Here is a 230,686-nt window from a genome sequence, read left to right on the forward strand (position 1 = left end):
GTATTTTTACTAAAGCTTACCTTTACCAACTTACCCAAGTTGTTTATGGTAAGCTTTTTTTTTACCTTTTTTCTCTCTTTTCTTTCTTCTTTTATGGGTCTTTATTAAGCTTTTTGCTATATTTTTATACTTATTATTGCTTTTATGCCTGCATAGCTCCAACGGTAGAGCATTTCCATGGTAAGGAAGAGGTTACTGGTTCAAATCCAGTTGTAGGCACCAGTAATGAGATTAATAAAAGTGTTAGATAATACTAACACTCTTATTTTCTATTTTTTAGATTCAGCTATTTTAATAGAGTTTATTTTATCCCCTTGTCTTATTGAGTCTAAAACTTCAAAACTTTCTTTATCATCTTTTTCAATTTCACCAAATACTGTATGTTGTTTATCTAAGTGAGGTTGAGATTCAAAACATATAAAAAATTGGCTACCTCCAGTATTAGGACCAGCATGAGCCATTGATAAACTTCCTTTATTATGTATTTGTTTTTCTGCATCAGTCTCACAAGCTATTGCCCATTCTGGACCTCCAGCACCTGTTCCATCAGGACATCCACCTTGTGCCATAAAACCAGGTATAACTCTATGAAAATTCAATCCATCATAAAAATTATCATTTGCTAAGGTTGCAAAATTTGCTACAGTATTAGGTGTTTCTTTATAAAAAAGTTTTATATTTATAATCCCTTTATCTGTATCTATTATTGCATATTTAAATTTTGATAATTCATCATTTGAATAGTCATATTCTTTTAGTTCATTTTTCCCAAATCCAAACATATTAATCCTTTTTATTTTTTTGAAATTATATCTTTTTTTGGTGTAAGATAGTTTAATTTTATTAAGTTATCGACAATTTCTTTAAATACTGGTACGGCAGACCATGAAGCATAATAATAGTACCAATTCTTACCCCTTGATACAGGATCAATCACTGTTACACCAATCGTATATGAATTTTGCCCATCATTAACAAACCCAAAAAATGAAGATATATATTTTCTTAGATATTTACCACCTCTAGCAATTTGTGCAGTTCCTGTTTTACCTCCAATTTCAAGACCTTCAATTTTAGCTGATCTCCCCGTTCCTTGTTCAACAGTTTTTACTAGCATTCTTTTTATTTCCTTTGCGGTTGATTCCTTTATTATTCTTTTACTTTCTAAATTGTCTTTTTTGAATTTTTCATCGTCTACCTCAATATACGAGACAATTTTAGGTGTAACTGTTTTACCTCCATTATTAAAGATAGAATAAACTTTCATTATTTGCATAAAAGTGGAGGTCATACCTTGACCATAAGAAACTGTTGCTTTAAATACATTATCTTCTTTTTCTTTGTCATTTGCTGCAAATTGCCACACTTTTGGCATTACACCTTTTTTTTCATAGGGAAGATCAATACCAGTTTTTCTGGTAAATCCAAATCTCTTCATTCCTTCAAAAAATTCTGGCCCCGAAAGTCTTTGTGCTAGCTGTAAGGTACCTATATTTGATGAGTACATAACAATATCATCTACTGTTAAATAATGTTTCTTGAATCTGTGATCATCTTTAATATAGAATCTATCAACTTTATATCTGCCTTTTGGATATTCACCTTTTTTGTTTGGTTTACCTTTTGTATTATGTGCAAAAAATAATTCATTTTTTTTAATTCTTCCTTTGTCCATAACTAAAGCAACAGCAACAGGTTTAACTACAGACCCTGGTTCAAATTGGTATTCTATTGCATTTACATTTAAAGAAGGAATATCTTTTTGATAAATTCTTTCAGGATTAAATCTATTTGATGATGCTAATGACAAAACTTTTCCTGTTTTACTATCCATAATTGAAATGATAATTTCTTGGGCTTCTAATTTTTCTTTATATATATCTAAAATCATTTCATTATTTTTTTGAAGTTTTAATGGAATATTTAATACGAGGTTTGCCCCATCTACTCTTTTTTTTATTGTAGAATTTTTATCAAATGATATATAGGATAGTACATCTCTATTTCCACTTAATACACCATCTTTTGTATTATTTAATAAATCATCAAATTTTTTCTCAAGACCTTTTATCCCTTTTACTTTTGTTTTCCCTTCTTCTGATTCATATTTCCTAATATATCCTACTACAGGAGTTAAAGTATCTTCATATGAATATACTCTTTTTTCTCCACTTTCTACAATACTTAGGCCTCTTAATATTCTTCCTCCATCTACATTTCTTGCTTTAAATACTCCAAGTTTTCTAAGTTTGAAGCTCAATTCTTTTAAATTCTTTGCAGTTTTAGAATCAATATTATACGAGAGAACTAGGTACCCGGGATTATTTTTTACTTCATTGAGTTTGTTTTGCAATTTTTTAAAAGAAATATTACTATAAATAGAAAATAGTTTTAGAAATAATTCTTTTTTATTTTTATCAAGATATCTTGTGTCAATTGAAGCTTTGTATATTTTCTTAGAAGCAGTAATCTTAAAATTATCAGCACTTATAATATTCCCTCTTACTGATAATTCATTTTTAGATGTTTTTAAACTAGGAAGTCGTCTTTCATCATTTATTTTGTAATAAACAGAAATAAGTAAGATTAAAAGCAGAAAAAGTATGAAGAAAAAAAGAATTACAATTTTTTTGATTTTATTATCATTTTCATTAAGTTTTGAAGACATATTTATCCATAATATAATATAATAGCGAATGAATTTTAACAAAAATCAAATTAAATCTAATAGAGTTTATGAAGCAGATTACATTTTATTTTTACTTGTGTGTACATTAATTATCATAAGTATCCTTTTTTCATACTCTTTAAGTATTTATACTATTCAATATTATGAATATAATCAATATCACTTTTTTTTAAGACAACTTTTTGTAGGACTATTATCAATATTTTTAATGTGGGGATTTTCTTTAATTGATCCTGATAAAATAATTAATAAAATAGGACTATTTTTATTTATTAGTTTTTTTATTTTGATGGCAATTATGCCTTTTCTTCCTTCATCAATTGTTACTGCATCAGGGGGTGCAAATAGATGGATTAGGCTACCTGGTTTTTCTTTATCTCCTGTTGAGTTTTTTAAAATAGGTTTTATATATTTTCTTTCTTGGTCTTTTCATAGAAGATTAATTGAAATTCCTAAGAAAATTTCTTTAAAAGAAGAGTTTATTTTATTATTACCATATTTTTTAAGTTTTATTATTGTTGTTTTTATTATTGCTTTTTTACAAAAAGATTTAGGTCAAGTAGTACTTTTAGGTGGTATATTATTTATTCTATTGATTTTTGCAAACAGAAGTTATAAGGTTTTCTTAAGTCTGGGTTTATTTGGATTTATTGCTTTAATAGGATTAATAATCGCAGCTCCTCATAGAATTCATAGAATTTATTCTTGGTGGGCAATGGTTCAAGATGGTATTTTAATGGTTCTACCTTCATGGGCAGATAATTATTTAAGAATTGAAGATTTGCCAGAACCCTATCAGGTTTCTCACTCATTAAATGCTATGAATAATGGTGGAATATTTGGACAAGGATTGGGACTTGGTGATATTAAACTTGGTTTTTTAAGTGAAGTTCATACTGATTTTGTTCTTGCTGGAATCACTGAAGAATTAGGATTTATTGGTTTAGCTTTCATAACTTTAATTATATTTTTAATTGTACTTAGAATATTTAAAATAAGTGGAAGAGTTGAGAATAAGATTTATCATTTATTTACAATTGGTGTTGCTTTAATGATTATTATTGCGTTTTTAATAAACTCTTATGGAATTTCAGGAATGATACCTATAAAAGGAATTGCAGTTCCTCTTTTAAGTTATGGTGGTTCTTCAATGTTATCCATGTCAATAGCTATTGGTATGGTACTATCAATAAGTAAGTCTGTAGACTTATCAAAAAGGGTAAAATAAAATGAGAAACAAATCTGTTGTTATCACAGGTGGAGGAACAGGAGGTCATTTAAAGGTAGCTGATGCTTTTATTGAGGAGTTCTCAAAAAGAGGATTTTCAGTTATTTTTATTGGCTCTTCAAATGGTCAAGACTCAAAATGGTTTGAAGAAGATAAAAGATTAAAAAAAGCTTTTTTTCTAGATACGAAAGGTGTTGTTAACAAAGGAATAGTAGGAAAAATAAAGTCAATTTCTCAAATTTTATCTCATATAAATAAGTGTAGATCTATTTTTTCAAAATATAAAATAAAAAGAGTTATTAGTGTTGGGGGGTATTCTGCTGCCCCTGCATCTTTTACTGCTATTTTAAATGGAGATTGCCATTTATTTATTCATGAACAAAATTCACTTATGGGAAAATTAAATAAAATTACATCAAGGTTCGCAACTGAAGTTTATTCTTCATATGAACCAAATTCTGCAATAAAAGACTACCCTGTAAGTGATGAGTTTTTTGATAATGCAAGAATTAGAGATGAGTTAAAAACAATAATTTTTTTAGGTGGTTCTCAAGGTGCAAAAGCAATTAATGATTTTGCAATGAGCATAGCTAAAGATTTGAAAAAGATAAATATTGAGATAATTCATCAAACAGGGAAAGATGATTACGATAGAGTAAAGAAGTTTTATGATAAAGAAAATTTAGAAATAGATGTATTTGCATTTTCAAAAGAATTAGCCGCAAAAATGAATAAAGCAGATTTTGCAGTAAGTAGAGCAGGTGCCTCAACTTTATGGGAACTTTGTGCTAATTCTTTACCTACACTTTTTATTCCATATCCTTATGCAGCACAAGATCATCAATATACAAATGCCAAATTTTTAGAAGAGAAAGGTTTATGTTATATTTTAAGAGAACATGAACTGAGTCGTGAAAAATTTATAGAAATACTTAAAAAAGATAATTATTCTGTAAGTAAAAAATTAGTTGACTCTATTAGATATAATGCAATAGAGTCAATTGTTGATGATATTTTAGAGAAAAGCTAAAAGTAAAAGACCAAAAATTATTCTATAAATTCCAAAAGCTATGAAAGTAAAGTTTTCTAGAAATTTAAGGAATAATTTTATTGCTAGAAATGCAATAAGGAAAGAGACTACAAAACCTATTACTAGATTTATTAAGTTTCCTGACATTAATAATTCTTCATGATGTTTAAGAATATCATATCCTGTTGTTGCACACATTACTGGAAAAGCAAGAAGAAATGAAAATTCAGCACTTGCTTTTCTATTTAATCCTACTAACATAGCTCCAATAATACTTGAACCTGCTCTTGATGTTCCTGGGATTAAAGCAAAAATTTGAGCTAAGCCAATATATAAAGATTGTTTATATGAAATATCTTCTACATCTGAGGTTATGTGTTTTGATTCATCATAAAATTTTTCTACAATTAGAAAAATAATCCCTCCAATAATAAACATCCATGCTACTATTTCAATGGAAAACATTGCTTTTACTTGTTCTGAAAAAATAAATCCAATTATTGCAATTGGCAAAAAAGCTATAAAAACTTTAGTCCATAAATTAAAATGAGAAAAAGTAAATTTTGATGGATAATTTAAAATAACTGCAAGAATTGCTGCAAATTGAATTATTACTTCATAGGCTTTGTTTACATGAGTTTGGTCTATTCCTAAGAATTCACTTGCAACTATTAAGTGTCCTGTTGAGGAGATTGGTAAAAATTCAGTTACTCCTTCAATAACACCTAATATTATTGAATCATATATTGTCATTTTAAACCTCTTGATAATTGCAGAAATTTTTTAAGGGCCTTTTTTTCTTTGTTAGTTATATCATAATCTATTCTTTTTAAATATTCTAAAATATTTTCACAAGAGATATTTGATCTATTTGAATACTCTTTTAGAATATATTGTGGAATTTTAACTTCTCTTTTTTTAAAAGTTTTCATAATATTTTTTAAATATTTACCATTTTTTCGATATGTTAATGCTGCAAAAACAAAAGGAAGATTATACTTTTTTTTCCATTCAAGGGCTAAATCAATAATCTCTATATCTGGGTTTTCATGGAAAAACTTAAGTGCTTTATCTCCAATTAAAACTTCTCCTTTCAAATTTAATACTTTGGCTAAAGCATTAGAAGTTTCACTTTGATAATCAGCTTTATTTTCTCCTGGTATTAAAATTACTGACCTAACATCTTTTCTTGCAATAATTCCATAATCTAATCTTTTTTCTCCTCTTGAAGCTATTGAAGAGATGAATGCTGAATCGACTTTTGAGGTTTTAAGTTTTTTATTTATTTTTGAAGGATAAGATTTTTTATAGTTAATAATTGCTTTAATTTGACTAGATTGTATTCTTTTCTTCAAAAAAACATGAACGGGTAATAAGTTTATAAAATCTATTTTAGCGAAAATCATTTGTTCGTCCTATCTTAAATTAAATTTGATATAATACTTAAATATTAGTAAATAAGGGGTTAATATGGTTAAAGTAGAATTCTTAGGACCAATTAATAAAGATTCTTTAGATTTAGATATTTCAAATTTAAATGAATTAAGTACAATTTTAAAAGAGGAAGAAGAAACTTCTAAATGGCTTGAAAGTTGTGCTATAGCTGTTAATGATACATTAGTCTCAACAAAAGATTTTGTTTTAAATGATGGGGATAAAGTTTCTTTATTACCACCTGTATGTGGTGGCTAAGAAGTGAAAAAATTACAATTATTTGAAGGAGCTTTGCCTGTTGAAGAAATAACTAATTCATGGTATCAAGAGTTTAAGGTATCTAATTATGGAGCAATTATAACTTTTGTTGGAGTTGTAAGAGATGAAAATTCGATTGATGGTTTATCTTTTGATATTTATGAACCAATTTTAAACTCTTGGTTTGACTCTTGGCAACAAAAAGCTAAAGAAAAAAATGCAATAGTTTTAATGGCTCATTCAAAAGGAGATGTTTTAAATCATGAAAGTTCTTATATTGCAGCAGTATGTTCTCCAAAAAGAAGAGTTGCTTTAGAGATGATAGATCAATTTGTAGAAGATTTTAAAGCTCAAGCTCCTATTTGGAAATATGATATTATAAATAAGAATAGGGTTTATGCAAGTGATAGAAGTACAAAAATCAAAGGTTCAGGTATATTAAGTTGAAAACTTTAAAACAACGAGTAGATTTACATAATCATACAGCACTTTGTAATCATGCTGAAGGAACTACAGAAGAATATATAAAAAAAGCGATAGAGATAGGAATTGATGTTTTTGGTTTTGCCGACCATGCACCTATGCCCTTTGACCCAAAATATAGAATGGATATTTCTCAAAAAGTTGTTTATGAAAAAGATATCTTAACTTTAAAAGATAAATATAAAAATGAAATTGAAATTTTACTTGCTTATGAAGTTGATTTTATGCAAAATAGAAATTTAATGCTTGATGAAGTATTAAATTCTAAAGTTGACTATTTGATTGGTTCTGTCCATTTTATACAAGAGCAAAATGAAAACTTATGGGGTTTCGATAATCCAGAGTTTATAGGTAAATATAAAGAAAAGAATATTGATGATATCTGGCTTGATTATTTTGAAGCAATTGAAGAAATGGCAAAATCAAAACTTTTTGATATCGTAGGGCATTTAGATTTAATTAAAGTATTTAAATACTTACCAAATAAAGATATTAAGTTAATAGCTTTAAAAGCATTAAAAGAGATAAAAAAAGCAGGAATGGTTTTGGAAATTAATGCTGCTGGATTAAGAAAACCAATTAAAGAGTCTTATCCTTCTAAAGAGTTGCTAGAAGTAGCATATGATTTAGATATTCCTATAACTTTCTCTTCTGATGCTCATAGTTTAGAACAAATAGGATTTAAGTATGATGAGGTATCTACGTTAGCAAGAGATATTGGATATAAAAAGTGTGTAAAGTTCAAAGATAGACAAAAAATATTTATTGACTTTTAAATATAAAAAATATTTCATTGTATATTTTTTATACAGTTTTTTTATCTTATATTTTTTTTATTTGGCTACAATAAGTCATAACAAATTCAAGGAGTAAAAATAATGGGTAAATTTGTAAATAATACAGAAGAATTTTTTAAATATTGTGAAGAAAATGAAGTAAAGTTTGTAGACTTTAGATTCACAGATTTAAAAGGTATGTGGCACCATTTAACTTATATGATGAGTGCAGTAAGTACAGAACAATTAGATAATGGAATGCCTTTTGATGGTTCTTCTGTAGATGCATGGCAACCAATTAACAAATCAGATATGATCTTAAAGCCAGATGTAGAAACTGCATTTTTAGATCCATTTACTGCTGATTCTACAATTATTGTTTTTTGTGATGTTTATGACATTTATAAAGGGCAAATGTATGAAAAGTGTCCAAGATCAATTGCTAAGAAAGCTTTAGAACACTTGGAAGAAATTGGAATTGGAGATTCAACTGCCTTTGGTCCTGAAAATGAATTCTTTATTTTTGATGATGTAAAAATTAAAGATGAAATCAATGAGTCATACTATAGAGTAGATTCAGAAGAAGGTTGTTGGTCAGATGCAGATGATTATGAAATGGGTAATATGGGACATAGACCTAGAACAAAAGGTGGATACTTCCCAGTACAACCAACAGATTCAATGGTTGATCTAAGAGCTGAAATGATGCAAGTACTAGAGCAAGTAGGTCTTGAAGTTATACTTGGACACCATGAAGTTGCACAAGCACAAGGTGAAATTGGTATTGTATTTGGAGACTTAATTGAAGCAGCAGACAATGTACAAAAATATAAGTATGTTTGTAAAATGGTTGCACATTTAAATGGTAAGTCTTGTACATTTATGCCAAAACCATTATTTGGGGATAATGGTAATGGAATGCATGTACATCAATCTATTTGGAAAGATGGTAAAAACTTATTCTATAAAGAAGGTGAATATGGAAACCTTTCTGATATGGCAAGACATTATGTAGGTGGTATTTTCAAGCATGCAAGAGCAGTTGCAGCATTTACAAACCCGTCAACTAACTCATATAAAAGATTAATTCCTGGATTTGAAGCTCCTTCAATCTTAACTTACTCTTCTCAAAACAGATCAGCTTCTTGTAGAGTTCCTTATGGAGCTGGTGAAAAAGCAACAAGAATTGAAATGAGGTTCCCAGATTCAACTGCTTGCCCATATTTAGCTTTTGCAGCAATGTTAATGGCAGGACTTGACGGAATTGCAAATAAAATAGAACCTATTGGACCAATGGATGAAGATTTATTTGAAATGCCATTAGATGAAATAAGAGAAAGAAAAATCCCACAAATGCCTCATACTTTAAGAGGGTCATTAGAAGCATTAATTAGAGATAATGATTTCTTAAAACCAGTATTTACACAAGATATGATTGATACTTATCAGCATTATAAATTTGAAACACAAGTTTGGCCAGATGAATCTAGACCAACTGCATTTGAATTTAAGTCAACTTATTCTTGCTAATAAATAGAAGTTTTAATATAAAAAGGTAAGTTCATAAGAACTTACCTTTTTTTTTGTCTTTTTTAAAATTGTATTTGATTTTCTGTATTTGTATTTGAAGGAATTGATTCAAATTCTGGAAGAGGTGATTTATTTGTATAATATTCTTTCCTTCCATTAATAAAAGAAGTCTTTACATCTGCAGGTTTTATAAAGTTTCTTTGTATTTCAGGATGTATCTCTAAATATTTTTGGATAAAATGTTTGAATGCAGGTCCTGCTGTAGTACCACCTGTTTCACTTCTTCTCATTGGAGTATTATTATCTTTCCCAAAATAAACAATAGTTTGAATTGATGGAGAAAAACCACAAAACCAAGCATCGATATTATCATTTGTTGTTCCTGTCTTTCCTCCTAAATCAATACCTTTTACATTTGCTTTTCTTCCTGTTCCTCTTGTCATTACATCATTTAGAATAGATTTTGTTAAAAAAACTTGTTCAGGAGAACTTATATATGTAAATTCTGGTTCAAAAGTTAAAGTTTCATTATTAGAATTAGTAATAGAGTTTATCATATATGGTTCTACCAAAGTTCCATTATTCGAAAAAAGAGAGTAAGCCTTACTTAGATTTATTGGAGATATAGAAAAAGAGCCTAAAGTTATTGATAAGTCTCTTGGCATATCATTCATTCCATATCTTTGTAGACCTTTATACATTTCATCAATTCCAACATCTGTTACTAAATTAATAGTGGCTAAATTTCTTGATTTTGTAAGAGCTTCTCTTAATGTTAGAATTCCTTTAAATGTTCCCCCATAATTTTTTGGTTTCCATTTTTTTTCTTCATCTCCAACTTTATATTCATATGTTCTTCCAATATCTGCAACTTGAGAAGCTGGAGAATAACCTAGTTCAATAGCTGTATGATACAAAAATGGTTTTACAGCAGAACCAGGTTGTCTTTTACTTTGAATTACTCTGTTAAAGTTTGATTCTTTATAATTTATTCCTCCAACTAAAGATAAAATTTTACCTGTAGAGCTTTCAATAGAAATTAGTGCTCCATTTAATGTGTCTATAAAGTAACCTTCTTCAACAGGGTTTCCATTTATATCTATATTATTTGCAGGATTTTTCTGAAGCCAAGCATCTCTTGCTAAAATTTTATCATAAGCTACTTTTAATGACTCTCTACCTATTTTCTGTGCTTCAAGGTCAATTGTTAAATCTACTCTATACCCAGCAGTTTTTATATTTGGTATATCTTTTTTTAATAATTTTAATGCATAGTCAATGACATAAGGAGCTTTGTTTTGAGTCAAAGATTCATCATATATTTTAGGAAGATAATTTATTGATTCCTCATATTGTGTTTGATTTATCCAGCCTAATGTTTTCATTCTTTTTATAACTTGATTTGCTCTTGTTAATGAATATTTTAAGTTTCTTGTAGGATCATAAAAGCTTGGAGCTTTAGGCAATCCAACTAAAATAGCAATTTCTTTTAAATTTAATTCATATAAGTTTTTCTTAAAGTAACCTCTTGCTGCTGTTCTAATTCCATAATACCCATGTCCAAAATAGACTTCATTTAAGTATCTTTCTAGTATTTCTTCTTTTGTTAAAACTGTTTCAAGTTTTATTGCCAATAAAGCTTCTTTAATTTTTCTGATTAATTTTTTTTCTCTAGTTAATACAATACTTTTTATAAGTTGTTGAGTTAATGTACTAGCTCCTTCTACATAACCTAAAGCTTTAATATTTTTTATCATTGCTCTTGAAATAGCATCAGGATTTATTCCCATATGTTCAAAAAACTGTGTATCTTCAATTGCAACTAAAGCTTCAACAACTCTTGCTGGAATGTCTTCATATTTTACATAAAGTCTATGCTTTTTATCAAAAATATTTGCAACAAGTTTTCCATTTTTATCAAAAAACTGAGTTGTTTTTTTTGGATTATAATTTACAATTGTATCAATATCAGTTCTGATTTGAGAATATAAATATAACAGCCATGCAGATATTGCAACTGTTACTATAACTATGAAAGCCAAAAAATATCTTATCATTCTATTTCCTAAATTCTTTATTTTTAAATGTTGAGTTTATTAACTTTTTTGTATATTCTTCTTTTGGTTTAGTTAATATCTCTTTTGTTAAACCTTGTTCAAGAATATGCCCATCTTTTATAATAATAAGCTCTTTACATAAATTTCTAATAGATTCAATATCATGGGTTACAAAAAGAATAAGTAGGTTTAACTTTTTGCTTATATCTTCTATTAGATTTAATATGGTTTCTTTTGATGTTTCATCTAAGGCTGTTGTTGGTTCATCTAATAATAATAGTTTAGTATCATTGGATAAAGCAATAGCTATAACAACCCTTTGTAATTGTCCTCCACTTAATTCCTTAGGAAATCGATTAAGAAGTGAAGTTTCTAAACCTACTAATTTTAAAAGCTCTTCTTTTCTTTTATCTTTGCAAAAGAATTGATCTTTAATTTTTGTCATAGGAGATAGTGAAGTGAAAGGATTTTGAGGAATAAAACCTATTGTTTTAGAATTAAGATCGAAATTAGAAGATATTTTTTTTTCACAAGATAAAGAAGATGGAAGTAGATTTAATATAGCTTTTAAAGTAAGAGATTTTCCACTTCCACTTTGTCCTATTAGTGCTGTAGAATCTTTTATAGAAAAACTAATATCTACTAATTTTGTATCATCACTTTTTATTAGTAGTTTTTTAATATCTACAGCTTTAGACATAATTAAACTAGTGCCTCATCCATTTCTTCTGGAATATTTAAATTCATTAGTTTTAAAACAGTTGGTGCTATATTATTTAGACTACCTTCTTTTACATTTTTTACTTCATTAGCCATTACAAAGCAATAAACATCACCAACTGTATGATTAGTAAGAGTTTTACCATTTTCATCTTTCATCTTTTCACAATTACCATGGTCACTTGTTAAAATTAAATTATAATCTAATTCTTTTGCTTTTTCAATAATTTTACCAAGTTCCTTATCAACTGCTTCAACAGCTTTTATTCCTGCTTCGTAAACACCTGTATGACCAACCATATCCCCATTTGCAAAGTTTACTACTATAAAGTCAGTTTCATTATCCATCGCTTTTTGTACTTCTCTACTAACTTCAGGAGCACTCATCTCAGGTTTTAAGTCATAAGTTGGAACATTTGGAGAAGGAATTAAAACTCTGCTTTCATTTAATACTGGTTCTTCAACTCCACCATTAAAGAAAAAAGTCACATGGGCATATTTTTCTGTTTCAGCTGTATGCAATTGAGTTAACCCTGCATTTGAAATAACTTCTGCTAAAGTATTTGTAGGTGTTTCTTTTGGGAATAAAACTGGTAGAGGAAGATTTTTATCATATTGTGTCATTGTTGCAATATTTAAATTGTCTTCAAATCTTTTGAATTCAGTAAAATCTTTATTTGCAATAGCATTTGATATCTCTCTCATTCTATCTGACCTAAAATTACAAAAAATTACACCATCATCTTTTTCAAAACCTTTATACTCATTAAATGAAGTAGGTAATAGAAATTCATCGTAAATAGCTTCTTTATAAGAATCTTCAACATAATCTAAAATATTTTTTGATGTTTTTGGTTCTGCAAATACAATTGCATCATGCCCTTTTTTTACTCTTTCCCATCTATTATCCCTATCCATTGTATAATATCTTCCTGAAATAGTTGCGATATTTATATTTTCATCACAAATATCTAGTAATTGTTGAATATATGTATTTGCACAATTTGGAGCAACATCTCTTCCGTCAGTAATTATATGAATAAAGACCTTTTTATTTTTTTCTTTTGCAATTTTAGAAAGACTAATAATATGATTAATATGAGAATGTACTCCACCATCACTAATTAAGCCTATTAAATGGATATTATTTGAGCTTTCAATAGTTGTTTTTAAAACTTCATTCTCTTTTAATGTGTTGTCCTCTATAGCCATATTTATTTTTACTAAATCTTGATATAAAACTCTACCACTTCCTATTGTCATATGTCCTACCTCAGAGTTTCCCATTTGTCCATCAGGTAAACCTACATAATCTCCATATGTATGAATTAAAGAATAAGGAACATTTTCAAATAAATAATTATAAGTAGGAGTATTAGCATTTGTAAATGCATTAAACTCTTTTGTTTCACTATGTCCTATTCCATCTGTAATTATTAAAATTGCTTTTTTTGTCATAATATAACCTTAGTAAATTCATTAAGTAAAATTTTAGTATAATATGGCGATTATATCAAAACTTACTCCTATATTTGCTGAAATATATACCTTTGCCAAAAGGTAGAGAAAGTTTGCTAAACTCAAGGGATTTAAACTTCCTGGAAATTAAGGTTTTAATTTGTTTTATTGGTTTTATAGACATTTAGATATTAATATATTTCAATATATATCAGTTCGTGCAGGTCTTGCATTTTTTATAGCCTTTTTTCTTACAATGTTTCTGCTACCAAAATTTGTTAGGTGGGCAAAGTCAAAAAATGCTTCTCAACCTATTTATGAATATGCACCAGATTCTCATCAAGAAAAAGCAGGGACTCCTACAATGGGAGGAGTTGTTTTTATTTTTTCAACAATTATAGCTACAGTATTGACTGCAAAGTTAAACAATTTTTATGTAGTAGGAGCAATTCTTACTATAGGATTATTCTCTATAATAGGAGTAAAAGATGATTTTTCCAAGATTGCAAAAAATGCAAATAATGCAGGTTTATCATCAAGAGCAAAATTAATTCTTCAATTTCTTTGTGCTTTACTTGTGGCTGGAGTATTAATTATATATAATCATACAACTACTATTTATTCTCCATTTTATAAATATCCATTGTTTGATATGGGACTTTTTGCAATGGCTTTTTGGGTTTTAGTAATGGTAGCAGCTTCTAATGCAGTGAATTTAACAGATGGATTAGATGGTTTAGCTACGGTTCCCTCTATTATGGCTTTTTTTACTTTATCTGCAATAGTATATGTAACAGGACATGCTATTTTTTCTTCATATCTTTTACTACCAAATATTAAAACCTCTGGAGAATTAGCTATTGTAGGGACTGCAATGATAGGTTCTTTAATTGCTTTTCTTTGGTACAATTGCCATCCTGCACAGGTTTTTATGGGAGATAGTGGTTCTTTACCTATTGGAGCATTTATGGGATATATGGCAATTGTAGGAAAATCTGAGATACTTTTAATTATTATTGGATTTATTTTTGTTTTAGAAACAGTGTCAGTAATAATACAAGTAGGGTCATATAAGTTAAGACAAAAAAGAGTTTTTTTGATGGCACCAATACATCATCACTTTGAAGAAAAAGGTTGGAAAGAAAATAAAATCATCGTAAGGTTTTGGATAATTTCTTTTATGGCAAATTTAATAGCACTTTTAAGCTTGAAAATAAGATAAAGAATAAAAAATGATAAGAGTACTTGGAAAAGGCTTAACCGCTCAAGCAATAAAAGAAACATACGAGAATGTAACTTTATATGATGATAATAATTTTAATACATATGATAAATCATCAAATGATGTAACAGTTGTTAGTCCAGGAATACCTCCTTTTAATGAAATGGTAAAAAACTCAAGAAATATAATAAGTGATTATGATTTAATATATAATGAAATGCCATTTTCCATATGGATAAGTGGAACTAATGGAAAAACAACAACTACTCAAATGTGTCAACATATATTAAAAGAAAAAGGAAGTGTATGTGGTGGGAATATTGGAGTAGCAATATCTAAATTAGATAAAGAATCAAAAATATGGATACTTGAAACATCTTCTTTTACTTTTCATTATACAAAATATGCAAAACCAAATTTGTATTTACTTCTACCTATATCAGATGATCATGTTTCTTGGCATGGATCTTTTGAAGAATATGAGAAAGCTAAATTAAAACCCTTATATATGATGGAAGAGGGTGAAGTAGCAATTATTCCTGAAAAATATAAGAATATAGATACAGATTGTTATCTTATTACATATAAAGATAGTAATGAGCTATGTGAAAAATTTAATATAGATAAAAAACTGATAAATTTTAAAGAACCTTTTTTACTAGATGCTTTATTAGCACTAGCAGCTAAAAAGATTATATTTGATGAGGTAGATTATAAAACAATAAATACATATAAAGTAGATGGACACAAAGTTGAAGAATTTAAAGATAAAAAAAATAGACTTTGGGTAAATGATTCTAAAGCTACAAATGTAGATGCAACATTAAATGCACTAATACCATATAAAGAAAAAAAAATATATTTGATACTTGGAGGAGATGATAAAGGAGCAAATTTAGAGCCTTTATTTGAATATATAAAAGATTTAAATATCGAAATATATACAATAGGAAAAAATTTTCAAAGATTAAATAGTTTAGCAGAAAAATTTTCAATAAATTTTTCATCTTGTGAATATTTAGATAATGCAATTGAACAAATAGATAAAAAGTACGATAAAATGGGGGTTTCAATCTTGTCGCCAGCAGCTGCATCTTTAGATCAATACTCTTCATATAAAGAAAGAGGGCAAAAATTTAAAGAAAAAGTTTCACGCTTAAGCTTAAATTAATAATTAACTGTATATAATTTCACTCCAATTTAAGACGGCTCGGTAGCTCAGTCGGTAGAGCAAAGGACTGAAAATCCTTGTGTCGGCAGTTCGATTCTGCCCCGCGCCACCACTTAAATTAAACAGGATGCTGGTGTAGCTCAGTTGGCTAGAGCAGCTGATTTGTAATCAGCAGGTCGGGGGTTCAAATCCCTTCACCAGCTCCATTTTTATTATGTCGTGCGTAAGTCTTAAGACCAGCGCTTGACCAGAACAATAATTTCAACCGGTGAGGTTGGAGAGTGGTCAAATCCTACGGACTGTAAATCCGTCGCCTTAGGCTTCGAAGGTTCAAATCCTTCCCTCACCACCACGCAGATGTTGCGGGAGTAGCTCAGTTGGCTAGAGCCTCTGCCTTCCAAGCAGATTGTCGCGAGTTCGAGTCTCGTCTCCCGCTCCATTTATTATATTTATTGATACTGGGAGCTGAGTTATAACGCAAATTAAATTTTATAACTCCTTTTTTATACAAAATTACTCCCATTTAAGTTTATTTTAGTATTTTTTAAGTAAAATACCAATCCACAAAAGAATATTAACTATTTTTTTGTATTTTAATAATAATAAATCCCCCTCTGAATAGAGAAGCCAATGGGCTTATCTACTCAGAGGGCAATACAACCAAAATTTTTTAAGGGGAATTTTATGGCAAAAGAAAAATTCGAGCGAAGTAAACCGCACGTAAATATTGGTACTATTGGTCACGTTGACCACGGTAAAACTACTTTAACAGCAGCAATCACTATGTGTTTAGGTCTTAAAAATGGTCAAGCGACTATGGATTATGATCAAATTGATAATGCTCCAGAAGAAAGAGAAAGAGGTATTACAATTGCTACTTCTCACGTTGAGTATGAAACTGAAACTAGACACTACGCTCACGTAGATTGTCCAGGTCACGCCGATTATGTTAAAAACATGATTACTGGTGCTGCACAAATGGATGGAGCTATCTTAGTTATCGCTTCAACTGATGGACCAATGGCTCAAACTAGAGAGCATATTCTTTTATCTAAACAAGTTGGTGTACCATACATCGTTGTATTCTTAAATAAAGAAGATCAATTAGATGATGAAGATAAAGAAGAAATGTTAGAATTAGTTGAAATGGAAGTTAGAGAATTACTTTCTGAGTATGATTTCCCAGGTGATGATACTCCAATCGTTGCTGGTTCTGCATTCCAAGCTTTAGAAGAAGCTAAAGCTGGTACAGCTGGTGAATGGTCAGAAAAAATCTATAATCTTATGGCTGAAGTTGATGCTTATATCCCAACTCCAGAAAGATCAACTGATAAAGATTACTTAATGCCTGTTGAAGATGTATTCTCAATTGCAGGTAGAGGTACAGTTGTTACTGGTGCTATTAACCAAGGTACTGTTAGATTAGGTGATACTATTGAAATCGTTGGATTAAAAGAGACTCAAACTACTACAGTTACTGGTATTGAAATGTTCAGAAAAGAAATGGATTATGCTGAAGCTGGTGATAATGCTGGTATCCTTTTAAGAGGTATCAAAAAAGAAGACGTTCAAAGAGGTCAAGTTTTAGTTAAGCCAGGATCAATTACTCCTCATACTAAATTTAAAGGTGAAGTATATATCCTTTCTAAAGAAGAAGGTGGTAGACACACTCCATTCTTCTCAGGATATAGACCACAATTTTATGTAAGAACTACTGATGTTACTGGTTCTGTTGAATTACCAGCAGGGACTGAAATGGTTATGCCAGGTGATAATGTAGAATTAACTGTTTCATTAGTTGCTCCAATTGCTCTAGAAAAAGGAACTAAGTTTGCTATTAGAGAAGGTGGTAGAACTGTAGGTGCTGGAGTTGTTGCTGAGATTATCGAGTAAGGAGATAACTCATGGGTAACGGTGTAAGCATTAAAATCGGACTAAAATGTGAGGAGTGTGGTGATATTAACTACACTACTTACAAAAATCCAAAAACTTTTACTGAAAAGATGGCGATTAAAAAATATAGTCCAAGATTAAAAAAACATACAATTCATAAGGAAGTTAAATTAAAGTCGTAAGACTTTTTTAACTCCTTATTTTAGGTCAGTAGCTCCAATGGTAGAGCGCCGGATTCCAAATCCGACGGTTGGGGGTTCGAGTCCCTCCTGGCCTGCCACTAAATTTTTTTAAAAGTAGTTTCGACTTTTTTTAAAAGAATTTTAAGCTTAATATGGGAGTCGATTGTGAATAAATTTAAAACTTATTATAAAAATGCTAAAGAAGAACTTTTCAAAGTAATTTTCCCAATAAAAGAACAAATCAGGTCAGCTTATATTTCTGTATTTGTAGTTGTTACTGTTATATCTTTATTTCTAGCATTAATTGATACAATCATGTCTTTAAGCTTATCAGCTGTAATGAATTAAGGATATATGAATGGCACAACAATGGTATGCAATACAAACTCACTCTGGTAGTGAATTAGCAGTTAAAAGAGCACTTGAAAGACTTGCAGAAGAAATGGCTGATGATAGAATTTCTGAAGTTTTAGTTCCTACAGAAGATTTAATAGAAGTAAAAAAAGGTAATAAAACGATTGTAGAAAGACCTTTATATCCTGCATATGCTTTTGCTAAAATTGATTTAGATACTGCACTTTGGCATAGAATTCAGTCTATGCCAAAAGTTGGAAGGTTCATTGGTGAATCTAAAAAACCTACACCTTTATCAAAAAAAGACATTGATTCTATTTTAGATAAAGTTCAAAATAGAGCTGCAGCTAAACCTAAGGTTTCTTTTGATGAAGGTGAAACTGTAAGAATTAATGAAGGTCCATTTGCAAACTTTAATGGTGTAGTTGAAGATTTCGATATGGCATCAGGAATTTTAAAACTTAATGTTTCTATTTTTGGAAGGAATACTCCAGTAGAAATTACTTATACTCAAGTAGAAAGAGTAGTATAAACAAATAATTTATTTTAGGCATTAGGCAATAAAACTTTTGCTTCCTTTGAGTTTTATTCCCTAATGCCTAAATTATTATAAAACTATAAAATTTAAAAAGGAATTACGATGGCTAAAAAAGTAGAAGGTTATTTAAAACTTCAAATACCAGCTGGTGCTGCAAATCCATCACCTCCTGTTGGTCCTGCACTAGGTCAAAGAGGTATCAATATCATGGAATTTTGTAAAGCATTCAATGAAAAAACAAAAGATAAAGGTGGATTTAATATCCCTGTAGAAATCACTGTATTTTCTGATAAAAGTTTTACTTTTGTTACTAAAGAACCACCAATGACAGATTTAATTAAAAAAGTTTCTGGAATTAAAAAAGGTTCTGACAACCCACTTAAGAATAAAATTGGAAAATTAACAAAAGACCAAGTTCTTGAAATTGTTGATATGAAAATTGCTGACTTAAATACAAACGATAAAGAGCAAGCTGCTAAAATTGTTGCAGGTTCGGCAAGATCAATGGGGATTGAAGTTGAATTATAATTCAACAAAATAGTCTAACCACTTGACTTTAAAATAAGTGGAAGCAAAAAAATATTTATAAAATTAAAATTGCGGAGAAAAAAATGGCAAAAAAAGTTTCAAAAAGATTTAAAGCATTATCTGAAAAAATTGAAGATAAAAATTATACATTAGCTGAAGCTTGTTCTTTAGTTAAGGAATTAAAATCAGCTAAATTTGATGAGTCAGTAGAAGTTGCATTAAACTTAAATGTTGACCCAAGACACGCTGACCAAATGATTAGAGGTGCAGTAGTACTTCCAAATGGTACTGGTAAAACTGTAAGAGTAGCAGTATTTGCAAAAGGTGCTAAAGTAGATGAAGCAAAAGCTGCAGGTGCAGATATTGTTGGAAATGATGATTTAGTTGAAAGTGTTCAAGCTGGAAACATTGATTTTGATGTTTTAATTGCAACACCTGATTGTATGGGATTAGTTGGTAAATTAGGTAGAATTTTAGGACCAAAAGGTTTAATGCCTAATCCTAAAACTGGTACAGTTACTATGGATGTAACTAAAGCAGTTAATGATGCAAAAGGTGGACAAGTAGCATATAGAGTAGATAAAAAAGGTAACATGCAAGCAGCTGTTGGTAAAGTATCTTTCTCTGAAGAAGCTATTAAAGAAAATATTGAAGCATTTATTGCAGCAATTAACAAAGCAAAACCTGCTTCAGCAAAAGGTAGATATATAGCTAATGCTGCAGTATCTTTAACAATGTCACCATCTGTTAAATTAGATACTTTAGAAGTTATGGATATTAAATAAGGATTTTCCTTATTTAATAACATTCAATAGTAGGGATATGAAATCCTTATGTTTGAGTGTTATTTCAAAGCACTGATATAAAACTAAAGACAGCTGGTAAGGAACTTCCTTCGTTTCTTGTAAGTCCCGCCTAAGTCGATGTTTTGAAGGGAGGAAACAAAATGACTAAAACACAAAAATCAGAAGTTATTGATTTTTTAACAGGAGAATTCAAAGAATCTCAAGCAATTGTTGTATGTGATTATAAAGGTCTTTCTCATAAAGAGTTAGAAACTTTAAGAAATGATGCAAGAGAAAATGGAACTAAAGTTCAAGTTGCTAAAAACACTTTAGTAACAATTGCAGTTAAAAATGCAGAACTAGGTGATATTGAGTTAAATGGAACTAATATTTTCTTATGGTCAGAAGACCAAATTTCTGCTTGTAAAGTTGCTGATAAATTTGCATCTGCAAATAAAGAAAAGTTTGAAATTAAGTCTGGTATTATTGAAGGTCAAATTGCTGATCTTGCAACTGTTAATGCATTTGCTAAATTACCATCTAGAGAAGAACTTCTTGGTATGCTTGCTGCTACTTGGATGGCTCCAGTTACTAACTTTACAATTGGGCTTGATGCTCTTAGAAAGAAAAAAGAAGAAGAGGCTGCTTAATAAATTAAGCAATTAAATAAAATATTAAAATAAAAATTTAGAGGAAATATAAAATGGCAATTTCTAAAGAAGACGTATTAGAGTATATCTCTGGTTTATCTGTATTAGAGTTATCTGAATTAGTTAAAGAATTCGAAGAAAAATTTGGTGTATCTGCACAACCTGTAGCTGTAGCTGGTGCTGTAGCTGGTGGAGCTGCTGAAGCTGCTGAAGAGCAAACTGAATTTAATGTAGTATTAGCAGATGCTGGTGCTAAGAAAATTAATGTTATTAAAGTTATTAGAGCATTAACTGGTCTTGGATTAAAAGAAGCTAAAGCTATGGCTGAAGAAGCTGGTGCTGTAGTTAAAGAAGGTGTTTCTAAAGAAGACGCTGAAGCTGCAAAAGCTGAATTAGAAGGTGCTGGAGCATCTGTAGAATTAAAATAATTACTCGATAGTAATTTTTTACCTGTATACAAGGCAATATGCCTTGTATAAGATTAGCATCTTTGAGGGCTAAGGTTAGAATTTTAAGCAAATTTTAACCCTATCCTTTAAGGATGCTTTTGCGCTTTATAAACAAAGCTAAAAAGTAAACCACATTTTTAATAAGGTCGACAATGTTAAACTCTTTAAAATCTGGTAATAGACTTAGAGTTGATTTTGCAAAAAATCCTCAACAAATTGAAATTCCAAATTTATTACAATTACAACAAAATAGTTACGAAAATTTCTTAATGATCGGAAAAGATGATAGAGCAGAAGCTGGTGTAGAAAAAGTATTCAAATCAGTTTTCCCTATTCATGATACACAAAATAGAATCACTTTAGAGTATATCGGAAGTGAAGTTGGTAAACCCAAATATGATGTTAGAGAGTCAATGGTTAGAGGACTTACTTATTCTATACCATTGAAAATCAATATTAGACTTACATTATGGGATTTAGACGAAAAAACTGGTGAAAAAATCGGTGTTAAAGATATGAAAGAACAATCTTTATTCATCAGAGAAATACCTTTAATGACAGATAGAACATCATTTATTGTAAATGGTGTTGAAAGAGTTGTTGTTAATCAATTACATAGATCTCCTGGTGTAATCTTTAAAGAAGAAGAATCAAACACTGCTGGAAATAAATTAATTTACACAGGACAAATTATACCTGATAGAGGTTCATGGTTATATTTTGAATATGATGCAAAAGATGTATTATATGTAAGAATTAATAAAAGAAGAAAAGTTCCAGTTACTATTCTTTTTAGAGCATTAGGTTATTCTAAAGAAGATATTATCAAATTATTTTATCCTATCTTAAATATTAAAATTAAAAATAATAAATTTTTAACAGAATTTAATCCTGAAGATTTTACAGGAAGAGTTGAATTTGATATTAAAGATGATAAAGGTAATTTAGTTATTGCTGCTGGGAAAAGACTTACTGCAAGAAAAGCTAATGCCTTAGTTGAAGGTGGATTAAAATTAGTAGAATATCCTGTTGATTTATTAATGGATAGATGTACAGCAAATACTATTTTTGATCCAGAGTCTGGAGAAGTATTATTAGATGCATTAACGACTTTAGATGAATTAAAATTAAAAAAACTACTTGACCTTGGTTTTGATAATTTTGATATTGCAAATGATTTAGCTACTGGTGTTGATGATTCTATTATTAATGCATTTAAGCAAGATGCAGAATCATTAAAACTATTAAAACAAACAGAACAAATTGATGATGAAAATGATTTATCAGCAATTAGAATTTATAAGGTTATGAGACCAGGGGAACCTGTTACAAAAGAAGCTGCTAAAGAGTTTGTTAGAAAATTATTCTTCGATCCAGAAAGATATGACTTAACAAAAGTTGGTAGAATGAAAATGAACCATAAGTTAGGTGTAAATGTTCCTGAATATGTAACTGTATTAACTTATGAAGATATTATCAAAACTGTTCAATACCTAGTAAAAGTAAAAGCTGGTCATGGTCATATTGATGATAGAGATCACTTAGGTAACAGAAGAATTAGAGCTATTGGTGAACTTCTTGCAAATGAATTACACTCTGGCCTAATTAAAATGCAAAAAGCTATTAGAGATAAAATGACTACTTTATCTGGTACATTAGAAGATATTATGCCACATGATTTAGTTAACTCTAAAATGATTACATCAACTATTACTGAATTCTTTACATCAGGTCAGTTATCACAGTTTATGGATCAAACTAACCCATTATCAGAAGTTACTCATAAAAGAAGACTTTCTGCGCTTGGTGAAGGTGGTTTAGTAAAAGAAAGAGCCGGATTTGAAGTAAGGGATGTTCACCCAACTCACTATGGAAGAATCTGTCCAGTTGAAACTCCTGAGGGACAAAATATTGGTCTTATTAATACTTTATCTACTTTCTCAAAAGTTAATGATTTAGGTTTTATTGAAGCACCTTATAAGAAAGTTGTTGATGGTGTAATTACAGATGAAATTGAATATTATACAGCAACACAAGAAGAGGGTAAAATAATTGCTCCAGGATCAACTAAAGTTGATGATAATGGTAAAATTGTTGAGCCATTAATTGAAGCTAGGCAAGATGGTGAAATTTTACTTGTTGAAAGAGCAAAAGTAAATTTAATAGATATTTCTTCTCAAATGGTTATGGGTGTTGCTGCATCTTTAATTCCATTTTTAGAACATGATGATGCCAACAGAGCACTTATGGGATCAAATATGATGAGACAAGCAGTTCCATTATTAAGACCAAATGCTCCTGTAGTTGGTACTGGTTTAGAAAAAACAGTAGCAAGAGATGCTTGGGAAGCTATTAAAGCTAATAGAACAGGTATTGTTGAAAAAGCTGATTCTAAAAACATTTATATTTCAGGTGAAGATGAAAATGGTGCATTTATTGATCACTATGAAGTTAACAAGAATGTAAGAACTAATAATAACACTTCTTTTGGTCAAAGAACAGCAGTAAAAGAAGGTGATTTTATTGAAAAAGGGCAAGTAATTGCTGATGGTCCTTCAATGGATAATGGTGAACTTGCTGTTGGTGTTAATGCTATGGTTGCATTTATGCCTTGGAATGGATATAACTATGAGGATGCTATTGTTCTTTCTCAAAGACTTATTGAAGAAGATGCCTTTACATCTGTTCATATCTATGAGAAAGAAGTTGAGTGTAGAGAGCTTAAACATGGTAATGAAGAAATCACTAGAGATTTACCAGGAGTAAAAGAAGAATCAATTACTCATTTAGATAACTCAGGTATTATTAAAGTTGGTACTTATGTTAAGCCTGGAATGATTCTTGTAGGTAAAGTAACTCCAAAAGGTGAGATTAAACCAACTCCAGAAGAAAGATTATTAAGAGCTATCTTTGGTGAGAAAGCTGGACATGTTATTAATAAATCATTGTATTGTCCAACATCTATGGAAGGTACTGTTGTTGATGTAAAAGTATTCACTAAAAAAGGATACGAAAAAGATGAAAGAGCCGTAGCTGAAATAGAATCAGAAAAAAATGAATTAGATATTAAACATCATGATAAATTGTTAATGTTAGATAGAGAAGAAATTCTAAAAATTAATGATTTATTATCTAAATCACCGTTAAATAAAGATTTAGAATTAGAAGATGTTACATATAAAAAAGGTGACAATATACCTGTTGAAGTTCTTGCAAGTGTGAATAGATTTGCTATGAAAAAAGTAGTTGCATCATTTTCAAAAGAAATAGAAAACAAATATAATGCAATAAAAGATCACTTTATTAAAGAAAAGTCAACTTTAAGAGAAAATCATGAAGAAAAACTTCAAGTTTTAGAACATGATGATATCTTACCAAGTGGTGTAATTAAACAAGTTAAAGTTTATGTAGCTACAAAAAGAAAAATCAAAGTTGGGGATAAAATGGCTGGTAGGCACGGTAACAAAGGTATCGTTTCTAACATCGTTCCTCAAGTTGATATGCCATATTTAGAAGATGGAACTACTGTAGACGTTATTCTTAACCCACTAGGGGTACCTTCAAGGATGAATATTGGTCAGATTATGGAAGTTCACTTAGGTTTAGTTGGTAAAAAATTAGGAAATCAAATTCAAGAAATTTTTGAGGCAAAAAGAGATGAGTTTATAAAAGAACTTAGAGAAAAAATGACAGAAATTGCATCTGTGGCTAAACTTATGAAAGGTAAAGAGTTTATGGATTCTTTATCTGATGAAGAACTTATTAAATATGGACAAGATTGGTCAAAAGGTGTTAGATTTGCTACACAAGTATTTGATGGTGTTGAAGTTTATGAGTTTGAAAAACTATTTGAATTAGCTAAGATTGATACAGATGGTAAATCAATTCTTCATGATGGAAAAACTGGTGATAAAATGAAAGAAAGAGTAAATGTAGGATATATGTATATGCTTAAACTTCATCACTTAGTTGATGAAAAAGTTCATGCAAGATCTACAGGACCTTATTCACTTGTTACACAGCAGCCAGTTGGTGGTAAAGCACTATTTGGTGGACAAAGATTTGGAGAAATGGAAGTTTGGGCACTTGAGGCTTATGGTGCTACAAATGTACTTAAAGAGATGCTTACAACTAAATCAGATGATGTTGAAGGTAGAACAAGAGCCTATAGAGCTATAGCAAATGGTGAAAATGTTCCAAGTTCAGGTGTTCCTGAAACATTCTTTGTATTAACAAAAGAATTAAAAGCTCTTGGGCTAGATGTTGATGTTTTTGAAGAGGTAGAAGATAATGAGTAAAACTGAAAAAGTATTAGAACCTATTGAAATAAAAGAGTTAGAAAGACCGCAAGATTTTGCGGCATTTCAATTAAGATTAGCAAGTCCAGAAAAAATTCTTTCTTGGTCTTCTGGTGAAGTAAAAAAACCTGAAACTATTAACTATAGAACATTAAAACCTGAAAGAGATGGTCTTTTTTGTGCAAAGATTTTTGGTCCTGTAAAGGATTATGAATGTCTTTGTGGTAAATACAAAAAGATGAGATATAAAGGTGTTGTATGTGAGAAATGTGGTGTTGAAGTAACATCTTCTAAAGTTAGAAGACACAGAATGGGACATATTGATTTAGTATCTCCTGTTGCACATATTTGGATGGTTTCTTCACTTCCTACAAGAATAGGGACACTTTTAGGTGTAAAACTAAAAGATTTAGAAAGAGTATTATATTATGAAGCATATATTGTATCTGAATCAGGTGATGCATATTATGATAATGAAAAAACTAAAAAAGTTAATAAATATGATATTTTAAATGAAGAGCAATATAGAACAATATCTGATCTTTTTGAGCACACTGGCTTTGAAGCAAATATGGGTGGGGATATAGTTAGAGATCTATTAGAAAATCTTGATTTAATTGAATTATTAACTCAATTAAAAGCTGATATGTCAGCTACTAAATCAGAAGCAAAAAGAAAAACTATTGTAAAAAGACTTAAAGTAGTTGAAAACTTTATTAATTCTGGAAATAGACCAGAATGGATGATGTTAACTAAACTTCCAGTTCTTCCACCTGATTTAAGACCATTAGTTTCACTTGATGGTGGTAAATTTGCTGTTTCAGATGTTAATGACCTTTATAGAAGAGTTATCAATAGAAATAATAGATTAAAAAGATTAACTGAACTTGATGCACCAGAAATTATTATTAGAAATGAAAAGAGAATGCTTCAAGAAGCAGTAGATGCTTTATTTGATAATGGTAAAACTGCAAATGCAGTTAAGGGTGCTAATAAAAGACCTCTTAAATCATTATCTGAAATTATTAAAGGTAAGCAAGGTAGATTTAGACAAAACTTACTTGGTAAAAGGGTTGACTTCTCTGGACGTTCTGTAATTGTTGTAGGACCTTCTTTAAATATGGACCAATGTGGTATTCCTAAAAAAATGGCTTTAGAGTTATTTAAACCACATTTAATGGCTAAATTAGAAGAAAAAGGTTATGCAACTACTTTAAAATCTGCAAAAAGATTAATTGAATCAGAATCAAATGAAGTATGGGAATGCTTAAATGAAATAGTTGATGAATATCCAATTTTATTAAATAGAGCACCAACTTTACATAAATTATCTATTCAAGCTTTTCACCCAACATTAATTGATGGTAAAGCTATTCAGTTACACCCATTAGTTTGTGCTGCATTTAATGCCGACTTCGATGGTGACCAGATGGCTGTGCATGTTCCTTTATCACAAGAAGCAGTTGCTGAAGCAAAAATTTTAATGATGTCTTCAATGAATATTCTTTTACCAGCATCAGGTAGAGCTATTGCCGTACCATCTCAAGATATGATTTTAGGTATTTATTATCTATCATTAGAAAAAGATGGTGTTAAAGGTGAGCATAAATTATTTGCAGATGTAAATGAAGCAAAAATTGCTTTAGAAATGGGACAAGTTGATTTACATGCAAAAATTAGAACAAAACTTGATGATAAAATTATTCATTCAACAATTGGTAGATTAATCATTAAAGAAATTTTACCTGAATTTGTTCCTGTTGAATTATGGAATAAAATTTTAAAGAAAAAAGATATTGGTGCATTAGTTGATTATATCTATAAATATGGTGGATATAAAGTAACTCCAAGATTCTTAGATGATCTTAAAAACTTAGGTTTTAGGTATGCAACTGATGCTGGTATATCTGTTTCTATTGATGATATTAGAGTTCCAGAAACAAAAGTTGATCATATTGCTAAATCTAAAAAAGAAGTTATTGAGGTTCAAAAACAGTTTGCACAAGGTTTATTAACAGAACAAGAAAGATATAATAAAATTATTGATATTTGGACTGAAGTAAATAATAAACTTGGTTCAGAAATGATGGATCTAGTACAAAGTGATAAAGATGGGTTTAACTCAATTTATATGATGGCCGATTCAGGGGCTAGAGGTTCTGCTGCACAGATTAGGCAATTGTCTGGTATGAGGGGTCTTATGGCTAAACCTGATGGTTCTATTATTGAAACACCTATTATTTCAAACTTCCGTGAAGGTCTAAATGTACTTGAATACTTTATTTCAACGCACGGTGCTAGAAAAGGTCTTGCGGATACAGCACTTAAGACAGCGAATGCTGGTTACTTAACAAGAAAGCTGATTGACGTTTCTCAAAATGTTAGAATTACAAATGAAGATTGTGGTACTCATGAAGGTATAGAAATCACTGCAATTTCTTCTGGTAATGAATTAATTGAGTCTTTAGAAGAAAGAATTACAGGTAGAGTAATTGCGGAAGATATTATTGACCCAATTTCAAATGAAATTCTTTTTGCAGAAGGTACATTAATCACAGAAGATGATGCAAAAGTTGTTGCTGAAGCAGAAGTAAAATCAGTAGTAATTAGAACACCTTTAACTTGTAAAGAAGAGCATGGCTTATGTTCAAAATGTTATGGTCTTAATCTAGGTGAACAAAGAAAAGCTAGTCCAGGTGAAGCAGTAGGAGTTGTTGCTGCTCAATCTATTGGAGAGCCAGGAACACAGCTTACACTTAGAACTTTCCACGTTGGTGGAACAGCATCTGCTACTCAAACAGAAAGAGAATTAAGAGCTGATAAAGAAGGTTTTATAAGATATTATAACATTAAAACATATGAAGATAGAAATGGTAAAAAAATAGTTGCGAACAGAAGAAATGCAGGTATTTTATTAGTAGAACCAAAAATTAATGCTCCATTCAAAGGTAAAGTTACAGTTGAAACAATTCATGAAGAAACAATTTTAACTATTACTAATGGAAAAGAAGAGAAAAAATTCTATTTAAGAAAGAACGATGTTGCTAAGCCAAATGAACTTGCAGGGGTATCTGGAAAAATAGAAGGTAAATTATATTTACCATATCAAGATGATTTTGAAGTAGAAGAAAATGAGTCTATTGTTGAAATTATTAAAGATGGTTGGAATGTTCCAAATAGGATTCCTTATGCATCAGAATTAAAAGTTGAAGATGGTGCTCCTATTACAACAACTGTAATCTCTGGTTCTAAAGGTATAGTAAAATACTATAAGTTAACTGGAGATTATTTAGAAAGAAGACATGATATTAAATCTGGTGAAGCAGTAAATGAAAAAGGTCTTTTTGCAGTTATTGTTGATGCAGATGATAGAGAAGCTTTAAGACACTATATTGCAAGAGGTTCTGTTGTTGAACATAATGATAATACTGAGGTTGAAAAGGATAGTGTTATTTCACTACCAGCAAGTTCAGAGCAAGTAGTTATTGCTGAATGGGATCCTTATTCAAATCCTTCAATTGCAGAAGAAAAAGGTAAGGTATCATTTGAAGATATTATTCCTGGAGTTACAGTTGCAGAACAATTTGATGAATTAACTGGTACTTCAAAATTAGTGGTAAATGAATATATTCCAAGTGGATATAAACCAACTATTGTTTTAGCTACAGAAGATAAAGAACTATTAAGATATTCTTTAGAACCAAAAACTTCATTATTTGTTAGTGAAGGTCAAACAGTAGAAATTGCTGATGTATTAGGTAAAACACCTAAAGCAACACAAAAATCAAAAGATATTACTGGAGGTCTTCCAAGAGTATCTGAGTTATTTGAAGCAAGAAGACCTAAAGTAATTGCTGTTCTTGCATCGTTTGATGGAATAGTTTCATTTGGTAAGCCACTTAGAAATAAGCAAAGAGTTATTGTTACTGATGAAAATGGTAATAAAGCTGAATACTTAGTAGAAAAATCTAAACAGATTTTAGTTCATGAAGGTGAGTTTGTTCATGCTGGTGAAGCAATAACTGATGGTCAGGTTTCTCCACATGATGTATTAAGAATTTTAGGAGAAAAAGCTCTTCATTATTTCATTGTATCAGAAGTACAACAAGTATATAGATCTCAAGGGGTTAATATTGCTGATAAACATATTGAGGTAATTTTATCTCAAATGTTAAGACAAGTATCTATCTTAGATGGAGGAGATACTAAATTTATTATTGGTGATATGGTTTCTAAAAAAAGATTTATTCAAGAGAATGAAAAGATTATAAAACTTGGTGGTAAACCAGCTATTGCAGAACCATTATTACTTGGTATCACAAGAGCAGCGGTAACATCTGACTCAATCATTTCTGCAGCTTCATTCCAAGAAACAACAAAAGTTTTAACGGAAGCAGCAATAAGTGCAAAAATGGATATGTTAGAAGATTTAAAAGAAAATGTTGTAATAGGTAGAACAATTCCTGTTGGAACAGGACTTTATAAAGATCATAAAGTTAGATTCTCTATTCCTTCAGAGGAAGAATAAGCATTAGGGGTATCCCTAATGTTATTTTAAAATGGAAATAATCTCTTTTTTTCTAATCTTTGTAGCCATTGAACTTTTTGAGTCAAATTGGCAAAAATCTGATACTCTTCATGGAATGCTTCAAAATAATTATAGCATTTATAGACAAAGCATATTTTTATTTTTTTTATTAAATCCTAGTTTTATATATTCAATATTTCTAGTAATCTTTTTAAATAATACGTCTTTTTTATTATTAAGTATAGTAGGAATAAAATTTCTAGATATATCTTTAAAACTCAATATTATGTCAAAAATAACAGAAGGCACACCATTAGAGGAAATAATACCTAATATTCAAGTAAGTAAACTATTTAGATACCTTAATGTAATTATTTATCCTTTAACTTTCATACTTTCAGAAAACTATTTTAATCTATAACAAATACTCTTTTTTAATAATTTAGTAATTATAAAATGCTATACTAATAAAAATGTAAAGGGGTTAAGATGCAATATTTAGTAATTGCCTATGATAATGAGGGAGCTTTAGAAAAAAGACTTGAAGTACGTGATGCTCATGTTGAAGGTACTAAAAAATTAATGAATGAAGGTAAAATAATTAATGCAGGTGCATTAATTGAAGAAGAACAGATGGTTGGTTCAACTTTATTAGTAGATTTTGCAAATGATGATGAAATAAATGATTGGTTATCAAATGAACCTTATGTTCAAAATAATGTATGGAATATGGAAGAATTCCAAATCGTTCCTGTGAAGCTTTTAACAAAATAACTATAAAATTTAAGATAATATTTTTTAGTATTTTTAATGCTTAGTTTAGTTTTTTTAGCAAAAGTTTGTTATATAATTTTAATGGTATTTAGTCTTTTTTGTTTATATATTAAATATTATTTTAACAAAGATTTTGCTAAATATTTTTTTCTTTCTTCTTTGAGTTTTTTAATAGGACTTGCATTAATCAATTTAAGATATACAATTTCTGATTTTTATTCAATAGTCATTGCTAATACAATCCTTGTCTCAGGTCAAATATATTTATATATTGCGGTATTGAAACTTTTAGGTTATAAAGCTTATTGGAAAAACCAATATTTTATTCCTATAGGAGTTATCTTTATAGGGTACATACTTTTTACCTATGTATATTTCAATCTTCCCATGAGAATATTTATTTTCTCAGTCTTTTTTATGATATCTGATGGTTTGATAGCACTAATATTTTGGAAGATAAGGAATAAAAAAGAAATAGCAAATAAAATAAGTAGTCTAATGTTTTTTATTGGTTTTGTAATATTTCTTATTACTGCAATTAATTCATTTATTGTAGATTTAAATGTTAATTATTTATCAAACAATTATTTTTTTATGTTTTTACCTTATTTATATTTAGTTTTGTTTTTTTTGTGGATGATGTATCTATTATATTGTTATAGTAAAAAGGCATAAATTGAAATATTTATTTTTATTGTTATTCTTATTTTCTTTTTTATATCCTCAAAAATTAGAAAAAGTAAAGTTACAATTACAATGGAAACATCAATTTGAATTTCCAGGTTTTTATGCAGCAAAAGAAAAAGGTTTTTATAAAAAAGCTGGATTTGATGTTGAATTCATAGAATTTGATGAAAATATGAATATTGTAGAAGAAGTGTTATCTGGAAATGCTGATTTTGGATTATCTTTTTCTTCTATTATAATTGATTATATTCAAGGAGATCCAATTATAATGCTTGCTAATTTTTTTAAACAGTCTCCTTTAGTTTTGGCAACACAAAAAAATATTAAGCTACCTTCAGATTTAAAAAATAAAAAGATTATGGGACTTTTAGATAGTTCACATAAAAGAACAGTTTTAACTATGCTAAATAAATTTGATATAAATATAAATGATTTTATACATTATCCTCGTGAATTTTCTGTAAATGCCTTTGTAGATAAAAAAGTAGATGCAATTAGTATTTTTACAACTAATGAAATTTATGAATTAAATAAATTAGGAGTGAAATATAATATATTAGACCCAGCAGTATTTGGTTCAAAATTTTATGATTTAAACTTATTTACAAAAAAAGATAATGCAGAATATAATAGAAAAAAAGTTAAGGCTTTTAAGGATGCTTCAATAAAAGGATGGAAGTATGCCTTAGAGAATAAAGAAGAACTAGTTGATATTATTTTACAAAAATATAATACTCAAAATAAAACAAAAGAAGCACTTTTATTTGAGTCAAAACAAATAGAAGATTTAATGTTGACAAAAGTTTACTCTATTGGAAGTATAGATTTAAATCAGTTAAATTTTATCGCAGATACTTTTACTCAATCTCAATTAATTGAAAAACTGCCAAAAAAGAGATTAGAAAAATTTATTTTTGAAGATAATATACAAGCTTTATACTTGACTGATAAACAAAAAGAGTACTTGAATTATAAGAAAAAGATTAAAATGTGTGTAGATCCTAATTGGATGCCACTTGATGGTATAAAAGAAGGTAAGCATATGGGAATAGCAGCAGATTTTATGAAAAATATCTCTAATAAAATTAAAATACCTATTAAACTTGTAATCACTGATTCTTGGAAGGAATCTCTTATAAAGGTGAAAAAAAGAGATTGCGATATATTAGCTTTATCTCAGAAAACACCAAGTAGAACTAAATATTTAAACTTTACAAGCCCATATTTAAAAACACCACTTGTTTTAGCAACAAAAAAAGGAAAATCATTTATTAATGATATAAAAAAGATTAATAATAAAAAAATTGCAATTGTTGGAAATTATTCTATGTATGAAATCTTAAAGAATAAATATCCAGATATGAATTTAATTCAGGTTCAATCTGTAGAAGAAGGATTAAAAAAAGTACAACAAGAAAAATTTTTTGGTTTATTGGATAATTCAATAGTAATAAATAATGAAATACAAAAATACCATTTAAAAGATATAGCCATTACAGGTCAATTTCAAGAGTCTTTTAATCTAAGTATTGCTTCAAGAAATGATGAAATATTATTAAATGAAATATTAGAAAAAACACTAAATTCTATAGATTCTATAACAAGGGAAAAAATCTTTTATAAATGGAATAATCTTGAATATGATATAACCATTGATTATAATCTAATTGCTCAGATACTATTTATCTCAATTGTTATTTTAGCACTTATTTTATATTGGAATTTAAAATTAAAAGAAGAAATAAAAAAAAGGAAAAAAATAGAAAGAGATTTAAAAGAGAGTGAACAAAAGTTTAAATTACTATTCAATAAGGTACCAATTTTTCTAAATTCCTTTGATTCCGATGGTAAGATTACATTATGGAATGAAGAATGTAGTAAAGTATTTGGCTGGCAGTTTGATGAATTAAAAAATTATTCAAATCCTTTAGAGTTATTTTATCCTGATAAAGTTTTATTAAATAGAGTAAAAAACTCTTTTAAAGATTTGGATAGTATTTTGTTTAAAGAGTGGACTCCTCAAACAAAAGAAGGGAAAAAGTTAGTAACTAAATGGGCTAATATCCCTTTGCATAATGGCGAAGTGATAAATGTAGGATATGATATAACTCAGCAACGAGAATATGAAATAGAATTAAGAAAGAAAAATAGTGAATTAAAAAAAGCACATAATAGATATAAAGAGTTAAACAGTGAATTAGAAGATAAAATCAAAGCAGAAATCCAAGAAAATACAAAACATCAAGTAACAATTATGGAACAAAGTAAATTAGCTCAAATGGGTGAAATGATAGAAAATATTGCACATCAGTGGAGACAACCTCTTGCTGAAATTAATTCTACTGTTTTGTTATTAGATGCTACATTATCAAATAAAAAAGTTTTAGATAGCGAAATAGAAGAAAAGCTTTTAGAAATAGAAAACCTGACAAAGTATATGTCTAATACAATAAATGATTTCAAGAATTTTTTTGACCCAAATAAAGAAAGAGAAGAGTTTAACATATATGAAAATATTCAAAAAACTTTAAAAATATTAAATAGAAGATTGTCCTATTATAAAATTGAAGTTGAAATAAAAGTTGATAGAAATATTTCTTTAAATGCATATCCAGATGAATTAAATCAGGTTTTATTAGTATTATTAAATAATTCAATTGATGCTTTTAGTGAAAAAAAAGTGCCATTACCTTTAATAGAAATATTTTTAAGAGATACTAAAAAAGCTTTAATTTTATACATTAAAGATAATGCTTATGGAATTAATAATAAAATAATTGATAAAATATTTGAGCCATATTTTACAACAAAACATAAATCACAAGGAACAGGTTTAGGTCTTTATATTTCTAAAATGATTATAGAAAAAGGTTTTAATGGACGTATCTCTGTAAAAAATGAAGATGAAGGTGTTTGTTTTATTTTGGAATTACCAAAGGGAGAATCTTAATGAGTGAGAGTCAAATATATCCATATAAGGTCTTATTTGTTGAAGATGAAGAACTTTTAAGAAAAAACTATACAAGTTATTTAAAAATGCTTTTTTCAGAAGTTTATGAGGCAAAAGATGGAGAGGAAGCTCTTTTTTTATATAAAGAAAAAAAACCTGATATATTGATTGTTGATATTCATATACCAAAGATTAATGGTTTAGAATTATTAGAAATTATTAGAAAAGAAGATATTAGTACAAAAGCAATAGTTTTTACTGCACACATAAATACAGAATTTTTACTTAAAGCAACTTCCTTAAAACTAGTAAAATACTTAAAAAAACCAGTAAGTAGAAAAGATTTAAAAAACGCTTTATTCTTAGCTATTAACGAGATATCTAATTATGAAATAGTACCCATTGCAACTATAAATTTAGAGGAAGGATATAGTTGGAATGTTCAATTAAAAGAATTGAAGAAATTCAATAAATCTATAGATTTAACAAATAAAGAAAGACTTTTTTTAGATTTATTATTTTCTCATAGAAATAAAGTATTTTCATATAATGAAATTTTTTATCATGTGTGGGAAGATTATAATGAAGAAGGCAGTTTTAATGGTCTTAAAAACCTTATTCGTCGTTTAAGAAAGAAATTACCAAAAGATTTAATTCAAAATATTTTTAATGAAGGTTACAAAATAAAAATTTAATAAATTATTAATTTTTTAATAGTTTATTGTTTTTTGATACTTTTGTGATACTTCTTGTTTATACAATTCTTCAAATTAACTTATTTTAGGAAGTGTAAAATGAAGAAGTATCATATAATTAGTGTTATTGCAAGTGGAGTTTTATTATTAGGAACAAGCTTGAATGCACTAAGTTTAGAAGAGAGTGTTAAGGAATCTTTACATACAAATCCAATTGTAAAAGAGAGACTTAAGAACTTTAGAGAAGTTCAACAAGATTTAAATATTGCAGAATCTGAATGGTATCCATCTTTGGACTATAGAGCAACTTTTGGAAGAAATTCTGCTGGAGAACTAAAAGATTATGACGAAGATGACAAGTATAAACATCAAATAGAAGATGAAACTTATAATAATTATACACAATCTTTAAAATTAACTCAAAATATTTTTAATGGTTTTAGTACTACAAATAAGATTGACTATCAAAAAGCAAGAATTTTAGCTGCTGCACATCATTATATAGAAAATGCAAATGATGTTGCCTTTCAGATGGTGGGTTCTTATTTAGACACAATTAGAACGTATAGACTTTTACAAAATGCTAAAGATAATGTTAAAGTAAATGAAAAAATCTTTGAAGATGTTCAATCTTTATTTGATACAGGACTTACAACAAAATCAGAAATGACAAAAATACATTCTTCTTTATCTTTGGCTAAATCAAATTTAGTAGTACAACAAAATAATATGATAGACAAAGGTTTTAGATTTAAAAGACTTTTAGGAAGAAATGTAAAAGTTTCAGATTTATCTTTACCAAAACTTAATTATGTAATGCCAGAAAGTTTAGAAAGAGCAACAATATTTGCTATTAATAATAATCCTTCAATACTTGTAAGTAACTATAATATTAAGGGAGCACAAAGTCTTTATAAAGAGAAAAAAAGTAAGTATTATCCAAAAGTTGATTTAGAAATTGAGCAATTATATAATGATGTAAGTGCTAGAAACAATTATGATAGTCCAGATGATAGAACTAGAGCATACATTACATTATCTTGGAATTTATATAAAGGTGGAGCTCATCAAGCAGATATCCAAAAAAGTAGAAGTTCAATTAATAGAGAAGTTGAAATTCAAAGAGATTTAAAAAGACAAACAATAGAGAGTTTAGAATTATCTTGGTCAGCTTATGAGATGTTAACAGAGCAGTTAAAGGAACTATATAAATATTATGAATATAGTGAAGAAACTTTAGCAAGTTATCAAAGTGAATATGAGATGGGAAGAAGAACTTTACTTGACTTACTTTCTGCTCAAAATGATTTAATAAATTCTAAAAATCAAATTATTAATGCTGAAACAGACAAGCTTTTTGCACAATATAGAATATTGGATGCAATGGGATTATTAGTTAGTTCAATTTTGGATGAAAATGAATATAGTAATATTGTTTACCCAAGTAAAAAGCCTTTTGAAATTGAAGAAGATAGTTTACCTGTAAAATTAGACGTGGATAAAGATGGTGTAGTTGATAGTGTTGATATTTGTGATAATTCTTTAGTTGGAGATAATATCAAACCAACTGGATGTGTTCAAATTGAAACTGATAGTGATTTTGATGGAGTTCCTAATACTAAAGACTCTTGTCCAAATACAACTTTAGGGGCATTTGTTGATGAAGAAGGTTGTGCTTTAGAAGATGGAAAGAATAAATTTGAAGCTGAGCAAAGAATTTATTTAGATGAAATTCCTAAGTATAATGAACAAAGTCCTAAAAAATCAGAAAAATTAGGTTTATATGATTATGAATTTAATATTGCAGCAAATAAAAATGTTGAATCAACAAAACTTGATAAACATTTGATGTATGATAATTTTGAACTAATTAAAAGATTTGATTTTATTAATATGAATAATTTTGATGCAACTAATGAAGCGTATAACAATAATATTAAAGATATTGCTAAAAAAATAAACTCTTATGATAGAGATGATATTACAGTAACTGTAATAGGCCATACTCAAAATATGAAGAATAGTGAAGATAGTTATAATAAAGCCTTAGACTATTCTAAGACAATAACAGAATTACTAATTGAAAATGGTGTAAATAAAGAAAAATTAGTTTCTCAATCAAGAGTAGATTATGATAATTTATTTTTAGAAACTGATAAACATGATATTAATAATGTAGTTGCAGTTTCATTGTATATTCCTAAAACTAAAGAAACAGTTGTTTTAGATGATGATAAAGATGGTGTAATTAATGAATTAGATAAATGTCCAAATACTGCACCAGGATATACTGTTGATGAAGAAGGTTGTACAAATAAAATTAATCTTGAAGTATTATTTGAAAAGGATTCTTCTAAAATAAAAGAAGATACAAAAGAAAAAGTATTAGCATTTGCAAAATTTTTAGTTGATAATAAAGAGTTTAATACTGTAATCACTGGACATGCAAGTAAAGAGAGTGAAAAAAGTTCTGCAAAGTATAACAAATATTTATCAGAACAAAGAGCAAACGTAATTAAAACTCTTTTAATTGCAAATGGAGTTAGTGAATCAAGAGTAAAAGCTCAAGGAAAAGGTTTTGAGGAACCAGTAGCTAATAATAATACAAAAGAAGGAAGAAGTTTAAATAGAAGAATAGAAGCTGAATTAATAAATATAAATAAACAATAAGAAGAGATAACTTGATATATCATTCTCCTAAAAAAGATAATTTATTAGAATCTTTAGTTTTATATACAAAATTATTTCATAAACCTTATTCTTCAGATTCTTTAATGTCAGGTTTGCCAGTTGATGCAAACTTGACAGAACAATTATTATTTTCTAAAAATAGTTCTAGGTCTTTATTTTCAAGAGCTGCATCAAGAGCAGGATTAAAAACTATTTTAATAGAAAGAACACTAAAAGACATTTTACAGTTACAATTACCAGCAATAATTTTATTATCAAATAATAATAGTTGTATTTTAGAAAGTTTTTTAGAAAATAAGAAAAAAGCAAAAGTAATTTTTCCTGGGGATGAACCTTTAGAAGAAGTTGTTGAGCTTGAAGAATTAGAAAAAGAGTATCTAGGTTATGCTTTTATGTTAAAAAAAGCCTTCGAGTATGAAGATTCAAATAACAATAAAACTTTAGACTTAAAAAATCACAAACATTGGTTTTGGAATACTTTAGGTTTTTCAAAAAAGATTTATTTAGATTGTATTTTGGCTTCTATTTTAATAAATCTTTTTGTTTTAGCAACGCCATTATTTACAATGAATGTTTATGATAGAGTAATCCCTAATAATGCACAAGAAACTCTACTTGTATTTACTATTGGAATTGTATTAGTATTTCTTTTAGATGGGGCTTTAAAATTTTTAAGGTCATATTTTTTAGAAATGGCAGGTAAAAAAAGTGATATTATTATGTCTTCTATTATTTTTGAAAAAGTAATTGATTTAAAAATGCAAGCCCACCCCAAATCAGTAGGTTCATTTGCAAATAACTTAAAAAGTTTTGATAGCATAAGATCTTTTTTAACAAATGCAACTTTAAGTGTACTTATTGATTTCCCTTTTTCTATTTTATTTTTATTAGTAATTTTTTATATTGCAGGGATTATGGTTTTTGTGCCACTTTTCATCATCATTCTTATTCTTCTTTATGCACTTATTATAAAAAAACCATTACAAAAAAGTATTGAAAGTACTTATGAAGCAAGTGCTAAAAAAAATGGAATATTAGTTGAATCTTTACATAATATAGAAACAATAAAAGCACAAGGACTATCAAGTAATGTTCAATATGATTGGGAAGAGTCAACAGGAGAAATAGCAAATAAAAGTTTAAAGTCAAAACTTATTTCTTCTTCTATTCCAACTGTTACAGGATTATTAATTGGATTGAATACTGTATTAATTATTGTAATTGGAGTATATCAAATTCAAAACTTTGAACTCACAATGGGAGGTTTAATAGCTGCAATGATTCTTTCTTCTAGAGCAATTGCACCTATGGGACAAATAGCGGCATTAATTTCAAATTATGAAGATGCAAAAACTTCTTACAAAATGTTAGATGAAATTGTTAATAAACCTTTAGAAAGACCCCTTGCTAAAGAGTTTGTAAAAAGACCTTCTTTAAAAGGAGATATAGAATTTAGAAATGTGAGCTTTAAATATCCAGATTCAGAAGCTTATGCTTTAGATAATGTTAGTTTTACAATAAAAGAAGGAGAAAAGGTTGCTTTTATTGGAAAAATAGGTTCAGGAAAAAGTACAATCACAAAACTTATTTTAAAACTATATGAACCAGACAGTGGTTCTATTTTAATAGATGGAATTGATATTTCTCAAATTGACCCAGCAGATTTAAGAAAGAGTGTATCTTATGTTCCTCAAGATATTCATCTTTTTAGGGGAACTATTAAAAATAATATTCTTGGAGCCTATAGATTTGTTGATGATGAGTGGTTATTAAAATGTTCTAAAACAAGTACAACAGATGATTTTGTAAAACTTCATCCTCTGGGGTATGATATGCAAATAGGAGAAAGGGGATTAGGACTTTCAGGAGGACAACGTCAAAGTGTAGCAATAGCAAGAGCTTTAATAGGAAATTGTGATACTTATTTATTTGATGAACCAACAAATGCTATGGATCAAACAACTGAATCAAAAGTATTAAAAAATTTAAAAGAAGATATTGAAAACAAAACTTTAATTTTAATAACACAAAAAATGAATATGCTTGATTTAACTTCAAGAATTATTGTTATGAATCATGGTAAAAAAGTTTTAGATGGAAATAAAAAAGAAATTCTTCAAAAATTAGGAACAGTAAATGGCTAATTTAAAAGAAATAAAAGAAGCTTTTTTTAACAAAAATACTCCTAAGATAAATAAAAATTTAACTAAACATGATTATGAATATATGAAAAGTTTAAGTTCAGCTGTAATTTATAATCGACCTAAAAAGTTACATTGGGTTCTTATATCTTTTGTTATAACTATTTTTTCTTTTATTATTTGGGCATCATTTGCACAAATAGATGAAATAGCAAGAGGTCATGGGAAGGTTGTTCCTAGTGGACAAAATCAAATTATACAAAATCTAGAAGGTGGAATAGTTTCTGAAATTTTGGTAAGAGAGGGAGATTTTGTAGAAAAAGACCAAATTCTATTACGAATTAGTAATGAAAAATCTTCTTCAACTTTAATATCAAATGAAATAAAAACACAATACTTAAAAGCACAAATAAAAAGACTTGAAGCTCAATTAAAAGAAGAACCTTTTGAATATCAAGAAAGTGAAAATAAAACTTTAAATGATTTTTTTAAAAATGAAAAAGAGTTATATCTAAGTAATATGAATCAAATAGATTCTAAAGTTCAAATTTTAAAAGAACAAAATAAACAAAAACAAAGTGAGCTAAAAGATGTACGACAAACAATTAAACATTTAAAGTTTTCTGTTGATGCAATTGAAAAAGAAGTTAAAATGACCGAACCTATGGTAAAAAGAGGGATTCGTTCAGAAGTAGATTTCTTAAAACTACAAAGAGAAGAGAGTGAAGCTAAACAAAAACTTCAAAGTGCAATTCTTTCTGTTAATCGAATAAAATCAGAAACAAGTGAAATAGAAAAAAAGATAAAGGAAACTCTTGAAGTTTTTAAATCTCAAACCCAAGAAAAGTTAAATGAAGCTGTAACTTCATTAAAAGATTTAGAAGCAAATGCAGTAGCTTCTCTTGATCAAGTATCAAGAACTATTGTAAAGTCTCCCTCAAATGGAATTGTTCAAACTCTTCATATAAATACTATTGGGGGATCAATTAAACCTGCACAAGATTTAATAGAGATTGTACCTACTGATTATAATTTAATTGTTGAGGTGAAAATTCTACCTTCAGATATTGCATTTATATATCAAGGGCAAAAAGCAATAGTGAAGTTTTCAGCTTATGATTTTTCTATTTATGGAGGATTAGAAGGGGAGGTTATAAATATTTCACCTGATACAATCACAGAAAAAGATGATAAAACTTATTATTTAGTAAGAATCAAAACAGAAAAAAACTATATTGGAACAGAAGAAAAACAAATGAAGATTATTCCTGGAATGGTAGCTGATGTTGATATTATCACTGGCAAAAAAACCATTTTAGATTATATTTTAAAACCAATATTAAAAACCAAGCAATATACCTTTACGGAGAGATAATGAAAATAGTAGTTTATAGTAGTGATATTGCACTAATTGTTAGATGGGAAAAGTTGTTAAAAGATTATGAACTTAGTATTCTGACAGAAGAAAAAGAACTCTTTTTAGTAAAAGACTCTTTGCTAATAATAAATTCAGAATTAAATTCTAAAAATTTAAACTATATCATAGAGTCTATGATAAAAAATAAAAATAAAATACTTATTTTAGATAGAACACCCGAATATAAACAAGCACAGAGTTGGCTTTCTAAAGGTGTGAATGGCTATGGAAATTCTCTAATGAGTTCTTCTTTTCTAATTTCAGCAGTAGAAGCGATTTCTAATGATTATATCTGGTTGCCTCCTCATATTACAACTGAGTTTTTAAAAAATATGACAATTAATAAAAATAAGAAAAATTTAGAGGAAGAATTATTTTCAGGCTTGACAAATGCTGAAAAAAAAGTAGCAACTCTTTTAAAAAATGGTTATACAAATATAAATATAAGTGAAGAGCTTAATATTTCAATAAATACTGTGAAAACACATATCAAACATATTTATGAAAAACTTAAAGTAAAGGATAGATTATCCTTTGCTTCTTTATTTACAAATTAAAATATAAATCTATTAATTCACCCCTTTGGGTGATATACAAAATAAAAAAAAATCACTAAAATTTAAAAATAATAAATAATAGAATAAAAAGGAAAAGCCATGGCAACTATAGCTGGAACTATAAAAAGCTTATCTAATGGAATTTTTCATGTAAAAGATGAAAATGGAAATATAAGAGTTTTACAAGTAGGAGATACCATATATGAAAATGATACAGTATATGGGGATAATTCAAATTCTACTGCTTCAAAAATAGAAATTGAACTTTCAGGAAATGATGTAATTGTATTAAGTGAAGGGCAAAAACAATTGATTGATTCTTCTTTAATTGAAACTGCTTTTGGTACAGAAGAATTATATTTCACAAGGGAAGGATTAAATTTAAATCCAGATTCTTATAATGCACAAGAAGATGTGGTAAGTGATTTAAGAGATGCAGAGTTTAAGGATGAAAAAACTGAGGCTATAGAAGAAAATGCACAAGCTGATAATGAAGATGTGACAGAAGAAGAGACTACAGAAGGGGAAGAAGAAGCAGAAGATGAAACTACTGGAGAAGCACAGTTTCAAGCAAGAGATGGTGATGCAACAAATGTAGAAAGTGATTTAAGAGATGCTTCATTTAGAGCAAGAACGCAAACTTTTATTGATAGAGAGATGTTTAAAATTGAATCTGAAGAAAGACTAAGTTTTGATGATGATTCAGGAACTTCTGATCCTTTTACTCCTATTGACCCAATAACTCCTACAGAACCTGCTAGACCATCTACTCCACCAAGAGAAGAAGAACCAGAAGTGGAAGAGGAGGAACCTACTACTCCTGAGATTACTACTCCTCCAATTATTCCTGAACCAGAGCCAGAACCAGAGCCAGAACCAGAGCCAGAGCCAGAACCAGAGCCAGAACCAGAGCCAGAACCAGAGCCAGAACCAGAGCCAGAGCCTGAGCCAGAACCAGAGCCAGAACCAGAGCCTGAGCCAGAACCAGTTATTCCAAGAACAATAATAAAAATTGTTGCAGCTGATGAAAATGGTACTCCACTTAAAGATGTAGATGGAAATTATATTGAAGTAAATAGTGCTCCAGAAGGTGGAAATGCTTATTATGTAGCACTTGCTTTTAAACCAAATACAACTGTTTTTAATGACGAGTCAAAACTTGATATTCAAGAAGGAACAGTTGACTTTATTTTTACAGATGGTACAGCTACAAGAAATATAGAAGATGATGCGGAAGAAGGTACGAATGATTATAAGCCACAAGATTCAATTACATCTATTGACTTAGGAACAGCAGTATCGATTGATGCACTTGATGATTATATAGCTGATAATGGAGAAACTTTAACTGTAAAAATCATAAACTTTACACCAGCAGAAGATACTGAGTATGGTGCAACAACAGTAAGTAATTCTGGTGTTATTACAACAATTACTGATAATTCAAAACCTATAGACGACAATACACCACATAATCCTAACGATACTACAAATCATACAGAAGAGGCTGACAAAGAAATTGTAATGATTAAACTCTTTGCAGTAGATGATAATGGTGATATCGTAAAAGATGGAAGTGGTAACTATCAACTTGCAAATAGTGCTGATGAAGTTGTAGGAAGCAAAGCTAATTATATTGCTTATGCTTTTGAAAATGGTGAGACAACATTTAATGACGATACAAGACTTGATACTCAAGTAGGGCAAGTAGATGTTGTGTTTAAAGATAAAGAAGCTAAAGGTATAGAGAGTCCTACTTCAACTTCAACTGATGGAACAGAAGATTATAATAAAACACCTCAAACTATTAAAATAGGGGAAATGTTTAGCACAGAAGTATTTAAAGAAACTACAGAAGATAGAGGTGAAACATATATTGTAGAATTAGTAGATAATACATATGCTTCTTATGATGGAGATGCTTATGAAAGTGTAAATATAGATACAGCTCCTGTAACTACAACTATAAAAGAAAGATTATTTGCTAAGATTGAAGTTATAAATGATGGTGTTGATAATGTAGCTAATGAGGGAGGTGAGTTAAAGTATACTATTACTATTGTTGATGAACTGGGTAATCCTATTACTGTAACTAGTGATGCAACTGTACATCTTGACTATGAAGGTTATAGTGATAATCCAGCTAATAGTGATGATTATACAGCAAAAGATACTGTTGTTGTTAATAATGGTAGTAGTTCAAAAGAATTTACTCTTCCTGCTTTAGATGATTATTTTGCAGAGGGTGATGAGCAATTAAAAATAACTATCAATAAAATTGATTATAACAATGATAACTTTAGTATCAAACCACATACAGTTGCAAATGGTGCAGATGAAATCGAAGATGGGCAAACAGATAATTCTACAGGCGATCAAATTGAAGTTATAGGAACTATCAAAGATAATCCATCAAAAGATAATCAATCAGATGAAAATGCAGGAGAAGATAATCCTGATACTCCTTCTTATGGACCTGAAGATACTGTTTATGTAAAACTTACAAAAGATGATTCAGTAATTGAAGGTAATACTTTAACTCATACAGTAACTTTAGTAGATAAAGATGGAAAGATAATCACAGTTCCAGATGGTGAAACAATTACTGTTACAATGGAATATAGTGCTGATACAACAGAAAATGCTGATTTTAAAGATGGAATTAAAACTACAACAGTAACTATTACAGGAGGAAACTCTACTGCAACAGTTAGTAATATCACTATAGATGATTTTGTAACAGATGGAACAGAAAATTACACATTGACTATTACAGATGTAGCTCAGTCAAATGATTCTTTTGAAAATGTAGCTATTCATACACAAAAAACTGCAACAGGGGAGATTTTAGATGGTGTTACATTAGGAGATCCTACTGATGCTTATGTAGATGAAGATAATTTTGATATGGAAAACAGTGTAACAACTATTACAGATACTAAATCATTAAATATCATATCACCTGATGGAGATGATGCTTACGAACTTTTATTTGAAGGAACTCCAACTTTTACTTCTGATGATGGTAGTTTTAACACAGCTGATGGAGATATTCTAAAATCTGATGGAGTAGTTATAGAGTATGTAGTATCAGGTAACACAACTACAGCTTATGCAGGTTCAGGAAGAGAAGAGGGTGATAGAGTTTTTGTTATCACACTTGATAAAAAAGGAGTTGGTGGAGCTGATGATGATTATACTTATACACAGTATAAAAACATAGACCACCCGATATCTGGAAATGGTGATGCAAGTGATGACGATGATGTTGTTCTTACCTTTGGTTATAAAATAACAGATCAAGGACAAACAAGTAGTGTTCAGAACTTTACGGTTACAGTAAATGATTCACTTCCATCAAGTATACATCAAAATGTAACTTTAGATGAAGATACTACAAAAATAATTTATATTAGCGATGAGTCTTTTGATGGAGGTATTATTAATTTAGATAATGGTGTAGATTCTGCAAGTGATGTTGCAAATGGAGATTCTATTGATATCTATGACACAGCAAAAGATGATGTAGTTGGAACACTTAAAAATAATGGTGATGGAACACTTACTTTTACTCCAAATGACGATTATAGTGGTGAAACATCTGGTTTTTCTTATAATGTTAGTGATGCTGATGGAGATACTGCAACAGCAACAGTTGGAATTACTGTAAAACCAGTAGCAGATGCACCAACTCTTGAAAATAAAACTGTTGAAACTTGGGAAGATGCAAACATTGATGATGTAGATGCGCAGGATGGAAACCAAAGAGAAGGTAGTAATGTAAAAGTTTTAGGTTTAGAAATTCCAGTTAAAGAAGACCAAATAGACCAAAATGATGGTGATGTAACAGATAACTCTGGTACAACTGTTGGAGATAATCCAGAAAGATTAGGTGCTATAGAGTTTTCATTTGATACAAGTGGAGATTTTGGAACAGCAACTATAGGTTATGATACAAATGGTGATGGAACTTTAGATGGAACTTTAGAAACTATTACTAAAGATAGTACATTTACTGTTGTAATAAGTGATGTTGATAACTATCATGTAAATGGACAAACTGGAGACCATTCTTTAACACAAGCTCAATACGAATCAATCGCAATTATGCATGATGAAGATAATGCAACAAATATCAAAACAAAGATTGCAGTAGCTTCACATGAAGTAGATGAGAATGGGGATGTGTACTCTCCTGATATTGTTTCAAGTGAAGCATCACAAATAGTAACCCTTGATATAAAAGCTGTTACAGATGATATCTCACCATTAGAGTTTAATACTGGAGATACAAAAACTCATACTTACACTATTCCAGCTAATACTGATGAGGGTACTCTTGTTATAAATGTAGCAGAATTACTAAAAAATCAAGTTTTAGGTGATAATGATGGTTCAGAAAAAAGATGGTATGAAATTAGTGGCTTAGAACCAGATTCTATTGTAACACTTGGGACTTCAAAAGCAACAGTTGATTCAAATGGAGATGTTAAGATAAACTTCCCAGATAACAAAGAACCAAATCCTTCATTTACTATAGAATTTCCAGAACATTATGGTGCTTCGAATATTGATTTAGAAGCGACAATTACCCTTAATGTACAAGATAAAGATAGTGATTCTTCTGTAACACCAGAGATAAAAACAGATAGTGTAACTTTTAATATAATTGGAGATATTGATCCAGTAGCAGACTTAGCAACTATTCAAGTTTCTCAAGCTGTAGGTTTCGAAGATGCTGGAAGAAGTAAAGGAAATGATGAAAATCCTATTGATACAATTGATGAACCAGAAAATGGTATCCCTTTAGAAATAGAAGTAAGTTCTGATGATAAGGATGGTTCTGAAACATTTAATGTAACTATAAGTGAACTTCCAGATGATGGAGCGATTTATTATAATGGTGGATTATATAATAAAGATGGTTTTGTTAGTGGAACAAATGATACTAACATCTCAGTTGATATAAGTGGAACAAGTTGGGCAATAACTATTAAAGAGTATGACAATGCTATCTTACCAAAATTTATTCCACCTCATAACGATGATACTGATTATACTTTAAATGTATCAGCCGAAACTAAAGATGGTGATGATGTTGCAGCTCCTACTGTTACGACAATAGATGTAATAGTTAAAAATATCGCAGATGCACCAGATGGTACTGATTTAGAAGATAATATAAATGTAGATGAGGATAATAAACTTAACTTCAATAGTATCTATACTACACCTGATAGTCTTGGTTCTTCTGATGACTCAGAGATTTTAACTGTAAAAATAGATTTACCAACAGGCTTTACTATAGCTTCAGGAAGTCCATATTATATAGAAGATGGAATGTATGTTGTAAAAGCAAGTGATATAAAAGCTGGAGATATAGAACTTATTGTCCCTGAAAACTTTAGTGGAAGTGCAAGTTTTGATTTAACATATGTAACTACTGAAAAAGCTGGAGAAAATGATAGTAAAACTTGGGATACTGATACTGTTAATATCTTTGTAAATCCAATTGCAGATGATGTTGTAATTACTACAAGTTCAACAATCTATGAAGATGCTGATGGAAGTGCTAATAAATTAAATCTAAAACCTTCTTTAATAGATGATGATACCGATGGAGAAGAAACTATTACTAGTGTAAAAATTTTAGCTTCTAATGTTCCTGCAGGGTATAAACTATATTCAGATGCAAGTATGACTAATGAATTAACCGTAACAGATGGATACTATGAACTTACAGCTGAACAAGCTGATAGTGTTTATGCCAAAAATACAACAGAACATGATTTAGATGGTGTTGATAATTTTGGTTTAACAGTTGTTTATACTGTAACAGATACAAATGGAAGTGAATCTAATACAAAAACTTTCTCTCATGCTCATACTGTAAATGTAAAAGCAGTTACAGATGTACCAACTTTAACACTTGGTACAATTTCACAAGAAGCTGGAGATGTAACAATTTCTGGTTCAACGGTAACTATAAACCAAGAAAATTCCGAGTTTAAAGTTCCAGTTACAACAACAAGTAATGACCAAGATAGTTCAGAAACTGTTACAAAAATTGTAATTTCAGGTGTGCCAATGGGTGTTGAAGTTGAAGGTGCTACATACTATGGATATAGTGGAAGTGTACATAATGGTATTTGGGAAATTACAGCTCCAACAGATAGCACATTAGATGTAGATGGAGCCTTATCAGATATTGTATTTAAAGTAAATACCGGTGCTGATTTTGAAGAAAGAGATATAAAAATCACAACATATACTCAAGATGGTGCAGATGCAGAAATAGAAAGTGATTCAGTAACTATTCATCTAAATGATTTTGAAGGTACAGGTACAGGTTCTGGAACACCACCATTATTTGATTTAAGTACAAAAGAAGCTACTATTTATGAAGATAATAATGACGGTACAGCTGATGTTATTTATAACCTTGGTAAATCAATTAATGTAACAAATAGTGGTGGTTCATCTTCTGGTAATTATGCTATTACTTTTACAGATTTCCCTGAAGGTACTACAGTAGAGGGTGCTAGTTATTCTTATGAAGATGGTGGAAAAACTTACTATGTAGTTGTTGGAACGGGAAGTGCTTCAGATATTGAGGCTAAACTTTCAAATGTAATAGTTACACCTCCTACTGATATGAATACAGGTGGTGATAAAGATGGTAAGATGACTTTCTCTGCAACTATCTCTACATTTGATGGTGGAACCTTTGTAGATGGAACAGGAATACCTAGTTATGAAGAAACTATTATTCCTGTAACAGACGAAATGACAGTTGATGTAAGTGCTGAAAACATAGATGAAGATGGCACAAGTAATCTTTCAATTACTTTATCAAACCCATCTGATGGAAGTAAAACAGAATTAATTGGTAATTCAATTACAATTAAAGTAACTGAAACTTGGGCTGATGTTGCAACTGGTGGTGGAACAAGTGGCACTTTAATAGATAGTTCTGGAAAATATGAGATAACTGATGATGGTAATGGAACATACATAATTACACCAAAAGCAGGAGAGCCTGCATTTGCAGTTGATACACCAATCACAGGATTACAATACACTCCAGCATTAAACAGAGATGGAAGTGTAAACTTTGAAGTAACAGTTCAAAATAAAGAAACTGGAAGTACTGTAGAACTAGACTCAACAGGAAATACAAGCATTACAGTAAGCCCAGAAATTGATATTGTTCTTAATACTGATACAGTTATTGCAAGTGGAATAGAGGATACTGATAGTGATAGTACTGGATTAGCAAACCCAGTAAAATTTGAGATAAAAACAGATGCAATTATTGATGGGTCTGAAAGTTTAGGAAATATTATCTTAGATGAGGTTCCAAATGGATTTACAGTTTGGTATAAAGAGGGTGGTTCATTAGTTATGGCTACAAATATTGGAACTACTAATGGTACTTTTGATTTAACACCAAATATTACAGGTGATGATGACGTAGCAAGAAATAAATGGTTAGTACCAAATAATGGAACAATGCCAGAGATTTATATTAACGCTCCAGTAAATTGGTCAGGGGATTTTGATTTTAAAGCAACTGTAAATATTAAAGAGCAAAACCTATCATCATATGTTTCAGAAACAGTTTCAGTAACAGGACATATTGATCCTGTTGCTGATGATATGACAATAGCTCCTACTCTTACATTTGGTGATGCCTTCTCTTGGGTTGATTTAAAACTAAATGCAAATATGGCTGATGTTGATGGAAGTGAGACTATGAGTTTAGAACTTGATGGATTAAATGAATCTGCACAATTTAGACTTGAAGATGGTACAGCTTTAAATGCAACTTTAGATGGTACAACTTGGAAATTAAATGGTATATCTTACGATCAAATCAATAATATCCAACTATCACATGATGAGTCAGTAGCTAGCGTATCTGTAAAAGCTAAAACAGTTGAGACTGAAAATAGTGATGAAAGTTCTGAAGTTACAGGTACTTTTGAATTAAATCTTTCAGATGTATCTGGAACATTAACTTTAGAAGAAGGAATAAGTTTAGACTTTGATAATATTGATGCAATAACAACTGCAAAAAATCTAAATGAAATTGACTTAAGTGAAGCAGGTGCAAATGATTTATTAAATTTATCATTACAAGATGTTTTAGATATGACAGATAGTAATAATGAATTAGTTATTAAAGGTGACAGTTCAGATGCTGTTTCATTTAAAAATGATGGTAATACTTGGACAACTGAGGCAGGAACAGGAGCAGATAATGGATATGATATTTATACAAACTCAGATGATTCTTCTGTTAAAGTAAAAGTTGAACAAAATATTACTGATCAAATTGTATAAGGGAATAAAGAGATAAATTTTATTTATCTCTTTATTTATTAGGATAAAATTACTCTATGAAAGTTTTTATACTCATTTTATTTTTTGTATTTTCTATTTCTCAAGCGGATTTTAATTCTACAGATCTAATAAAGAAAGTAGAAAAAAAATATAATAGATTTGCAAAAAATAGGTTTATTGCTTTAAATAGAACAATAAAAAGAGCATCAAAAAAAAATGAGTTAAAAAAATTAGAAATGATAAATGACTTTTTTAATTCTGTTCCTTATGGTGATGATAAAGATATTTATGGAGTAAGTGATTATTGGGCTACACCTTATGAATTTTTAGGAAAAGATAAAGGTGATTGTGAAGATTATGTTATAGCTAAATATTTTGTATTAAAGTATTTAGGTGTTTCTACCAAAAAGATGTTTTTATCTTATGTTAGATTAGAAGGTTCAAATGAAGCTCATATGGTTCTTTCCTATTTTGAAACACCTACTTCAGAGCCTTTGATTTTAGATAGTATTAGAAAAAGAATTTTTAAAGCTTCAAAAAGAAAAGATTTAAAACCAATATACAATTTCAATCCAAATATTTTAAAAAATGGTAAAAAAACAGCTGCCCATAGAAAATGGGATAAATTATTAAAAAACTTTAGGGAGAATAAAATATGAGTCTATTTAAACAAATTTCAATTTTACTATCAATTGTTTTTACAATATTATTTATATTAATAGCAAGTATAAGTTTTAATGAGATAAAAGACTCTGCTCAAAAGTCATTATATCAAAATGTTCAAAATAGTGTATCAAATATAAGTTTATCCATAACAAATGCACAAGCTGATATTAGTACAATTAAAACTGTATTAAATGCAAGTTTTGACAATGGTAATTATGAAAAAATAATATTTAAAGATTTAGATAATAATATAGTACATCAAAGAGGAAAAAAAGAAGAATCCCTTGAAAAAAAGTTTCCTCTATGGTTTTTAAATTTTGTAAATATTGATGAAGTTTCTGCTTCTTCGACAATCTCACAAGGTTGGACAGTATTAGGTACACTTGAAGTTTTTGCTGATAGAGATATTTTTTATAATCAAATTTATGCAATTTTCATAAATCTAATTATTACTTTAGTTATAACTTTTATTGTATTTTTATTTGTTCTTTCTTTACTTTTTAAATCTATTTTAAAACCTTTAAGTATTATAAAAGAGCAAAGTGACTCTATTATGCAAAATAAGTTTATCTTTCAAAAAAAGATACCTTTTACTTTAGAGTTCAAATCTGTAACAATAAGTATAAATAGTATGGTTGAAAAAATTCAAAATATGTTTAATCATGCAAATGAGATATTGAAAAAGAACAAAGAGTTATTGTATGTAGATGAATTAACAAAGCTATATAATAGAAGATATTTAATATTAAAAACAAGTGAATATTTAGAAGAAAATAGCATAAATCATTTAGGTTACATAATCTCAATAGTTTTAACAAGAATTGATTTATTAAATAAAAAAGTAGGATATAAAAAAGCTGATAAACTATTTATAGAAATGGCAAATATTATGAAAGAATTAACATTAGTTAATGAATCTAATATCATATCTAGAACTAATGCTGCTGAATTTATAATTATTCTGCCAAGGACCAAAGAAAATGATGCAAAAAATATTGCAAAACAATTATCTATAAGCTTGAATAAAATATTAAAAAATATAAAAGATGAAGATATAAAACTTTATATGGGGCTTTGTACTTTTGAAGGTGAAAGAAATCATAGTGATTTACTTAGTAAAATAGATTATACTCTTTCTCAATCAAAGATTTTACAAGATAAAGATTATTTTTATATGAAAAATGATGATGTTTATGAGACAAGAGACAATTGGAGAGAATTAATAAATACAGCATTAAAAGAAAATGATTATTTTAATATTTTATATAGAGATGTTCTTGATATTGATTCTAAAGAGATTGTTTATAAAACAATTAGTTTTGAAATCAAAACAAAAAATAAGACATATTCATATGGTGAATTTATAGCTTCGGTAATTGAATTAAATTTATTAGAAGAAGTATACTTAAATATTATTTCAAAAGTGTTAAATATTCATAGATATAATAAGAAAATATCAATTCAAATACCTAGTAATTTTATTGAAAATATATCTTTTGAAAAATTAAGAAATATTTTTGATAAAAATAATAGTTTTAAAAATATCATTTTTGAATTAGAAGAAGACTCTTTTGTAAAGTATTATTATAACTCTTTAGCTTTTATAAATATTATTGAAGAATATGGTTTTGATATTGCTATTTTTAATTTTATGGGAATAAGTGATGATTATAATTATTTAAAATCAAAAAAAATAGAATATATAAAAGTAAATCAAAAGTTTTTAGAAACAGTAGAAAATCTAGATGCTTTAAATATGGTTAAGATGTCTTTAGGTATAAAATTAATTGCAACATCAATTAATACTAAAGAAGAATTAAATGCTTTAAAAAACAAAGATATAAAATTAATTGCAGGGAAGATTACAGAAGGAATACTTTACAAGTAATCCTTCTTAATAAGTTTATATCCAACTCCTCTTATATTTACAATCATTCCACTTTTTAGTTTCTTTTGAAGTTTATGAATCATACTTCTCATACTAACTGCTTCCATTTCTTTATTATCCCAAACATATTCATGTATCATCTCAGATGTTACAGTTTTATCAAGATTATTTATAAACAAAGTTAAAAGAAGTTTTTCTTTTTGAGTTAAAACTATTTCATGTTCATGTTTATATAAGGTTTGGTCTTTTAAATCAAAACTTATTCCAAAACCTAAATCAATAATATCTTTATCCACATCATTTTTTAAAATAGTTTTTATATGATATTTAATATGTAATATAAGTTCTTCTAGCTCAAAAGGTTTTTTTAAATAATCATTGCAACCTAAATCATAAGCTTTTGAAATATTATCAATTTCTAACTGGGCACTTACAATTATAACAGGTAAGTTTTTATTGATTTTCCTTATTTGTTCTAAAACTTCGTGTCCTGAAAATCCAGGAACATTTATATCTAAAATATATAAATCGTATCTGTTATTTAAAATTTGTGTCATGGCTTCATAACCATCATGTACACTAGTAACAAAAAAACCTCTATCTTCCAAAGCATTATAGATAAGTTTGTTAAGTGAAAAATCATCTTCTAGTAAAAATATTTTCATAGTACTTTCTTTATTAGAGAATTAATATTAAATATAAACTTAGTTCCTAGATTTTTTGTACTTTCTACATCTATTTCTATCTTGTATTTATCACAAATTTCTTTTACAATATTTAAACCTAAGCCTAGACCTTGTTTCTTAGTTGATTGTTGATAATAAGCATTAAATACTTTTGATGTATCTTCTATACCTATACCAAAATCTTCTAGTATAATTAAATAATTACTATCTTCTTTTCCAAAAAATAAATTAATTTCTCCATTTTCTTTACTATATTTTATTGCATTGCTAAGGGTATTATCTATAACTCTTTCTAGTTCATATTTATTTATAGTTATCTCGATATTTTCACTATATTCTAAATTAATATGAATATTTTTAGTATTTGCTAACTCATCAAAAAATTGAACTCTTGAACTTATAAATTGTAATAAATTTATTTGTGAAGGTTTATATTCTCTATTTTCTTTTTTAATTTTATAAGATAAGTCTCCATAAATTGAAGAAAGAGTTTTTATAGAAGCTTTTATGGCTTCCACTTCTTTAGAAAATCCATATTGTTTTTCTATTAGTTCACTATTTAAAGAGATAATAGAAACAGGAGTATTCATTTCATGCATTATTTTTTTTACAAATAAATCTTGTTGTGCAAGAAGTTTTTCAATAAGTATTTTATTTTCATAAATCTGTAATTGTGTTTTTATTCTTGCTAATATTTCTTTTTCTTCAAAAGGTTTTGTTATATAGTCAACTCCACCTTCTTCAAAAGCTTTTATTTTATCCTCTAAATTATCTAAAGCAGAAATAAATATTATAGGAATATCTTTTAATTTTTCTTCTTTTTTAAATAATCTACATAATTCATAACCATCAATATTTGGCATTTTTATATCTAAAAGTATTAAATTGAAAGTATTCAGTTTAGCAGCTTGAAGTGCCATCATTCCATCAGGTGTTGCCCTAATATCATAATTTTGTCCTTCAAGAATCTTTTTTAGGTATTGTAAGTTTTCTAATTTATCATCAATAATCAATATAGTATATTTTTTAGTCATTTTACCTCAAGTAAATCTATGATTTTTAGTTATTATAACTTAAAAAAAGAGAAAGAAAATAGACAAGCTGTATGAAACTTAAACAACTATTTATTCTTTTACTAATTATCAATAGTCTGGCACTTATTAGTGTTGTATTTATATTAAGTGAGTATCAAAAAGCAGTTAATCAACTAGAAGATGCTTATAAAATGCAACATCGTTCTTTAATCCTTGCTGATGAGTTAAGACAAAGTTCTGATGACTTAACAAGAATGGCAAGAAGTTATGTTCTAACTGGAAATGAAATGTTTAAAGAACAGTTTCTTACAGTTTTAGATATTAGAAATGGAAAGAAACCTAGACCTAAATATTATAATAGAATATTTTGGGACTTTTATACTCTTGATGGAAGTAATCCTAAACTTGATGGTGCAAAAATACCCCTTAGAACTCTTATGAAACAAGCAGGCTTTCAAGATGAAGAGTTAGAGTTATTATATACTTCTCAACAAGAATCTGACGATTTAACATATCTTGAAACAAAAGCAATGAATGCAATAAAAGGAATTTTTCAAGATAAAGATGGAAACTATACAATAAAAAAAGAGCCTGATTTTAAGCTTGCAAGACAAATAATGTATGGGAAACAATACCATAAAGCAAAAATAGCTATTATGAAACCCTTAAATGAGTTTTACAAAGCTTTTGAAAGTCGAACACAAAAAAGAGTAAATGAATCTCACCAAACTGTTAAAAATATGGAAACTTATTTATCTTTATCTGTTTTATTTTTGATTGTTCTTTTTGTATTTTCTTTTGTATTTATTATTTTACATAGAATTATTCATCCAATTGAAATATTAAATAAAGGAATGCTCAAGTTATCAAAAAATAATATGGATATTGATTTACCTCAAAAAGTCTTTATGGATGAGGTAAGTGAAATGATTGCAGCTGTTGAAGTATTTAAAGATAATGCAATACAGTTAATGGAATCTCAAAAACAAAATGAAAGACTTCTTGATTTAGCTGGTGAAGGTATTTTTGGACTTGATGCAAAGGGTAGATTTATTTTTGTAAATCCTACCGCTTCTGAAATACTAGGATACAAATCAAAAGAGTTAATTGGAGAGTATTTAAATAAAACTATTGGGAAACATCTCTTTAAAAAAGGAGCTCAGCAAAAAGAGAGATTAATGCTTATTCAAAAAGAAGAACAATCTTTTCTTTCAAAAACTGGACAGCTTTTTCCAATAGATTATGTAAGTACTCCTATTTATACAAGTAATTCAACTGTTTTAGAAGGTTCCGTTGTTGTATTCTCAGATATAACCAAAAGAAAAGAGTATGAGAACCAACTAAAAAAAGCAACCCTTGAAGCACAAAATGCAAATAGAACTAAATCTATTTTTCTTACAAATATGTCCCATGAACTAAGAACACCATTAAATGCAATTTTGGGATTTACTAATATTTTAAAAAAGTCAAAGAATATTGAAAAGTTGGAAAAACAAAATATAGATACTATTTATAGTAGTGGGCAACATCTTTTATCTTTAATAAATGAGATATTAGAGTTTGCAAAAATTGAAGCAGGAAAAATAATAATAAATTCAAATGACTTTAATTTATTTAAATTTTTAGATGAAATAAGATTAATGTTCACTTCAAAATGTGAAGCAAAAGGTTTAGAATTTTCATTAAATATACATAAGAGTGTTCCAAAGTATATTAGATGTGATGAAAAAAGATTAAGACAAATTTTAATAAATATTTTAGGAAATGCTTTAAAATTTACTCAAAAAGGTTTTATTTCTACACATATAAAAGCTAATAAAGAAAGATTATATGTAGAGGTTTGTGATACAGGGATTGGAATGTCTAAAGAATCAATAGAAGTAATTTTTAAACCCTTTGAACAAATAGAAGAAAAAAAGCATAAACATGATGGAACAGGATTAGGTCTTGCAATTACTAAGGAACTTATTGAAAAGATGAAAGGTGAAATAAAAGTTCAGAGTAAAGTAAATTGTGGAAGTACTTTTAACTTTAATATAGAAATACAAAAAATTGATTCCTTAGAAGATGAAGAAAAAATAGAAGAAACTATAGTAAAAATTAGAAATGATAAAAAGTTAAAAGTGCTAGTTGCCGATGATATTAAAGCAAATAGAGACTTACTTACACAACTTTTAAGTTCTTATGGCATTGATACAGTTCAAGCAAGTGATGGACAAGAAGTTTTAAAATGTATAAAAGAATCAACTTTTGATTTAATATTTATGGATATTCTTATGCCAAATTTAGATGGGCTGGAAACTACAAAAATTTTAAAAAAGCAAGATTCTACTAAAGATATTCCTATTATAGTAATTTCAGCTAATGTTTTTGAAGAAGATAAGCAAAAAGTTTTAGATAGTAAAGCAGATTCTTTTTTACCAAAACCTTTTGAAGAAAAAGATATCTTAAATAGTTTAAAAAAATTTTTAGATATTGAATTTGAAAATGAGAAAACAATAGAAGAAACAATTGTTTTAGAAAAAGACTTAGCTATAAAAATAGATGAATTTGCTATAAAACTTGATGCAGATGCAATTTTAAAAACCCTTGAAGATAATCAAATTACGGGCTTCACTAAAGATGCAATAATAACATTAGTAAATCAATTCAAGTTTAATAAAATATCAGAAATATGTTCTAGCCTGTATAAAAGTTAAACATAAAATAATAAACCTTTATAAAAAAACAACACTAAAGCAACACTACTTTTTTATACTTCTTCCAAAGAATATCTCAAAAGATATTTTAATTTCAAAGGAGAAAAAATGAAAAAGTTGTTTGCTAAATCTTTATCCATTGCAGCATTAGTTGCAATGACATCACTGGCTCAGGCTGCTGATACTATCAAAGTTGGTGTTTTACACTCTTTATCTGGAACAATGGCAATTTCAGAAACTACTCTTAAAGATACAGTTTTAATGCTTATCGAAGAACAAAATAAAAAAGGGGGAGTTTTAGGGAAAAAACTTGAGCCTGTTGTTGTTGACCCAGCTTCAAACTGGCCACTTTTTGCTGAAAAGATGAGAGGTTTATTAACTCAAGATAAAGTTGATGTAACATTTGGTTGTTGGACTTCTGTTTCTAGAAAATCTGTTCTTCCAGTTGTTGAAGAGTTAAATGGACTATTATTTTACCCAGTACAATATGAAGGTGAAGAGTCTTCTAAAAATGTATTCTATACAGGTGCTGCGCCAAACCAACAAGCAATTCCAGCAGTTGATTACTTAATGAACGAAGTTGGTGTTAAGAGATGGGTTTTAGCAGGAACTGATTATGTTTATCCAAGAACAACAAACAAAATTTTAGAGTCTTACTTAAAATCTAAAGGTGTTGCGGCGTCTGATATTATGATTAACTATACTCCTTTTGGACATTCAGATTGGCAAAGTATTGTAAGTGATGTTAAGAAGTTTGGTTCAGCTGGTAAGAAAACAGCTGTTGTTTCTACAATCAATGGTGACGCAAATGTTCCATTTTATAAAGAGTTAGCAAACCAAGGTATTAGTGCAGAAAACATTCCAGTTGTTGCTTTCTCAGTTGGAGAAGAAGAGTTATCAGGTATTGATACAAAACCTTTAGTTGGTCACTTAGCAGCGTGGAACTACTTCCAAAGTGCAGAATCTGATTTAAATTATGACTTTATTGATTCATGGAAAAAATTTATAAAAGATGATAAAAGAGTTACAAATGACCCTATGGAAGCTACATATATCGGTTTCAACCTTTGGGTAAAAGCTGTTGAAAAAGCTGGTACTACAGATGTAGATGCAGTAAGCAAAGCTATTATTGGTCTTGAAGTTCCTAACTTAACTGGAGGTACAGCTAAAATGCTTAAAAACCACCATTTAACAAAACCAGTATTAATTGGTGAAATTCAAGAAGATGGTCAATTTGAAACTGTGTACTCAACTGATGGTGAAGTTGCAGGTGATGCTTGGTCTAATTTCTTACCTTCATCAAAAGATGTAATTGCTGACTGGACAGAACCAGTAAACTGTGGTAATTACAATACTGTAACTAAAAAATGTTCAGGTCAAAACTACTAAAAAACTAAAAAAAGAGAGGAGTTTTCACTACTAATTTCTCCTCCTTTTTTATAAAAGGTACTTATATGAAAATCAATATAATAAAAATAATTTTTCTTAATTTATTTTTTTTATCATCTTTATTTGCAAATTTTGAGCAAGATATTACTAAATTACAAACAAATAGTTTAAAAACAAAACAAAAAGTAGTTGTTGATCTTGTTGAAAAATATTCAGAAGATGATAGAACAAATCTATTACTTACAAAAATGAAAGATGGGGATTTATATTATATAAAATCTTCAAAAAAGTTTGTTATTTTAGAAAAAAAAGAAGGTAAAATTTTTCACACAAAAAACTTTTTAACGGGTGAAAAAGTTAAACCAAAAAGTAGAAGAGACTTTAGTAAAGTAAAAACAAACAATAAATTAAGAAGTATTATAAAAAGTAAACTTGCTCAGATGAATCTATTTTCAAAAAAACAAGAAAAAAGACTTATTTCAGCAAAAAATATTTTAAAAAATTTAGATAAAGAGTTAGAACCTCTTGTTCAAAAAGCTTTACTTAAAGAAAAAGATGATGATGTTAAAAAGCTTTTAGAAGAAGCAAATACAATCTTAAAAGCTAAATATTCAAGTGGAGAAGAGCAATTAACAGCAGTAAAAGAGCTAGGTGATTATCTTTCAAACCAAACAATGATTGCATTAAAAGAGATTATCAACAATGAAAATAACTCAAAGGAGTTAATCAAAACAGCAAAATCTTCTTTAGGTTCTGTTGAGACTATTAGATCATATTATGCAGTTGTAGAAAAAGCATTTTTTGGTTTAAGTATGGGTTCTGTTTTATTACTTGCAGCTATTGGGCTTGCAATTACATTTGGAGTAATGAAAGTTATTAATATGGCTCATGGTGAAATGATGATGATTGGAGCTTATACAACATATACACTTCAACAAGTTATGCCGAACTTAATAGAATACTCTATAATTGTGGCTATTCCTGCTGCATTTATTGTAAGTGGAATAGTGGGTATTATTATTGAAAGACTTGTAATTAGACATCTATATGGAAGACCACTTGAAACCTTATTGGCTACATTTGGGATTAGTTTAATTTTGCAACAAATAGTAAGAACAATCTATTCTCCACTAAATCAAGAGGTTAAAACTCCCCAGTGGATGAGTGGTGCATTAGAGATTAATAGTGCCCTATCACTTACATACAATAGATTATATATCATCATATTTGCAGTATTAGTTTTCTTTGGAATATTAATGGTTCTAAATAAAACTTCTTTAGGATTAAAGGTGCGAGCTGTAACACAAAATAGACAAATGGCTCAAGCAATGGGGATTAAAACATCTTGGATAGATGCCATGACTTTTGGTATAGGTTCAGGAATTGCTGGAATTGCTGGAGTTGCATTATCACAACTTACAAATGTAGGTCCAAATCTTGGACAAGCCTATATTGTTGACTCCTTTATGGTTGTTGTATTTGGTGGAGTTGGTAACCTTTGGGGAACACTAATTGGTGCACTAACACTTGGAGAAATCAACAAATTTATAGAACCAGTAGCAGGGGCTGTTTTAGCAAAAGTTATCATCCTTGTATTTATTATTTTATTTATTCAAAAAAGACCTAGAGGGCTTTTCCCTCAAAAAGGTCGAGATGCACAAGACTAAGGTGGAGAAGATGAAACGAAAACCAATATTTTTACAAATTTTAGAAAATGACAAAGGTGGTAAAATAGTATTAGGAATACTTGCATTAGTAGTTATTTATGTTGCTTTTGCAAACCTTGTTTTACCACAAGATTCACTATTTTATGTTTCAACATATACAGTTACACTACTTGGTAAATATTTAGCTTTTGCATTGCTTGCATTAGCTTTAGATTTAGTTTGGGGATATATAGGAATTTTAAGTCTTGGACATGGAGCTTTTTTTGCCCTTGGTGGATATGCAATGGGTATGTATCTTATGAGACAAATAGGTGATAGAGGTGTTTATGGAAATCCAGATTTACCAGACTTTATGGTATTTATGAACCTAAAAGAGTTACCTTGGTTTTGGTATGGTTTTGATAATCCTATTTTTACATTTATTATGATTATGTTAGTTCCTGGACTTTTAGCTTTTGTATTTGGATACTTAGCATTTAGATCAAGAGTTACAGGAGTTTATTTATCAATCATCACTCAAGCTATGACTTATGCTCTTATGTTAGCATTTTTTAGAAATGATATGGGCTTTGGTGGAAACAACGGACTTACAGATTTTAAAGATATTTTAGGATTTGACTTGCAAGCTGACAGTACAAGAATTGCACTGCTTATTATCTCTTTTATTGCTCTTTTTGTAGGATATCTAATCGCAAGATTTATAATAAACTCAAGACTTGGAAGAGTTTGTATAGCAATCAGAGATGCAGAGAGTAGAACAAGATTTATTGGATACAAAGTTGAGCAATATAAACTTTTTATTTTTATAGTAAGTGCTGCTATGGCAGGTGTTGCAGGAGCTTTATATGTACCACAAGTTGGGATTATCAATCCAAATGTATTTTCACCCCTATTTTCAATTGAATTAGTAATCTGGGTTGCAATTGGTGGACGTGGAACTTTATATGGTGCCATAGTTGGAGCATTTATTGTAAATTATGCAAGTACATATTTTACCTCTGCCCTTCCAGAAGTTTGGTTATATGCTTTAGGTGGTATATTTGTTGTAGTAACTTTATTCTTACCAAAAGGTGTAGTTGGACTTATCTCAAAATTAAATTTGAGAAAAGATAAAAAGGAGCTTTCAAATGCTATTGCTTAAACATGATAATGAACAAAATGTAGGGGAGTTAAAAAAAGGTGATAGAATCCTTTATTTAGATGATGTTACAGTTAGTTTTGATGGTTTTAAAGCTTTAAACTCTTTATCTTTATCAATAGAGTATGAAGAATTAAGATGTATTATTGGAGCAAATGGTGCAGGTAAATCCACTATGATGGATGTAATTACAGGGAAAACACAACCTGATAAAGGGGATGTTATTTTTGGTAAGGCTGCAAACCTTTTAGAAATGGATGAACCAACAATTGCTGAAATTGGTATAGGAAGAAAGTTTCAAAAACCAACAGTATTTGAAGGTCACTCAATTTTTGAAAACCTTGAACTTGCAATGAAAGATGATAAAAGATTTTTCAAAACTTTATTTGCAAAACTTAGTGGTGAGCAAAAAGATAAAATAGAAGAGACTATGGAATTAATTGGTCTAAAAGAGCATTATCATAATCCAGCTTCTATTCTTTCACATGGACAAAAACAGTGGCTTGAAATAGGAATGTTACTTATGCAAAGCCCAAAGCTTCTACTTGTTGATGAACCAGTTGCAGGTATGACTCCAGGAGAGGTTGAAAAAACAGGTCAAATCTTAACTGAGCTTTCAAAAAATCATTCAGTAGTGGTTGTTGAGCATGATATGGAGTTTATTAGAAGTATTGCAAAAAAAGTTACAGTACTTCATGAGGGTTCAGTTTTAGCTGAGGGTTCTATGAAAGATGTTCAGAACAATGAGAAAGTTAGACGTGTGTATTTGGGAGAATAATGATGATAAATATTAAAAATCTAAACCAATTTTATGGACAAAGTCATACTCTTTGGGATTTAAACTTAGAGATTGAACCAGGGAAATGTACTTGTCTTATGGGAAGAAATGGAGTTGGTAAAACAACTTTAGCAAAAGCAATTATGGGGTTACTTCCAGTTAAAAGTGGCCAAATTATTTATGAAGACAAAGATATTAGTAAACTTGGAAGTGAAAAAAGAGCAGGGCTTGGTATAGGTTATGTACCACAAGGAAGAGAGATATTTTCTCAACTAACTGTTAAAGAGAATCTAGAAATAGGATTACTAGGAAACAGAAATGGCTTAAAACAAGTTCCTGAAAAGATATATGAACTATTCCCAGTTTTAAAAGATATGTTAAAAAGAAAAGGTGGTGACCTTAGTGGTGGACAACAACAACAATTAGCAATTGGAAGAGCTCTTTGTTTAGAACCAAAACTTTTAATCCTTGATGAGCCAAGTGAAGGTATTCAACCAAATATAGTCCAACAAATTGGAGGAGTTATTGATTACCTTACAAAAGAGGAAAAGATAACTGTTATTTTAGTTGAACAAAAACTACCATTTGCAAGAAGACATGGAGATGATTTTTATTTACTTGATAGAGGAAGTGTTGTTGCAAAAGGTGAGATTGAAGATTTAAGTGAGACAATAGTAGAACAATATCTATCAGTATAAATTGATTAATTAAACTCAAAAGATAAAGGGATTCTATTAATCCCTTTATCAAAATGGTTTTAAACTAAAACCATTTTAATACCAACACATAATAAGAATATAGCAAAAGCAAGTTTTAACTGTTTTACATTTAATTTATATGCCAGTTTTACACCATAGGGTGCAAAAAACATTGTCATTGGAACTAGTACTATAAATGCCAGCCAATTAACATAACCTGTAGAGGCTAATGGCAGATTCTGCACATTCCATCCCACAATAATATATCCAATAGTTGCAGGTACACTAATAATCAAACCAAACAATGAAGCTGTACTAACAGCTCTATGAATTGGAAATGAGAATAAAGATAATAAAGGAACCATCAAAGTTCCCCCACCAATACCCAGTAATGAAGCAAAACCACCAAGAAGTGTAGCAAAAATAGATTGCCCAAATTTACCTGGAAGAGATTCTGCTATTACAAGTTTCTTAAAACTACTAATAATCATATTAAGAGATACAAGTAAAAGTAGAATACCAAACATAAATTTTAAATTTGTTCCATCTATAAATTTAGATGAAAATGCTCCAATTAAAACTCCAAGAATCACAAATGGAATCCATTTTTTAGATAAATCCCAATCAATCCCACCTTTTTTATGGTGAGATCTAGCTGATATTATTGAAGTTACAACAATAGTTGATAAAGATGTTCCAATAGATAATGGCATAGCAATTGAGATATCAATATTCATATATATAAAAATATGATAAAGCATAGGAACAATTACAATCCCTCCACCAACACCAAGTAATCCTGCAAGCAAGCCAGCTACTACGCCACTTGCCAACAAAATTGGGACTAATACTAATAATTCATTCATAAAAATTTATCCTTATTTAAAAACTTGATGCCTTACCATCACTTCTTGGGTCAAATGCCCCTTTTATAGTTTTTGATCTATCATAAACTAAAGCTCCTGCATGACCAACGGCAGAATCTAATTCACCTAAAATTTCAACATCATGACCTTTTTCTTTTAATTCATTAATCAACTTATCATCAAATCTAGATTCTAGTTTTAAACTTTGAGAGGAATTACCCCAAGTTCTTCCTAGAAGCCATCTAGGATTGTTTATACAAGCTGACAAATCTTCATTGTAATAAGCATATCTAGAAAAAACTGCTGCTTGAGTTTGTGGCTGTCCATCTCCACCCATAGTTCCATAAGCCATAACTCTTCCATCATCAAACAATGCAATTGCAGGGTTTAAGGTATGGAAAGGTTTTTTGTGTGGTTCTAAAGCTTGAATATGAGATGAGTCTAAAGCAAAACTACAACCTCTATTTTGCCAAACAATACCAGTTTCAGGCAATGTTAATCCACTTCCAAACTCATGATAAATACTTTGAATAGCACTTACAACTCTACCTTTAGAATCTATTGCACCAAACCAAGTTGTATCACCAGGTGCTGCATTTTCTCCCCAAGGAAGTGCTTTTTCTAAATCAATTTCTTCACTTAGTTTATCAAGATATTCAGGTTCTAACCATTTTTGTAATTCTTCAGCAGTTGCAGAAGTACTCATTTTATCTCTATGCTTAAATGCAATTTTAGTAGCTTCAACCAATAAGTGTACATATTGAGTTGAATCTTTTTTAGGTAACTTTTCATTCCATCTATCAAATAGACCTAAAATCATTAATGATGCTACCCCTTGTGTTGGAGCAGAGGCATTAAAGATTGTTGCATTACTTGTTTTCATTTGTAAAGGTGTATTCCAAGAAGCGTGATGTTCATTTAAATCTTTTATAGATATTAATCCATCTCTTGAGTTAAAATCTTTAGCAATTTTTTGAGATAAACTTCCTCTATAAAAATCATCATATCCTTTTTCACCTAGAGTCTTTAATGTAGACCCAAGTTTTTCTTGTTTTAAGATATCTCCTGTCTTAGGAGTATTTCCCTTAGGGTAATAAATATTTGCAAAGTAAGGGTCAACTATGAGTTCTTCTCTTTTTTCTTCTAATGTTTGAGATAAAGACTCAGTAACTATAATTCCCTCTTTTGATGAGTGTACTGCTTCTTTTACAAGTTCTGAAGTAGAGAGTTTTCCATTCCACTGCTTTTTACTTTTTTCATATGCTAAATCCCAAGCAGAAACAGCACCAGCAGCAGTATTTGCTGCAACTCTTCCTCTAAAAGGAATTGTTTCTAGTCCTTCATATTGACTCATACTTACATCAAAACCTGAGTATCCAGACGCTTCAATAAAACTAACCCCCTCTTTAGGGTCATATATTAACCAAAAGGCATCTCCACCAATCCCAGTCATATGTGGGTAGTGAACTGCTAAAGATGAGGCAACTGCAATTGTAGCTTCAATTGCATTTCCCCCTTGTTTTAAAATTTCAAGTCCTGCATCTGAGGCACAATGGTGTGGTGAAACTACCATTGCATTGTTCGAAGTTTGTGTTAAAGGTAAGTTACTCATATTACATCCATCCTATTGATTTTGGTAGCCAAAGGGCTATTTCTGGAAATATCATCACTAATGCAATTACAATAATTTGAATTGCAATAAATGGCAATACTCCTTTATAAATTTCCATAGTTTTTATCTCTTTTGGAGCTACTCCTTTTAAGAAAAAGAGTGACCAACCAAAGGGTGGGGTTAAAAATGATGATTGAAGGTTTAAGGCTATTAATATCCCTAACCAAATCATATTTATATCAAGTGCATGAAATATTGGTAAAACTAATGGTAAAACAATATATGATATTTCAATCCATTCTAAGAAAAAACCTAAAATGAATAAAATAAGCATCATAAATAAAATTGAACCCCACATTCCCCCTGGTATTGCTGCAAAAAGATCTTCAACTAAATAATCCCCGTCTAAAGCTTTAAAACTAAGTCCAAAAACTTGAGAAGCGATAAGAACAAACATAATCATACCAGTCACTTTCATAGTTTCATATAAAGTTTCTTTTAAAATTTCTAAATTTAGTCTTCTACTTAAAAATACAATTAAAAGTGACCCAATAGCTCCCATAGAAGCAGCTTCTGTAGGAGCTGCAAGTCCACCAATAATTGAACCTAGAACAGCAAAAATTAAAAGAAAAGGTGGTGCCACCGATTTAAAAAACTCTATCCATAATTCTTTTTTAGAATAAGAATCTCTTTCTTCCTTATCAATAGGTGGAACATGATGAGGTGCAAACTTACTTAAAATTATAATATATAAAATATAGCAAACTGCTAATAATAATCCCGGCATTAATGCAGCAGCAAATAAAGGACCTATAGCTTCTCCACTAATATCAGCTAATAAAATTAAAACTAAACTTGGAGGTAAAATTTGCCCCAATGTTCCAGATGCACATATCGTACCGCAAGAGACACTATGGCTATAATTTCTTTTTAATAATGTAGGTAAAGCTATCATTGTAAGTGTTACAACTGTAGCTCCGACAATTCCAGTAGAAGCACCCATTAAAATACCAACAACAATAATAGCAATTGCCATACCACCAGGTTTTTTACCTGAAAGTAAACCTAAAATATCTAACATCTTTTCTGCTAAACGGGATTTTTCTAAAAGTATTCCCATAAAAACAAATAGTGGTATTGCAAGAAGAGTATAGTTTGTAAGTACTCCAAAAATTCTTGATGGTAATAAATTAAATAAGTTTAAATCTGCTCCAATTACTCCAAATAGTAGTCCTGCTCCCGCAATTGAAAAGGCAACAGGAACTCCTAGTAGGATTAGACCAAATAAAGATATAACCATCAATATTGCCAATATCTGTGGATCCATAAATTAAATCTCCTTTCTTAATTGTCTTATAGACCTTAATAAAACTGCAAAACCTTGGATACAAATAAGTATGAAGCCTAAAGGAATTAAAGATTTAACCAAATATCTATATGGTAATCCTCCTGGATCAGGAGATACTTCACCTGTAGTATAAGATTGCATTACATAGTCACTAGATAAATAGATAATAAAAAGTGAAAAAGGAATGATTATAAATAAAGGTATTAATAAATTCATCCATTGTTTAACTTTTTTACTATATCTATTATAAAAAAGATCAACTCTTACATGTTCACCTTGTTGAAAAGTAAATGCTGAACCAAACATTGCAATTGCAGCTAAAATATGCCATTGAAGTTCTTGTTCAGCAATTGAACTTATATGAAAAAAATATCTAAGAAGAACATCTCCTGCAACCATTAAAACTAAAATAAAAATTAGCCAAGAGCTAATTTGCCCGATACGTTTTATGAACGTATCTAGCTTTTTTGAGAATAAAAATACATAAATCATGATGACAACTTCGTCATTACGACTTCTTCACTTTTATTTTGCCAATCATCATGCATTGCTTTAAAGGCAAAATAACTATCATGTACTTTTTTAACTAAAGGATCTTTTGCAGTTAAGTTATCGTAGGTTTTAAATGTTACTTCCTTAAGCTTTTTAATAACTGAATCAGGAAGTGTACGTGCTATTACACCCTCATTGTCTACTAAGTCTTTTAATGCCTCTGAGTTATTTGCTTCTGACCAAGAAAGCCCCATTAAATTACATTCAGCTGCAACACTTTTTACAATAGCTTTTAAATCTTCAGGAAGTGCATTCCAAGCATCTTTATTAATAAGACACTCTGTTGTATTACTTGGTTCTCCCCATCCTGTTGTATAGTAATTTTTAGCAGCTTTATGTAATCCCATTCTTCTATCTTGAAATGGTCCTACAAATTCAGCTGCATCTATAACTCCTCTTTCTAAAGCTGGAAAAATTTCTCCTCCTGGAAGAAGCTTAACTCCAACACCAAGTTGCTCTAAAACTTTTCCTGCAAGTCCCGGAACTCTCATTCTTAGACCTTTTAAATCTTCAACACTTTTTATCTCTTTTTTAAACCAACCTGTCATTTGTACACCAGTATTACCTGCTGCAAGTCCTATTACATTAAAAGGTTTGTATACTTCATCCCATAATTCTTGTCCTCCACCAAATTGAAGCCAAGCATTAGTTCCTTGGAAGTTCATACCAAATGGTACTGCTGTAAAATATTGTGCAGCAAAAGTTTTACCTGCCCAGAAGAAAGAGTTTCCCCAGTTCATTTGAATAGTTCCTTTTGATACTGCATCAAAACCTTCCATTGCAGGTATAAGTTCACCAGCAGGATAATGTTTAATTCTTAACCTTTTATTGGATAACTCCTCAACTCTTTTACAAAAATATTCAGCACTTCCTGGTCCTTTTGAATAAAAAGGAGCTCCTGCTCCGTAACAATTGGTCATTTTCCATCTAAAAGTTTTTTTTGAATCTGCACTTGCAATTGAAGGTACTGCAATTGCTGCACCAATAGCTGATAAACTTGTTTTCTTTATGAAATCTCTTCTATTCTTAGTCATTTTTTTTCCTTAGCTCTTAATAATTAAGATTCAAGTAGAATCCACCTTCAGACATTACTCTTGTAGCTAGAGTTTAAATATATTTGTTATGGGTATTTTATACTTTGTAGCTTTCTTTGTAAAGATATTTTTTAGCATTAATTGTACATCTAATTTGTATATATTTTATATAGAGTATGTTTAAATTATATGCATATTTATAATTAAATGAAAAATTATATTGATTTTAAATAGTAGTTTTTTATAGGAAATATTTATTTTGTAATTTTATTTATGATAAGATACTGCCCATTAAACCTTTGTATAAAAGCATTTATTTAAGAATAAAATTTGAGTTTAAGGCATAAAATGAGAGTAGAAATAAAACCAAAACCTCTAACAAGAGAAGCTTTTGAAAAATTTGGGGAAGTAATAGAAAAAGAAAATATGGACTCTCTAGTCATAAATAGAGGATATGCTGAAAAGTTTGAAGTTTGTAATATGGATACAAATGAGGAAAATGGTAATTTATGTTTACATATATATATAGGAAAAAAAAGAGAATTCCCATTACATATTGATATGTTAGAAAAACATCCTTTTTTTTCTCAAACTTTTTTACCAAGAAGTAAAGAACCCTTTTATAGCGTAGTTGCTTTAGGTGGTAGAGAACCTGACTTATCAACTCTTGAAGTTTTTGAAACAAATGGTGAACAAGGAATACTTCTTAATAAAGGTACTTGGCATTTTTCTTTACTTTGTATAAAAGATAAAGAAGAATTTTTTGTAATAGACAAAGTAAGTACTAAGCAAAAAGGAAAAAATTTAGTTGAATGTATTGAACATAATATAGAAGACAAAGAGATTTATTTAATAAAAGAATAAATTAGCTAAGTAAAATAAGAAATAGAAAGAATAAATGAGTATATCAATAGCTTTTGAAAATGAAGTATTTTCATTAAATAAATTACAACTTCCTAGTCGATACTACTATTTTAATGAAATAGAAAACTATGTAAAATTACTTAGTATAGGTGAAGGAATTTTTCCAAATGATAGAATCAAAACAAATGTATTACTTGAAGATTCAAATGCAATTCTAACTACAGAATCAGCAACAAAAGTATATCCATCAAAAAAAGATTTTGGAATAAACTATATAAATATAAAACTAAAAAATTCAAATTTTGAGTTTTTAAATGATGAACTAATATTATATAAAAATTCAAAACTTCTACAAATACTTAGAATAAATGCAGATGAAAACTCTACATTTTTTTATAGTGATATTTTAACTCAAGGTAGAAGTTATGAACACTTTGATTTTGATTCAATGTTAGTTAGGAATAAGTTTTTCTGTAATAAAGAGCTTGAATATTATGAAAACTTTGAAGTCTTAGGAAAAGATTTAAAAGAATATATAAAACGCCATGAGAGTGGAAACTATATCTATTTAAAACTTTATATTAAAACAAAAGATAATGAAGCGTTTTTAAAAATTTTACATAAAGAAGGTTTTGATTCATTTACTTTTTCAAAGTCTAAGAAAATCATTTTAGGCTCAATCTCTTCAAGTGATATGATTGACATAAAAAATAAACAAAAAGAACTTTGGAATATATATAGAAAAAATATTGACAAAAAAGAGTTTAATTTAGGGAAACAGTAACATAGTTAAAAAACTATGCTTAACTGTCTAATAATAATTTATCATCATCTAATTCTTCGCCATCTTTTCTTGCAAGGGCAAATAAATTAAGTAAATCTTTTACTTCATAATCAGATCTTTCTTTACCTTCTAAATCAAAGATAATTTTACCTTCGTGTAGCATGATAGTTCGGCTCCCATGGTCAAGAGCTTGTCTCATAGAATGAGTAACCATCATTACTGTTAAGGATTTTTCTTCAACAATTTGTGAAGTAATATCCATAATAAGTGCAGCTGTTTTTGGATCTAATGCAGCTGTATGTTCATCTAAAAGTAAAATACTACTTGGTTGTAAAGCAGACATTAAAAGACTAACTGATTGTCTTTGTCCCCCAGATAAAAGCCCCATTTGAGAATTTAACCTATCTTCAAGACCTAGATTAAGTCTACTTAACTGCTCTTTAAAAAGTTTTCTAAGTTTACTATTTAATGCTAAAGATAAAGTACCTCTTTTCCCTCTACCGTAAGCAAGGCACATGTTCTCTTCAACTGTTAAATCACCACAAGTTCCAGCAAGTGGGTCTTGAAATACTCTAGCAATATCTTTTGTACGACCTGTTGCAGGTAATGATGTTACATCTCTGTCATCAAAAAATATCTGTCCATGAGTTGCTTCAATATCACCTGCAATAGTGTTAAGTAAAGTTGATTTTCCTGCACCATTTGAACCAATAACAGTTACAAATTCACCAGCAGGTATAGTTAGATCAATACCTCTTAAAGCTAACTTTTCAGTTGCTAAGCCATGATTAAAAGTAACATGTAAATCTTTACAAGAAATCATACTCTTTTCCTTTTTGCTTTTTTTGCTTTGTATTCACTACGTAGTTTTGGGAATATTAATGATAAGGTAACAAGTACAGCTGTAAGTAGATTTAAATCAGAGGCTTGGAAACCTAAGAAGTCTGCATTAAGTGCCATCGAAACGGCAATTCTATAAAGAATAGAACCAATAATACAACTTAATACAATAACTAACATAGATTTTGTTCCAAATAAGGATTCACCTATAATAACCGCAGCAAGTCCTACAACAATAGTTCCAATCCCCATTGTTGAATCAGCAAAACCACTAGTTTGTGCAAATAAAGCTCCTGCAAGTCCTACTAAACCATTTGATAAAGCTAATCCCACATAAACTTTTTCTTTTACAACAATACCATTTGCTTGGGCCATTCTTTTATTAGAACCCACAGCTCTCATTGCTAAACCATATTGAGTATATAAAAACCAAGCTAATAATAAGCCTCCAATTATTGCACAAACAGCTACAAATATAACTTTTAAATACATAGCTGGAATCCCTAAACCTTCAAATGGAGTTAATACAGTAGGTTCCATGATTAAAGAAACATTTGGTTTTCCCATTACACGAAGATTTATTGTATATAAAGCTGTCATGGTAAGGATACTTGCAAGTAAATGAAGAATATTAAAACGTAAATTTAACCAAGCTGTAACAAGACCAGCACTTGCTGCTGCAAGTGTACCTACTAAAGTTGATAAATAAGGATTTACCCCCGAGACTATTAACGCAGCAGTTGCAGCTGCTCCTAATGTAAAACTTCCATCAACAGTTAAATCTGGAAAATCTAAAATACGAAAAGTAAGATAGACTCCCATAGCAACTAAACCATAAATGAAACCTATTTCAAGTGTTCCTAAAAAAGCATAAAGTGACAAATCAACAACTTTTAATTATTTGATAATTTTAGTAGCTTTTTCAAGCACTGCTTTTGGAATTTCAATACCCATTCTCTTAGCCATTTTTGGGTTAACGTAAAGGTCAGTTCCCTTTGCCATTTTTACATCAATTGAACCTGGTTTTTCACCCTTTAAAATTCTTACAACAATATCACCAGTTTGACGACCTAAATCAAAGTAGTTATAACCAACAGCAGCAATTGCTCCTCTTTCAACTGTACCTGTGTCACCAGCAAAAACTGGAACTTGTGCATCAATACCAACTTTTACAACTGATTCAACAGCTGAGATAATTGTATTATCAATTGGACAGTAAATCGCGTCTACTTTACCAACTAATTGTTTAGCAGCAATCATTACATCAGAAGATTTTGGAGCAGCAGCTTCTACAATTTTAATACCCATTTCTTTTGCTACTTCTTTAGCACTATCAAGCATTGAAACAGCGTTTGCTTCACCTGGATTATATGGAATACCAATTGTTTTTAGATTTGGTATAAACTTTTTAATTAAAGTAAAATGTTCTTTAAGGTTAGCCATATCAGACAGACCTGTAACATTTCCCCCAGGTTGTTCTAATTTTGGAACAAGTTTTGCAGCTAATGGATCTGTAACAGCTGAAAATACAATAGGGATTGTTTTAGTAGCTGTAGCTGCTGATTGAGCAGATGGTGTTGCAATTGCAACAATAATATCAGGTTTATCTCCTACAAGTTTTCTAGCAATTTGTGAAGCAATATCAGGTTTACCTTGAGCACTTTCATAGGTAAACTTAAGTTTATCCCCACTATAACCATTATCATTTAATACTTGTTTGACTCCATCTCTTACTGCATCTAGTGCTGGATGTTCTACAATTGCAGTTGTTGCAATATAAACAGATTTTGCTTGTAAAGCAGAAGATACTAAAAGTGTCGACATTAGAGCACTTTTAAAAATTGAACTTAACTTCATAATGAATTCCTTGTAATGATTTATTTAAACTTAAAAATTTTTTTTAATAAAATTGTATATCTTTACAACTAAATGGTTACTTAGATGGAATGATAAAACTCGTATGAATACCCAATATAAACTAATAATTATTAAAAAATGACTATTATAATACTGAAGATAAAAAGTTTTTTAATTCATTTGTTTGGGGCTTAGCAAAAACTTCTTCACTCTCTCCTGTTTCCCAAATTTTACCATTGTGCATAAAAATAACTCTATCTCCAATGTCTCTTGCAAAGTTCATTTCATGGGTAACTAAAATCAAAGTAATTCCCTCTTTTGCTAACTCTTCTAATACTTTCAAAACTTCACCAACTAATTCAGGGTCAAGAGCAGATGTAATCTCATCACAAAGCAATACTTTTGGAGACATAGCTAAAGACCTTGCTATTGCAACCCTTTGTTTTTGTCCACCTGATAAACTTTCTGGATATTGATCAAAAAACTGATCCATACCAACTTTTTTTAGGCATTGTATTGCTAGTTTTTTTGCTTCTTCTTTACTTTTCCCAAGTATTAATCTTGGAGATAACATCACATTTTCACCAGCAGTTTTATGTGGATATAGATTAAAACTTTGAAATATCATTCCACAAACTTTACTTATTTTTTGAAGTTGTAGATCATTTGTAGTAACCTCTAAATTACCAACGACAATATTACCCTTTTGATGTTCTTCAAGACCATTTATACATCTAAGAAGTGTACTTTTACCTGAACCAGATCTTCCAATTATAGAAAGAACCTCTCCAGCTTTAACCTCTAAGTCAATACCCTTTAAAATATGTTTCTCTCCATAATATTTATGTACACCTTCTAAACTAACTAGCGACATTTAATTTCCTTTCTAAATATTTACTATATTTTGTAAGTGGGAAACAGATTACAAAATATAAAATGGCAACCATTGTAAACACTTTAAATGGTTCAAATGTTGCATTGTTTAACATAGTTCCTGCTTTTGTAAGTTCAATAAATCCAATAATTGAAGCTAAAGCTGTTCCTTTTACAACTTGTACAGAAAATCCTACAGTTGGTGCTGTTGCTAATCTAACTGATTGGGGAATAATTACATGAAACATTGTTTGATAATAATTTAATCCCATTGTTTTACAAGCTTCCCATTGTCCTTTAGGAACTGAATCTAAGCAACCCTTCCAAATTTCACAAAGAAAAGCACTTGTAAATAGGGTTAAAGCTAAACTAGCTGCAGTCAATTCGTTAACTTCAACACCAATTAGTGATAATCCAAAAAATGCTAAGTATAACTGCATTAATAATGGAGTTCCTTGAAAAACTTCTATATATATTTTTATTAATATTGATAAAAAACGATTATTAATCATTCTTAATAATATTAAAATTCCTGCAACTATTCCTCCTCCAATAAAAGCAATTAAAGACAATAAGATAGTCCATCTAGTTGCTAATAATAGATTATGAAAAATATCTAATGTTGAAATATCAGCCATATTAATTTCCTTCTTTTACAGCATTTATTTTAAATAGTCTATTACTTATAAGACTAAGTATAAATCTTAAAATGATTGCAAAAACTAAATATATTGCTGTAACTATAAAGTATGGTTCAAAGCTTAGAAATGTACGAGATTGAATGAAGTTAGCTGAAAAAGTTAATTCTTCTACAGAGATTTGTGATAAAACAGATGAACCTAACATTACAATTACACATTGACTTATCAAAGCTGGTGATATTTTATGAAAAGCTTGTGGTAAAATTATATGGATAAATATTTGTGACCATTTTAGTCCCATTGTTTTACCTGCTTCCCATTGTCCCTTTCCCGTTGCTTCAAGTCCAGCTCGTATGATTTCTGTTGAATAAGCTCCTAAGTTAATAATCATTGCAATTATTCCAGCTTCTATGGCTGTTAATGTAAAACCAATTGCTGGTAAACCAAAAAAGATAAAAAATAGTTGTACTATAAATGGAGTATTTCTTATTATTTCAACAAAAGCATTTACAAAACTTTTTAGAGTTTTATTTTCTCCAATTTTTATTGCAGCTCCAAGAATACCTAATAATAGACCTAAAATTGTTGTGAAAATTGTTATTTTGATAGTTAGTTGTATACCTTTAATTATCACTTCATAGTATGGGAAAACTCCCGCAAAATAGAATTCGTAATCCATAATTCTTCTTCCTTTCGAGTAATGATTGATATTTAAAATAAATTTAAACACCAATCATAAAATGTATTATAAATCTTTTGGAAGATCCATTTTGAACCATTTATTTGAAATTTCATTTAATTTCCCATTCTCTTTATTTTCTTTTATAAATTCATTTATAAATTTCATAAGCTCTGGTTCATGTTTTTTTACTCCTATGTAACATGGGTTATTAACTATCATGAATTTTGTCAAAGCTTCTTCTTTTCCTGGATTTTTTCTAGCCATTTCACTTACTATTACATTGCCTGTAGCAATTAATTTTACTTGACCTGAAAGGAAAGATGAAGTTGTCATATTATTATCTTCATATCTTTTAATGGTAACTGATGAATCAACTAATTTTGATAATTCAATATCTTCAATAGTACCTCTAGTAACACCTACTATTTTACCTTTTAAATCTACTGGTGACGAAACTTTTACATCCTTGCTTCCAAATACACCTAAATAAAATATTGCATATGCATCTGAAAAATCAATTGCTCTTGCTCTTTCTGGATTTTTACCCAAACTTGATATTGTCAAATTTACTTTCCCTGTTTGTAAATAAGGAATTCTATTTGCACTAGCAACTGGAATAAGTTCTAACTTTACTCCTAACTTTTTTGCAATGAGATTCGCAGTGTCAACATCATAACCTTGTATACTCATATCTTTTGAAACAGAACCAAATGGTGCAAAATCCTGAGGAACTGCAATTTTAATAACACCTTTTGACTTGATATCATCTAATTGATTTGCACTTAATAATGAAGCACCTAATAATGCACCTGTAACTAAACCCTTAAGTAATGTATTTTTAAACATTTAAAATCCTTATTTTATAAAATTGTGAACAATTATTGTAAACATTTTAATAATAGATTAATATGTTTAATTAGTCAACATATTATTTGTATATATAGTAAACATATATTTATTAAATTTAAGAGTTTTAAAAATGTATATTTTGTAGACAATTATTGTCTACAATAAATGTCTACAGTCTGATATTATGTTTCATGTTTTATCAATGATAAATATTAAATAAATTAAGGAGATAAAATTATGAAAAGATTTCTGAAAATTGGTTTAGCAGTTGGAATGCTAAGTAGTACTCTTTTAGCACAAGAGAGTATAAAAATTGGTTTTGTTGGTACCTTATCAGGGGCAAATGCAGCTTGGGGTACATCAAATGTAAGGTCAATGGAAACATCAGCAGACATTTACAATAAAAATGGTGGAGTTGAAATTGCTGGTAAAAAATATAAAGTAGAGATTGTACCTTTTGATGACGCCTTTGATCCAAAGATAGCTGTTGCAGGTATGGAAAAAATGGCACAAGAAGGTATTAAATATGTTGTTGGTCCAAATGATGATGCCCAAGCAATTGCAGTAAAACCAATAGCAGAGAGAAATAAAATTGTATATTTTCCATATGCCTTTGATAAAAGTTTATATGTAAAACCAGCAAACTATGCTGTATTTGGAATGATTGCTTCATATCAATGGGAACCATCAGTTTATAAATGGTTAAAAGATAATAAAGATGTTAAATCTGTAGCATTTATTGCAGCAAATGCAGCTGATCCATTAAACCAAAGAGATAATGGTATTAAAATCGCCCAAGACTTAGGTTTAAAAGTTGTTGAAGCAAAAGCTACATATAAAGCTGACACTAGAGATTTCTTTTCAGTAATTACTCCAATTATTAAGAAAAAACCTGACCTTTTAGTTCTATCAGGAGTATCTCCTGCTACTGCGCCACTTATTATTAAAACAGCAAGACAATTAGGTTTTAAAGGTTATATGGCAGCAGGAACTGCTCTTGATGCAAGTATTTTAAAAGAGGGTGCTGGAGATGCAGCAAATGGATTTATTTGTCAAGGTGGAGCAGATGCTTCTATTCAATCAGAGAAAATGGAAAAATGGGTTGAACACTATACAAACAAATATGGTGAATACAATGATGAATCAAATACTAAAGTATTTGCATTAGAGTATATTTTAGCTGTATTAAAATCAAATCCAAAAGCTATCAATGATGCAGATGAGTTCTTAAAAACTGTAGATTCAGGTTGGTCAGCACCAAATCTTTTTTTCAAAGATGAAAATGCAAAACTTAAATTTGTAGGTAAAACTACATTTGGTCAAAATAGACAATTAGGAGTTCCTTTAACTCCAAAAATTTATAAAGATGGAAAGTTTGAAACACTTTTCGTAGGTCAAGCAGATTAATTTAAAAGAGGTATCTTCTGATACCTCTATTTTTAGAAAATAGGAAACTCATTTTATGGAACAAATATTACTAAATGGTTTAATTACAGGTGCTCAATATGCCCTTATAGCCTTAGGTTTAACGCTAATATTCTCACTTATGAGTATATTGAATTTTGCTCACGGACAAATGTATGTATTAGGTGCATTTGTAACTTACTATGTTTATGGAAAACTTGGACTTCCTTTTATTGTAGCTATTATTGCTTCGGGTTTAACATTAGCACTAATAGGTGCCATATTTGAAAAATATCTTTTCAATACTGTCTTAAAAAGATCTGTTAGAGAAGAAAGCTCAATGCTTCTTGCTGCTGGTACTGCTTTTTTCTTAGATTCATTAATACTAATTGTATTTGGAGAAAAACAACGAAGTGTTCCAGCACTTGTTGATGGAGTATTTTTTGGTGAAGATTATGGAATAGATTTGATTATTCCATATAACAGAATTGTAATAGGATTAATTGCAATAGTTTTAATTGTTTCATTTATTCTTTTTATGCAATATTCAAAACCAGGTCGAGCTATGAGAGCTTTAGCACAAGATAAAACTGCATCTCAACTAATGGGTGTTGATTTAGATAAATATAGTTTGTTTGGGTTCGCACTTGGAGCTATGCTTGCAGGTGTTGCAGGGAGTTTATTAGTAACTATTACAGGGGTAAACTCTGGTATTGGAGGAGGTATCTCTATTCAAGCTTTTACCATGATTATGATTGGTGGTGCTGGAGTTATTTCAGGTGCTATTTTAGGTGGATTTATTTTAGGTTTAGTTGAGGCTTTTGGACTTTATTATCTTCCAGGAGATGTAACTTACCTTACTATATTTGTATGTTTAATGATATTTCTTACTCTTCGTCCACAAGGACTTATGGGTAAACCTTGGGGGTGATTTGTGGAAAATAAAAGTTTTATATTAAAAGTAATAATTGCATTAATAGTTTTATTAATTGTTATACCTAGTGTTTTAGTTTTAACACAAAGAAATGATTACCTTTATGGTATCACCTCAGTTGCTGTTCTTTCTATGATTAGTGCAGGAGTTTGGTTAACTTTTTATATGGGAAGAATCAATATTGGACAAGGAGCTTATGCCCTAATTGGAGCATATACAACTGCTGTTTTAGTTACCCAATTAGGTTTATCTTTTTGGATATCTATTTTTGTAGCAGGTTTTGTAGCAGCTTTCTTTAGTATTCTAATAGGGATACCTATTTTAAGATTAAAAGGGGTGTATTTTTCTATGATTACACTAACTTTAACAGAAGTTGCAAAACTTCTAGCAATAGCTTTAGTTCCAATTACAAATGGCCCTAGAGGGATTACAAATATTCCATTACCAGGGGAACTTAGTATTTTTGGACTAACACTTATTCCAGATTTTGCCACTATGGAAAACAGTAAAATTGGATTTTATTATCTTGCAGTAATTGCTATGATTATAACTTTTGCAATAATGTATAGACTTACAAAATCAAGAATGGGGATTTTACTTAGATCTTTACAACAAAATGAAGAGTTAGCTTCCTCTTTTGGGGTAAATATTGCATATTTAAGAGTTATCTCTTATGCCATTGCTTCATTTTTTGGTGGAGTTGGAGGAGCAATTTTTATAAACCTAACCCAATCAGTTTATCCAACTACTTTCCAAGTAGCTGACTCAATTAACTATATGCTTTATACATTCTTAGGTGGTTTAGCCTATGTATTTGGCCCAATATTAGGTTCTTTTGTATTGTATTTTTCTTGGGATTTATTATTTATATTCAAAGAGTATCAATTATTAATTTACTCTGGGATAATGATTATTTTAATGGTATTTTTACCAAATGGAATTTTGAGTTTAAGGTTTAAAAAATGAAAAAAAGAGTTTTAGAAATAAACAATCTAACAAAAAAATTTGGTTCTTTATATGCTGTAAATGATGTCACCTTTGAAGTTTATGAAGGGGAGATTTTATCTGTAATTGGTCCAAATGGAGCAGGAAAATCAACAACATTTAAACTAATCTCTTCTTTTTTAAAACCAAGTTCTGGGGAAGTGATTTTTAATAGAGAAAAGATATCTGGTTTAAAACCACATATTGTAGCAAGAAAAGGAGTAGTTAGAACCTTTCAAGAAACAACAGTTTTTAAAAGTATGAGTGTTAGGGACAATATTATTATAGCCCACCAATTACAAGCAAAATCAAATCTTTTAGGGTTTTTCTTTAATACAAAATTAGCAAAAGAAGATACTCAAAGATTTGGTAAATCTGCCGATGAGATTATTGAGTTTTTAGGCTTAAGTGATGTTAAAGATGAGCTTGCATCAAATCTTCCCCATGGATTATTAAGAGCTTTAGGAATAGCAAATGCTTTAGCTTGTAAACCAAAAGTTTTACTTCTTGATGAGCCTTTTGCTGGAATGAATCATGATGAGACAAGAAGATGTATGAATATGGTAAAACAGATTAAAAACTCTGGTGTTACTGTACTTTTAGTAGAACACGATATGCCAGCAGTTATGGAGATATCAGACAGAATTGTAGTTATTAGTTTTGGAGAAAAAATAGCTGAGGGAAAACCTGAAGAAATCCAAAAAAATCCTAAAGTAATAGAAGCTTACTTAGGTGTAGAAGATGAAGAGTTAGGAATATAAAATGGCATTATTAGAGTGTAAAGATTTAGAAATAAATTATGACCAAGTAAGAGCAGTAAAAAAAGTTAGCTTAAGTCTAGAAGAGGGTGAAACAATCACTTTAATTGGTGCAAATGGAGCTGGAAAATCTTCTATTCTAAAAGCAATAACAGGTCTTAAAAAACCAAGTTCAGGTGAAGTGATTTTCAATGGTGAAAGTCTAAATGGTGTAAGTCCTTCTAAAATAGTTGAAAAAGGGATTGCAATGACCCCTGAGGGAAGAAGAGTATTTCCTTATATGAGTGTAAAGGATAATCTTCTAATGGGTGCTTTTACTAGAAAAGACAAAGATGGAATTAAAGAGGATTTAGAAAAAGTTTTAGAAAAGTTTCCAAGACTTAAAGAAAGATATAAACAACAAGCAAGCACTATGAGTGGAGGGGAGCAACAAATGATGGTTATTGGACGTGCTCTTATGTCTAGACCCAAAGTTTTACTAATGGATGAACCAAGTCTTGGTATTGCCCCAAAACTAGTTCAAGATATTGCAAGGTCAATTGTACAAATCAACAAAGAAGACAAAGTATCTGTTATCTTAGTTGAACAAAACTCAAGAATGGCACTTAAAGTTTCAAATAGAGCCTATGCAATGCAATTAGGTGAAGTTTTATTAAGTGGACAATCAAAAGATTTAATGCACGATGAAAGAATTATTGAACTATATTTAGGGGGAACTCACTAATGAAACTAGCAATTATAAATCCAAACTCAACAGAATCTATGACAAAAAAGTGTGAAGAGCTTGCTTTAAAATTCAAAAACCCTGACACAGAGATTTGGGCTTCAAACCCAACAAACAGTCCAAAAAGTATCGAAGGACACTATGATGAAGTAAAAAGTTTGATGGGCTTACTTGATGAGATAAAAAAAGCAAAAGAGTGGGGAGCTGATGCTTTCGTTGTCGCTTGTTTTGATGACCCAGGATTAGAAGCAGCTAGAGAGCTTGTAGATGGTCCAGTTATTGGAATATGTGAAGCAGCTATGCATATGACTTCAATTGTTTCTTCTAGTTTTTCTGTGGTTACAACTCTTAATAGATCAGTTCCGATTATTGAAGAGTTATCTCACAAATATGGTATGGATAAATTTTGTAGAAAAGTAAGAGCAGCTGATATTCCGGTTCTTTCTTTAGAAGATGGCACTTGTAATGCAATGGAAAAAATAGAGAGTGAGATTTTAAAAGCAGTCAAAGAAGATAATTGTGAAGCTATTATTTTAGGGTGTGCGGGAATGGCTGATTTAACAATTGAATTATCAAAAAGATGTAATATTCCAGTTGTTGATGGTGTATTGTGTGCAATTAAGATGGCTGAATCAATGGTTGGAGCAAAATTAATGACAAGCAAAATAAATGCATATGCATATCCAATTTCAAAATAATTTTATATTGTATTCAATTTGATATAATATCAAAAACAATTAATTAAGGTTTTACATAATGAGTTCAGAAAATATTTTTCCAGTTGAGGATACTATTGTTAATTTTATTTTTGATGCAATTTTTACAAAAAAATTACATCCAGGAATAAAATTATCAGAAAGTGTACTTGCAAAAGAGTTAAATACAAGTAGAGATGTTGTAAGAAAAGCATTCAGCAAACTACAAACTATGGGTATTTTAAGTTATAAAAAAAATCAAGGTTTTAATGTAGTTTGGATTAGTGAAGAAAATGCAAAAGATATCTTTGCAACAAGAAAAATAATTGAAGTAGGTATTGTTGAAATTGTTACAAAAAGATATTCAAAAGAAAATTTAGACTTATCCTCACTTTTAGAAAATATTGATACTGAAGAGTATCTAAAACTATCACACAGAAATGGGGAGTATGTTAAATCATCTTGCGATTTCCATTTAAATTTAGCGGCATTAAGTAAAAATGAGTTTTTAATTAATGCCTTAAAACCTTTAATCCCTTTAAGTATACTTGCTGCATTGATTTATGAAGATGAAAATACAGAGTTTTCTTCTTACGATGAACATAGAGTTTTAATTGAGACAATTAAAAGTAATAATGTTAATAATGCAAAAAACGTTATGTCAGAACATTTAGACCATTGCCTTGATGTTTTAGATTTTAATTTAGATACAATTAATAAAAAGAATAAATTTCTTTTTGCTAACTAACTATTTGTATAACTTAATTAATTTTACCTTTTTTACTTAACTTTAAGACGAATGTATAAAAAATAAACAAAGATTGTCTACAATTATTGTAGACAATCTGATAGAATAATCTCATAAATAAATTATAAAAGTAGTTTTTGCTTTTTTATGAGAGAGAAAATGATTAATAACAATTATCCAAGAGATTTAATTGGTTACTCAAACGAACCAATAAATCCAAAATGGCCCAATGGGGCAAAAGTTGCACTTCAATTTGTATTAAATTATGAAGAGGGTGCAGAAAACTGCATTTTACATGGAGATAAGGCTTCAGAAGTATTTCTTTCGGAAATGAACAACCCACAAGCTTTTATTGGACAAAGACACAAATCTATGGAATCATTGTATGAATATGGTTCAAGAGTTGGTGTTTGGAGATTATTAGAACTTTTTAAAGAGTTTGACATTCCTATTACTATCTTTGCTGTTGCAATGGCTGTTGCTAGAAATCCTAAATTAGCCGAATACCTTGCACTTAACAATTATGACATCTGTTCCCATGGATATAGATGGATTAACTATCAACAAATAGATGAATCAATTGAAAGAGATCACTTATACAAAAGTATTGAAATTTTAGAAAAAATGATTGGAACAAGACCACTTGGTTGGTACACTGGACGTGATAGTGAAAATACAAGAAAACTTGTTGTTGAAGAGGGTGGATTTCTTTATGACAGTGATGCTTACAACGATGACTTACCATATTTTGCACCAGAAATCACAACAAAAGAACATTTAGTAATCCCATATACTATGGATAACAACGATATGAGATTTGTATTTGGTGGATTTTCATATAGCGAACAATTTTATAACTATTTAAAAGACAGTTTTGATGCTCTTTATTTAGAAGGTGCAAAATCTCCAAAAATGATGAGTATTGGTATGCATTGTAGAATCTTAGGAAAACCTGGAAGAATTATGGCTATGAGAAAGTTCTTAGAGTATGTAAGAGGTTTTGATGATGTGTGGTTTGCTACAAGGGGTGAGATAGCAAATCATTGGATTAATAATTTTAGTAACAAAGGAAGAAAATGATAAATGTTGCAAGCTGTGAATTAGGAACAGAAGTAATTTACACTACAGATGAGTTTTTTGCAAATGCAAATAGAATGTTACAAGAAACAGAGGCTGTATTTAAAGATGAGTTTGATGACAATGGTCACTGGATGGACGGTTGGGAAACTAGAAGAAGAAGAGATGGTGGAAATGACCATTGTATTATTAAACTAGGGAACCTTTCAAAAATCAACTCATTTTTAGTTGATACTTCGCACTTTAGAGGAAACTATCCTTTAGCAGTTGCTATTAAAGGTTGTTGTGTAAAAGACAAAGATGATAAAGCATTTTTAGAAGATATTGATAGTGTTCAGTGGGTTGAGCTTTTAGGTCAAAGTGATTTAGAAGGTCATACAAAACACGATTTTGCTTCTCTTTCTCAAACTGAATTAACTCACATAAGAGTTGATATCTATCCAGATGGTGGAATTGCAAGATTTAAAGCCTTTGGTGAAATTTGCTTTGATGAAAAACTTTATGAGCAAGAGAATATCAATGTAGCTTCAATGAGAAATGGAGCAAGAGCAGTTTATACAAACAATGAATTCTTTGGTCCTTTAAGAAATATTTTAAAAGATAATGAAGCTATCAACATGGGTGATGGTTGGGAAACTAGAAGAAGAAGAGAACCAGGATTTGACTGGGGAATCATTGAGTTAGCTAAGCCTGCAATTCTTGATAATATTATGATTGATACAAACTTCTTCAAAGGAAATTTTGCAGATAAATTTTCAATCAGCGCTGCATATTTAGAGGAGACAACAGATAGTTCAGTTGTAACACAAAGTATGTTTTGGGAAGAGTTAATTGCACCACAAAAACTTAAGATGCACAACAAACACTATTTTGATAAAAGTTTTTTAAACCATCAAAAACCAATAACACATATTAGAATAAATATTTTCCCAGATGGTGGAGTTTCAAGACTAAAACTATTTGGGAAATTTGTTAAAAAAGAAGAAATAAAGGCTTAATATGAGAGTGGAATTAAAGCCAAAATCTCTTACACAAGAAGCTTTTAAAAAGTTTGGAGAAGTCGTAGAGTTTGAAAATAGAGATTCAAAAATCATAAACAATGGCTACGCACAGAAGTTTTATGAGCTTTGTACAATGGATGCAAATGAAAAAGGAGGACGTTCTACTTTACATATTTATATAGGGAAAAGTAGAGAATTCCCTTTACATATTGATATGTTGGAGAAGCACCCTTTTTTCTCTCAAACTTTTATGCCAAGAAGCAAAGAACCATTTTTATGTGTTGTTGCATTAGGAGATGAAAAACCTGATTTATCAACAATTGAAGTTTTTGTTACAAATGGAGAGCAAGGGGTTTATTACAATAGAGGTATTTGGCATTTTCCATTAATTTGCTTAAAAGATAAAGAGCAATTTATTGTTATAGATAGAGCAGATAATAAAACAGAAGAACAAAAAATTGTCGAATGTATAGAATATGATCTAAAAAAAGAAAGTATCTATTTACTAAAGAGGTAATATGTTAGAAGAAAATGATAGTAAACCACCATAAAGACTTTTTTATTTCAATATTTTAATATTTCCATAAAAAAGTCATAACGCCAATTTGATTATATAAAAAGAAATATTAAAAAAAGGAATTTTATGGAGATGAAAACTTAGGTTCCATTACGAGATAACTATTGATAAAGACTTTTTTGTAGTGGATTTATTTATATTAAATATATTAGGAATTATTATGATAAATGATGTAAACAGTGACTCTTTGTCACCTACAAAAAAGAGTGAGAAAAATTGGAAATGGTTTGAAGTGTCAAATATCTGGGCAAATGATATACAAAGTCTTTTTGGATATACACTAGTTGCCTCACTTTTTATAAGTTATGGAGTAACAGGTTGGACTGCATTTTTTGCACTTATTGTTGCTGGATTATTGGTTACTTTTTTAGTAAATATTTCAGGTAAAGCTGGAGTTGACTATGGAATTCCTTATCCTGTTCTTGCACGTTCAAGTATGGGAGTAAATGGGGCTAAATTATCAGCTATTATAAGAGCTATAGTTGCTGTTTTTTGGTTTGGAGTTCAAACATATTTTGCTTCAACTGCCTTACACCTTTTAATTACTGCTTCTACAGGGATTCACCCTGAAGTTAAATTTTTAGGTATTGATTCAATTGGTTGGTTATCTTTTTTTATTGTATGGATACTTCAAATGGTGATTTTCTCAAAAGGAATGTCATGGGTATCTAAATTCTTAAATTTTGCAGCTCCTTTTGTTTATATCATTATGATTGGATTATTAGTTGTTTTATGGAGTAAATCTAGTGGAGATTTATTTAATGTTGCAAATAATATCTTCTCTCATGAAGGTTCAACTTTTAGTAGTGAAGTAAATGGTTTTTTTGCAATTCTAGGAACAATGATTGCTTATTTTGCAGCTGTTATGATTAACTTTAGTGACTTTTCAAGATATGCAAAAGATGAAAAATCAATGGTAGTTGGAAATTTTGTGGGACTACCTTTTAATATGGTTTTTTTCTCAGCTTTGGCACTTTTAATAACTGCTGGTTCAGTTGTAGTATTTGGTGAAAAACTAACAAACCCTATGGATATTGTTGAAAGAGCTGATAGTACAGTATTAAGTTTAGTTGCTGCAATTACATTTTTTACTGCAACTGTAGGTATTAATTTAGTTGCTAACTTTATTCCTGCTGTTAATGGTATCTCAAATCTTGCACCCAAAAAACTTTCATTTAAAAAATCTGGTGTAATAACATCATTATTTGCACTTGTGATTGGCGGATTTTGGGTAAGTTTTATTAGTAATGTAGGAATTAGTCCAATAGTAAATACTCTTGGTGCAACACTTGCTCCTTTATATGGGATTTTAATTGTTGATTACTATTTTGTTAAAAAACAAAAATTGAATATTGACTCGTTATATGATGAAAGTGAAAAAAGTGAATATTATTATGATAATGGGTGGAATAAAAATACAATTATTGCATTTTCAATTGGAGCAGTTTTTTCAATTTGCACCGTATGGGTTGAGAATTTGAGCTTACTTAATGGTTATGGATGGATTATTGGAGCACTTCTTGGTGGGGTAGTGCATTTAACTTTATCAAAAAATGAAACACAAAAAGAATTAGCTTTTATCTAAAAGGAAAAATATGTATATAAAAATAAATAATTTAAATATTGATGAAAAACTATTAAATTTAATAAACGAAGAGATTCTTCCACAAACAGAAATCAAAAAAGCAGATTTCTGGAAGAATTTTGAAGATATTATTAATCAATTAACTCCTGAAAACATCTCTTTACTAAAAAAAAGAGATGAACTTCAAGCACAAATTGATACTTGGCATAAAACTAATAAATACGATGAAAATAGTTTTGATGAGTATAAAAACTTTTTAAAACAAATTGGTTATTTAGTTGAAGAAAAAGAAGAGTTCAAAGTAGAAACACAAAATGTAGATGAAGAAATAAAACTTCAAGCAGGACCACAACTAGTTGTTCCAGTTAAAAATGCTAGATTTGCTTTAAATGCTGCAAATGCTAGATGGGGAAGTTTATATGATGCTCTTTATGGAACTGATGTAATCTCAACTGATGGCGAACTAGCAATTACAAAAGAGTACAATGAAAAAAGAGGAAAAGCAGTTGTAGATTATGCGAAAGAGCATTTAGATACAGTTGCACCACTTAAAGAGGGAAGCTATAAAGATGCAATTTCATATAAAATAGTTGAAGAAAAATTAGAAGTAGAGTTTTCAAACACTACAACAACTTTAGAAGATGCTTCAAAACTAGTTGCTTACGAGGGTGAAAAAGAAAACCTAAAAGCATTAGTATTTAAAAACAACAATCTTCATGTAATTGTTGAGTTTGACAAAGAAAGCTTTATTGGAAAACTTGATGTTGCAGGGGTAAAAGATATAGTTGTAGAAGCTGCAGTTTCTACTATTATGGATTGTGAAGACTCTATTGCAGCAGTAGATACCCAAGATAAAGTTGAAGTTTATAGAAACTGGTTTGGTCTTATGAAAGGTGATTTAGAAGACAGCTTTGAAAAAGGTGGCAAAACAGTTACTAGAACATTAAATGCTGATAAAAAATATAAAACTATAGATGACAAAGAGTTATTTCTACACGGAAGAAGTCTTCTATTTATTAGAAATGTTGGTCATCTTATGACAAATCCAGCTATTTTAGATAAAGATGGAAATGAAGTTTATGAAGGGATTATGGATTGTATGATTACAACTTTAGCTGCAATTCCTGATTTAACAAACAAAAACGAAAAGAAAAATAGTAGAACAAAATCTATTTATATAGTAAAACCAAAAATGCATGGACCCCAAGAAGTTGCCTTTGCAGTTAAACTATTTGAAAGTGTAGAAAAAGCTTTAAATCTTCCAGAAAATACAATCAAAATAGGAATTATGGATGAAGAAAGACGAACTACAGTTAATCTAAAAGAGTGTATTAGACAAGCTTCTAAAAGAGTAGTATTTATTAATACTGGATTTTTAGATAGAACAGGTGATGAGATTCATACTTCTATGCTAGCAGGAGCCATGACACCTAAAACAAAAATGAAAAGTGAAACTTGGATAAAAACTTATGAGACTTGGAATGTTGATATTGGTTTAGAGTGTGGACTGCAAGGTAAAGCTCAAATTGGAAAAGGGATGTGGGCTATGCCAGATGAGATGGCAAAAATGATGCTTGAAAAAATTTCTCACCCAAAATCAGGTGCAAACACTGCTTGGGTACCATCTCCTACTGCTGCAACTTTACACTCAATGCACTATCATAAAGTTAATGTACTAAGTATCCAAAATGAGTTAAAAGGAAAAAGAAAAGCAAGTTTAAATGAGCTTTTAACAATACCTTTACTTAAAGAAGATTTATCAAAAGAGATTATTAAAAATGAAATAGATAATAACTGCCAAAGTATTTTAGGATATGTTGTTAGATGGATTGATGCAGGAATTGGATGTTCTAAAGTTCCTGATATAAATAATGTAGCACTTATGGAAGATAGAGCAACACTTAGAATCTCCTCTCAACATCTTGCAAACTGGATAGAACATGGAATTTGTACAAAAGAGGAAGTTTTAGAGTCTTTAAAACAGATGGCAAAAGTTGTTGATAAACAAAATGAAAAAGATACAAGTTATATAAATATGGCACCAAGTTATGATGGCTATGCATTTAAAGCAGCAAGTGATTTGATTTTTAAAGGAAAAGCTCAGCCTTCTGGTTATACAGAGCCTTTATTACATATGTACAGATTAAAGTATAAGAATAATTAGTATTCTGATTATAAAGTATACAGTTGAAGAAATAATAATCTTTTAGTTTTTGATACACTAATTTTAGATAAATAAAGGAGACTTTTTATGTTTTTAACAAATCGTGAACAAGAAAAGCTTATGATTTATACAGCTTCTAAACTAGCATGGGAAAGAAAGGAAAGAGGACTTAAACTCAATTTCCCTGAAGCTTCTGCTATTATCAGTTCCTTTATCCTTGAAGGAGCAAGAGATGGTAAAAGTGTTGCCCAGCTTATGGTTGAGGCAACAAAAGTTTTAGGTGCTGCTGATGTTTTACCTGGTGTTGCTTCAATGATGCATATGGTACAAACAGAAGCTACTTTTGATGATGGAACAAAACTTGTTACTGTACATAACCCTATTTCTGTTACAAAATCCGACATAACTCCAGGGGAATATTTTATAGATGAAGGTGAAATTGAGCTAAATGCCAATTATCCTGTAACTACAATCAAAGTAGAAAATGTAGGAGATAGACCCATTCAAGTAGGTTCTCACTACCATTTCTTTGAAACTAATGCCTTCTTAGATTTTGATAGACAAAAAGCTTATGGTCAAAGACTAAATATCCCAAGTGGAACTTCTGTAAGATTTGAGCCAGGGTCTAAAAAAGAAATTGAAGTAGTTCCTTTCAATGGGAAAAGATATATTGCAGGATTTAATGGTCTTGTTAATGGTTATTTAGATGTTGAAGAGACTAAAGAAAAAGCTATGAAAAACCTTGAAGAGTTTATAGGGAGTAGGGTATGAAGATTTCTAAAGTAAAATATGCCTCAATGTATGGACCAACAACTAATGATAGATTTAGATTAGCTGATACTTCTTTAATAGCAAAAATTGAAAAAGACTATACAACATATGGAGAAGAATCAAAATTTGGCGGTGGTAAAACTATTAGAGACGGTATGAGTCAATCTCCATTAGTTGTAGATACTGCTGATGTTATTATCACAAATGCTGTAATTATTGATTATACAGGTATTTACAAAGCTGATATTGGAATCAAAGATGGAAAAATCTCTGCAATTGGAAAATCTGGAAATCCATACAACACTGATGGCATCACTGAAGGTTTAGAAATAGGTGCAAATACAGAGATTTTATCAGCTGAAGGTAAAATAATCACTGCTGGTGGAATTGACTCACATATTCACTTTATAAGTCCTGGTCAAATAGATGAAGCACTAGCTAGTGGTGTTACAACTATGATTGGTGGGGGTACGGGTCCAAATACAGGAACAAATGCAACAACTTGTACTCCAGGAGAATGGAATATTCATAAAATGATTGAATCAGTTGATGATTTACCTTTAAACTTTGGTTTTATGGGTAAAGGAAATAGTTCAAGTTATGAAGCTTTAAAGGTTCAGATTGAAGCCGGTGCTATGGGATTAAAACTTCATGAAGACTGGGGAACAACTCCAAATGCAGTTGATACTTGTTTAAAAGTTGCAGATGACCTTGATGTACAAGTTGCAATTCATACAGATACTTTAAATGAATCAGGATTTGTAGATAGTACAGTAAATGCTTTTGCTGGAAGAACTATTCATACTTTCCATAGTGAAGGAGCAGGTGGTGGTCATGCACCTGATATTATGAAAGTTGCAGGACTTGCTAATATCTTACCATCAAGTACAAATCCAACTTTACCCTATACTAAAAATACAATAGAAGAACACCTTGATATGCTTATGGTTTGTCACCATTTAAGTGCAAAAATTCCTGAAGATGTAAGTTTTGCAGAAAGTAGAATTAGAGGTAAAACTATTGCTGCAGAAGATGTTTTACACGATATTGGAGCAATATCTATTACAAGTAGTGATTCACAAGCTATGGGAAGAGTTGGTGAAGTAGTTACAAGAACTTGGCAAGTAGCAGACTCTATGAAAAAACAAAGAGGTGCCCTAGAAGGTGATGATGAAAAAGCTGATAATGAAAGAATCAAAAGGTATGTTGCAAAATATACTATAAACCCTGCTATTGCTTGTGGTATTGATGAACATGTTGGAAGTGTTGAAATTGGGAAAATGGCAGATTTAGTCCTTTGGACACCTGCATTTTTTGGAGTTAAACCAGAACTTATTATAAAAGGTGGCTTTATAGCACTAGCTATGATGGGGGATTCAAATGCCTCTATTCCAACCCCTGAACCAAATATGTATAGACCTATGTTTGGCAGTTTAGGTAAAGCAGCTGCAAATACAAGTGCACTGTTTGTTTCTAAATTATCATTGGAAAATGGTTTAGTAGAAAAAATGAATACAAATAAATCTATGCTTGCAGTTAAAAACACAAGAAATATAGGTAAAAAAGATATGAAGTTAAATGACTTTATTGGGGATATTGAAGTTGACCCAGAAACTTATGATGTAAAAGTTAATGGTGAGATTATAGAATCATCTTTCCAAGAAGAGTTACCAATGGCTAAAAGATATTTTCTATTTTAGGAGTACGAATGATAAAAAAAGCAATTGAAATAAAAAAAGATATACCAGCAGATGATAATGTACTTTTAGATTGGTTTGATATGCAAAAACCTAATTTAAGTGCTATTACTCAAAAGGGTAAAGAGTTTATTGTAAAAGCTAAATATACACACCTTCATGAAAATGATATTTTACTTTGTGAAGATGGATATAAAATTAAAATTTCTAAATCTGAAGATACTATTTATACTTTAGAATTTGATGACCACATTACTTTTGCAAGAACAGCATATGAAATAGGAAATAGACACCAACCTATTTGTGTAGAAGATTATAAAATCACTATTTTAGAAGATATTTCAACTACTGATATTATCAAATCTTGTGAAGAAAATGATAGTGTAACAGTAAAAAAAGGTAAAGGTCTATTTAAACCAAATGGAAACGCACATCACTCACACTAAAGCACTAAGTAGATTTTTACAACTACTTGATGGAGCCTTTCCATCAGGGGCTTTTGTTCATTCATTTGGACTTGAACCACATATTGTATTAGGTCATGTTTATGACAAGAATAGTTTAAAAAAATTCTTAGAAAATATAATAAAAGACCAATATCAAAAGATGGAATTTACTATTGTTAAAAAAGTATTTAGTCTTTTAAAAGAGAAGAAAATATCTCACTTACTAAAAGAAGATAAAAAATATGCTTCAATGTTTAGTTTTGAATATGCAAAGGCTTTAAAAGATTTAGGAGAAAACTACCTAAAACATATTGATTTTGATATAACTTCGCCTATTGTAAAAGAGTATTTTCAAAATGTAAAAGATAAAAAAGCCTATGGAAATGAGCTTTTTATCTTAAGTGCTTATGCTTTTGAATTAGGTCTTGATGTAGATACATTTCTTCTTTTATGGTGTAAAAAAAACTTAATTAATATTGCAAGTACAAGTTTAAAAATCTCAAAGATAAAACCTAGTGAAATACAACAACTACTTTTTAGTTTTGATGACATTATAGAAGAAGAAATAAAAAATAGTTCAAAAAACTTAAGTAACTTTAACCCTTTATTTGAAGAGGTGATATTTTCACACTTAAATCTAGAACCAAAAATGTTTACAACTTAAAAAGGAAATTAATAAATGGGAATAAAAATAGGAATTGCAGGACCTGTAGGTAGTGGAAAGACTTCAATCATTGAAACATTAACAAATATGTTAAAAGACAAGTATTCACTAGGAATAGTAACAAATGATATTTATACAACTGAAGATGCTAATTATCTAAAAAATAAATTAGATTTAAACAACGAACAGATTATAGGTGTGGAAACTGGTGGTTGTCCACATACAGCAATACGTGATGATATCTCTATGAATCAAAAAGCAGTAGAGGAGTTAGAAGAAAAATTTAATCCTGATATTATCTTTATAGAAAGTGGTGGAGATAATCTTAGTGCGACTTTTTCTTATGAATTAATCGATTATTACTTATATGTAATTGATGTAGCGCAGGGCGCAGATATTCCAAGAAAGAAAGGGGCTGGTTTATTGTTTTGTGATTTATTAGTTATTAATAAAATAGATTTATGCCCTTATGTTAATGTAGATTTAGAAAGTTTTGAAAAAGATGTAAAAGCAAATAGAAAAAATAAACCTTCTGTTTTTATAACTCAAAAAGAGCAGGACTCTTTTGAAAAAATAATTCAATGGATAGAAGCGATAAAATAGTTCAGAAAATACATAAGAAAAAAAATATTTTCTAAGATATTAAAATTATATACTTATAATAAAAATAAAAAAAGGACAATAATGAAAAAAGTAATATTTATATTAGCTACAGTGGTTAGTTTTGCAAGTGCACATTTTTTAACATTTCTTCCTTCAACAGATAATGTTAAAAGTAAAGATGAATCAAATTTAAAATTTGATCTAATGTTTATTCACCCTTTTGAACAAACAGGTATGACAATGGAAAAACCTAAAGGAATATATTTAGGAAACAAAAAAGAAGAATTACCTTTAGTAGAGACTAAAAAATTTGATCATAAAGCATGGCAAAGTTCATATACTATAAAAAGACCAGGTGTTTATAAATTTTATACACAACCTCAAGAGTATTTTGAACCAGACGAAGGTAAATATATTTCTCATGTTCCTAAACTTATTGTTTCAGCATATTCTGTTGAAGATGGTTGGGATGAACCTCTTGGTTTAAAATATGAAATTATTCCTATGGTAAAACCTTTTTCTTTATATGCAGGTAATATTTTTAAAGCAAAGGTTCTACATAATGGAAAACCAGCTTCAAATGTTGAGGTAGAAGTTGAATTATATAATGAATTTGGATTAAAAGCTCCTAGTGATACCCATATAACTCAAGTAGTTAAAACTGATGAAAATGGGAATTTCTCTTTTGTGATGAACCATAAAGGTTGGTGGGGATTTGCAGCTTTAATTGAAGAAGGAGAAAAAGAGTATAAAGGAAAAAAATACCCTATTGAAAATGGAGCATTAATTTGGATTAAGGCTTACTAAGAATGCATATCTCTGATGGTATTTTAAGTAGTGAAGTAGCAATAAGCACAGCAGTTATAGCAGGTGTTTTTTTGCTATATTCTCTAAAAGGAATAAAAAATAAAAATATTGCTTTAATTTCTGCAATGACAGCCTTGTTTTTTATAGCCTCTTTTGTACATATACCACTTGGATTTGTTCAAATCCATTTACTCTTAATTGGAGTTATTGGAATTATCTTAGGCTTTCAGATTTTTTTGGCAATTTTTATTGCACTTTTGTTTCAAGGAGTTTTATTGGGCTATGGAGGAATAACTTCTCTTGGTGCAAATATTTTAATAATGTCTCTTCCTGGAGTATTTATCTTTTATATTTTTAAGTTAAAATTGCTAAATTTTTTCAATGAAAAAATTAAATATTTTATGGTAGGCTTTTTATCGGTGTTATTTTCAACTATTTTATTAGCCTTAGTTTTATCTCTTTCTAAAGAAGAGTATCTTTATGCTTCTTATACTATCTTTTTAGCAAATATTCCGGGAATGTTTATTGAAGGTTTTATAAGTTTATTTTTAATAAATTATATTAAAAAAACAATGCCTAATTTAATAAAGGATTCTAATTTATGAGAAAAATATTTTTAATCTTATTTTTTTCTTTAAGTCTATTTGCCCATAAATTAAATCTTTTTTTAGAAACAGAAAATAATCAATTATATATTTACTCGTATTTTGCTTCAGGAAGTCCTTGTAAATCTTGTAAAATAGAACTTTTTGATGAAAATAATAATCTACTTCAAACTTTAAAGACTAACAAAGAGGGTGAATATTATTTAAAAGAGTATTCAAAAGTAAAATATATAAAAATAGAAGCTTTAGGTGGACATGCTGTAAAAAAAGAGTTAAACTTGAAAAAAGCTATAGAAAATAAAGAGAAGAAAAAGAGTATTAAAGATGAAAATTTATATAGTTATTTACAATCTTTTATTGCTCTTTGTTTGATAATAGTAATTTTTATTTTATTAAAAAGAATAAAAGTATGATAAAAATTTCTCCAACCTTTAGTCTTCTTGGTGCAATTTTTTATTCTATTTCTCTTAGCTTTTCAACTATTCATTTTTTATATTTTATACCTTTAGCTTTTGTATTGTTTTGTCAATATTCAAATATTTTTAAAATCTTAAAAAGAGTGCTTATTTTAAATATTTTTATCATAATGATATTTTTTGTTTTACTATTTCAAAGCACTTTTGAAGAGGCTTTAAATATTTACTTAAGAACAAATATGATTATTTTATTTAACTTAGCAATTTTTTATTCATCAAGTGGTTATGATATTGTAAGAGCTTTAGATACTTTAAAGTTCCCCAAAACAATCATAAGCTCTGTATATTTTTCCTTAAAAATGATTCAAATTTTAAGCTTAGAATTAAAAAATATAAAAATGATGTTAAAAGCAAGAGGTTTTAAAGCAAATACTTCTTTTTTTACTTATGAAACATATGGAAATCTATTTGGACATATTTTTGTAAAAGCTATAAGAAAAGCACAAGCTTTGGAAGAATCTTTTAGCTTAAGAAACTTTAATGGTAAAATTTATTTAATGAATACTGAAAACTTTTCATATTATGATTTTATTTTACTTGTATTAATTTTTGTATTATATATAAAAGGATTTATTTTTTGAGTTGTTCGGTTAATATTAAAAATTTATCTTATGAAATAAATGGAAGAGTTCTTTTTGAAAATCTTAATTTAGATATATCTCATAAAGAAAAAATTGCAATAGTAGGTTCTAATGGAAGTGGAAAAAGTTCTTTACTTAAAATCATAGCAGGTTTGATAAAACCTAATAAAGGAAAAGTTTTTCTTTTTCACGAAGAAATGACTTCTTTAAAAGAGTATAAAAAGTTTAGAAATGAAATTGGATATTTGCCCCAAGATGTGAATGACTTTTTTCTATGTCCTACTGTTATTGAAGATATAATGTTTAATTTAAGAGCAAAAGGTTTAAGTAAAGAAGAAGTATATAAAAAGGCTTGTTTAATGCTTGAACAATTAGATATTCTTCCTTTGCAAAATAGAAATATTTTTGATTTAAGTGGTGGTGAACAAAAAATAGTTGCCCTTGCTGCAATTCTTATTTCTGAACCAAAAATTTTATTACTTGATGAACCTACTAATGCTTTAGATGATGAAGCTCAAGAGAAGATTATCAATATTTTAAATAGCATTAATAAATCTATGATAATAGTATCCCACCATAAATCTTTTATTCAAAGTCTAACTCCTACCATATATAAATTGAATCAAGATAATTTAAAAAGGCTTTAAATTAAGTTATACATTATATAATATAATAAATTTTAATTAATATCTTTTGCTTTTTTTATTCTTAATGGAACAAATATAAACTTTATTTATTGATTAGATATAAATAAAGGATTAAATAAATATGAGTAAGATTCGAATAAAATATCAAACTTATGAGTTTGATAAAGTAGATATTCATCTAAAAACACTTCGGGATAGGCAGCAATATGATAGTTTAAAAGAACAAGAACTAAATGATTATGGAATCTCCTCTGCTACATGGTCTCTTTTTGGTATTGTTTGGCCAGCATCTGAAGTTTTGGCACATTATATGAAAGATTATAATATTGAAAATAAAAGGATTCTTGAAGTTGGTTGTGGAATAGGACTTTCAAGTCACTTGTTAAATAGTAAAAATGCAAATATTACGGCGACAGATTATCATCCAGAAGTTGAGAATTTTTTAAATACTAATTCTATATTAAATGGCTTAAAAAATATTCCTTTTGAAAGAACTAGTTGGACTGATGAAGATGATCATTTAGGAAAGTTTGATTTGATTATAGGTAGTGATATTTTATATGAAAGATGGCATATAAAAGAGTTAGCTTCTTTTATAAGTAAACATTCTAATGATAAATGTGAAGTAATAATATCTGATCCTGGAAGAGGAAATCATGCTAAATTTGGTAAAGAAATGCAAGACTTAGGTTTCTCTTTTATGAATTTTAAACCTAAAAAAACTGAAGAATATTTAAAAAAAGCCTTCAAAGGGTATTTGATAAAATATACAAGAAATTAAAAAATGGATAAAAATGGATTTTAATAAATTAGATAAAAATACAAAACAAGAGTTACACTCTTTATTTACAGAATATAGTGAAATAGTAGGAGGGCAAAACTCTTTTTTAAAAATGATTGAAGAAATAAGAGATATAAAACCTAGCCCTTTGTTAAATAAAAGTGGTGCTTTTCATACTTCAAAAATAAAAGTAAGTCTTAGTAAATCTATATATAAAGAGACTTTTTCTACTTTATTTGATGCAATAAGAAGAGAAGAAAAAACTAGTGATATGTTAGATGGAATTGAGCCAAAGAAATATAAAGAAACTATGAATATGATGAAAACTTTAAAATCAGTAATTATAAACTTTGAAGTAAAAAATGAAGAAGGAAAGTCTTTTTCTTTTCCTATTTTAGATACCTCTGAAGAGAAAAAGACAAAAGTAACCTTTTCTTTTAAAGCAATTTTCTTTTATAACCTAAATGAAGCAAAGAAAGTACTAAATTACAATGAATAAAAAAAGATTTAATATTAAACAAGGACTAAAAGTCAAAATAGTTTTAAAGCAAGACCAAAAAACAGGTAAATTAACCCAAGGAATTGTTAAAGATATATTGACAAATTCTCCTTCCCATCCCCATGGAATTAAAGTTAGACTTCAAGATGGTCAAGTAGGACGAGTACAAGAAATTTTGTAATGACTTTATATATTGATGCAGATGCTTTTCCTAATCTTTTAAAACCAATAGTTTTTAGAGCAATAGAAAGATTATCTTTAAAAACATTGGTAATAGCAAATAAAAAAGTTAATATAGGAACTTCTTCTTTTATAAAATATCTAGTTGTAAATCAAGGTGCAGATGAAGCAGATAATAAAATAATAGAACTTCTAGAAGAGGGTGATTTAGTTATTACAGCTGATATTCCTTTAGCAAATAGAACTATTGAAAAAAAAGCTCATGCAATAGATCATAGAGGTGAAACTTACACTAAAGATAATATAAAAGAGTATCTAGCAGTAAGAAATCTAATGCAAGAAATTAGAGATAGTGGAGAACTTACAAAAGGACCAGCTGCCTTTACTCAAAAAGATGCACAAAAATTTGCTAACTCTTTAAATGCATTTTTGCAGAAGATATAATTTCTTTTAGAAATAAAACTTTTTATTTTTTAATACTTCTTTTGGAGAAATATTAAACTTCTTAAAAAAAGCAAAAGTAAAATTACTTTGATGTTTGTATCCCACTAACTCAGAAACTTCATTAATTGAGTATTCATTTGTTTCTAAAAGTTTTTTTGCTTTTTCAAGTCTTTTATTAATAATATATTTAAAAACTGTAGTATTATACTCTATTTTAAAAATCTTTTGTAATTTTGTTTCATTTGTACTTGCTACTTTTGCAAGTTCTTTTAGGGTCAAATCTTTAAATAAGTTTTCATCTATATAAACCATTAATTTATTTAAATAGTGTCTTTCTATAGAGGGAAGGAACTCTTTTTCTTCTTGAATATTATTAAGCCAATTATATAAAAGTCCATAGGTATGACTTTGGAGTAACAGGTTTTCAAGTTTGTTATTATGTGACGAATTGAAAATAGTATTTAAGCTTAATAAAGTTTCAAAACTACAAGGAGAATCTTTAAGTATTTTAAATAGAGGTTTGTTTTCTAAGTCTTGTAAAGTTTTATTTAAAGGATTATTTTCCTTGGAAATAATTTGATTTTCAATAAACTCTTTTGTTGCAACCATATTTATTATTTTTAAATTTGAATCTTTTTTATAAAAACTTTTTCCATTTTCTTGATTTAGTGCACTTACACTTAAATGATTTGGCTTAAAAGTTTTATTTATTTTAAAATCAACATTTTTATATTGGATACTGCCATTTAAAAAAGCTGAAAAAGAAACGAGAGTGTCTTCAAATTTATTTTCTATTATAAAATCTTCTTTTACATCAATATCAAACTTATAAAAAAAAAGACCTTTACAAACAGGAACTAGTGAAATTTGACCTTCTGCAAGTTCTTTGGGCATAAAAAAAGTAGTATTTGAACTATTCTCTTTATTCATTTCATTTATATTTTCAAAGCTAAGTATTTTTGGCATTTTTTCTCTTTTCGTTTAATCATAAAAAAAAAGTTTTTTATAATAAATACAATATTGATATGCATTATCATATAAAATATAATACAAAAATATTTAACAACTACTTAAGGAGACAAATTGAAACTTTTAAATGGATTACTAATTATAAGTATTATTACTTCAAATCTTTTAGCAGAGGAGACTATAAAACTTGAAGATGTAACAGTAACAGCACAAAAGAAAAAGGAATCAAAGCAAAATATCGCCTTGAGCTTAGATATTCTTGATAGTGATGATATAAAAGAACAAAAAATTTTGGATACTGAAGATATTGTAAATAGTACTCCTGGACTTTTTATGATAAAGACAAATCATCATGGAACAGCAGGTTTTTTATCTTTAAGAGGAATAACACCTACTATGGAAGGAGAACAAGCCATAGGTTTTTTTGTCGATGATATATATTACCCTATGTTTGATAGTGAAATTTTAGATATTCAAAGAGTTGAAATACTAAAAGGTCCACAAGGTACTTTATATGGTAAAAATACAGAATCAGGTGCGATTAATATTATTACTAATAAACCAGTAAATGAAAATAGTGCAGATGTAAGTATTGGTTTAGCAAATAATAATACTCAAGAATATAAGGGCTTAGTAAATGTGAAACTTATTGAGAATGATTTATTTTTAAGAGCTGCTCTTAGAAAGTATAAGAGTGATGGATATTTTGAAAATAGATATACAAAAAATAAAAAATCAGACAATATCGAAGGAATTGATTCAAGAGTTTCATTAAGATATTTACCTACAGATAATTTAGATTTTATTCTTTCTTATGATAGAAATGATTATGACAATGGATATACAGGCTTTAATACTCTTGCTGAAGTTTTAAATAATCCTGGAAAAGTAGATATGGATTTTGATGGTGAAGGTGAATTTAAAAATGATAAATTCTCATTAAAATCAATATATGAAAATGATAATTTAACTTTTACTTCAATTACAGCAGCAAGTGATACAAAAAATATTGATTATAATGATTTGGACTTTTCAGTATATGATGTAATGAGACTTAAAACAGATAGAGAAATAGATTTCTTATCTCAAGAATTTAGGCTTAATTCCTCTTTTGAAAATTTTAGTTATTTAATTGGAGCATATTTTAGTAAAGAAAGTAATGAGCAGACAGTAGACTTTGAAATGCGTCAAGGAAATCCTTTATATGGAATGCCAAGTTTTACCCAGCTTACAGGAAGTGATATGGATACAAAAAACTATGCACTTTTCTCTCAAATGAATTATCTTTTTACTGATTCTTTTGATGTAACATTTGGACTTAGATATGATAAAGAACAAAAAGATTATAAATATACTGAAGGTTATGATAAAGATATGTCTTCTTTTGGTATGTTTTCTGATTCAATGAGTAAAAGTAAAGATTCTTCGGAAATTTTACCTAAGGTTTCATTCAATTTTAATTTAGATGAGCAACATCTTTTATATGCAAGTTATTCAAAAGGTTATAAATCAGGAGGATACAACTCTTTAGCTCCAATAGATAATCAAGAGTTCAAAGCTGAACAATCAAATAATTTTGAAGTTGGTTTTAAATCAAGGTTTTTAGATGATAGCTTATTTACAAATTTAGCAATTTATCAAATTAATATTGATGACCAACAAGTAGAACAACAATATTATCCTGACTCAATTACTTCAAATGCTGGTAAATCTACCATAAGAGGATTTGAGTTTGACTTTACTTATCAAGTAACTGATAAGTTTTTATTATCATCAGGAATAGGATATAACAAATCAGAATTTGATGAGTATAAAGATAATATTTTAGATGCTTCTGGAAATATTATTGGACAAAGAAGCTATGATGGTAATAGAGCACCAAATACCCCAAAATATACTTATAATATAACTGCAAAATATAATTTTCTAAAAGATACTTATTTATTAGCTAAATTAAATGCTGTAGGAGATATGTACTTTGATTTGGATAATACTGTAAAACAAAAGTCTTATGAATTAGTAGATTTAAGCTTTGGTACTACAATAAATAATATTGATTTTAAATTATGGAGTAAAAATATTTTTGATAAAACTTATATTACAAGAGCTTTTGAAATGAGTGATGAATGGTATGCAAGAGCAGGGGAAGGTAGAACTTTTGGTTTTGAACTTTCTTATAAGTTTTAATAGGAAAAATAGATGTATATTTTTACTAAAAAATTTAGTTTTTTATTGCTTTTATATACAACTCAATTTATTCCATTAGGTTTCTTTTTTGGAGCAATTCCCGCAATACTTGCTACTCAAGGAGTATCTATGGAAACAATTGGAAGTATATATATGTTAGGGCTTATTTGGGTTATCAAATTTTTATGGGCTCCTTTTATAGATAAAAATAAAATTAGTTTTTTACAAGGGCATTATCGCTCTTGGCTAATTTTAGTTCAAATAAGTTTATCCTTATCAATGGTTTTTTGTGCTTTTTATTCTATTTCAGATAGTTTTTTAATTTCTCTTTCTTTAATTACTCTTATTAACTTTTTTTCTTCCACACAAGATATTTGTGTTGATGGTTTAGTTGTAAATAGTTTAGATGAACAAGAGTTAAAGTATGCAAATTCAATGCAAACAGCAGGAACTTTTTTAGGTTCTCTTTTAGGTTTATGTTTACCATTATATTCATATGAAGTTTATACTTGGAAAACTACTCTTTTAATATTGAGTATTTTAGTTTTAATTCCCACATTTTTTTTATTCTTTTATAAAGAAAAGATAAATGAAGTAAAACCTCTAAGAGTTAGTTACTTTAAGGTATTAAGTTTTTTAGGAAATAAAAAAGTATTGAAGTTACTTTTTATTATGACACCAGCTTATTTTATAGTAGAAGGAAGTTTTTCTTTAATTCAACAGCTATTAATAAGAAATGAATGGACATTAATTGAAATTGCAATATCTCAAAATATAATAAGTTCTTTTTTTGGAATATTAGCAGCTTTTTTGGCTGGATATATTATGAAATATTTAGGTCAATATAAAAGTTATATTCTTACTTCAACATTAATATTTATTGATATCTTAATAATGATAAATTTAGAAGCTTTTGCGAATGATCATGTTTTATCAACAATTTTTCTCTCTTATAACTATTTTTGTTTAGGTTTATTTATGACTCTATACTATACTTTTATTATGAAAAATAGTTCAAAAGAACTAGCAGGAACACAAGTAAATATTCAACATGGATTTATGTTATTTATCTCTTTGGTTTTTACAAAGGTCTTTTTAACAATAAGTTCAGAATATGGTTTTGTCTCAGCTTTTATTTGTCTACTTTGTATTTATATTATTTCATACACTTTTTCAATTTTCAAGTTAAGGGAAGATTATGAAAGCTAAAAAAGGTATATTAAGACTTTTAGAAATAGCATAGGCTAAAAAGTATTTACTTTTTTTAGCCTGTTTTTTTGCTTCTTTACATGCTATTTTAAGTCTTGCCCCATATATTTTAAGTTATGAGATTCTAAATCAAAGTGTATCCAATAATTTTCAGTATAAATTACTTCAAACATATGTTATTTATAGCATTATTACAATAATCTGTGCTTATGTATGTTTGTATATTGCCTTAATATTATCTCATATGGCAGCTTTTGAAATTTTATATAACTTTAGAGTTCAAATTGCAAAAAAATTAGCAACTTTATCTATAGGATATTTACAAAATAGGGCAACAGGTGAATTAAAAAAAGTATTAGTTGATGATATTGAGAAAATAGAAAAATTTTTAGCACATAATTTAATTGATATTGTAAAAGCTTCTCTTATGCCTGTTCTTATATTAATCTATATGTTTATTCTTGATTATAGACTTGCTTTTGCTAGTTTAGCACCATTAATTGTTTTCTTTTTATGGCTTTTTATTATCTTTAAGACAAAAGCTTTACAAGAAATAACTAAAGTATATTCTAAAAGTATCCAAAGAATGGATAGTGTTGTTGTTGAATATGTTCGTTCAATTGCTTTAATGAAAATATTTAACCAAGATGCAAATAGATTTAAAAATTTTAAAAATTCAATAGATGAATATACCCAATGGGTATTAGAATATATAGATAAAAATAGTAATTTTTATTCTTTTATTATTTCTTTTATAAGCAATTCTATTCTTCCTATTTTAGCTTTTGGTGTATATTTTTATTTTCAAAAAGAAATAAATTTTATTACTTTATTGTTTTTTTTAATTCTTGGTGTCGCTTATTTAAAACCAGTTTTAGCAATTTCAACTTTAGCAAATAGTATATTTATAACTTATGAAGCTGTAAATGAAATAGATAATATTTTAGAAGAAGAGGAAAAATTAAAAGATACAGAAAAAAAAGAAGATTTTGAAAATTATAATATAGAGTATGAAAATGTAAGTTTTGCTTATGGTGAAAAAAAAGTTTTAGAAAATATTAATTTAAAACTTAATCAAGGAGAAATAACTGCTTTTGTTGGCTTAAGTGGAGCAGGCAAAAGTACTTGTGCAGAGCTTTTGGCAAGGTTTTACGAGCTTAAAGAAGGTTCTATAAAAATAGGAAATACAGATATTAAAGAAGTATCTTACTCTTTTTTAATGAATAAGATTTCTTTTGTTTTCCAAGATAATTTTATGTTCAGTGATACTATTTTTGAAAATATTGCAATGGGTAAAGAATTCTCTTTAGAAGAAGTAATAAAAGCAGCAAAACTTGCTCAAGCTCATGGGTTTATTAGCAAATTAAAAGATGGTTATGAAACTATTTATTCTAAAAGTATTGCATTAAGTGGAGGACAAATTCAAAGAATACAATTGGCAAGAGTTTTTCTTAAAGATTCACCAATAATTATTCTTGATGAAGCAACTTCTTTTTTTGATGCTAAAAATGAATATAAAATACAAAAAGCATTAACAGAACTTGTTAAAAACAAAACAGTACTTTTAATTGCACATAAACTTTCTAGTATACAAAATGTTCATAAGATAGTAGTTTTTAATGAGACCAAAGTAGAAAGTATAGGAACACATGAAGATTTAATAAAAAATTCTAATATTTATAAACTTATGTGGGAAAGTTACATAAAAACAAAAAATTTTGGTTTAAAAGGAGAGTATTAAATGAATTTTATAAAAAATATACTATTTGTAATAGGGGATTTAAAAAAAGAGTTTTTTAAAGTACTTTCTTTTCATTTAATACACTCTTTTCTTATTTCTTCATCAAGTGGAATTTTAGTTGCTGTTTTATGGGAACTTTTAAAACCAACACCTGATAAAAAGTTTATTTATATTTTAATAATTTTATTAGCAGTTTTTTTAATTGTCCAACTTTTTATTTCTTCTTTAAGTTATAAGAAAAGTTCTAAATTTACTTTTTTAGTTTCTCAAGAATTGAGAATGAAGTTAGGAATTCATATATATAAACTCTCTTTAGGTTCTTTAAAAGAAAAACATAGTTCTTATTATTCTTCTTGTTTACTTCAAGATGTTAGAATTTTTGAAAATTTCTTTTCTCATAGTATTCCAAATATTATAAGTGGAGTTTTTTCAGTTTTTTTTATCTTGATCTTTTTATATTTCTTAGATTATAGATTAGCTTTTATCTTAACTTTAGGAATATTTTTAATAGTACCTTTTATATATTTTGCAAATTTAATAGTTATGTATTTTGGAAAAAAACATATAGAAGCTAAAGAAGAAATGTCCCGACATTTTTTAGAGTATTGTGAAGGAATGAAATATTTAAAAAGTTTTAATTATATACATAAAAAATATATAGATTTAGAAAAAATATTAAAAGATTTTAAATCAAAATCTTTTAAACTAGAAATGTTCCCTGGACCTTTGATTTTATTATCTTTTATTTTTTGTGAGTTGGCATTTTTATTTATGATATTGTATGCTTTAAAGTATTTTGAGGATAAGACATTAAGTATAACTTTTTTAATGTCTTTTTTGATAATAGGATATAGATTACTTGAACCGATAAAAGTCTTTTTAGTAGATTTTTTAGAATTAAAGTATATGAATAATGCAATTATTAGAATTAAAGAACTTTTAGAGTTACAGACAATTAAAGTTAGGAAGTCAAATAAAGAAATAAAGAATTATGAAATAAGTTTTGAGAATGTATCTTTTTCCTATAAAAATAAAGAAGTTTTAAAGAATATAAGTTTAACTTTTCCTTGTAATAATATAAGTGCTTTAGTTGGATTAAGTGGTGAAGGTAAAACTACAATATTAAGTCTTATTGCAAGATTTTGGGATATAGATAAAGGAGAGATTAAAATAGGAGGTAAAAATATAAAAGAAATTCCTTTAGAAAGTTTATATTCAAGTATAAGTCAAGTTTTTCAAGAAGTATATTTATTTGATGATACTATTTATAATAATATTAAAATAGCAAAAGAAAATGCGACTGAAAAAGAAATCGTAGAAGCATGCAAAAAAGCAAATTGTTTACAGTTTATTGAAAAACTAGAAAAAGGTTTTGAAACAAAAGTAGGAGAGAAGGGAGTAAATTTAAGTGGTGGGGAAAAACAAAGAATAAGTATTGCCCGAGCTTTCTTAAAAGATGCACCTATTTTACTTTTAGATGAAGCAACATCTTCTCTTGATAGTATAAATGAGTATTTTATTCAGGAATCTATTTATAAATTAACTAAAAATAAAACAGTAATTATAATAGCACATAAACTAAAAATATTAAAAGGTATAGAAAATATATATGTATTACATAATAAAGAACTTGTACAAAGAGGAAGTTTTGAAGTTTTATCTAAAAGTGAAGGCTTATTTAAAGAACTATTATCTTATCAAGATAGAAGCCTAAATTGGGAAATAAGTTAATATCTTAATTACAAAGTGCAATATTTTTATATAGGCTAAAATTTTTTAGATATTATTCTTTTATGAATTTGACAACACAACAAAAAGAGATAATACAAGCAGTAAAAAAGTATAGAAATATAAAAATAAATGCCTTTGCAGGAACAGGTAAAACAACTACATTAAAAGAGGTTGCAAATACCTATAAAGAGCAAAAAATTTTATATCTTGCTTTTAATACTGCAATAAAAAATGAAGCAAGTACAATTTTCCCTAATAATACTTATGTTAAAACAACCCATAGTTTAGCCTATGCAGTAATAAAAAAATATACTCAAATAGATTTGAATTCTTTAGTAAATTATAGAGCAATAGATATTTCAAAAGAGTTTGAAATACCATATACTCAAGCAATCTCAGCTTTAAAAATATTTGAAAATTTTTGTAATAATACTCAAGATGAAATTTCTAAAGATGATATAGAACATAAAACTGCAAAAAAGATTTTTGATTATATGCTTATTGGTATGTTAAAACCAAGTCATAGCTTTTATTTAAAGTATTATTATCTACTTCTTTCAAAAGAACAAATACCTCAATACTCCCATGATATTATAATGCTTGATGAAGCTCAAGATACAAATGAAGTAACCCTTGGTATTTTTGAAGCTTTAAATTCAAAGGTTAAAATCTATGTAGGAGATAAGCACCAGCAAATTTACTCTTTTAGAGGAAGTAAAAATGCCCTCGATAAAATAGCTTGTGATAAAGAACTTTATTTATCTACAAGTTTTAGATTCAATGAAGATATTGCAAACTATGCAAATATTTTATTGAAAAACTTTAAAAATGAAGAGATAGAAATACAATCTTTAAATAATAAAACTAAAGTTGAAACAAGTTCTTATATCTCTAGAACAAATGCTCAGCTTATTTCAATTATTTCTAAAAGAATAGAACAAAGAAAACCTTTTGTTACAGTAAGAAAGCCAGATGAAATATTTTTATTAAGTATAGAGCTTTATTATTTACTTAACAATGAAGCAGATCAAATAAAAAGAAATATTTTTTTAAAAGACTTTAAAGACGAAGATGAGGTTTCTTCCTATGCTAAAGAAGTTGAAGATTTTGAATTAAAAACAGCCTTAAAGGTGGTAAAAGAGTACCAAGAAAAAATATTTGAATTTAAAGAAATTGCAATAAAGTTTTATAAAGCTTGGGAAAATAGACAAAGTAATAACTTTGATAAACGTTTAGATGAAATACTTTTTTTAACTACAGCTCATACAGCAAAAGGTTTAGAGTGGGATAAAGTTATTGTTGCCGATGATTTTCCAAATTTCGCAGATTTGATTTTTGATTTAGGTTTTAGTAGCTTAAAAGAGTATCAAAAAAATCTACCTAAACTTTCAAATCAAGAATTAATAGATGAGTTTAATCTTTTTTATGTCTCTTTAACAAGAGCAAGAAAAGTTTTAGTTAAAGATAGTGAAAACTTTCATTATCTTATGAGTTCAAAATTAAATCAGCTTATTGATAAAAAAATAGCAGAATCAAAAGATAATTTTGAAAAAGATGATAAAAAACAAGTTGTTTCTAAAATGAGTAAAGAAGAACTAGAAGAAATAAAAGAACAAAAGAATTTAGAAAAAGGAAAAGCTAAAAAAAGTGGTCTAAAGTGGAGCTTAGAAGATAAAATCAAACTAAAAAGTATGTTTAAAAAAGATATAACAATAAATCAAATATCATCAAAACTAGAACGAAGTTCTACAGCTATAATAGGAGAACTTTTTAAAAGTGAAACAATAAAAAAAGAGGAACAAATAACTCTTTTAAAATTAATAAAAGCTAATAAAAAAGCCAGAAAAAGTGTTTTATAAAAATAAATATACTGAGCTTTTGACTATCTTTTATGCTATACTTCAAAAAAATAAAAAGGCTAAATCATTATTTTATTAAATAAAACAATACTAGAACAATTTAAAATATTTTGTCAAAGAAACAATCCTAAAGATATGCAAACAGCTGTTAATTATTTTGCTGTTTTTGGAGGGCTTGATGTAAAGCTTGATTTAACAAAACCTTTAAGAACATTAATTATACGGCATATACTAGATGCTTTTTATGATATCCATGATTATATAGAAAAGAAAACAAAAAATTCTTCTTTATCACATAAGGTTTTAACAGGAATTTCTTTAGGAGATAGAAGAGTAAATAGTGCTTTTAAAAGAGCAAATATTGAGTATGAAGAAGGGATTGATATTCTTGATGAGTTAGAAGAATTACAGTTTATTTCTACTGAAACTTCAATGGATTTTTTAACAAATCAATTTGAAGAAAATGAAACAGCTGATAAACTTCTTTTTACTACGCCTTTTTTAAGATTTTGGTTTGCTTTTGTATCTCCTTTATATAAAGGAATAGCAAGGGAAGATTATGATGAATGTTTTAAAAAGTTTGATAACTATCAAGCAGAGTTTATGGATTTGATTTTTGAACAATTATGTCATGAATATACAAAAGAAATTTTTGAAAATGATGAAATATCAGAAATTGGAAGATATTGGGATGATGAAAGAAGAGAGATAAATCTTTTAGCTCAAACTAATAGTGGAAAAATCGTTGTTGGGCTTTGTAAATATACAAATTCAAAAATGAAAAATAGTGATGTTTCAAATTTAAAGAAAGTTTGCTTGGACTTAGAGATAATACCTGATTATGTTGTACTCTTCTCAAAAACTGGCTTTACAAATGAATTAAAGTCTCAAAAAAATGAAACTCTTAGACTATTTACAATAAAGAGTTTAAAAGGTTTATTGTAAGTGTCAATAAAGAAGTTTTTTTATGAAGATAATCATTTTCTAGAATACAATGATTATAATAGTTCTTTTTCAAAGGCACTGATTTTATTACCTGGAACCTTTGGAACTATTAAACAAAATGAATTAGCAGAATTTTATAAAGAAAAAAATATAAGACTTCTTGTAGTAAGTAGAGTGGGCTATGGAAACTCTACTTATAAACAACTTGAAAATTATTTAGAATATGCAAATATTCTAATTAGACTATTTGATTTTTTAAAATTAGATAACTTCTCTCTTTTTGGTATTTCAGCAGGAGCTTTGCATTGTTATTGTTTAGATACCTTAATCTCTAAAAGAATTGAAAATATTTTTATTTATTCAGGAATGGCTGCAATAAATGAAAAAGAAGTTATCCAATGTTATGGAAATTATGAACAAATAAAAAGATTTTATGAGTTTTTTGCAAAACAAAGTGAAAAAGAAAATGGTGAGTTTATGTTTAACTTTTATAATGAAATCTTTGATGAAGAGTTTAAAAAAAGTGATAGATATAAAGATACAATTGCAAATGATAAAAAAGCCTTAGGTCAAGAAGTAAAACTTCAAAGTAAAGATTGGGGCTTTACAATAAAAGATGTTAGTTCAAAAGTATATATGTATCATGCCAAAGATGATAAAGAAGTTCCTTTTCAAGCAGTTGAAAAAACAGTAGAAATACTTAAAAACTCTTCTTTAAAACTTGTAGAGAAAGGAGGTCATTTTAATAGACCTTCTTTTTATAAATTTAATGAATTTATAGCTTCAAAACTTTAGTTTTTATTTTCAACTTTTGATATAAACTGTTCAATTTTTGTAGCAAAATAAACAGGACACTCTATCATTGGATAATGCCCAGCTTCTTGACATTCTAATATGTTTACATTTTTATAATCTATGTCAAATATTTTTTTTACATTAGTTTTCGAAAAAACAGGAAAGTCATATTTTCCTACAATAATATTTATAGGTATTTGAATTTTTGAAACTTCACTTCTAAAATCCTCTTCTAAATACATCTTCATATAACCAACTCTTGCTTCTAAAGTAGAAGAGTTATAAGCCATAGATATTCTATAATCTTTCCAAGCTTTTGTATATCTTTTACTCGCTGCTTCAACTATTTGTTCTATTTTATTCTCATTTTTTTGCATATCTGAAATAAGTTCATTTTTAGCTTTTTCTTTCATGATAACTCCACTAGCACTTATAGGAGTTATTAAAATTAATTGTTTTATTCTATCATCTATTAAGGCAAGTTTTTGAGCTATCATTGTTGACATAGAGTGAGCGATAATATGTACAGAGTCAAGATTTAGATGAGTGATAAGGTTTTTCACATCATTAGAAGCTTCGTCACTTGAGTACTCACCTTTAAATTCCTTTGATAAGCCATAACCTCTAAGGTCAGTAAAATAATATGTATATTTAGAAGTATTCAAGTAAGAAAATATTGCTTTATAGTTTTCACAAGAACCCATAAGTTCGTGTAAAACGATAATAGAAATTTCACCTTTTCCTATTTTATTATAATTAAGTATTGTCATAAATTTTTCTTTGTTTTTGAAATATTAACATTTTTATATGTAATTTATATGAAATCATTTTTTAATATACTATAAAAGACATAAGGATAAACTAAGATTATGTTAAGTTTAATTTAAGTATAATCCATGACTTTTTTAGAAAACTCAACGTTTCCTAGAATGGTAGTATCGTTTTGATTATGTAGCTTAACATATGTCAAAGTATGCGAGAAGCATGAGCCGCTTTACAGCTCAAACCAAATTTTATAAGGAAAGAAATGCCTACTATCAATCAACTTGTTAGAAAAGAGCGAAAAAAGGTGATTAAAAAATCTAAATCACCAGCTTTAGACAAATGTCCACAAAGAAGAGGTGTATGTACAAGAGTATATACTACAACTCCAAAGAAACCTAACTCGGCTTTAAGAAAAGTTGCAAAAGTTAGATTAACTACTGGATTCGAGGTTATCTCATATATCGGTGGTGAGGGTCACAACTTACAAGAACACTCTATTGTATTAGTTAGAGGGGGAAGAGTTAAGGATTTACCTGGGGTTAAGTATCACATCGTTAGAGGTGCTTTAGATACTGCTGGTGTTGCAAATAGAACTGTTGCAAGATCTAAATATGGTACTAAAAAGCCAAAGAAATAAGTAGAAGGATAAGATAATGAGAAGAAGAAAAGCTCCTGTTAGAGAAGTAATGGCTGATCCTATCTACAATAGTAAAGTGATCACAAAATTTATTAATACTGTAATGTTAGATGGTAAAAAATCTACTGCGCAAAAAATTATGTATGGTGCAATTGCAAACTTAGATGCAAGAGGTGAAGAATCTGGCATTGAATTATTTGAAAAAGCAATTGAAAATGTTAAACCACTTTTAGAAGTTAAATCTAGAAGAGTTGGTGGAGCTACTTATCAAGTACCTGTTGAAGTTAGACCTGTAAGAAGACAAACTTTAGCATTAAGATGGATTGTAGACGCTGCTAGAAAAAGAAATGAAAGAACAATGGTAGAAAGATTAGCAAACGAATTATTCGAAGCTGCTAATGACAGAGGTGCATCATTCAAGAAGAAAGAAGATATGCACAGAATGGCAGAAGCAAACAAAGCATTTGCTCACTATAGATGGTAATAGGAAACAATTAACATGGCTAGAAAAACACCACTTAACAGAGTTCGAAATATCGGTATTGCTGCACACATTGATGCAGGAAAAACTACAACAACAGAAAGAATTTTATTTTATACTGGTGTATCTCACAAAATTGGTGAGGTTCACGAGGGTGCTGCAACTATGGACTGGATGGAACAAGAGCAAGAAAGAGGTATTACAATTACTTCTGCTGCTACTACTTGTCACTGGCCTCACCCAATAACAAATGAGCAATTACAAGTAAATATTATTGACACTCCAGGTCACGTTGACTTTACAATTGAAGTTGAGAGATCTATGAGAGTTCTTGATGGTGCCGTAGCTGTATTTTGTTCAGTAGGTGGAGTTCAACCACAATCTGAAACAGTTTGGAGACAAGCTAACAAATATAGAGTACCAAGAATGATTTTTGTTAACAAAATGGATAGAACTGGTGCAGACTTCTTTAATGTTGAAAAGCAAGTTTCTGAAAGATTAAAAGCTAATCCAATTCCAATTCAAATTCCAATTGGTGCAGAGGAAGATTTCCAAGGTGTAGTTGATTTAGTAAAAATGAAAGCTATTGTTTGGGATCAAGATGCTGCAATGGGTTCTAACTATCACGTAGAAGATATTCCTGCTGATTTACAAGATAAAGCTGAAGAGTATAGAGAAAAGATGATTGAAGCTGCTGCTGAGTCTTCAGAAGAGTTAATGGAAAAATACTTTGAAGAAGGTGAATTAAGCGAAGAAGAAATCATTTCTGGTCTTAAAGCTGGTTGTTTAGCTATGTCTATTACTCCCATGACTTGTGGTACAGCATTTAAAAATAAAGGTGTACAAACTTTACTTGATGCAGTTGCTATGTATTTACCTGCTCCAACAGAAGTTGCAGACATTAAAGGTGAAACTCAAGATGGTGACGCTGTTATTGTTCCTTCAACTGATGAAGGTGAAGTTGCAGCATTAGCATTTAAAATTATGACTGACCCATTTGTTGGGCAATTAACATTTACAAGAGTATATAGAGGACAATTAGAGTCTGGTACTTATGTAATGAACTCAACTAAAATGAAAAAAGAGAGAATCGGAAGATTACTTAAAATGCACGCAAATAACAGAGAAGAAGTTTCTGAACTTTATGCTGGTGAAATTGGTGCTGTTGTTGGTCTTAAAAACACAATTACAGGTGACACTTTAGCGTCTGAAAAAGATCCAGTTATCCTAGAAAGAATGGATTTCCCAGAACCAGTTATTTCTGTTGCTGTTGAACCAAAAACTAAAGCTGACCAAGAAAAAATGGGTATTGCTTTAGGAAAATTAGCAGAAGAAGATCCATCATTTAGAGTAAATACTGATGAAGAGTCTGGACAAACTATTATTTCAGGTATGGGTGAATTACACCTTGAGATTCTTGTAGATAGAATGAAAAGAGAATTTAAAGTTGAAGCTGAAGTAGGTGCTCCACAAGTTGCTTATAGAGAAACTATTAAGAACCCAGTTAAAAATGAGTACAAATATGCTAAGCAATCTGGTGGTAAAGGTCAATATGGTCACGTATTCTTAGAAATCAATCCATTACCATCTGATTCTGAAGATAACTTCAAGTTTAATAACAACATTAAAGGTGGGGTTGTACCAAAAGAGTATATTCCTGCAGTTCAAAAAGGTTGTGAAGAAGCTATGGCTGGTGGTATTCTTGCTGGATATCCAATGGTTAATATTGAAGTTACACTTTATGATGGTTCTTACCACGACGTTGACTCATCTGAGATGGCGTTTAAATTAGCTGCATCAATGGGATTTAAAGAGGGTTGTAGAAGTGCTGCTGCACAAGCTGTAATCTTAGAGCCAATGATGAAAGTTGAAATTGAAACTCCTGAAGAGTATATGGGAGATGTTATCGGTGATGTTAACAAAAGAAGAGGACAAGTTCAATCTATGGATGAAAGAGCTGGTGTTAAACTAGTTACTGCAATGATTCCATTATCTGAAATGTTTGGATACTCTACAGACTTAAGATCTATGTCTCAAGGTAGAGCAACTTATGGTATGTTATTTGATAACTATGCTGAAGTTCCAAAAAATGTTTCTGAAGAAATCATCGCTAAGAGAAATGGTTAATCACGTTAATAAGAAGTGAATTTCTTCACTTCTTTAGTGATTCTCAAAGAGAGTGCATAGCACAAGAACGAGCTTTTCTATATGTAATAGAAATTTTTAATTTCGTAATTACATAGAAAAGGTCTGAACTAAGCACATACAAAATTGTGAATAGTTTCACTTCAAAGCTCAAGCTTCGGCTTGGGCTTTTTTTATACCCACTACTTTTTAACAATTAATTTGATAAAATCCATATAAATTATATAATCAAATAGGAAACATATTTGAAATTAACAAGAAGTGCGAAAAAACTTACAAATAAAAATAGTGCAGGAATTATTTTAAAACCAGATTCTCCTGAAATAAAGAAAGAATATTATGAAATAATTGATTACTTTAAAGCACATAATATTGAAGTTTTTCTAGAAGAAAATAGTGCAGAAATGATTAATGAAATAAATTGTTTTTCATTGGATCAGTTATGTGAAAAAGTAGATTTTTTAGTTTCTGTTGGTGGTGATGGCACTTTATTATCAGTTGTTAGGAATTCATTTAAATACAATATTCCTATCTTAGGAGTTCACTTAGGTACTCTTGGTTTTTTAACAGATATAACCTATGAAGAATTACCTAAGTTTTTAATTGATTTTATAAATAATAACTATAGAATTGATAATAGAATGTTAGTAGAATGTCAAGTAAATAACAAAACTTTTGTTGCCTTTAATGATATTGTAATTTCAAGAAAAACTGTTTCATCAATGATTCGACTTAAAGCAAAAATAAATGGTACTGCTTTTAACTCATATTATGGTGATGGGGTGATAATTTCAACTCCTACAGGTTCTACTGCTTATAATTTATCAGTAGGTGGACCAATTGTATATCCTTTAACTGAAGCATTTATTATAACACCTGTAGCTCCTCATAGTCTTACACAAAGACCTTTAGTAATGCCAGCAGATATAGAAATAGAGTTTAAAATAAAAGATGAGGAAGGTGCAGTTTTATTAATAGATGGACAAGATACTTACGAAGTTGAAAATGAATCTATAATAAAAGTTACAATTTCAAATAAAAAAGCAAAATTAATTCATAGAACAAAAAGAAATTTTTTTGAAGTTTTAAATGATAAATTACAATGGGGAAATTGATTTATGATTGATAGAATTTATTTAAAAGATTTTTTGTCTTTTAAAGAAGTAGAAATGGAATTAGCTAAAGGACTTATAGTTTTTACAGGACCAAGTGGAGCAGGTAAATCTGTATTAATGCAATCTATTCTTTCTTTATTTGCAATAAATGATAGTAAAGCTAGTTTAGGTGAAGTATCTCTAGTAGATTCAAATATAGAAGATGAAGTTTATGATATTTCAAAGAGTGATGATATAGTAATTAAACAAATAAAAAAAGATAAGGTAAGATTTTTTTTAAACGCTCAAACTATTTCAAAAAAGAATTTAAATAGCTTTTCAAAAAAGTTAATCAAGCATCTTCACTTAAAAGATACAAGTGATTTTGATAGTAAAAAACTTATAACATTTTTAGACTCTTTATGTTTAAAAGAGTACAAAGAGTTTAAAGCTTTAAAAGAAAGTTTTATTAAGGAATATAAAGAGTTAGAAAAAACAAGAAAAGAATTAGAGAAAATAAAAGAAGATGAATCAAAATTAGAAGATTTAAAAGAGTTTGCAAAATTTGAAATAGAAAAGATTCAGAGTATAAATCCTCAAGTAGATGAGTTTGAAGAATTAGCTTCATTAAAGAAAAAACTTTCTCAAAAAGAAAAAATTGAAGAGGCTATAAAATCTGCAAGTCCAATTTTTGAATATACTAATCATGTAAATAATGTATTAGAACTTTTAGATGAAGATTCAAGTTTTTTTGATGAAAGTATAAATGAATTAAATAATATTTTTGAAAAATTTAATGACTCCTTATATGAATTAGAAGAATTAGATATTGAAACAGTTTTAGACAGACTTGAAAAACTTTCTAGCTTACAAAAAAGGTTTGGTTCAATAGATGAAGCAATTGCTTATAAAGAAGAGAAACAAAAAGAATTAGATAGCTATGAAAATATTTCTTTTGAAAAATCTCAGCTAGAAAAAAATCTAAAAAAGTTAAATGAAAGTATTTCTATTTTAGTGAATAAAATATCAATTTTTAGAAAAAAATCTGTAGTTATTTTAGAAGAAAAAATTAATCATTATTTAAAATATCTATATCTTTCTAATGCAAAAATAACTTTAAATGAAAAAAGTTTAGACAATACAGGGATAGATGAAGTACAGTTTGAATTAAATGGTGTAAATCTAGATACAATAAGTAGTGGAGAGTTTAATAGGTTAAGACTAGCTCTTTTAACTTCAATTAGTGAATTTGAAATAGTAAGTAATGGAATATTATTTTTAGATGAAATTGATGCAAATTTAAGTGGTAAAGAAAGTTCAGCAATTGCAACTGTACTAGAAAAGCTTTCAGAAAATTATCAAATCTTTGCAATTTCTCATCAACCTCAATTAACATCAACAGCAGATATACATTTTTTAGTTGATAAAAAAGATGGTATTTCTACTGTAAAAAAACTTGATGATAAATCAAGGGTAGATGAAATAGCAAGAATGATTAGTGGCGCAGATATAACAGAAGATGCTTACACTTTTGCAAAGAATCTTTTAGAAAAAAGAGATTAAGAATTAACTTCAAACTCTTTTTTCATATTTGAAATAAGTTTAGTAACTTTATCTTTTTTGCTAGCCTCTGTTATCTCATTTAGTATTTTTGGTAAGTTATTATGAAACTTTTTTAAGAAATCAAGGATATACTTAGATTTCTTATTTGTATTATTTATATGAGCATTTAATTCAATCATTTCATGTACTAAATTAGAGTATCCAAGAAATGCTGCATAATTAATAGGTAAAACTCCAAATTTATCGGGTTTATTTAATTGTTTTTGACAATGGGCATAAATATATTTAAACATTTTTAAATCATTTTTCCATACTGCATTATGAACCATTGTTCTTCCTTTATCATCAATGGCATTGATATTTGCTCCAGCATTAAGTAATATTCTTACAACATTAATATCTAAATCTAAAATTGCCTTATGAAGTGTTATTCCTCCAAAAGAATCTTTTGTGTTTACATCTGCACCTAGAAGTAAAATAGTTTTTAGGTTTTCATAATATTGCTTTTTAAAGTTAGGATTTTCTTCTTTCAAGTTCTCTTGCATATATTTATATAAAATATGAGTTCCTTCCATATCAACTTGATTTATATCTATTCCATTCTTCATAAATATTTTAATTAAATCAAAATTGCCAAATCTTAATGCTTCAAAGAAATAAGGTTCTCTTTTTGAATTAAGCATATTTAAGTTTGCATTAGTATTTTGTAAGATAGCTTCTAATAAGCTAATATAATCCATTGAAAAACTAATTGAGTCATCATCTATTTCTTTATTGCTTTTCACCACTAAAATAGCATCAATCAATTTTTCTAAAGGTGTAACATTCTCCTTGTTTTTTATATTTGGGTCAGCTTCAAAATCTAATAATAATTGATTAATTTCTAAGTAATCAGAACTTTTATTTATTGTGTAGTGAAGAGCTGTATCCCTATTCTTATTTTTAATATTTACGTCAACTTCACATTCTAAAAGTTTTGTTAAAACCTTTAAAGATTTAAATTTTATAGGTAATAATAAAATTGTTTCATTATTTTTATTACTTACACTTAAGTCAATTCCACTATTTACTATATTTGGAATGAAGTTAATAAGCTCTTCAATTTCTTCTTCTAATTCTTTATTAGACATTTCTTTTTGTAGCTTTTGTTCTTTGGTTAATAATTGATTTAGATAATGAAGTAGAATATTATTACCTTCATCATCCACATGGTTAATATCTACAATTTGAGTAAAAGCAGAAAACATTTTTTTACTTTTTGCTCCATTTTCAACTATATAAAAAAGAGGGTTTCTTTTATTCTTATCTTCAATACTAAATTTTTCAAATTTAGGAATTAATAGTTTGAAAATATCTTCTTCCAAAAAAGTTTCTTTAAAAAATAAAATATTTTTTTTGTTTTTTAAATTTGGATTTTCTAATAAATCTTTTACAATTTCTACAGATTTATTTTTTATTGCAATTTGTAGTAGACTTAAACCGTCACTATTTTTAGTGTTTATATTTTTAATTTTTGATTTAATTTTTATATATACTTGGATTAAATCATTTTCTATAATATATTCGATAGCACTTTTTTTATCGTGGTCTTGCTTATTTACATCTACATTATATTTTAAAAGTTCTTCAATGCATTTTATATATTTATATTTACAAGCCATTAGCAAAGCTGTTTGACCTTCAGCATCAGGTTCATTAACAGAAATTCCATTTTTTAGTAGCCAAGCTACAGCTTTGTAGTTGTTTTTAAGTGTTGCTAGGTGTAAAAAATTTTGTAATTTTTGATTTGTATGATTTATATTTATATCTTTTAATATTGTATCTGCTTTTGATTCATTGAAATTTTTATTTTTAATTTCTTCAATTAAATCATCTGCATTTTTTTTAAATAATTTACCTAGCATTTTATCCTTTCTTTAAAAATGCGATTTTAACATAATAAAAGATAAAGAAAAATAATTCTTTGAACTAATTTCTAAACTTGACAAAATTCAGCTTTAAAGGATAAAATATATCAAAATAATAAAAAGGGATACTAATGGGTGCATTATCAATAAAGGGGAAATTGTTAATCATTTCATTAATAGTAGTTATCTTAGTTACTGTTATAACAGCAGTTCAATCTATATACACTATTAAGGAATTATCTAAGAAAGATATTGATAATTTTAGGAAAGAAGCATATCTAAAAAAAGAAAAAGAGTTACAAAACTATGTTTCTCTAGCTTTAAAAACAGTTAACTCTTATTATGAGAGAACTGAAATAGAAAAAGTAAAAGTAGAAGTTCAAGAGGACTTGAAAAAACAAACAGGTTTTTTATTCTCAATTTTAGAAGCTGAATATAAGAGATTAGAAGGAAAAATACCTGAAGCTGATTTAAAGCAAAGACTTAGAAGTATTGTTGAAGGAACTAGATATGGTACTTCAGGATATTTTTGGATAAATGATTTAGATGCAGTTATGGTTATGCATCCTATAAAACCTCAATTAAATAATAAAAACTTAGCTGAATTTAAAGATAAAAATGGAAAAAAAATATTTACTGTCTTTGCTAATGTAGCTAAAAATTCTAAAGAAGGTTTTGTAGATTATGTTTGGCCAAAACCTGGTTTTGAAAAGCCACAACCAAAAGTCTCTTTTGTAAAGTTATTTGAATCTTTTAATTGGGTAATTGGAACAGGAGAATATGTTTCAGATGTTTCTAGTAAATTAAAAAAAGAAGCCTTAAATGCTATTAAAAATATGGGATATGGAAATAATGGATATTTTTGGATAAATGATTCTCATCCAAAAATGATTATGCACCCATTTAAGCCTCAGCTTGATGGTAAGGATTTATCTGCTTCAAAAGATCCAAATGGAAAATTCTTATTTAATGAAATGTCTAAAGTTGCTAATGCAAAAAGTGAAGGTGGACTTGTTAAATATATGTGGGAAAAACCTGGGAAAGATGTGCCTCAACAAAAATTCTCTTTTGTACAAAGATTTGAACCTTGGGACTGGATAATCGGAACGGGAGAGTATGTTGATGATGTAGAAGATAGTATTCTAGCAATGGAAAAAAGAACTAATGAAGAAATTGACTCAATAATTCTTACAATCATGATTTTTACAGTTGTATTTATTGTTCTAATATACTTAATTTACTCATATCTTGTTAAGAAAATTATTAGTAAACCCTTAGAAGATTTGAATAATGCAATTGAAAATTTAAAAACATCAAATAGTAATACTGAAATAGAAAAAGAAAATAATGATGAAATAGGTGCCGTTGTAGATTCATTTAATTCTTATATTCATTCTTTAAAAGCAGGTTATGAAGCAGATGCAAAAGTTATTGATGAAGTAAAAGATGTAATTCAAAAAGTTAATAATGGTTTTTATGTTTATAAAGTTAAACAAAGTTCAAATAATCCTCAAATTCAAGAGTTAAGAACTTCAATTAATCAAATGATAGAAGGCACTAATAATAAACTAGAAGAAATCAATAATATTTTAATTGAGTATGGTAATTCAAACTTTGATTTTAAATTAAGTGGGGAACATTCTGTTTCTAATGGAATAATAGGATCTATTTTTACAAGTACAAAGCAACTTGGTGGTACAGTATCTGAGTTCTTATCAATGATAACAACAACCGGTGAAAAGTTAAATAAAGATACAGATATTTTATCTTCATCTGCTTCTTCTTTATCTACATCTTCAAATGAACAAGCAGCTTCATTAGAACAAACAGCAGCTGCAGTTGAAGAAATTACTTCAATTATTAAATCAAATAATGAAAAAGTTGTCAAAATGTCAGTTTTAGCTAACGAGTTAAATAAATCAGCAAAAGATGGACAAGATTTAGCAACTAAAACAACTAGTGCAATGGAAGATATTGATGTACAAGTAAACTCAATTAATGAAGCAATAACCGTAATAGATCAAATAGCTTTCCAAACAAATATTCTTTCATTAAATGCAGCAGTTGAAGCAGCAACAGCTGGAGAAGCTGGTAAAGGTTTCGCAGTTGTAGCACAAGAAGTTAGAAATCTTGCAAATAGATCAGCTGAAGCAGCTAAAGAGATTAAGGATTTAGTTGAAAATGCTACTGCTAAAGCAAATGAAGGAAAACAAATTGCTGATAATATGATTGGTGGATATTCGGACTTAAGTTCTAAAGTAGATGAAACAATTCACTTAATTGCTGATGTTAATGAGGCAAGTAAAGAACAAGAAACAGGTATCGTACAAATAAATGATGTAGTTAATTCTTTAGACCAAACTACACAAAAAAATGCAGAGTCTGCAACTCAAATAAGCTCTTTAGCTGGAGAAGTTGCTTCTTTATCAACAAATATGCTTGATATAGCAGATAGAGCAAAATTTAATGTAAATAAAAAAGATGAAATTTGTGATATAAATTTGGTTTTTGAAATTTCTAAATTAAAAAATGACCATATAACATTTAAGAATAGTAATTTCTCAAAACTAGGTAGTTCAACAAGTACTTGGAGTGTAAATACTTGTGATCAATGTGATTTTGGTAAATGGATTTTAACACAAGAAAAAGCAGGGAAAAACTTTACAAAAACTTCAAATTGGACGAATATGAAAGAACATCATAAAAATGTTCATGAAACAGTTCAAGAATATATTGATAGAAATGCAGAAAATGCATCAAATGATATTTTAGAAAAAATATCAAAAACACTTGAAGTGGAAACTGAACAACTATTTAAAACAATGGATGTAATAAAGGTTGAGCATTGTAAGGATTTTGTTGAAGATACAAGTAAGATAAAAAAGACTGAAATAAAAAAACAAGATTTTCCTAAAACAATAGATAAACCAAAAGAAAAAGAGAGTACAAAAAAAGTTCAAACCTCTACTCCTAAAGTACAAACAATCACAGCAAATAATAACGACGATGATGAATGGGAAAGCTTTTAAGAGCTTTCCTAATCATAAGTATAATCTTATAAAAAATAACTAATTTATCTTAAACTTTAAACTATAAAAACTTTTGATATAATTGCGATTTTAAAAACAGTGTCTTGGAAACACAAAGGAATATAATGAACAAAAATAATAAGGTAGAACTGCTTTCACCAGCTGGTAATTTAGAAAAACTAAAAATTGCCTTTGCCTATGGTGCTGACGCAGTTTATGGTGGTGTAAGCCACTTTAGTTTAAGAATTAGAAGTGGAAAAGAGTTTAGCTTTGAAACTTTCAAAGAGGGTATTGATTATGCCCATGCAAGAGGTAAACAAGTTTATGCAACTATTAATGGTTTTCCATTTAACTCTCAAATAGATTTATTAAAAAAACATATTATTAAAATGGCAGAACTAGAACCAGATGCATTTATTGTTGCAGCACCTGGAGTTGTAAGACTTTGTAGAGAACTTGCTCCTCAAATACCAATTCATCTATCAACACAAGCAAATGTATTAAACTATTTAGATGCCCAAGTATTTTGGGATATGGGTGTTAGAAGAATAATTGCAGCAAGGGAAATATCTTTAAAAGATGTTCAAGAGATTAAAAAACATTTACCAGAGATGGAAATAGAAATATTTGTACATGGTTCTATGTGTTTTGCTTACTCAGGAAGATGTTTAGTATCTGCTGTACAAATGGGAAGAGTTCCAAATAGAGGAAGTTGCGCAAATGACTGTAGATTTGAATATACTTTATACGCAGCAAATGAAGACCATAGTACACTATTTAGACTTGAAGAAGAACCAGGTGTAGGAACATATATCTTTAATGCAAAAGATATGAACTTAGCTTCTCATGTTGATGAAATTTTAGAAAGTGGAGCAGTTGATTCTATTAAAATTGAAGGTAGAACAAAATCTCCATACTATGCAGCTGTAACAGCATATGCTTATAGAAAAGCAATTGATGATTATGAAGCTGGAAAATTTGAAGCAGATAAATATCAAGAAGAGTTAGCAACTACAAAAAATAGAGGGTTTACTGATGCTTATTTAGTACATAGACCTTTTGATAGAACAAATACTCAAAACCATGAATATGCTTTAAGTAAAGGAAGTTATGAAGTAAGTGGACTTATTACAGAAGATGAAGAACATTTCTATTGTAAATATAAAACTTATCCAAATGATGAGATAGAAATTTTTGCTCCAATTGGAAGTACAATTGAAGAGTGTGAAAATGAGATTGGAAAAATCTATAAAAAAGAAGATGGTAAATTTTATGTTTCATTTAAAAAGATTTTGACTGAAACAAATAAAGAGTTAGAATCGGTTCATAGTGGAAATACAAATAAAATTAAACTTCCTGGGAAACTACCTTATTTAACAATGCTTAGAGTTAAAAGTGAAGAAGAACAGCAAAATTCTTGTGAAGGTTCTTGTAGTAATTAATAATGGTTGTTTTTAGAGTTACAGATAATATTAATATAAAAACTACTGATGGTACATTAGTTAAATATCAGAAGTTAAAGGGACCATCTAATTTATTAAATGAAACCCTTTATATTTCTACTTTAGAAGATTTTCAAGATATGAAAAGAGTATTTTCAAGTGTTGATCAAAAGTATAGAGCTAAAGTTTTTGATGAAAGTAAAATTAGATATCTTAGTCAGTTTCCTAAAGAATTAGGAATTTTAAATATAAATGAATATAATATTACAAATAATTTAAACTACAAATATAAAAATGATGATTTATTAATTCAAAGTTTTAAAAATTTTGATTCTTTATATTTAAACGAAGAAAAAGTAGATTTATCAAAACAAATAAAAGGAACATTAAAACAAGATATAAAGATATTAATTCTTGGTTCCCCTGGATTTAGTTTATCTGAAATGATTTGCTCTTGTACTGCATTAAGAATATTTTATGAAAAACTTTCTACTTATTTTAAAAGTATAAGTTTAGATATATATTTAAATGCCTCAGAAAATAGGTTTTATAGTAGAGATAAAATGCTTTTTTCAAATCAAACTTTTATAAATAAAATAAGTGCTTTAAGTATAGATGTTAAAGAATTTTGTCAGTATGATTTTTTTGTAGACACAAGTTCTGTTTCTAAAAGAAGCTATTATGAGTCTTTAAATTATACAGATGCCTGGTTGCATAAATTAGGAATTGATTATAAAAAAGTACCTCAATCTAAAAAGTATAATCAAATTAATCTTTCTACTTTTAAAGTAAGAAAAGATTTAAAAGAAAAGATTCAAAAAATAAAACTAAAAGGTAAAATACTTCTTTATCACCCATATTCTGCAAATATAAAAAAATCAATACCTAAAGAAGTTGCTGCAAAGTTATTAAAAGAACTAGTATCTAGGTTACCAGAATACACAATAGTCTCTACAATAAAAGTGGATTCTAAATTTGACGATGATCGATATGTTGATTTAAGTAATGACTCAAAAAGTTTTTTAGACTTTTCATATATAATCTCTAATTGTAGTAAAGTTTTAACTGTTAATACTTCAACTTATCATATGGCAGATGCTTTTTTAATTCCTACAGTAGTTTTTTTTACTGAGTTAGACTCTAAGAGAAAATACTCTTTTTATGAAATGAGTAAAGCTATTTTTGTAAAAGATAAAACTAAAAGTTTAAGTAAATTTGTTTTTGAAAATGACTCTTTACTTTTATATAAATTTGAAGGTTGGCAGGAGCTTAAAGTATCAAAAGTAATTAAATTATTAGAAAGCTTTTGATACAATATTACTATTTTAAAATACCACAGAGGTAAAATAAATGAAGTTTGTATCTATATTAATGGGTAGTAAATCTGATTATGATATTATGAAATACTGTACTGATACTTTTGAGAAATTTGATGTAAAATATGAAATTATAATCTCTTCAGCTCATAGAAGTCCTAAAAGGACAACAGAATATATAAAAAATGCAGAAGAAAAGGGTGCCGTTGCCTTCATTGCCGCAGCTAATATGGCTGCTCATTTAGCAGGTGTAGTTAGTGCAACAACAACAAAACCTGTAATTGGTGTTCCTATGGAAGGTGGAGTAATGGACGGTATGGATGCAATGCTCTCAACAGTTCAAATGCCTGCAGGTATGCCTGTAGGAACAGTTTCTTTAGGAAAGTCAGGTGCTATTAATGCAGCTTATTTTGCAATGCAAATTTTAGCTATTTCAGATAAGGAATTAGCTGTTAAATTAAAGGAAGATAGAATTACTCAAGCTAAAAAAGTTGAGACAGATTCTAAAAGTATTGAAGTTATTTTATAATAAAACAATACTAAAACTTAATAAAAATCACAAAATATTAAAATCAATAAAGGTTAGGAATTAAATAAATGATAACATTTTCAGAAATCTTATTAAAACTTCAGGAATTTTGGGCGAAAGAAGGTTGTAATATAGTTCAACCATATGATATCCCAGCGGGTGCAGGAACTTTTCATCCCTCTACAATACTTAGAAGTTTAGATTCAACTCCTTGGGCTACTGCATATGTTGCTCCAAGTAGAAGACCAACAGATGGAAGATATGGAGAGAATCCAAATAGATTAGGTTCTTATTATCAATTCCAAACATTGATTAAACCTAGTCCAGACAATATTCAAGATTTATATTTACAATCATTAGAATATTTAGGTTTAGACCTTTCTAAGCATGATATTAGATTCGTTGAAGACAACTGGGAATCACCAACTTTAGGAGCATGGGGACTTGGTTGGGAAGTTTGGCTTGATGGAATGGAAGTAACACAATTTACATATTTTCAACAAGTAGGTGGCTTAGCTTGCGATCCTGTTGCTGTTGAAATAACTTATGGTACAGAAAGACTTGCAATGTATTTACAAGGGGTTGATTCTGTATTTGATATTGTTTGGAATAAAAATGATTTTGGTACTACAACTTATGCAGATGTACACAAAGAGGGAGAATATGAATTTTCTAAATACAATTTTGAAGTAGCTAATACTGAGATGTTATTTAGACATTTTGATGATGCCTTCAATGAGTGTAAATCTTGTTTGGAAGCTGAACTTCCTTTGCCAGCATATGATCAGTGTATGATGGCTTCACATGCATTTAATACACTTGATGCAAGAAAAGCTATTTCTGTAACAGAAAGACAAAATTATATTCTTAAAGTTAGAGAGTTAGCTCAGGGTTGTGCTGTGTTATATAAAGAACAAGAAGAAGACCGATTAAAAAGAATTGGAAAGAATTAGTGAAAATAAAAGAAATATATAATTTTTTAGATTCCTTATCACCTTTTGATTTACAAGAAAAATGGGATAATTCAGGGCTTCTTATTGGAAACTTTGAAGATGAAATAAAACAAGTTTACATTTCAATAGATTTAGATGAGCAAATAGTTGATGAAATGGAAGAAAACTCATTAGTTATTACTCATCATCCTTTAATATTTAAAGCTTTAAAAACTATTAATTATGATAGTTATAGTTCTAAATTAGTTAAAAAACTAATTCAAAAAAATATAGCATTAATTTCAATGCATACAAATATAGACAAAACTCATTTAAATAAATATGTAGCAAGTAAGATTTTAGATTTAGATGTAATAAATAGTGAAGAATTCATCTGTTATGCAAATGTAAATGATAGTTTTGAAAACTTTGCAAATAAAATTTCTAAAAATTTAGGATTAAAGTATCTAAAGTATGTAAAATGTAATGAAGAAATTAAAAAAGTTGCATTAGTAACTGGTGCAGGAATGTCTTTAATAAGTGAAGTAAAGGCTGATTGTTTTTTAACTGGTGACATCAAATATCATGATGCCATGGAAGCAAAAGCAAGAGGTATTTCCTTAATTGATATAAGACACTATGAAAGTGAAAAACACTTTAGCCCCTTATTAGAGGAGCTTATAAGTGAATATTTGAAAAAAAATCAATTAAAAGCTATAATAACAGCTTCAAAAAACCCATTTAAGTTTTGTACACAAGGAGAACCGGTTGAATAAGTATTTACAAGATCTAGTAAAGTTATCAAAGTATGATAGTGCAATTAGCATGTTTGAACCAAAAATTGAGAATGAAAAAGCGAAATTATCAACATTTGTAGAGGTTGCTGAGACAATTAAATCATCAATAAACAATACATATGCCCAAATTGATGATGTTAAATCAAAAAGAACAAAAAACAATATACATTTGGCTGAATTAAAAACAAAATTAGATGATATTGCTAAAAAACATAATGAAGTAACAAGTGAAAAAGAGTTAAAAGCTTTACAATTAGAAGAAGAAATTGCAAAAGAACAAATATCATTTGCTAATGAAGAAATTGAAAGACTAGATGAAGTTGCAGCAGCGAAAGAAGAAGAATTAAAAGAATTACAAGATAAGTTAACTGAAGAAGAAGAGTCTATTAAAGAAATTCAAGTAGCAGTTGATAATTCAATAGATGAAATTAATAAAGAAAGAAATTCAGTTTATCAAGAAAGAAGTGAGTTACTAGAAAAATTTGACAATAAAATCTTAACATTTTATGAAAAAATTAGAAGATGGGCAAAAGATAGTGCAGTAGTTCCTGTAATAGATCAAGCGTGTTATGGTTGTTATATGAAGATTAATGACAAAACTTATTCAGAAGTTATCAAATCAGAAGAAATTATTAACTGTCCACATTGTGGAAGAATTCTTTATAAAGAAGATGAGACTGAAGAGGCTTAATTTGAGCCTTTTTAGTATTTTATATTATTTTATTTCCTTAGTAGTTTATATACTAGCTATTCCTTATTTACTTTTTAAATCAAGAAACAATAAATATAAAAAAGCAATTCCCTCAAAGTTTTTCTTAAAAGATAATAAACCTTTCAAAAAAGATGCTATTTGGTTTCATGTATGTTCTATGGGAGAAGCTAAAGCAATAAAACCTTTAGTAGATGAATTAGACAGTACAAATATAAGTGTAATTACTAATACTGGATATGAAGAAGCAAAAAAATTATCTTCAAATGTTAGGTATTTACCTTTTGAAATATTTTTACCTTTTTGGATTAAAAAGCAAAAAGCTTTAGTTGTAATGGAAGCAGAACTTTGGTATTTCTTATTTCTTTTTGCAAAAAGAAAAGGAGCAAAGACATATTTAATAAATGCTAGAATATCAGATAAGTCTTATAGTTCATATAAAAGATTTTCTTTTTTTTATAAAAGAATATTTAATAATGTTGATAAAATATTTGCTCAAACTAAAGAAGATAAAAAAAGACTTTTAGAACTTGGAGCAAAAGATGTAGAAGTAATAGGAAATATAAAATTAGCACAACTTCCAAAAGTTACTAGAAGTTTTCAAAAACCTAATGAAATTTTAATAACTGCAGGAAGTACCCATGAAAAAGAAGAAGAGTTAATATTAAAAGCTTATGATAGGAAATATGGTAAGTTAGTAATTGTTCCTAGACATCCTGAAAGGTTTGAAAAAGTAGCCAAACTTATAGAAAATTATATAAAAGAAAAAAATTTAACTTTTCACAAGTTTTCAAATAAAGAAGACTTTTCTTCTGATATAATTTTAGTTGATAAATTAGGTGAGTTAAATAATATTTATTCTATTTCAGATGTAGTTATTTTAGGTGGTGCATTTGCTAATATAGGAGGTCATAATCCTATAGAACCAGCTTATTTTTCTTGTAAACTAATTTCAGGAAAAAGAATTTTTAACCAAAAATCACTTTTTGAATGTGTTAAAAATTTTAAATTAATTGATAATGATAAGTTAAGAGAAACTTTAGAGAATATTGAAAACATTGAAAAATCATCTTTAGTTCAAAAAGGTGATATAAAGCCAATTATAAAGGAATTAGATGGCATACGATAAAGCATATAAAGTTCTTGCAAAGCAAGAAGGAATCTCAAATTCAAAAGCAAAGGATTTGATTGATAAAGGTTTAGTTAGAGCAGAAGGTAAAAAAGTAATGATAGCAAGAGGTGAAATTGATACTAACACCAAATTTACAGTAAAAAATATTGCAGATGTGAAAGTTATTTTTCAAGATGATAATATATTAGCTGTAAATAAACCTGCTTTTTTAACTTCAGATGAAGTAGCAAAAAAGTTCCCTAAAGCAATTATGCTAAATAGACTTGATAAAGAAACAAGTGGAGTTATGCTTTTTGCGAAGAATGAAGAATTTCAGAAGAAAGCAATTAAAGAGTATAAATCAAATAATGTATATAAAGAATATGTTGCAATTGTTGATGGTAAAGTAATTGACACAATAGAAATTGATAATCCAATATTAACAACAAAAGATAGAGGTCAAGCAAAGTCTAAAGTTGATAAAAAAGGAAAACCTGCTAAAACAACTGTTTATCCTATGTTTGTTGAGGGTAATAAATCTAAGATAAAAGTAGTAATTGATACCGGAAGAACACATCAAATACGTGTACATTTAAATTATGTAGGCTTACCAATCATTGGAGATGCTTTATATGGAAAAGCAGTTTCAAATATTAATAGAGTATTACTTCATTCAAAAAAAACAAAAATCTTTGATTATGAGTTTGAAGCACCAGAACCAAGAGAATTTAAAGTATATGAGTTTAATTAAATCTTAAGCTTTTAAAATTATAAAAGTCCTAAAAATAGGACTTTCTTTTGAAAATAAATTTTAAAATATACTTAAAATAAATTTATTTTAAACTAACTTAAAGTATAATTTTAATATAATCCACAAAATTTAAAAAAAGTTTGGAGTTTAGTTTTGTTTGATTCAATAAGTGGTTCGATAAAAAGTGCAGTAAATAAAATAAGACATAAAGATGATGCAGCTTCTTTAAAAAAAGCTACAACAGAGTTAAGAAAATCTTTATTAAAATCTGACGTTCACCATAAAACTACAAAAGAGTTGGTTACTGCTGTTGAATTAGAAACAAAAAAAAATGGAATAGGACAAGACTCTTTTTTAAAAGCTCTACAAAACGAATTAACAAATATTTTAACAACTGAGGGAAATCAAGGTTTTGTATTTTCTTCTACTCCTCCTACAACTATATTGATGACAGGTTTACAAGGTTCTGGTAAAACAACAACAACAGGTAAATTAGCTAATTACCTTAAACTTAGAAAGAAAAAAGTTTTAGTTGCAGCTTGTGATTTACAAAGACTTGCAGCTGTTGAACAATTAAAACAAATTGCAGCTCAAATTGAAGTTGATATTTATTTTGATGATGAAGCAAAAGATCCTGTAGAAATAGCATTAGCAGCAAAAGAAAAAGCTAAAAAAGACCTTTATGATGTTTTATTAATCGATACAGCTGGTAGACTTGCAATTGATGAAGAATTAATGCAGCAATTACATGATGTTAAAGAAGCTATTAATCCAAATGAAATTTTTTATGTTGCTGATTCTTTAACTGGACATGATGCTACAAAAACAGCAAGTACTTTTAAAGAAAAAATTGGAATAGATGGGGTTATTTTATCTAAATATGATGGTGATACAAAAGGTGGTGTTGCAATCTCTCTTTCTCATCAAGTTGGAGTTCCCTTAAGGTTTATAGGTATTGGTGAAAAAATGCCTGATCTTGAAGTATTTATCCCTGATAGAATTGTTTCAAGATTAATGGGTGCTGGTGATATAGAAGGTCTTGCTGAAAAAACTGCAGCAGTAATAGATGAGAAAAAAGCAAAAGAAGTATCTAAGAAAATTAAAAAAGGTGAATTTAATTTTAATGATTTTTTAGAACAACTTTCAATGATGAGTAAATTAGGTTCAATGAAATCTATTATTGGAATGATTCCTGGACTTTCTCAAATGGCAGGACCTATAAAAGATATGGACTTCGAAAATTCAGATGAAATAAAAAGAATTAAAGCTTTGATTGGTTCTATGACTCCAAAAGAGAGAGAAACTCCTTCCCTTCTAAATCCAAGTAGAAAAAGAAGAATTGCGAGTGGTTCAGGTCTTTCAGAAATGCAAGTAAATAAAATACTTAAGCAGTTCAAAAATGCTTCAAAAATGGCAAAAAAACTTTCTTCAAAAGGTGGAATGAAAGGTTTACAAAATATGATGAAGCAGATGCAAGGTGCTGGTGGTCCTGGGGGACTTAAGTTACCTAAGTAAAACCAATAAATAGTATTGAGTTGTAAACTTAAAATAAAATAGGAGTTTAGAATTCAATACTATAAATAAAAATATAAGGAAAAAACATGACAGTAATTAGATTAACAAGAATGGGTAGAAACAAAAAACCATTTTATAGAATCGTTGTAACAGATTCTAGAAAAAGAAGAGATTCTGGATGGATTGAATCACTTGGATATTATAATCCAGTTGTAGAACCAAAAGTTTTAAAATTAGATGAAGATAGATATAAATATTGGCTAAGTGTTGGTGCAAAACCATCTGAGAGAGTTAAGAAATTAGCTGAAAAAAAGTAAATTTATTATAAGATTTTATCATGATTACTAATTTTATAGAAAACTATGCAAAACTTATTGTAAGTTACCCTGAAGAGATAAGCATCTCTACAAATATTGTAGATGAAACTTTTACTGAAATTACTATAAAAGCAAATAGTGCTGATATTGGTAAATTAATTGGTAAGAATGGTAATATGATAAATGCTCTTAAAACTATGGCAAATGGTTGTAAAGCAAAAGATGGAATATCTTACAAAATACAAGTTGTATCAGTATAATTAAGATATGAATGATAGAATCTATGTTGCAAAATTAGGAAAGGCAGTAGGCTTAAAGGGTCATTTAAGACTTTTTATTGAATCTGATTTTCCTGAGCAATTTAAAAAAGGTACAAGTTTTACTACAAATAAAAATCTTACACTTACTATAGAAGAGTATAACCCTAATAGGGACTTAGTAAAATTCCAAGACTACAATGATGTTGATACAGCAAAAAGACTTACAAATCAATTTTTATATACAACAATAGAGCAAACAAAAAATAGTTGTAATTTAGAAAATAATGAATATTTTTGGTTTGATATTATTAATTGTAATATTAAAGAAAATAACCAAGATTTAGGTAAGGTGGTTGAAATTCATAGATATCCTTTAGAGGATTATCTTGAAATAAAGACGGCAGAAGATTTAGTTAAAAAGAACCTTCCAAAAACTTTTTTGATACCTTACAATGTTGATAACTATATTTTAAATGTAGATATAAAAAATAAAGAAATCGAAGTTAAAAACTCTTATGAAATACTAGAAAACTCTTAATATAAGACTTTTCTAATACTTACATCTTTTTTCATATTCTTCTTTTGTAAAGTCTACTAAATATGCTTCTTTAAAGCCATTTTCTAATAAAGAATCAAATACTTTACTTCTTTCTGATGATGATGTGTATGGCCCAAAATATATTTCTATTCTATTTTTAGAATCTCTACATAAGGATATTTTTTTATCAAAAGTCTCAATTTGATCTAAATATGATTTATATAGATTTCCTTTTATTGTAGCAACATTAATAAAAGGTAAAAAAAGTTTACTATTCATAGTAGTAGAAGTTTCATCTTTTTCTTCAATAATATTCTCTTCTTGGTTTTGTATTGTATTATTAACAATATCATTTACATTTAAAGGTTTTTGAGTGTCTATATTTGAAGAATTTCCTAAAGAAGTATCAGCAGTGTTTTTTTGTTTTTCTATTTCTTCTAAAAGTTGTTCTTTTTGTAGTTCAAACTCTTTTTTTATTTCTTCTTGAAATTTAATAAAATCTTCTTGTTCTTTTTTTATTAATTCTTGTCTTTGTGCTAGAAGTTCTTTCTCTTTTTCTAAAGCTTCTTTCTCTTGCTTTATTTTTTCTTCTTCTTTTCTTTTTTCTTCTTCAATAGCTTTTTTCTTTGCTTCTTCTTCTTTTCTTTTTTCTTCAGCAATTCTTTTTTCTTCAGCTTCTAATTCTTCTTTATTCATAATCTCAGTTTTAGTAAGCATTTGTAGTTTTTTATTAAGTTTATTTTTATCAATTTCTTCAATATTTACTGAGTCATCTTTTTTATTTACTTCTATAGGAGCAACTTTTTTTTGTTCTATTTTTGTCTCTTCTTCAAAGAAACCTGTAAGATACAATATGATTCCAATGGTTAAAACAACAGAAAGAGAAGCAATAACCCCTATTAGTACTCTAAAAAGTTTTGACTGCTTCTTTTGTATGGGAGCATCTTCAAAATCTTCATTTTCGATAGTTTGATTATTTTCTTCTTGCTTTTCTTCTGATATCTCCAGTTCTTCTTCAGTTTGTGAGGATTCATTCATTGGTTCTAAAGAGTCATCAACTTCTTCATTTTTACCAATTTCTTCTTGTTTAGTAGCATTTTGCTCTAAACCTAATTCCTCAATTATTTCTTCATCAGTTTTTTCTGCCATTGTTACTCTTTTTCATTTAATTTTTTTCTTTTTTCTCTTTGTCTTTCAAGTATTTTTTCTTTATTTTTTTTATAATATTCTCTTCTGTATTCTTTTAGTTTTTCTTTTTTTCTTTCCCTATACGCTTTGTCATATTCAAGACGCTCTTCTTTATTTTTTTTATAGTACTCTTTTTTCTTCTGTCTATACTCTTTTATTTTATGAATTATTTGTTCTTTTCTATCTTCTATATGGGCTTTTTGTTTTTTCGCAATTAGCTTTATATTTTCTTCAAAGTTTTCGTCATTTAGCTCTTTAGAATAATCAATAGCTTTATAGTCTTTATATTTTGCTTGAATATCCTTATTCTTACTTTTTAAGTAATATTCCCTTTTTTTCTTTTTATGTTTTGAAAAATTTTCTTCTCTTAGTTTTTTTAGTTTTTCTAAATCCATAAAGCAATTAAATTAAATATTATCTTTTTAAATTATTTACAGTATCAAGCATACTATCTGTTGTTGTTATAGCTTTTGAGTTTGCTTCATATGCTCTTTGTGCTGTAATCAAATCAACCATTTCATTAACAAGTTTTACATTTGATAATTCTACCATTCCTTGTCTTAGTGAACCAAATTGGTCTTCTGTAGGATTGCCTTCTACAGGGTCTCCAGAAGCATCAGATGCTCTAAATAATGATTCTCCTATTGGAGTTAATCCTGCTGGATTGATAAAGTCTGCAATAGTAATTTGACCTAATTCCACACTCTCTTCTGTTTGAGGATCAGTTGCTGTAACAATACCATCAGTTCCTATAGAAATTTTAGTTAAATTTTCAGGAACAGTAATTTGTGGTTCTAAAGCATACCCATTTCCATTTACAATATTTCCTTCTTCATCTAGTTTAAACGCACCATTTCTTGTATATGCAATCTCACCTGTTGGTAATGTTATTTGAAAGAAACCTTCTCCTTCAATTGCAATATCAAGATCATTTGATGTTTGTTTTAAATCACCTTCAAAAAAGTTTTTTTGAATACCTGATACTCTTACCCCAAGTCCCACATCCATGCCTGTAGGGTTTCTTGTGATTTCTGAAGTTTGTCCAGCAGTGTAATTTAAACTTTCATACATTAAATCTTGAAATTCAGCTCTATCTTGCTTAAATCCAAGAGTATTTACATTTGAGATATTATTTGAAGTAACATCAATTTGATGTTGCATAGAATTCATTCCAGTTGCAGCCGTATATAAACCTCTTATCATGGTAATCCTTATTAATAAAGTAATATTAGAATATTATATTTAAAGAACTTTTAAAATTAGATAAATTATCTTAAGCTTTTTTTTATTATTAAGTGTAAATTTAAAACAAATTTTATATAATGATTAGATTTGAATATAGTTTAATAAGGGTAGAGATATGAAAATTTTGATAGTTGATGATAGTTCAACAATGAGAAGAATTATTGGAAATGTTGTTATGCAGTTAGGATTTGCAAAAGAAGATTTTGATGAAGCAGAAGATGGGGTAAAGGCATGGAAACTTTTAACTGAAGGGCAATATGACATAATTTTAACAGATTGGAATATGCCTAATATGAATGGATTAGAATTAGTTAAAAAAGTTAGATCGGAAGGGAATCATCAAAAAGTTCCTATTATTATGATTACAACAGAAGGTGGTAAAGGGGAAGTTATTACAGCACTTAAAGCAGGTGTAAATAATTATATTGTTAAGCCATTTAATGCACAAGTTTTAAAAGAGAAGCTTGATGGAGTTTTAAAATAATTTTAAATAATATTCAACTAAAGGGTTTAGAATGAGTATGAGTCAAGAAGAAATTGAATCTCTAATGAATGGTTTAGATTTTGGAGAGGATAGTTCTAAAGAAGAGAGTTCAGAAGAAAACTCAAATGAAAAAGTAGAAGAAACTCCTCAAAAGAGTATGTCTGAAGATGATATAAATGATCTTATATCTGAAACTGAAGATATAATAAATGATAAAGACTCTTCAGAAGAAGAATCAATAGATGATATTGTAAATAGTTTTGAGAAAGAAGAAGTTCAAAATGAAAGTCAAGAAGAAGTCCAAGAAAAAAATGAAGAAGAACCTTCTTTTGAGGAAGATGAAAAAAGTGTAGATGAGATTTTAAATCAAATAGAATCTATTCCTACAGAGAATATTGAAGAAGAACCTACTTTAGTAAATGAATCTAATTCAGAGCCAACAGAAAGTAATATTGATGATATCTTAGCTTCTATTGAAGGTATAGAAGAAACTTCAGTAGAAACCACAGAAGATTCTACACCTATAGTTGCAAATGAAGAGATACAAAACTCTGAAGAAGATCTAGATCATAAAATCAATAGTGGAGTATTTCCTTTGCCTGTAGAACAAGATACAAAAGTTGTTAATCAGTTAAGTCAAGTTGCAAATGATTCTGAAGAAAAAGCTACCAAAATTTTTGATGTTTTAAGTAATATATTAGATTATAACAATAATATTCAAAATGATGTTAAAGAATTAGCATCTTTTAATGAAAAGCAAACAGCAATGTTAACTTCATTAAATAATAAATTTCCGAATATAGAAGCTTTTAAACAAAATCTTGAACAAGCACAAAAAATGGGAAATTTTATTTCAGATATTAATGGCAAACTTGAAAATGGAAATATGGAAATTTTTCAAGCAATGGAACTAATGCAATATCATGATATTAATAGACAAAAAATAGAAAGAGTAATGTCTGTAATTAGAAAATTGTCAGTATATTTAAACAACTTGTTTGAAGACGAAGGACAACATGATGAAATTGCTGTAGCAAAACATATACATGGGGATTCTTCAACTGGTGATTTAGTTGGGGATGATGATTTAGAAGCTTTAATTGCAGAGTTTAATAAATAAGGAAGAAAAATGGCAAAGTATCCTTTAGTAGCATCAATGGTTAATCAAATTAATAGAATTGATGTTATCTCTAATAATTTGGCAAATGTAAATACAGTTGGTTTTAAACAAGAAGGAACCGCAGAAGGTTCTTTTAATTACTATATGTACAGAGCTCAAAGAGATGGTTTTGATCCTACAAAAATAAACGAAATAGTAAATACTATTCCTAAAATGGATACAAATTATATTGACCAACAAATGGGCCCTATTGTTACTACTGGAAATGCTTTAGATTTTTCTTTGAGTGAAAGTGACAGTTTTTTTAAAGTTCAAGGGGAAAATGGGGATATCCTTTATACAAGAGATGGTTCCTTTAAAAACTTAAATGGAATATTAGTTGATTCAAATGGTCAAGCAGTTTTATCAAATGATAATGAACCAATTGCTTTAGAAGAAGAAAATTTCCAAAATTTAATTTCAGTATCAAGAATTGATTATAATGATTTAAAAAAATATAAAGATAACACTTATAAATTAAAAGAAGAAAATGCTTTTGTTGAAGTCCTTGAGAATAATGAAAGACAATTAATGCAAGGTTCTTTAGAAAAGTCTAATGTAAATAGTGTTTCTTCTATGGTAGGTTTAATTGATGCCCAAAGAAGATTAGAACAAGCTCAGAAAGCTATTCAAGCTCAGAGTGAAATGAATGAAAAACTTATTCAAAAAATTGGAGATACAACTAACTAATGCAAGCTAGTGAAGTAACAGGACTATTATTTAATCAACTAAGCTTTAGAGGAGATAGACAAAATGTCATTTCTAGTAATATAGCTAATGTAAATACACCTGGATATAAAACAAAAGACTTAGTTTTTGAAGACGAAATAGGAAAAGTAAAAAAGGAAAAAGATTTACCTTTATATACAACAAATTCAAAACATATGACAGGTTTTGAGCCAACAAAAAAAAATAATCAACCAAGACTTATAGAAGTAGAAGGTCTAAAAGAGCAAAATGATGGCAATAATGTTAGTATGGACAGACAAATGAGTGAGATGTCAAAAAATAAAATTATGTTTGATGCCTTACAGTCATCAATAAAAAAAGATTCAAGGTTATTTAAATCAGTAATAGAATCATCACAAAAAAATTAATTTAGGATTTTAGGTATATGGACCAACTTTTAAAGTTTATAAACAATTTAAATGCTGCACAAAGAGCTGTTATCATTGGAGGTTTTTCTATTTTATTTGTGCTGCTAGTTGGATTATTAATCTATTCAAATGTGAAAGCTCAAGATAAAAAACTAAATTATACAATAGCAAGTAATTTGACTAAAAATCAAGTGATGATGGCAAGTAATGAACTTGAAGCTTCTGGAGTACCTTTTGCAGTCATTGGAAGTGGGAATTCTTTAACTTTAAAAACTTCAAAAGAGTTTATCAATATAGCCAAAATAAAACTTGTTACTAGTGAAGCTTCTTCAAGTAAACATGTGGGTTGGGAAATTTTTGAGAAGTCTTCATTAGGAACTACTAATTTTGAAAACAATGTAAAATTTTTAAGAGCAACAGAAGGAGAATTGTCAAGGTCACTAGAATCCTTATCTGGCGTTTTAAGTGCTAGTGTTAAAATTGCAATTCCTAAGAATACAATATTTACTGAAAGAAAGACTGAACCAACTGCATCTGCTGTTTTATCATTGAAGCCAGGTGTTTTTTTAACCCAAAAACAAATTGATGGGATTAAAAACTTTGTAGCATCTGCTGTCCCTGATTTGAAAATTGAAAATATAAAACTTATAGATCAAGATGGTTCTTTATTACAAATGTCAAATGATGATATTGAAAATGAAAAATCATTGACTCAAAATAAATATAAACAAAAAATAGAAAAAGAGTATGAAAAAAAGATAGTAGAACTTTTGGAACCAGTTGTTGGTGTAGGAAGAGTTGTTGCTAGAGTTACAATGGAACTTGATTTTAAAAAAATACATGTTCAAGAAGAGATATACGAGCCAGAAGGAACAATAAGAAGTCAACAAACTACTGAAAATACAGCAAGTTCTATAGGTGGTAATAAATTACCAGGAGGAACAGCTGGTGTAGAGAATAATATTCAAGTTCCTGATAATGTAGAAGGAGATGGTGGTACACAATCAAATAGTGAAAGCACAAAAAGTATAACAAACTATGAAATATCAAAAAGAGTAATAGATGAGAAAAACAATAATTATTCTTCTGTAAAAAAAGTAAGTGCCGCTGTAACTTTTGATTCTTCAGTATTTGAAAACAATGAAAATAGAGAAGAATTTGTAGCTTCAATTGAGTCAATTGTTCAAGAAACTATTGGTTTTAGTGCAAAAAGGGGAGATAAAATTGCAGTAAAAGCATTTAAATTTGTTACAATGAAAGATCCAAATGTTAAGCTAGATGAAAATGGTAATCCTATTGTTAGTGAAGATTCAATGGGTAGTTCAATGAGTACCTTATCTGTTGTAAAAGCAGTACTTAAAGAGTTTAGTGAATATTTCCAGTATCTAATTGCAGCAATTTTATTATTTGTTTTTTATAAAAAGTTTATTGTAAATAATGATGTTGTAATTTTAGGAGATGAAAATAAAGGTAAGAAAAAAGTAGATGAAGATGGTAATCCTATAGATGATGAATTTATGAATAAATTTATGGGAGATTATGAAGATGAATTTGACTCAAATACTGCAAAAGGTAGATTAAAAGCAAAAGTAAAAAGTCAAATAATGAATAATATCGAAGGACTTGATGAAGAAAGTGCTGCTAGATATGAGGTACTGATAGAGTCTTTAGATAAAGAAATAAACAATAATCCACAAGAAATAGCTAGAATGATAGAATTATTATTAAGCGAAGGAAGTGGAAAATTTAAATCAGATAAGAAGAAGTAATGGCAGAAGAACAAGATATTTTAAAAGGTATGTCAATGCTTGATAAGGTTGCACATTTTTGTGTCCTTATTGGAGAAGAGGCAACTGTAAAGATTTTTCAACATTTACCTAAAAATATAGTTGAAGATATATCAACACAAATCACTATGATAAATTCAATTGATAAAGATATTTCTTTAGCTATCTTAGATGAATTTCATTTATTTACAAGATCAAAAAACTTTATTAGTTCTGGTGGATATGATTATGCTAAAGATATTTTATACAAGTCTTTAGGAAAAGGTGAAGCAGACGAAGTTTTAGCCAAACTATCAAGAATGAAACTTGCAGCTCAATCTTTTGCTTATTTAGATGCTATAAATCCTAAACAGTTAGCAGACTTTATTAAAGATGAATCTCCTCAAACAATAGCTGTAATTTTATCCCATCTAGAACCTCCTAAAGCTGCAGAAGTTTTAATGCAATTAGATGAAGATGTAAAAGTTAAAGTAACTATGCAAATGGCAACAATTAAAGATGTTTCTCCAGATGTTGTAAGAACAATTTCTGTAGTATTAGAAAAGAAACTAGAATCACTTTTATCATCTATTGTTGATGTTGGTGGTGTAAAAGTTGTTGCAGATATGTTAAATAGATTAGGTCCTAAATCACAAGATATACTTAAAAATATTAATGGGGTAGATACTTCACTTGCAACAAAAATTAAAGAAAATATGTTTGTATTCGAAGATTTACTAAACTTAGATTCTGAATATGTAATGAAAATTTTACAAAATGTTGATACTGCTGATGTTGCAGTTGCTATGAAAAATGCAACAGAAGATGATATGACTAAAATTACAAGTGCTATGTCACAAAGAGCTAGTGATAGATTTAGAGAAGAGTTTGAAATGCTTACAAAAGTTAAAATTAAAGATATTGAGGCTGCCCAAAGAAAAATGCTTGATGTTGCACAAAAAATGATTGAAGAAGGTGCAATTGATAGAGATATGGATGACGACTAATGAATAGAAATAATGTATATTCGACAGCAAAAGTAATTTCAAAAAATGATGAAATTGAAAATTATCAATTAGGAACTTTTATAAAAAATAATGAAGGGGAAACAGAACAAGTTTATGCTCCTGCTCCAATACCTCAATCTGCAAATCATCCGAATCCTAGTTTAGAATTAGATAATATTTTAGGTGAAATAAAAACCTTAAGTACTCAAATGCAAGAGGTAAATCAAAAAATTACTAATATAGAAAATAATGGAATGAGTACAAAAGAAATTGATGCACAAGTTGTTCAAGCAATAAAAGACTTAAAGAATTATGCAAATTTCTTCGAACAAGCAACTTTTCAAATGGAAACAAAAATTTTAAAAACTTCAATTTCTATAGCTCAAAAAATAATTGCAATAGAAATAGGGGAAAACTCTTCAGCAATCGCAAAACAAACAATCTCCCATTTACTTGAAAAAGTAAAAAATGCTTCTAAAATAAAAATTCATCTCAATCCTAAAGATTATCAGGTTTTAAAAGACCAACTTAACTTAGATACATTTATTGAATTAGTAGAAGATGTAAATGTTACAGCAGGTGGCGTAGTTATTGCAAGTGATCTTGGAAATTTTGATGGAAATATTGAAGCAAAAGTTAATACTATGCTTGAATCTTTAGATAATGTAATATAAAATACACTCAATTTTATTCTAATATTTTACATATATAATCTTCTTTAGTGACTTTTTGTGATATAATTTAGTAATTTAATCATAAAAAGTGTAATGATGGAAATTAGTGAAAGAGATTATGACTTACTCGTAGATACAGAAATTACAGTTGATGTAATGCTTGGTAATGCAAATATTACTGTAAAAGAGTTTTTAGAATTATCAGAAGGTGATATCTTATCTTTAGATAAACAAGCTGGTTCTGGTGGTGATATTTATGTTAATAAAAGAATTGTTGGAACAGGCGATATTATAGTAATTGATGAAAAACTTGCTGTAAGAGTTCAAGAGGCAATGGATTCAGATAATGTCGTAAGATATTTCTTTGATGAAAAATTATTTTAGGAGATTTAACAATGGCTACTACAACAGATGGTGTTAGTACTTCTACCGCTTTAACAGAAAATGGTACAGCTTATACAGCAAGTGTCAGTAATGATAAACTTTCAAATGAAGACTTTTTAAAACTAATGTTACAAGAATTAAAGCTTCAAGATCCTACTTCTCCTATGGATTCAAATCAGATGTTACAAACTCAAATGCAAATGTCAACAATGGAAACAAACTTACAAATGACTAATGCAATGGAATCATTAAAAACATCAATTGCAAATATGAGTTTAACAAATGCAATGGGTTTTATGGGTAAAAAAGTAGATGCAGTTGTTGATGTACCTATTAAAGATGATGAAGGAAATCCTCTAGAAGATGAAAATGGAAATACTATTACTGAAAAAGTAAGAGCTTCTTTTCATATTGGTACGGTTAGTATTGCTGATGGAGTTACAAACTTAGAAAGTTATGAATTAATGGGTTTTAAAGATAATGCAGTTGATATAGAAACTGGAAAAGAAATTGATTATGACCCCCAAACAGGGCAAATAAAAAACTCTGATGGAACTTTAAGTGAATATTATATAAAACTTGATGCAAGTGGTATGTTTGCTGTAGATAATGAAGGTAAAATAATAATTACAGATGCCGCTGGAAAAATTAAAAACCCTACATATACAAAAGATGTAAATGGATTAGAAGTAACAGAAAGTAAATATGGATATGCAGGTACTGATGAAATTTATTCTCCAAATGTTACAAATTTAAAATATGAAGAAATAGTAAAAATTTACTAATTTATAAAAAGGAAAGTTATGATTAGTGGTTTATGGAATGGTATTAGTGGATTAAGTGCTTTCGAAAAAGCTTTAAGTACTCAATCAAATAATATTGCAAATACAAATACAATTGGTCACAAGTCGGATAGAATCACTTTTGAAGATATGATGTACGAATCTAGATATGGAAAAGGTGTAGCGGTACAAGGTGTAGAAAAAGACTTTTCTCAAGGTGGCTTAAAAAATACAGGGTTACCTCTTGATGTTGCCATTGAAGGAAAAGGCTTTTTTATTGTAAATGACCCAAATACAAATGAAACTTATTATACAAGAGCAGGAAACTTTAAACTTTCATCAGATGGAACTTTAAGAACAGTAGATGATCTTTTAGTTTATGGTTCTTCTTCAACAGTTACAAATTTGGTTAGTTCTGATGATACAACAGAATTTGATAATAGTTATAGTGTAGACCTTGTTGCAAAAGCAATCACAACAAATAATTTTTCTGAAACAATAAATGCAAAGTCAACAGATTATTTACAAAGTGCTACAGAAACTGGAACTTCAGGAAATGGATATAAAGATAGAAGTGCAGTTATCTCAGATGTGCGAGCTTCTATTGCAAATTATAGTGAAATACTTGAATTATATTCGACAAATCCAGAAGCTACTAGTGTAGCTTCAACTTCACAACAAAATCAAATTGAATATTCAAGTTTTTTAAGTGAACTTCAAAATGAAGAAGATTATATTGAAGTAACAATTAATGGTGAAAAAATAAGACAAAATTTTGAGATAGATACTGAGACTACAATGAATCTTTTTGCTGATAAAATTTCAGCAGTTTCAGGTTTAAGTGCAAGTGTTGATGATACAGGTTTAGTAACTATTGATTCTTTAATCCCAGGAGAAACTTTTAGTATAACACAAGCAGCAGTGAATAATAATGCCCCTGCAATAAATGAAACCATTGCTCCAAGCTTAGGTTCAGGGATAGGTATGTTAGATAGTGCAAGACAAGCTTTAAAAAATTCACTTGAAACAGCAAATGCTAAATTTTTAGAAATGACTCATACTATATCAAATTCAGATGCAGCTTTAACAGGAATTTCATCTATGCAACTTAGATTAGATAATTTAAATGTAGTTGAAGATGTTTTTGGAGAATTATCTATTGAAGATGGAAACATCTATGCTAAAGATGGAGATAGTAAATTTTTATTAGGTAAATTAGAAACTGCTTACTTTGCAAATGAAAATGGATTAGATCCAAAAGGAGACAGATTATATACTTCTTCTAATGAAACAGGTGAGCCTGTAAATGCAAGTAAAATAAACAAATTAATCGGAAATAATTTGGAACTTAGTAATAGTGATTTTGGAGAAAGTTTAGTTGACTTGATGGTTTTCCAAAGGGCATTTGAAGGAAGTTCTAAATCTATTACAACATCTGATGAATTTTTAAAAACAGCTATTCAGTTAAAGACATAAGTCTTTAACTTAGTGTTTAAATATTAGTATTTTTTCAAATATTAATATTTGAACATGTAAAAGTGTTTAAAAATTTATCTAAAGGATAAATCATGATCGGAGCATTATGGACAGGGATATCAGGGTTATCGTCACATCAAACAGCGTTAGACAATGAATCTCATAATATAGCAAATGTAAATACAGTAGGATATAAATCTTCAAGAATATCTTTTGCAGACCAAATGTATCAAGATAGAATTGGTAAAGGGTCTAAAATATTAGATGCAGAGAAACTATATGTTCAAGGTAATCTAAAAACCACAGGGGTAAACTATGATGTTGCCATAAGTGGAGATGGATTCTTTACAGTAAAAAATACTACTTCAAGTGGAAGTGGAGAAAACTATTACACTAGAGCAGGAAACTTTAGAATGGGTGATAATGGAACCCTACAAGATGCTGCTGGAAATGAAGTCCAAGGATGGGCTATGAGAGTAATAGATACTGATAAAGATGTAATTTCAACGGACCCAAATAATAAAAGAATAACAGATGATTATACAAAATTATTGTCTTCAAAAGTAATAAAATATGCAAGTCAAGTAGAGACAATAACAGCAAAAGCAACAGACTATAATAAAACAGCAAGAGCAGATTCTAGTACAGTATTTACTGGAGCTGGAGCAAAAACAAAAGCTGCAAAAGTTACAGATATTGAAAACTTAGTGGCAAACTATGCTTCATGGCTACAAAAACTACAAGATGATCCATATGTAGGAAGTGCAAGCTCAACTTCACAGGTATCACAAATAAACTTTAAATCTTTTGATTCTTTAGGTGGAACAGATAGTGGAGCCATTTCAAAAGATGGAGATAGTATTTATGTTTATATTGATGGAGAAAAGATTTCACAAGAATTTGTATCAGTAACAGCAACTTATGATATAGATGGAGATGGAAATACAGCAGCCGATGATGCTTCAGGATCAACAACATATGCAGATGCTGATAATTTAGTTGCAAGTAGAATAGCAACTTATAAAGCCTTAGCAGATAAGATATCAGAAGAGGTTCCTGGTTTAAGAGCTTATATGGTAAGTGAAACAGGTGGAACAAATGATGATGTTTTAGAAGATGATGATATTTTTAAGCTATCTACAAAAGATAGTGATATGATAAAAGGTATTATTCAAATTGAATCTTTAATCCCTGGAGTAAGTTTTGATATATCAGAAGTAGGGGAAGAAATAGGAAATAATAATAAAGTTGCAGGAGGTTTTCAAACTTCATCAGCAGCAAATGCTGGAGAAGGAGTTGGAGCCTTAAATAGTGCTAGAGATGCTTTAGCTAGAGCTATTTCAGGAAAACAACAAGATGTTTATACTCTTGCTGATTTAGGTTTAGATAATCCTAATACTACTTCAGGGGCTTTAACAGCTCAAGATTTTCTTTATGGTATGACAATTTATGATAAAGAATTAGATAAAATTATACCAGTACCTGGAGATAATACAACAAGTCCTGCTACTCCTTTATCAATATTTGTTAATGATGCCACAACAGTTGATGATATAGTTGATGCTATAAATAACCCTCAAACAGAATATTTTCAAGATGATGGAACAAGTGTAGCAAATAGTTCTTTTCAGTTATCAGATTATGTGGTAGCTAAAAATATAAATGGAAACTTGGTAATAGAAACCAAAGATGAAAACTATGATGTTGAATTTAGTGGTTCTTTAAAGATATCTGATAATGCAGCAACTGATAGTGGAGGACCTCTTTTAACAATTGCTAATTATACTCCAAGAGATAAAAACAATGATTATAGTGGAAGACAGGGAGCTGGTGCTGAATTTATTCAGATGGTAACAACTATAAACCAAACTTCAACACAAGATTCACTTCAACTAAAACTTGATGCTTTAGGAATTTCTGATTCTGCCTTTGGAGAGTTTTCTGTTGATAGTACTGGACTAATCACTATGAAACAAGATGGAGCTTCATTTGCAATAGGACAAATATCTCTATCTTTATTCAATAATAATAGAGGACTAGAACCAGTTGGAGATAATAATTATGCAAAAACCAATGAATCTGGTGATCCTATATACAGTAAAAACAATGAAAACACTGGTAAGATTGAAAATAAGACTTTAGAATTATCTACAGCAGACTTAAGTGAAAGTTTAGTTAACTTGATGGTATTTCAAAGGGCATTTGAAGCTAATGCAAAATCTATTACAACTTCTGATGAGTTATTAAATACTTTAATTAACTTAAAACGATAAGTATAAAAGAGTTTAGACTCTTTTATACAAAAAACAACAACTTTAAGAGGATAAAATTGGATAACTTTTTACTACTTGCCATCTTAGGAATATTACTTTTATACTTTTTTTCAAGTACAAATGTTTATAAGTCTTTATATAGAAAACTTAATGAAGAAAAAAATATGATGGAAGAAGAAAATAAAAAACTAGAAGAAGTAATTGAGAGATATGAAAAACAAGTAAAAGTTAGTGCTGGAACTTTAAAAAACTCACAAGACTCTTTACAAGTAGCAAGAGATGATTTACAAAAGTTACGATTAGAGAATGCAGAATTAAAACATCAAGTTGAGCATTTAGAAAAAAGAACGGAAGAGTTATATGCTCAAGTAAATACAATGGTTTAGGAACTTTTTTGAAAAAGATATTATTTATAAGTATATTTACTGTTTTTTTACCAATTATATCTTTTTCACAAGAGGAAAAGAATCTTAATTCTGAACCTGAGATACTATTTAAGTATAATAAATTAAAAGAAAATCAAGAAAAATTTGAGCTTCAAGTAGAATTTAATAAAGCAATATTACTCTTAGAAAAAGAAGAGTATGAAGAAGCTATAGAAAGTTTTAAAAAGACTTCAAAACTACTTAAAATACCATCGTTTTTAAATATAGGAATAGCCTATTATAAACTTAATCAAATTGATAATGCTTTATTGTACTTGAATAATATCTATGATTATAAAGAAGCCTCTTTCTCAAATACATATTCATACATTTCTGCCAGTTATTATTTATATTTAATAAAGAAAGATAGAAAATATCTAGAAACAATTATTGATATAACAAAAAAGTTTTCTAATTTAACTGAGCACTCAAAAAGATTAGTTGCAGATAGTCTAATTCTCTTAAAAGATTATGAGAAAGCACTAAAAGTTTTAGACACAATGCAATTTCCAATGTATCTAAAAAAAGCAATGTTATATTTAAAACTAAATGACTTTAAAAGTGCAGAAAGGTATTTAGAAAGTGCAAAGAAAAATACTCTTAATCAAACTAAAATTGATTTGATTTTGTGGCTAATGATTTATAGAGACTTAAAAGCAAATGAAATAGCAAAATTATTAGAAAGACTAAAAGAAGTTGAAAAAGTTAAATCAAGTTTTAAAATAAATCAAGAACACCCTTTAAAAATATTTTTTAATAAAAATAAATATACAACAAAGGAATATTTGAGTTTTATTACAAATTTTAGTGAAGAAAGAAAGATTGATTTTCTCTTTTATTTTGCTCCTTTTGTTTTTTCTGATAAGCAAGAAGTTTTATATGATATTTCAAAAGGTTTTGTATTTAAAGACAAACAAAGTGTAGAAAGTTTGGAAGAAATGGTTAAATACAATGCAAAATTTATTGATATAATCAAAGAAGACCCAATAATAAGAGTAAATAAAATGAAATCTTTTATAAAAGAAGATTCAAACTCTTATATTTATTATAATTTAGCTCTGTGTTATGCTCAAATCAGTGATTTTCATAATGCTTATAAGTACTTTTCAAAAGCATATAAACTAAATCCAGGAAATAAACTTTATTCTGTAATGACTTTAATTACAGCAGAAATAACTAATAAAAGAATAAATGATAAAGAGTATATTTTACAAAATATTCAATCTAAAAATGGAATGTATAAATATTTTGGACAGAGAATATATTCTTTGTTTTTGAGTAAAAAAGCATCAGTAGTTTTTGATCCATTAAATTATAAAAATACAATATTTTTTAAGGCTTTAGATTATTTAGATAAATTAGAAGAAAATAACTTATCCTTAGACCATCCTTTGTTTACTGAACATTATAAAGATCCTTTAATATATTTAATGAAAGCAACATTAAAAAGAGAAGGGGAAAATGATTATAATTATTTTGCAAGACTTCAAGATACAATACCTTTGAAAATTAATGGGAATTTTTTAAAAGGACCCATTGTAGTAACAAAATATTATATTGATTTATTAAAGGCAATAGGTCTTTTTCATAAGGCTGATTTAACTTTAAAAGATGATAATAGTCCTTCTTATTTAAGAATAAAAGCTTTTAATGAGTTATATAATAATAATCCAAAAGAGAGCTTAAAAATATTGCAAACTTTACAAAAAGAGTATAAGCTAGAAGACAAATTTACTATGTATTTGATTGTATCTGCTCAATTAGAGGATGGTAAATATAATGAGGCTCTACTACAGATTGCATTAATTAAGGCAATATTAAAAGATAAAGATGCTGATTTTTTAAGTGGTATTCAATTAATTCAAGAACTAAAATTAAATAGTTCTAGTCAGTATTTTACTAAACCCTATAGTAATTCTTTAATAGATTTTAAAATAATAGACCTTGACGAGTTATTAGAAACTCTCTAGTCTAAATATAATTTTTTCTATTTTTTAACATTCTTCATAAAATTTAATATTTTTTTGATATAATAATTATAATTCTATACTTTTCAAGGAGGCTCTTATGGAACTAGGTAGAATAGCTGAAATGGATAATGCAAAAAGTAATCATGTAGAAAAAATTAGAACTGTCCAAGAAGTTGATGAGAAACATAAGACAGTACAAGATGATGAGTATAAAAAAGTTCAAGGAAATACTCAAGAAATCGAAAAAAACGAAGTTATCTTAGATAATGTAAAATTTGGTTATAACAAAAACTCAAGAGATTTTTTTGTTAAGGTTACAAGAGGTGATGCAGAGTATAAATACCCAACAGAAGATATGATGAAAATAAAAGCTCATATGTTAGAATCTTTACAAGACCAGCAAAATAATTAATAAAAATAAAGGGATTTTTTTTGGCATCAGACTTATCAAATTTTTTAAAAGATGAATTATCAAATACTTTGGAACAATTGCTTTCAAAAAGCACAGCAATTGATACAGTATCAAAAGTAGACCTTGATGAAATTGAAGATTCTCAATGTATTGAGATTTCAGTAAAGTTTGAATTTTCAAGTATCTCTTCTACTTGGAATTTTTTCATTCCTTCTTTAACAGCAACAAAATTTGAATTTTTTATGCTGGGAGGAATGGGAGATTTAAAAGAACATATAGATGATGAAATAGCAGATGCTGTAAATGAAATTATTTCAAATGTTTGTGGAAGTTTTTGTACTACTGTAAATGCACAAGGCTTTAATGATGTTTCTTCAATAAAATCTGAGCTTGCAGGCTCATCAATAAAGGCTATTAAAGATATTGATTCTAGTGAAAATCTATTTTATTTTGATTTATCATTGGATGGTGAAAAATTACCTATTTATTTAGGATTAGATGAAATAATATTACCTTATTTATCAGCAATTACGGGATATGAAGATGTTGATTCTTCATCATCTTCACAGGCTTCAACAAGTAGTTCAAGTAATCCTTCAGCAGTAAGTTCAAATTTAGGTTCTAGTGTATCTAGTATAAGTTCTTTATTATCAGAAGATTCAGCAGAAAATCTTCAACTACTTTTTAATATAAGACTTAAACTTAGTGTAAGATTAGGAACTAAAAATTTTTTACTAAAAGATATTCTTAGATGGGATATTGGAGAGATTATTGAATTAGAACAAATGGTAAATGAACCTTTAGATATTTTAGTAAATGGTGTTAAAATTGGAGAAGGAGAAGCTGTTATTGTGGAAGGAAAATTTGGTTTAAAAATAAAAAATATTGGTGATAGTGCATCAAGAATAAGTCAAATAGGGTTATCATAATATGGATAAGAGTACAGCAGGTGGATTAGCAGCAGGTTGGGGAATGGTTTCCTTAGCCATTGTTTTAGGTGGTGTAGGTTTTGGCCCTTATATTGATATTCCTTCCGTAATTATAGTAATTGGAGGGACTTTAGCTGTTACAGCAGGACAATTTGAGGGTGCAGACTTAAAAAGAATGGGACCTGCAATGAAAGTTGCTTTAAATGAAGTACCATTTGAACCTTTACCTGAACTTATTGAAAAAATTACTTTTTATGCAACTGAAATTAAGAAGCATGGTGTAATGCATATTGAACAAAAAGTTTTAGAAGAAACTAATCCTTTTTTTAAAGAAGCATTTCAATTACTTGTAGATGGAACAAAAGCAGAAACATTAACTCCTTTATTACAAACTAAACTTGATTATATGGAAAAAAGACATAATATTATGCTTAAAATGTTTGCAAATATTGGTGGTACGGCAGGTTCTATGGGGATGATTGGTACATTAGTTGGACTTGTTGCAATGTTAGCAAATTTATCAGACCCTGCTTCAGTTGGACCAGCAATGGCAGTTGCTTTATTAACAACTATGTATGGAGCTTTAATTGGTACTTTATTTGCGGGTCTAATTGAAAGTAAGCTTTCTCAGAAACATTCAAAAGAAGTAGAGTCATGTGAAGTAATTATATTAGGTACTTCAATGATTGCTGCAGAAGAATCAATAGGTAATATTAAGATGCAATTAAATTCAATTTTAGTTGATGGGGAAGAAGAGTAATATAAATGGCTGAAAAAAAGTGTCCAGAATGTCCTAAATGTTTACCAGGTTGGCTTGTACAATTTGGTGATTTAATGTCATTACTATTAACTTTTTTTATTTTATTATTATCTATGGCAGTTATGGATAAAAAGAAAGTTGAAGAGTACTTTGATATTATGAAAAAAGCAATGGGATTTATTGATGCTTCAACTGATATTCAGACGCAATCAGAAAAATATTCTACTGAAACAAGTAATTCTTCTGATGATGATACAGATTCAAATGATGAATCTATGGAAGAAACAATGCAACAAGTTGCAGAGTTAGTAAATGAAATGAATGACATAAGTACCATAGAAACAGAACAAATTCAATTGGAAAAAGGACAAAATGAGTTTATTTTAGATATTCCTTCTACAATAATGTTTGAAGAAGGACAATATGAAATTAAAAACCCAAATTCAAAACGATTTATAGCAAAAGTTGCAAGAGTAATTAGAACTATGCCTCAGTCTTTTAATATCGAGATTATTGGGCATACTGCTTCTACAGGATTAAAAAGTGCATCTATTCCTAGAGATAATTGGGATATGTCAGCATTAAGGTCTATTTCTGTTGTTAAAGAGCTAATAAAAAATAGAATTGACCCAAGTTCTTTAAAAGTAGCTGCTTATTCTTCTTATCAACCAAGAAGTGAGCTAGCATCTGATAATAGAAGAGTTGAAATGAGATTTTTTGCAGATGACACTGCAAATGATATTTTATCCGAAGAAAGTTTTTTTGATAGATTGGAGTAAAACATGGATATAAATACAAATTTTTCTGATATAAAAATGATTGAAAAGAGCCCAGTAGATAACTATAAAAATGTTGATGCTTCAAAACTTGAAGATGAAGCTTTAAGAAAAGTAAGTGATGATTTTGAAGCTTTTTTTATGAAACAGCTTTTAGATATTTCTTTAAAAGATAGCAAACTTGCTGGAGAAAGTAGTGGTTCAGAAATTATTAAAAGTATGTATACTGATGCTGTATCTAGACAAACAAATGGTATGGTTGGAATAAGTGATATGTTATATAATTTTTTGAGTGAACGAAAAAATTAAGGATTTATTATGATTGAAAAAATTGTTGATGAAATGTTAACTCTAGTAAAAAAAATGAAAGATTATATAAATCAAGACATTGAAGATATAAAACATGCTAGACATGAGGCTTTACTTACAAGAAATGAAGAAAAACAAGAAATGATGGAAAAAATAGTTTCTTATAAGCAAGAATTAAATCAAGAAATTATTAATAAAATGAATGAAGGCATTGATGTAAATATCTATAGAGAAATGGTAGATAATTTAGAAGTGGAATTAAAGTCATTATATGAATTAAACAAGAAATTGGCAATCATTGTTCAACCTATTCAACAAATGTATAAAGAAATAGTAGAAGAACTTACTCAAATCAATGGTGGGAAAATGGTCGATGTTAAGGCATAAAAGTCTTTTTTTAATTCTTTTTATTTCAAAACTTTATAGTTATGATGTTGTTATAACAAATAAAGATATAAATTACAATGAAGTAATTAATATAAATATGATTTCACAAACAAAAGTTAATGAAATAAAAAAATATTGTAAACCTCTTTCTTATGAAGATTTTAAAAATAATAAATATCAAGCTTCGCATTATATGAGAAAAGGTTTTGTTATTTGTGAAGACGATGTTAAAAACTATAAAAAAAAGTCAGTACTTTTCGATTTTGGTATCATTCAGATAGAAAAAGAAGGTGAAGTTATTTATGAAAATGATGAGTATATCAGAATAAAAAGAAAAGATGGAGAGATTGAAAAAATTTACAAAGATGGAAGATTAAGATGAATATGCTCTCTTTTTTAGGTGAGACTCCTACTGCTGCTCTTAAAAATGCACAAGAAGAGTGTGGAGAGGAAGCAATTGTAATTTCTACAAAAAAAATATCTAGCGCAAAAGATAGAAGTAAAGATATGTATGAAGTTATTGTTGCATTAGAAGATGATGAGAAAGAAATTCCCCATACAAAGAAAATAACATCTTCAATAAATAACTCAAATAAAGAACCTCGATTTGAAGCGAAAGTATATGATTTTAAAGAAGAAATTCTTAAAATGCAAGATGCAATTTTACAAGTTCAAAAAAGTCTTTGGGATCCTAAAAGTCAGTTATATGATTTAACTATTCCTCCTGAATTTGTTGATATGTATAATTTATTTGAACAAAATGAATTTGATCAAGAAATGACTTATACAATAATGAAGAAAACAATAAAACAATTACCTTTTGCATTAAAAGCAAATCCTAAAAAGGTTAATGATTTTTTTAAATTAGTATTAAGAAGAATTATTCCAATTAAGCAAGAAGTTCCTTTAAGAAAACATCAAAGAAAAATTATAATGATGGTTGGACCAACAGGAGTGGGAAAAACTACAACAATTGCTAAATTAGCTGCACGTTATGCTTATAAGTTAGGACAAAACTATAAAGTAGGAATTGTTACATTAGACTCTTTTAGAGTTGGGGCAATAGAGCAACTACAAGCATATACGAATATTATGAGACTTCCTTTGGAAGTGGTTAAAAAACCAGAGGGGCTAGTTGAAGCTTTAATTAGATTAAAAGATTGTAACTATATTTTTATTGACACAGCAGGTTCAAGTCAATATGATGTTGATAAGATTGAAATGATTAATGAATATCAGCAGAAAGTACATGAGTTACCTATTGAAAAAGTTTTAGTATTACCAGCAAATGTAAAACAAAGCGATTTAGTAGATATATATACTAATTATTCAAGATTAAATATTGATTATTTAACTTTTACTAAACTAGATGAAACAAGAAGTTTCGGAAACTTAATCTCTTTTTCTCATAAAACAAAAAAATCTATTACATATTTTTCTATTGGACAAAATGTTCCTGATGATTTAATTGTTTCTGATTCTAGTTATTTAATTGATTGTTTTATGAATAATTCTTGTGCAAGGAGATAACTTAATTGTTTAATTCTATCTCCTCTCAAGCAAGTAAATTAGTTAATTTAACTAAAAAAAATAGCGTAATTTCAAAATCAAAAATTTTAACAATAACATCAGGAAAAGGCGGGGTTGGAAAATCAACTTTTACTGCAAATATAGCTTATCTTTTAGCATCAAGAGGTTTTAAAGTTGCAGTAATTGATGCAGATATAGGTCTTGCAAATATGCAAGTTCTTTTTGATATTAGACCAAGACTTTCTCTTTTTGATTATATAGAAGGCAGAAATACAATTGATGAAGTAATAACAAAAACACCTTTTAATAATATTTCATTGATTGCAGGGAAAAGTGGATATCAATACTCAAGCTTAAAAACATCAATGTTTTTAACAAGAATTGTAGATGATATAAAAGAATTAAATAATTTTGATTATGTTTTAATTGATACTGGAGCAGGTTTAAATGAATATGTTCAAGAGTTTTTATCTATTTCTGATAATATATTAGCACTAACTACTACTGACCCTTCTGCCTTAACAGATGTTTATGCATTAATGAAAATGTTATCAAGAGATAAAGAAAAACTTTTATTATGTTTTAATCACACAAAAAAGTATCAAATTGGAGAAACAATTTCTAAATCTTTAATAAATTTAGCCCAAAAGAATAGGTTAAATCCAAATTTTATGATAAAATATATAGGGAATGTTTCAACTTCGACAAATATATCAACAACATCAAGATTAAGAAAACTTTTTGCACATGAGTTTATAAATGATCATATAACTTTACAATTGCAAAAAGTAATTGATATATTATTAAAAGAAATTAAGTAGTAGGTTTGTAAGTAGTGGTATTTGATAATTGTTTAACTAGCATTGGACATCTATGATAATAGAAAAATTTTCACAAAATTTAATCAATAGTGGTATATTCAAACTGTATATAGCTACAGGTTTCTTTGCTACTGTTATATTTTTTGTACTTAATGCTGACCTTTTTACTCCTTTAGAAATGCTATTTGGAATAGTAGGAGTAACTATTATTTTAAAAGGTGTAACAAATATGATGCTTTCTATGTTAATTCTTCTTTTTAATTTAGATAAAAAAAAGGAAGAAATTGATATAAAATACCATGAAGATAAAATTCAAGCTATGTTGGCAGAATTAGGTGTACAAGATGCACAAAGTCAAGTTGATAAACAAAATTCAAATGAAAAATAAGGGTTTTAAATGAATATTTCTTCTATAACAGATTCAATTGGTTCAATTGGAACAAAACAAAATAATCAAGTAAACCAAAAAGAAAATGATTTAAATTTTCAAGATATGCTAAAAAATGCAATAACTGAAGTAAATGATGCTCAAGTGCAAGGTTATGATGCTATGGAAGGTATAGCAACGGGAAAAGTTAAAAATCTTCAAGAAGCTGTTCAAAAAATTGAAGAGGCTGATTTATCTTTAAAGTTAGGCTTAGAGGTAAAAAATAAAGCAATCAATGCTTATAAAGAAATAATGAAAATGCAAGTTTAAAATAGGAGTTTACAATGGGTTTTTTTGATGGATATGATATTGCAGTTTCTGGTATGAGTGCTCAAAGAACAAGAGTAAATATTACAAGTTCTAATATAGCAAATGCTAAAACAACTCATACTGAGGATGGAGGTCCTTATAAGAGACAAAGTGTTGCTTTTCAAGAGATTATGTTAAATCAAAATAAAAAAACAAATGAAACTTCTTTTGATAATAATAAGGATTCTAATCAAGTTAATTTAAGAGGTGTAGGAGTAAAATCAATTATAGAAGATGATTCAGATCCTGTGATGCGATTTGAGCCTTCACATCCTGATGCAAATGAAGAAGGTTATGTAGCTTATCCAAATATTAATCCTGTAATAGAAATGGTTAATTTGTTGGAAGCAAGACGTTCTTATGAGGCGAATGTTACAGCATTTTCAACTCATAAAAATATTGATGTTAAAACAATTGATATAATGAAAGCATAATAAATGACAAAAGAAGTAAGCCTTTTAAATCTTGGAGATACACAAGATAATAAAGCTAGTACTAATAATTCTAAAGAATCAAAAAAAGAAGGAATGTCTTTATTTGATTCACTTTTAGCTTCTAGTAAAGAAAGTGCTTCTTCTAAAACTACTACAAATGTAGAAACATCAAAAAATAGTGAAGAAAAAACTAATAATGATATAAAAAAAGAAATAACAAAGACTAATACAGAATCTACTAAAACAAATAAAGACTTAGAAAATACAAATAAAGGTGAAGAATCTAATAGGGAAATTACTGAACAAACTACAAAAGAAAAATCTTCTTCTTTAGATGAATCTTCAAAAAAAGATAAAAGTGATAATCTCAATAAAACTTCTGAAAATATACCTAAAACAACTTCTTTATTGGATAGAATGATAATTGAGGGTAAAAAACAAATATCTTCAAATAAAAAACAAGAGAATAATGAACTTAAAAATAATGAAATAAATGAACATAAAATAAAAACAGATAAAGAAAATGAAAGTACAAAAAATATAAAAGTTCTAAATAATGAAATTTCAAATAAAGAAAATAAAGAGAATAAAGTAAACCAAAAACAAACATCTATGTTAGATGAAATGATTAATAATGCTTCATCTAAAGTAAATGAATCACATAGTAAAAAAGTTAGTTCAGAAAAAAAAGAAGAAGTTTCTGATTCAAATAAAAAAAATGTTGATTTACCAGCAACTTCTTCTTCTAAAGTTTCAGAAGAAAGTAATAGCTCTGATGAAAATAATCTAGTTAAACAAGTTCAAAGTTCTATGGATGAGGTTTTATTCCCTAAAGAAAAAGTTATCACAGAAGAAGAAAATCAAAAAATAAACATTAACTCTGCCCAAAAGCCTGAAAATAAATTGATAAATTCAGATATGGGTGCCAAAACAAATGAAGCTACAAAAGAAAATAAACTAGAAAAGAGCAAAGAACTTCAATTAGAAAAAAAACCTATTGAAGCTAATATTTTGAACAATGAAGAGAAAAAAGTAGATACTTCTGAAAATAAAAAAGTTGAAACTTTAGAAAGTAAAAACACGACAGAAATAGATACAAAAGAAGAAAGTAAGAGTAGTAAAACTCAAGAATCAAATACTACACTATTAACTACGGAACTTAAAAATAAAGAAAATAGTACTACTGAAAAAGAGAAAGAAGTTTTAAAACCAGAAATTAAACAAGAACCTACAAATGAAAAAGAAGAAAAACAAAATATAATAAATAAAGACTCTAAGTTAAATAATGATGTGGAAAATAAAGAAGAAGTAAAAAATAAAACTTCTCAAAATAATAATTTAAATATCAAAGATGAAAAAAGTAATACTCCTACTGAAGATTTATCAGCTGGAAAAAAGTTAACAAACTTAGATAAAGAAGCTTTGAATAATAATGAAGAAAAAATAAATTTAAATAAAGAAGAAATTAAAAATAAGACTTCTTTACCAAAAAATGAAGAAACAAAACTTGAAAATAAACCTTTAGAAAAGCCTTTAAATGAAGATAAGTTAATAATAAAAAAAGAAGAGAATACTGTTTCTAATCCAAAAATAAATGAAAATGTAAATCAACTTAATAAAAAAGATGAAGTTTTAACAAATATATATTTAGGAAGTCAAAAAAATTCTATTAATAATCAAATTTTATCAAATAAAAATGAAGCATTAAAAATAGTTAAAGATGGTAAAAGTGTAGAGGATATTAAACAAGGAGCAAAAAAACTTGATATTTCTGTTAGTGATATTTCTATAACAAAAGAAAAAGAAGTTTTAACTGATAATTTAAGAAAAGATGTTGAGGTTAAATATCAAAGAGATAATTTTGTTGAAAAAATGACTTTAAATAAAAATATAAAACAAGAAGAGAATACAGCTAATCAAATAAAAGAAAATATAACAAATACAGCTACTCAAAAAGAAACTACTGTGAATATCACTGTAGCACAAACTACAGCCTTAACAATACAAAATAGAATAGTTGGTGCACATCAACAAATGTCTAGTATGATGTCAGATATTGCAAGAAATATGTATGAAAACTATAAGCCACCAATTACTGCCTTTAGAATAAATTTATTCCCTGCTCAATTAGGTCAAATTGCAATTTTGATGAAAAGTGATAAAGATAATGCTATAAGTATTTCTATGAATATGTCAAACTCAAGTACCTTAGACTCTTTTGTAGATAATCAAAGTATATTAAGGGATGCCATTAATAGAAACTTTAATAATCCAACGGAAGTAAACTTTGAATTTAATATGCAAGATGAGAATAATTCAAATAGCTCTTCAAATAATCATGAAGAACAAAATAAAGAGCAAAAACAACAGCACTCTTCAAGTGACATTTTAGAAGCAGTTTCTGAAAATAAAGATGTTGCAGAAGATTTAAATTATATGTAATGGAACAACTTTTATCTTTGCTTTCAGAAGAAACTTTTTTTGGTTTTCTTCTTCTTTTTGCTAGAATAGTAGCATTTGTTTCTTTTATGCCACCTATTTTTAATCATTCTACTGTAAATCCTACACTTAGGGTATCAATAGCTTTTTATCTAACTATCTTTTTATATCCTTTAGTTGAATTAGAAGGTGACTTTTCTCAAGAGAGATTTATATTATCATTAATTTCTGAGGTTACACTAGGACTTATAGCTTCTTTTTTCTTACATGTAATATTTGCTGCAGTAAGAATTATTGGAGAATTAGTTGAATATGCTACTGCTTTATCAATGGCTAGTATGTTTGATGCTACAAGTGGAACGAATTCAGGTTTGGTTAATAGATTTTTATATTTAGTTGCATTAATGTTGTTTTTTCAAACGGGAATGTACGAAATAACAATAATTATGTTGGTAAAAAGTTTTTCAATGGTTCATTTAGGGACTTTTGATATTTTTTCCTATGATGGGATACAAATTGCAATTGATGAGATTCAAAGGATGTTTGCTTTTGCTTTCTCTTTTGCTCTTCCTTTATTTTTTATAGGATTTATTTTAGATATTTATTATGGTTATGGTACAAAGTCTATGCCAGCCTTTTCTCCATTTGTAATTACTTTTCAGCTAAAATTTGCTTTAATATTTATATTCTTGATTTTAGGAATGGAAGTTTTTACAGATAGTTTTACAAATTATATGATTAATAAGTTTGAGTAGGTTATGGCAGACGAAGAAGAAAAAACAGAAGAACCCACAGATAAGAAAATAGAAGATGCCAAGAAAGAAGGTAATGTTCCTAAATCAATGGAAGTAACAGGGGCAGCAGTTCTTTTTTTTGGTTCAATTTATTTATTGTTTTTTTCTGGGTTTACTTTTGATTCAATACGAAAATTAATGCTTTTCTCTTATGGTTTCATTGGTGAAGAGATGAATGAAACAGTATATTATTCTATTGCCTATACAACAGTAATGACAGCAGTAAAAGCTTTATTACCTTTATTTGCTTTAGTAATGATTTTAGTATTTGTAACAAATTTTTCACAATTTGGATTTCTTTTAAACCCTTTAAAGCTTGACTTTCAAAAACTTGATCCAATAAAAGGTTTAAAAAATATTTTTGGTATGAAGAAGGCTTTGGAGGCTCTAAAATTAACTTTAAAATTAACAATTATCGTAATTGTGATGTTTTTAGTTTTGATGCTAACACATAAACTTTTTTTAGAGATGATGGATAAAGAGTTTTATGCAACCTTTAATACAATACTAGAGTTAATAGGATATTTTCTTTCAGCAATACTACTTATTATTATAATTTTTGCTATAATAGACTTCTTTTTTACGAGACATTATTATTTTAAGTCTTTGAAAATGAGTAAGCAAGAAATTAAAGATGAGTTTAAAAATATGGAAGGGGATCCTCAAGTAAAAGGGCGTATTCGTAAAATACAAATGCAAATGCATTCAAAAAGAATGATGAATGATGTTCCTAGTGCAGATGTTGTAATTACAAACCCTACTCATTATGCTGTTGCAATGAAGTATGATAATCAAGTAGATAGTGCACCAAAAGTAGTAGCAAAAGGTATTGATTTTATGGCCTTAAAGATTAAAGATATTGCAAGAGAAAATGATATTCCAATAATTGAGAATCCTGCATTAGCAAGATCTTTATATTCCCAACTTGAGGTTGATCAAGAAATTCCAGAAGAGTTTTATAAAGCCATGGCTGAAATATTCTCTTATGTTTTTGAATTAAAAAAGAAAAAAAGGTAATTTTTGAGAGTAGTTTATTTAATTCTTTTAATAGTAACTTTTTCTTATGCAAAAAAAGACTTTTATTATGGTTTTGTAGATTCAAGTGGAGAACAAATATCTCAACAAAGAATTCAAGCTATTGATGATGGTTTTGAAACAATAAAAAATGCAAGAGATTTTTCAAAAGAGGGAAGACTTGATGAAGCTTATGAGCAAATAAATGCTTTAAAAGAACAAAACAAGATACCAATTTTATATTCAGATATTATTATTTTATATTCAGAGATTGCTATAAAGAAAAAATCAAAAAGACTTATTTTAGAAGCTTCCAAAGAGTTGGAAAAAGCTATAAATGATTCAAGAATTCATGAAAGTGATTTAGCAAGAGCTTATATGATTCTTGTAGAATTAAAACTTAATATAAATAAATCAGATGAAGCAAAATATTTTGCAAATATAATTATTAATAACTTTGATAATGAAGTAGTAAATGCTTATGGAAAAATATATTTAGCCAAAGTATATAAATATAAAAAAAATTATGATCAATCAATAAAAATATTATATGAAGTTTTAACAAAAACAACGGACTTACTAGTTGCAACCTTAGTTGCAGATGAATTGTTTGATGTCTATGTTTTAAATGAGCAAAAAGAAAAAGCATATGAATTAATATCTCAAGTTCTTAAAAAAAATATGGATTATTATGCAAGTGATTCTTTTTTAGCTTTAGAAAAAGTAAATAGACTTTTAAAGGCTCAAATGCCAGAGTTTGCTGTTCAAATTTTGCATGAACTTCTAAATCGTACAGATAAACCAGCTGCTTTAGAGGATTTTAAATACAAGTTAGCAGAAATTTATATGAAAATGTATGATGGTACTGATAAATATTTGACTAAAGCAAGGGAATTATATAAGGATATAATAAATGATTATCCTTCAGGAATATATTCAGAAAAATCAAAAATGTATATTGATGAAATTCTTATGAGACAAGGTGTCCTTGAACCCGCTGCAGTTGCTGCAAAATATGCAGATTCTGAATCAATGCAACAAAAGGTTTTAGTGCAAGAATTACTAAATCATAAGAAACAAAAAAAATATGATTTAATTTTAAAATCAAAAAGAATATATAAAAAGATTTCTGATTCTATTGCTCAAAGATTTGGTTATGAATCAATTGAGAAAATTTTTGATGAAGTTGCTATTTCCATGATTAAACAATATCTTAATACAGGAAAATGCTTTTTGTTAAATGAAGCTTTACAAGATGCAAGAAATGAAACTTTTCAAAAATTAGTTGAAGATAAAGAAACAAAAGACAAGTTTTTTGAATGTTTAATTGATGTACCTTTTGAAAAAGCATATGTTTTATTAAAGGATACTTTTAATACAAGTAGAAATGCAAATATTTATTTATATCTAGAAAGAATGGCAATCTCTTTACAAAACTATACTGATGCAAAATCTTTTTCTGCTAAAATTGATATGGTAGATGATAAAGAAATATTAGCAAAAGAATTTTTATATAGATTTTTGATTTTAAATCATAATGGTGATTCTATTACTATGGATAAATTCTTTAATTATGCACAAACGAATCAAGAATTTATAAAATTTAATGAAGATAAACCGATGATAATAGACTTTTATTATTATTACTATTTATACTTAATTAAAAAAGATTATAGAGAACAAGCAAATGAAATACTAAATAGATTATATGAAAAGCAGAAAGAAAATAATGCACATATCTATTCTCCTTTTGTGGAGTTAGAATTAGCAAAAATTGCCCAAACCAATAATCAAAATGAAAAAGCTTTATCTTTACTTTTGGATTCTTTAGAATACTCAAGAAAAATAAGACCTAATGCTTTAGCGCAAGTTTATTATGAAATTGCTGTTTTATATGAACAATTTAATAATAATATTAAAAAAGACGAATTTGTAAATAAATGTAAAGCAATAGAGAATACAGAAAACAGTCTTTATAAAAAAATGTGTGATGAGATGTAATATGGATATAGACTCACTTTTAAGTCAAATTGATTCTACAGAACTTTCTATTCCTTTTGGAAGAATTAAACATATTTCTTCTACGACAATAAAAGCTTCAGGAATTGAAGTTGCTGTTGGGGATATAGTAAGAATTGAGTCCCAACAAAATATTTATTCTGTTTTAGGAATGGTAGCCTCAATTGAATCAAATGATTTTATTATAGTTCCTTTTTCCTTTATTGAAGGTTTTAGAATACATGATAAAGTTTTTTTACAAAAAGATGGTTTATCTGTTGCAACAGGTTATGGACTTGTAGGAAGAGTTGTAAATGCTTTAGGGGAACCAATAGATGGAAAAGGTAAAATCAAAGACCTAGAGGAAAACTCACCAATTAACAAAGTTTCTATGTCTCCTCTTGAAAGAGGAGTTATTGATCAAAGATTTTCAACTGGAGTAAAATCAATTGATTCAATGCTTACTTCTGGAAAAGGACAAAAAGTAGGTATCTTTGCAGGTTCTGGTGTAGGTAAATCAACTTTAATGGGAATGGTAGTTAAAGGTTGTGAGGCTCAAATAAAAGTTGTTGCACTAATTGGAGAAAGAGGACGTGAAATTCCAGAATTTATTCATTATAATTTGAATGATAATTTAGAAAATACGATTATAGTTGCAGCAACCTCAGATGAATCTGCATTAATGCGTAAGTATGGAGCTTTTACTGCAATGGCAATTGCTGAATTTTTTAGGGATAAAGGACATGATGTTCTTTTGATGATGGATTCTGTAACAAGATTTGCAATGGCACAAAGAGAAATAGGCTTAAGCACTGGAGAACCTCCTGTAAGTCGTGGTTATCCACCTTCAGTATTTGCCCTTTTACCTCAATTAATGGAGCGGGCAGGGAATAATGCAAAGGGCTCAATTACTGCTTTTTTTACAGTACTTGTAGATGGAGATGATATGAATGACCCTATTGCAGATCAGAGTAGATCTATTTTAGATGGACATATAGTTTTAACTAGAGAATTAACAGAACAAGGATTTTATCCTCCTATTAATCTTTTAAAATCTGCTTCAAGAGTTATGGATAAAGTTGTTGATGATGAACACTATAATTATTTTTTAAAGCTAAAAAGGATATTATCATTAATAAAAGAAAATGAAGTATTAGTTAGAGTAGGTGCATATAAGCCTGGAATGGATAAAGAATTAGATGATGCTTTATCAAAAAAAGAAAAAATAAGAGAGTTCTTGACACAAAGTATGAAAGAACAGTATAATTTTAATGAAATAGTATCGAAGTTTAAGGAGGTATTCCAATGATTAAGTCAACTTCAGAAACTTTATTTAGATTGTCAAATTTAGATAAAGAACAACAAAGAATAAGTTATCAATTAGGTGGAGAAATATTACAATATGGTAGTGATGATGCTAATTTATACACTAGAAAAATATACCTTGATGATAAAATGAAGGTTTATGAAGGTATAGAAAATCAAATAGAAAAAACTACTGCTCAAAATTTAGCCTCTGATTCAACAATGAAAGAAATTAAAGAATTACTAGAGTATGTAAAACAAGAAGTACAAAAAGGTATTACTGCAACAACAGACCAAGATGCAAGGGAAGCAATAGCAACAAACTTAAAAGGTGTAAAAGAAAACCTTTATATGCTTGCCAATGAACAAATGGAAGGTGAGTATCTTTATGCTGGCTCAGATTCTATGAAACAACCTTTTGTAAAAGATGATTCAGGAAAAGTAACTTATCAAGGTGATAGCTTTTTAAGAAAAGTAGTTGTAGAAGATGGCTCTTATAGGGAAAGAGGTATTACAGGTTTTGAAAACTTTATGTATACAGTTGAAGCAGCTTTAAAAGGTGAAACTTTAGAGTTCTCTGCAGAAGAAAGAATACTAGATGAATCAAGTTATGAATGGAAATTAGAAGCTTCTACTCCTGTAACTACTGCCCCTGCAACAATTAATTTTCAAGCTAATGATGTACTTATTGATGAAAATGGTACAAGTTGGAAAGTAAATGATACTATACCTAGCTTAGAAAATTCAAATGGAGATTCTATAGCAATTACAGGAACAGGACCATATAGTTTAGATATGTCTAGTATTGCAATTACTCCTGCAACAGCAACAGTTCCTACAGAATTAAGTACTGCACAATTAGTAAAATATGATGAGGAAGGTTTACCTACAGCTGACACTCTTAGTGTAAAAGCTAGTTCTACTTTAGGAAAAGATTATGAAGTTGTACTTCCTAACGTAGATGGTACAAAGTTTGAAGCAAAAGGAAATACTTTTGATATCATGGATAAGATTATAAATGCTTTAGAACAAAAAGATGCTGATGGAAATGATATTCCAAATGCTCTTGCAACTGAAGAATTAACTGAATCTTTAAAATTAATCCAAACTGCTAATGATGCAGCAAACAGTGGACATGCAAAACTTGGTGGAAGAAATAAAGTATTTGAAATTTCTTTAGAAAGAGTAAGTGCTAAGCATACACTATTTCAGAAAATGAATACTGAGATTAATGGAGCTGATTTAACAAAATTAGCAGTAGAAGCAAAGGCTTTAGAAATTACATATACAGCAATGTATGCAACTATAAATAAAATTCATCAATTATCTTTAGTTAATTTTGTAAGATAATAAATAAGCTAAAGTAGTAAATGAACCTAAGAAAGTATTTTTCAAAAGATTTATTTGTTGTAGCACTTTTTGTTGCTATACTTATGATTATAATAGTTCCTTTACCAAAGGGACTATTAGATTTTTTTCTAATAATATCTTTATCTTTGTCTTTATTAATTTTATTAATATCATTATATATACAAAAACCAGCTGACCTTACTACTTTTCCCACAATTATTCTGATATTAGCACTCTTTAGGCTTTCTTTAAATATTGCAACAACTCGGTCTATTTTAAGTGAAGGACATAATGGCCCTGATTCTGTAAGTTCTATAATTTCAGCCTTTGGAGAGTTTGTTGTAGGTGGTAATATGGTAATAGGTGTTATTGTATTTATCATATTAGTGCTTATTAACTTTATGGTTGTAACAAAAGGTGCAACAAGGGTTGCAGAGGTTACGGCTAGATTTACCTTAGACTCAATGCCAGGTAAACAAATGGCAATTGATGCAGACTTAAATGCAGGTTTTATTGATGATATTGAAGCTCAAAAAAGAAGAAAATCTTTAATTACTGAAGCAAGTTTTTATGGGGCGATGGATGGTTCTTCTAAGTTTGTTAAAGGTGATGCCGTTGCTGGTATTATAATTACTTTAGTTAACTTAATAGGAGGACTTTTAATAGGTTTATTCCAGCATGATATGACTGTTGCTCAAAGTGGCGAAATTTATACTATTTTAACTATTGGAGACGGTCTTGTTGCACAGCTACCAGCACTTATTCTTTCAACTGCCACTGCTGTAATTATTACTCGTTCAAATATGGATGAGGACAGATTTGCAAGCCAATCTATTTCTCAACTTGTAAAAGACTCAAAAGCATTAGTTCTTGTAGGAATTGGTCTTGTATTGTTTGGGTTTATTCCAGGTTTCCCTACAGGTATTTTAATGGTAATGGGAATACTTTTATTTTTAACAGGATATATAATTTATATGATTGAAGAAAATAAAGATAATACACTTACAAGATTATTTAATCCTCAAGAGAAAAGAACAAAAGCAAGTGCTAAAACACAAGATGTTGATGAACTTAAAGAAAAGAGAAAGAAAGAATCTGTTCCAGATGAAAATCAAGTTATGGAGAATATCATGAAGATGGATGTTCTTGAATTAAAACTTGGAATAAGACTTCTTCAATTAGTTCAAGGAAATTCAGAACTTCTTGATAAAATAAAAGCTATTAGAAAAACAATTGCTTCAGAATTAGGTTTTGTAATTCCTCAAATAAGAATTTCTGATGATGCTAATTTACCTCCAAATGAATATGAGTTATATTTAAAAAGAATACCTTTAGTAAGAGGTAGAGTTGAAGCAAATAAACTATTAGCAATGGGTGGAACTTCAAAAAAATTAAAAGGTATTCATGTAAAAGAGCCTGTTTTTGGTTTAGATGCAACATGGGTAGATGAAGAACAAAAAGATGATGCTTTAATGAATGGTTATACTGTTGTTGATGCCCCAACTATAATTTCAACTCATATTTCAGAGATTATTAAAAAGCATGCAGAAGATATTATTACGAGACAAGATTTAGTTGATATTATTGAAAGACTTAAAAAAGATTTCCCTATTGTTATAGAAGAGGCAATGAAAGTGACTTCTTATGGATCATTATTGAAAGTTTGTAAAGATCTATTACATGAAAAAATACCAATTGTTGATATGTTGACAATTATTGAGGCTGTTGCAGATATTGCAGAGTTTACAAAAGCTCCTGATGTTTTATTAGAACATGTAAGAAGTAAGTTGTATAGATTAATTACAAATCGTTTTAAAGATGATGATGGAGTTTTACACCTTATTACAATTAAGCCTGAAATAGAACAACAATTTATTGGAAAACTACAAGAACAACATGGAGTATCTCAGTTAATGCTATCTATTGCAGAAATAAATAATTTAGTAACAAAAACAAAAGAGATTTTAGAATTAGTAGAAGCAAAAGGTTTTTCAAAAGTTGCAATGGTAGTTGATCCAATGCTTAGAAAAAGAATATCTGAAATTTATGAAAAGTTTGGTTTACAGGTTGCAGTTTTATCCCATGCTGAACTTGATTCAAAAGCAAACTTCTCAATAGAAGGTACATTGGAATTTTAATGGAAAAAATAGTTAAGATATTAAGCATATTTTTTGTTTTTTTTACTTTATCTCTTTATAGTTCTGTAACTCTTAAATCTTCAAACTATTTCATAAAAGGGGAACCTTTTATTTTTGAGTTTGAGGCAAAAGGAAGTTCAATTCAATTTCCAAAAATTGAAAAAATCGATAATTATTTAGTGCAAGATTTAGGAACCTCAAGGTCTTTACAAATAATAAATGGAAGTTATAGTGAAAAAATAAGTAAAAAATATCAAATTGTTCCAGAAAGTAATTTTGCAATACCTAGTTTTCAATTTGAAATAGATGGTTCAAAATTTCAATCTCAGAAAAAAGAGATTAAGGAAAAGAAAGCAACACAAACAATTTCAAATGATTTTTCTTTAAAGTTAATATCCCCAAAAAAAGATATTTATGTTGGAGAAGAAATACCTTTAAAATTAGTTTTTAAATATAAAAAGAATTTGCAAATTACAAATTTAGATTTACAAAAGCCACATTTTGAAAACTTTTGGTATGAAAGATTAGATACTAATAATACTAGATATGAGGAAAATAACTTTATCGTTCAAGAGTTAGATTATCTTCTTTTTGCCCAAAAAAGTGGGAATTTAGAAATTAATCCTTTGAATGTAGTTGTTCAAATAGCAAAACGTGATTCAGCTTTTGGAGGTTTTTCTATTTTCTCTGCACCAATTGAAAAAAAAATATATTCAAACCCTTTAAATTTTAATGTAAAAAAGTTACCTGAAAATACAAGCTTAATAGGAAGTTTTGATATTAATGCAGAACTTGACAAAAGTAAAGTACAAAAAGGTCAAGCAGTTTCTTTGAAAATAGAAGTTAATGCAGTTGGGAATATTGATGATATAAAAGATATTTCTTTAAATATTGATAATGCAACTATTTATGAAAATAAGGCAAAAATTACAAAAGAGTATAAAGGAAATAAATTATTAGGAAAATACGAAAAAGTTTTTTCAATTATTCCAAATACTACTATTACAGTTCCTAGTATTGAATTAAACTATTTTGATAAAGACAAAAATAAAGTTATAACAAAAAGTACTTCTGAATTTATTATTGAAGTAGTAGAAAATGAAGTAAAAAATGAACCAAAACTTGAAAAAGCAAAAGAAATAGAAAAACAAGATAAGAAAATAGTTTATAAAGAACAAAATTCTCTAATAAATAAAATAATATTTTTTCTTCTAGGCATAGCATTTACATTATTAATTATTGGTTTATTTTTTTACGTTAAGGTTCTAAAAAATAAAAAAGATAAGAAAGAAACAACTCTTTTAAAAAAAGTTAAAAAAGTCAATAAAAAAGAAGATTTACTAAAAATATTACTTCCTTATTTAAAATATAGTGAAGAGTTAGATAAGTTGATTTTCAAGTGTGAAAATACTGCTGATTTTAAGAAATTAAAAAAAGAAATAGAAAAATTAATTAAGAAATTAGACATATAAGGCTAAAGATGAAATATATATTTGTTTTATTATTTGTAATAAATGGTTTATTTGCAAATGAATATTATGCAAAACTTAATCCAATTGAAAGCTATACAATTAAAGCTTCAGTTAGTGGAAAAGTAATTTATACAAATGATAATATTGAAGGTAAAAAAGCTAATAATTCAAAAATTATTGAAATAGATTCTTTTGTTGATAAAATTGATTTAAAGCAATCAAAAATAAAATTAGAAGCTATAAGTGAAATGCTAGAGATTGAAAAAGCAAACTATGAAAGAATGTTAAAAGTATCTTCTAAGTCAGGTTTTGAAAAAGATGCTCAAAAATTGAAAGCAATAAATTATCAAGTTACAAAAGCAGATATAGAAGTAAAAATTGCAAATTTAGAAGATAGTTTAAAGAATAAAAAGTTAGTAGAAAAAAATAGATATATTTATAATATTGCAGTTAAAGAAGGAGACTATGTTACTCCTGGAACTTTACTTTATGAAGCAAAAGACTTGACAAAAGGAAAATTAGAAATTTTTGTTCCAATTAGTGAGATAGAAAATATTAAAAATAAAACAATTTATTTGAATGATAAAAAAAGTGATTTAAAACCAAGTAAAATATATGAAGTTGCAGACTCTACACATATTTCTTCTTATAAAGTTGAAATACTAATTCCTAATCCAGAAATATTTTCTCGATTAATTAAAATCGAATTTAAATAATCTATAAAACCAAGATAGAAATTGAAATATAAAGAATTATTAATTAATTATCCTGTAGTTAGACAATTGTCTATTCTACAGCTTGTAGCTTACTTTGCTGCATGGTTTTCTAATGTTGCTATTTATACTTTGCTTGTACAGTTTGGCTCTTCTGCTTTTGCTATTTCTTTAGTTACTGCAATGCATTTTCTGCCTGCAATTATAATTGCTCCACTTTCAGGAGCTATTATTGATAGGTTTAAACTAAAACCTTTAATGGTTACACTTTTATCAATTGAGTTATTAATGACTTTATTATTTTTAACAATTGATGGTAAAGATGAAATTTGGCTTTTAATGCTTTTTATTTTTATAAGAATGGCTAGTGCCTCAATGTTTTTTTCTACAGAGATGTCTCTTCTTCCTAAACTTATATCTGGAGTTGCTTTACAAAAAGCAAATGAAATTCATTCTATTATTTGGTCATTTACTTTTGCTGCAGGAATGGCAGTTAGTGGTATAATTGTAAATATTCTTGGTGTTCAAACTGCTATAATAATAGATGCTTTTATTATTTTAGCAGCTATCATTTTATTGATTAATATTAATTTTAAAATTGAAACAATTCATATAAAAGAGAAAATAAGCTCTTTAATAAAAGATGGTTTTTTATATCTAAGAAAAAATAAAGTGGTTATGCAGTTAATTCTTTTACACTCTTCTGTGGGCTTAACTGTTTATGATACCTTAGTAACTTTATTAGCTAAAAATGAGTATAAATATGTAATTTCAGTGCCTCTTGCTATTGGTTTAACAAATGCAGTAAGAGCAATTGCTTTGATGGTAGGTCCTTTTTTTATTACGAATAGAGTGAATAAAGATATGCTTTTTTACATATTTATTTTTCAAGGAAGTGCTATAATTTTTTGGGCCTTAGTTCAATGGAATTTTTATTTATCTTTAATAGCAGTATTTTTTGTAGGTTTTACAACAACAACAATTTGGTCTTACACATATGCTTTATTGCAAGAGAAAACAGAGAAAAAGTATTTAGGAAGAGTGATTTCTTATAATGATATGATTTTTATGTTAACAAATGTTTTAACAACAATATTTATAGGTGTAATGGCTGAATTAATATCTTTAGAATTAATTACAGCCATTTTAGGGTTTGCTTTTTTTGTAGTTGCTTTATATTACAAGAAAATTAAAGCTTATATTTAAAGCTCATGTAAATATTTTATTTTTTTGAAGTACTCTTTATAAAAAGGAAGAGTTACTTCATTAAAACTATCTTTATCAATAAATAAGTTTATATACCACTCAAAGTCTATTTTTTTATTTTTTAGAGCTTCAATTGATAATAAAGTATCATTAATAGATCCTAGTTTAGAAGAAGTAATTAATTTTGCCTCTATATTAAAAAACTTAATTAAGTCAATAATAAAGAAATCTTTTTCTATAGGAACAAAAAGACCTCCTGCCCCTTCAATAATTAAAATATCACATAATTTTTCGAGTTCTTCTTTTTTTTCTAGTAAAAAGTTTAAATCAATATTTGAGCTTCTTTTCGCAACAAAAGGAGCTGCAGGAAGTTCAAATTGATAAGGAACAATATCATTTATTGTAACTTCAAAAGAAGGATTAAGTTCTTTTACAAGTTTTAACATTTTTGAACCATCAATAGGTTTTTCTTTTACACCTGTTTCAATAGGTTTGAAGTAACCAACCTTTAATCCTTTTTTAGAATAGTACTTTAAAAACTGTTCACAGGCATAAGTTTTTCCAACATCTGTATTTGTTGCTGTAACAAAAATAGATTTTTGAGACATTATTTACCTTTAATAATTTTTTTTGAATTTTATCTAAGTAAGATTAAAAACTATATATTGTATATTTTTTAATCTCATTAACTTAATATTTATTTAGGAATTCTATGTCTAAACTAAAAGAAGTCAACTTCTGGTTCATATATGCAGTAATTAGTTTTTTAATTGTAATATCTGCACTTTTAATATTTTACTATGAATGGCTTATTAATAAAAATCAATATGCACAAAACATAATAAACTTTAATAAAATAAGTGTTCAAAATAGTATTTCTTCTTTTAGAAGCCAAGAATCTATCTTAAAAATACTAGGAGAAAACTTATTAGAGTTAGATACACTTAATAAACCAGAAAATGGTAGAAAACTTATAGATGATATGAAAAAAGTGAATAAAGGATTAGTTGCTTTTGGTTTATCAAAATATAATGGAGATTTAGTACTAGTTTCAAATATGGAAAACAATAAAGCTCTTCCTAACCTACTTACTAATAAATATAGTAGAAGAAGTTTTGAAAAAGCAAGAGATAGTAAAAAAATGCTTTTAGGAAGAACTTACTTCTTTAAAAAAATGAATAAATGGGTAATTCCTATAAGAATAGGAGTGCAACTAGAAGAAAAAGTAGCTGTAATGACAGCAGGAATAGAAATAAATGGTGGTGATACAGTTTTAAATATTAAAGAATTACCTGAAAATATAACTTTACAATTAATTAGAGAAGATGGTTATTTACAATTTAAAAACCCAGTAAAAGAAAAACTTGAAGAAGTTTATTATAAAGAAGTTGATTCTTTTTTCTTTAAAGAAATAAATAAAATAAAACAGTATTCTTCTAAAGTTATTACAACAAATATAGAAGGTAAAAAATCAATGCTTTCTATAATTTATATTCCAGAATATAAATTGTATTCTTTAGTCTCAATTCCTTATGAAGAAATGACTAAAGACTTTAATAAAAAACTACTTATTTCAATGACATTATTGTTTTCATTACTTTTAGTACTTTATTTTTTATTTAATTATAGTATTAAAATTCAAACTAGAACAAGAAATCAATTAGATTTTATTGCAAAGCATGACATTTTAACAGGAACATACAATAGGTATTCATTAAATGAAGAGATAAGGTCGAGAATAGAAAAAAAAGAAAATTTCTTTATATTTTTTCTAGACTTAGATAATTTTAAATATATAAATGACACTTATGGACATTTAATAGGAGATAAACTTTTAAAAGAAGTTGCAAAAAAATTAAAAGAAAAACTTTTTAGAAGAGATTTTATCTCAAGGAATGCAGGAGATGAATTTATAATTTTAGTGAATGAAAGAAATGATGAAACTGCACGCATGATTGCAAAGAAGATTCTAGATATTTTTACTAAAACAATAAAAGTAGATAATATTGAAGTCTTTACTGGTGCATGTATAGGTATTTCAAAATATACAAGTGATAGTAAAATAACAAGTTCAGGGTTGCTTAATCAAGCTGATATGGCATTACATAGAGCAAAAGAAGATAGAAACTCTTATGTAATGTTTTCAAGAGCTATTTATGGAAATAGAAAAGAGATAGTTCAAATAGAAACTCATTTAAGACATGCAATTAATAAAAATGAACTATTTTTAATGTATCAGCCTAAAATAAATGCAAAAACAAAAAAAATTGTTGGAGTAGAAGCTTTACTTAGATGGAATAGTGAAAAATTAGGTTTTATATCACCAGAGAAGTTTATAAAAGTGGCTGAAAAAAGTAGTATTATTAATGATATTGGAGAGTTTGTAATTAAAGAATCTCAAAAAGATATTTTGGATGTATGGAGGGAAACAAATAGTAAATTTGAATTATCAGTGAATGTTTCTCCTCGACAATTATCGTCAATAAAAGAAATGAATAGATTTAAAAAAATAATACTTAATAGCAATTTCCCTAATGATAAATTTATAATAGAAATAACTGAAAATATATTTGTGGGTGATGTAAAGAGAATAATTTTATTTTTAAATACAATTAAATCATACCATATAAGTATCTCTTTAGATGATTTTGGAACAGGTTATTCTTCTTTAAGTATCTTAAGTAAATTACCTATTAGTGAATTAAAAATTGATAAATCTTTTATTCATAATATGTTTTTAAATGAAGAGAATATGAAGTTAGTAAAATCTATTATTAATATAGGGAAAGATATTAATTTAAAAGTAGTGGCAGAAGGGCTTGAGGAACAAAAAGAGTTAGATTTACTTCAAAGTTTTGGATGTGATATTTATCAAGGATATTACTTTAGTAAGCCATTGAGTAAAGAAGAATTGATTTCTTATATAAAAACAAGACATTAAAAAATCTTTAAAAAAAATCTTTGAATAATTGTTTTACTAAGATAATGGCTTTTTTGTTATAATATAATAAATAAATAAAATTATAAAGGCTGTGTTTGTGGCAAATGAATTGGAAATTGAATTAGATAATAGTTTAGAAGTTTCAGAACCTAAAAAATATAAAGTGATTTTATTAAATGATGATTTCTCAACAATGGATTTTGTAATAGAGATATTAACTAAAATTTTTAGAAAAACTATAGATGAAGCAACACAAATTATGCTTAATATTCATAATAATGGAAGAGATGTTTGTGGTATCTATACTCATGAAATTGCTTCAACTAAAGTTGCTCAAGTTAAAACACTTGCACGAGAAAAGGGTTTCCCTTTAAAAGCAATTATGGAAGAAGAATAAAATGATTAGTAAAGAATTAAGAAATATTTTTGCACAAGCTGTAAATTATGCTAAAAAAAGTAGACATGAGTATTTAACTACAGAACATGTTTTTTTAATGCTTTTACATGATGAGGTTATAGAAAACCTTTTTTTAGATTTAGGTTTAGAACAAAATAAAATTTTCAATGAAGTAAAAAAATATATTGAAGAAAATACACCAGTATTTCCTGAAAATATAGAAGATGAACCTATTGAAACTTTAACTTTAACTTCTACTATAGAAAATATGGTTGCCCATACCCAAACAAGTGGAAGAGCAAATGCTAGTGTTGAAGATATGTTTGTTGCAATTTTAAGAAATGAAAAATCTTATGCAACATATCTTTTAAAAACAGCAGGAGTTGAAAGAGTAGATATATTAGAAGAAATCTCTCATAAAGATAATGAAATAGAAGATATTGAAGAAATAAGAGATGATAGTGAAGAAAATAAAGTTTTAGAAAAAAATTCAACAGAATTGGTAGCTTTGGCAAAAAAAGGTGAAATTGACCCTGTAATAGGAAGAACTACAGAAATAAATAGAGTAATTCAGATTTTAAGTAGAAGAAAGAAAAATAATCCTATTTTAGTTGGAGAACCTGGAGTAGGGAAGACGGCAATTGCAGAAGGCTTAGCTTTAGAAATTGCTAATAAAAGAGTACCTTCTTTTCTAGAAAATTCAAAAATATACTCTCTTGATATGGGTTCTATGCTTGCAGGAACAAAATACAGAGGAGATTTTGAGAAAAAATTAAAAGGTCTTTTAAAAGAGATTGTAAAAGTACCAAATTCAATTTTATTTATTGATGAAATTCATACAATTGTTGGAGCAGGAAGTGTAGGTGGGGGAGCAATGGATGCTTCAAATATTTTGAAACCTATGCTTTCAAACGGTAAATTAAAATGTATTGGTGCTACAACTTTTACAGAGTTTAGAAATGATTTTTCAAAAGACAAAGCATTAAGTAGAAGATTTGCTAAAGTAGATATAGATGAACCAACTACAGATGATGCTGTAACCATACTAGAAGGTTTAAAATCTAAATATGAAGAGTTTCATGGAGTATCATATAATAAAAATTCTATTGAAACAGCAGTAGAGTTAAGTAAAAAATATATTACAGATAGATTCTTACCAGATAGTGCAATTGATGTTATTGATGAAGTTGGTGCTAGTAAAAAAATTGAGTATACAACTTTAAACAAAAAAAATATAAGAATTACTCAAAAAGATGTAGAGGATACAATTGCTAGAATGGCACATATTCCATCTAAATCAACTTCTAAGTCAGATGTTACGCTATTAAGAAGTTTAGAAAAAAATATGCAAAAAAGAGTTTTTGGTCAAGATAATGCAATATCTACAATAGTTCAATCAATTAAACGAAACAAAGCAGGTTTAGGACTGGATAAAAAACCAATAGGTAGTTTCTTATTTACAGGACCAACAGGAGTAGGGAAAACGGAAGTTGCAAGAGAATTATCTTCTCAATTGGGGATTCATTTTGAAAGATTTGACATGAGTGAATATATGGAAGCCCATACTATTTCAAGATTAATTGGGGCACCAGCAGGATATGTAGGTTTTGAGAATGGAGGATTATTAACAGAAGCAGTTAGAAAACATCCTCATAGTGTCTTATTACTTGACGAAATTGAAAAAGCCCATCCTGATTTAATGTCAATACTGCTTCAAGTTATGGATAATGCTCAATTAACTGATAATAGTGGAAATAAAGCAGATTTTCAAAATATTATTTTAATAATGACTTCAAATTTAGGTGCAACAGAAGCCAGTGTTATGGGGTTTGCAAAAGATACTTCATTAAATGAAAATAAGGCAATCAATAAATTCTTTGCTCCTGAGTTTAGAAATAGACTAGATGCAGTAGTAAGTTTTGAAGCATTAAGTGAAGAAATAGTATCTAAAGTTGCAGGAAAATTTATTCAAGATTTAGAAAAACAATTAGAAGATAAAAAAATTAAAATTTCAATTACTATAAAAGCAAAAAAACAACTTGCTAAACTTGGATATGATAAGTCTATGGGTGCAAGACCACTTACTAGAGTTATTTCTGAAAAAATTAAAAATGTACTTACAGATGAAATCTTATTTGGAAGATTAAAAAAAGGTGGGGAAGTTAAGATTGATTATGAGAAAGAAGAATTTACTTTTTCTTATAAACCATTAGCAAGTACAAATAATTCTAAAAAAAATAAAATTTAAAAGAGGGTGGAGATTATGAAAATAGTATTAGGTTCTATAATTACAGTTTTAGTATTTACAGGCTGTATGAACTCAGAACAAGATGAGTCTAAATCTGTTCAAGAAAATAAGCAGGAGATTGTTTCAAAAGTTGAAAATACAAAAGAATCTGAAACGGGATTGATTGAACAAGTTAAAGACTCAACTTCAAAAATTACTCAAGCTGTTAAAGAAGCAAGTAAAGATGTAGCTGGAAAAGTTTCTGAAGAATCTAAAGTACTTGCAGAAAAAGGAAGTGCTGCAGTAAAAGATGTTGAGCAAAAAGCTCAAATTGTAGCAAAAGAATTGACTGAAGAAATAGTGAAAAAAACAAAAGAGACAAAAGAAAATATTGAAAGTAGTATTGAAAAGATTGTTGAGACAAAAAAACAAAATACAAGTTCAATAGACCCAAAGTCTTTATATATAAAATGTGCAGGTTGTCATGGTCAAAATGGTCAATTACAAGCATTAGGAAAGTCTCAAGTTATAAAAGGCTGGGATAAACAAAAAATTAAAGATGCTTTAATTGGTTATAAGAACGGAACCTATGGTGCAGCAATGAAAGGTGTGATGATTGCACAAATGACATCTTTAAATGATGAGGAAATTGATGCTCTATCTGAATACATAGCTTCTTTTTAAAAATAGTTTAATTTGGCCATTGTCTATGGTGCATATCAATAACAAATTTATGTTTATGGGTGAACTCTTTATGCCAATGTCCATTTTCTTCTTTTATGGTTTTTCCTTCTCCATGATGCTTACTTTCTTCATTTTCATGGTAATGGAAAAACTCTTTATGTGTATGTTTTAGTTCTAGTTTATCAGGATTTGGGTAAATCTTATAAGCGATAATAGTACTACTAACACAAAGAAATGAAAATAAAATAAAAGTTGTACTAAGACCATATGTAACACCCATATAACCACTTAATGGATAAGCTATCATCCAACATAAATGTGATAAAGAAAAGTTTGCTGTAAAATAGTTAGTTGAATCTTCTTCTTTGCAAGAAATTCTAACTAAAAAACCAGCAGGTACTTGAATAAGACTTAGTCCTACACCTAAGAAAAACCATAATAATAAAAAAAGAATAGTGTTTGGATTTAAAGAACTAAAAAGTAAACCTAATGATAAAATAAAGCTACCTAGAAAAATAACTTTTCTTATTTCAAGTTTATTTAGTAATTTAGGAAGAAATAAAGCAACAATCATTGAACCAAGTCCAGCTGATGCCATGGCAATTGCTGTAAAATTTTTATCTTTATTTAAATATTCAGTTACATAAATGACTGTATTAGTAATCATCATCGAACTAGCTAAAGCGACACTTATATAAAGAAAAAATAGAGCTTTTAATCTAGGAGTTTTTAAGTAAGAGGAAACCCCAAAAGTGACTTTTTCAATAAAAGAAAAAGAAGATACCTCTTCTTGTTTATTTTTGACATATGTAAAATAAATGATTACAGCAGAAGTAAGAAAGGTAATTGCATTTAAAATAAATAACTCATTAAAGCTAATAAAACTTAAAAATAAAGCAGCTAAAGTAGGACTTAATAATTGTTCTAAATCATATGCTAACCTTGAATATGAAAGAGCCTTTTTATAACTTTCTTCATTTTTAATAATATCGGAAATAGTAGCTTGAAAAATAGGAGTAAATCCTGCAGAACATAAATTTATCAAAAATAAAAGTAAGTATATCTCCCAAATTTCAGTAATAAAAGGAAAATAAATAATAGTGAAAGCTCTTAATAAATCTAAAGATATTAACCAGGTTTTTCTTGGAATTTTTTTTGATATAGTTGTTATAATAGGGGAAAAGAATACATAAGCTAGCATTTTTAAAGCAAAAGCAATACCTAAAACTAGTCCTGCATTTTCTTTTGCTAAGTCCCAAGCAAGTAAAGCTAATGCAATACTTGTAATCCCTGTTCCTATTAAAGATATAACTTGCGCAGTAAATAGCTTTTTAAAGGTTTTGTTTTTTAAAGGAGATTTTATCATTTTCTTTGATCAATACTCTTTTCAATACTGTAAAAGTCATTAGTAAATTTGTTTAATAATTGTAGCAATGAAATAAAAAATGTAACCATTGCAGGACCTATAATCATACCCCAAAAACCAAAAGTTGAAAGCCCAGCAACTATCGCAAAAAATATCAATAATTCATTTACTTCACTAGGTGTTTTTACAACTTTTTGATTTATATATTTTATAATGATAGGTTTAATAAATGTATCTGCAATTATTGAAATTACAATAATAGAATAAGCTATTATCGCAAGAGCATTGGTAGTACTTCCTGCAAAAATCTCATAAATTGCAACAGGAAGCCACATAATAAGTCCACCTACAACTGGAACCAAAGAAGCAAAACCATAAAGAACCCCTAGTAAAATACCATCATATCCAAAAAAACCAATAAAGACTCCAAAAAGAAAACCTTCAAGAACTGCAGTTGCTAAAATAGAATAAAGAACTACACTCATAACATTTGAAGATTCATAAAATAAAGTATTTGAATCTTCTCTTTTTAGTGGTAATGCTTCTTTAAAATAGTGAGATAAATTAGTACTATAAAAGTTAAAAAAGAAATAAAATATTAAAATCATAATCATATCAATAATAAACTTTGCAGAATTTTTACCTAAAAAAGCTCCTATAGATATAAGGTTTTGAATGAACTCTTTTATATCTATTTTTTCAAGAAGTTTATTTAATTGGTCTTTTATAAATAGAAAATCATTTGGCATATTCGTAACCCAATGATCTATTGTATTATAAATTTCTAATAAAGCTTTTTGATCAATTTTATTAATTAATGTAGCAAAAGAGAAAATACAATATAAAACAGGAATAAAAAATATTGCAGTTAATAAAACCGTCATTAATAAAGATGAAATAAATTGATTAGGAATTTGCCTTTTGAAATATATATTTAAAGAGTTTGTTGCAACAGCTAATAGTAAAGCCACAATCATTGGTTTTAAAAAAGGGCTAAATAATTGTAACATAAAGAATAATGTTACAACTGTTAAAGCTATTACAAAATATTGAGGTTTCAAAATAATGTACCTTCACTATCTTTATCTGGATAAGATAATCTAAACAACTCATATGTTTTTACACTTGCAACTCTTCCTCTAGCTGTTCTTTCAATAAATCCATTTGCTAATAAATAAGGTTCAATTGCATCTTCGATTGTTCCTTCATCTTCACTTAATGCTGCAGCAATAGTAGAAAGTCCCATAGGTTTACCTTTATTTGAAACTAGAAGTTCTAATAAATTAATATCCATTTCATCGAAACCTGAGTCATTAACACCTAGCTCATCAAGAGCATATTTACATCTTTCAATTTTAATTGTATCTTCATTTTCAACTTCAGCAAAGTCTCTAACTCTTCTTAAAAGTCTTAATGCAACCCTTGGTGTTCCTCTACTTCTTTTTGAAACTTCTAAAGCAGCATTATCTTCACAATATTTATCTAGTTTTAATGATGCTTTTTGAATAATTTTAGCTAGCTCTTCAAAAGTATAAAATTGCATTCTAAAATGCATACCAAATCTTTCTCTAAGAGGGTTAGAAAGCATTCCCGCTCTTGTTGTTGCTCCAATAAGAGTAAATCTTGGTAAATCAACTTTTACTGTTTGTGCAGCTGGTCCAGAACCAATAATAATGTCTAACCTATAGTCTTCCATAGCTGGATAAAGTATCTCTTCTACTGCAGGACTTAGCCTATGAATCTCGTCAATAAATAAGATATCTCCCTCATCAAGGTTTGTTAAAATTGCAGCTAAGTCTCCACTTTTCTCAATCATAGGACCTGCTGTAACTTTTATATTTGAATTCATTTCATTAGAAATTAAGTAAGATAAAGTAGTTTTCCCAAGTCCTGGAGGGCCATAAAATAAAATATGGTCTAAAGCTTCTGCTCTTTTTTTACTAGCTTCTATAAATACTTTTAAATTTTTCTTTATTTTTTCTTGTCCAATATAATCATCCCAAGAAGAAGGTCTAAGATTTACTTCTGCATTGTCTTCTTCAAATGATACTTGTTCTACTTCAACAACTCTTTCCACTTTTAATACTCTTCTTCTTTTCCTGGAAATGTTTTATTTTGAACATCATTTCTATATTGATTTACAGATTCTTTTATAAGTTCTGCTCCATTTAAATAGTGTCTTACAAATTTAGGTTTAAATTCTTCAAAGAAACCTAGCATATCAGACCAAACTAAAACTTGACCATCTGTATCACTACCTGCCCCTATACCAATTGTTGGAATATTTATTGCTTCGGTAATCTTTTTTGCAGCTTCACTCATTACACCCTCTATTACAAGACAAAAAGCTCCTGCTTCTTCAATTGCTTTTGCATCAGAAATTAATTGTTGAACATCTTCTTTAGTTTTCCCTCTTACTTTATAGCCACCTTCACTTCTAACATATTGGGGCATTAGTCCAATGTGACCCATTACTGCAACTGAGTTTAAAGTTAAATGCTTAACTATATGAGCTCTATTTTCTCCACCTTCAACTTTTACAGCAGCAGCATTTGTTTCTTGATAGATTTTTACTGCATTCTTTAAGGCTTGGGTTTCATTATTGTAAGTACCAAAAGGCATATCCATTACAACAAATGAATTTTTAGCTCCTTTACAAACAGCTTTTGTATGATAAATCATTTGCTCAAGTGTTGCACTTAAAGTATCATTTTCTCCTGCAAAACTCATATTAAGACTATCACCAACTAAAATAATATCTGCAATCTCTTCAAAGAGCTTTGCAAATAATGCATCATATGCAGTAATAACAGTTAGCTTTTTATTGTTTTTAGCTTTTTTTATTTTTGTAATATTCATTTTTTCATAATCATTTTTTATAATACTCATAGAAATTCCTATTTTATATAGTTTATAATATATAAAAATTATTGTATCAAAACTATCCTTTTTATTGTTCTTCTTTTAAAAATAAAAATCACTCATACTTATACAAGATGATTTTTGTTAAAATGAGTTCAAATATATTATAGGATTTAATTTTGAAAAAACTAGTTGGTTATATAACATCTTCTGTTCCAAGTAACAATTTTTCAGTAGATTTAGCATTAAGTATGAAAGAAGCGGGAGTTGATATTTTAGAATTAGGTATACCATTCTCAGACCCTGTTGCAGATGGACCTGTTATCGAAAAAGCAAATCAAATTGCACTAAAAAATAAATTTTCTTTAAAGGATTTATTCGAAGTTTCATCAAAGATAGCACCTAATATGGAAATGTTTTGGATGGGATATATGAATCCTTTTTATCATTATGGATTGGGTGAGTTTTTAAAAAAAGCACAAGAATTTAATGTAGAAGGGATGATTATTCCTGATTTACCTTATGAAGAGGCTGCTTTAGTTAATAATCTTTTTGAAAAATATAATAAAGTAAATATCTCTTTTGTAGCTCCTACTCATACAGAAAATAGAATTAAACAAATTGTTGAAAAATCACAAAAGTTTATTTATATGGTTGCTTATGCAGGAATAACAGGAAGTGGACAAAGTGAGGATTTAAGTTCTATTATTAAAACGGTTAAAAAATACTCTACAACACCTTTATATATTGGTTTTGGAGTTGATGAAAAAACTTGTAAAGAGAAAGTAAAAGGTGTAGATGGTGTAATTGTTGGAAGTACTTTTGTGAAACATTTAATTGATGAATCTTTATCAAATAAAGAAAAAATTAGTAAAATTACAGCCGCTGCAAAAGAAATTAAAGAAAAGATAAATGAATAGCTAATATGCATATTTTAGAAAGAGATGTAGAGTTTTTAGAAGAACAAAGAGAATGTTCTTATTTTGATAATGAAATTTCAGATATAAGGTATAGGTATATTAGTAAATGTACCAAAGAAGATTATCAAAATATGCTAGAGCATGGGTGGAGAAGGTTTGGGAAAATGCATTTTGTACCAGAGTGTAGAAATTGTACAAAATGTATATCAATGAGAATTGACGTAAAAAATTATAAGTTTTCTCGTTCTGAAAAAAGAGTATTTAAAAAGAATTTAGATACAAAACTCTATATTCAACCACCTTCTTTGACTTTAGATCATTTAAATCTTTATGATAAATATCATTCTCATATGAATAAAAAAAAGAATTGGACTTATTCTCCTATTGAGCCTGCTGAATATGATAGATCATATGTTCAAGGAAAAGATGAATTTACTAAAGAGTTCCTTTATGTAAGAGATGATAAATTAATAGGAGTAGCTTTAGTAGATATTTTGTCTAAATCTATTTCTTCAATTTATTGCTTTTATGATCATGATTATGAAGATTTATCAATAGGAAAGTTTTCGATTTTAGCTCAAATTAAAATAGCAAAAGAATTGAATATTCCATATATTTATTTAGGATATTGGATTAAAGATCATTTATCAATGGGATATAAAGTTGCTTATAAACCTTTTGAAGTTTTAACTAATAGAGCAACATTAGAAGAAGAAGCTGTTTGGAAAGAGTATAAGTTGTAACTATTTTATGTTATAATCTAACTCAATTATGTACAAAGTAGGATATCATGAAAAAAGTTGTATTAATTAGTCTTTTTATTTTTTCTACTATCTTTGCAGAAACAATAGATGAAGACGCTATTTACAGTGCGGATTGCCTTATTTTAGAAGATGAAAACTCAATTGTTTGTAAATATACTCATGAAAGATCAGAAGAGGATAAAGAAATTCAAGTGCAATGGATTGATCCTACGGGAAATATTTCAAGGGATAGAACTTTGATTATTCCAGCTGGACATGGATCTATTTATGACTTTAGATATATTGCAGGAAGAACAAAGGGAATATGGCAATTTAAAGTTGTTGATAATAAAAGAGAGACAATTGCTACTTTTGAAATTAAGTAAATACTTGAAAAAAGAGCAATATAATTAAAATTAATTTTAATTAATAAGATTTTTTAAGTAAAATTGAACTCTTTTTTGCAATAATAAAGATTAGAAAACTAATTTAAGTATAATAAAAAGGTAAAATATGACAGAAAGCTCTGAAGTAATTGATGAACTGAAAAAAATTGTTAAACAAAAAGGTTTAAAATATACAGAACAAAGAGAAGTTGTTTTAAATGTTTTACTTCATGCTGAAGATCACTTAACAGCAGAAGAAATTTATAATTTAATAAAAAGTGAAAATCCTGACTCAAATATAGGAATTGCTACTGTTTATAGAGCATTAAGTTTTTTAGAGGAAGTAAATTTAATAGCATCAATTAACTTTGGAGTTGATGGTAAAAAATATGAAAGCAACAAAAAAGAACATCATGACCACTTAATTTGTACTTCATGTGGGAAAATAATCGAGTTCGTTGATAATGAAATAGAAAAAAGACAAGAAAAAATTGCTAAAAAAAATAAATTTAAAATAACAAGTCACTCTATGCAATTATATGGAATTTGCCCAGATTGCCAAAATAAAAAATAGGAATAACTAAAAGTAATTCCTATTTAAACTCTTTTGATATTTGTTCTATCCAGTTTTTGATTCTTATATTCGTTATTTCTTCATCATCATTTTCTAAATCTAAAGGTAAACCTACAAAACTATTATTTATAGTAGCTTCAGATTTTTCAAAATTATAATCTAAACAAGAAGTGAAACCTAAAATAGTTGCATTTGCTTTTGTTAACTGCTTATATAATGTTCCCATTGCATCAACAAAGTTATTTTTATATTTTTTTTGATCTCCTAAGGCAAAGATAGCAACTTTTTTATTTGTAAAATCTATTTTTTTAAATTCATCCCAAATATTTTGCCACTCTTTTTGCATTTGCCCATCTTCCCAAGTAGAAATTCCAAAAATTAGATTTTCATAATCAAGCATATATTCACAAGCCGTAACTTTAATGTTATATTGCTTTATGTCGTCTAAACTTTTTGCAATTTTATTTGCTACTTTTTGAGTATTCCCTGTGTTACTAGAGTAAAATAATGCTATATTTCTCATTTTATAATCCTTTTGGATTTTTTTATTATTATAACAGATTTTTACATTTCTTGGTACTAATTGTTAATATAGTGTTAAGATAAAATTTAAAACCTGTTAAAGCAAGAGTGTCATAATTTTACTATATAAAAAAAAGGATAGAAAATGAAAACAACAAAAATATTAAGAACAGTTGCTTTAGCAGGTTTATTAACTACGGGTTTATATGCAAAAGGTTCTTGTTCTGAAAAAGGTTTTAATGATAGAAAAGGTTTTTCAAAATCAAAAATGTTTAGTAAGAGAAATACAGATAATAATATATTAGGTATTATTAAAAAACTTGATTTAACAAAAGACCAAAGAGAAGAAATAGCTAATATAAAAAAAGATATTATGAAAAATAGAGTTTCATTAGATAGTGCGTTTACAAAAAAGGATTTTGACAAAAAAAAGTACATTGACTTAATGGAGCAAAAAAGAGATAATATGATAAAATCAAAAGCTGAAATGATTGATAGAATCCACTCAGTATTAACTGATAAACAAAAAGAACAGTTTAAAGTTTTATTAGATTTGCAAAAAGAAAAAAGAGACTCTAGGATGGAAAGAAGGATGAATTTTGATAAAAATTGCAATGGTAGAAGATGATTTAGAGTTAGCAGATGTTTTAACTCAATATTTAAAAAAATATAATATTGAAGTAACAAATTACGAAGAGCCTTTTTTGGCTCTAAGTAGTTTGAAAATAAATAAATATGATTTACTAATATTAGACTTAACCCTTCCTGGAATGGATGGACTTGATGTTTGTAAGGAAGTTGTTAGAAATTTTGATATTCCTATTATTATTTCAAGTGCAAGAAGTGATATTACTGACAAAGTAACAGCTTTACAATTAGGAGCTGATGATTATTTACCTAAACCTTATGACCCTCGTGAATTAGAAGTTAGAATTAAAACTATTTTAAGAAGATTCAATCATAATAATATTGAAGATAAAAATCAAATAAAAGCTCTTTTTGAGTTAAATACTGATAAAAAAGAAGTAACAAAAGAAGGAAAATTTGTTAAACTAACAGCTGCAGAATATGAAGTCTTATCTTTAATGATAAAAAGAGAAGGTTTTGTTATTAGTAGAGAGGATATTTTTGATAATTCTAATTTACTAAATTCTGATTATGAAAATTCAGGTTCCTTAGCTGTAATAATAAATAGAATAAGGCAGAAAATTGAAGATAATCCAAAAGAACCAAAATATCTTCACACAATAAGAGGTATGGGGTATAAATTTACAAATGAATAGACAATCAATATTTTTTACTATTTCAGTTAGTTTTATTATTTCACTTATTTTAGTAGTAATTAGTTTTTTAATTATAATGGTGGGAAATCAGAAAAAGTTAGAACATCATTTATTTGAAAAGTATCAACCTTTAACAAAAATGCTTTTTAGAAAAAAAAGTAGATATAATGATTTTAATTTTAAAAAAAATTTAGAAAATTTTAATTATGATTTATTTTTAAATAAAAGTGATATTGATTCAATAACCTATAACCCTCAAACTAGCGTTATTGCACAAAGAAGATTTAGAGATTCCATAAATAGAGTTTTGCAATTAAATGATAGACAATTCTTTTATATGAATAGAAAAGGTAAGACTTATTTAATAGAAGATAAAAATGAATTTACTGAAAATAATTCAATATATATAATTTTAATTTTTGCAATAATTTTACTTACACTTATAATGTCTTTTTTAATAACTTTACGAAAATTGATGCCTCTAAAAATTTTAAAAGATAAAGTTAGCTCTTTAGGTGATGAAAACTTTGATTTTGAATGTTGTGATACTACTAGAAAAGATGAGGTTTCTTTACTTGCTTTAGAGTTTAAAAATAGTGCTAAAAAATTAAAAGAATTAAAAGAAGCAAGAAATATTTTTATTAGAAATATTATGCATGAATTAAAAACTCCTATAACAAAAGGAAAATTTTTAAGTGAACTTGAAAAAAATGAAGATAATAATGAAAAATTAAAAGAGGTTTTTAATCGTTTAGAGTCTTTGATAAATGAATTTGCTTCAATTGAAGAGTTGATTTCTTCTTCTAAAAATATTGAAAAAAGAGTGTTTTTTTTAAATGATATTATTGATAATGCAAAAGATATTTTAATGTTAGATGAAAATAATGTAATAGAAAAACATGATAATATAAAAGTAGAGGTTAATTTTAAATTGTTTTCAATAGCAATTAAAAATCTAATTGATAATGCTATTAAGTACTCTTTAGATAATAAAGTTTTAATAAGAACTGAAGATAATAGTATAATTTTTGAAAATACTGGTAGTAAATTAGAATATGACTTAGAAAAATATTATGAGCCATTTTTTGCCAATAAAGAGAAAAGTGATAATTCCTTTGGTTTAGGTTTATATATAGTTTATAATATCTTAAAAGCAAATAACTATAAATTAGAGTATAAGTTTGAAAATAATAAAAATATTTTTATTTGTAAAAAGGAAGAAAAATAGTATTTGATGTAATTGTTATAGGAGCAGGTGCAAGTGGATTAATGTTTGCTTCTTTAGTAAAAAATAAAAAGATAGCTATCTTAGAAACAAACTCTAAAATAGGACAAAAAATAAAAGTAAGTGGTGGAGCTAAATGCAATATTACAAATGAATATTTAACTGAAGCTAATTACCTAGGAGATGAAATTTTTATAAAAAAATCTTTGGAATGTTTTTCAAATAAAGATTTATTAAAATTTTTAAATAAGAATAATGTTTATCCCACACTTAATCCTAAGATTGTAAAAGGAACTTACTTTTGTAACTCTTCTCAAGATGTTCTTTCAATGTTTGAAAAACTGACTTCTCATGTAAAAAAGTTTTTTGATACAAAAGTTCTTAGTGTAGAATATAATAAACACTTTCTTATTAAAACCCAAAATACTACTTATGAAGCTAAAAAACTAGTTGTAGCAAGTGGAGGTCTATCATTCCCTTCTTTGGGAGCTAGTTCTATAGCTTATGATATAGCAAAATATTTTGGTCATGAAGTAAGTACTATTAAACCAGCATTAGTAGGATTCACTGTACAAAAAGAACAATTTTGGTTTAAGAAATTAAGTGGGATATCATGTGAAGTAAAAATGAAAGTAGAGAATAAAGAGTTTTTAGGAAAACTGCTCTTTGCTCATAAGGGGTGTTCTGGACCTGCTGTTTTAAACAGTTCTTTATATTGGAATAAAGGAAAAATAACTATAGATTTTCTTCCTAAATCAAAGCTTGATAAATATTTAAAAGGGAATAAAAATATATCAACCGCTTTACCTTTACCTAAACGATTTATTTTAGAGTTTTTAGAGTCTATTAACTTAAAAGATAAAACTGTAAGCAAACTTACTAAAGATGAAAAAAACAGTTTATCTCTTCTTAAAAACTATGATTTTTCTCCTGCAGGCACTTTTGGTTATTCAAAAGCAGAAGTGACAAGTGGTGGAATTGATACTAATGAAATAAATCCAGAGACCTTTGAAAGTAAAAAAAGAGAAGGTTTGTTTTTTCTAGGGGAGTGTTTAGAGCCAACTGGTCAATTAGGTGGTTATAACTTTCAGTTATATTTCTCACAAGCTTTTTTAGCTGCAAAAAACTTTTAATAAAATCTAAACTTATTAAATTATGAACTATAAAGGATTAATTGATATAATATATACTTAATTTGGACATAATCAAAAAGGGTATGGGAGTGTTTTTTTCAAATTCAAAAAAGTATGAAGAAGAGATTAAAAGTTTACATAAACAAATAGAACTTTTAAAAGAGGAAGTATCTTTAAAAGATAAAAAGATAGATACTATAGAAAAGCAAATAAAAAACTCAGTTTCAGAGGAAAAGTTATTTCATCTTCAAAAAGAAAATGCTTTATTTAAACAAATGGCAGCAATATCTCAAGAAGAAGGTTTGGTTTCTTTTAATCCTAATGGTGAAATGATTTTTATAAATAAAAGAGCAAAAGAGCATCAAGTTGATACGAATATAATTCTTAATGCTATAAAAAATAATGAAGATAGAGTTATTTTAAATGATTGTGAAGCTTCATTACTTGTTGAAAACTTTGAAGGAAATACTATTGTTTCTTTAAAACAGACTTCAATTCATGATAATAAAGATGGAGGTTTGTTAGAACGTCATAATAAGAATATGACAAAATCTTTAAGTACTACACAAACTGCTTATTTAGAACTCTTAGAAGAACTTAAAAGTATGATGAAAGAGTCTAAGGAAACAGCAGATGGTTCAACAGAGGGGCTAACTTTAACAAATGAAATTGTTGCTGATACTGAAAATTTACATACTGAAATAGAAATTGAACATGAGGTTGTAAACTCTTTAGTTGCCAAAAGTAAGGATATTGCAGATGTTATTAATATTATTCAAGAAATAGCATTTCAGACAAATATTCTTTCATTAAATGCTGCTGTTGAAGCTGCAACTGCTGGTGAAGCTGGAAAAGGTTTTGCTGTAGTTGCACAAGAAGTTAGAAATCTTGCAAATAGATCTGCTGAAGCTGCTTCTCAAATAAAAAATGTAGTTGATTTAATTCAACAAGAAACTCATAAAATAAAAAATAGTTCTGATGTTGTTTCAGAGGTTGTTGCAGAAACTAAGAATAGAGTTGAGGTTTTAAGTGGTTTAATGAATGGCTTCCAAAGAAATGCAAATAGGTCAGTGTATGAAGTGGAAAGTGTTTCAAATAAAATTTTTATAAATTTAGCTAAATTAGACCATGTAATTTATAAAAACAATCTTTATCAACTAATTTTTGGAGGAGAGCATAGTTTCCAAGCTGTAGACCATCATAATTGTAGATTGGGTAAATGGTATGAAACAGGATTAGGAAAAGAAGAGTTTAGTTTTGTTCCTTCATATAAAGGCCTAGAAAGAAGTCACGAAATTGTACATGATGAAGCAAATGCATTAGCAAATGAATGTTCAGGGAATGAAGTTTCATGCTCAAAACAATTAATTGAAGAAAAAATAGAGTTAGTTGAAAATGCGAGTGAGGAAGTATTTGAATATTTAGATAGAATATTAAGTGAAAAAAATGATGCTGTTATGAAAGAAGCAGCAAAAAAACTCTTTAATTAAAAGGAAGTTCCATGGAAGAGAAAGTTTATAAAATAGCAATAGTTGATGATGAGCTGGAAATATTAAGTCTTTTAGATAGGTATTTAAGTAAAAAAGATAAATATACAGTATCTACTTTCTCCAACCCTAAAGTAGCTTTAGACTCTTGTATTAGAGATGATTATGATTTAATTCTTCTAGATATTATGATGCCTCAACTTAGTGGAGTAGAATTTCTTGAACAAATAAAAGAGAAAAAAGCTAAACAGAAAGTTTGTATGATGACAGCATATTCTACTTTAGATAAAGTTCTTAAATCACATAAAGAAGGAGCAGAAAATTATATTATGAAACCTTTTTCTTCTTTACAAGCTTTAGATGAGAAAATTGAATCTATATTAAATAAATAAAAAATTAGATGCTTTCTAAAAATAGAACTTTAATAAAATATATACTTTTATTTATATTCTTAACTACATTTTCTATTGTAATAATTTTTTATAATAAAAATAGTAGTTTAGATGAAGAAAAAGATAATATATTTGTTAAAAGTACTAATATTCTTAATAAATATAAAAAAAGAACATTTGATGAGTCAGAACATTTCTTTTTAACTTATGTTAAAGAAAATAAAGTTCTTCAAAATATTTTATCTCAAGAGTTATCAGATAAAGAAAAGTTTGAAAGAATAAAACAAGTTTTTGATAAAGAGATAGAACATTTTAAAAGACATGATTATTCAGAAGTAAGCTTTTATACAAAAGATGGCAAAGCTATTTATAAAAGTTCTTATAAAGAAATGAAATTTACCCAATCTTCTAATTATAAAGAGATAATAAAAGATATCTCTAAAGAGTTTAAAGGAAAAGTATATTTTCTAATTAGTGATACGAGTGCAACATTAAAGTATTTAAGAGCTGTATATGATAATACTTTTAAAATAAAAGCAATTTTTGAATTATCTATTGACTTACCTAAACTAATTCATGAAACTTTTATTGAAGATGGATATCAAGTGGACTTTCTTTTTCCTAAAAATAGTTTGAAAAAAAGTATGAGTGAAGAAAGCTTAGCCTCTTTTAAAGAACATCCTTTTAATAATGAATATATGTATAAAAACTCTTTTTATTCTAATAGATTTATGCTTGATAATTTATCCTATGACTTAAAAAATGAAATCAAAAGTAGAATGTTAAAAGAGGAAAAATTTATTATTGATTATAAAATAAAAGATAACTACTATATTAATAGTTTTTTTCCTATAAGTAATAGATTTATTCAACAAGACATTTATATGTTTTTATATATAAAAAGTCAAAAATATTATGCAATTAATGAAAGATATAATGTATATATAATTTTAGCAATATTTCTTTCTTTATTACTAAGTACTATCTTATATTTTTTAAATACTATTTATCTTAAATATAAGAATATAAAAGTTAAATTAAATAGTATTAATACAAGTATAGATAAATATGTAGTTGTTGCAGAAACAGACTTACGGGGTATTGTTACTTATGTCTCTGAATATTTTTGTAAAACAAGTGGATATAAAAAAGAAGAGATTATTGGACGACCTATGAATATGATTAGAAATCCAGATATATCTAAAAAGTTTTATGACAATATGTGGAAAAAACTACATAATAATGAAGTATGGGAAGGGGAAATAAAAAATATTGATAAGAATGGAAACTCTTATTGGGTTAGAGGTAATATCTCTCCTATGTATAATGAAAATAATAAAAAAATAGGATATCGTTCAATTAGAGTTGATATTAGTGATGAAAAACAATTATTAAAAGTAAACTCTTTATTGAAAAGAGATTTATTTTTGAAACTGAATGAAATAAAAACAAGAGATAAAATAAACATGGAGCAATCCAAGGTTATATTAATGGGGCAAATTTTAGATGCATTTTCAAATGAATGGAAAAAACCTATTTCTAATTTATCATCAAAACTTTTACAACTTGAAGATAATGTAAAAAATAAAAATTATGATGATAAATTTTTAGAAGATATTTCAAAAAATTTAAAAGATGAAGTAAGAAATCTTTCTATGCATTTAAATGAATTTAAAACACTTTTTTCTCATAATGATAGTTCCGATAGGTATAGTGTTTATAATGTGATAAAATCAACGATTGCTTCTATTAATAAAAAAGATGTTGAAATTAAACTTGATGGGGACTCTTCTTTAGAAACATATGGAGTATCTTATGATTTAAGAAAAATTATCTTAGGAATAATTTATAACTCTTTAGATGAATTTAATAAAAAAGAAATAAAAGAAGGAAAGATTAATATAAATGTTAGCAGAAGTAATGAGTTTGTATTAATTAAATGTGAAGATAATGCCGGAGGTATTCCTGAAGAGTTTATAAATAAAGTATTTGATTTAGACTTTACTACTAAAAATGAGATGAGTTCTAAAGGTTTACCTTTACATATTGCTAAACTAATTGTTAAGAAATCAGGTGGTGATATTTGGGTTAAAAATGTAAATAAAGGATGTTGTTTTTACATTAAACTTATAACACAAGATAGAAGACAAAATGAAAGAGTGAAACATTGAAAGTTCAGTTTTCTTTTAAGTTATTTTTAGCATTTATTCTATTTTCAATTTTACTATTTTGTGCAGGAATATTTCTTTCATATAAAACATTTCAAGTAAAAATAGAACAAAGTCGTATTAATAGTTTTATTAATAAAAGTAATTTTTTTGAGAAAGAATTAAAAAAAATTGTGCATATTAATAATAATATATTGATTTCCATTTCAAAAAGTAATTCTTTTAAAGATGAACATATAGATAGTTTATTTAAAGAAATTAAAGTATTAATGTTAAGTAATGAAAATATTGTAGATTTAAAGATTATTAAAAAAGATGGAAAAAAAATCTTAAGTTTAGAACAAAATAATAAAGAAATTAAAGAAAAACCTTTATCTTTGAGTCCCAGAATTTATTATTATTTAAACTCAGAACAAATTAAAAAAAATGAACTTTTTTTTACTGAACCTTATTTAAAAAGTTTGAATAATGAAGTTGTCATGCCAATAAAACCTTTAATTGATTTTGTTTTAAAAACTGATTCTAAAATAATTTTTCTCTCTTTTAATATTGATGACTTTATTAAATCAATTAATAAAATGAAATATTTAATAGACAAAGATTTAAATATAATTTATGATAGTACAGGAATAAATAGTTGGTCTTATTATTATAATCCTGATTTAAATATAAGAAGTGTAGTGGAAGGGTTCAGTAATAAGATTTTTAAAAAAAGTTTTTCTTTTACAAATAAGTATTATTTTAAACAAATTTTTATTAAAAATCTACACTATTTTACTCTTGTTGATGCAAATGAAAAAACTAGTCTAAAAAGTTTTTTCTTTGAAAATAAAGACTCATTTTATAGCATCTTCTTTCTAATGGCAATGATATCTTTTATTTTATCTATGTTATTTACAACTCCTTTATCTAGTATTAATAGAAAACTTGAAAGTGAAAAAGATTTATTAACAGATTCTATAAAAAGAAATAATCTGATATTAAATGATAGCTTAGAACTTTTAAATCAACATGTAATGTTTATAAAATTTGATTCTAATTTTGTTATTACAGATGTAAGTAATTATTTTAGTAGAGTTTCAGGCTTTCAAAAAGAAGAACTTATTGGTCAAAACTATACTAGTATTTTAAATAAATATAGTATTAAAATTTTCAATGCTGAAATATCATATATTTTAAAAAATACAGGAACATGGAGTGGTGAATTAATAAGTATTAAAAAAATGTCTAGTGATTACTGGGTTAAATCAAATATTCAATCAGATGTAGATGAAAATGATAATATCATAGGATATACTGAGATTAGAAGTGATATTACTGATAACAAAAGAATAGAAAGATTATATAATGACTTAAATTATCAAATTGAACAATTAAATGCAATTGTTCAAAATGCAAATAGTGGAATAGCTTTACTTGATTTAAATGGTAACTTCAGAAGATTTAATGAAGCCTTTTATAAACTTCTTAATTATAATGAGAATGAAGTTGTTGAAAAAACGATTTTAGATTTAGTAGATAGTAGTAGCATAGAACTTTTAGAAAAAATCATGAAAGAAGTAAAAGAGTTTGGTTCTATTTCTAATTTAGAGTTAGTATTTCAGTCTAAAAATTTTGAAGAAGTTCATTTAGATGTTTCATTGAAAGTATTACCTGATAAAAAAAATATAGTAATGGTTGTAAACTCTTTAGAAGATAAAAGAAAACTACAAGAATTAAATCAAAATCTTGAACAAAGAGTTGAAGAAGAAGTTAAGAAAAATATGGAAAAAGATAAACTTCACCAAGAAGAACAAATAAAAAATGCAAAATTAACTTCAATAGGGACTTTATCTGCTGGAATTACTCATGAAATCAATACTCCATTAACTTATTTAAAAGGTAATTTTGAAATGTTAATTATGGATATTGAAGATTTAGAAGATAATCCTATGAAAGAAGATATGCTTATTAATTGTGAAAAGATTACAGAAGCAATTAATAGAATTGCAGTAATTGTTGAATCAATGAGAGAAATGTCTCAAACTTCTACTGAAACAAAAGAAAAAGCAAATATTTTTGCTACTTTATTTACTTCTTTAACTATGGCATATAATGTTTCCAAACAAGTATCAAAAGTTTATTTAAATAATAAAGAGTTTACTCCCACAAGTATTGATAAAAATGATTTTAAGATTTATGCAAAAGTTCAAAAACAAAGACTTGAACAAGTTTGGATTATCATAATCAACAATGCTTTAGATGAATTAAAAAATAATAAAGAATATGAAGAAAGAAAGTTAGATATTACTGTTTTTGAAGAAAAAGATGAAGTAGTTGTAAAATTCTGTGATAATGCAGGTGGAATTAAAGAAGATATTATTGACAATATATTTGAACCTTTTGTAAGTTCGAAAACTCATAGTGGAATGGGAGTTGGATTAAATATTGCAAAAAAAATTATTGATGAGCAAGAAGGAAAAATCTTAGCATATAATAGTCTAAATGGAGCAATTTTTGAAATTAGATTGAAATCACAAGAATAAATAGCTAAAATTTTGAAGTATTATAAAAAGGATAAATTTGAAAATTGGATTTATAGGGGATATTGTAGGAAGACCTGGTAGAAAAATTATAAAACAATATTTAGAAAATATTAAAAAAGAGTATGAAATTGATGTAATAATTGCAAATGCTGAAAATGCTAGTCATGGTTTTGGTCTTACTATAAAAAACTGTCAAGAACTTTTAAATTGTGGAATTGATATTATAACAGGAGGAAATCACTCTTTTGATAAAAAGAAAGATATGATTACTTTACTTGAAACTTCTAATGTCTTAAGACCTGACAATTATCCAAAAACTGTACCTGGTTCTGGAATAAAAGTACTTAATATAAAAAATGAAAAACTTGCAGTGATAAATCTTATGGGACAATTTTCTATGCCTACAGTTGAAAACCCTTTTAATTGGGCAATAAAATTAATTCAAGAATTAAAAGAACAAAATATCAAAAATATTTTTATAGATTTTCACGGTGAAGCAACAAGTGAAAAAAGAATTATTTTTATGATGTTAAAAGGATTGGTAAGTGGAATTTGTGGAACACACACTCATGTAAGTACTGATGATTTACAAGTTATAGAAGGGACAGCATATTTAACAGATATTGGACTTACAGGTTGTAGAGACAATGTAATTGGGATGGATAGTAAAATACCAATTGAAAAAGCAACTACTGGACTTGGAGGGCATTTTTCAATTCCAAATTCTTGCAAATCAATACTTCAAATGATGGTTATTGATATGGAAGATGGAAAAGCAGTTGATTGTTATAAGCTAAAAAAATATTGTGATAAACCAGATATTATAAAAACAGAGGCTATTTTTGACTAAAGAAAAAGTAGAAATATCAGATAGTTTTGATTTATTAAAGTATTTAAAAGAGCAAAATTTACTAGTAAATCATCCAGAGTTTTGGTGGCCAAGTCAAAACTCCTTTGAAATATTTTTAGGTGCAATCTTAACTCAAAATACAAAATGGGAAAATGTAGAAAAATCTTTATGGAATCTAAGAGAAAAAAATCTTTTATCTTTAGTAGCTATAAAAGAAGTAGACTTAGATAGCTTTATTTTAGCAATTACTCCAAGTGGTTTTAAAAATCAAAAGTCTGTAAGAATAAAAAAAATAGTTTCAAATATTTTAGAGCAATTTGAAAGCTTTGAATCTTTTTGTGAAAACGTTAGTAAAGATTGGCTTTTAGAGCAAAAAGGAATAGGGCTTGAAACAGCAGATGCAATACTTTGTTATGCTTGCAATCAAGAGTTTATGGTTGTAGATAAATATACACAAAAGTTAGTTGCTTCTTTTGGTTATGAGTTTGAAAGCTATGAGGATTTACAAGCTTGGTGTGAATATGGAATTAATGAAAATTTAGATAAAATATTTAAACTTTACAAATATGAAATATCACTTAATAAACTATATTGCCGATTTCATGGTAAGATTGTTGAGTATATGAAAATAAAAAATAAACAATCTAATAAGGGAAAAAAATGATAATAATTCCACAAACAAAAGGTGGTGTTGGTAAATCTACTGTTGCAATGCAAGTTATTGCTCCTTATTTATTTAAAAAACATGGTAAAAGAGTTACATATATAGAAATTGATGATGAAAATAATGATAGTAAATCTTTTACAAGAACTGAAATTGTTGAAAAAAGAATGCTTGGAACAAATAAGTTAACTGAGTTAGATGAACTTATTTTAATGGATGACAAACATGAAATTATTGTTGATGTTGGTGGAAATAAAACTTCTTCATTAGTTTTAGAAGAGATTAAAAAAGTAGGTTCTTTTGGAAATATTAAATGGATTATTCCTTTAGGTGATGGTGAATTAGATGGCAAAAATGCCATTGCTACTATGAAAAAAATTAAAAAAATTGAAGATAATCTTGAAGAAAATGTTTTATTTGCTTTAAATAGAGCTATTTCTATGGATCAAGAATATATTGAAGAACAATTTATTAATTTTTTTGGACATAAATACTTAGATAGTAACTCAGTATTATGTGATTTTGTAAAAGATCCAAAATATTTTGCAGTTAAAAATGACAAAGTTATTACTATGAGTAGATATTTAGGAAGTACTGTTTGGGAAATGGCTTATAACAATACTGATTTTGCAAAAAAAGCTATGCAAGCAAAAGAATTAGGTGATATTGAGAGTGCTAGAAAGTTTTTATTCTTTAGAAGAATTCAAACAGAAGCAAAAGATTATGTATTGGGAACTTTAAATAAGATTTTCTTTGATTTAGATAAGTGGCTTCAGATTAAAAAATAAAGTGATTTAAAATATGAGTGATATGACATTTAAACAAGCTAAAGAGATAGTTGAAAGACTTGAACTATCAGAACTAAGTCTTAGAAACTCATTTGATAGTATGGACCATGCAAGAAGGTCATTAGATGACTCTGTAATGGAACAAAAAAAAGTTTTAAAAAAACTACCAGAAAAAGATAAAAAAATATCAATTTTATATTTAATTATTATGCTTAATATTGGTTTTATTGGTGGTTTATTTGTTGGAAAATATTTATTATAATTTAGGATAGTTGATGGATAAACAAGAAAAAATTGTATCAATGTTTAATGATATTGCTGGAAGATATGATATAGCAAATAGAATTTTAAGTATGGGAATTGATAAGTCTTGGAGAAACAAGGCTTGTAACAAAGCATTAAGTTTATATAACAAAGAAAGAATAGAAAAAATTGTTGATGTTGCTTGTGGTACAGGTGATATGATTGATTTTTGGAAAACAATTGCAAACAAAAATGGTATTGAACTAAAAAATATTGTTGGTGTAGACCCTAGTGTTGGAATGATGGATGTGGCAAAACAGAAATTTCCAGAAGTTGAGTTTATAGAAGCAGGGGCTGCTCAAATGCCACTTGATAGTAATAGTGCTGATATTATCTCTATTTCTTATGGAATTAGAAATGTAGTTCAAAGACAAGAGGCTTTTGATGAGTTTGCAAGAGTACTTAAAAAAGATGGATTAGTAGTTATTTCAGAGTTTACAAAACAAGAAAAAACTAATATCTTAGACCACTTAACAGACTTTTATATGAATAAAGTTTTACCAACAATTGGTGGAATTATTTCAAAAAATAAAGAAGCTTATAGATATTTACCTGACTCAATTGATGAGTTTTTAACAAGTGATAATTTATGTAAAGAGTTAAGACAAGCTGGACTTGAGCCAATCCATGTAAAATCTTTCTCTATGAAAATCTCTACTCTTATTATTGCAAGAAAAATTTAACTTCTTGCAATAATATTGCAAAGGAAACATTTGAATTCTCCTATTTCTGTATCTACTTTAAATACCCAAATAAAATCTTTACTGGAAACAACTTTTATAAATGTAAGTGTTGAAGGTGAAATTTCAAACTTAACATACCACAACTCTGGACATATCTATTTTTCAATAAAAGATGAAAAATCAACAATCTCTTGTGTTATGTTTAAAGGTAATGCAAAATATTTGAAGTTTAGGCTTGAAGTAGGGCAAATGATAATTATCTCTGGAACAATTACTGTTTATACTCCAAGGGGAAGTTATCAACTTATGTGTTCTAAAATTGAGCCTTCAGGACAAGGAGCATTAGCATTAGCTTATGAGCAGTTAAAATCAAAACTTCAAGCTAAAGGATACTTTGATCAAGAAAGAAAAAAGAAACTACCTTTACTTCCTAAAAAAATTGCCCTTGTAACTTCTCCTACAGGTGCTGCAATTGAAGATATGAAAAAAGTGGCAACTAATAGATGGCCGCTTATAGAATTAATACTTGTACCAACTTTAGTTCAAGGGGAGTCTTCTAAATTTGATATTGTTGATTCAATAAAATATGCTGACTCATTAGATGTAGATTTAATTATTGTAGGAAGGGGTGGGGGAAGTATTGAAGACCTTTGGGCTTTTAATGAAGAGATAGTTGCTGATGCTATTCATAATTGTAGCTTACCAATTATCTCAGCAGTAGGTCATGAAACAGACTTTTTGATTTCAGACTTTGTTGCAGATATAAGAGCAGCAACTCCATCAAATGCCATGGAAATAGCACTTCCTGATATTAATGAGAATAGAATTTATCTAGATACTTTTATAAATGATTTTGAAAAGATTTTGCTTAATCTAGTTAAAAATAAAGAAGTTGAATTAAAAAATATGTATAAATTGTTTGAACAAAACTCTTTAGAATCAAGATTTAATTTTATAAAAGAAGAAATTAAAATATTAAAAGAGAGATTTCATTCAAATTTTAATCAAAAAATACAAAATCATCAAAGTAGATTGAATTTACTAAAAGAGCAGTTAAAATTTAATAATCCTAAAAATAAATATAAAAATGGTTATGCTCAAATTACAATAAATAATAAGCTTATAAATTTAGAAGAGCTTAAGCCAAAAGATAAAATTTTATTACAAACCCCCAAAACAATTGCCTTATGTACAGTAGAAGAATTAAAAAAACAATAATAGTTTAAGTTTACAGTAGATAAAATATAGAAACTTTCTTTATCTAGGGGTTCCCATGAATAACGGTTCTATTGCAAAAAAGATAATTACAAGGATAATAATAGCAGCAGTTATAATAATTGCTATTGTATTAGCAGTGTCCTTTTATATTCTTCTGGGAATTAAACAAGATAATGAAATAAGTACAAAAGACCACTTCCAAATGCTTGTTAAAGAAAGAATAACAGCAAAAATGGATGTTGGAATCTCAAATGCAGTTTCACTTTCAAAGAATAGTGATATTATTCAAGCACTAAAAACAAATAATAGAGCTTTAGCAATTCAAGCACTTAATGAAATATCAAAAGCTATGAAAAATGGAACTAGTTTTCAAAATATAAAAGTACATATACATGATAAAAATATAAATTCTTTCTTACGAAACTGGAAACCAGAAAAATATGGGGATAACTTAAGCTCTTTTAGAAATACAATTTTAGAAGTAGCCAAAACTAAAAAACCTTTATCTGCAATTGAAGTTGGAAGAGCTGGTTTAGTTCTAAGAGGTTTAGCTCCTATCTTTGATGAATCAAATAATTATATTGGTTCTTTAGAATTTATACAAGGGTTTAACTCTGTGGTTAAAAACTTTAAAAAAGATAATGAATTTTTTGTTGTTTTAATGAATGAAAAACTAAAAAGAGGAAACTCTTTAACTGAACAAAATAAAATACAAAACTATTATATTTCTCAAAATAGTATTGATGAAACTTTTAAAAACAATTTGTCCTCTATATCTTTTGATAAACTCTTAAGTGCAGGCTACTCTTCAGATAAGCATTTTTTTTATGCAAGCTTCCCTATAAAAGATTTTAAAGGTCAGGAGATAGGTCTATATATTGCAGCAGATCATAGTAAAAATGTAGATAGTAATTTTATAGAATCAGTAAAATTAATTTTATTTATGATTGCAATGATGATTGTTTTAACTGCATTATTTGTAATTACAATTATTGTTTTATTTAAAAAAACTGTTACAAATGGTTTACTTAAATTTAAAAATTCATTCTCTCACTTTATAGATTTTGTATCTTTTAAAACAAATGTTTTCAAAAGACCAGCTGTTTATACAAATGATGAAATTGCTCAGATGCTAAATATGCTTAATTCAGCAGCAGATATCTTTGATAAAAAATTAAAAGAAGATATGAAAGTAATTGGTGAAATTGTTATGACAACAGATAAAGTAGAACAAGGGATATATAAATGTAGAATAAACTCAAGCTCAGAGAATCCAATGATAGTAACCTTGAAAAATACAATAAATAAGATGCTAGATGAAAATGAGAAGAATATGAATCAACTAGTAACTACCTTAAACCATTATGCAAATGATGATTATAGAGATAAAGTAAATATATCACCAAAATTACAAGATAAGATGTTAGAAGTAATGGAAAGTATAAATAAATTAGGAGAAGAGTTAAGTCAAAGTGCAAAGATGAACTTAACAAATGGAGAGAAGTTAGAAGAGAATTCATCAATAATGACACAATCAATGAATAACCTAGCAGCAAAAGCAAATGAACAAGCAGCAAGCTTAGAACAAACGGCAGCAGCAGTAGAAGAGATAACATCAATAACAAGAAGTAATGCAGAGAATGCAGTAAAAATGGCTAAATTAGGACAAACAGTAAAAAGCTCAGTATCAACAGGAGAGAACTTAGCAAATAAAACAGCAAGCTCAATGGATGAGATAAATGAAAAAGTAAGCTCAATAAATGAAGCAATAACAGTAATAGATCAAATAGCATTCCAAACAAATATACTTTCATTAAATGCAGCAGTAGAAGCAGCAACAGCAGGAGAAGCAGGGAAAGGCTTTGCAGTAGTAGCCCAAGAAGTAAGAAACTTAGCAAATAGAAGTTCAGAAGCAGCAAAAGAGATAAAAGAGTTAGTAGAAGATGCAAACCTAAAAGCAAATGATGGAAAAAAGATATCAGATGAGATGATAGTAGGATATAAAGATTTAAATAATCATATAACAGAGACAATAACAATAATTGAGAATGTATCAAGTGCAAGTAAAGAACAAATGACAGGAATAGAACAAATAAATGATGCAGTAACAATGTTGGATAAAGTAACACAAGAGAATGCAAGTGAAGCGAATCAAGTAAGAACAATAGCAAATGATGTATCCAAGATGGCAAATGAATTAGTAAATGATGCAAAAAATAAGCAGTTTAACTAAAAGGGAAGAAGATGGCAGCAGGACAAGAGACAGTATTAGATGAATACGCATTTTTAGTTAGTGAGACAGATGAAAAAGGTATAATAAGATTTGCAAATGATGATTTTTGTAAAATAGCAGAATATAGTCTAGAAGAGTTAGTAGGGAATCCCCATAATATGGTAAGACATAAAGAAATGCCAAAAAAAGCATTTAAAAGCTTGTGGGAAACAGTACAAAGAGGAGAAACTTGGACAGGATACGTAAAGAATGCAACAAAAACAGGAGGGTACTATTGGGTATTTGCAACAGTATACCCATTTGAGAGTTGTGATGGATCTAAAGGATATTTATCTTGTAGAAGAAAACCATCTAATGAAGAAATTTCTAATGTTGAAAAGCTTTATGCTAAATGGATTTTAGAAGAAGGAGAATAAAATGGAAAATAATATGATGAATAATGAGAGTGAAGAAATTTTAAATAATGCAAATGTAAGTGAATATATGACATTCGAGCTAGGAAAAATGAAGTATGCAATTGAGTTACCAAAGATTAGAGAGATACTAACTTACCCTGAATTGATAACAACTCTACCAAATACTAAAGAGTGGGTAAAAGGTTTAATTAATCTAAGAGGTGAAGTTGTTCCTATTTTAGATATTAGAATAAAGTTTCATACGGGGGAAGTAGTTTATAATGATAGTACGGCAGTTATTGCTGTAATTACAGAAGATAAAAGAATGATAGGTTTAGTAGTAGATAAAGTTGATGATGTACAAAAAATTGATATATCATCTTTAGCTCCTGTATCAGATATGGGTTCTGCAATACCTTCAAAGTATTTAAAAGGTTTTGTTAGACTAGACAATAATCAAATGTTAGTAATTATGGATGTAGAATCAGTAGTGAATAAAAAAGAATTAGTATAAAAGAGTATAGATGGAAGAAAAAATTGAAAGATTAAGATTAATGAAACTTCTCTTTGTAGAAGATGAAGAAGATTTGATTGATATAATTTCAGACACATTAAATAAGTTAAATGTACAATATTTAACAGCTTCAAATGGTGAAGAAGCTTTAAAAATAATTGATGATAATCCAGATATTACAATGATTATAACAGATATAAATATGCCTGTAATGAATGGTTTAGATATGATTAAAGAGTTGAAAAATAAAAAAATTAATACTCCCATAATTGTAATGTCTGCCCACACAGAATTAGAATATATTAATAAAGCAAAAGAATTAGGAGTAAAGGATTATTTACTTAAACCTTTTGATTTTATAAAATTTATTAATCTAATAATAGAATTAGATGAAAGTAATTAATGAATAATCTTGATAGTAAGAAACTTTTAAAAAGGTTGAAAGTACTTTATGTAGAAGATGATTCTAGTGTTAGAAATGAGCTTGTATCATTATTATCAAATTTTTTTGAAAATGTTTTTTTTGCTGAAGATGGGAAACAAGGTTTAGAATTATATGTAGAAAAAAAAGATAGTATTGATTTAATAATTGCAGATATAAATATGCCTAATTTAAATGGTATAGATATGGTTAAAAAAATTAGAGAAATTAATAAAGATATCCCTGTGGTTTTTGTTACCGCATATTCGGATAATGACTTTTTAAGTGAAGCAATAAAATTAAAAGTTTTTGAATACATTATAAAACCTATTGATATTAGAAAACTAATGACAGTTTTAACAGAACTTGCTTCAATAAACTATCATAAATTTATGGTTGAACAACAAAATAAAGAGTTAAAAGAATATAAAGATATTATTTCTTCTAATAATATTGTAATTAAAACAGATGAAAACTTTAATATAGAATATGTGAATAAACTTTTTTGTGATATTACTGGATACAATAAAACAGAATTATTAGGAAAAAGTATTGAAGTCTTAAAACATCCAGACACTCAAGAGAATATATATAATGATATAAAATTATCTGTAAAATCAAAAAAACAATTTAATGAAAGATTGAAAAATCTAAAAAAAGATGGAAGCTTCTATATTGCGGATACAACTATTGTATCTCAGTTAAATGATAAAGGTGAGATTATAGGTTCTTTGATTATTCAAAAAGATGAAACAAAAGAAGTAATAAAAAGAAGAGAAGTTCAAACTCATTTGATAAAAGATAAAGGTGAAATCTTTATAAAAGGTAAAGAAAATACAGCACAATTACAATATGAAATTAACTTATTAAAAGAGAGTATTGAAAAATTAAAAGCAGAGCTAAGAAAAGCAAAAAATGAAAAAGATAAATATATCTACACTGTTGAAAAATATACAAATGAGAATAAAAAATTAAAACTTGAATTAAAACAAATGAAAAAAGAAGTTGATACCTTTGAAGAAAAACATATAATGGTAAAAAAAATAAATAAAGAAAATGCAGATTTAAAAATAGAAAATAAAACTTTAAATGCAAAGTTAGAGAATATTGAACTTCATTATAAAAAAGAAGTGAAACAAGTAAGTGTTAATTATGAAGTTAAAATTGATGATTTAGAACAAGAATTAAGTACTTTAAAAGAGAAATTAAATAGTGTAGAAAATGCCGAAGTTGTCGCACAAAAATTATCATATTGGAAAGAAAAAGCAAAAGTAGAAGCAAAAAAAGTAGAGAAACTAGAAAAAGAAATTTTAAATATCGGAGATAAAGATATTTTAGAAAAACTTTTTGGAAAGGTATAAAAACCTCTCCCAAAGCTTTATTTAATTGTGATTGAAATTATTTTCTGTTCACTTAAGGGTTTATTACCTCTTGCTTGCCCTGAAGTAGGTACATTTTCAATTTTATTTACAATATCCATACCTTTTGTTACATATCCAAAAATTGTATGTCTCCCATTTAACCAATAAGTTGGTACAGTGGTAATAAAAAATTGGCTACCATTTGTATTAGCTCCTGCATTAGCCATTGCTAAAATTCCTGCTTTATCAAATACAGCATTGGGTGCAAACTCATCTTTAAAAGGTTTCCCCCAAATTGATTTACCTCCTCTTCCTGTAGCAGTAGGATCTCCACCTTGAATCATAAAGTTTTTAATAACTCTATGAAAAACAGTTCCATCATAATATCCATCTTTAGAATGAGTAACAAAGTTTTCTACTGCTTTAGGTGCAATATCTGGTCTTAATTCAATTTCAATTTCACCTTGAGATGTTTTCAAAACTGCAATAGGATTTGCTGCATTTAAAACTAAAGTGAAAAAAAACATTGCAAAAAGAATTTTTTTCATAAGAAGTCCTTATATAATAAATTTAAAGAAAATTAGTATATTCATTACATATTTAAAAGATTATTAAAAATTAAGTTTTATATGGGTTTAATTAATGTAAATAATTTATCTAAGGAAAAAGTTGATAAAATTGGATAAAATTAGTGTTAGTAAGTTTATTAATAAATATATTAAATAAAGGGAACAAACGAAATGACAATTGATATGTTGTATAGTAAAATACACAGAGCAACTGTATCCGATGCAAATCTTAATTATGTAGGTTCAATTACTATTGATGAAGAGTTAATGCAAGCTGCTAAACTTAGAGTTGGACAGAAAGTAGAAATTGTTAATGTTAACAATGGTGAAAGATTTGCAACTTATGTAATAAAAGGAAAAGCTGGTAGTAAAGATATGTGCTTAAATGGTGCAGCAGCTAGAAAAGTAGAAATTGGAGATAAAATTATAGTTATATCTTATGCTTCATATAATGAAGAAGAATTAGAAACTTATAAACCAACTGTTGTTATAGTTGATGATGAGAATAATATTGAAACAATAACAAATGAACTTGTAGGAAGTGACCATGTTTGATGGAATTGATTTAAGTAAAATTAATTTGAACGAAGTTATGGGGCAAGTTCAAGAAATGGCTGATAAAGCAAAAGAAGAAAATGCAAATAAAATATTTACTTCAAAAGCTGGTGGTGGAATGGTTGAAATGTCAATTAATGGAAATAGTGAAATAATTGATTTGAAAATTGACAATTCATTAATGGAAGATAAAGACTCTTTACAAATTTTATTGATTTCGTGTATGAATGATCTACTAAAACAAAGTGATGAAAATAAAAAATCAATGGCAATGAATATGATGGGTGGTTTTGGTTCATTTGGACAAAACTCATAATAATATGAAACAACTACTAAATACTTTTGAAAATTATCTAAAAGATAATTTACCTCAATCAAAAACCTTTCATCCCCATTTTGAAGAAGCATTAGGTTTAATGCTTGATGCTGGGGGAAAGAGATTTCGTCCAATGCTACTTCTTAGTGTTGTTAAATCAAAGAAATCATTATTATTAGCTAATTCTTTAGATGTAGCATTAGGTTTAGAAATGTTGCATACTTATTCTTTGGTTCACGATGATTTACCAGCTATGGATAACTCTGATTTAAGAAGAGGTTTCAAAACCTTACATAAAAAATTTGATGAAGTAACAGCAATTCTTGTTGGTGATGCCTTAAATACTGAAAGTTTTAATAAAATAGCAAATGCATCGTTACATAACGATGTAAAAATAGAGTTAATAAAAACTTTAAGTGCTGATGGAGGAATTGATGGAATGATAATTGGTCAAGCTATTGATTGCTTTTTTGAAAATCAAAAATTAGAATTATCTCAATTAGAATTTCTACATATACATAAAACAGCAAAATTAATAGCAGCAAGTCTTAAAATGGGTGCAATAATTGCAGAATATGATGATATTACAAAAAAAAATCTATATGATTTTGGAATAGATTTAGGCTTACTTTTCCAAATACAAGATGATATAATAGATGAAACTAAATCAGAAGAAGAAGCAGGTAAAACAACTTCTAATGATAGTAATAAAAATTCATTTGTAAATCTTTTAGGCTTAAAAGGAGCAATAGATTCTGCTAATGAGTTGGCAAAAAAATGTGAACTTTCTTTAGATTCTTTTGAAGAAACTTTATCTAAAAATTTGAAAGAATTACTTTCAGAATACCTGTATAGACATACTTTATAAAACTTTAGTCAAATATACTCATACTACTTGACAATTAATCAAAAATTTTATAAAATTTGGCACTCTAAATTTTTGAGTGCTAAATTTTTTAAAATAAAATTTTATAGGAGAATTAAATGAATTTTAAACCGTTAGGTAAAAGAGTTCTTGTACAAAGAACTGAAGTAGAAGAAAAAACAGCAAGTGGAATTATCCTAGTTGATTCTGCAAAAGAAAAACCAAATACTGCAAAAGTTATTGCAATTGGTTCTGAAGTTTCAGAATTAAAAGAAGGCGATATTATTGTATTTGAACAATTTAGAGGAACTGAACTTTCTTTAGAAGGTGAAGATTACTTAGTATTAGATATTGAAAATATTATAGGAGTTATGTAAGATGGCAAAAGAAATTACTTTTAGTGATAGTGCAAGAAATAGATTATTTACAGGTGTTGAGAAATTAGCTGATGCTGTAAAAGTTACAATGGGACCAAGAGGTAGAAACGTACTTCTACAAAAATCGTTTGGTGCTCCGGCTATTACGAAAGATGGTGTATCTGTTGCAAGGGAGATTGAACTTGATGATACATTAGAAAACATGGGTGCTCAACTTGTAAAAGAAGTTGCATCTAAAACAGCTGATGAAGCAGGTGATGGTACAACAACAGCAACTGTTTTAGCACAGTCTATTTTCAAAGAAGGTTTAAGAAATGTAACTGCTGGTGCAAACCCAATTACATTAAAAAGAGGTATGGACAAAGCAGCTGAAGCAATTCTTGCTAACTTAAAAGCATCTTCTAAAGAAGTTGCCAATAAAACTGAGATTGAGCAAGTTGCTACAATTTCTGCTAACTCAGATAAAGCTATTGGTTCAATGATTGCTGAAGCAATGGATAAAGTTGGGAAAGATGGTGTTATTACTGTTGAAGAAGCAAAAGGTATTTCTGATGAATTAGATGTAGTTGAAGGTATGCAATTTGATAGAGGATACCTTTCTCCATACTTTGTAACTAATTCTGAGAAAATGATTACAGAAATGGAAAACCCATTTATTCTTTTATATGACAAAAAAATCTCTAACTTAAAAGAGATGTTACCAATTTTAGAATCAGTTAATCAAGCAGGAAGACCATTATTAATTGTAGCAGAAGATGTAGATGGTGAAGCATTAGCTACTTTAGTTGTAAATAGATTAAGAGGTTCTTTAAATATTGCAGCAGTTAAAGCTCCTGGTTTTGGCGATAGAAGAAAAGCTATGTTAGAAGATATTGCTGTATTGACAAATGGTACAGTTATTTCTGAAGAAATGGGAATGAAACTTGAAACTGCTGATTTCTCTTGCTTAGGAAGTGCAGCTAGAGTTGTTATTGATAAAGATAACACAACTATCGTAGATGGTACAGGTGAAGCTGATAAAGTAAATGGAAGAGTAAATCAAATCAGAGCAGAGATTGAAAATACAACTTCTGACTATGATAGAGAAAAATTACAAGAAAGACTTGCAAAACTTTCTGGTGGTGTTGCAGTTATCAAAGTAGGTGCTGCTACTGAAACTGAAATGAAAGAGAAAAAAGACAGAGTTGATGATGCATTAAGTGCAACAAGAGCTGCTGTTGAAGAAGGTATTGTAATTGGTGGTGGAGCTGCATTAATTAGAGCTGCATCTAAAGTAAAATTAGAGCTTGATGGTGATGAGCAAATTGGTGCAGATATTGTATTAAGAGCTATTAAAGCACCTATGAAACAAATTGCTACAAATGCTGGTTTTGATGCTGGTGTTGTTGTAAATGAAGTTGAAAGAGCTGACAATGAAAACTTTGGATTCAATGCTGCAACTGGTGAGTATGTAGATATGTTCGAAGCAGGAATTGTTGACCCAGCAAAAGTTGAAAGAGTAGCAATGCAAAATGCTGTATCTGTAGCATCATTACTTTTAACTACTGAAGCAACAGTAACTGATATTAAAGAAGATAAACCATCAACTCCAGCTATGCCTGACATGGGAGGAATGGGTGGAATGCCTGGTATGATGTAAGCAAAGGTTTGAGAAAGAGACCTGCGTCTCTTTCGTCCTTTGCGCAGGCGAAAATGATGTGCCAAAGGCACCATTGAGCCCGAAAGATAGAGTTCTCATCTGAAGGTGATGTGCTTTAGCACCACCGTGTCCGTAAGGAAGTCCGAAAAAAACATTAAACACAGTTTTCAAACTTTAGTTTGAAACATGTTTGAGCGAAAGAAAAGGCAATAGTTTTAACCTTTGCCTTTAAAAATTCCCCATAAAAAAAGGGAAAAGATTTCAAACCTTTTCCCTTTTTTACATTATTCTTATAAATAAAACTTATATTTATAAATCTACTTTATAGTAAATTATTTATATTGAGTTTTTAACAATACTAAGATAAAAAATCCTTTGTCATTTGCACCTCCATATTGTTTTGTTAAAGTAATTATGCTCCTAGAAAGCTTAAAGTTTAATAAAATAATTTATCTAAGTTTTTGAGAGATTTTTTATGAAATTGAAGATAACTAGAATCTTCTTCTCCTTTATAAACAAAAAAAGATGTGTTATTAATATTAAAAAGCAATTTAAAATCTTTTTTATTTAGTGTATTAAATTCAAAATGTGTTTGAATATATTTGTCTTGATATTCTTCGAATACTAAATTTTTAAAGGAATCTTTTTTTATTTCGTTATTTTGTATTAAAAAATCTTTTCCTTTATTAACTTGTGGACAAGAACTATCAATATATATAATATTGTCAATATTGGGACTTAAAGGATAAGTTCTACAAACAGTAGGTCGATTCTCATAAATTGAACATTTATAATCATTCAAATAAGGACATTTGTCAATACCATTTGTTAGAAGTATTACTGGTTTTATAAAGTTTAATTCTTTCCCAAAAATAAAAAGTATAGGAAAGTTTTTATAAACATGTACAAATTCTTCTTTTAAAATTTGTGAAAATAAAGTTCCATAAATACCATGACAACAATTAGCATCACAATCTTTGCAGTTTCCAAAAGTAAAGTTTAAGTTTTTAGTGGAGATAAAATCTTTCATTAATTATAGTGTAACTAATTTTTGTTAAAATAGTTAGAAAATAAAAAATGGATAAGTACTAATGAAAGAAAAATTAAAAAAAATTATTATAGAAGCAGGAACAATCCTTAAAAAAGGATATTATTCTGAAAAAGAGGTAGACTTTAAAGCAAAAAAAGATTTAGTAACAAAATATGATGTTGCAGTAGAGAATTTTCTAAAAGAAAGATTTACTGAAGAGTTTAAAGAGTTTAATATTATTGCAGAAGAATCTAATAATGAAAATATAGAATTTAATGACTCAATAATTATTGACCCTATTGATGGAACAACAAATTTTGTAAATCAAGTACCACATACTGCTATCTCAGTAGGAGTTTACAAAAATAAAAAATCATATATAGCAATAGTATATAATCCAATATTAGATGAACTATATGAAGCTGAAAGAGGTAAAGGTTCTTTTTTAAATGGTAAGAAAATAGAAGTATCTAAAGAAGATGATTTTCAAAAAGCACTAATTTCTACAGGTTTTCCCTACACAAGTGGAACAAATAAAGAAGATTTAGATGATGTTATCAAAAAAATTAATATAATTCTTCCAAAGTGTCAAGATATAAGAAGACTTGGTTCAGCAGCACTTGATTTATGTTATGTTGCAAGAGGAACATATGAAGCTTATTATGAAATGAATTTAAAAGCATGGGATGTAAGTGCTGGGATATTAATTCTAACTGAAGCAGGAGGTATGGTCTCTAATATATTTGAGAAAGAATATGATTTATTTAATGATAAATATATTGTGGCTACAAATACAAAACTACATAAGCAGCTAATAAACTTATTACAAAAATAAAGTAAGTTTTAGTACATTTACGGTAAAATAATTGATTTTAAAAAATTCAAGGTTTTATTTATATGTGTGGAATAGTTGGTTATATAGGAAAGCAAAACATCTCAAAACTTTTATTAGATGGATTAAAAGAGTTAGAATACAGAGGATATGATTCTGCAGGAATTGCTCTTTTAAACTCTAAAAAAATTGATGTATTTAAGGCTTTAGGCAAGTTAACTAACTTAAAAGAAAAAATCCAAAAAGCAAGTTTATCAACTTATGATATTGGAATAGGTCATACAAGATGGGCAACACATGGGAAACCAACAGAGTTAAATGCACATCCTCATTTAGGTGAGTATTCTTATGTTGTTCATAATGGAATAATTGAAAACTATAAAGAATTAAAAGATGAATTGATAGAAAAAGGTTTTAAATTTGTATCTCAAACTGATACTGAAGTTATTGTACACCTTTTCGAAAATTATTATAATTTATTAAATGATGAAGATCAAGCTTTTAAAGAGACTATAAATAGACTCCAAGGTGCTTTTTCTATCTTACTCATTTCTAAAGCGAATACAAAAAAAATATTCTTTTTTAAAAATGGAAGTCCACTAATTGTAGCAAAAGGAAATGAAGAAGGTGAAGTTCTATTTGCTTCTTCAGATGCACCCTTAATTGGTTTAGCAAATGATGTTGTATATTTAGAAGATGGTGTTGGAGGAATTGCTACTGCAGAAAAAATTGAATTTTTTTCAGATAATTATTCGTGGAGTACACTTCCTTCTTCAAAGCAGTTTGCTCAAAAAGATGGCTTTAGATTTTTTATGGAAAAAGAAATTTATGAGCAAAGTAATGTTGTTAGTGACTGTATGCTTGGAAGACTTCAAGATGAAGAGATTTTATTTGAAGAACTTGATTCTTCTATTTTAAATGGAATAAAAGAAATAAATATTTGTGCATGTGGAACTTCATATCATGCAGGACTTACTGCTTCGTATCTTTTTGAAAGGCATTCAAAAATTAGATGTAATGTAGTCATTGCAAGTGAATTTAGATATAAAGAGCCCCTTTTGAATAAAAATAGTCTATTTATTGTAATTTCTCAAAGTGGTGAAACAGCAGATACTCTTGAAGCTTTAAAAATGGCAAAAAATGCAGGTCTTAAAACTTTAGTTATATGTAATGTTGATAACTCTTCTATGACAAGACTTGCAGATAATACAATTCTAACAAGAGCAGGAATAGAAAAAGGCGTTGCTTCAACAAAGGCTTTCTCTACTCAAACTGTAGTTTTATGGATGCTTTCTTTGTATTTTGCAAAACAAAATGATAAAATTTCACAAGAAGTTTTACAAAAAGAATTACATGCTTTAAGAGAAGTTCCAAAATCACTTATTGTAAGTGATAAAATGCATGAGAAAACAAGAAGATTATCAAAAAGATATCTTCATGGACATGGTTTTTTCTTTATAGGACGAGATGTCTTTTTCCCATTAGCCCTTGAAGGTGCTTTAAAATTAAAAGAAATTTCATATTTACATGCGGAAGGTTATCCAGCAGGTGAAATGAAACATGGTCCAATTGCATTAGCAGATCCTGAATTATTCACGATTGCTTTAATGCCTGAAAATTTATTATATGACAAAATAAAATCTAATGTTGAAGAATTAAGTGCTAGAGACTCTACTATTTGTACAATCTCTCCACTTGAATTTGAACTTAGTGATGATTTTATAAAAACTCAAGAAGCTTCACATTATATGTTAGAGTTTTTTGAGATGTTAGTAGTATTGCAACTTCTATCAATGGAGATTTCAATACGATTAGGAAATGATGTTGACATGCCAAGAAATTTGGCTAAGTCAGTAACTGTTGAATAAATATTAATTTTTTATTTTTTTAGTGTAGTTTAAAGATAAAAGATAAGTATGGATTTGATGGAAAACAAAAATGGAAAACAAGATAGGAAAACAAAAATGGAAAACAAAACAAGCTACTTATTTACAAGTGAAGTTGTAAGCCCCGGACACCCAGACAAATGTGCAGATATAATTGCAGATACTATAGTTGATAAACTTATTATTGAAGACTCTAATAGTAGAGTTGCTTCTGAAGTTTTTGTAGCAGGTAAGCACGTTGTTATTGGAGGAGAGGTTAAATCGAAATGTCAACTTTCACAAAAAGAATATGAAACACTAGTTAAGGATGCTTTAGCAAAAATTGGATATGACGGTAAGTCTGCTTTTACAAAAGAGCAATGCCTTCATCCAGATGATGTTCAAGTACAAGTATTATTAAATCAACAATCTCCTGATATTTCTCAGGGTGTTGATCAAGAAACAGGTGATATAGGAGCAGGTGATCAAGGAATTATGTTTGGTTTTGCTTCAGATGAAACATCTGATTTAATGCCTGCTGCTATTACTTATGCAAGAATGCTTTGTGATAAAGTATATAATTATGCATTAAAACATAATCAAAAACTTGGAGTTGATATTAAAACTCAAGTTACTGTTGATTATGGTACAAAAGAGAATTTTGAGAATTGTAAACCACAAAAAATTCATACAATTGTTGTTAGTGCACCTTCAGTAGAAGGAATGCCAATTGAAGAAGTAAGAGAGTTAATTCAAGGATTAATTGATGATACTGGATTACCAAAAGATATGTATAATAAGAATGAAACAATAATTCATATTAACCCAACAGGAAGATATGTTTCTCACTCTTCTTTACATGATTCAGGATTAACTGGAAGAAAACTTATTGTTGATTCTTTTGGTGGGTATTCACCAATTGGTGGTGGAGCACAATCATCAAAAGATTACACAAAAGTTGATAGAAGTGGACTTTATGCTGCTAGATGGATTGCAAAAAATATCGTAGCAGCAGGACTTGCTAAAAAAGCAATTGTTCAAATTTCATATGCAATTGGAGTTGCAAGACCAACTTCTGTTGCAGTAGATACAATGGGTACTTATACTAAATTTAATGATGATAAATTATCACAAATAGTAATGGATGAATACTCATTAACACCAAGATGGATTACAGAAAAATTTGGTTTAGATAAACCAAGTGAAAAAACTTTCCTTTATGCTGATGTAGCTTCAAGAGGGCAGGTTGGACAAAGTGATTACCCTTGGGAAAAACTTGATGAAGTAGAAAAATTAAAAAATATAGAGTAGTAATTTTAGAAGGATTTATAATGGATTTAAAAAATTTATTTAGTAAAATTTCATTTGATAATAAAGAGAAGGAACAACCAAGCAAAAAAGATGCCCCAACACACTGGATTAAATGTCCAGAGTGTTCATCTTTAATGTTTTTTAAAGAAGTAGAAAACCAAAATAATATATGTCCTAAGTGTAATTTTCATATGAGAATAGGAGCAAAAAGAAGAATTGAAATTTTATCTGATGCAGATTCTTTTGTTGAGTATGATTCAGATTTAAAACCTATAGATCCTTTAAAATTTGTTGATAAAAAATCTTATAAAAAAAGACTTGATGAAGCACATAAAAAAACAGGAAGAACTTCTTCAGTTGTAAGTGGAGAATGTACTATAAATGATGTAGCTGTACAAATAGTAGTATTTGATTTTGCATTTATGGGAGGAAGTTTAGGTTCTGTTGAAGGTGAAAAAATTGTTAGGGCTGTAAATAGAGCAATAGAAAAACAACAAGGTTTAATAATTGTTTCTGCTTCAGGAGGTGCAAGAATGCAAGAATCAACATTTGCTTTAATGCAAATGGCTAAAACTTCTGCAGCATTGAAAAAAATGGATCAAGAAAAACTTCCTTATATATCAGTATTAACTGATCCAACAATGGGTGGTGTTTCTGCCTCATTTGCTTTTCTTGGTGATATAATTATGGCAGAGCCAGGAGCTTTAGTAGGTTTTGCAGGACAAAGAGTTATTAAACAAACTATTGGTGCTGATTTACCAGAAGGTTTCCAAAGAGCTGAATTCTTATTAGAAAAAGGTTCTATTGATATGGTTGTTAATAGAAATGAAATGAAAAAAACATTATCTGATTTATTAACAATGTTTGATAAAACTTCTACTGCAAGTTAAATAAAACTTAGAACTGTTATTACAGTTCTTTCTTTCAAATGAAAATAAATATTTATGCAATTGTAAAACCTAGTAATGACGATTTTGATAAACTTAGTAAAGAGTTTATCAAAATGTGCTCAAAATTTGCAAAAGTTGAAGTTAATTGTATTTTTGATAAAAATATTTCAAAAGCTCAAAATATCTCTCAAATAGAAGCCCAAAAAGCATATTCTCAAGCTTTTGAGAAGTATATGACAGGTTATTGTATTGCCTTAGATGTTTTAGGAAAAAAAGTGGATAGTTTCCAATTCTCAGAAATGATTTCAAACAATAATGAAATAAACTTTTTTATAGGTGGGGCATATGGTTTTGAAAGAAACTTTTTAAATAAATGCCATAAAATAATAAGCTTAAGTGATTTAACTATGGCTCATAAAGTAGTAACACTTGTTTTGTTAGAACAAATTTTTAGAGGCCTTGCAATTAAGAATAACCATCCATATCATAAATAATTTATAATATTTTGAGTATAATTGCAAAATTTTTTAAATAAGGTTATAATATGGCTAATACAAAACAAATAGAAGAGTTAAAACAGATTCTATTAGAAAGAAAAGAATTAATTACAAAAAACATCCAAGGAAGTAGGGATAGTATTGATTCTTTAAAAAACTCTGAATGTAATGATGAATATGATTATGCCGAAGTTTCAAGTGATAGTTTCAAAGAAGGAATAATTGCTAATCAACAAATAAGTGAGTTAAAAGAGATTGAAGAAGCCTTAAAAAGAATACAAAAAGGTACTTACGGTATTTGTGAAATGTGTGATGAATCAATCGCAATAGGAAGACTTAGAGCTAAACCATTCGCAAAGTTTTGTACACCTTGTAGAGAAATTCACGAACAAGAAAAATAAAAGGATTTTATGTGGGACTTAAAAAATATATTGGATTTTCATTACTATTGATTATAGCTATAAGTTTATATGTATATAGTGTAGAAAGCGGAAGTTATGAAATAACAATTCTAGATTATACAATGCAATTACCAACTGTTTTATGGATAATTATTCCAGTTGCATTATTGTTCTTTTTTTCAGTCTTACATTTAATATTTTATGGTTCATTAAATTTTTTTAAAACTAGAGGTTTTATTAAAGATGAAGAAAATATAGTAGAATTAATAAAAGCTTCATTATTAGAAAAAGAAGAAAAGAAAAAGTTTAAAACTCAAGCTTTTAAAAATCTAGCATCAATTTTAAGACAATTGAAGTTTGATACAAAAGATACTACTTTTACATCAAAAGATGAAGAGTTAAATAATATTGTTTCATTAATTAAGGATATAAAAGATGGAAAATATGTAACAGATAAAAATTTTAGACTTGATGAAAAATCTTCTTTAGGAAAGAAAAATCTAATAAATAAAGTAAACGAACAAATTGATTTTGCAGTAGATATATTAAAAAAACAAGAACAATATGATAAAGAAGTTGTTAAAGCAGCTTTTTTTAATGTTCTAGAAAATAAAAGTATGACAACAGTTAAAAAAGTATATACAAATGTTGAACTTACTAAAGATATGGCATTAAAACTATTTCTAAAAGATGTTGATAATACTGACTTTGGATTAACAAAAGAAGAAATTCTTAAAATAACAAAAGAACTTAACTACACAAAAGAAGAGTTCATTACTTTAGCTAAATTATATAAAAATACATTAAACCCAGATAAGTTGTTAGATCTTTTTGAAACTTTATCAAATGAAAATGAAGAAGCGGCAGGTGCTTATTTCTATGTATTACTTGAATTAGAAATGATTGAAAATTTAAATGATTTATTAGCTGGTTACAAAGATGATGAGTTTAAAGCTTATAGAGCATTACTAGACTTGAAACAAGCTGGAAAACATTACTCTATTGATGATATAACTACAATATAATCTATGAAAAATAAAATTGACTTTAGCCAGCCTTTGATTGTGCTGGCGCCATTAGCAGGATATACAGATTTACCTTTTCGTTCAGTTGTTAAAAAATTTGGTGCAGATGTAACTATTTCTGAAATGATTTCTTCAAATGCACTTGTTTATAAATCAGAAAAAACAAGAAAGATGATTGAAAAATCTCCTGATGAAGACCCTTATATTGTTCAAATAGCAGGAAATAAACCTGAATTAGTAAGAGATGCTGTGCAAATACTTAATGATATTGAAGGCATTGATGGTATTGATTTAAATTGTGGTTGTCCGGCACCTAAAGTTTTTAACCATGGTTCAGGTTCTAATCTTTTAGGAGATTTGAAAAAACTAGAAGAAATTTTAGGAACTGTAAAAAAATACTCAAAAAAACAATATACTACAGCAAAAGTTAGATTAGGAGTAGATACTAAAATTCCTGTAGAAATAGGTAAAGCAGTTGAAGCCTGTGGAGTAGATTTTGTATCTGTTCATGGAAGAACGCGAGCTGGAAAATATAAAGCACCAGTTGATTATGATGCCATTAAACTTATGAAAGAAGCTATTTCTATCCCAGTAATTGCAAATGGGGATATAAAAGACTATGACAAGGCACAAGAAGTATTGAAATATACCAATGCAGATGGTGTTATGATAGGTCGTGGTGCAATTGGTAAACCTTGGATTTTTTATCAATTAAAACATAATGTTGAAGATATTAATCAAGATAAAAAAAGAGAGATAATATTAGAACACTTTGATGCAGTTATAGATTTTCATGGAATCCATGGAGCTATAATGTTTAGAAAACTCCTTCATTCTTATTCAAAGGGATATCAAGGTGCAGCAGAGTTTAGAGATATAATAAATAGAGTTGATGATCAAAAAGTCATGCGTGATATGATAGAAAACTTTTTTTAAAATCAATTTAGTTAAAATAATCATATTTTATAAATTCAAGGAAAATTATTGACAGATTACTATTATGAGTTAACCATAGAACCTAAAGACAAATATGAATTATTTCTTGATTTAACATTATCTTTAACAAATGAAGCATTAGAAGAATTTGATGGTAAAATTATTGCAAGAAGTGAAGAAGATTTATCACATATTGAAGATGGTATAAAAAAATTTGCTGATGGAATAAATATACCTTGTGAAATAACTTTAGAGAAAAAAGAAAATATTGATTGGATAAAACAATATCAAGAATCTGTAAAATCAGTTGAAGTAGGTAAATTCTTTATAAGGCCATCATGGGAAGAAAAAAAAGAAGATAAAATTGATATAATTATAGACCCTGCTTTATCTTTTGGTTCAGGACATCATGAAACAACATCTAGTTGTCTGGAAGCTATAAGTAAATATATAAAAGAAAATGATAAAGTTTTAGATGTAGGCACTGGAAGTGGAATTTTAGCTATAGCAGCTTCAAAAATTGGAGCAGATGTAGATATTTGTGATACAGATGAAGTTTGTATAAAAGATACAAAATCAAATTTTGAATTAAATAATACAAGTTTTAATAAATCTTGGGTAGGTTCAACGAATAATGCACAAAAAAACTGCTATGATGTAGTTATAGCAAATATTGTTGCTGATGTTCTAATTTTTATTCATAATGATTTAAAAAAATGCTTAAAGGATGATGGTATACTAGTTGTATCAGGTATCTTAGATAAACATATAGATAAAGTTTTAAGAAAATTTGAAGATTTAGAACAGCTTGAACTTATTCATAAAAATGAATGGGTAAGTGTAGTTTTTAAAAAATAAATAGGAGTTAATGTAAATGAATAATAGACCAGATAAAAATGGCCAAGACAATAATAACAATAATAATAACTTTTTTAATAATAACCCTTTATTAGTTTTTGTTATATTTTCTATTGTTACAATTTTTGTTTTTAAAGCAGTGTTTCCAGATAATGGTTCACAAGCAATGGGTGGGGAAAATCAAGGGCTTTCATCTTTTGGACAAACAAAAAATAAAACTGTAGCATATTCAGAACTTAAAAAACTAATTTCAAACGGTCAAATAGAATACGTAGGTATTGGAAATACACAAGTTAAAGCTGTAAGTAAACCATCAAGTGGCCAAATTACAACATATACTGCAAGAAGGGTAGTTCCTGATGATACCTTGATTCCTTCTTTAGAACAAAAAGGTATCTCATATGGTGGAATAAATGAAGAAAATATAATTGCTGATATTTTATTTGGATGGGTTTTACCAATTTTTATTTTCTTTGCAATTTGGATGTTCTTAGCTAGAAGAATGTCTAAATCTATGGGAGGTGGTTCAGGTGGAATCTTAGGAATTGGAAGCTCTAAAAAAATGATTAATTCTGAAAAGCCAAATGTAAAATTTGAAGATATGGCAGGAAATAAAGAAGCTAAAGAAGAAGTACAAGAAGTAGTTGACTTTTTATCTGATCCTGAAAGATATGTAAGATTAGGAGCACAAATTCCTAAAGGTGTATTATTAGTAGGACCTCCTGGAACTGGTAAAACACTTTTAGCAAAAGCTGTTGCTGGTGAAGCAGATGTTAACTTTTTATCTGTTTCTGGTTCAGCTTTTATAGAGATGTTTGTTGGTGTGGGAGCAAGTAGAGTAAGAGATTTATTTGAACAAGCTAAGAAAAGTGCACCAGCTATTATTTTTATTGATGAAATTGATGCTATTGGTAAAAGTAGAGCATCTGGTGGTCCAATGGGTGGAAATGATGAGAGAGAACAAACATTAAATCAGCTTCTTGCCGAAATGGATGGATTCTCAACAGAAGCAGCACCAGTAATTGTATTAGCTGCAACAAATAGACCTGAAGTTCTTGACCCTGCATTACTTAGACCAGGGAGATTTGACAGACAAGTATTAGTTGATAAACCTGATTATGAAGGTAGAATTGAAATTCTTAAAGTTCATATTAAAGATGTAAAGTTAGGAAAAAATGTTGATTTAAAAGAAGTTGCTAAAATGACAGCTGGACTTGCAGGTGCAGATTTAGCAAATATTATTAATGAAGCAGCACTTTTAGCAGGACGTGCTAAAAAAGACCAAGTAGACCCAGCTGATTTTAAAGAAGCAGTTGAAAGACAAATTGCTGGACTTGAAAAGAAATCTAGAAGAATTTCTCCAAAAGAAAGAGAAATTGTAGCATACCACGAATCAGGACATGCCTTAATTGCAGAAATTACAAGAGGTGCTAAAAAAGTTAATAAAGTATCAATTGTACCAAGAGGACTTGCAGCTTTAGGGTATACATTAAATACACCAGAAGAAAATAAATATTTAATGCAAAAACATGAACTTATTGCAGAAGTAGATGTATTATTAGGTGGTAGAGCAGCAGAAGAAGTATTCATTGGTGAAATTTCAACTGGTGCTGGTAATGACTTAGAAAGAGCAACAGATATTATTAAATCAATGGCATCTGTTTATGGAATGAGTGATGTTGCTGGACTTATGGTTCTTGAAAAAAGAAGTAATCAATTTTTAGGTGGTCAAACACAAAAAGATTTTTCAGATGAAATGGCAAAAAATCTTGATGACTATGTTATTAAATTACTAAACGAAAGATATGAAGCTGTTTTACAATCATTAAGAGACCACAATGAATCAATAGAACAAATGACTAAAGAACTTCTTGATATAGAAGTTCTTTCAGGAGAAAGAGTAAGAGAAATAATTATTGAAAATGGAGGAGAGGTTTTTGAAGAAGAAGATTTACATAGTGAAGCTTTAAAAGAAGAAGATCTTTCTACAAAAGAAAATAACTCTGAAAACTCAACTGAAGAGTCTTCAGAAAAAAAAGATGAAAATAAAACTAAAAATGAAGAAATAGAAGAAAATAAAGAAGATAAAAAAGAGTAAAAATGTTAAATAAGTTAATTGCAAAAGAAGGATACAAAAGTATATTTAGTTTTTTAATATTAACAATTGTTTTTTTAATAATTGATTGTGATTTTTTAAGCTTTGTTCTTTTTGCATTAACTTTATGGTTTATTTTTATTTATCGAAATAATAGATTTATAAAAAACTATGATGAAGAAGATATTGTTTCTCCTATTTCAGGAAGAATATCTTCTATTGATATTAAAAAAGATAAAAAACTTATCTATATTGATGTGTCATTATTTGATAATCATATTCTAAGAGCTGTAAAAAGTGGAGACTTTACAGTTAAAACTACCCGTGGCACTTATACCTTTCTTGATTCCTTAAAAGCAAAAAAACTAAATGAAAAAATTGAAATAAAATATAAGGATATTAAAATAGAATTAATAACTTCTTTATTTTCTAACAGAACTGAAATTTTTGAAAGCAGTGCTTTAAAAGGTGATAAATTAGCAGTTTTTCTTAACGGTCAAGTAGTAATAGAACTTGATAACTCAAAAGAACTTTTAGTAAATATAGGAAATAAACTTCACTCTGGCAAAACAGTAATTGCAAGAAATCAATAAGCTGAAATTATTTATTTACTATGCTTAAACCTAGAATAAAATTATCAACTTTAATTATAATATTTTTGACTTTTTTCTTAGTTGTATTTTTTATTCTTCGTTATTATCTTATTGAAAATACAAAATTAAAATATTTGAAAAATGAAAGAATTCTTTTTTATAAACTCCAAAATGAGTCAAATGCATTATTAACTTATATTTTACATCAGTTTAGTAATGAAAAAAATAATCTAAAAGAAATACATGAAAAAGCATATAATCAAGTAATTTTAAATGGATATGATAATTCTTTAGATGAAATTTATAATAAAATAAATGAAGGCTTCATTTCAAAACCTTATAATATATATATAACAGATAATAATTATATTATTGTAAATACTACATATAAACCTGATATAGGTTTTAACTTAAGTTTTGCAAAAGAGAGTTTTGAAAAAAATAAAAAAGAAAATTTGCTTGAAGTTACAGCTCCCATATTTGAATCATATTCTCAAAAGTTTTTTAGTTATACAGATTATTTTTTACCCAATTCAAATAGAATTTTTCAAGTAAGCTATACTTATCAAAATACAGATGATAGACTTAATAAGATATATTCTTTGGTAAATAAAAATACTACTGTTGCTAATTATAGGGCATATTTAGTTTTAAAGGATGGTTATATTGGTGATTTTATCTTTAAAAAGTTTAAAGGTCGTAAACTGACATTAGACGAAATGGAAAAAGTAAAAGAAGATGCAATAAAAATTTTTAATAGGGTTGGAAAAACTAAATTAATTGAAGATAATCTAAAAATAGATAATAATGAGTATAAAGTTTTGTATTCAAAACAAGAGTCAGTAATATTTGATGATATTCAAATTTTGTATAGTCTTACTTTTGATAAAAGTTTTTTAGAGAATGAAATAAATAAAATAAATATAATTTCTATTTTTTTACTTTTAGTAGGTTTAGCTATTTTCTTTATTCTTTTTAAATTAAGATACAAAGAAATCTTATTAAAACAGAAAGATAAATTTATAAAACACTCTGTCCATGAGATAAAAACGCCTTTAAGTATAATTCTTTTAAATAATCAATTACGAAATAAAATGAAAGGGAAAGATAAATATTCTTTTAAAATAGAAGCAGCAATAAAAACTCTACAAAACTCCTATGATGATATGACTTTTTTAATGACAAAAGATAAGTTAGAATATAAAATTGAGGAAATTGAGCTAAAAACTTTTTTAATTGAAAGAGTAGATTATTTTTCTACAATTGCTAAATCTCAAGGAAAAGAAATAGTTTTGAATACAAATAGTAATTGTGGTGTATATATAACTAATATAGAATTAACTAGATTAATTGATAATAATCTATCAAATGCAATAAAATATAGTGAATTACATTCAAAAATAGAAGTTTACTTAGAAAAGAATATATTAAAGTTTATTACAAAAGGTAATGAAATAATTGAAAAAAAAGCTATTTTTGATAAATATAAACGAGAAGAAAGTTCTATAGGTGGACATGGTTTAGGTTTAAGTATTGTAAAAGATATAATTAATAAATATCAGATTAAAGTAGAGGTTGAAAGAAAAAATATGAGAAATATTTTTATTTATCATTTTAAATGCCACAATACTGACACACTTGAATATTAATATCAAGTATGAAAATTTTTTTACTAGAAGATGATTATAGTTTAAATGAAGCTATAAAAGAATCACTTGAAACTGAAAACTATACTGTTGAAAGTTTTTATGATGGAGATGAGGCTTACTCAAAAATATCACCTCTTTATGATATTTATATATTAGATATTAATACGCCTTTTGTTGAAGGAAGTGATCTTATTGAGAAAATAAAAGGTATAAATAATAATATAAAGATTATTATGATAAGTGCAATAATTGATATTGAAAAGATTAGAGAATGTTATAAAAAAGGTTGTGATGATTATATAAAAAAACCTTTTGATATAGATGAATTACTTCTTAAAATAGAAAAACTTAAAAATAATATTGATAAATTAAAAATTAAACTTTCAGAAAAAATCTTTTATTCCTTAAATGAAAAAAAAATATATATAAATGAACAGGCATGTCAGCTTACAAAAAGAGAACAAGCTTTTTTGCACCTATTGATTTCAAATAAAAATACAGTAGTAAATATTACTCAAATAGAAGATTATGTGTATGGAAAAAGTAAATCTTCAGAAGCTATAAGAAGTTTAGTAAAAAGAATAAGAAAAAAATTTCCAGATGACATTATTAAAACTGTAAGGGAAGAAGGTTTTATTATTTATTTAAATTGACATATTTCTGCCACAAATAATTTATACAATATCTTTAAGAATTTATTGCTAAGTTAGGTTAAAATATGTATTTAAATAATAATTTCTCATCTTTAAACAATAGTATTTTAAATCAAAAAAATACAAATCAATCTTTAAGTAAACTTTCTTCGGGTCTTAAAATAAATAAAGCTAGTGACAATGCTTCAGGATTGGCTATCTCTGATAAGTTAAGAACTCAAGCAAGTGGAATAAAACAAGGAGTTGCAAATGCAAATAGTGCAATAGCAATGATGAATATAGCAGATAAAGCAATTGATGAATTGAGTAAAATCTTAGATACCATAAAATCAAAAGCAATACAAATGAATACTGATACAACTTCTGTAGAAGGTAGAAAAATAATAAAGACAGAAATCTTAAAACTAATTGACAATTATGATAATATCGTTTGTCGTACAAACTATAATACTATTCCTTTATTAAATGGTTGTTCGAGTCCTTTAACTTTTCAAGTTGGAAGTAGGGATAAAGATACAGTAAATGTAAATATTAATTCAATTGAGTCAAGAAATATGGGAGATATAAATCCGAACAAATTAATAAATTTTATTACAGGGTTTAATACTCTTCTTCCATCTGAATCAATAGGTAATATAAATGATGGTGTTATATTAAGTAATAATTTACAAAATACTGTTGAATATTCTTCTATGCAAGATGGGCGGTTTATGATTGAAATACCACAAGGAATTAAGAACCTTACTTTATATCTTAATGAAGCAACATTTGATGATACTTTTCAAGTTTTTACAAAAAGTGGTAAACACATTGCTGGAACAGCTTCTTCTGATAGTAGTTGGCAAGCTGGTTCTAATCCTGAAAATATTATATCTTTAAATCCTGAAAAGTTTGATATCAATGCATCCTATTTAGATGAATTATCTAATCCTAGTATACCTCTTACATATTATGGTCCTTATAATAGCAGTGATGGTATGACAAATGACCCAAGTTATGAAACAGATGTAATATATACAAATAAAAATGGTGTTTCTATTACTAAAACTATTAAACAATGGGAAGAAATGGTAGTTATTCCTGATGTTACAGAAACATTAGTAATTTTTGTAAATGGTGTAGGTTCTTATGAAACTTCTGCTGAATGGCAGAATCCATTATTAAAAAATCAAAATGAAATGTGTAATTGTGATAATCTAATTTTAGAAAGAAATGATGAGAGCCCAGATCTAAAAACACAAGCCAAAATATTAATGGATGTTGTTGATACTTCTTTATCTCAATTAAATTCAACAAGAAGTGATATAGCAGCAGCTACAAATCAATTAGAATCTTCAGTGAGGAATTCTTTAACAAATTATACAAATATAAAAAATGCCGAAAGTATAATAAGAGATGTTGATTATGCTAAAGAAAGTGCAAACTTTAATAAGTTGAATATTATAAATCAAGCAGGTTCTTTTGTAGAAGTTCAAAAAAATGAAACTATGAAAAGAGTATTAGACTTATTAAAATAATTTCCAAAATAAAAAATTGACACATAACTGACACATATAACATTTATAATGACTATAAAAGTAGGTATTTATAATGAATTTAGAGCAATTATACAATAAATATTTAGAAATATTAAACTTTGAAATAAAATATTTTAATCACAAACCAACTGAACTTCGTCATCTTATAGGTAGATTAGGGGAATTTTATTGTGCAATAAAAACTAATGGAACCTTAGCCTTAGAAGTAAATCAACATGGACATGATGTGATAGCAAAAGATGGAAGTAAAATAAGTGTAAAAACTACAGCACAAACTAGTGGCTTCATCACATTAAACCCAAGAACATTAGATAAAGTTGATAAATTAATGATTATCATATATCAAAATAATACTTTTGAAGATATATATTTTGGAGACTACCAACCACTGATTGAAAATACAAGAATCTATGATAATAAATATGAAATAGATATCTCTAAAATAAAACGAATCAATACATAAGTATTTAAACCAAAAGACTAACTATGATTGTAAATTCAACTTTATATAAATATATATGCCCAAAATGCAAAGAGAGTATGGTAGTACCTATACTTATAGAAGATGATACTATCTCAAAAAAAGATGGTATGCAGTTTGTGTGTCCCAAATGTGGCATTGGTATGAATAAAAGAAATATAAATTAAAAAGTAAACTTATAATAAAAAGGAATCTTAATGAGTAATGAAATAGTTGAAGATAAACCACGTTTTCTTAAAGCTACAGAGTCAATATTAGCAGAACCAGAAAATCTAAAAAAACAGGCAACACAAACTTTAGACAAATATAGAAAATCACATCCCGATATATCTGAAGATGAAGTTAAATTAATGGTCTCTAAAAAAATAATTTCAAAGTACAGCTATTATGCTGCATTTTCAGGGGGTACAACAGCACTTTCAGGGATTATCCCTGGAATTGGCACAGCTGTTGCAATTGGCGGTGGTGCGAGTGCAGATGCAATAGCTTGTATAAAGTTTCAAATAGAAATGACTATGGAAATTGCAACAGTATATGAGCATGATATATTAAAAGAAGAAGAAAAAAATCTTTGTTTTATTATTGCAGGTCTTGGAAGCATTAATTATATGGGAAAAGAGGGATCTAAGAAGGTAGCCTCAAAAGCATTTATTCGATTAGTTAAGGAGCATTTAAAAGGAACAACTCTTCAAATAATAAAAGAAATATTTAAAAAGCTTGGCATTACATTTACACGAAAAGCTTTGGAAAAAGCAATTCCCTTTGGAATAGGAGTCATTATAGGTTTTTCAGTTAATAAATTAATTACTAAGTTTGTTGGTAATAGAGCTATTGATTTTTTTACAGCTGATTCAAAATAATATTCAATATGCAAAACCTCATAATCCTTTACAACCCATATTACCAAAAAGATGTTATACAACAACATCTAAAGCTACTAATCAAAAATGAAAAAGTAGCTTTTGGTAAGGTTAAGTCAAAACTTAAAAATCAAGAACATGGTTTTCAAAAGCAATTAGAATTGATTTATAAAGATGTAGATGAGAAAAACTATCTTCAACTTTTTTTAACTGATTATTCAAGTATTTATGTGGCAAAAGTTACAAAAGTTTCCAATGAAGATTATTCAAATCTTGCTCCAACTTATTATAGAGAAAAAAATCTTGAGGTTGAGACATGGTTTATTATAAAAGATTTAAGAGAGTTAGTACATAATAACTTTCAAGAAACAAGAGACAATATCTTAGCAAATCTTACAGCCAAAAACTTTGGAAATCATACCTATGCTGTTTATGGAAATAATTATGTTTATCCACTTCTTGTAGATATGAAACATGAGATTGATTATTTTGAGTATGATGATGAAAACTTTAGATATTATCCTGATATGTTTAAATCAGAAAGATTTTTACGGATAAAACAAAACCTTATAGAATACAGCTTTGGTTCAAAATATATACACTATTTTCATCCAGATTCTTTGACAAACATAATCTCAGCACAAATGGAACTACAAGAGCATAAAGAAGATTTAACCTATGATTTTAGTTCAGTGGTTATAAAGTATAGTAAAACAATAGAACAAGAGATATATTCTTTTTCAAAAATTTTATTCAAATATATACTTGAAAAAAATCCAAGTTTTGAAAATATCTCATATAGTGTGCAAGGCTGTGAATATACTCTTAGTGATATTTTTTACAATAAACCAAATTTTGGTACCTATAAATATCTTTTAAAAAATACTGAAATATGTGACTTTATAATAAAACATTTTGAAAAATACATTAGTTATTTTATTCAAAAAAAGTTTATTTATTATATTAATTCAGTAAAAGAACTTAGAAATAAAATAGTTCATGAAAAAGCTGCAACAATAGATGAGGCTAATAAGTTAAGAAACAAAGTTTTAGGTGTATCAGAAGAAAGTATTTTAGTGGAATTAATAAAAATGAAATTAAATCTAATAAAACTAAACATAAAATAAATTATATCAGTAAATAATAACTATTATTTGGATAAAATCCTCACTATTTTTGTTCAGGGAGAGGAATAGTTGTCATTAAAGAATATACCTTTTAGGGTAACAGTTTTATCACTGTTTATATTTTTGTCATTGCTAATTATAACTTTTATGATTTATATACAAGCAACTTATGGCAAAGAATTTTCTCAAAGAGTGATGAATAATAATTTTAATTTAATTTCATCAAAAGTTAAAGATAATTTAAAGACTTTAGATAAAGTAAATGGCTTTGTTATCGATGCAATAAGCTCCTCTTTTTCTGATGTTCAATCTATTGAAGATATTGAAAAAGATAAAGACAAATATATAAAAATTTTAGTAAATATTTTAAAAAATAATGAAGAACTTTATGCTACATATTTTGCTTTTTCTGATGATAGCTTTTTTGAAATAATTAATTTAGAAATAAATAAATCTTTAAGAGAGCAATACACTTTATCAAAAGAAGCAAGATGGCTTTTAGTTTACATTAATGGTAAAAATAAAAACAAAAGAGTTCTAAATGTATATAATGAAAAACTTAAATTAATAAAAAAAGAAGAAAAAGAAAATAGTTATTTAGCTACAAGTAGACCTTGGTATATTAAAGCTCAGAATCAAAGTAATATTTTGATTAAAAGTAAGCCTTATTCTTTTAAGCATATTGATTCAACAGGAATGACATATGCAAAAAGATATAATGAAAATGTAACTTTTGCTTTAGATGTTTTATTAAATAATCTTAATAAAACAATTAATGGTTTAAACTCAATGAAAAGTATGAATAGTTTTCTTTTTGCAGAAGATAAAGACTTGATTGGTTCTACTACAAAAGATACTACTTTGATTTCTCAAATAAAAAATTTGATTGATAAAAATAGTGTATTAAATAAAAAAGAACATATTTATAAAATAAATTCAGAAAAATATATTATAAATTTTTCCCAATTAGAAGATGATATATATAAATATTTAATTACCGTAGTATCTTTTGATGATGTTATGGAACAATATTCTAAATATTTTAATTTAATAGTTGTTTTTACTATTTTACTTTTTTTATTTTTATTACCTCTTATTTGGTATTTTGCTTCAGTAATTGTAAAGCCTGTATTGGAATTAAAACTTGAAAGTAAGAAAGTAAAAAATAGAAAATATTCAAAACTAAGAAAAGTAAAAAGTAGGGTTTTTGAAATTCAAGAATTGTCAAATTCTATGTTAGAAATGGGACATTCGATTTTTGAATACCAAAATAAACTTGAACAAAAAGTAAAAGAAAGAACAAAAGAATTAAGAGAAAAAAATATTGAGTTAGAAAGATTATCTGTAACTGATAAACTAACAAATATTTATAATAGAATAAAACTTGATGAAGTTATACTTGAAGAACTAAATAGAGCAGATAGATATAATGAAAAGTTTGGAATAATGATTATTGATGTAGATTATTTTAAACAAGTTAATGATACTTATGGACATCAAGTGGGAGATTCTACTTTAATAGAGATTTCAAAACTTTTACAAGGAAATATTAGAAAATCAGACACAGTAGGAAGATGGGGAGGAGAAGAGTTTGTTATAATCTGTCCTCATACTGATTTAAAAGGTCTACATGAATTAGCAAATCATATACGAGAAAAAATTGCAAAGCATAGCTTTCCTGTTATTGGAAATAAAACTGCAAGTTTTGGAATAACTATATATAAAGAGGAAGATAATTTAGAAAAACTTATAAATAGAGCGGATGAAGCTTTATATAAAGCAAAAGAGAATGGAAGAAATGCAGTAGAGAGTATATAAAACTCTTTTTCTCTTGACAAATTTTTTTTAAATTACTATAATTTTACGATAATACAAAGGAGAGTAAATGAAAATATTTGATTTTTATAAAAACCATTTCATAAAAAGTGTTAACACTCTTCTGCTTCTTAAAAACTTCCTCTAATATATACATTTAGAACATAACAATTTCCAAAATTTAGTTTTTCTTTTTTTAAATAAAAAAAGATATAATATTGCATAATTCAAAAGGTACATACAATGGATAAAAATAAAATTATAGTTTTTGATACTACATTAAGAGATGGTGAACAATCTCCTGGTTGTTCTATGAATACAGAAGAAAAGATTAAAGTTGCTTTACAATTAGAAAAATTAGGTGTAGACGTTATTGAAGCAGGCTTTGCAGCAGCAAGTCCTGGAGATTTTGATGCAGTTAGTAGAATTGCAGAACAAGTTAAAAATTCTTCAATCTGTTCTTTAAGTAGGGCAATTGAGAATGATATTAAACAAGCTGGATTAGCTGTAGAAAAAGCGCCATTACATAGAATTCATACCTTTATTGCTACTTCACCAATTCATATGAAATATAAGTTAAAAATGAGTGAAGACGAGGTTATTAAAAGAGCAGTTCATGCAGTAGAATATGCAAGAACATTTGTTGATGATGTGGAGTTTTCTTTAGAAGATGCAGGGAGAAGTGAAATACCTTTTATGAAAGAAGTTATGGATGCAGTAATTGCAGCAGGAGCTTCTACGATTAACTTACCAGATACGGTTGGATATAGATTACCAACAGAATTAGGAGCTATGGTAAAAGAGTTATCAGATTTTGCAGGTAATAGAGCTAGAATCTCTGTTCATAATCATAATGACTTAGGATTAGCAACTGCAAATACTTTAGCAGCAGTTACAAATGGTGCTAGACAAATTGAAGTAACAATTAATGGTTTAGGTGAGAGAGCAGGGAACTCTGCTTTAGAAGAAGCTGTAATGGCTATAAAAACTAGAAAAGATGCTTTTGGTGATTTATACACAAGTATTAATACAAAAGAAATTTATGCAACATCAAGATTAGTTGCAACTATTACTGGTGTTGAACCACAACAAAACAAATCAATTGTAGGGAAAAATGCCTTTGCCCATGAAAGTGGAATTCATCAAGATGGAGTATTAAAACATCAAGAAACATATGAAATTATGAAACCTGAAGATGTAGGAGTTATTAAAGACTCTACTTTAATTTTAGGTAAACACTCTGGAAGAGCAGCATTTAGAGATAAAATTAATCAATTAGGTTTTGATAAAATTACTGATGAAGAATTAAATTCAGCCTTTGAAAAATTTAAAGTTTTAGCTGATAAGAAAAAAGAAGTAACTGATGATGATGTAAGAATGTTAATTACAGATGAATCGTTAAATCACGATAAAACTTATGAGTTAGTTGGTTTACAAATCTCTGACTGTTCAAATGGTTTACCAACAGCAGCGGTATCGATTAAATATAATGATGAAATAATAAGTGATGCAAATATTGGAAATGGAACAATGGATGCAATCTTTAAAACAATTGATAGATTAACGGGAATAAGTGGAGATCTTCAAAGTTATAATGTAACTTCAGTTACTGAAGGAAAAGATGCTTTAGCAAAAGTTACGACAAGGGTAGTTTTTGATGAACAAACACCTTCTTTTGTAGGGCATGGATTAAGTGTTGATACTATGCTTGCAACAGCAAAAGCTTATTTAGGTTCTGTAAACTCTTTTCTTTCTCAAAAAGAAAGACTTTCTAAAAGAACTGAACACCAAGTTTAATTAAAATATAAAGCAGTTTACTGCTTTATATTTACTCTTTTATAATAATTATTAATATAAATAATCACTAACTTCATCTCTTTAAAAAAAACTATTTGTTATAATCAATATTACTTTCAAATATAAGGATATTAATGTTAACAATTATTGTAACTACACTATTTTTAGCTTTAGTTATAAATATACTACTAAAAAAAATTCATTTACCTACAATTATAGGATATATTTTTACTGGTACTGTTATTGCATATACATTTAATTTGCATGATGCTGTAAATAATCATACATTAAAAGAGATTGCAGAGTTTGGTGTTGTTTTTTTAATGTTTACAATAGGTTTAGAGTTTTCTTTAGAACATTTAAAAAAGATGAAAAATGAAGTTTTTGTTGCAGGAACATTACAGATTTCAATTACCGCAATAATAGTTTTTTTAATAAGTTATTATATTCTTGATATTGAAAAGAATATTTCATTTATTTTATCTTTAGCAATTGCCTTATCTTCAACAGCCATTGTTTTAAAGACTTTTAATGAAACAAATGAAATAAGTAAAAGATATGGACAAAGAAGTTTAGGGATTTTAATTATGCAAGATATTGCTGTTATTCCTATTCTTTTAACAATTGGTTTTATGAGTACTTCTTCAGAAAGTAGTATTTCAGATGTTTTACTTGAGATGTTATTTCATGCTTTGATTTTATTAGTGCTAATGGTAATTATAGGAAAGTATTTGTTAGAGCCATTTTTTAGAGCAATTACAAAAACAAATTCTGATGAACTTTTTGTAGGTTCTATACTCTTTCTAGCAATTGGAGCTTCACTTTTGGCTCATAAATTAGGTTTTTCTTATTCTTTAGGAGCTTTTATTGCAGGTATGCTTATTGCAGAAACAAGATATAAACATCAAGCTGAAGCAGATTTAGTTCCTTTTAGAGATTTATTATTAGGAATTTTCTTTGTAACTGTAGGAATGCAATTAAAATTTGATATTATCTTTTCTTATATACATATAATTTTAGCACTTTTATTTTCTGTGATGATTTTAAAGTTTATAGTTATTTATGTGGTAATAAGATTTAATGAGAATAAAAGAGTTAGTCTTAAAACAGCACTTTCTTTAGTTCAAATTGGAGAATTCTCTTTAGCTTTATTGGAACTTGCAAGAACAGGAGGATTAGTACCCTCTCCATATGGTCAAATTATGATTGTAACAATTGTTTTATCAATGATAATTACACCCATAATTTTAAAAAATCTTACAACAATTACTGATTTCTTTATTAAAAGTGTTGAACCTGTTATTGAGCAAGAACTTAAATCAACAGAATTAAGTAATCATACAATAATTTTAGGATTAGGTGAATTTGGAAGAAGTATTGCTGATGAACTTACAGTTAATTCTGAACCTTATATTGCAATTGAAAATAATATTGAAAGCTTCTATAGGTCTTTGAAAAGTGGTTATCATGTAGTTTTTGGTAATGCAACAAATAAGGATTTGTTAAAAAGTGTAAATTTAAGAGAAGCAAAATATGTGATTATTGCAATAGATAATCCACAAAAACTCTACCAAGTATGCGATACCATACAACAAGTTATTTCTACTGATAAAATTATTGTAAAAATTCATACAAAAAAAGAGGCCGAAATAATTAGTGATTTTAATATTTCTAATATTTTTGTTGAAAATCTTATAACAAGTCATAAGATTAAAGATTTAATTATAAAAAAATAGGAGTATACTATGCAAAAAACTTCAATATTAGTAGCAACAGATTTTTCTAATAATTGTGATAAAGTACTTAATAAAGTTCTTACTTTTGCACAAAATAAGGATTTGGAACTAAATCTTATACATGTAGTAGAAGATAGTATTTTTAATTTTCAAGATAATTCAGAGAAAATAAAATATAATTGTATTAAGTTTTTAAAAGAAAATTTTCCTCAAATAAATGAAAAAAATTTTTATTTTAGAGTAGGTTGTATTGAAAAAGAAATTGCAAGATTATCACAAGATTTAAATTGTTCTTTAATTGTAATTGGGAATAGTGGTGAAAATTTTAGTTTTGAAAAATTGATTATGGGAAGTACAACCAAAAAAATTATTCGCTCTTTAGATATTCCTACTTTAGTAATTAAAAATACTAAAATAATTGATTATAAATATATTTTAGTTCCAACTGATTTTAGTGAAGATTCAAAAAAAGCAGTTGAAAATACTTTTGAAATTTTCCCTGATTCAAAAATCAATTTATTGCATGTGTATAGTGTACCTTTTGAAAGTCGTTTAAATATGTATGGAA

At 27.9% G+C, this 230,686-nt stretch carries 212 protein-coding genes, 6 tRNA genes and 2 pseudogenes (1 of these 220 cut by a window edge); 185 read left to right on the forward strand and 35 right to left on the reverse strand.

All coding sequences use genetic code 11. The features are described 5' to 3' along the window. The first annotated feature begins 146 nt into the window (after window positions 1–146). Window positions 147–222 (forward strand) — tRNA-Thr (locus CP965_RS11245). A 47-nt stretch (window positions 223–269) separates the two neighbouring features. Here CP965_RS11245 and CP965_RS11250 read toward each other — a convergent pair. Continuing rightward, window positions 270–782, reverse strand: coding sequence for a peptidylprolyl isomerase (locus CP965_RS11250; RefSeq protein WP_129062211.1), 513 nt, complete (start codon window positions 780–782; stop codon window positions 270–272). Window positions 783–793: 11 nt separating this feature from the next. After that, the gene (locus CP965_RS11255) at window positions 794–2,668 is read right to left on the reverse strand and encodes a peptidoglycan D,D-transpeptidase FtsI family protein (RefSeq protein ID WP_129062212.1); all 1,875 of its coding nucleotides are present in this window, start codon (window positions 2,666–2,668) and stop codon (window positions 794–796) included. 28 nt (window positions 2,669–2,696) lie between these two features. On the opposite strand from CP965_RS11255, the gene CP965_RS11260 reads away from it, so the two are divergent. Continuing rightward, window positions 2,697–3,917, forward strand: a complete 1,221-nt coding sequence (locus CP965_RS11260; protein WP_129062213.1) for an FtsW/RodA/SpoVE family cell cycle protein — start codon at window positions 2,697–2,699, stop codon at window positions 3,915–3,917. Between the two features lies 1 nt (window position 3,918). Next, window positions 3,919–4,947, forward strand: coding sequence for an undecaprenyldiphospho-muramoylpentapeptide beta-N-acetylglucosaminyltransferase (gene murG / locus CP965_RS11265; RefSeq protein ID WP_129062214.1), 1,029 nt, complete (start codon window positions 3,919–3,921; stop codon window positions 4,945–4,947). On the opposite strand, the gene CP965_RS11270 is transcribed toward murG, so the two are convergent. Both CP965_RS11270 and CP965_RS11275 read right to left on the reverse strand, forming a co-directional pair. Next, window positions 4,933–5,700, reverse strand: coding sequence for an undecaprenyl-diphosphate phosphatase (locus tag CP965_RS11270; protein ID WP_129062215.1), 768 nt, complete (start codon window positions 5,698–5,700; stop codon window positions 4,933–4,935). The genes murG and CP965_RS11270 overlap by 15 nt on opposite strands. Next, window positions 5,697–6,353: an MqnA/MqnD/SBP family protein gene (locus CP965_RS11275; protein ID WP_129062216.1), complete on the reverse strand. Its 657-nt coding sequence runs from the start codon at window positions 6,351–6,353 to the stop codon at window positions 5,697–5,699. Before CP965_RS11275 ends, CP965_RS11270 begins: the two co-directional genes overlap by 4 nt. A 64-nt stretch (window positions 6,354–6,417) precedes the next feature. Between CP965_RS11275 and CP965_RS11280 the strand changes: the two genes are divergently transcribed. The 4 genes from CP965_RS11280 (at window position 6,418) to glnA (ending at window position 9,428) form a co-directional block, all read left to right on the forward strand. Continuing rightward, the gene (locus CP965_RS11280) at window positions 6,418–6,639 is read left to right on the forward strand and encodes a MoaD/ThiS family protein (RefSeq protein WP_129062217.1); all 222 of its coding nucleotides are present in this window, start codon (window positions 6,418–6,420) and stop codon (window positions 6,637–6,639) included. A 3-nt stretch (window positions 6,640–6,642) separates the two neighbouring features. Continuing rightward, window positions 6,643–7,086, forward strand: a complete 444-nt coding sequence (locus CP965_RS11285) for a molybdopterin synthase catalytic subunit (RefSeq protein WP_129062218.1) — start codon at window positions 6,643–6,645, stop codon at window positions 7,084–7,086. Then, a complete protein-coding gene (gene hisJ / locus CP965_RS11290) occupies window positions 7,083–7,898 on the forward strand; it encodes a histidinol-phosphatase HisJ (RefSeq protein ID WP_129062219.1) in 816 nt (271 codons plus the stop codon). Before CP965_RS11285 ends, hisJ begins: the two co-directional genes overlap by 4 nt. Window positions 7,899–8,000: 102 nt before the next feature. Further along, window positions 8,001–9,428 carry a type I glutamate--ammonia ligase gene (gene glnA / locus CP965_RS11295; RefSeq protein ID WP_129062220.1) on the forward strand — a complete coding sequence of 476 codons (1,428 nt, stop codon included), beginning with the start codon at window positions 8,001–8,003 and terminating at the stop codon, window positions 9,426–9,428. Window positions 9,429–9,490: 62 nt separating this feature from the next. Here glnA and CP965_RS11300 read toward each other — a convergent pair whose 3' ends face one another. From CP965_RS11300 to gpmI, 3 genes are read right to left on the reverse strand one after another with little or no spacing between them, the layout of a single operon-like run. Beyond that, window positions 9,491–11,485 carry a penicillin-binding protein 1A gene (locus tag CP965_RS11300; RefSeq protein ID WP_129062221.1) on the reverse strand — a complete coding sequence of 665 codons (1,995 nt, stop codon included), beginning with the start codon at window positions 11,483–11,485 and terminating at the stop codon, window positions 9,491–9,493. A 1-nt stretch (window position 11,486) separates the two neighbouring features. Continuing rightward, window positions 11,487–12,185, reverse strand: coding sequence for an ATP-binding cassette domain-containing protein (locus tag CP965_RS11305; RefSeq protein ID WP_129062222.1), 699 nt, complete (start codon window positions 12,183–12,185; stop codon window positions 11,487–11,489). Between the two features lie 2 nt (window positions 12,186–12,187). Further along, window positions 12,188–13,663 (reverse strand): 2,3-bisphosphoglycerate-independent phosphoglycerate mutase, encoded by a 1,476-nt coding sequence (gene gpmI, locus CP965_RS11310; protein WP_129062223.1) that lies wholly within the window; start codon window positions 13,661–13,663, stop codon window positions 12,188–12,190. A gap of 160 nt (window positions 13,664–13,823) precedes the next feature. On the opposite strand from gpmI, the gene mraY reads away from it, so the two are divergent. From mraY to CP965_RS11450, 28 genes are all read left to right on the forward strand, one after another. Then, window positions 13,824–14,885, forward strand: coding sequence for a phospho-N-acetylmuramoyl-pentapeptide-transferase (mraY, locus tag CP965_RS11315; protein WP_129062224.1), 1,062 nt, complete (start codon window positions 13,824–13,826; stop codon window positions 14,883–14,885). Between the two features lie 10 nt (window positions 14,886–14,895). Further along, window positions 14,896–16,056 carry a UDP-N-acetylmuramoyl-L-alanine--D-glutamate ligase gene (murD, locus tag CP965_RS11320; protein WP_129062225.1) on the forward strand — a complete coding sequence of 387 codons (1,161 nt, stop codon included), beginning with the start codon at window positions 14,896–14,898 and terminating at the stop codon, window positions 16,054–16,056. A 36-nt stretch (window positions 16,057–16,092) separates the two neighbouring features. Next, a tRNA-Phe gene (locus CP965_RS11325) sits at window positions 16,093–16,168 on the forward strand. Between the two features lie 17 nt (window positions 16,169–16,185). Continuing rightward, window positions 16,186–16,262, forward strand: a tRNA-Thr gene (locus CP965_RS11330). A 61-nt stretch (window positions 16,263–16,323) separates the two neighbouring features. Further along, window positions 16,324–16,408, forward strand: a tRNA-Tyr gene (locus CP965_RS11335). A 10-nt stretch (window positions 16,409–16,418) separates the two neighbouring features. Next, window positions 16,419–16,495 (forward strand) — tRNA-Gly (locus CP965_RS11340). 245 nt (window positions 16,496–16,740) lie between these two features. Beyond that, window positions 16,741–17,949, forward strand: a complete 1,209-nt coding sequence (tuf, locus tag CP965_RS11345) for an elongation factor Tu (protein WP_129062226.1) — start codon at window positions 16,741–16,743, stop codon at window positions 17,947–17,949. Window positions 17,950–17,960: 11 nt separating this feature from the next. Then, complete coding sequence (gene rpmG, locus CP965_RS11350) at window positions 17,961–18,131, forward strand: 50S ribosomal protein L33 (RefSeq protein WP_129062227.1); 171 nt, start codon at window positions 17,961–17,963, stop codon at window positions 18,129–18,131. 22 nt (window positions 18,132–18,153) lie between these two features. Next, window positions 18,154–18,229, forward strand: a tRNA-Trp gene (locus tag CP965_RS11355). Between the two features lie 67 nt (window positions 18,230–18,296). Beyond that, window positions 18,297–18,479, forward strand: a complete 183-nt coding sequence (gene secE, locus CP965_RS11360; RefSeq protein WP_129062228.1) for a preprotein translocase subunit SecE — start codon at window positions 18,297–18,299, stop codon at window positions 18,477–18,479. Between the two features lie 10 nt (window positions 18,480–18,489). Continuing rightward, complete coding sequence (nusG, locus tag CP965_RS11365; RefSeq protein ID WP_129062229.1) at window positions 18,490–19,017, forward strand: transcription termination/antitermination protein NusG; 528 nt, start codon at window positions 18,490–18,492, stop codon at window positions 19,015–19,017. A gap of 108 nt (window positions 19,018–19,125) precedes the next feature. Continuing rightward, window positions 19,126–19,551 (forward strand): 50S ribosomal protein L11, encoded by a 426-nt coding sequence (rplK, locus tag CP965_RS11370; protein ID WP_129062230.1) that lies wholly within the window; start codon window positions 19,126–19,128, stop codon window positions 19,549–19,551. A gap of 83 nt (window positions 19,552–19,634) precedes the next feature. After that, window positions 19,635–20,336, forward strand: coding sequence for a 50S ribosomal protein L1 (gene rplA / locus CP965_RS11375; protein WP_129062231.1), 702 nt, complete (start codon window positions 19,635–19,637; stop codon window positions 20,334–20,336). 161 nt (window positions 20,337–20,497) lie between these two features. Then, entirely contained in the window at window positions 20,498–20,986 is a 489-nt protein-coding gene (gene rplJ, locus CP965_RS11380; RefSeq protein WP_129062232.1) for a 50S ribosomal protein L10, read from the forward strand. Between the two features lie 53 nt (window positions 20,987–21,039). Then, entirely contained in the window at window positions 21,040–21,414 is a 375-nt protein-coding gene (gene rplL, locus CP965_RS11385; protein WP_129062233.1) for a 50S ribosomal protein L7/L12, read from the forward strand. A gap of 173 nt (window positions 21,415–21,587) precedes the next feature. Further along, the gene (rpoB, locus tag CP965_RS11390; protein ID WP_129062234.1) at window positions 21,588–25,733 is read left to right on the forward strand and encodes a DNA-directed RNA polymerase subunit beta; all 4,146 of its coding nucleotides are present in this window, start codon (window positions 21,588–21,590) and stop codon (window positions 25,731–25,733) included. Beyond that, on the forward strand, window positions 25,726–30,261 hold the full coding sequence (gene rpoC, locus CP965_RS11395; protein ID WP_129062235.1) for a DNA-directed RNA polymerase subunit beta': 4,536 nt from the start codon (window positions 25,726–25,728) through the stop codon (window positions 30,259–30,261). Before rpoB ends, rpoC begins: the two co-directional genes overlap by 8 nt. Before the next feature lie 31 nt (window positions 30,262–30,292). After that, a complete protein-coding gene (locus CP965_RS11400) occupies window positions 30,293–30,682 on the forward strand; it encodes a hypothetical protein (protein ID WP_129062236.1) in 390 nt (129 codons plus the stop codon). 68 nt (window positions 30,683–30,750) lie between these two features. Then, window positions 30,751–31,035: a YciI family protein gene (locus CP965_RS11405; RefSeq protein ID WP_129062237.1), complete on the forward strand. Its 285-nt coding sequence runs from the start codon at window positions 30,751–30,753 to the stop codon at window positions 31,033–31,035. A gap of 676 nt (window positions 31,036–31,711) precedes the next feature. After that, a complete protein-coding gene (locus tag CP965_RS11410) occupies window positions 31,712–34,672 on the forward strand; it encodes an ABC transporter substrate-binding protein (protein WP_129062238.1) in 2,961 nt (986 codons plus the stop codon). Then, a complete protein-coding gene (locus CP965_RS11415) occupies window positions 34,672–35,367 on the forward strand; it encodes a response regulator transcription factor (protein WP_129062239.1) in 696 nt (231 codons plus the stop codon). Before CP965_RS11410 ends, CP965_RS11415 begins: the two co-directional genes overlap by 1 nt. A gap of 99 nt (window positions 35,368–35,466) precedes the next feature. Next, window positions 35,467–38,037, forward strand: coding sequence for a TolC family outer membrane protein (locus CP965_RS11420; RefSeq protein WP_129062240.1), 2,571 nt, complete (start codon window positions 35,467–35,469; stop codon window positions 38,035–38,037). An 11-nt stretch (window positions 38,038–38,048) separates the two neighbouring features. Beyond that, complete coding sequence (locus CP965_RS11425) at window positions 38,049–40,202, forward strand: type I secretion system permease/ATPase (RefSeq protein ID WP_407646415.1); 2,154 nt, start codon at window positions 38,049–38,051, stop codon at window positions 40,200–40,202. Continuing rightward, window positions 40,195–41,574, forward strand: a complete 1,380-nt coding sequence (locus tag CP965_RS11430; RefSeq protein ID WP_129062241.1) for an HlyD family type I secretion periplasmic adaptor subunit — start codon at window positions 40,195–40,197, stop codon at window positions 41,572–41,574. Before CP965_RS11425 ends, CP965_RS11430 begins: the two co-directional genes overlap by 8 nt. Then, window positions 41,574–42,173, forward strand: a complete 600-nt coding sequence (locus tag CP965_RS11435) for a response regulator transcription factor (RefSeq protein ID WP_206732298.1) — start codon at window positions 41,574–41,576, stop codon at window positions 42,171–42,173. The genes CP965_RS11430 and CP965_RS11435 overlap by 1 nt, the downstream gene beginning before the upstream one ends. Window positions 42,174–42,272: 99 nt before the next feature. Continuing rightward, window positions 42,273–50,519 (forward strand): cadherin-like domain-containing protein, encoded by an 8,247-nt coding sequence (locus tag CP965_RS11440; RefSeq protein ID WP_129062243.1) that lies wholly within the window; start codon window positions 42,273–42,275, stop codon window positions 50,517–50,519. Between the two features lie 56 nt (window positions 50,520–50,575). Further along, window positions 50,576–51,178 carry a transglutaminase-like cysteine peptidase gene (locus CP965_RS11445; protein WP_129062244.1) on the forward strand — a complete coding sequence of 201 codons (603 nt, stop codon included), beginning with the start codon at window positions 50,576–50,578 and terminating at the stop codon, window positions 51,176–51,178. After that, complete coding sequence (locus CP965_RS11450) at window positions 51,175–53,073, forward strand: bifunctional diguanylate cyclase/phosphodiesterase (RefSeq protein WP_129062245.1); 1,899 nt, start codon at window positions 51,175–51,177, stop codon at window positions 53,071–53,073. The genes CP965_RS11445 and CP965_RS11450 overlap by 4 nt, the downstream gene beginning before the upstream one ends. On the opposite strand, the gene CP965_RS11455 is transcribed toward CP965_RS11450, so the two are convergent. After that, complete coding sequence (locus tag CP965_RS11455) at window positions 53,064–53,738, reverse strand: response regulator transcription factor (RefSeq protein ID WP_129062246.1); 675 nt, start codon at window positions 53,736–53,738, stop codon at window positions 53,064–53,066. The genes CP965_RS11450 and CP965_RS11455 overlap by 10 nt on opposite strands. Further along, window positions 53,735–54,793, reverse strand: coding sequence for a hybrid sensor histidine kinase/response regulator (locus tag CP965_RS11460; protein WP_129062247.1), 1,059 nt, complete (start codon window positions 54,791–54,793; stop codon window positions 53,735–53,737). Before CP965_RS11460 ends, CP965_RS11455 begins: the two co-directional genes overlap by 4 nt. Before the next feature lie 71 nt (window positions 54,794–54,864). On the opposite strand from CP965_RS11460, the gene CP965_RS11465 reads away from it, so the two are divergent. From CP965_RS11465 to urtE, 6 genes are all read left to right on the forward strand, one after another. Further along, the gene (locus CP965_RS11465) at window positions 54,865–57,492 is read left to right on the forward strand and encodes a response regulator (protein ID WP_129062248.1); all 2,628 of its coding nucleotides are present in this window, start codon (window positions 54,865–54,867) and stop codon (window positions 57,490–57,492) included. Window positions 57,493–57,600: 108 nt separating this feature from the next. After that, window positions 57,601–58,881 (forward strand): urea ABC transporter substrate-binding protein, encoded by a 1,281-nt coding sequence (gene urtA, locus CP965_RS11470; protein ID WP_129062249.1) that lies wholly within the window; start codon window positions 57,601–57,603, stop codon window positions 58,879–58,881. Between the two features lie 65 nt (window positions 58,882–58,946). Beyond that, on the forward strand, window positions 58,947–60,548 hold the full coding sequence (urtB, locus tag CP965_RS11475; RefSeq protein WP_129062250.1) for an urea ABC transporter permease subunit UrtB: 1,602 nt from the start codon (window positions 58,947–58,949) through the stop codon (window positions 60,546–60,548). Window positions 60,549–60,558: 10 nt separating this feature from the next. Further along, window positions 60,559–61,689, forward strand: a complete 1,131-nt coding sequence (gene urtC / locus CP965_RS11480) for an urea ABC transporter permease subunit UrtC (protein WP_129062251.1) — start codon at window positions 60,559–60,561, stop codon at window positions 61,687–61,689. Continuing rightward, window positions 61,676–62,464 (forward strand): urea ABC transporter ATP-binding protein UrtD, encoded by a 789-nt coding sequence (urtD, locus tag CP965_RS11485; RefSeq protein ID WP_129062252.1) that lies wholly within the window; start codon window positions 61,676–61,678, stop codon window positions 62,462–62,464. Before urtC ends, urtD begins: the two co-directional genes overlap by 14 nt. Next, window positions 62,464–63,162, forward strand: coding sequence for an urea ABC transporter ATP-binding subunit UrtE (gene urtE / locus CP965_RS11490; protein WP_228712718.1), 699 nt, complete (start codon window positions 62,464–62,466; stop codon window positions 63,160–63,162). The genes urtD and urtE overlap by 1 nt, the downstream gene beginning before the upstream one ends. 59 nt (window positions 63,163–63,221) lie before the next feature. On the opposite strand, the gene CP965_RS11495 is transcribed toward urtE, so the two are convergent. The 5 genes from CP965_RS11495 to CP965_RS11515 are packed head-to-tail and all read right to left on the reverse strand — an operon-like array spanning window position 63,222 to window position 68,574. Next, the gene (locus CP965_RS11495) at window positions 63,222–64,028 is read right to left on the reverse strand and encodes a sulfite exporter TauE/SafE family protein (RefSeq protein ID WP_129062253.1); all 807 of its coding nucleotides are present in this window, start codon (window positions 64,026–64,028) and stop codon (window positions 63,222–63,224) included. A gap of 16 nt (window positions 64,029–64,044) precedes the next feature. After that, the gene (locus CP965_RS11500; protein ID WP_129062254.1) at window positions 64,045–65,640 is read right to left on the reverse strand and encodes a gamma-glutamyltransferase family protein; all 1,596 of its coding nucleotides are present in this window, start codon (window positions 65,638–65,640) and stop codon (window positions 64,045–64,047) included. Between the two features lies 1 nt (window position 65,641). Beyond that, a complete protein-coding gene (locus CP965_RS11505) occupies window positions 65,642–66,967 on the reverse strand; it encodes a TRAP transporter large permease (protein ID WP_129062255.1) in 1,326 nt (441 codons plus the stop codon). A gap of 3 nt (window positions 66,968–66,970) precedes the next feature. Beyond that, window positions 66,971–67,480, reverse strand: a complete 510-nt coding sequence (locus tag CP965_RS11510) for a TRAP transporter small permease subunit (protein WP_129062256.1) — start codon at window positions 67,478–67,480, stop codon at window positions 66,971–66,973. Continuing rightward, window positions 67,477–68,574 (reverse strand): TRAP transporter substrate-binding protein, encoded by a 1,098-nt coding sequence (locus tag CP965_RS11515; RefSeq protein WP_129062257.1) that lies wholly within the window; start codon window positions 68,572–68,574, stop codon window positions 67,477–67,479. The genes CP965_RS11510 and CP965_RS11515 overlap by 4 nt, the downstream gene beginning before the upstream one ends. A 348-nt stretch (window positions 68,575–68,922) precedes the next feature. On the opposite strand from CP965_RS11515, the gene CP965_RS11520 reads away from it, so the two are divergent. Together CP965_RS11520 and CP965_RS11525 are read left to right on the forward strand one after the other, a co-directional pair. Further along, window positions 68,923–69,438 carry an ureidoglycolate lyase gene (locus tag CP965_RS11520; RefSeq protein ID WP_129062258.1) on the forward strand — a complete coding sequence of 172 codons (516 nt, stop codon included), beginning with the start codon at window positions 68,923–68,925 and terminating at the stop codon, window positions 69,436–69,438. A gap of 34 nt (window positions 69,439–69,472) precedes the next feature. After that, window positions 69,473–70,222: an urease accessory protein UreD gene (locus CP965_RS11525; RefSeq protein WP_129062259.1), complete on the forward strand. Its 750-nt coding sequence runs from the start codon at window positions 69,473–69,475 to the stop codon at window positions 70,220–70,222. Between the two features lie 19 nt (window positions 70,223–70,241). On the opposite strand, the gene CP965_RS11530 is transcribed toward CP965_RS11525, so the two are convergent. The 7 genes from CP965_RS11530 to CP965_RS11560 form a co-directional block, all read right to left on the reverse strand. Then, entirely contained in the window at window positions 70,242–71,045 is an 804-nt protein-coding gene (locus tag CP965_RS11530) for an ABC transporter ATP-binding protein (RefSeq protein ID WP_129062260.1), read from the reverse strand. Further along, complete coding sequence (locus CP965_RS11535; protein ID WP_129062261.1) at window positions 71,042–71,944, reverse strand: ABC transporter permease; 903 nt, start codon at window positions 71,942–71,944, stop codon at window positions 71,042–71,044. Before CP965_RS11535 ends, CP965_RS11530 begins: the two co-directional genes overlap by 4 nt. 15 nt (window positions 71,945–71,959) lie before the next feature. Beyond that, complete coding sequence (locus tag CP965_RS11540) at window positions 71,960–72,919, reverse strand: ABC transporter substrate-binding protein (RefSeq protein ID WP_129062262.1); 960 nt, start codon at window positions 72,917–72,919, stop codon at window positions 71,960–71,962. Window positions 72,920–73,064: 145 nt separating this feature from the next. Next, on the reverse strand, window positions 73,065–73,793 hold the full coding sequence (locus tag CP965_RS11545; protein WP_129062263.1) for an amino acid ABC transporter ATP-binding protein: 729 nt from the start codon (window positions 73,791–73,793) through the stop codon (window positions 73,065–73,067). Beyond that, window positions 73,780–74,430 (reverse strand): amino acid ABC transporter permease, encoded by a 651-nt coding sequence (locus CP965_RS11550; protein WP_129062264.1) that lies wholly within the window; start codon window positions 74,428–74,430, stop codon window positions 73,780–73,782. The genes CP965_RS11545 and CP965_RS11550 overlap by 14 nt, the downstream gene beginning before the upstream one ends. A gap of 1 nt (window position 74,431) precedes the next feature. Then, window positions 74,432–75,112: an amino acid ABC transporter permease gene (locus CP965_RS11555; protein ID WP_129062265.1), complete on the reverse strand. Its 681-nt coding sequence runs from the start codon at window positions 75,110–75,112 to the stop codon at window positions 74,432–74,434. Window positions 75,113–75,178: 66 nt separating this feature from the next. Further along, window positions 75,179–75,961, reverse strand: coding sequence for a transporter substrate-binding domain-containing protein (locus CP965_RS11560; RefSeq protein ID WP_129062266.1), 783 nt, complete (start codon window positions 75,959–75,961; stop codon window positions 75,179–75,181). A 240-nt stretch (window positions 75,962–76,201) separates the two neighbouring features. Here CP965_RS11560 and CP965_RS11565 point away from each other — a divergent pair, with 240 nt between their 5' ends. From CP965_RS11565 to CP965_RS11690, 26 genes are all read left to right on the forward strand, one after another. Then, complete coding sequence (locus tag CP965_RS11565) at window positions 76,202–77,371, forward strand: ABC transporter substrate-binding protein (protein WP_164971023.1); 1,170 nt, start codon at window positions 76,202–76,204, stop codon at window positions 77,369–77,371. Between the two features lie 55 nt (window positions 77,372–77,426). Then, window positions 77,427–78,299 carry a branched-chain amino acid ABC transporter permease gene (locus CP965_RS11570; RefSeq protein ID WP_129062268.1) on the forward strand — a complete coding sequence of 291 codons (873 nt, stop codon included), beginning with the start codon at window positions 77,427–77,429 and terminating at the stop codon, window positions 78,297–78,299. Window positions 78,300–78,302: 3 nt separating this feature from the next. Beyond that, window positions 78,303–79,268: a branched-chain amino acid ABC transporter permease gene (locus CP965_RS11575; protein WP_129062269.1), complete on the forward strand. Its 966-nt coding sequence runs from the start codon at window positions 78,303–78,305 to the stop codon at window positions 79,266–79,268. After that, the gene (locus CP965_RS11580; protein ID WP_129062270.1) at window positions 79,265–80,047 is read left to right on the forward strand and encodes an ABC transporter ATP-binding protein; all 783 of its coding nucleotides are present in this window, start codon (window positions 79,265–79,267) and stop codon (window positions 80,045–80,047) included. The genes CP965_RS11575 and CP965_RS11580 overlap by 4 nt, the downstream gene beginning before the upstream one ends. Before the next feature lies 1 nt (window position 80,048). Beyond that, window positions 80,049–80,768 (forward strand): ABC transporter ATP-binding protein, encoded by a 720-nt coding sequence (locus CP965_RS11585; protein ID WP_129062271.1) that lies wholly within the window; start codon window positions 80,049–80,051, stop codon window positions 80,766–80,768. Continuing rightward, entirely contained in the window at window positions 80,768–81,466 is a 699-nt protein-coding gene (locus CP965_RS11590) for an aspartate/glutamate racemase family protein (RefSeq protein WP_129062272.1), read from the forward strand. Before CP965_RS11585 ends, CP965_RS11590 begins: the two co-directional genes overlap by 1 nt. 58 nt (window positions 81,467–81,524) lie before the next feature. Then, window positions 81,525–82,211, forward strand: coding sequence for a GntR family transcriptional regulator (locus CP965_RS11595; protein ID WP_129062273.1), 687 nt, complete (start codon window positions 81,525–81,527; stop codon window positions 82,209–82,211). 159 nt (window positions 82,212–82,370) lie between these two features. Continuing rightward, the gene (gene puuE / locus CP965_RS11600; protein ID WP_228712719.1) at window positions 82,371–83,291 is read left to right on the forward strand and encodes an allantoinase PuuE; all 921 of its coding nucleotides are present in this window, start codon (window positions 82,371–82,373) and stop codon (window positions 83,289–83,291) included. Continuing rightward, a complete protein-coding gene (gene alc, locus CP965_RS11605) occupies window positions 83,288–84,286 on the forward strand; it encodes an allantoicase (RefSeq protein WP_129062275.1) in 999 nt (332 codons plus the stop codon). Before puuE ends, alc begins: the two co-directional genes overlap by 4 nt. A 1-nt stretch (window position 84,287) precedes the next feature. Next, window positions 84,288–84,806 carry an ureidoglycolate lyase gene (locus tag CP965_RS11610; protein WP_129062276.1) on the forward strand — a complete coding sequence of 173 codons (519 nt, stop codon included), beginning with the start codon at window positions 84,288–84,290 and terminating at the stop codon, window positions 84,804–84,806. Window positions 84,807–85,026: 220 nt separating this feature from the next. Then, entirely contained in the window at window positions 85,027–86,451 is a 1,425-nt protein-coding gene (locus CP965_RS11615; RefSeq protein ID WP_129062277.1) for an NCS1 family nucleobase:cation symporter-1, read from the forward strand. Window positions 86,452–86,461: 10 nt separating this feature from the next. Then, the gene (locus CP965_RS11620) at window positions 86,462–88,615 is read left to right on the forward strand and encodes a malate synthase G (RefSeq protein ID WP_129062278.1); all 2,154 of its coding nucleotides are present in this window, start codon (window positions 86,462–86,464) and stop codon (window positions 88,613–88,615) included. 87 nt (window positions 88,616–88,702) lie between these two features. Beyond that, the gene (locus tag CP965_RS11625; RefSeq protein WP_129062279.1) at window positions 88,703–89,386 is read left to right on the forward strand and encodes an urease subunit beta; all 684 of its coding nucleotides are present in this window, start codon (window positions 88,703–88,705) and stop codon (window positions 89,384–89,386) included. Continuing rightward, window positions 89,383–91,086, forward strand: coding sequence for an urease subunit alpha (gene ureC / locus CP965_RS11630; RefSeq protein WP_129062280.1), 1,704 nt, complete (start codon window positions 89,383–89,385; stop codon window positions 91,084–91,086). The genes CP965_RS11625 and ureC overlap by 4 nt, the downstream gene beginning before the upstream one ends. An 8-nt stretch (window positions 91,087–91,094) precedes the next feature. Then, the gene (locus tag CP965_RS11635; RefSeq protein ID WP_129062281.1) at window positions 91,095–91,529 is read left to right on the forward strand and encodes an urease accessory protein UreE; all 435 of its coding nucleotides are present in this window, start codon (window positions 91,095–91,097) and stop codon (window positions 91,527–91,529) included. Then, window positions 91,504–92,193, forward strand: a complete 690-nt coding sequence (locus CP965_RS11640) for an urease accessory protein UreF (RefSeq protein ID WP_129062282.1) — start codon at window positions 91,504–91,506, stop codon at window positions 92,191–92,193. The genes CP965_RS11635 and CP965_RS11640 overlap by 26 nt, the downstream gene beginning before the upstream one ends. 15 nt (window positions 92,194–92,208) lie before the next feature. Further along, window positions 92,209–92,796: an urease accessory protein UreG gene (gene ureG, locus CP965_RS11645; RefSeq protein WP_129062283.1), complete on the forward strand. Its 588-nt coding sequence runs from the start codon at window positions 92,209–92,211 to the stop codon at window positions 92,794–92,796. 81 nt (window positions 92,797–92,877) lie between these two features. Further along, a complete protein-coding gene (locus CP965_RS11650) occupies window positions 92,878–93,603 on the forward strand; it encodes a DUF4198 domain-containing protein (protein WP_129062284.1) in 726 nt (241 codons plus the stop codon). 2 nt (window positions 93,604–93,605) lie between these two features. After that, on the forward strand, window positions 93,606–94,208 hold the full coding sequence (cbiM, locus tag CP965_RS11655) for a cobalt transporter CbiM (RefSeq protein ID WP_129062285.1): 603 nt from the start codon (window positions 93,606–93,608) through the stop codon (window positions 94,206–94,208). Beyond that, window positions 94,205–94,621 (forward strand): hypothetical protein, encoded by a 417-nt coding sequence (locus CP965_RS11660; protein ID WP_129062286.1) that lies wholly within the window; start codon window positions 94,205–94,207, stop codon window positions 94,619–94,621. Before cbiM ends, CP965_RS11660 begins: the two co-directional genes overlap by 4 nt. Next, window positions 94,618–95,265 carry an energy-coupling factor transporter transmembrane component T family protein gene (locus CP965_RS11665; RefSeq protein ID WP_129062287.1) on the forward strand — a complete coding sequence of 216 codons (648 nt, stop codon included), beginning with the start codon at window positions 94,618–94,620 and terminating at the stop codon, window positions 95,263–95,265. The genes CP965_RS11660 and CP965_RS11665 overlap by 4 nt, the downstream gene beginning before the upstream one ends. Further along, entirely contained in the window at window positions 95,262–95,912 is a 651-nt protein-coding gene (locus CP965_RS11670) for an energy-coupling factor ABC transporter ATP-binding protein (protein WP_129062288.1), read from the forward strand. Before CP965_RS11665 ends, CP965_RS11670 begins: the two co-directional genes overlap by 4 nt. A gap of 121 nt (window positions 95,913–96,033) precedes the next feature. Beyond that, window positions 96,034–96,693 (forward strand): class I SAM-dependent methyltransferase, encoded by a 660-nt coding sequence (locus CP965_RS11675; RefSeq protein WP_129062289.1) that lies wholly within the window; start codon window positions 96,034–96,036, stop codon window positions 96,691–96,693. Window positions 96,694–96,706: 13 nt separating this feature from the next. Beyond that, window positions 96,707–97,192, forward strand: coding sequence for a hypothetical protein (locus tag CP965_RS11680; protein WP_129062290.1), 486 nt, complete (start codon window positions 96,707–96,709; stop codon window positions 97,190–97,192). Beyond that, window positions 97,179–97,373 (forward strand): YwbE family protein, encoded by a 195-nt coding sequence (locus CP965_RS11685; RefSeq protein ID WP_323807974.1) that lies wholly within the window; start codon window positions 97,179–97,181, stop codon window positions 97,371–97,373. The genes CP965_RS11680 and CP965_RS11685 overlap by 14 nt, the downstream gene beginning before the upstream one ends. Continuing rightward, window positions 97,373–97,816: a YaiI/YqxD family protein gene (locus CP965_RS11690; RefSeq protein WP_129062292.1), complete on the forward strand. Its 444-nt coding sequence runs from the start codon at window positions 97,373–97,375 to the stop codon at window positions 97,814–97,816. Before CP965_RS11685 ends, CP965_RS11690 begins: the two co-directional genes overlap by 1 nt. A 6-nt stretch (window positions 97,817–97,822) precedes the next feature. Here CP965_RS11690 and CP965_RS11695 read toward each other — a convergent pair whose 3' ends face one another. Further along, entirely contained in the window at window positions 97,823–98,782 is a 960-nt protein-coding gene (locus CP965_RS11695; RefSeq protein ID WP_129062293.1) for a helix-turn-helix domain-containing protein, read from the reverse strand. A 117-nt stretch (window positions 98,783–98,899) separates the two neighbouring features. On the opposite strand from CP965_RS11695, the gene CP965_RS11700 reads away from it, so the two are divergent. From CP965_RS11700 to CP965_RS11730, 8 genes and pseudogenes are all read left to right on the forward strand, one after another. After that, window positions 98,900–100,972 carry a TonB-dependent receptor gene (locus CP965_RS11700; protein ID WP_129062294.1) on the forward strand — a complete coding sequence of 691 codons (2,073 nt, stop codon included), beginning with the start codon at window positions 98,900–98,902 and terminating at the stop codon, window positions 100,970–100,972. Between the two features lie 12 nt (window positions 100,973–100,984). Continuing rightward, the gene (locus tag CP965_RS11705; RefSeq protein ID WP_129062295.1) at window positions 100,985–102,181 is read left to right on the forward strand and encodes an MFS transporter; all 1,197 of its coding nucleotides are present in this window, start codon (window positions 100,985–100,987) and stop codon (window positions 102,179–102,181) included. Between the two features lie 64 nt (window positions 102,182–102,245). Beyond that, window positions 102,246–103,016 (forward strand): annotated as a pseudogene (locus tag CP965_RS14455) (ABC transporter transmembrane domain-containing protein); the annotation flags it as partial. Next, window positions 103,014–103,922 (forward strand): ABC transporter ATP-binding protein, encoded by a 909-nt coding sequence (locus tag CP965_RS14460; protein WP_267285284.1) that lies wholly within the window; start codon window positions 103,014–103,016, stop codon window positions 103,920–103,922. The pseudogene CP965_RS14455 and the gene CP965_RS14460, both read left to right, overlap by 3 nt. Further along, window positions 103,923–105,653 carry an ABC transporter ATP-binding protein gene (locus tag CP965_RS11715; RefSeq protein ID WP_129062297.1) on the forward strand — a complete coding sequence of 577 codons (1,731 nt, stop codon included), beginning with the start codon at window positions 103,923–103,925 and terminating at the stop codon, window positions 105,651–105,653. Window positions 105,654–105,715: 62 nt separating this feature from the next. After that, window positions 105,716–107,512, forward strand: coding sequence for a UvrD-helicase domain-containing protein (locus CP965_RS11720; RefSeq protein ID WP_129062298.1), 1,797 nt, complete (start codon window positions 105,716–105,718; stop codon window positions 107,510–107,512). Between the two features lie 135 nt (window positions 107,513–107,647). Continuing rightward, a complete protein-coding gene (locus CP965_RS11725; protein ID WP_129062299.1) occupies window positions 107,648–108,457 on the forward strand; it encodes a DUF234 domain-containing protein in 810 nt (269 codons plus the stop codon). Continuing rightward, window positions 108,458–109,252 carry an alpha/beta fold hydrolase gene (locus tag CP965_RS11730; RefSeq protein WP_129062300.1) on the forward strand — a complete coding sequence of 265 codons (795 nt, stop codon included), beginning with the start codon at window positions 108,458–108,460 and terminating at the stop codon, window positions 109,250–109,252. On the opposite strand, the gene CP965_RS11735 is transcribed toward CP965_RS11730, so the two are convergent. Beyond that, window positions 109,249–110,022 carry an alpha/beta fold hydrolase gene (locus tag CP965_RS11735; RefSeq protein ID WP_129062301.1) on the reverse strand — a complete coding sequence of 258 codons (774 nt, stop codon included), beginning with the start codon at window positions 110,020–110,022 and terminating at the stop codon, window positions 109,249–109,251. The two genes, CP965_RS11730 and CP965_RS11735, sit on opposite strands and share 4 nt — an antisense overlap. 257 nt (window positions 110,023–110,279) lie before the next feature. Between CP965_RS11735 and rpsL the strand changes: the two genes are divergently transcribed. The 5 genes from rpsL (at window position 110,280) to CP965_RS11760 (ending at window position 115,937) form a co-directional block, all read left to right on the forward strand. After that, entirely contained in the window at window positions 110,280–110,654 is a 375-nt protein-coding gene (rpsL, locus tag CP965_RS11740; RefSeq protein ID WP_129062302.1) for a 30S ribosomal protein S12, read from the forward strand. Window positions 110,655–110,670: 16 nt separating this feature from the next. Next, window positions 110,671–111,138 (forward strand): 30S ribosomal protein S7, encoded by a 468-nt coding sequence (gene rpsG / locus CP965_RS11745; RefSeq protein WP_129062303.1) that lies wholly within the window; start codon window positions 110,671–110,673, stop codon window positions 111,136–111,138. 15 nt (window positions 111,139–111,153) lie between these two features. Next, window positions 111,154–113,262 carry an elongation factor G gene (fusA, locus tag CP965_RS11750; RefSeq protein ID WP_129062304.1) on the forward strand — a complete coding sequence of 703 codons (2,109 nt, stop codon included), beginning with the start codon at window positions 111,154–111,156 and terminating at the stop codon, window positions 113,260–113,262. 263 nt (window positions 113,263–113,525) lie between these two features. After that, on the forward strand, window positions 113,526–114,395 hold the full coding sequence (locus tag CP965_RS11755; protein WP_129062305.1) for an NAD(+)/NADH kinase: 870 nt from the start codon (window positions 113,526–113,528) through the stop codon (window positions 114,393–114,395). A gap of 3 nt (window positions 114,396–114,398) precedes the next feature. Continuing rightward, window positions 114,399–115,937 carry an AAA family ATPase gene (locus tag CP965_RS11760; protein WP_129062306.1) on the forward strand — a complete coding sequence of 513 codons (1,539 nt, stop codon included), beginning with the start codon at window positions 114,399–114,401 and terminating at the stop codon, window positions 115,935–115,937. On the opposite strand, the gene CP965_RS11765 is transcribed toward CP965_RS11760, so the two are convergent. After that, window positions 115,934–117,841: an ankyrin repeat domain-containing protein gene (locus CP965_RS11765; protein ID WP_129062307.1), complete on the reverse strand. Its 1,908-nt coding sequence runs from the start codon at window positions 117,839–117,841 to the stop codon at window positions 115,934–115,936. The two genes, CP965_RS11760 and CP965_RS11765, sit on opposite strands and share 4 nt — an antisense overlap. Window positions 117,842–117,975: 134 nt before the next feature. Here CP965_RS11765 and CP965_RS11770 point away from each other — a divergent pair, with 134 nt between their 5' ends. The 13 genes from CP965_RS11770 to rimM all read left to right on the forward strand — a co-directional run bounded on the left by CP965_RS11770 (window position 117,976) and on the right by rimM (window position 131,090). Further along, complete coding sequence (locus tag CP965_RS11770) at window positions 117,976–120,873, forward strand: methyl-accepting chemotaxis protein (protein ID WP_129062308.1); 2,898 nt, start codon at window positions 117,976–117,978, stop codon at window positions 120,871–120,873. A gap of 125 nt (window positions 120,874–120,998) precedes the next feature. Then, a complete protein-coding gene (locus tag CP965_RS11775) occupies window positions 120,999–122,315 on the forward strand; it encodes a peptidase U32 family protein (RefSeq protein WP_129062309.1) in 1,317 nt (438 codons plus the stop codon). A 2-nt stretch (window positions 122,316–122,317) separates the two neighbouring features. After that, entirely contained in the window at window positions 122,318–123,625 is a 1,308-nt protein-coding gene (locus CP965_RS11780; RefSeq protein ID WP_129062310.1) for a glycosyltransferase family 9 protein, read from the forward strand. Between the two features lie 40 nt (window positions 123,626–123,665). After that, complete coding sequence (purE, locus tag CP965_RS11785) at window positions 123,666–124,160, forward strand: 5-(carboxyamino)imidazole ribonucleotide mutase (RefSeq protein WP_129062311.1); 495 nt, start codon at window positions 123,666–123,668, stop codon at window positions 124,158–124,160. Window positions 124,161–124,228: 68 nt separating this feature from the next. Next, a complete protein-coding gene (glyQ, locus tag CP965_RS11790) occupies window positions 124,229–125,113 on the forward strand; it encodes a glycine--tRNA ligase subunit alpha (RefSeq protein ID WP_129062312.1) in 885 nt (294 codons plus the stop codon). Beyond that, window positions 125,113–125,868 carry a Nif3-like dinuclear metal center hexameric protein gene (locus CP965_RS11795; RefSeq protein WP_129062313.1) on the forward strand — a complete coding sequence of 252 codons (756 nt, stop codon included), beginning with the start codon at window positions 125,113–125,115 and terminating at the stop codon, window positions 125,866–125,868. The genes glyQ and CP965_RS11795 overlap by 1 nt, the downstream gene beginning before the upstream one ends. Beyond that, window positions 125,861–126,580, forward strand: coding sequence for a zinc ribbon domain-containing protein (locus tag CP965_RS11800; protein ID WP_129062314.1), 720 nt, complete (start codon window positions 125,861–125,863; stop codon window positions 126,578–126,580). Before CP965_RS11795 ends, CP965_RS11800 begins: the two co-directional genes overlap by 8 nt. A 1-nt stretch (window position 126,581) precedes the next feature. Beyond that, a complete protein-coding gene (gene waaA, locus CP965_RS11805) occupies window positions 126,582–127,727 on the forward strand; it encodes a lipid IV(A) 3-deoxy-D-manno-octulosonic acid transferase (protein ID WP_129062315.1) in 1,146 nt (381 codons plus the stop codon). Then, window positions 127,714–128,460: a pseudouridine synthase family protein gene (locus tag CP965_RS11810; protein WP_129062316.1), complete on the forward strand. Its 747-nt coding sequence runs from the start codon at window positions 127,714–127,716 to the stop codon at window positions 128,458–128,460. The genes waaA and CP965_RS11810 overlap by 14 nt, the downstream gene beginning before the upstream one ends. A gap of 153 nt (window positions 128,461–128,613) precedes the next feature. Then, a complete protein-coding gene (ffh, locus tag CP965_RS11815) occupies window positions 128,614–129,975 on the forward strand; it encodes a signal recognition particle protein (RefSeq protein ID WP_129062317.1) in 1,362 nt (453 codons plus the stop codon). 86 nt (window positions 129,976–130,061) lie between these two features. Then, on the forward strand, window positions 130,062–130,292 hold the full coding sequence (rpsP, locus tag CP965_RS11820) for a 30S ribosomal protein S16 (protein ID WP_129062318.1): 231 nt from the start codon (window positions 130,062–130,064) through the stop codon (window positions 130,290–130,292). Window positions 130,293–130,312: 20 nt separating this feature from the next. Then, window positions 130,313–130,552: a KH domain-containing protein gene (locus CP965_RS11825; protein WP_129062319.1), complete on the forward strand. Its 240-nt coding sequence runs from the start codon at window positions 130,313–130,315 to the stop codon at window positions 130,550–130,552. Between the two features lie 7 nt (window positions 130,553–130,559). Beyond that, a complete protein-coding gene (rimM, locus tag CP965_RS11830; protein WP_129062320.1) occupies window positions 130,560–131,090 on the forward strand; it encodes a ribosome maturation factor RimM in 531 nt (176 codons plus the stop codon). Between the two features lie 12 nt (window positions 131,091–131,102). On the opposite strand, the gene CP965_RS11835 is transcribed toward rimM, so the two are convergent. From CP965_RS11835 to flgG, 3 genes are read right to left on the reverse strand one after another with little or no spacing between them, the layout of a single operon-like run. Beyond that, complete coding sequence (locus CP965_RS11835) at window positions 131,103–132,239, reverse strand: hypothetical protein (protein WP_129062321.1); 1,137 nt, start codon at window positions 132,237–132,239, stop codon at window positions 131,103–131,105. 2 nt (window positions 132,240–132,241) lie between these two features. Beyond that, entirely contained in the window at window positions 132,242–132,673 is a 432-nt protein-coding gene (locus tag CP965_RS11840; RefSeq protein WP_129062322.1) for a hypothetical protein, read from the reverse strand. 19 nt (window positions 132,674–132,692) lie between these two features. Then, window positions 132,693–133,481 (reverse strand): flagellar basal-body rod protein FlgG, encoded by a 789-nt coding sequence (flgG, locus tag CP965_RS11845; protein WP_129062323.1) that lies wholly within the window; start codon window positions 133,479–133,481, stop codon window positions 132,693–132,695. Window positions 133,482–133,638: 157 nt separating this feature from the next. Here flgG and CP965_RS11850 point away from each other — a divergent pair, with 157 nt between their 5' ends. From CP965_RS11850 to CP965_RS12020, 35 genes are all read left to right on the forward strand, one after another. Next, complete coding sequence (locus CP965_RS11850; RefSeq protein ID WP_129062324.1) at window positions 133,639–134,007, forward strand: response regulator; 369 nt, start codon at window positions 133,639–133,641, stop codon at window positions 134,005–134,007. Between the two features lie 31 nt (window positions 134,008–134,038). Then, on the forward strand, window positions 134,039–135,127 hold the full coding sequence (locus CP965_RS11855) for a hypothetical protein (protein ID WP_129062325.1): 1,089 nt from the start codon (window positions 134,039–134,041) through the stop codon (window positions 135,125–135,127). Between the two features lie 9 nt (window positions 135,128–135,136). Continuing rightward, the gene (locus tag CP965_RS11860) at window positions 135,137–135,856 is read left to right on the forward strand and encodes a flagellar hook-basal body protein (RefSeq protein WP_129062326.1); all 720 of its coding nucleotides are present in this window, start codon (window positions 135,137–135,139) and stop codon (window positions 135,854–135,856) included. Beyond that, a complete protein-coding gene (gene flgB, locus CP965_RS11865; RefSeq protein WP_129062327.1) occupies window positions 135,856–136,263 on the forward strand; it encodes a flagellar basal body rod protein FlgB in 408 nt (135 codons plus the stop codon). Before CP965_RS11860 ends, flgB begins: the two co-directional genes overlap by 1 nt. A 17-nt stretch (window positions 136,264–136,280) precedes the next feature. Continuing rightward, the gene (gene fliF / locus CP965_RS11870) at window positions 136,281–138,032 is read left to right on the forward strand and encodes a flagellar basal-body MS-ring/collar protein FliF (RefSeq protein ID WP_129062328.1); all 1,752 of its coding nucleotides are present in this window, start codon (window positions 136,281–136,283) and stop codon (window positions 138,030–138,032) included. Next, complete coding sequence (gene fliG, locus CP965_RS11875; protein ID WP_129062329.1) at window positions 138,032–139,036, forward strand: flagellar motor switch protein FliG; 1,005 nt, start codon at window positions 138,032–138,034, stop codon at window positions 139,034–139,036. Before fliF ends, fliG begins: the two co-directional genes overlap by 1 nt. Then, window positions 139,036–139,710, forward strand: coding sequence for a FliH/SctL family protein (locus tag CP965_RS11880; protein ID WP_129062330.1), 675 nt, complete (start codon window positions 139,036–139,038; stop codon window positions 139,708–139,710). Before fliG ends, CP965_RS11880 begins: the two co-directional genes overlap by 1 nt. A gap of 96 nt (window positions 139,711–139,806) precedes the next feature. Further along, window positions 139,807–140,094 carry a FliM/FliN family flagellar motor switch protein gene (locus CP965_RS11885; RefSeq protein WP_129062331.1) on the forward strand — a complete coding sequence of 96 codons (288 nt, stop codon included), beginning with the start codon at window positions 139,807–139,809 and terminating at the stop codon, window positions 140,092–140,094. A gap of 11 nt (window positions 140,095–140,105) precedes the next feature. Further along, entirely contained in the window at window positions 140,106–140,879 is a 774-nt protein-coding gene (locus CP965_RS11890; protein WP_129062332.1) for a flagellar hook assembly protein FlgD, read from the forward strand. An 18-nt stretch (window positions 140,880–140,897) separates the two neighbouring features. Continuing rightward, complete coding sequence (locus CP965_RS11895; protein ID WP_129062333.1) at window positions 140,898–142,352, forward strand: flagellar hook-basal body complex protein; 1,455 nt, start codon at window positions 140,898–140,900, stop codon at window positions 142,350–142,352. A 92-nt stretch (window positions 142,353–142,444) separates the two neighbouring features. Continuing rightward, window positions 142,445–144,625 (forward strand): flagellar hook-basal body complex protein, encoded by a 2,181-nt coding sequence (locus tag CP965_RS11900; protein ID WP_129062334.1) that lies wholly within the window; start codon window positions 142,445–142,447, stop codon window positions 144,623–144,625. A 56-nt stretch (window positions 144,626–144,681) separates the two neighbouring features. Then, window positions 144,682–145,011, forward strand: a complete 330-nt coding sequence (locus CP965_RS11905) for a hypothetical protein (RefSeq protein ID WP_129062335.1) — start codon at window positions 144,682–144,684, stop codon at window positions 145,009–145,011. An 8-nt stretch (window positions 145,012–145,019) separates the two neighbouring features. Next, the gene (locus tag CP965_RS11910) at window positions 145,020–147,020 is read left to right on the forward strand and encodes a tetratricopeptide repeat protein (RefSeq protein ID WP_228712720.1); all 2,001 of its coding nucleotides are present in this window, start codon (window positions 145,020–145,022) and stop codon (window positions 147,018–147,020) included. 97 nt (window positions 147,021–147,117) lie between these two features. Continuing rightward, entirely contained in the window at window positions 147,118–147,432 is a 315-nt protein-coding gene (locus CP965_RS11915) for a flagellin (RefSeq protein WP_129062336.1), read from the forward strand. A 20-nt stretch (window positions 147,433–147,452) separates the two neighbouring features. After that, on the forward strand, window positions 147,453–148,361 hold the full coding sequence (locus CP965_RS11920) for a FliM/FliN family flagellar motor switch protein (RefSeq protein WP_129062337.1): 909 nt from the start codon (window positions 147,453–147,455) through the stop codon (window positions 148,359–148,361). A 1-nt stretch (window position 148,362) separates the two neighbouring features. Beyond that, complete coding sequence (locus CP965_RS11925) at window positions 148,363–149,121, forward strand: motility protein A (RefSeq protein WP_129062338.1); 759 nt, start codon at window positions 148,363–148,365, stop codon at window positions 149,119–149,121. A gap of 5 nt (window positions 149,122–149,126) precedes the next feature. Beyond that, a complete protein-coding gene (locus CP965_RS11930) occupies window positions 149,127–149,900 on the forward strand; it encodes a flagellar motor protein MotB (protein ID WP_129062339.1) in 774 nt (257 codons plus the stop codon). Window positions 149,901–149,903: 3 nt separating this feature from the next. Next, the gene (locus tag CP965_RS11935) at window positions 149,904–150,206 is read left to right on the forward strand and encodes a rod-binding protein (protein ID WP_129062340.1); all 303 of its coding nucleotides are present in this window, start codon (window positions 149,904–149,906) and stop codon (window positions 150,204–150,206) included. A gap of 9 nt (window positions 150,207–150,215) precedes the next feature. After that, on the forward strand, window positions 150,216–150,593 hold the full coding sequence (locus tag CP965_RS11940) for a hypothetical protein (RefSeq protein ID WP_129062341.1): 378 nt from the start codon (window positions 150,216–150,218) through the stop codon (window positions 150,591–150,593). Continuing rightward, the gene (locus tag CP965_RS14255; protein ID WP_206732299.1) at window positions 150,580–150,975 is read left to right on the forward strand and encodes a hypothetical protein; all 396 of its coding nucleotides are present in this window, start codon (window positions 150,580–150,582) and stop codon (window positions 150,973–150,975) included. The genes CP965_RS11940 and CP965_RS14255 overlap by 14 nt, the downstream gene beginning before the upstream one ends. Then, window positions 150,972–152,123, forward strand: coding sequence for a flagellar biosynthesis protein FlhF (flhF, locus tag CP965_RS11950; protein ID WP_129062342.1), 1,152 nt, complete (start codon window positions 150,972–150,974; stop codon window positions 152,121–152,123). The genes CP965_RS14255 and flhF overlap by 4 nt, the downstream gene beginning before the upstream one ends. Window positions 152,124–152,128: 5 nt before the next feature. Continuing rightward, a complete protein-coding gene (locus CP965_RS11955) occupies window positions 152,129–152,944 on the forward strand; it encodes an AAA family ATPase (protein ID WP_129062343.1) in 816 nt (271 codons plus the stop codon). A gap of 52 nt (window positions 152,945–152,996) precedes the next feature. Further along, window positions 152,997–153,332 (forward strand): hypothetical protein, encoded by a 336-nt coding sequence (locus CP965_RS11960; protein WP_129062344.1) that lies wholly within the window; start codon window positions 152,997–152,999, stop codon window positions 153,330–153,332. Between the two features lie 9 nt (window positions 153,333–153,341). Then, a complete protein-coding gene (gene fliE / locus CP965_RS11965) occupies window positions 153,342–153,641 on the forward strand; it encodes a flagellar hook-basal body complex protein FliE (RefSeq protein ID WP_129062345.1) in 300 nt (99 codons plus the stop codon). A gap of 14 nt (window positions 153,642–153,655) precedes the next feature. Beyond that, complete coding sequence (gene flgC / locus CP965_RS11970) at window positions 153,656–154,114, forward strand: flagellar basal body rod protein FlgC (protein ID WP_129062346.1); 459 nt, start codon at window positions 153,656–153,658, stop codon at window positions 154,112–154,114. Window positions 154,115–154,117: 3 nt separating this feature from the next. Further along, on the forward strand, window positions 154,118–156,556 hold the full coding sequence (locus tag CP965_RS11975) for a hypothetical protein (RefSeq protein WP_129062347.1): 2,439 nt from the start codon (window positions 154,118–154,120) through the stop codon (window positions 156,554–156,556). Then, entirely contained in the window at window positions 156,556–157,308 is a 753-nt protein-coding gene (locus CP965_RS11980; RefSeq protein ID WP_129062348.1) for a flagellar biosynthetic protein FliR, read from the forward strand. The genes CP965_RS11975 and CP965_RS11980 overlap by 1 nt, the downstream gene beginning before the upstream one ends. Before the next feature lie 3 nt (window positions 157,309–157,311). Next, entirely contained in the window at window positions 157,312–158,364 is a 1,053-nt protein-coding gene (gene flhB, locus CP965_RS11985) for a flagellar biosynthesis protein FlhB (RefSeq protein WP_129062349.1), read from the forward strand. Window positions 158,365–158,367: 3 nt separating this feature from the next. After that, window positions 158,368–160,362, forward strand: a complete 1,995-nt coding sequence (locus tag CP965_RS11990) for a hypothetical protein (protein ID WP_129062350.1) — start codon at window positions 158,368–158,370, stop codon at window positions 160,360–160,362. A 1-nt stretch (window position 160,363) separates the two neighbouring features. Then, window positions 160,364–161,668, forward strand: a complete 1,305-nt coding sequence (fliI, locus tag CP965_RS11995; RefSeq protein WP_129062447.1) for a flagellar protein export ATPase FliI — start codon at window positions 160,364–160,366, stop codon at window positions 161,666–161,668. Next, window positions 161,665–163,014, forward strand: a complete 1,350-nt coding sequence (locus CP965_RS12000; RefSeq protein ID WP_129062351.1) for a flagellar hook-associated protein 3 — start codon at window positions 161,665–161,667, stop codon at window positions 163,012–163,014. Before fliI ends, CP965_RS12000 begins: the two co-directional genes overlap by 4 nt. Window positions 163,015–163,034: 20 nt before the next feature. Further along, window positions 163,035–165,152, forward strand: a complete 2,118-nt coding sequence (flhA, locus tag CP965_RS12005) for a flagellar biosynthesis protein FlhA (RefSeq protein ID WP_129062352.1) — start codon at window positions 163,035–163,037, stop codon at window positions 165,150–165,152. Next, window positions 165,152–166,624: a BatD family protein gene (locus CP965_RS12010; protein WP_129062353.1), complete on the forward strand. Its 1,473-nt coding sequence runs from the start codon at window positions 165,152–165,154 to the stop codon at window positions 166,622–166,624. Before flhA ends, CP965_RS12010 begins: the two co-directional genes overlap by 1 nt. An 8-nt stretch (window positions 166,625–166,632) precedes the next feature. Then, entirely contained in the window at window positions 166,633–167,340 is a 708-nt protein-coding gene (locus CP965_RS12015; protein WP_129062354.1) for an efflux RND transporter periplasmic adaptor subunit, read from the forward strand. Between the two features lie 21 nt (window positions 167,341–167,361). After that, window positions 167,362–168,543 carry an MFS transporter gene (locus CP965_RS12020; RefSeq protein WP_129062355.1) on the forward strand — a complete coding sequence of 394 codons (1,182 nt, stop codon included), beginning with the start codon at window positions 167,362–167,364 and terminating at the stop codon, window positions 168,541–168,543. On the opposite strand, the gene bioD is transcribed toward CP965_RS12020, so the two are convergent. Beyond that, window positions 168,540–169,151, reverse strand: coding sequence for a dethiobiotin synthase (gene bioD, locus CP965_RS12025; protein ID WP_129062356.1), 612 nt, complete (start codon window positions 169,149–169,151; stop codon window positions 168,540–168,542). The two genes, CP965_RS12020 and bioD, sit on opposite strands and share 4 nt — an antisense overlap. 104 nt (window positions 169,152–169,255) lie before the next feature. On the opposite strand from bioD, the gene CP965_RS12030 reads away from it, so the two are divergent. The 4 genes from CP965_RS12030 (at window position 169,256) to CP965_RS12045 (ending at window position 174,792) form a co-directional block, all read left to right on the forward strand. After that, window positions 169,256–171,484 (forward strand): putative bifunctional diguanylate cyclase/phosphodiesterase, encoded by a 2,229-nt coding sequence (locus tag CP965_RS12030; protein ID WP_129062357.1) that lies wholly within the window; start codon window positions 169,256–169,258, stop codon window positions 171,482–171,484. A 97-nt stretch (window positions 171,485–171,581) separates the two neighbouring features. Next, a complete protein-coding gene (clpS, locus tag CP965_RS12035; protein ID WP_129062358.1) occupies window positions 171,582–171,881 on the forward strand; it encodes an ATP-dependent Clp protease adapter ClpS in 300 nt (99 codons plus the stop codon). Window position 171,882: 1 nt separating this feature from the next. Next, window positions 171,883–174,129 (forward strand): ATP-dependent Clp protease ATP-binding subunit ClpA, encoded by a 2,247-nt coding sequence (clpA, locus tag CP965_RS12040; protein ID WP_129062359.1) that lies wholly within the window; start codon window positions 171,883–171,885, stop codon window positions 174,127–174,129. Window positions 174,130–174,144: 15 nt separating this feature from the next. Then, window positions 174,145–174,792 (forward strand): c-type cytochrome, encoded by a 648-nt coding sequence (locus tag CP965_RS12045; protein ID WP_228712721.1) that lies wholly within the window; start codon window positions 174,145–174,147, stop codon window positions 174,790–174,792. Between the two features lie 7 nt (window positions 174,793–174,799). On the opposite strand, the gene CP965_RS12050 is transcribed toward CP965_RS12045, so the two are convergent. From CP965_RS12050 to panB, 4 genes are read right to left on the reverse strand one after another with little or no spacing between them, the layout of a single operon-like run. Continuing rightward, window positions 174,800–176,158: an MFS transporter gene (locus CP965_RS12050; protein ID WP_129062360.1), complete on the reverse strand. Its 1,359-nt coding sequence runs from the start codon at window positions 176,156–176,158 to the stop codon at window positions 174,800–174,802. Beyond that, entirely contained in the window at window positions 176,155–177,219 is a 1,065-nt protein-coding gene (locus CP965_RS12055) for an AI-2E family transporter (protein ID WP_129062361.1), read from the reverse strand. The genes CP965_RS12050 and CP965_RS12055 overlap by 4 nt, the downstream gene beginning before the upstream one ends. Then, window positions 177,216–178,235, reverse strand: coding sequence for a Holliday junction branch migration DNA helicase RuvB (ruvB, locus tag CP965_RS12060; RefSeq protein WP_129062362.1), 1,020 nt, complete (start codon window positions 178,233–178,235; stop codon window positions 177,216–177,218). The genes CP965_RS12055 and ruvB overlap by 4 nt, the downstream gene beginning before the upstream one ends. A 2-nt stretch (window positions 178,236–178,237) precedes the next feature. Beyond that, window positions 178,238–179,047, reverse strand: a complete 810-nt coding sequence (panB, locus tag CP965_RS12065) for a 3-methyl-2-oxobutanoate hydroxymethyltransferase (RefSeq protein ID WP_129062363.1) — start codon at window positions 179,045–179,047, stop codon at window positions 178,238–178,240. Between the two features lie 152 nt (window positions 179,048–179,199). On the opposite strand from panB, the gene trpA reads away from it, so the two are divergent. The 4 genes from trpA to CP965_RS12085 all read left to right on the forward strand — a co-directional run bounded on the left by trpA (window position 179,200) and on the right by CP965_RS12085 (window position 181,643). Then, complete coding sequence (gene trpA / locus CP965_RS12070; RefSeq protein ID WP_129062364.1) at window positions 179,200–179,940, forward strand: tryptophan synthase subunit alpha; 741 nt, start codon at window positions 179,200–179,202, stop codon at window positions 179,938–179,940. 5 nt (window positions 179,941–179,945) lie between these two features. Next, entirely contained in the window at window positions 179,946–180,683 is a 738-nt protein-coding gene (locus tag CP965_RS12075; protein ID WP_129062365.1) for an arginyltransferase, read from the forward strand. Between the two features lie 47 nt (window positions 180,684–180,730). Further along, on the forward strand, window positions 180,731–181,069 hold the full coding sequence (locus CP965_RS12080; RefSeq protein WP_129062366.1) for a hypothetical protein: 339 nt from the start codon (window positions 180,731–180,733) through the stop codon (window positions 181,067–181,069). Between the two features lie 127 nt (window positions 181,070–181,196). Further along, window positions 181,197–181,643: a Fur family transcriptional regulator gene (locus tag CP965_RS12085; RefSeq protein ID WP_129062367.1), complete on the forward strand. Its 447-nt coding sequence runs from the start codon at window positions 181,197–181,199 to the stop codon at window positions 181,641–181,643. A 19-nt stretch (window positions 181,644–181,662) separates the two neighbouring features. On the opposite strand, the gene CP965_RS12090 is transcribed toward CP965_RS12085, so the two are convergent. Beyond that, window positions 181,663–182,166 (reverse strand): flavodoxin, encoded by a 504-nt coding sequence (locus tag CP965_RS12090; protein ID WP_129062368.1) that lies wholly within the window; start codon window positions 182,164–182,166, stop codon window positions 181,663–181,665. A gap of 144 nt (window positions 182,167–182,310) precedes the next feature. On the opposite strand from CP965_RS12090, the gene CP965_RS12095 reads away from it, so the two are divergent. The 20 genes and pseudogenes from CP965_RS12095 (at window position 182,311) to CP965_RS12185 (ending at window position 201,808) form a co-directional block, all read left to right on the forward strand. After that, entirely contained in the window at window positions 182,311–182,793 is a 483-nt protein-coding gene (locus CP965_RS12095; RefSeq protein ID WP_129062369.1) for a Spy/CpxP family protein refolding chaperone, read from the forward strand. Beyond that, a complete protein-coding gene (locus CP965_RS12100) occupies window positions 182,765–183,448 on the forward strand; it encodes a response regulator transcription factor (RefSeq protein ID WP_129062370.1) in 684 nt (227 codons plus the stop codon). Before CP965_RS12095 ends, CP965_RS12100 begins: the two co-directional genes overlap by 29 nt. Continuing rightward, window positions 183,441–184,676, forward strand: a complete 1,236-nt coding sequence (locus CP965_RS12105) for an ArsS family sensor histidine kinase (RefSeq protein WP_129062371.1) — start codon at window positions 183,441–183,443, stop codon at window positions 184,674–184,676. Before CP965_RS12100 ends, CP965_RS12105 begins: the two co-directional genes overlap by 8 nt. Before the next feature lie 11 nt (window positions 184,677–184,687). Next, complete coding sequence (locus tag CP965_RS12110; protein WP_267285285.1) at window positions 184,688–185,806, forward strand: BaiN/RdsA family NAD(P)/FAD-dependent oxidoreductase; 1,119 nt, start codon at window positions 184,688–184,690, stop codon at window positions 185,804–185,806. A 608-nt stretch (window positions 185,807–186,414) separates the two neighbouring features. Further along, a pseudogene (locus CP965_RS14500) lies at window positions 186,415–186,846 on the forward strand (methyl-accepting chemotaxis protein); the annotation flags it as partial. Continuing rightward, complete coding sequence (locus CP965_RS14505; RefSeq protein ID WP_407646423.1) at window positions 186,844–187,296, forward strand: CZB domain-containing protein; 453 nt, start codon at window positions 186,844–186,846, stop codon at window positions 187,294–187,296. The pseudogene CP965_RS14500 and the gene CP965_RS14505, both read left to right, overlap by 3 nt. Window positions 187,297–187,307: 11 nt before the next feature. Beyond that, on the forward strand, window positions 187,308–187,685 hold the full coding sequence (locus CP965_RS12120; RefSeq protein ID WP_129062374.1) for a response regulator: 378 nt from the start codon (window positions 187,308–187,310) through the stop codon (window positions 187,683–187,685). An 8-nt stretch (window positions 187,686–187,693) separates the two neighbouring features. After that, the gene (locus CP965_RS12125; protein ID WP_129062375.1) at window positions 187,694–189,856 is read left to right on the forward strand and encodes a PAS domain-containing sensor histidine kinase; all 2,163 of its coding nucleotides are present in this window, start codon (window positions 187,694–187,696) and stop codon (window positions 189,854–189,856) included. Continuing rightward, on the forward strand, window positions 189,853–192,378 hold the full coding sequence (locus CP965_RS12130) for a PAS domain-containing sensor histidine kinase (RefSeq protein ID WP_129062376.1): 2,526 nt from the start codon (window positions 189,853–189,855) through the stop codon (window positions 192,376–192,378). The genes CP965_RS12125 and CP965_RS12130 overlap by 4 nt, the downstream gene beginning before the upstream one ends. A 37-nt stretch (window positions 192,379–192,415) precedes the next feature. Further along, on the forward strand, window positions 192,416–193,228 hold the full coding sequence (locus CP965_RS12135) for a TIGR00282 family metallophosphoesterase (RefSeq protein WP_129062377.1): 813 nt from the start codon (window positions 192,416–192,418) through the stop codon (window positions 193,226–193,228). Beyond that, window positions 193,221–193,892: a 3-methyladenine DNA glycosylase gene (locus CP965_RS12140; RefSeq protein WP_228712722.1), complete on the forward strand. Its 672-nt coding sequence runs from the start codon at window positions 193,221–193,223 to the stop codon at window positions 193,890–193,892. The genes CP965_RS12135 and CP965_RS12140 overlap by 8 nt, the downstream gene beginning before the upstream one ends. Next, window positions 193,889–194,680 carry a nucleotide-binding protein gene (locus tag CP965_RS12145; protein WP_129062378.1) on the forward strand — a complete coding sequence of 264 codons (792 nt, stop codon included), beginning with the start codon at window positions 193,889–193,891 and terminating at the stop codon, window positions 194,678–194,680. The genes CP965_RS12140 and CP965_RS12145 overlap by 4 nt, the downstream gene beginning before the upstream one ends. Before the next feature lie 13 nt (window positions 194,681–194,693). Beyond that, window positions 194,694–194,942: a hypothetical protein gene (locus CP965_RS12150; protein WP_129062379.1), complete on the forward strand. Its 249-nt coding sequence runs from the start codon at window positions 194,694–194,696 to the stop codon at window positions 194,940–194,942. Window positions 194,943–194,955: 13 nt separating this feature from the next. After that, window positions 194,956–195,666, forward strand: a complete 711-nt coding sequence (gene ubiE / locus CP965_RS12155) for a bifunctional demethylmenaquinone methyltransferase/2-methoxy-6-polyprenyl-1,4-benzoquinol methylase UbiE (RefSeq protein WP_129062380.1) — start codon at window positions 194,956–194,958, stop codon at window positions 195,664–195,666. A 30-nt stretch (window positions 195,667–195,696) separates the two neighbouring features. After that, the gene (gene xseA, locus CP965_RS12160) at window positions 195,697–196,884 is read left to right on the forward strand and encodes an exodeoxyribonuclease VII large subunit (RefSeq protein ID WP_129062381.1); all 1,188 of its coding nucleotides are present in this window, start codon (window positions 195,697–195,699) and stop codon (window positions 196,882–196,884) included. 55 nt (window positions 196,885–196,939) lie between these two features. Beyond that, window positions 196,940–199,117, forward strand: a complete 2,178-nt coding sequence (locus CP965_RS12165; protein ID WP_129062382.1) for a methyl-accepting chemotaxis protein — start codon at window positions 196,940–196,942, stop codon at window positions 199,115–199,117. An 11-nt stretch (window positions 199,118–199,128) separates the two neighbouring features. Further along, window positions 199,129–199,533, forward strand: coding sequence for a PAS domain-containing protein (locus tag CP965_RS12170; protein WP_129062383.1), 405 nt, complete (start codon window positions 199,129–199,131; stop codon window positions 199,531–199,533). A gap of 1 nt (window position 199,534) precedes the next feature. Next, entirely contained in the window at window positions 199,535–200,026 is a 492-nt protein-coding gene (locus CP965_RS12175; protein ID WP_228712723.1) for a chemotaxis protein CheW, read from the forward strand. Window positions 200,027–200,036: 10 nt separating this feature from the next. Beyond that, window positions 200,037–200,429 carry a response regulator gene (locus tag CP965_RS12180; RefSeq protein ID WP_129062384.1) on the forward strand — a complete coding sequence of 131 codons (393 nt, stop codon included), beginning with the start codon at window positions 200,037–200,039 and terminating at the stop codon, window positions 200,427–200,429. Next, a complete protein-coding gene (locus CP965_RS12185) occupies window positions 200,429–201,808 on the forward strand; it encodes a response regulator (RefSeq protein WP_129062385.1) in 1,380 nt (459 codons plus the stop codon). The genes CP965_RS12180 and CP965_RS12185 overlap by 1 nt, the downstream gene beginning before the upstream one ends. 17 nt (window positions 201,809–201,825) lie before the next feature. On the opposite strand, the gene CP965_RS12190 is transcribed toward CP965_RS12185, so the two are convergent. Further along, window positions 201,826–202,356 carry a peptidylprolyl isomerase gene (locus tag CP965_RS12190; RefSeq protein WP_129062386.1) on the reverse strand — a complete coding sequence of 177 codons (531 nt, stop codon included), beginning with the start codon at window positions 202,354–202,356 and terminating at the stop codon, window positions 201,826–201,828. 192 nt (window positions 202,357–202,548) lie between these two features. Between CP965_RS12190 and panD the strand changes: the two genes are divergently transcribed. From panD to groL, 5 genes are all read left to right on the forward strand, one after another. Next, the gene (panD, locus tag CP965_RS12195) at window positions 202,549–202,932 is read left to right on the forward strand and encodes an aspartate 1-decarboxylase (RefSeq protein ID WP_129062387.1); all 384 of its coding nucleotides are present in this window, start codon (window positions 202,549–202,551) and stop codon (window positions 202,930–202,932) included. Continuing rightward, entirely contained in the window at window positions 202,925–203,248 is a 324-nt protein-coding gene (locus tag CP965_RS12200; RefSeq protein WP_129062388.1) for a YbaB/EbfC family nucleoid-associated protein, read from the forward strand. The genes panD and CP965_RS12200 overlap by 8 nt, the downstream gene beginning before the upstream one ends. A gap of 4 nt (window positions 203,249–203,252) precedes the next feature. Then, a complete protein-coding gene (locus CP965_RS12205; RefSeq protein WP_129062389.1) occupies window positions 203,253–204,116 on the forward strand; it encodes a polyprenyl synthetase family protein in 864 nt (287 codons plus the stop codon). A gap of 116 nt (window positions 204,117–204,232) precedes the next feature. Beyond that, window positions 204,233–204,490 carry a co-chaperone GroES gene (groES, locus tag CP965_RS12210; protein WP_129062390.1) on the forward strand — a complete coding sequence of 86 codons (258 nt, stop codon included), beginning with the start codon at window positions 204,233–204,235 and terminating at the stop codon, window positions 204,488–204,490. Window position 204,491: 1 nt separating this feature from the next. Next, window positions 204,492–206,129: a chaperonin GroEL gene (gene groL, locus CP965_RS12215; RefSeq protein ID WP_129062391.1), complete on the forward strand. Its 1,638-nt coding sequence runs from the start codon at window positions 204,492–204,494 to the stop codon at window positions 206,127–206,129. A 436-nt stretch (window positions 206,130–206,565) separates the two neighbouring features. Here groL and CP965_RS12220 read toward each other — a convergent pair whose 3' ends face one another. Beyond that, entirely contained in the window at window positions 206,566–207,159 is a 594-nt protein-coding gene (locus tag CP965_RS12220) for a YkgJ family cysteine cluster protein (RefSeq protein ID WP_129062392.1), read from the reverse strand. 61 nt (window positions 207,160–207,220) lie between these two features. Between CP965_RS12220 and CP965_RS12225 the strand changes: the two genes are divergently transcribed. From CP965_RS12225 to CP965_RS12325, 22 genes are all read left to right on the forward strand, one after another. After that, a complete protein-coding gene (locus CP965_RS12225) occupies window positions 207,221–207,994 on the forward strand; it encodes an inositol monophosphatase family protein (protein ID WP_129062393.1) in 774 nt (257 codons plus the stop codon). Window positions 207,995–208,056: 62 nt separating this feature from the next. Further along, window positions 208,057–209,859 carry a glutamine--fructose-6-phosphate transaminase (isomerizing) gene (gene glmS, locus CP965_RS12230; protein WP_129062394.1) on the forward strand — a complete coding sequence of 601 codons (1,803 nt, stop codon included), beginning with the start codon at window positions 208,057–208,059 and terminating at the stop codon, window positions 209,857–209,859. Window positions 209,860–209,955: 96 nt separating this feature from the next. Next, complete coding sequence (gene metK, locus CP965_RS12235; protein ID WP_228712724.1) at window positions 209,956–211,167, forward strand: methionine adenosyltransferase; 1,212 nt, start codon at window positions 209,956–209,958, stop codon at window positions 211,165–211,167. 20 nt (window positions 211,168–211,187) lie between these two features. Continuing rightward, window positions 211,188–212,057 (forward strand): acetyl-CoA carboxylase, carboxyltransferase subunit beta, encoded by an 870-nt coding sequence (gene accD / locus CP965_RS12240; protein WP_129062395.1) that lies wholly within the window; start codon window positions 211,188–211,190, stop codon window positions 212,055–212,057. Between the two features lie 38 nt (window positions 212,058–212,095). Then, entirely contained in the window at window positions 212,096–212,551 is a 456-nt protein-coding gene (locus tag CP965_RS12245) for a 23S rRNA (pseudouridine(1915)-N(3))-methyltransferase RlmH (RefSeq protein ID WP_129062396.1), read from the forward strand. 50 nt (window positions 212,552–212,601) lie between these two features. After that, window positions 212,602–212,955, forward strand: coding sequence for an RNA polymerase-binding protein DksA (gene dksA / locus CP965_RS12250; protein ID WP_129062397.1), 354 nt, complete (start codon window positions 212,602–212,604; stop codon window positions 212,953–212,955). An 11-nt stretch (window positions 212,956–212,966) separates the two neighbouring features. Next, a complete protein-coding gene (locus CP965_RS12255; protein ID WP_129062398.1) occupies window positions 212,967–213,980 on the forward strand; it encodes a hypothetical protein in 1,014 nt (337 codons plus the stop codon). A 3-nt stretch (window positions 213,981–213,983) separates the two neighbouring features. Next, window positions 213,984–214,916 (forward strand): tRNA dihydrouridine synthase, encoded by a 933-nt coding sequence (locus tag CP965_RS12260; RefSeq protein WP_129062399.1) that lies wholly within the window; start codon window positions 213,984–213,986, stop codon window positions 214,914–214,916. Between the two features lie 48 nt (window positions 214,917–214,964). Further along, a complete protein-coding gene (locus CP965_RS12265; RefSeq protein WP_129062400.1) occupies window positions 214,965–215,774 on the forward strand; it encodes a 50S ribosomal protein L11 methyltransferase in 810 nt (269 codons plus the stop codon). A 16-nt stretch (window positions 215,775–215,790) separates the two neighbouring features. Continuing rightward, window positions 215,791–217,872: an ATP-dependent zinc metalloprotease FtsH gene (gene ftsH, locus CP965_RS12270; protein WP_129062401.1), complete on the forward strand. Its 2,082-nt coding sequence runs from the start codon at window positions 215,791–215,793 to the stop codon at window positions 217,870–217,872. Between the two features lie 2 nt (window positions 217,873–217,874). Then, window positions 217,875–218,462: a phosphatidylserine decarboxylase gene (locus CP965_RS12275; RefSeq protein ID WP_129062402.1), complete on the forward strand. Its 588-nt coding sequence runs from the start codon at window positions 217,875–217,877 to the stop codon at window positions 218,460–218,462. Between the two features lie 134 nt (window positions 218,463–218,596). Then, window positions 218,597–220,111, forward strand: a complete 1,515-nt coding sequence (locus CP965_RS12280) for a sensor histidine kinase (RefSeq protein WP_164971024.1) — start codon at window positions 218,597–218,599, stop codon at window positions 220,109–220,111. Window positions 220,112–220,119: 8 nt separating this feature from the next. Then, the gene (locus CP965_RS12285) at window positions 220,120–220,764 is read left to right on the forward strand and encodes a response regulator transcription factor (RefSeq protein WP_129062404.1); all 645 of its coding nucleotides are present in this window, start codon (window positions 220,120–220,122) and stop codon (window positions 220,762–220,764) included. Between the two features lie 65 nt (window positions 220,765–220,829). After that, entirely contained in the window at window positions 220,830–222,281 is a 1,452-nt protein-coding gene (locus CP965_RS14360) for a flagellin N-terminal helical domain-containing protein (RefSeq protein ID WP_129062405.1), read from the forward strand. A gap of 73 nt (window positions 222,282–222,354) precedes the next feature. Next, the gene (locus CP965_RS12295; protein WP_129062406.1) at window positions 222,355–222,765 is read left to right on the forward strand and encodes a DUF6998 domain-containing protein; all 411 of its coding nucleotides are present in this window, start codon (window positions 222,355–222,357) and stop codon (window positions 222,763–222,765) included. A gap of 23 nt (window positions 222,766–222,788) precedes the next feature. After that, window positions 222,789–222,950 carry a hypothetical protein gene (locus CP965_RS14155; RefSeq protein ID WP_164971025.1) on the forward strand — a complete coding sequence of 54 codons (162 nt, stop codon included), beginning with the start codon at window positions 222,789–222,791 and terminating at the stop codon, window positions 222,948–222,950. A 30-nt stretch (window positions 222,951–222,980) separates the two neighbouring features. Continuing rightward, window positions 222,981–223,643 (forward strand): EcsC family protein, encoded by a 663-nt coding sequence (locus tag CP965_RS12300; protein ID WP_129062407.1) that lies wholly within the window; start codon window positions 222,981–222,983, stop codon window positions 223,641–223,643. Window positions 223,644–223,651: 8 nt separating this feature from the next. Beyond that, window positions 223,652–224,770 (forward strand): HP0729 family protein, encoded by a 1,119-nt coding sequence (locus CP965_RS12305; RefSeq protein WP_129062408.1) that lies wholly within the window; start codon window positions 223,652–223,654, stop codon window positions 224,768–224,770. 69 nt (window positions 224,771–224,839) lie between these two features. After that, entirely contained in the window at window positions 224,840–226,588 is a 1,749-nt protein-coding gene (locus tag CP965_RS12310) for a GGDEF domain-containing protein (protein ID WP_164971026.1), read from the forward strand. A gap of 240 nt (window positions 226,589–226,828) precedes the next feature. Then, complete coding sequence (locus CP965_RS12315; protein ID WP_129062410.1) at window positions 226,829–228,382, forward strand: 2-isopropylmalate synthase; 1,554 nt, start codon at window positions 226,829–226,831, stop codon at window positions 228,380–228,382. 134 nt (window positions 228,383–228,516) lie between these two features. Further along, a complete protein-coding gene (locus tag CP965_RS12320) occupies window positions 228,517–230,118 on the forward strand; it encodes a cation:proton antiporter (protein WP_129062411.1) in 1,602 nt (533 codons plus the stop codon). A 9-nt stretch (window positions 230,119–230,127) separates the two neighbouring features. Next, a protein-coding gene (locus CP965_RS12325) for a universal stress protein (RefSeq protein ID WP_129062412.1) crosses the window boundary here: on the forward strand, window positions 230,128–230,686 show its 5' portion. The gene runs 275 nt beyond the window's last position; 559 of the gene's 834 nt are visible here — the first part of the coding sequence; its start codon is at window positions 230,128–230,130; the stop codon falls past the right edge of the window.

It is taken from the genome of Halarcobacter mediterraneus (assembly GCF_004116625.1).
In the GTDB taxonomy this organism is placed as follows: domain Bacteria; phylum Campylobacterota; class Campylobacteria; order Campylobacterales; family Arcobacteraceae; genus Halarcobacter; species Halarcobacter mediterraneus.

Bases quoted from the DNA above. Each gene is read 5' to 3' on its own strand.
- panB (WP_129062363.1), bottom strand. From the start codon at position 179,047: ATGAGTATTATAAAAAATGATTATGAAAAAATGAATATTACAAAAATA.
- fliF (WP_129062328.1), top strand. From the start codon at position 136,281: ATGGACCAACTTTTAAAGTTTATAAACAATTTAAATGCTGCACAAAGA.
- CP965_RS11960 (WP_129062344.1), top strand. From the start codon at position 152,997: ATGATAATAGAAAAATTTTCACAAAATTTAATCAATAGTGGTATATTC.
- murG (WP_129062214.1), top strand. From the start codon at position 3,919: ATGAGAAACAAATCTGTTGTTATCACAGGTGGAGGAACAGGAGGTCAT.
- ureC (WP_129062280.1), top strand. From the start codon at position 89,383: ATGAAGATTTCTAAAGTAAAATATGCCTCAATGTATGGACCAACAACT.
- groL (WP_129062391.1), top strand. From the start codon at position 204,492: ATGGCAAAAGAAATTACTTTTAGTGATAGTGCAAGAAATAGATTATTT.
- CP965_RS12075 (WP_129062365.1), top strand. From the start codon at position 179,946: ATGCATATTTTAGAAAGAGATGTAGAGTTTTTAGAAGAACAAAGAGAA.
- CP965_RS11625 (WP_129062279.1), top strand. From the start codon at position 88,703: ATGTTTTTAACAAATCGTGAACAAGAAAAGCTTATGATTTATACAGCT.
- CP965_RS11550 (WP_129062264.1), bottom strand. From the start codon at position 74,430: ATGGCTGATATTTCAACATTAGATATTTTTCATAATCTATTATTAGCA.
- CP965_RS11590 (WP_129062272.1), top strand. From the start codon at position 80,768: ATGAAACTAGCAATTATAAATCCAAACTCAACAGAATCTATGACAAAA.
- CP965_RS11780 (WP_129062310.1), top strand. From the start codon at position 122,318: ATGGTTGTTTTTAGAGTTACAGATAATATTAATATAAAAACTACTGAT.
- gpmI (WP_129062223.1), bottom strand. From the start codon at position 13,663: ATGACAAAAAAAGCAATTTTAATAATTACAGATGGAATAGGACATAGT.
- CP965_RS11885 (WP_129062331.1), top strand. From the start codon at position 139,807: ATGGAAATTAGTGAAAGAGATTATGACTTACTCGTAGATACAGAAATT.
- CP965_RS11435 (WP_206732298.1), top strand. From the start codon at position 41,574: ATGAAAATAGTAGTTTATAGTAGTGATATTGCACTAATTGTTAGATGG.
- rpoB (WP_129062234.1), top strand. From the start codon at position 21,588: ATGTTAAACTCTTTAAAATCTGGTAATAGACTTAGAGTTGATTTTGCA.
- CP965_RS11940 (WP_129062341.1), top strand. From the start codon at position 150,216: ATGATTGAAAAAATTGTTGATGAAATGTTAACTCTAGTAAAAAAAATG.
- CP965_RS12080 (WP_129062366.1), top strand. From the start codon at position 180,731: ATGAAAAAAGTTGTATTAATTAGTCTTTTTATTTTTTCTACTATCTTT.
- CP965_RS11250 (WP_129062211.1), bottom strand. From the start codon at position 782: ATGTTTGGATTTGGGAAAAATGAACTAAAAGAATATGACTATTCAAAT.
- CP965_RS11615 (WP_129062277.1), top strand. From the start codon at position 85,027: ATGATAAATGATGTAAACAGTGACTCTTTGTCACCTACAAAAAAGAGT.
- CP965_RS12245 (WP_129062396.1), top strand. From the start codon at position 212,096: ATGAAAATAAATATTTATGCAATTGTAAAACCTAGTAATGACGATTTT.
- CP965_RS11725 (WP_129062299.1), top strand. From the start codon at position 107,648: ATGCAAACAGCTGTTAATTATTTTGCTGTTTTTGGAGGGCTTGATGTA.
- CP965_RS11705 (WP_129062295.1), top strand. From the start codon at position 100,985: ATGTATATTTTTACTAAAAAATTTAGTTTTTTATTGCTTTTATATACA.
- CP965_RS12015 (WP_129062354.1), top strand. From the start codon at position 166,633: ATGAAATATATATTTGTTTTATTATTTGTAATAAATGGTTTATTTGCA.
- CP965_RS12205 (WP_129062389.1), top strand. From the start codon at position 203,253: ATGAAACAACTACTAAATACTTTTGAAAATTATCTAAAAGATAATTTA.
- CP965_RS11935 (WP_129062340.1), top strand. From the start codon at position 149,904: ATGGATATAAATACAAATTTTTCTGATATAAAAATGATTGAAAAGAGC.
- CP965_RS11690 (WP_129062292.1), top strand. From the start codon at position 97,373: ATGACTTTATATATTGATGCAGATGCTTTTCCTAATCTTTTAAAACCA.
- CP965_RS12010 (WP_129062353.1), top strand. From the start codon at position 165,152: ATGGAAAAAATAGTTAAGATATTAAGCATATTTTTTGTTTTTTTTACT.
- CP965_RS12190 (WP_129062386.1), bottom strand. From the start codon at position 202,356: ATGAAAAAAATTCTTTTTGCAATGTTTTTTTTCACTTTAGTTTTAAAT.
- CP965_RS11840 (WP_129062322.1), bottom strand. From the start codon at position 132,673: ATGGATTTAGAAAAACTAAAAAAACTAAGAGAAGAAAATTTTTCAAAA.
- CP965_RS12045 (WP_228712721.1), top strand. From the start codon at position 174,145: ATGAAAATAGTATTAGGTTCTATAATTACAGTTTTAGTATTTACAGGC.
- metK (WP_228712724.1), top strand. From the start codon at position 209,956: ATGGAAAACAAAACAAGCTACTTATTTACAAGTGAAGTTGTAAGCCCC.
- CP965_RS12285 (WP_129062404.1), top strand. From the start codon at position 220,120: ATGAAAATTTTTTTACTAGAAGATGATTATAGTTTAAATGAAGCTATA.
- CP965_RS12225 (WP_129062393.1), top strand. From the start codon at position 207,221: ATGAAAGAAAAATTAAAAAAAATTATTATAGAAGCAGGAACAATCCTT.
- CP965_RS11505 (WP_129062255.1), bottom strand. From the start codon at position 66,967: ATGGATCCACAGATATTGGCAATATTGATGGTTATATCTTTATTTGGT.
- CP965_RS12260 (WP_129062399.1), top strand. From the start codon at position 213,984: ATGAAAAATAAAATTGACTTTAGCCAGCCTTTGATTGTGCTGGCGCCA.
- rplA (WP_129062231.1), top strand. From the start codon at position 19,635: ATGGCAAAAAAAGTTTCAAAAAGATTTAAAGCATTATCTGAAAAAATT.
- groES (WP_129062390.1), top strand. From the start codon at position 204,233: ATGAATTTTAAACCGTTAGGTAAAAGAGTTCTTGTACAAAGAACTGAA.
- ureG (WP_129062283.1), top strand. From the start codon at position 92,209: ATGGGAATAAAAATAGGAATTGCAGGACCTGTAGGTAGTGGAAAGACT.
- CP965_RS11620 (WP_129062278.1), top strand. From the start codon at position 86,462: ATGTATATAAAAATAAATAATTTAAATATTGATGAAAAACTATTAAAT.
- CP965_RS11400 (WP_129062236.1), top strand. From the start codon at position 30,293: ATGGAAATAATCTCTTTTTTTCTAATCTTTGTAGCCATTGAACTTTTT.
- rpoC (WP_129062235.1), top strand. From the start codon at position 25,726: ATGAGTAAAACTGAAAAAGTATTAGAACCTATTGAAATAAAAGAGTTA.
- dksA (WP_129062397.1), top strand. From the start codon at position 212,602: ATGGCTAATACAAAACAAATAGAAGAGTTAAAACAGATTCTATTAGAA.
- panD (WP_129062387.1), top strand. From the start codon at position 202,549: ATGACAATTGATATGTTGTATAGTAAAATACACAGAGCAACTGTATCC.
- accD (WP_129062395.1), top strand. From the start codon at position 211,188: ATGGATTTAAAAAATTTATTTAGTAAAATTTCATTTGATAATAAAGAG.
- rplJ (WP_129062232.1), top strand. From the start codon at position 20,498: ATGACTAAAACACAAAAATCAGAAGTTATTGATTTTTTAACAGGAGAA.
- CP965_RS11455 (WP_129062246.1), bottom strand. From the start codon at position 53,738: ATGAAAATATTTTTACTAGAAGATGATTTTTCACTTAACAAACTTATC.
- CP965_RS11835 (WP_129062321.1), bottom strand. From the start codon at position 132,239: ATGGCAGAAAAAACTGATGAAGAAATAATTGAGGAATTAGGTTTAGAG.
- CP965_RS11255 (WP_129062212.1), bottom strand. From the start codon at position 2,668: ATGTCTTCAAAACTTAATGAAAATGATAATAAAATCAAAAAAATTGTA.
- urtC (WP_129062251.1), top strand. From the start codon at position 60,559: ATGAAACGAAAACCAATATTTTTACAAATTTTAGAAAATGACAAAGGT.
- rimM (WP_129062320.1), top strand. From the start codon at position 130,560: ATGAATGATAGAATCTATGTTGCAAAATTAGGAAAGGCAGTAGGCTTA.
- CP965_RS11525 (WP_129062259.1), top strand. From the start codon at position 69,473: ATGAGTATATCAATAGCTTTTGAAAATGAAGTATTTTCATTAAATAAA.
- CP965_RS12150 (WP_129062379.1), top strand. From the start codon at position 194,694: ATGAGTGATATGACATTTAAACAAGCTAAAGAGATAGTTGAAAGACTT.
- CP965_RS11560 (WP_129062266.1), bottom strand. From the start codon at position 75,961: ATGTTTAAAAATACATTACTTAAGGGTTTAGTTACAGGTGCATTATTA.
- fliG (WP_129062329.1), top strand. From the start codon at position 138,032: ATGGCAGAAGAACAAGATATTTTAAAAGGTATGTCAATGCTTGATAAG.
- clpA (WP_129062359.1), top strand. From the start codon at position 171,883: ATGATTAGTAAAGAATTAAGAAATATTTTTGCACAAGCTGTAAATTAT.
- CP965_RS11640 (WP_129062282.1), top strand. From the start codon at position 91,504: ATGGAAACGCACATCACTCACACTAAAGCACTAAGTAGATTTTTACAA.
- CP965_RS14505 (WP_407646423.1), top strand. From the start codon at position 186,844: ATGAATGGCTTCCAAAGAAATGCAAATAGGTCAGTGTATGAAGTGGAA.
- CP965_RS12090 (WP_129062368.1), bottom strand. From the start codon at position 182,166: ATGAGAAATATAGCATTATTTTACTCTAGTAACACAGGGAATACTCAA.
- CP965_RS11585 (WP_129062271.1), top strand. From the start codon at position 80,049: ATGGCATTATTAGAGTGTAAAGATTTAGAAATAAATTATGACCAAGTA.
- CP965_RS11860 (WP_129062326.1), top strand. From the start codon at position 135,137: ATGGCAAAGTATCCTTTAGTAGCATCAATGGTTAATCAAATTAATAGA.
- CP965_RS12175 (WP_228712723.1), top strand. From the start codon at position 199,535: ATGGAAAATAATATGATGAATAATGAGAGTGAAGAAATTTTAAATAAT.
- CP965_RS11305 (WP_129062222.1), bottom strand. From the start codon at position 12,185: ATGTCTAAAGCTGTAGATATTAAAAAACTACTAATAAAAAGTGATGAT.
- glmS (WP_129062394.1), top strand. From the start codon at position 208,057: ATGTGTGGAATAGTTGGTTATATAGGAAAGCAAAACATCTCAAAACTT.
- CP965_RS14255 (WP_206732299.1), top strand. From the start codon at position 150,580: ATGTTAAGGCATAAAAGTCTTTTTTTAATTCTTTTTATTTCAAAACTT.
- ubiE (WP_129062380.1), top strand. From the start codon at position 194,956: ATGGATAAACAAGAAAAAATTGTATCAATGTTTAATGATATTGCTGGA.
- CP965_RS11495 (WP_129062253.1), bottom strand. From the start codon at position 64,028: ATGAATGAATTATTAGTATTAGTCCCAATTTTGTTGGCAAGTGGCGTA.
- glyQ (WP_129062312.1), top strand. From the start codon at position 124,229: ATGATAACATTTTCAGAAATCTTATTAAAACTTCAGGAATTTTGGGCG.
- cbiM (WP_129062285.1), top strand. From the start codon at position 93,606: ATGCATATCTCTGATGGTATTTTAAGTAGTGAAGTAGCAATAAGCACA.
- rplL (WP_129062233.1), top strand. From the start codon at position 21,040: ATGGCAATTTCTAAAGAAGACGTATTAGAGTATATCTCTGGTTTATCT.
- CP965_RS11300 (WP_129062221.1), bottom strand. From the start codon at position 11,485: ATGATAAGATATTTTTTGGCTTTCATAGTTATAGTAACAGTTGCAATA.
- CP965_RS11715 (WP_129062297.1), top strand. From the start codon at position 103,923: ATGAATTTTATAAAAAATATACTATTTGTAATAGGGGATTTAAAAAAA.
- CP965_RS11770 (WP_129062308.1), top strand. From the start codon at position 117,976: ATGGGTGCATTATCAATAAAGGGGAAATTGTTAATCATTTCATTAATA.
- CP965_RS11570 (WP_129062268.1), top strand. From the start codon at position 77,427: ATGGAACAAATATTACTAAATGGTTTAATTACAGGTGCTCAATATGCC.
- urtE (WP_228712718.1), top strand. From the start codon at position 62,464: ATGATGATAAATATTAAAAATCTAAACCAATTTTATGGACAAAGTCAT.
- CP965_RS11855 (WP_129062325.1), top strand. From the start codon at position 134,039: ATGAGTATGAGTCAAGAAGAAATTGAATCTCTAATGAATGGTTTAGAT.
- fliI (WP_129062447.1), top strand. From the start codon at position 160,364: ATGGATATAGACTCACTTTTAAGTCAAATTGATTCTACAGAACTTTCT.
- CP965_RS12300 (WP_129062407.1), top strand. From the start codon at position 222,981: ATGAGTAATGAAATAGTTGAAGATAAACCACGTTTTCTTAAAGCTACA.
- CP965_RS11405 (WP_129062237.1), top strand. From the start codon at position 30,751: ATGCAATATTTAGTAATTGCCTATGATAATGAGGGAGCTTTAGAAAAA.
- fusA (WP_129062304.1), top strand. From the start codon at position 111,154: ATGGCTAGAAAAACACCACTTAACAGAGTTCGAAATATCGGTATTGCT.
- CP965_RS11775 (WP_129062309.1), top strand. From the start codon at position 120,999: ATGAACAAAAATAATAAGGTAGAACTGCTTTCACCAGCTGGTAATTTA.
- CP965_RS11430 (WP_129062241.1), top strand. From the start codon at position 40,195: ATGGCTAATTTAAAAGAAATAAAAGAAGCTTTTTTTAACAAAAATACT.
- CP965_RS12295 (WP_129062406.1), top strand. From the start codon at position 222,355: ATGAATTTAGAGCAATTATACAATAAATATTTAGAAATATTAAACTTT.
- CP965_RS12220 (WP_129062392.1), bottom strand. From the start codon at position 207,159: ATGAAAGATTTTATCTCCACTAAAAACTTAAACTTTACTTTTGGAAAC.
- CP965_RS11445 (WP_129062244.1), top strand. From the start codon at position 50,576: ATGAAAGTTTTTATACTCATTTTATTTTTTGTATTTTCTATTTCTCAA.
- fliE (WP_129062345.1), top strand. From the start codon at position 153,342: ATGAATATTTCTTCTATAACAGATTCAATTGGTTCAATTGGAACAAAA.
- CP965_RS11680 (WP_129062290.1), top strand. From the start codon at position 96,707: ATGGATTTTAATAAATTAGATAAAAATACAAAACAAGAGTTACACTCT.
- tuf (WP_129062226.1), top strand. From the start codon at position 16,741: ATGGCAAAAGAAAAATTCGAGCGAAGTAAACCGCACGTAAATATTGGT.
- CP965_RS11760 (WP_129062306.1), top strand. From the start codon at position 114,399: ATGATTGATAGAATTTATTTAAAAGATTTTTTGTCTTTTAAAGAAGTA.
- CP965_RS11635 (WP_129062281.1), top strand. From the start codon at position 91,095: ATGATAAAAAAAGCAATTGAAATAAAAAAAGATATACCAGCAGATGAT.
- flhB (WP_129062349.1), top strand. From the start codon at position 157,312: ATGGCAGACGAAGAAGAAAAAACAGAAGAACCCACAGATAAGAAAATA.
- urtD (WP_129062252.1), top strand. From the start codon at position 61,676: ATGCTATTGCTTAAACATGATAATGAACAAAATGTAGGGGAGTTAAAA.
- CP965_RS11825 (WP_129062319.1), top strand. From the start codon at position 130,313: ATGATTACTAATTTTATAGAAAACTATGCAAAACTTATTGTAAGTTAC.
- alc (WP_129062275.1), top strand. From the start codon at position 83,288: ATGATAAATGTTGCAAGCTGTGAATTAGGAACAGAAGTAATTTACACT.
- CP965_RS12275 (WP_129062402.1), top strand. From the start codon at position 217,875: ATGTTAAATAAGTTAATTGCAAAAGAAGGATACAAAAGTATATTTAGT.
- bioD (WP_129062356.1), bottom strand. From the start codon at position 169,151: ATGTCTCAAAAATCTATTTTTGTTACAGCAACAAATACAGATGTTGGA.
- CP965_RS12200 (WP_129062388.1), top strand. From the start codon at position 202,925: ATGTTTGATGGAATTGATTTAAGTAAAATTAATTTGAACGAAGTTATG.
- CP965_RS12165 (WP_129062382.1), top strand. From the start codon at position 196,940: ATGAATAACGGTTCTATTGCAAAAAAGATAATTACAAGGATAATAATA.
- CP965_RS11515 (WP_129062257.1), bottom strand. From the start codon at position 68,574: ATGACTAAGAATAGAAGAGATTTCATAAAGAAAACAAGTTTATCAGCT.
- CP965_RS11555 (WP_129062265.1), bottom strand. From the start codon at position 75,112: ATGGATTACGAATTCTATTTTGCGGGAGTTTTCCCATACTATGAAGTG.
- CP965_RS12320 (WP_129062411.1), top strand. From the start codon at position 228,517: ATGTTAACAATTATTGTAACTACACTATTTTTAGCTTTAGTTATAAAT.
- purE (WP_129062311.1), top strand. From the start codon at position 123,666: ATGAAGTTTGTATCTATATTAATGGGTAGTAAATCTGATTATGATATT.
- CP965_RS11565 (WP_164971023.1), top strand. From the start codon at position 76,202: ATGAAAAGATTTCTGAAAATTGGTTTAGCAGTTGGAATGCTAAGTAGT.
- CP965_RS11465 (WP_129062248.1), top strand. From the start codon at position 54,865: ATGAAACTTAAACAACTATTTATTCTTTTACTAATTATCAATAGTCTG.
- flgG (WP_129062323.1), bottom strand. From the start codon at position 133,481: ATGATAAGAGGTTTATATACGGCTGCAACTGGAATGAATTCTATGCAA.
- CP965_RS12315 (WP_129062410.1), top strand. From the start codon at position 226,829: ATGGATAAAAATAAAATTATAGTTTTTGATACTACATTAAGAGATGGT.
- CP965_RS12120 (WP_129062374.1), top strand. From the start codon at position 187,308: ATGGAAGAGAAAGTTTATAAAATAGCAATAGTTGATGATGAGCTGGAA.
- CP965_RS11610 (WP_129062276.1), top strand. From the start codon at position 84,288: ATGAGAGTGGAATTAAAGCCAAAATCTCTTACACAAGAAGCTTTTAAA.
- CP965_RS12095 (WP_129062369.1), top strand. From the start codon at position 182,311: ATGAAAACAACAAAAATATTAAGAACAGTTGCTTTAGCAGGTTTATTA.
- CP965_RS11660 (WP_129062286.1), top strand. From the start codon at position 94,205: ATGAGAAAAATATTTTTAATCTTATTTTTTTCTTTAAGTCTATTTGCC.
- CP965_RS11260 (WP_129062213.1), top strand. From the start codon at position 2,697: ATGAATTTTAACAAAAATCAAATTAAATCTAATAGAGTTTATGAAGCA.
- CP965_RS12125 (WP_129062375.1), top strand. From the start codon at position 187,694: ATGCTTTCTAAAAATAGAACTTTAATAAAATATATACTTTTATTTATA.
- CP965_RS11650 (WP_129062284.1), top strand. From the start codon at position 92,878: ATGAAAAAAGTAATATTTATATTAGCTACAGTGGTTAGTTTTGCAAGT.
- CP965_RS11915 (WP_129062336.1), top strand. From the start codon at position 147,118: ATGGAACTAGGTAGAATAGCTGAAATGGATAATGCAAAAAGTAATCAT.
- CP965_RS12030 (WP_129062357.1), top strand. From the start codon at position 169,256: ATGTCTAAACTAAAAGAAGTCAACTTCTGGTTCATATATGCAGTAATT.
- CP965_RS11280 (WP_129062217.1), top strand. From the start codon at position 6,418: ATGGTTAAAGTAGAATTCTTAGGACCAATTAATAAAGATTCTTTAGAT.
- CP965_RS11530 (WP_129062260.1), bottom strand. From the start codon at position 71,045: ATGATTTCTTGTAAAGATTTACATGTTACTTTTAATCATGGCTTAGCA.
- flhA (WP_129062352.1), top strand. From the start codon at position 163,035: ATGAACCTAAGAAAGTATTTTTCAAAAGATTTATTTGTTGTAGCACTT.
- CP965_RS11930 (WP_129062339.1), top strand. From the start codon at position 149,127: ATGGCTGAAAAAAAGTGTCCAGAATGTCCTAAATGTTTACCAGGTTGG.
- rplK (WP_129062230.1), top strand. From the start codon at position 19,126: ATGGCTAAAAAAGTAGAAGGTTATTTAAAACTTCAAATACCAGCTGGT.
- flhF (WP_129062342.1), top strand. From the start codon at position 150,972: ATGAATATGCTCTCTTTTTTAGGTGAGACTCCTACTGCTGCTCTTAAA.
- flgB (WP_129062327.1), top strand. From the start codon at position 135,856: ATGCAAGCTAGTGAAGTAACAGGACTATTATTTAATCAACTAAGCTTT.
- CP965_RS11720 (WP_129062298.1), top strand. From the start codon at position 105,716: ATGAATTTGACAACACAACAAAAAGAGATAATACAAGCAGTAAAAAAG.
- nusG (WP_129062229.1), top strand. From the start codon at position 18,490: ATGGCACAACAATGGTATGCAATACAAACTCACTCTGGTAGTGAATTA.
- CP965_RS11545 (WP_129062263.1), bottom strand. From the start codon at position 73,793: ATGTCGCTAGTTAGTTTAGAAGGTGTACATAAATATTATGGAGAGAAA.
- CP965_RS11450 (WP_129062245.1), top strand. From the start codon at position 51,175: ATGAGTCTATTTAAACAAATTTCAATTTTACTATCAATTGTTTTTACA.
- murD (WP_129062225.1), top strand. From the start codon at position 14,896: ATGATAAGAGTACTTGGAAAAGGCTTAACCGCTCAAGCAATAAAAGAA.
- CP965_RS11665 (WP_129062287.1), top strand. From the start codon at position 94,618: ATGATAAAAATTTCTCCAACCTTTAGTCTTCTTGGTGCAATTTTTTAT.
- CP965_RS11880 (WP_129062330.1), top strand. From the start codon at position 139,036: ATGAATAGAAATAATGTATATTCGACAGCAAAAGTAATTTCAAAAAAT.
- CP965_RS11895 (WP_129062333.1), top strand. From the start codon at position 140,898: ATGATTAGTGGTTTATGGAATGGTATTAGTGGATTAAGTGCTTTCGAA.
- flgC (WP_129062346.1), top strand. From the start codon at position 153,656: ATGGGTTTTTTTGATGGATATGATATTGCAGTTTCTGGTATGAGTGCT.
- CP965_RS11925 (WP_129062338.1), top strand. From the start codon at position 148,363: ATGGATAAGAGTACAGCAGGTGGATTAGCAGCAGGTTGGGGAATGGTT.
- urtA (WP_129062249.1), top strand. From the start codon at position 57,601: ATGAAAAAGTTGTTTGCTAAATCTTTATCCATTGCAGCATTAGTTGCA.
- CP965_RS11765 (WP_129062307.1), bottom strand. From the start codon at position 117,841: ATGCTAGGTAAATTATTTAAAAAAAATGCAGATGATTTAATTGAAGAA.
- CP965_RS11675 (WP_129062289.1), top strand. From the start codon at position 96,034: ATGAGTAAGATTCGAATAAAATATCAAACTTATGAGTTTGATAAAGTA.
- CP965_RS12050 (WP_129062360.1), bottom strand. From the start codon at position 176,158: ATGATAAAATCTCCTTTAAAAAACAAAACCTTTAAAAAGCTATTTACT.
- CP965_RS14155 (WP_164971025.1), top strand. From the start codon at position 222,789: ATGATTGTAAATTCAACTTTATATAAATATATATGCCCAAAATGCAAA.
- CP965_RS11595 (WP_129062273.1), top strand. From the start codon at position 81,525: ATGAGTTCAGAAAATATTTTTCCAGTTGAGGATACTATTGTTAATTTT.
- rpsG (WP_129062303.1), top strand. From the start codon at position 110,671: ATGAGAAGAAGAAAAGCTCCTGTTAGAGAAGTAATGGCTGATCCTATC.
- ftsH (WP_129062401.1), top strand. From the start codon at position 215,791: ATGAATAATAGACCAGATAAAAATGGCCAAGACAATAATAACAATAAT.
- CP965_RS12170 (WP_129062383.1), top strand. From the start codon at position 199,129: ATGGCAGCAGGACAAGAGACAGTATTAGATGAATACGCATTTTTAGTT.
- CP965_RS12180 (WP_129062384.1), top strand. From the start codon at position 200,037: ATGGAAGAAAAAATTGAAAGATTAAGATTAATGAAACTTCTCTTTGTA.
- CP965_RS11735 (WP_129062301.1), bottom strand. From the start codon at position 110,022: ATGACAATACTTAATTATAATAAAATAGGAAAAGGTGAAATTTCTATT.
- CP965_RS11900 (WP_129062334.1), top strand. From the start codon at position 142,445: ATGATCGGAGCATTATGGACAGGGATATCAGGGTTATCGTCACATCAA.
- CP965_RS11810 (WP_129062316.1), top strand. From the start codon at position 127,714: ATGGCATACGATAAAGCATATAAAGTTCTTGCAAAGCAAGAAGGAATC.
- CP965_RS11270 (WP_129062215.1), bottom strand. From the start codon at position 5,700: ATGACAATATATGATTCAATAATATTAGGTGTTATTGAAGGAGTAACT.
- CP965_RS11500 (WP_129062254.1), bottom strand. From the start codon at position 65,640: ATGAGTAACTTACCTTTAACACAAACTTCGAACAATGCAATGGTAGTT.
- rpmG (WP_129062227.1), top strand. From the start codon at position 17,961: ATGGGTAACGGTGTAAGCATTAAAATCGGACTAAAATGTGAGGAGTGT.
- CP965_RS11540 (WP_129062262.1), bottom strand. From the start codon at position 72,919: ATGAAGTTAAGTTCAATTTTTAAAAGTGCTCTAATGTCGACACTTTTA.
- urtB (WP_129062250.1), top strand. From the start codon at position 58,947: ATGAAAATCAATATAATAAAAATAATTTTTCTTAATTTATTTTTTTTA.
- CP965_RS11580 (WP_129062270.1), top strand. From the start codon at position 79,265: ATGAAAAAAAGAGTTTTAGAAATAAACAATCTAACAAAAAAATTTGGT.
- CP965_RS11440 (WP_129062243.1), top strand. From the start codon at position 42,273: ATGGCAACTATAGCTGGAACTATAAAAAGCTTATCTAATGGAATTTTT.
- CP965_RS11275 (WP_129062216.1), bottom strand. From the start codon at position 6,353: ATGATTTTCGCTAAAATAGATTTTATAAACTTATTACCCGTTCATGTT.
- CP965_RS11695 (WP_129062293.1), bottom strand. From the start codon at position 98,782: ATGCCAAAAATACTTAGCTTTGAAAATATAAATGAAATGAATAAAGAG.
- CP965_RS11510 (WP_129062256.1), bottom strand. From the start codon at position 67,480: ATGATTTATGTATTTTTATTCTCAAAAAAGCTAGATACGTTCATAAAA.
- CP965_RS11975 (WP_129062347.1), top strand. From the start codon at position 154,118: ATGACAAAAGAAGTAAGCCTTTTAAATCTTGGAGATACACAAGATAAT.
- rpsP (WP_129062318.1), top strand. From the start codon at position 130,062: ATGACAGTAATTAGATTAACAAGAATGGGTAGAAACAAAAAACCATTT.
- CP965_RS11415 (WP_129062239.1), top strand. From the start codon at position 34,672: ATGAGTGAGAGTCAAATATATCCATATAAGGTCTTATTTGTTGAAGAT.
- CP965_RS11420 (WP_129062240.1), top strand. From the start codon at position 35,467: ATGAAGAAGTATCATATAATTAGTGTTATTGCAAGTGGAGTTTTATTA.
- CP965_RS12000 (WP_129062351.1), top strand. From the start codon at position 161,665: ATGATTAAGTCAACTTCAGAAACTTTATTTAGATTGTCAAATTTAGAT.
- CP965_RS12105 (WP_129062371.1), top strand. From the start codon at position 183,441: ATGAATAGACAATCAATATTTTTTACTATTTCAGTTAGTTTTATTATT.
- CP965_RS14360 (WP_129062405.1), top strand. From the start codon at position 220,830: ATGTATTTAAATAATAATTTCTCATCTTTAAACAATAGTATTTTAAAT.
- CP965_RS12305 (WP_129062408.1), top strand. From the start codon at position 223,652: ATGCAAAACCTCATAATCCTTTACAACCCATATTACCAAAAAGATGTT.
- CP965_RS11850 (WP_129062324.1), top strand. From the start codon at position 133,639: ATGAAAATTTTGATAGTTGATGATAGTTCAACAATGAGAAGAATTATT.
- CP965_RS12185 (WP_129062385.1), top strand. From the start codon at position 200,429: ATGAATAATCTTGATAGTAAGAAACTTTTAAAAAGGTTGAAAGTACTT.
- glnA (WP_129062220.1), top strand. From the start codon at position 8,001: ATGGGTAAATTTGTAAATAATACAGAAGAATTTTTTAAATATTGTGAA.
- rpsL (WP_129062302.1), top strand. From the start codon at position 110,280: ATGCCTACTATCAATCAACTTGTTAGAAAAGAGCGAAAAAAGGTGATT.
- CP965_RS11520 (WP_129062258.1), top strand. From the start codon at position 68,923: ATGAGAGTAGAAATAAAACCAAAACCTCTAACAAGAGAAGCTTTTGAA.
- CP965_RS12145 (WP_129062378.1), top strand. From the start codon at position 193,889: ATGATAATAATTCCACAAACAAAAGGTGGTGTTGGTAAATCTACTGTT.
- CP965_RS11460 (WP_129062247.1), bottom strand. From the start codon at position 54,793: ATGACTAAAAAATATACTATATTGATTATTGATGATAAATTAGAAAAC.
- CP965_RS11890 (WP_129062332.1), top strand. From the start codon at position 140,106: ATGGCTACTACAACAGATGGTGTTAGTACTTCTACCGCTTTAACAGAA.
- CP965_RS11980 (WP_129062348.1), top strand. From the start codon at position 156,556: ATGGAACAACTTTTATCTTTGCTTTCAGAAGAAACTTTTTTTGGTTTT.
- CP965_RS12085 (WP_129062367.1), top strand. From the start codon at position 181,197: ATGACAGAAAGCTCTGAAGTAATTGATGAACTGAAAAAAATTGTTAAA.
- puuE (WP_228712719.1), top strand. From the start codon at position 82,371: ATGATTAATAACAATTATCCAAGAGATTTAATTGGTTACTCAAACGAA.